Source organism: Pseudomonas sp. 3-2, assembly GCF_019710535.1.
Lineage (GTDB): Bacteria > Pseudomonadota > Gammaproteobacteria > Pseudomonadales > Pseudomonadaceae > Aquipseudomonas > Aquipseudomonas pharyngis.
In genome coordinates, this window is record NZ_CP081200.1 from 2115687 (window position 1) to 2346372 (window position 230686).

The 230686-nt window shown below is 59.9% G+C and carries 185 protein-coding genes, 10 tRNA genes and 6 pseudogenes (2 of these 201 only partly in view); 101 read left to right on the plus strand and 100 right to left on the minus strand.

The annotated features are described in order from the left end of the window. Window positions 1-238 carry the beginning of an isonitrile hydratase gene (inhA, locus tag K3819_RS09720; RefSeq protein ID WP_085612892.1) on the minus strand. It extends 449 nt beyond the left edge of the window, so only the first 238 of its 687 coding nucleotides appear in the window; the start codon lies at window positions 236-238; the stop codon falls past the left edge of the window. A gap of 87 nt (window positions 239-325) precedes the next feature. On the opposite strand from inhA, the gene K3819_RS09725 reads away from it, so the two are divergent. Further along, entirely contained in the window at window positions 326-1309 is a 984-nt protein-coding gene (locus K3819_RS09725; RefSeq protein ID WP_221399119.1) for a GlxA family transcriptional regulator, read from the plus strand. On the opposite strand, the gene K3819_RS09730 is transcribed toward K3819_RS09725, so the two are convergent. The 5 genes from K3819_RS09730 to K3819_RS09750 all read right to left on the minus strand — a co-directional run bounded on the left by K3819_RS09730 (window position 1278) and on the right by K3819_RS09750 (window position 6154). Next, entirely contained in the window at window positions 1278-2177 is a 900-nt protein-coding gene (locus K3819_RS09730; protein WP_221399120.1) for an alpha/beta fold hydrolase, read from the minus strand. The genes K3819_RS09725 and K3819_RS09730 overlap by 32 nt on opposite strands. A gap of 12 nt (window positions 2178-2189) precedes the next feature. Then, complete coding sequence (locus tag K3819_RS09735) at window positions 2190-2822, minus strand: BRCT domain-containing protein (protein WP_085612886.1); 633 nt, start codon at window positions 2820-2822, stop codon at window positions 2190-2192. 11 nt (window positions 2823-2833) lie between these two features. Next, a complete protein-coding gene (locus K3819_RS09740; RefSeq protein ID WP_221399121.1) occupies window positions 2834-3223 on the minus strand; it encodes a hypothetical protein in 390 nt (129 codons plus the stop codon). A 308-nt stretch (window positions 3224-3531) separates the two neighbouring features. After that, window positions 3532-5361, minus strand: a complete 1830-nt coding sequence (locus K3819_RS09745) for a glycoside hydrolase family 15 protein (protein ID WP_221399122.1) — start codon at window positions 5359-5361, stop codon at window positions 3532-3534. Then, on the minus strand, window positions 5354-6154 hold the full coding sequence (locus K3819_RS09750) for a glucose 1-dehydrogenase (protein WP_085612881.1): 801 nt from the start codon (window positions 6152-6154) through the stop codon (window positions 5354-5356). Before K3819_RS09750 ends, K3819_RS09745 begins: the two co-directional genes overlap by 8 nt. A gap of 208 nt (window positions 6155-6362) precedes the next feature. Here K3819_RS09750 and K3819_RS09755 point away from each other — a divergent pair, with 208 nt between their 5' ends. The 5 genes from K3819_RS09755 (at window position 6363) to K3819_RS09775 (ending at window position 38735) form a co-directional block, all read left to right on the plus strand. Continuing rightward, entirely contained in the window at window positions 6363-7535 is a 1173-nt protein-coding gene (locus K3819_RS09755; RefSeq protein ID WP_221399123.1) for an MFS transporter, read from the plus strand. A 78-nt stretch (window positions 7536-7613) separates the two neighbouring features. Continuing rightward, window positions 7614-8348 carry a thioesterase II family protein gene (locus K3819_RS09760; protein WP_085612877.1) on the plus strand — a complete coding sequence of 245 codons (735 nt, stop codon included), beginning with the start codon at window positions 7614-7616 and terminating at the stop codon, window positions 8346-8348. A 180-nt stretch (window positions 8349-8528) separates the two neighbouring features. Continuing rightward, on the plus strand, window positions 8529-24089 hold the full coding sequence (locus tag K3819_RS09765; RefSeq protein WP_221399124.1) for a non-ribosomal peptide synthetase: 15561 nt from the start codon (window positions 8529-8531) through the stop codon (window positions 24087-24089). Between the two features lie 21 nt (window positions 24090-24110). Then, window positions 24111-37724 (plus strand): non-ribosomal peptide synthase/polyketide synthase, encoded by a 13614-nt coding sequence (locus K3819_RS09770; protein WP_409348349.1) that lies wholly within the window; start codon window positions 24111-24113, stop codon window positions 37722-37724. A 63-nt stretch (window positions 37725-37787) separates the two neighbouring features. Continuing rightward, complete coding sequence (locus K3819_RS09775) at window positions 37788-38735, plus strand: alpha/beta hydrolase (protein WP_221399126.1); 948 nt, start codon at window positions 37788-37790, stop codon at window positions 38733-38735. A gap of 99 nt (window positions 38736-38834) precedes the next feature. Here the strand turns inward: K3819_RS09775 and K3819_RS09780 are convergent, their stop codons facing one another. The 7 genes from K3819_RS09780 to pvdM form a co-directional block, all read right to left on the minus strand. After that, a complete protein-coding gene (locus K3819_RS09780) occupies window positions 38835-39095 on the minus strand; it encodes a bacteriocin immunity protein (protein ID WP_085612870.1) in 261 nt (86 codons plus the stop codon). Further along, a complete protein-coding gene (locus tag K3819_RS09785; RefSeq protein ID WP_260329047.1) occupies window positions 39092-41194 on the minus strand; it encodes an S-type pyocin domain-containing protein in 2103 nt (700 codons plus the stop codon). The genes K3819_RS09780 and K3819_RS09785 overlap by 4 nt, the downstream gene beginning before the upstream one ends. Window positions 41195-41484: 290 nt before the next feature. After that, window positions 41485-43911, minus strand: a complete 2427-nt coding sequence (locus tag K3819_RS09790) for a TonB-dependent receptor (RefSeq protein ID WP_221399127.1) — start codon at window positions 43909-43911, stop codon at window positions 41485-41487. A 153-nt stretch (window positions 43912-44064) separates the two neighbouring features. Then, window positions 44065-45714 (minus strand): cyclic peptide export ABC transporter, encoded by a 1650-nt coding sequence (locus K3819_RS09795; protein WP_085612866.1) that lies wholly within the window; start codon window positions 45712-45714, stop codon window positions 44065-44067. A 118-nt stretch (window positions 45715-45832) separates the two neighbouring features. After that, window positions 45833-46726 carry a formylglycine-generating enzyme family protein gene (locus tag K3819_RS09800; RefSeq protein WP_064594772.1) on the minus strand — a complete coding sequence of 298 codons (894 nt, stop codon included), beginning with the start codon at window positions 46724-46726 and terminating at the stop codon, window positions 45833-45835. A 30-nt stretch (window positions 46727-46756) separates the two neighbouring features. Next, entirely contained in the window at window positions 46757-48037 is a 1281-nt protein-coding gene (locus K3819_RS09805) for an aminotransferase class V-fold PLP-dependent enzyme (RefSeq protein WP_085612865.1), read from the minus strand. Between the two features lie 28 nt (window positions 48038-48065). Continuing rightward, a complete protein-coding gene (pvdM, locus tag K3819_RS09810; protein ID WP_064594775.1) occupies window positions 48066-49415 on the minus strand; it encodes a pyoverdine-tailoring dipeptidase-like protein PvdM in 1350 nt (449 codons plus the stop codon). A gap of 222 nt (window positions 49416-49637) precedes the next feature. Between pvdM and K3819_RS09815 the strand changes: the two genes are divergently transcribed. Beyond that, entirely contained in the window at window positions 49638-51266 is a 1629-nt protein-coding gene (locus K3819_RS09815; RefSeq protein ID WP_085612863.1) for a PvdJ/PvdD/PvdP-like protein, read from the plus strand. 100 nt (window positions 51267-51366) lie between these two features. Here the strand turns inward: K3819_RS09815 and K3819_RS09820 are convergent, their stop codons facing one another. The 3 genes from K3819_RS09820 to K3819_RS09830 are packed head-to-tail and all read right to left on the minus strand — an operon-like array spanning window position 51367 to window position 55924. After that, complete coding sequence (locus K3819_RS09820; RefSeq protein ID WP_085612861.1) at window positions 51367-52770, minus strand: efflux transporter outer membrane subunit; 1404 nt, start codon at window positions 52768-52770, stop codon at window positions 51367-51369. 7 nt (window positions 52771-52777) lie between these two features. Continuing rightward, window positions 52778-54751 (minus strand): MacB family efflux pump subunit, encoded by a 1974-nt coding sequence (locus K3819_RS09825; RefSeq protein WP_085612859.1) that lies wholly within the window; start codon window positions 54749-54751, stop codon window positions 52778-52780. After that, on the minus strand, window positions 54752-55924 hold the full coding sequence (locus K3819_RS09830; RefSeq protein ID WP_085612857.1) for an efflux RND transporter periplasmic adaptor subunit: 1173 nt from the start codon (window positions 55922-55924) through the stop codon (window positions 54752-54754). Window positions 55925-56257: 333 nt separating this feature from the next. On the opposite strand from K3819_RS09830, the gene K3819_RS09835 reads away from it, so the two are divergent. The 7 genes from K3819_RS09835 to K3819_RS09865 all read left to right on the plus strand — a co-directional run bounded on the left by K3819_RS09835 (window position 56258) and on the right by K3819_RS09865 (window position 66764). Then, window positions 56258-56740 carry a sigma-70 family RNA polymerase sigma factor gene (locus tag K3819_RS09835; protein WP_085612855.1) on the plus strand — a complete coding sequence of 161 codons (483 nt, stop codon included), beginning with the start codon at window positions 56258-56260 and terminating at the stop codon, window positions 56738-56740. A gap of 133 nt (window positions 56741-56873) precedes the next feature. Next, window positions 56874-58211, plus strand: a complete 1338-nt coding sequence (locus tag K3819_RS09840) for a lysine N(6)-hydroxylase/L-ornithine N(5)-oxygenase family protein (RefSeq protein WP_221399128.1) — start codon at window positions 56874-56876, stop codon at window positions 58209-58211. Between the two features lie 571 nt (window positions 58212-58782). Continuing rightward, window positions 58783-61482 (plus strand): magnesium-translocating P-type ATPase, encoded by a 2700-nt coding sequence (gene mgtA / locus K3819_RS09845; protein ID WP_221399129.1) that lies wholly within the window; start codon window positions 58783-58785, stop codon window positions 61480-61482. A gap of 54 nt (window positions 61483-61536) precedes the next feature. Continuing rightward, the gene (locus K3819_RS09850; RefSeq protein ID WP_085612851.1) at window positions 61537-62253 is read left to right on the plus strand and encodes an MgtC/SapB family protein; all 717 of its coding nucleotides are present in this window, start codon (window positions 61537-61539) and stop codon (window positions 62251-62253) included. 109 nt (window positions 62254-62362) lie between these two features. Beyond that, window positions 62363-62797, plus strand: a complete 435-nt coding sequence (locus K3819_RS09855) for a chemotaxis protein CheY (protein WP_085612849.1) — start codon at window positions 62363-62365, stop codon at window positions 62795-62797. A gap of 108 nt (window positions 62798-62905) precedes the next feature. Next, on the plus strand, window positions 62906-63532 hold the full coding sequence (locus tag K3819_RS09860; protein WP_085612848.1) for a response regulator transcription factor: 627 nt from the start codon (window positions 62906-62908) through the stop codon (window positions 63530-63532). A gap of 10 nt (window positions 63533-63542) precedes the next feature. Continuing rightward, complete coding sequence (locus K3819_RS09865; protein WP_221399130.1) at window positions 63543-66764, plus strand: ATP-binding protein; 3222 nt, start codon at window positions 63543-63545, stop codon at window positions 66762-66764. A 4-nt stretch (window positions 66765-66768) separates the two neighbouring features. Here the strand turns inward: K3819_RS09865 and dkgB are convergent, their stop codons facing one another. After that, on the minus strand, window positions 66769-67572 hold the full coding sequence (dkgB, locus tag K3819_RS09870; RefSeq protein ID WP_221399131.1) for a 2,5-didehydrogluconate reductase DkgB: 804 nt from the start codon (window positions 67570-67572) through the stop codon (window positions 66769-66771). Window positions 67573-67793: 221 nt separating this feature from the next. On the opposite strand from dkgB, the gene K3819_RS09875 reads away from it, so the two are divergent. Then, window positions 67794-68660 (plus strand): pirin family protein, encoded by an 867-nt coding sequence (locus tag K3819_RS09875; RefSeq protein ID WP_221399132.1) that lies wholly within the window; start codon window positions 67794-67796, stop codon window positions 68658-68660. A gap of 139 nt (window positions 68661-68799) precedes the next feature. Further along, window positions 68800-70242, plus strand: coding sequence for a mechanosensitive ion channel family protein (locus K3819_RS09880; RefSeq protein ID WP_221399133.1), 1443 nt, complete (start codon window positions 68800-68802; stop codon window positions 70240-70242). A 4-nt stretch (window positions 70243-70246) separates the two neighbouring features. On the opposite strand, the gene K3819_RS09885 is transcribed toward K3819_RS09880, so the two are convergent. After that, entirely contained in the window at window positions 70247-70834 is a 588-nt protein-coding gene (locus tag K3819_RS09885) for a GNAT family N-acetyltransferase (protein WP_221399134.1), read from the minus strand. A gap of 118 nt (window positions 70835-70952) precedes the next feature. Between K3819_RS09885 and xth the strand changes: the two genes are divergently transcribed. Further along, window positions 70953-71747, plus strand: a complete 795-nt coding sequence (xth, locus tag K3819_RS09890) for an exodeoxyribonuclease III (protein ID WP_085612840.1) — start codon at window positions 70953-70955, stop codon at window positions 71745-71747. 100 nt (window positions 71748-71847) lie between these two features. Then, entirely contained in the window at window positions 71848-72675 is an 828-nt protein-coding gene (locus K3819_RS09895) for an arylamine N-acetyltransferase (protein ID WP_221399135.1), read from the plus strand. Between the two features lie 3 nt (window positions 72676-72678). Here K3819_RS09895 and K3819_RS09900 read toward each other — a convergent pair whose 3' ends face one another. Both K3819_RS09900 and K3819_RS09905 read right to left on the minus strand, forming a co-directional pair. Beyond that, window positions 72679-73008 carry a BrnA antitoxin family protein gene (locus K3819_RS09900; RefSeq protein WP_221399136.1) on the minus strand — a complete coding sequence of 110 codons (330 nt, stop codon included), beginning with the start codon at window positions 73006-73008 and terminating at the stop codon, window positions 72679-72681. Then, window positions 73005-73295 carry a BrnT family toxin gene (locus tag K3819_RS09905; protein ID WP_221399137.1) on the minus strand — a complete coding sequence of 97 codons (291 nt, stop codon included), beginning with the start codon at window positions 73293-73295 and terminating at the stop codon, window positions 73005-73007. The genes K3819_RS09900 and K3819_RS09905 overlap by 4 nt, the downstream gene beginning before the upstream one ends. A gap of 253 nt (window positions 73296-73548) precedes the next feature. Between K3819_RS09905 and K3819_RS09910 the strand changes: the two genes are divergently transcribed. After that, window positions 73549-75069 (plus strand): nucleobase:cation symporter-2 family protein, encoded by a 1521-nt coding sequence (locus K3819_RS09910; RefSeq protein ID WP_085612833.1) that lies wholly within the window; start codon window positions 73549-73551, stop codon window positions 75067-75069. 123 nt (window positions 75070-75192) lie between these two features. Here the strand turns inward: K3819_RS09910 and K3819_RS09915 are convergent. Beyond that, a tRNA-Asn gene (locus K3819_RS09915) sits at window positions 75193-75268 on the minus strand. Window positions 75269-75496: 228 nt separating this feature from the next. On the opposite strand from K3819_RS09915, the gene K3819_RS09920 reads away from it, so the two are divergent. After that, the gene (locus tag K3819_RS09920; RefSeq protein ID WP_039770137.1) at window positions 75497-75727 is read left to right on the plus strand and encodes a hypothetical protein; all 231 of its coding nucleotides are present in this window, start codon (window positions 75497-75499) and stop codon (window positions 75725-75727) included. On the opposite strand, the gene K3819_RS09925 is transcribed toward K3819_RS09920, so the two are convergent. Together K3819_RS09925 and K3819_RS09930 are read right to left on the minus strand one after the other, a co-directional pair. Next, complete coding sequence (locus tag K3819_RS09925; RefSeq protein WP_007956421.1) at window positions 75724-75924, minus strand: hypothetical protein; 201 nt, start codon at window positions 75922-75924, stop codon at window positions 75724-75726. The genes K3819_RS09920 and K3819_RS09925 overlap by 4 nt on opposite strands. A gap of 112 nt (window positions 75925-76036) precedes the next feature. After that, window positions 76037-77233, minus strand: a complete 1197-nt coding sequence (locus K3819_RS09930; protein ID WP_085612831.1) for an amino acid aminotransferase — start codon at window positions 77231-77233, stop codon at window positions 76037-76039. 336 nt (window positions 77234-77569) lie between these two features. Here K3819_RS09930 and uvrB point away from each other — a divergent pair, with 336 nt between their 5' ends. After that, window positions 77570-79585 (plus strand): excinuclease ABC subunit UvrB, encoded by a 2016-nt coding sequence (gene uvrB, locus K3819_RS09935; protein WP_221399138.1) that lies wholly within the window; start codon window positions 77570-77572, stop codon window positions 79583-79585. 60 nt (window positions 79586-79645) lie between these two features. Here the strand turns inward: uvrB and K3819_RS09940 are convergent, their stop codons facing one another. Further along, window positions 79646-81136, minus strand: coding sequence for an MDR family MFS transporter (locus K3819_RS09940; protein ID WP_221399672.1), 1491 nt, complete (start codon window positions 81134-81136; stop codon window positions 79646-79648). 49 nt (window positions 81137-81185) lie between these two features. Continuing rightward, window positions 81186-82235, minus strand: coding sequence for an HlyD family secretion protein (locus tag K3819_RS09945; RefSeq protein WP_064594815.1), 1050 nt, complete (start codon window positions 82233-82235; stop codon window positions 81186-81188). A 230-nt stretch (window positions 82236-82465) separates the two neighbouring features. Here K3819_RS09945 and gltX point away from each other — a divergent pair, with 230 nt between their 5' ends. From gltX to K3819_RS10005, 12 genes are all read left to right on the plus strand, one after another. Next, window positions 82466-83947, plus strand: a complete 1482-nt coding sequence (gene gltX, locus K3819_RS09950) for a glutamate--tRNA ligase (RefSeq protein WP_007956429.1) — start codon at window positions 82466-82468, stop codon at window positions 83945-83947. A 202-nt stretch (window positions 83948-84149) separates the two neighbouring features. Next, window positions 84150-84225 (plus strand) — tRNA-Ala (locus K3819_RS09955). A gap of 79 nt (window positions 84226-84304) precedes the next feature. Next, window positions 84305-84380 (plus strand) — tRNA-Glu (locus K3819_RS09960). A 53-nt stretch (window positions 84381-84433) separates the two neighbouring features. Next, a tRNA-Ala gene (locus K3819_RS09965) sits at window positions 84434-84509 on the plus strand. A gap of 78 nt (window positions 84510-84587) precedes the next feature. Continuing rightward, a tRNA-Glu gene (locus K3819_RS09970) sits at window positions 84588-84663 on the plus strand. A gap of 183 nt (window positions 84664-84846) precedes the next feature. Next, on the plus strand, window positions 84847-85386 hold the full coding sequence (locus K3819_RS09975) for a TetR/AcrR family transcriptional regulator (RefSeq protein WP_039770145.1): 540 nt from the start codon (window positions 84847-84849) through the stop codon (window positions 85384-85386). 30 nt (window positions 85387-85416) lie between these two features. Then, complete coding sequence (locus K3819_RS09980) at window positions 85417-86250, plus strand: alpha/beta fold hydrolase (RefSeq protein ID WP_085612829.1); 834 nt, start codon at window positions 85417-85419, stop codon at window positions 86248-86250. Window positions 86251-86297: 47 nt separating this feature from the next. Further along, complete coding sequence (locus K3819_RS09985) at window positions 86298-86759, plus strand: thioesterase family protein (protein ID WP_011333342.1); 462 nt, start codon at window positions 86298-86300, stop codon at window positions 86757-86759. A 35-nt stretch (window positions 86760-86794) separates the two neighbouring features. Further along, on the plus strand, window positions 86795-87754 hold the full coding sequence (locus tag K3819_RS09990) for a tRNA-dihydrouridine synthase (RefSeq protein WP_085648997.1): 960 nt from the start codon (window positions 86795-86797) through the stop codon (window positions 87752-87754). A gap of 121 nt (window positions 87755-87875) precedes the next feature. Further along, window positions 87876-88322 (plus strand): Hsp20 family protein, encoded by a 447-nt coding sequence (locus K3819_RS09995; protein ID WP_063429319.1) that lies wholly within the window; start codon window positions 87876-87878, stop codon window positions 88320-88322. Window positions 88323-88427: 105 nt separating this feature from the next. Next, entirely contained in the window at window positions 88428-89207 is a 780-nt protein-coding gene (locus tag K3819_RS10000) for a DUF1266 domain-containing protein (RefSeq protein WP_309475020.1), read from the plus strand. Then, entirely contained in the window at window positions 89204-91882 is a 2679-nt protein-coding gene (locus K3819_RS10005; protein ID WP_221399139.1) for a DUF805 domain-containing protein, read from the plus strand. The genes K3819_RS10000 and K3819_RS10005 overlap by 4 nt, the downstream gene beginning before the upstream one ends. On the opposite strand, the gene K3819_RS10010 is transcribed toward K3819_RS10005, so the two are convergent. From K3819_RS10010 to K3819_RS10020, 3 genes are all read right to left on the minus strand, one after another. After that, window positions 91879-93570, minus strand: coding sequence for a molecular chaperone HscC (locus tag K3819_RS10010; RefSeq protein WP_221399140.1), 1692 nt, complete (start codon window positions 93568-93570; stop codon window positions 91879-91881). The genes K3819_RS10005 and K3819_RS10010 overlap by 4 nt on opposite strands. 109 nt (window positions 93571-93679) lie before the next feature. Beyond that, window positions 93680-96958 (minus strand): bifunctional diguanylate cyclase/phosphodiesterase, encoded by a 3279-nt coding sequence (locus K3819_RS10015; protein WP_039770156.1) that lies wholly within the window; start codon window positions 96956-96958, stop codon window positions 93680-93682. A gap of 68 nt (window positions 96959-97026) precedes the next feature. Then, window positions 97027-97917: a LysR family transcriptional regulator gene (locus K3819_RS10020; RefSeq protein ID WP_221399141.1), complete on the minus strand. Its 891-nt coding sequence runs from the start codon at window positions 97915-97917 to the stop codon at window positions 97027-97029. Between the two features lie 140 nt (window positions 97918-98057). On the opposite strand from K3819_RS10020, the gene leuC reads away from it, so the two are divergent. The 23 genes from leuC (at window position 98058) to K3819_RS10135 (ending at window position 122887) form a co-directional block, all read left to right on the plus strand. Further along, window positions 98058-99476, plus strand: coding sequence for a 3-isopropylmalate dehydratase large subunit (leuC, locus tag K3819_RS10025; protein ID WP_221399142.1), 1419 nt, complete (start codon window positions 98058-98060; stop codon window positions 99474-99476). Window positions 99477-99487: 11 nt separating this feature from the next. Beyond that, window positions 99488-100132 (plus strand): 3-isopropylmalate dehydratase small subunit, encoded by a 645-nt coding sequence (gene leuD / locus K3819_RS10030; RefSeq protein WP_007956446.1) that lies wholly within the window; start codon window positions 99488-99490, stop codon window positions 100130-100132. A gap of 144 nt (window positions 100133-100276) precedes the next feature. After that, window positions 100277-101041, plus strand: a complete 765-nt coding sequence (locus K3819_RS10035) for a class I SAM-dependent methyltransferase (RefSeq protein WP_064594826.1) — start codon at window positions 100277-100279, stop codon at window positions 101039-101041. A 69-nt stretch (window positions 101042-101110) separates the two neighbouring features. Further along, window positions 101111-102193: a 3-isopropylmalate dehydrogenase gene (gene leuB / locus K3819_RS10040; protein WP_221399143.1), complete on the plus strand. Its 1083-nt coding sequence runs from the start codon at window positions 101111-101113 to the stop codon at window positions 102191-102193. A gap of 66 nt (window positions 102194-102259) precedes the next feature. Next, window positions 102260-103372, plus strand: a complete 1113-nt coding sequence (gene asd, locus K3819_RS10045) for an aspartate-semialdehyde dehydrogenase (RefSeq protein WP_011333354.1) — start codon at window positions 102260-102262, stop codon at window positions 103370-103372. A 193-nt stretch (window positions 103373-103565) separates the two neighbouring features. Beyond that, a complete protein-coding gene (locus K3819_RS10050; protein ID WP_085648992.1) occupies window positions 103566-104576 on the plus strand; it encodes an aspartate-semialdehyde dehydrogenase in 1011 nt (336 codons plus the stop codon). Window positions 104577-104785: 209 nt separating this feature from the next. Then, on the plus strand, window positions 104786-107428 hold the full coding sequence (locus K3819_RS10055) for a FimV/HubP family polar landmark protein (protein WP_221399144.1): 2643 nt from the start codon (window positions 104786-104788) through the stop codon (window positions 107426-107428). A gap of 150 nt (window positions 107429-107578) precedes the next feature. Further along, window positions 107579-108403, plus strand: coding sequence for a tRNA pseudouridine(38-40) synthase TruA (gene truA, locus K3819_RS10060; RefSeq protein ID WP_039771597.1), 825 nt, complete (start codon window positions 107579-107581; stop codon window positions 108401-108403). Window positions 108404-108467: 64 nt separating this feature from the next. Then, entirely contained in the window at window positions 108468-109082 is a 615-nt protein-coding gene (locus tag K3819_RS10065; RefSeq protein ID WP_039771595.1) for a phosphoribosylanthranilate isomerase, read from the plus strand. A gap of 192 nt (window positions 109083-109274) precedes the next feature. Continuing rightward, entirely contained in the window at window positions 109275-110195 is a 921-nt protein-coding gene (gene accD, locus K3819_RS10070; protein WP_064378840.1) for an acetyl-CoA carboxylase, carboxyltransferase subunit beta, read from the plus strand. Continuing rightward, entirely contained in the window at window positions 110192-111499 is a 1308-nt protein-coding gene (folC, locus tag K3819_RS10075) for a bifunctional tetrahydrofolate synthase/dihydrofolate synthase (RefSeq protein ID WP_085612811.1), read from the plus strand. Before accD ends, folC begins: the two co-directional genes overlap by 4 nt. After that, window positions 111483-112151 (plus strand): SPOR domain-containing protein, encoded by a 669-nt coding sequence (locus K3819_RS10080; RefSeq protein WP_221399145.1) that lies wholly within the window; start codon window positions 111483-111485, stop codon window positions 112149-112151. Before folC ends, K3819_RS10080 begins: the two co-directional genes overlap by 17 nt. A 98-nt stretch (window positions 112152-112249) precedes the next feature. After that, window positions 112250-112810: a CvpA family protein gene (locus K3819_RS10085; RefSeq protein WP_039771589.1), complete on the plus strand. Its 561-nt coding sequence runs from the start codon at window positions 112250-112252 to the stop codon at window positions 112808-112810. 41 nt (window positions 112811-112851) lie between these two features. After that, window positions 112852-114357 (plus strand): amidophosphoribosyltransferase, encoded by a 1506-nt coding sequence (gene purF, locus K3819_RS10090; RefSeq protein ID WP_007956466.1) that lies wholly within the window; start codon window positions 112852-112854, stop codon window positions 114355-114357. Window positions 114358-114437: 80 nt separating this feature from the next. Beyond that, window positions 114438-115649, plus strand: coding sequence for an O-succinylhomoserine sulfhydrylase (locus tag K3819_RS10095; protein WP_064594841.1), 1212 nt, complete (start codon window positions 114438-114440; stop codon window positions 115647-115649). Next, on the plus strand, window positions 115646-116422 hold the full coding sequence (locus K3819_RS10100) for an SDR family oxidoreductase (RefSeq protein ID WP_041475192.1): 777 nt from the start codon (window positions 115646-115648) through the stop codon (window positions 116420-116422). Before K3819_RS10095 ends, K3819_RS10100 begins: the two co-directional genes overlap by 4 nt. A gap of 90 nt (window positions 116423-116512) precedes the next feature. After that, a tRNA-Val gene (locus K3819_RS10105) sits at window positions 116513-116588 on the plus strand. A 55-nt stretch (window positions 116589-116643) separates the two neighbouring features. Continuing rightward, a tRNA-Asp gene (locus K3819_RS10110) sits at window positions 116644-116720 on the plus strand. A 93-nt stretch (window positions 116721-116813) separates the two neighbouring features. After that, window positions 116814-116890 (plus strand) — tRNA-Asp (locus tag K3819_RS10115). A gap of 421 nt (window positions 116891-117311) precedes the next feature. Beyond that, window positions 117312-120143 (plus strand): xanthine dehydrogenase family protein molybdopterin-binding subunit, encoded by a 2832-nt coding sequence (locus tag K3819_RS10120; RefSeq protein ID WP_221399146.1) that lies wholly within the window; start codon window positions 117312-117314, stop codon window positions 120141-120143. Then, window positions 120136-120675, plus strand: coding sequence for a (2Fe-2S)-binding protein (locus K3819_RS10125; protein ID WP_007956473.1), 540 nt, complete (start codon window positions 120136-120138; stop codon window positions 120673-120675). The genes K3819_RS10120 and K3819_RS10125 overlap by 8 nt, the downstream gene beginning before the upstream one ends. 2 nt (window positions 120676-120677) lie before the next feature. After that, window positions 120678-121913: a cytochrome c gene (locus K3819_RS10130; RefSeq protein ID WP_221399147.1), complete on the plus strand. Its 1236-nt coding sequence runs from the start codon at window positions 120678-120680 to the stop codon at window positions 121911-121913. Between the two features lie 2 nt (window positions 121914-121915). Further along, window positions 121916-122887, plus strand: a complete 972-nt coding sequence (locus K3819_RS10135) for an XdhC family protein (RefSeq protein WP_221399148.1) — start codon at window positions 121916-121918, stop codon at window positions 122885-122887. A 52-nt stretch (window positions 122888-122939) separates the two neighbouring features. On the opposite strand, the gene K3819_RS10140 is transcribed toward K3819_RS10135, so the two are convergent. Further along, on the minus strand, window positions 122940-124223 hold the full coding sequence (locus tag K3819_RS10140; RefSeq protein ID WP_221399149.1) for an FAD-binding oxidoreductase: 1284 nt from the start codon (window positions 124221-124223) through the stop codon (window positions 122940-122942). 184 nt (window positions 124224-124407) lie between these two features. Between K3819_RS10140 and K3819_RS10145 the strand changes: the two genes are divergently transcribed. The 3 genes from K3819_RS10145 to K3819_RS10155 all read left to right on the plus strand — a co-directional run bounded on the left by K3819_RS10145 (window position 124408) and on the right by K3819_RS10155 (window position 125884). Continuing rightward, window positions 124408-124484 (plus strand) — tRNA-Val (locus tag K3819_RS10145). A gap of 141 nt (window positions 124485-124625) precedes the next feature. Continuing rightward, window positions 124626-125087 carry a GNAT family N-acetyltransferase gene (locus K3819_RS10150; protein WP_085612803.1) on the plus strand — a complete coding sequence of 154 codons (462 nt, stop codon included), beginning with the start codon at window positions 124626-124628 and terminating at the stop codon, window positions 125085-125087. A gap of 341 nt (window positions 125088-125428) precedes the next feature. Then, window positions 125429-125884 carry a DUF2214 family protein gene (locus tag K3819_RS10155; protein ID WP_085612802.1) on the plus strand — a complete coding sequence of 152 codons (456 nt, stop codon included), beginning with the start codon at window positions 125429-125431 and terminating at the stop codon, window positions 125882-125884. A 206-nt stretch (window positions 125885-126090) separates the two neighbouring features. Here K3819_RS10155 and csrA read toward each other — a convergent pair whose 3' ends face one another. Beyond that, window positions 126091-126285, minus strand: coding sequence for a carbon storage regulator CsrA (csrA, locus tag K3819_RS10160; RefSeq protein WP_003179932.1), 195 nt, complete (start codon window positions 126283-126285; stop codon window positions 126091-126093). 250 nt (window positions 126286-126535) lie between these two features. Here csrA and K3819_RS10165 point away from each other — a divergent pair, with 250 nt between their 5' ends. Both K3819_RS10165 and K3819_RS10170 read left to right on the plus strand, forming a co-directional pair. Continuing rightward, window positions 126536-126901 (plus strand): SPOR domain-containing protein, encoded by a 366-nt coding sequence (locus K3819_RS10165; RefSeq protein WP_085612801.1) that lies wholly within the window; start codon window positions 126536-126538, stop codon window positions 126899-126901. Window positions 126902-126988: 87 nt separating this feature from the next. Beyond that, window positions 126989-127891: a siderophore-interacting protein gene (locus K3819_RS10170; protein WP_221399150.1), complete on the plus strand. Its 903-nt coding sequence runs from the start codon at window positions 126989-126991 to the stop codon at window positions 127889-127891. Between the two features lie 54 nt (window positions 127892-127945). On the opposite strand, the gene K3819_RS10175 is transcribed toward K3819_RS10170, so the two are convergent. From K3819_RS10175 to K3819_RS10185, 3 genes are all read right to left on the minus strand, one after another. Beyond that, window positions 127946-128635: an endonuclease gene (locus K3819_RS10175; protein WP_085612799.1), complete on the minus strand. Its 690-nt coding sequence runs from the start codon at window positions 128633-128635 to the stop codon at window positions 127946-127948. A gap of 4 nt (window positions 128636-128639) precedes the next feature. Continuing rightward, window positions 128640-128909: a DUF1654 domain-containing protein gene (locus K3819_RS10180; protein WP_371857356.1), complete on the minus strand. Its 270-nt coding sequence runs from the start codon at window positions 128907-128909 to the stop codon at window positions 128640-128642. A gap of 186 nt (window positions 128910-129095) precedes the next feature. Continuing rightward, entirely contained in the window at window positions 129096-130184 is a 1089-nt protein-coding gene (locus tag K3819_RS10185; protein ID WP_221399151.1) for an asparaginase, read from the minus strand. A 349-nt stretch (window positions 130185-130533) separates the two neighbouring features. On the opposite strand from K3819_RS10185, the gene K3819_RS10190 reads away from it, so the two are divergent. From K3819_RS10190 to K3819_RS10225, 8 genes are all read left to right on the plus strand, one after another. Continuing rightward, the gene (locus K3819_RS10190) at window positions 130534-130983 is read left to right on the plus strand and encodes a hypothetical protein (RefSeq protein WP_064594868.1); all 450 of its coding nucleotides are present in this window, start codon (window positions 130534-130536) and stop codon (window positions 130981-130983) included. A gap of 199 nt (window positions 130984-131182) precedes the next feature. Next, complete coding sequence (locus K3819_RS10195; protein ID WP_007956008.1) at window positions 131183-132139, plus strand: sugar ABC transporter substrate-binding protein; 957 nt, start codon at window positions 131183-131185, stop codon at window positions 132137-132139. A gap of 55 nt (window positions 132140-132194) precedes the next feature. Next, entirely contained in the window at window positions 132195-133748 is a 1554-nt protein-coding gene (locus K3819_RS10200) for a sugar ABC transporter ATP-binding protein (protein WP_085612797.1), read from the plus strand. Then, window positions 133745-134722: an ABC transporter permease gene (locus tag K3819_RS10205; RefSeq protein WP_064594871.1), complete on the plus strand. Its 978-nt coding sequence runs from the start codon at window positions 133745-133747 to the stop codon at window positions 134720-134722. The genes K3819_RS10200 and K3819_RS10205 overlap by 4 nt, the downstream gene beginning before the upstream one ends. Before the next feature lie 3 nt (window positions 134723-134725). Further along, window positions 134726-135745, plus strand: coding sequence for a LacI family DNA-binding transcriptional regulator (locus K3819_RS10210; protein ID WP_085612796.1), 1020 nt, complete (start codon window positions 134726-134728; stop codon window positions 135743-135745). Between the two features lie 23 nt (window positions 135746-135768). Continuing rightward, a complete protein-coding gene (gene rbsK / locus K3819_RS10215) occupies window positions 135769-136686 on the plus strand; it encodes a ribokinase (protein ID WP_221399152.1) in 918 nt (305 codons plus the stop codon). Beyond that, window positions 136683-137087, plus strand: a complete 405-nt coding sequence (gene rbsD / locus K3819_RS10220; protein WP_039771558.1) for a D-ribose pyranase — start codon at window positions 136683-136685, stop codon at window positions 137085-137087. The genes rbsK and rbsD overlap by 4 nt, the downstream gene beginning before the upstream one ends. 43 nt (window positions 137088-137130) lie before the next feature. Further along, complete coding sequence (locus K3819_RS10225; RefSeq protein WP_085612793.1) at window positions 137131-138159, plus strand: nucleoside hydrolase; 1029 nt, start codon at window positions 137131-137133, stop codon at window positions 138157-138159. Window positions 138160-138192: 33 nt separating this feature from the next. Here K3819_RS10225 and K3819_RS10230 read toward each other — a convergent pair whose 3' ends face one another. After that, window positions 138193-138405, minus strand: coding sequence for a hypothetical protein (locus K3819_RS10230; protein ID WP_085612792.1), 213 nt, complete (start codon window positions 138403-138405; stop codon window positions 138193-138195). A 127-nt stretch (window positions 138406-138532) separates the two neighbouring features. Here K3819_RS10230 and K3819_RS10235 point away from each other — a divergent pair, with 127 nt between their 5' ends. Together K3819_RS10235 and K3819_RS10240 are read left to right on the plus strand one after the other, a co-directional pair. Further along, window positions 138533-138838 (plus strand): hypothetical protein, encoded by a 306-nt coding sequence (locus tag K3819_RS10235; protein ID WP_064378869.1) that lies wholly within the window; start codon window positions 138533-138535, stop codon window positions 138836-138838. A 165-nt stretch (window positions 138839-139003) separates the two neighbouring features. Further along, a complete protein-coding gene (locus tag K3819_RS10240) occupies window positions 139004-139321 on the plus strand; it encodes an I78 family peptidase inhibitor (protein WP_085612791.1) in 318 nt (105 codons plus the stop codon). Window positions 139322-139393: 72 nt separating this feature from the next. Here the strand turns inward: K3819_RS10240 and K3819_RS10245 are convergent, their stop codons facing one another. Together K3819_RS10245 and K3819_RS10250 are read right to left on the minus strand one after the other, a co-directional pair. Continuing rightward, a complete protein-coding gene (locus K3819_RS10245) occupies window positions 139394-139606 on the minus strand; it encodes a cold-shock protein (protein WP_007956027.1) in 213 nt (70 codons plus the stop codon). Window positions 139607-139896: 290 nt separating this feature from the next. Continuing rightward, complete coding sequence (locus K3819_RS10250) at window positions 139897-140199, minus strand: hypothetical protein (protein WP_064594887.1); 303 nt, start codon at window positions 140197-140199, stop codon at window positions 139897-139899. A gap of 372 nt (window positions 140200-140571) precedes the next feature. On the opposite strand from K3819_RS10250, the gene thrS reads away from it, so the two are divergent. The 12 genes and pseudogenes from thrS to K3819_RS10310 form a co-directional block, all read left to right on the plus strand. Beyond that, complete coding sequence (thrS, locus tag K3819_RS10255) at window positions 140572-142494, plus strand: threonine--tRNA ligase (RefSeq protein ID WP_221399153.1); 1923 nt, start codon at window positions 140572-140574, stop codon at window positions 142492-142494. Further along, complete coding sequence (gene infC / locus K3819_RS10260) at window positions 142494-143045, plus strand: translation initiation factor IF-3 (protein WP_169432615.1); 552 nt, start codon at window positions 142494-142496, stop codon at window positions 143043-143045. The genes thrS and infC overlap by 1 nt, the downstream gene beginning before the upstream one ends. Window positions 143046-143105: 60 nt before the next feature. Then, window positions 143106-143300 carry a 50S ribosomal protein L35 gene (gene rpmI, locus K3819_RS10265; RefSeq protein WP_002553160.1) on the plus strand — a complete coding sequence of 65 codons (195 nt, stop codon included), beginning with the start codon at window positions 143106-143108 and terminating at the stop codon, window positions 143298-143300. 30 nt (window positions 143301-143330) lie between these two features. Continuing rightward, window positions 143331-143687, plus strand: coding sequence for a 50S ribosomal protein L20 (rplT, locus tag K3819_RS10270; protein ID WP_002553161.1), 357 nt, complete (start codon window positions 143331-143333; stop codon window positions 143685-143687). A gap of 109 nt (window positions 143688-143796) precedes the next feature. Then, the gene (gene pheS / locus K3819_RS10275) at window positions 143797-144813 is read left to right on the plus strand and encodes a phenylalanine--tRNA ligase subunit alpha (RefSeq protein WP_011333387.1); all 1017 of its coding nucleotides are present in this window, start codon (window positions 143797-143799) and stop codon (window positions 144811-144813) included. A 26-nt stretch (window positions 144814-144839) separates the two neighbouring features. Further along, the gene (pheT, locus tag K3819_RS10280) at window positions 144840-147218 is read left to right on the plus strand and encodes a phenylalanine--tRNA ligase subunit beta (protein ID WP_221399154.1); all 2379 of its coding nucleotides are present in this window, start codon (window positions 144840-144842) and stop codon (window positions 147216-147218) included. A gap of 3 nt (window positions 147219-147221) precedes the next feature. Then, window positions 147222-147524, plus strand: coding sequence for an integration host factor subunit alpha (gene ihfA / locus K3819_RS10285; RefSeq protein ID WP_002553164.1), 303 nt, complete (start codon window positions 147222-147224; stop codon window positions 147522-147524). After that, a complete protein-coding gene (locus K3819_RS10290) occupies window positions 147505-147861 on the plus strand; it encodes a MerR family transcriptional regulator (RefSeq protein WP_003179985.1) in 357 nt (118 codons plus the stop codon). Before ihfA ends, K3819_RS10290 begins: the two co-directional genes overlap by 20 nt. Before the next feature lie 89 nt (window positions 147862-147950). Next, window positions 147951-148027, plus strand: a tRNA-Pro gene (locus K3819_RS10295). A 301-nt stretch (window positions 148028-148328) separates the two neighbouring features. Further along, window positions 148329-149711, plus strand: a complete 1383-nt coding sequence (locus tag K3819_RS10300; protein WP_221399155.1) for a hypothetical protein — start codon at window positions 148329-148331, stop codon at window positions 149709-149711. Window positions 149712-149766: 55 nt separating this feature from the next. After that, window positions 149767-151119, plus strand: a complete 1353-nt coding sequence (locus K3819_RS10305; RefSeq protein WP_221399156.1) for a hypothetical protein — start codon at window positions 149767-149769, stop codon at window positions 151117-151119. Between the two features lie 161 nt (window positions 151120-151280). After that, window positions 151281-151475, plus strand: a pseudogene (locus tag K3819_RS10310) (transposase); the annotation flags it as partial. Between the two features lie 145 nt (window positions 151476-151620). Here K3819_RS10310 and K3819_RS10315 read toward each other — a convergent pair. From K3819_RS10315 to K3819_RS10345, 7 genes are all read right to left on the minus strand, one after another. Then, a complete protein-coding gene (locus K3819_RS10315) occupies window positions 151621-153039 on the minus strand; it encodes a UvrD-helicase domain-containing protein (protein ID WP_221399157.1) in 1419 nt (472 codons plus the stop codon). Beyond that, on the minus strand, window positions 153029-154759 hold the full coding sequence (locus K3819_RS10320) for an ATP-dependent endonuclease (RefSeq protein ID WP_221399158.1): 1731 nt from the start codon (window positions 154757-154759) through the stop codon (window positions 153029-153031). Before K3819_RS10320 ends, K3819_RS10315 begins: the two co-directional genes overlap by 11 nt. Before the next feature lie 289 nt (window positions 154760-155048). After that, complete coding sequence (locus K3819_RS10325) at window positions 155049-155567, minus strand: hypothetical protein (RefSeq protein ID WP_221399159.1); 519 nt, start codon at window positions 155565-155567, stop codon at window positions 155049-155051. Between the two features lie 92 nt (window positions 155568-155659). Further along, window positions 155660-156121, minus strand: a complete 462-nt coding sequence (locus K3819_RS10330) for a hypothetical protein (RefSeq protein WP_221399160.1) — start codon at window positions 156119-156121, stop codon at window positions 155660-155662. A 138-nt stretch (window positions 156122-156259) separates the two neighbouring features. Beyond that, the gene (locus K3819_RS10335; RefSeq protein ID WP_221399161.1) at window positions 156260-158224 is read right to left on the minus strand and encodes a DUF3732 domain-containing protein; all 1965 of its coding nucleotides are present in this window, start codon (window positions 158222-158224) and stop codon (window positions 156260-156262) included. Beyond that, window positions 158221-158709, minus strand: a complete 489-nt coding sequence (locus K3819_RS10340; protein ID WP_221399162.1) for a three component ABC system middle component — start codon at window positions 158707-158709, stop codon at window positions 158221-158223. Before K3819_RS10340 ends, K3819_RS10335 begins: the two co-directional genes overlap by 4 nt. After that, entirely contained in the window at window positions 158706-159971 is a 1266-nt protein-coding gene (locus K3819_RS10345) for an ABC-three component system protein (protein ID WP_221399163.1), read from the minus strand. Before K3819_RS10345 ends, K3819_RS10340 begins: the two co-directional genes overlap by 4 nt. A 1087-nt stretch (window positions 159972-161058) precedes the next feature. Here K3819_RS10345 and K3819_RS29410 point away from each other — a divergent pair. The 3 genes from K3819_RS29410 to K3819_RS10360 are packed head-to-tail and all read left to right on the plus strand — an operon-like array spanning window position 161059 to window position 163166. Then, window positions 161059-161514: a hypothetical protein gene (locus tag K3819_RS29410; RefSeq protein WP_260329048.1), complete on the plus strand. Its 456-nt coding sequence runs from the start codon at window positions 161059-161061 to the stop codon at window positions 161512-161514. A 13-nt stretch (window positions 161515-161527) separates the two neighbouring features. Further along, window positions 161528-162481 (plus strand): hypothetical protein, encoded by a 954-nt coding sequence (locus tag K3819_RS10355; protein WP_221399164.1) that lies wholly within the window; start codon window positions 161528-161530, stop codon window positions 162479-162481. Further along, complete coding sequence (locus tag K3819_RS10360; protein WP_221399165.1) at window positions 162474-163166, plus strand: hypothetical protein; 693 nt, start codon at window positions 162474-162476, stop codon at window positions 163164-163166. The genes K3819_RS10355 and K3819_RS10360 overlap by 8 nt, the downstream gene beginning before the upstream one ends. Window positions 163167-163198: 32 nt before the next feature. On the opposite strand, the gene mobH is transcribed toward K3819_RS10360, so the two are convergent. Then, window positions 163199-164923: a MobH family relaxase gene (gene mobH, locus K3819_RS10365; protein WP_221399674.1), complete on the minus strand. Its 1725-nt coding sequence runs from the start codon at window positions 164921-164923 to the stop codon at window positions 163199-163201. Between the two features lie 231 nt (window positions 164924-165154). Between mobH and K3819_RS10370 the strand changes: the two genes are divergently transcribed. Beyond that, the gene (locus K3819_RS10370; protein WP_025214500.1) at window positions 165155-165349 is read left to right on the plus strand and encodes a hypothetical protein; all 195 of its coding nucleotides are present in this window, start codon (window positions 165155-165157) and stop codon (window positions 165347-165349) included. Window positions 165350-165484: 135 nt separating this feature from the next. On the opposite strand, the gene K3819_RS10375 is transcribed toward K3819_RS10370, so the two are convergent. Both K3819_RS10375 and K3819_RS10380 read right to left on the minus strand, forming a co-directional pair. Then, the gene (locus tag K3819_RS10375) at window positions 165485-166447 is read right to left on the minus strand and encodes an ArdC family protein (protein WP_221399166.1); all 963 of its coding nucleotides are present in this window, start codon (window positions 166445-166447) and stop codon (window positions 165485-165487) included. Between the two features lie 130 nt (window positions 166448-166577). Continuing rightward, window positions 166578-166907, minus strand: a complete 330-nt coding sequence (locus K3819_RS10380) for a hypothetical protein (RefSeq protein WP_221399167.1) — start codon at window positions 166905-166907, stop codon at window positions 166578-166580. A gap of 450 nt (window positions 166908-167357) precedes the next feature. On the opposite strand from K3819_RS10380, the gene K3819_RS10385 reads away from it, so the two are divergent. Continuing rightward, window positions 167358-167723 (plus strand): DUF3742 family protein, encoded by a 366-nt coding sequence (locus K3819_RS10385; RefSeq protein ID WP_221399168.1) that lies wholly within the window; start codon window positions 167358-167360, stop codon window positions 167721-167723. A 9-nt stretch (window positions 167724-167732) separates the two neighbouring features. Here K3819_RS10385 and K3819_RS10390 read toward each other — a convergent pair whose 3' ends face one another. From K3819_RS10390 to K3819_RS10410, 5 genes are all read right to left on the minus strand, one after another. Further along, window positions 167733-169289: a conjugal transfer protein TraG N-terminal domain-containing protein gene (locus K3819_RS10390; RefSeq protein WP_221399169.1), complete on the minus strand. Its 1557-nt coding sequence runs from the start codon at window positions 169287-169289 to the stop codon at window positions 167733-167735. A gap of 10 nt (window positions 169290-169299) precedes the next feature. After that, a complete protein-coding gene (locus K3819_RS10395; RefSeq protein ID WP_221399170.1) occupies window positions 169300-169608 on the minus strand; it encodes a hypothetical protein in 309 nt (102 codons plus the stop codon). A 3-nt stretch (window positions 169609-169611) separates the two neighbouring features. Then, window positions 169612-170994 (minus strand): integrating conjugative element protein, encoded by a 1383-nt coding sequence (locus tag K3819_RS10400; protein WP_221399171.1) that lies wholly within the window; start codon window positions 170992-170994, stop codon window positions 169612-169614. Next, complete coding sequence (locus K3819_RS10405; RefSeq protein ID WP_221399172.1) at window positions 170991-171947, minus strand: TIGR03756 family integrating conjugative element protein; 957 nt, start codon at window positions 171945-171947, stop codon at window positions 170991-170993. The genes K3819_RS10400 and K3819_RS10405 overlap by 4 nt, the downstream gene beginning before the upstream one ends. Before the next feature lie 105 nt (window positions 171948-172052). Next, the gene (locus K3819_RS10410; protein WP_104993667.1) at window positions 172053-172307 is read right to left on the minus strand and encodes a helix-turn-helix domain-containing protein; all 255 of its coding nucleotides are present in this window, start codon (window positions 172305-172307) and stop codon (window positions 172053-172055) included. A 169-nt stretch (window positions 172308-172476) separates the two neighbouring features. Here K3819_RS10410 and K3819_RS10415 point away from each other — a divergent pair, with 169 nt between their 5' ends. Further along, window positions 172477-172734 (plus strand): LasR-specific antiactivator QslA, encoded by a 258-nt coding sequence (locus K3819_RS10415; protein ID WP_221399173.1) that lies wholly within the window; start codon window positions 172477-172479, stop codon window positions 172732-172734. A 41-nt stretch (window positions 172735-172775) separates the two neighbouring features. On the opposite strand, the pseudogene K3819_RS10420 reads toward K3819_RS10415, so the two are convergent. The 9 genes and pseudogenes from K3819_RS10420 to K3819_RS10460 form a co-directional block, all read right to left on the minus strand. Beyond that, window positions 172776-175528: pseudogene (locus tag K3819_RS10420) on the minus strand (conjugative transfer ATPase). After that, on the minus strand, window positions 175528-175944 hold the full coding sequence (locus tag K3819_RS10425) for a TIGR03751 family conjugal transfer lipoprotein (protein ID WP_221399174.1): 417 nt from the start codon (window positions 175942-175944) through the stop codon (window positions 175528-175530). Before K3819_RS10425 ends, K3819_RS10420 begins: the two are co-directional and overlap by 1 nt. Next, complete coding sequence (locus tag K3819_RS10430) at window positions 175907-177424, minus strand: TIGR03752 family integrating conjugative element protein (RefSeq protein ID WP_221399175.1); 1518 nt, start codon at window positions 177422-177424, stop codon at window positions 175907-175909. The genes K3819_RS10425 and K3819_RS10430 overlap by 38 nt, the downstream gene beginning before the upstream one ends. Then, complete coding sequence (locus K3819_RS10435) at window positions 177414-178226, minus strand: TIGR03749 family integrating conjugative element protein (protein ID WP_221399176.1); 813 nt, start codon at window positions 178224-178226, stop codon at window positions 177414-177416. Before K3819_RS10435 ends, K3819_RS10430 begins: the two co-directional genes overlap by 11 nt. Beyond that, window positions 178223-178864, minus strand: a complete 642-nt coding sequence (locus tag K3819_RS10440) for a PFL_4703 family integrating conjugative element protein (protein ID WP_221399177.1) — start codon at window positions 178862-178864, stop codon at window positions 178223-178225. The genes K3819_RS10435 and K3819_RS10440 overlap by 4 nt, the downstream gene beginning before the upstream one ends. Then, window positions 178861-179274, minus strand: a complete 414-nt coding sequence (locus K3819_RS10445; protein ID WP_221399178.1) for a TIGR03750 family conjugal transfer protein — start codon at window positions 179272-179274, stop codon at window positions 178861-178863. Before K3819_RS10445 ends, K3819_RS10440 begins: the two co-directional genes overlap by 4 nt. Before the next feature lie 7 nt (window positions 179275-179281). Beyond that, window positions 179282-179653, minus strand: a complete 372-nt coding sequence (locus tag K3819_RS10450) for a TIGR03745 family integrating conjugative element membrane protein (protein ID WP_163854384.1) — start codon at window positions 179651-179653, stop codon at window positions 179282-179284. A 17-nt stretch (window positions 179654-179670) separates the two neighbouring features. Beyond that, the gene (locus K3819_RS10455) at window positions 179671-179910 is read right to left on the minus strand and encodes a TIGR03758 family integrating conjugative element protein (RefSeq protein WP_221399179.1); all 240 of its coding nucleotides are present in this window, start codon (window positions 179908-179910) and stop codon (window positions 179671-179673) included. Next, a complete protein-coding gene (locus tag K3819_RS10460; protein WP_221399180.1) occupies window positions 179907-180239 on the minus strand; it encodes an RAQPRD family integrative conjugative element protein in 333 nt (110 codons plus the stop codon). The genes K3819_RS10455 and K3819_RS10460 overlap by 4 nt, the downstream gene beginning before the upstream one ends. A 718-nt stretch (window positions 180240-180957) precedes the next feature. Between K3819_RS10460 and K3819_RS10465 the strand changes: the two genes are divergently transcribed. After that, window positions 180958-181662 (plus strand): hypothetical protein, encoded by a 705-nt coding sequence (locus K3819_RS10465; RefSeq protein ID WP_221399181.1) that lies wholly within the window; start codon window positions 180958-180960, stop codon window positions 181660-181662. 65 nt (window positions 181663-181727) lie between these two features. On the opposite strand, the gene K3819_RS10470 is transcribed toward K3819_RS10465, so the two are convergent. The 34 genes from K3819_RS10470 to K3819_RS10635 all read right to left on the minus strand — a co-directional run bounded on the left by K3819_RS10470 (window position 181728) and on the right by K3819_RS10635 (window position 214447). Further along, window positions 181728-182495, minus strand: a complete 768-nt coding sequence (locus K3819_RS10470) for a glycoside hydrolase family 75 protein (RefSeq protein ID WP_260329049.1) — start codon at window positions 182493-182495, stop codon at window positions 181728-181730. Window positions 182496-182699: 204 nt separating this feature from the next. Then, window positions 182700-183431, minus strand: coding sequence for a TIGR03747 family integrating conjugative element membrane protein (locus tag K3819_RS10475; RefSeq protein WP_221399182.1), 732 nt, complete (start codon window positions 183429-183431; stop codon window positions 182700-182702). A 90-nt stretch (window positions 183432-183521) separates the two neighbouring features. Then, window positions 183522-185627, minus strand: coding sequence for a type IV conjugative transfer system coupling protein TraD (gene traD / locus K3819_RS10480; protein ID WP_221399183.1), 2106 nt, complete (start codon window positions 185625-185627; stop codon window positions 183522-183524). Between the two features lie 9 nt (window positions 185628-185636). Next, a complete protein-coding gene (locus tag K3819_RS10485; RefSeq protein ID WP_221399184.1) occupies window positions 185637-186152 on the minus strand; it encodes an integrating conjugative element protein in 516 nt (171 codons plus the stop codon). Then, on the minus strand, window positions 186149-186697 hold the full coding sequence (locus K3819_RS10490) for a lytic transglycosylase (protein ID WP_221399185.1): 549 nt from the start codon (window positions 186695-186697) through the stop codon (window positions 186149-186151). Before K3819_RS10490 ends, K3819_RS10485 begins: the two co-directional genes overlap by 4 nt. Beyond that, on the minus strand, window positions 186679-187398 hold the full coding sequence (locus K3819_RS10495; protein ID WP_221399186.1) for a TIGR03759 family integrating conjugative element protein: 720 nt from the start codon (window positions 187396-187398) through the stop codon (window positions 186679-186681). Before K3819_RS10495 ends, K3819_RS10490 begins: the two co-directional genes overlap by 19 nt. Before the next feature lie 9 nt (window positions 187399-187407). Further along, a complete protein-coding gene (locus tag K3819_RS10500; protein ID WP_221399187.1) occupies window positions 187408-188079 on the minus strand; it encodes a chemotaxis protein in 672 nt (223 codons plus the stop codon). Next, entirely contained in the window at window positions 188076-188618 is a 543-nt protein-coding gene (locus K3819_RS10505) for a PilL N-terminal domain-containing protein (protein ID WP_221399188.1), read from the minus strand. The genes K3819_RS10500 and K3819_RS10505 overlap by 4 nt, the downstream gene beginning before the upstream one ends. A 106-nt stretch (window positions 188619-188724) precedes the next feature. Then, entirely contained in the window at window positions 188725-189471 is a 747-nt protein-coding gene (locus K3819_RS10510; RefSeq protein WP_221399189.1) for an ABC transporter substrate-binding protein, read from the minus strand. 53 nt (window positions 189472-189524) lie between these two features. Further along, the gene (radC, locus tag K3819_RS10515; RefSeq protein WP_221399190.1) at window positions 189525-190019 is read right to left on the minus strand and encodes a RadC family protein; all 495 of its coding nucleotides are present in this window, start codon (window positions 190017-190019) and stop codon (window positions 189525-189527) included. Between the two features lie 100 nt (window positions 190020-190119). Beyond that, window positions 190120-190377 (minus strand): hypothetical protein, encoded by a 258-nt coding sequence (locus K3819_RS10520; protein ID WP_221399191.1) that lies wholly within the window; start codon window positions 190375-190377, stop codon window positions 190120-190122. A 69-nt stretch (window positions 190378-190446) separates the two neighbouring features. Then, the gene (locus K3819_RS10525; RefSeq protein WP_221399192.1) at window positions 190447-191028 is read right to left on the minus strand and encodes an STY4534 family ICE replication protein; all 582 of its coding nucleotides are present in this window, start codon (window positions 191026-191028) and stop codon (window positions 190447-190449) included. Between the two features lie 1079 nt (window positions 191029-192107). Further along, window positions 192108-194075: a DNA topoisomerase III gene (locus K3819_RS10530; protein WP_221399193.1), complete on the minus strand. Its 1968-nt coding sequence runs from the start codon at window positions 194073-194075 to the stop codon at window positions 192108-192110. Window positions 194076-194301: 226 nt separating this feature from the next. After that, complete coding sequence (locus K3819_RS10535) at window positions 194302-194772, minus strand: single-stranded DNA-binding protein (protein WP_221399194.1); 471 nt, start codon at window positions 194770-194772, stop codon at window positions 194302-194304. Further along, complete coding sequence (locus K3819_RS10540) at window positions 194769-195287, minus strand: DUF3158 family protein (RefSeq protein WP_221399195.1); 519 nt, start codon at window positions 195285-195287, stop codon at window positions 194769-194771. The genes K3819_RS10535 and K3819_RS10540 overlap by 4 nt, the downstream gene beginning before the upstream one ends. After that, window positions 195284-196039 carry a PFL_4669 family integrating conjugative element protein gene (locus K3819_RS10545; protein ID WP_221399196.1) on the minus strand — a complete coding sequence of 252 codons (756 nt, stop codon included), beginning with the start codon at window positions 196037-196039 and terminating at the stop codon, window positions 195284-195286. Before K3819_RS10545 ends, K3819_RS10540 begins: the two co-directional genes overlap by 4 nt. Window positions 196040-196276: 237 nt before the next feature. Beyond that, window positions 196277-197467, minus strand: a complete 1191-nt coding sequence (locus K3819_RS10550; RefSeq protein ID WP_221399197.1) for an STY4528 family pathogenicity island replication protein — start codon at window positions 197465-197467, stop codon at window positions 196277-196279. After that, window positions 197464-198012: a DUF2857 domain-containing protein gene (locus tag K3819_RS10555; RefSeq protein ID WP_221399198.1), complete on the minus strand. Its 549-nt coding sequence runs from the start codon at window positions 198010-198012 to the stop codon at window positions 197464-197466. The genes K3819_RS10550 and K3819_RS10555 overlap by 4 nt, the downstream gene beginning before the upstream one ends. After that, on the minus strand, window positions 198009-199592 hold the full coding sequence (locus K3819_RS10560; RefSeq protein ID WP_221399199.1) for a ParB family protein: 1584 nt from the start codon (window positions 199590-199592) through the stop codon (window positions 198009-198011). Before K3819_RS10560 ends, K3819_RS10555 begins: the two co-directional genes overlap by 4 nt. Before the next feature lie 14 nt (window positions 199593-199606). Further along, a complete protein-coding gene (locus tag K3819_RS10565) occupies window positions 199607-199816 on the minus strand; it encodes a hypothetical protein (protein WP_221399200.1) in 210 nt (69 codons plus the stop codon). 85 nt (window positions 199817-199901) lie between these two features. Continuing rightward, entirely contained in the window at window positions 199902-200744 is an 843-nt protein-coding gene (locus K3819_RS10570; RefSeq protein ID WP_221399201.1) for a ParA family protein, read from the minus strand. Window positions 200745-200748: 4 nt separating this feature from the next. Continuing rightward, entirely contained in the window at window positions 200749-200979 is a 231-nt protein-coding gene (locus tag K3819_RS10575) for an AlpA family transcriptional regulator (RefSeq protein ID WP_221399202.1), read from the minus strand. Between the two features lie 115 nt (window positions 200980-201094). Further along, window positions 201095-201844 (minus strand): hypothetical protein, encoded by a 750-nt coding sequence (locus tag K3819_RS10580; protein WP_221399203.1) that lies wholly within the window; start codon window positions 201842-201844, stop codon window positions 201095-201097. 305 nt (window positions 201845-202149) lie between these two features. Beyond that, window positions 202150-203457: an OprD family porin gene (locus K3819_RS10585; protein ID WP_221399204.1), complete on the minus strand. Its 1308-nt coding sequence runs from the start codon at window positions 203455-203457 to the stop codon at window positions 202150-202152. 77 nt (window positions 203458-203534) lie between these two features. Further along, window positions 203535-204107, minus strand: a complete 573-nt coding sequence (locus K3819_RS10590) for a PPC domain-containing DNA-binding protein (protein WP_221399205.1) — start codon at window positions 204105-204107, stop codon at window positions 203535-203537. 117 nt (window positions 204108-204224) lie between these two features. Next, a complete protein-coding gene (locus K3819_RS10595; RefSeq protein WP_221399206.1) occupies window positions 204225-205802 on the minus strand; it encodes an aldehyde dehydrogenase (NADP(+)) in 1578 nt (525 codons plus the stop codon). A gap of 31 nt (window positions 205803-205833) precedes the next feature. Next, the gene (locus K3819_RS10600; protein WP_221399207.1) at window positions 205834-206778 is read right to left on the minus strand and encodes an amidohydrolase; all 945 of its coding nucleotides are present in this window, start codon (window positions 206776-206778) and stop codon (window positions 205834-205836) included. Then, window positions 206771-207730, minus strand: coding sequence for an amidohydrolase (locus tag K3819_RS10605; protein ID WP_221399208.1), 960 nt, complete (start codon window positions 207728-207730; stop codon window positions 206771-206773). Before K3819_RS10605 ends, K3819_RS10600 begins: the two co-directional genes overlap by 8 nt. Window positions 207731-207746: 16 nt before the next feature. Next, window positions 207747-208202: a thioesterase family protein gene (locus K3819_RS10610; protein WP_221399209.1), complete on the minus strand. Its 456-nt coding sequence runs from the start codon at window positions 208200-208202 to the stop codon at window positions 207747-207749. Window positions 208203-208229: 27 nt separating this feature from the next. Further along, on the minus strand, window positions 208230-210128 hold the full coding sequence (locus K3819_RS10615; RefSeq protein ID WP_221399210.1) for a TRAP transporter large permease subunit: 1899 nt from the start codon (window positions 210126-210128) through the stop codon (window positions 208230-208232). 15 nt (window positions 210129-210143) lie between these two features. Beyond that, complete coding sequence (locus K3819_RS10620; RefSeq protein ID WP_221399211.1) at window positions 210144-211187, minus strand: TRAP transporter substrate-binding protein; 1044 nt, start codon at window positions 211185-211187, stop codon at window positions 210144-210146. A 60-nt stretch (window positions 211188-211247) separates the two neighbouring features. Continuing rightward, a complete protein-coding gene (locus tag K3819_RS10625; RefSeq protein WP_221399212.1) occupies window positions 211248-212453 on the minus strand; it encodes a CaiB/BaiF CoA-transferase family protein in 1206 nt (401 codons plus the stop codon). Between the two features lies 1 nt (window position 212454). Then, entirely contained in the window at window positions 212455-213234 is a 780-nt protein-coding gene (locus tag K3819_RS10630) for an enoyl-CoA hydratase-related protein (RefSeq protein ID WP_221399213.1), read from the minus strand. Window positions 213235-213307: 73 nt separating this feature from the next. Continuing rightward, window positions 213308-214447: an iron-containing alcohol dehydrogenase gene (locus tag K3819_RS10635; RefSeq protein ID WP_221399214.1), complete on the minus strand. Its 1140-nt coding sequence runs from the start codon at window positions 214445-214447 to the stop codon at window positions 213308-213310. A gap of 175 nt (window positions 214448-214622) precedes the next feature. Here K3819_RS10635 and K3819_RS10640 point away from each other — a divergent pair, with 175 nt between their 5' ends. Both K3819_RS10640 and K3819_RS10645 read left to right on the plus strand, forming a co-directional pair. Then, the gene (locus K3819_RS10640) at window positions 214623-215546 is read left to right on the plus strand and encodes a LysR family transcriptional regulator (protein WP_221399215.1); all 924 of its coding nucleotides are present in this window, start codon (window positions 214623-214625) and stop codon (window positions 215544-215546) included. Between the two features lie 165 nt (window positions 215547-215711). Beyond that, a complete protein-coding gene (locus tag K3819_RS10645) occupies window positions 215712-217052 on the plus strand; it encodes a sorbosone dehydrogenase family protein (RefSeq protein WP_221399216.1) in 1341 nt (446 codons plus the stop codon). Window positions 217053-217065: 13 nt separating this feature from the next. Here the strand turns inward: K3819_RS10645 and K3819_RS10650 are convergent. Continuing rightward, window positions 217066-217374 (minus strand): annotated as a pseudogene (locus K3819_RS10650) (helix-turn-helix domain-containing protein); the annotation flags it as partial. Between the two features lie 333 nt (window positions 217375-217707). Between K3819_RS10650 and K3819_RS10655 the strand changes: the two are divergent. From K3819_RS10655 to K3819_RS10675, 5 genes are all read left to right on the plus strand, one after another. Then, the gene (locus K3819_RS10655; RefSeq protein WP_221399217.1) at window positions 217708-218031 is read left to right on the plus strand and encodes a hypothetical protein; all 324 of its coding nucleotides are present in this window, start codon (window positions 217708-217710) and stop codon (window positions 218029-218031) included. An 822-nt stretch (window positions 218032-218853) separates the two neighbouring features. Next, window positions 218854-220161, plus strand: coding sequence for a group II intron reverse transcriptase/maturase (gene ltrA, locus K3819_RS10660; RefSeq protein WP_221399218.1), 1308 nt, complete (start codon window positions 218854-218856; stop codon window positions 220159-220161). A 360-nt stretch (window positions 220162-220521) separates the two neighbouring features. Then, window positions 220522-220704, plus strand: coding sequence for a DUF6124 family protein (locus tag K3819_RS29575; RefSeq protein WP_311736330.1), 183 nt, complete (start codon window positions 220522-220524; stop codon window positions 220702-220704). A gap of 198 nt (window positions 220705-220902) precedes the next feature. Further along, complete coding sequence (locus K3819_RS10670) at window positions 220903-221841, plus strand: cyclase family protein (protein ID WP_221399219.1); 939 nt, start codon at window positions 220903-220905, stop codon at window positions 221839-221841. A gap of 104 nt (window positions 221842-221945) precedes the next feature. Beyond that, window positions 221946-222881, plus strand: coding sequence for a LysR family transcriptional regulator (locus K3819_RS10675; protein WP_221399220.1), 936 nt, complete (start codon window positions 221946-221948; stop codon window positions 222879-222881). Here the strand turns inward: K3819_RS10675 and K3819_RS10680 are convergent. The 3 genes from K3819_RS10680 to K3819_RS10690 all read right to left on the minus strand — a co-directional run bounded on the left by K3819_RS10680 (window position 222874) and on the right by K3819_RS10690 (window position 225498). Further along, complete coding sequence (locus K3819_RS10680) at window positions 222874-223857, minus strand: cyclase family protein (protein WP_221399221.1); 984 nt, start codon at window positions 223855-223857, stop codon at window positions 222874-222876. The genes K3819_RS10675 and K3819_RS10680 overlap by 8 nt on opposite strands. Before the next feature lie 148 nt (window positions 223858-224005). Continuing rightward, a complete protein-coding gene (locus K3819_RS10685) occupies window positions 224006-224320 on the minus strand; it encodes an NIPSNAP family protein (RefSeq protein WP_123408765.1) in 315 nt (104 codons plus the stop codon). Window positions 224321-224331: 11 nt separating this feature from the next. Next, on the minus strand, window positions 224332-225498 hold the full coding sequence (locus tag K3819_RS10690; RefSeq protein ID WP_221399222.1) for an iron-containing alcohol dehydrogenase: 1167 nt from the start codon (window positions 225496-225498) through the stop codon (window positions 224332-224334). A gap of 155 nt (window positions 225499-225653) precedes the next feature. On the opposite strand from K3819_RS10690, the gene K3819_RS10695 reads away from it, so the two are divergent. The 3 genes and pseudogenes from K3819_RS10695 to K3819_RS10705 form a co-directional block, all read left to right on the plus strand. After that, on the plus strand, window positions 225654-226436 hold the full coding sequence (locus tag K3819_RS10695; protein WP_221399223.1) for an SDR family oxidoreductase: 783 nt from the start codon (window positions 225654-225656) through the stop codon (window positions 226434-226436). A gap of 185 nt (window positions 226437-226621) precedes the next feature. Beyond that, a complete protein-coding gene (locus tag K3819_RS10700) occupies window positions 226622-227926 on the plus strand; it encodes an MFS transporter (protein ID WP_221399224.1) in 1305 nt (434 codons plus the stop codon). A 9-nt stretch (window positions 227927-227935) separates the two neighbouring features. Then, window positions 227936-228209 (plus strand): annotated as a pseudogene (locus tag K3819_RS10705) (FAD-dependent oxidoreductase); the annotation flags it as partial. Here the strand turns inward: K3819_RS10705 and K3819_RS10710 are convergent. Further along, window positions 228181-228519 (minus strand): annotated as a pseudogene (locus tag K3819_RS10710) (LysR family transcriptional regulator); the annotation flags it as partial. The pseudogenes K3819_RS10705 and K3819_RS10710 overlap by 29 nt on opposite strands. A 225-nt stretch (window positions 228520-228744) precedes the next feature. Here K3819_RS10710 and K3819_RS10715 point away from each other — a divergent pair. Continuing rightward, window positions 228745-230160, plus strand: a complete 1416-nt coding sequence (locus K3819_RS10715; protein ID WP_221399225.1) for a serine hydrolase — start codon at window positions 228745-228747, stop codon at window positions 230158-230160. A 146-nt stretch (window positions 230161-230306) separates the two neighbouring features. On the opposite strand, the pseudogene K3819_RS29675 reads toward K3819_RS10715, so the two are convergent. Continuing rightward, a pseudogene (locus tag K3819_RS29675) lies at window positions 230307-230686 on the minus strand (methyl-accepting chemotaxis protein) (its annotated part continues 136 nt past the right edge of the window); the annotation flags it as partial.

Sequence of the window (230686 nt, forward strand, 5' to 3'; positions counted from 1 at the left end):
CCTCCATCAACGGCCCGACGCCTGCGCCGCCGGGTACGCAGATTACGTCCAGAGCCGGGCAATCCTCGAAGGTGGTGGTCGGTTTCAGCACCAGCCCGGTGCTGGCGGTGACCGGCACCAGATCCTTCCAGACCAGATGCACCTGCACGTCCGGCAACGACGCCAGCACATCGTACGGGCCGGTCAGGTCGAGTTGCTGCACCTGGGGAAACAACAGAAAACCGATCTGCAACGCCATGATTCTTCTCCGTGAAAAGGGTGGACGGCTTCACTGTAGGCGCGTAGGTTTTGGCGCATACGCCAATCAGCCCACGAATTACGCCAAATGCCGAAAACCATCCACGTCCTCGCGTTCGCCAATGTGCAATTGCTCGATGTCACCGGGCCGTTGCAGGTCTTCGCCTCGGCTAACGATATCGCCCGTCAGCAGGGTTTGCCTGCGCCATATGCGCCAACGGTGATTGCCAGCGGTGGCGGGGCGGTCAACTCTTCCGCCGGGTTGGCGATGCTGGCCGAGCCGCTGCCGAAACTGCCCAGCGATACGCTGATCATTGCCGGCGGCTGGGGCGTTTACGCCGCTGCCGAAGACGCCGGGTTGGTGAGTTGGGTGCGTGAATACGCCAACGGCTGCCGGCGCGTGGCTTCGGTCTGCACCGGCGCCTTTCTTCTGGCGGCCAGCGGCTGGCTCGACGGTCGCCGGGTCGTCACCCACTGGACCCGCTGCGAACAACTGGCGCAGCAACACCCGCAATTACAGGTCGAACCGAATCCGATCTTCATCAATGACGGCCCGGTCTGGACCTCGGCGGGCGTCACCGCCGGCATCGACCTGGCGCTGGCCATGGTCGAAGACGACCTCGGTCGCGACATGGCTCTGGACGTTGCCCGGCAACTGGTAGTCTTTCTCAAGCGCCCGGGCGGGCAGTCGCAATTCAGCGTGACGCTGTCGCTGCAAAAACAGGGCAACCGCTTCGATGATCTGCACGCGTGGATCGCCGAGCATCTGACCTGCGACTTGGGCATCCCGACCCTCGCCGAACAGGCCGGCATGAGCGAACGTAGCTTCGTGCGCCACTACCGCGCCGACACCGGCCAGACCCCGGCCCGAGCCATCGAACTGATCCGCGTCGAAACCGCCCGTCGTTTGTTGAGCGATACCGGGTTGCCGATCAAACGGGTCGCGGCGAATTGTGGATTTGGCAGTGAAGAGACATTGCGTCGCAGTTTTCTGCGGGCCATGGGTGTGACGCCGCAGGCGTATCGGGAGCGGTTTTCGGTCAGTGCTGCAGCAGATCCAGTAATGCCTTGAGCGTCTCGCCCGGCGCTTCCTCGGGAATGTTATGCCCGACACCCGCCAGCACCCGCCGCTCATAAGGCCCGGTGAAGTGATGGACGTCTTCATCCTCCGTCGGCGCCGGGCCAACGCCATCATCGGCACCGCACAGCGAAATCGTTGGCACGCCGATCGCCGGCTGTTTCTCCAGCGCCTGCTCCATCCCTTCCAGCGCCGGATCGCCCGGCGCATACATGAAGCGATGGCGATAAGAGTGAATCACCACCTCGACGAAATCCGGGTTGTCGAACGCCGGCGCGCTCAGCGGAAAACGCTCGGCGTTCCGCGCCCAGGTCGGTGACCACAATTGCCACAGCAACTCGCACAGTGCCCGACGATTCTGCGTCAGCCCTTCAACGCCACGGGGCGTGTGGAAGTAATACTGATACCAGAAGCGATGCTCGCTCTGCGGATCCAGCGGCTGGACCGAATTCGGAATGTCTTGCAGGTTGTAGCCGTCGCCCGTCACCAAACCGCGCACACGCTCGGGGTACAGCGCCGCCACAATGCACGCCGCCCGACCGCCCCAGTCGTAACCGCACAGCGTTGCTTGCTCGATCCCCAGCGCATCCATCAATTCCAGCAGATCCTGAGCCAGCGCCGCTTGCTGGCCGGAACGCAGCGTGTCCGGGTTGTTGAAACGGGTCGGGCCGTAACCGCGCAGGTACGGCACGATCACCCGGTAGCCCTTGGCAGCGAGGGGCGGGGCGATTTCGTCGTAGGCGCGGGGGGAGTAGGGAAAACCGTGGAGGAGGATGACCGGCGTGCCGTTTTCCGGGCCGTGATGCTCATAAGCGATGGTCAGGCTTTCAGTCTTGCAAAACTGCATCACGGCTTGGGTCATCTCTCTCTCCCGTTATCCGAATAACACCTTCTGCCAATGGTCTTCGCTGATGATGGCAATCGGCACGCCGCTGTCGCGAAGCTCAACTGCTTTCTTGATCTTGGTGCCATAGCTGCTGTGAAGCCATTGATCATTACCGATGCTGCCTACCACCAGATAATGAATCTTTTTGCTGACAGAACCACCGATCAATCCACCTCGCTCGACAATCAACGCCTCACAGTCCTTGCGGGGGCCGTAGGCCATGACACCGGTGAAGAGAAAGACACGATCAGCACAGCTCAATGCCGGAGCAGGGTTGTCCAGAGGCAGAGAGGTTGAGGCAACGAAGGGTTGCTGTGCGCCGACTGGAAGACCTGCGAACTGGTGAAGCATTTCCAGCAACTCGACCGACTCTTCTGCATCAAGAACGCCGTCACTCAGCATGTCGGCGAGACGCTTATAAAGGATGTTGACGACCGGATCATTCAGATGGATCAAGTGCGATTCGATCCAGTTCTTGAGAAATTCGGCTTCCTGCTGATTGATCTTGCCGTCTGCTGCAAGCCCGACGGCGATTCCAGTCAGCGCGTCGACGGAGCGACGGTCGATTCGGGCTTGATGAAAGAAACTGCTGTTCTGAAACTCCTGATGCAGATCGACCATTGCGCTTCTCCTTAAGCTTCGGCTTCCGCCACCTGATTGAGATACTTGCTCCGATCCGGGGTAAACGTCACCACCATTTTCGTCCGCGAGCAGGTCATGACCCGCTCGGCGCCCAGATCAATATCCAGATCTTCCCCACGCAATCCCTGCCATTGGGCGAGGTATTTCAGTGATCCGTACTTTTCATTCTTCTTCAGGCTGCGGCTCACGCCACCTTTCCAGCCCAGCACCGGTAATTCATCGGCGCTGCAGCGTTGAGCGAGGTCGGGGAAGCGGGTGGCGCGCTGGCGGCCGATTTCCCAGCATTTGATCAGGCCTTTGTCGGCGGCTTCCCACAGTTCGTCGCGCTTGAGGCCGGTGCGCAGTGGGGTATCGATCTGGCGGTGGATGCGTTGGCTCATTCTGGTTCCTTGAATCGGGTTTTTATTGGACAGCTCCGCTGTGCCCGTTGCGGTGGATGGTAGGGGGGGATGTAACAGCTGGCAACAAGGTATTTCGGGGTGTAAGTGCGAGTTGCGGGCCAAGCGTTACACGGGGTTGGCAGGTTGTTGTAGGTCGTGCCATCAACAAGTTGTATCGAAAGGAATCGATTGTGTGGGCAAGCCCTTGTAGTGAAAGGCTCAGGGGTGTTTGCCGTTCGTAGGTGGCCATCCTACAAACGGCGGTTGGAGTGGAGATCTTTCTTACAGGCTCTATCGAAAAAGGACGACTACGGCTGCCAGTAATTCTTCTCCCCACTCAACTTGCGATCGAGAAAACTCGCCGCGCTGATCAGCGCCAGATGCGTCAACGCCTGAGGCGTGTTGCCCAGATGCCGGCCGCGGTTGTCGAATTCCTCGGCGTACAACCCCAGCGGATTGGCGTAGCGCAGCAGTTGCTCGAATTCCAGGTGGGCCTTTTCCACTTGCCCGGCGCGGGCCAGGCATTCCACGTACCAGAACGAGCACGCGGCGAAGGCGCCTTCAGTGCCGGACAAACCGTCGATGCCGGCATCGTCGTTGCGGTAGCGGTAAACCATGCCGTCGCGCACCAGATGTTTCTCGATGGCTTCCAGCGTCGCCAGCCATTTCGGATCCTTGGCGCTGACGAAGCGCACCAACGGCATCAGCAACATCGAGCCATCCAGTGCGGTGCCGCCCTGGTATTGCACGAAATGTCCGCGCTCTTCGTTCCAGAAGTTGTCCCAGATGTCGGCATGGATCGCCTGACGGGTCTGGTCCCAGCGGGCGAACGGCGCCGGCAGCGAGCGTTTTGAGGCCAGGCGGATCGCCCGGTCCAGCGCCACCCAGCACATCAGTCGCGAGTGCAGGAAGTGATGTTGCTCACCGCGCATTTCCCAGATGCCTACGTCCTTGGTCTGCCAGGTCTCACAGACCTGATCGACCACTTCCATCACGTGTTGCCAGCCTTCGTGGGAAATCGCGTCGCCGTATTTGTTGACCAGATAAACGGCGTCCATCAGTTCGCCGAAGATATCCAGTTGAATCTGGTTGTACGCGCCATTGCCGATGCGCACCGGTTTCGCGCCGCCATGCCCGGCCAAATGCGTGAGTTCGGTTTCCGGCAGTTCCTGGCGGCCGTCGATGGCGTAGAGGATGTTCAGCTTCATCGATGACTGGCCGCAGCAGTCGCTGACCCGCCCGCGCAGCCAGCGCATGTAGGCGTTGGCTTCGTCGACAAACCCCAGGCGCATGAAGGCGTAGACGGTGAACGAGGCGTCGCGGATCCAGGTGTAGCGATAGTCCCAGTTGCGTTCGCCGCCGGGTGTTTCCGGCAGACCGAAGGTGGCGGCAGCGAGGATTGCGCCGTGCTGGCGCGAGGTCAGCAGCTTCAGGGCCAGGGCCGAGCGATTGACCATTTCCCGCCAGCGACCGCGATAGTTGGACTGGCCGATCCAGTCGCGCCAGAACTTCAGCGTGCGTTCGATGCACAGCTGCGCGGCGCCTTCGGCAAAGCGCGGATCGTCGCTGGCGCCGAGCATGAACGCCGCCGTCTGATCCTGCTTGAGGGTGAATTGCGCAGCCGCCGCATTGTTATCGACGTTCAGGGCTTGATCCGAGGCCAGCCGCAGTGTCGGCTGCCCGCTGGCGCTGAACAGCACATCCTGTTTATCGATGACGGTGCGGGTCTCAGCGCGGGCGTAGTCATGCCGCACTGCGCAGCGCAGGTGAAACGTCGCCTGCCCGCTGACCACCCGCACCCGGCGCATCAACAGCGGCAAGGCATCGTCGTTGTCGCCGATGGGCAGCAGATCGGTGATTTCCACCACGGCGTGGTCGCTGAGCCAGCGGGTTTGCAGGACGTTGGTGTCCGGCAGGTAGATCTGCTCGCGCCGGGCATCGGGCAGGTCCGGGGCGAGTTGGAAAATCCCCGCGTCGGGCGTGTCCAGCAGCGAGCAGAAGATCGACGGGCTGTCGAACTCCGGCCAGCAGAAGAAATCCACGCTGCCCTTGTCATTGACCAGCGCGGCGCTGCGCAGGTCGCCAATGATGCCGTGGGCGTCGATGGGGCTTTGTCGTTCGGATTGATGCTCAGCCATTGCCACGGAACTCCGGATAGAGGCTCATGCCGCCGTCGATGAACAGGGTGGTGCCGACGATGTAGTCGGAGGCATCGGAGGCGAGAAACACCACCGCGTTGGCCACGTCCTCGACATCGCCGATGCGTCCGTAGGGGATGAGTTTGAGCAGGTCCTGCTCGGCGTCGCCTTCGGTGGCGTCTTTATTGATGGCCGTGCGAATCGCCCCCGGCGCGATGCCGTTGATGCGGATGCGCTGGTGGCTGACTTCCTGGGCCAGGGTCTGCATCAACTGATCGACGCCGCCCTTGGACGCTGCGTAATTGACGTGCCCGGCCCAGGGAATGCGCTGGTGCACCGAACTCATGTGGATGATCTTGCCGGCAGCCCGGGAGACGCCTTCGCGCACGCCCTGGCGATTGAAGATCCGCAGTGCGGCGCGGGCGCAGAGGAACTGGCCGGTGAGATTGACGCCGATCACCGCGTTCCAGTCGGCCAGCGACAGATCCACCGCCGCCGCGTCTTTTTGCAGGCCGGAATTGGCCACCAGAATGTCCAGTGTGCCGAAGGCGTCGAGGGTCTGCTGGAACAGCCGCTCAACGTCTTCCTCCTTCGAAACGTCGGCGCCAATGGCGATGGCCTGGCCACCGTCGGCGACGATCTGCCGGGCCAGCGCTTCGGCGGGCTCGGCCTGACGGTTGTAGTTGATGACCACGGCAGCACCGGCGTCGGCCAGGGCTTTGGCGGCACCGTGGCCGATGCCGGAACTGGCGCCGGTGACAAGAGCCACTTGGCGGGCGAGGGAAATCTGCATGCAGGGTCGCGCCTTGGGTTGAGGGCTTACTTAGCTGACTGATGGGCGGCGGCGAGAGTTCATCCGCGTACATGAAATCATCGACAGCTTTATGCTGCAGCGATTGGCCCTGCACGCCACAGGGACTTCACACTCCACCAACAATTGCGCGCTTCCCCGGCTGTCAGGCTTTGTGGCAACTTGGCCGCCCCTGATGAGGCTGCATCCGATGGCAAACCCTTACCGCGAACTGTTCAACGCCCCCGGCGCCCGGGCTTTTGTGATGGCGGCGATGATCGCGCGCATGCCGATTTCCATGACCGGTATCGGTGTGATCACCATGCTCTCGCAATTGACCGGCGGCTACGCACTGGCGGGTGGGGTGGCGGCGACGTTTGCGCTGGCCACGGCGTTTTGTGCGCCGCAGGTGTCACGGCTGGTGGACCGCTTCGGTCAGGGGAGGGTGCTGCCGGTGGCGGCGCTGATCGGCGGAGGCGCGTTGTTGATGTTGCTGTTGTGCACCCGTTTGCAGGCACCGACCTGGACCCTGTTTGTCTGCGCCGCACTGGCCGGTTGCATGCCGAGCATGTCGGCGATGGCGCGGGCGCGCTGGACCGAAATCTATCGCGGCCAGCCGCAATTGCAGACCGCTTATGCGTTGGAGTCGGTGCTCGACGAAGTCTGCTTTATCGTCGGCCCGCCGCTGTCGGTAGGCTTGTGCGTCGGTGTGTTTCCCGAGGCCGGACCGTTGGCGGCGTTGTTGATGCTGGCCATCGGCGTCACGGCGTTCGTCGCCCAGCGCAGCACCGAGCCGCCGGTGCATCCGCACGAATCCCAGCATCAGGGTTCGATCATTCGTTCAACCGACGTGCAATGGCTGCTGGCGTTGATGCTTGCCATGGGCGTGATCGTCGGCGTGGTGGATGTGGTCAGCGTCGCGTTCGCCCAGCAGCAGGGGCAGCCGGCGGCGGCCAGCATCGTGCTCTCGGTGTATGCCATCGGTTCCTGTCTGGCCGGTATCGCCTTCGGTGCGATGCGCTCGAAACTGCCGTTGCCCAGGTTGTTTCTGTATGGCGGGATCGCGACGGCGGTGACCACTTTGCCGTTGTTGCTGGCGAACAACATTTTCGGGTTGGCTGTCGCGGTGTTCATCGCCGGGCTGTTCTTCTCGCCGACCCTGATCGTGGCGATGGCGTTGATCGAGCGCATCGTGCCGCCGGCCAAACTCACCGAAGGCCTGACCTGGCTGGTGACCGGTTTGAGCATCGGTGTGGCCATCGGCGCCGCCGGTTCCGGCGCACTGGTGGATGCGTTCGGTGCGCGCAGCGGCTTCTGGCTGGCGATTGCCGCCGGGGCGGTGGTGCTGGGCTCGGCGGTGCAGAGTTTCCGCCACTTGAAATGACTGGATAGACGCGCGCGGGCTAATTTCTGCAGGGCCGCCTTCGTTCTTTTATACAGACAACTTTTCGAGGTAAGCCGGGTGACTCAGCTGACATTGCTGTGCCTTCCTTATTCGGGCGCCAGTGCCATGGTCTACAGCCGCTGGCGCCGCAAATTGCCGCAGTGGCTGACGCTGCAGCCGGTAGAGCTACCGGGTCGCGGCGCACGTTTTGGCGAAGCGCTGCAAACCGACATGCGGGCGCTGGCCCGTCAGTTGGCCAGCGAACTGCAAACGACCCTGCGTGCGCCTTATGCCATTTTCGGCCACAGCCTTGGCGCGCTGCTGGCCTGCGAACTGGCCCATGCCTTGCGCGCTCTGGGGTTGCCGGAGCCGGTTGCGCTGTTCGCCTCCGGCACGGCGGCGCCGACGCTGCGCAGTGAATATGACCGCGGCTTTGCCGAACCGAAAAGCGATGCCGAACTGATCGAGCAGTTACGCACCTTGAATGGCACCAGCGAGGAAATTCTCGCCAATGCCGAATTGATGAGCCTGACCCTGCCGGTGCTGCGTGCCGACTTTCTGTTGTGCGGACGTTTTCAGCCGATCCAGCGTCCGCTGCTCAAATGCCCGGTGCATGTGCTGGGTGGTACGACCGACCGCGCGACCACCGAGCAATTGATCGGCTGGAGCAAGGAAACCCTCGGCAGTTTCTCCGTGGACATGCTTGCTGGCGGTCATTTCTTCATCCATGAACACGAGGCCAAGGTGCTGAAGGTCATCAAGGATCAGCTCGACGTACACCATCGCCGGCACTCAATACCCGCCATTGCCTGAACAACGGGAAACCCTGTGTGAGCGAGCTGATCGCGCCCACAGGGTTTCCTGTCCGTCTGAAAATTCCCGCCTGCTTCCCTCCTGATAGTTCTTCTCATTCGCTAATTTTTCCGATGTGCATTCGTTTTATAGGGACGACGTGCCTTTGTGCTTCCTGCCTACTGATCCGGATGCTAAGAAATGAATGCTGAAGACTCCTTGAAACTTGCTCGCCGGTTTATCGGGTTGCCCCTGGAAAAGCGCCAGATGTTCCTCGCGGCCCTGCAAAAGGAGGGCGTGGATTTCGCCCGTTTCCCGATTCCCGCCGGGATCGAGGCCGACGATCGCCAGGCGTTGTCTTACGCGCAGCAACGGATGTGGTTTCTCTGGCAACTGGATCCGCACAGCGGCGCCTACAACTTGCCGGGCGCGGTACGCCTGACCGGGCGGCTGAATCTGTCAGCGCTGGAGCAGGCCTTTGCTGCGCTGGTGGCGCGACATGAAACCTTGCGCACGGTGTTCCAGCGCCAGGCGGATGACAGCCTGCTGCAAGTGCCGGCCCCGGCGACCTTGAACATCCATCATGAAGATTTCACTGCGCTGCCGGCCACCGAACGCGAGGAAGCGGTTGTTCGTGCCGCCGAGCAGCAATCGGTGTTGCCGTTCGATCTGGCGGTCGGGCCGTTGTTGCGAGTCACCTTGCTCAAGCTCGCCGAGCAGGAGCACGTCTTGCTGCTGACCCTGCACCACATCGTTTCCGATGGCTGGTCGATGAACGTGCTGATCGACGAATTCATCCGGTGCTATGACGCCTTTGACGCCGGCCAGCCACCGGCGCTGGCAGCCCTGCCGGTTCAGTACAGCGATTACGCCCTGTGGCAGCGTCGCTGGCTGGAGGCCGGCGAGCAAGCGCGGCAACTGGAGTATTGGCAGGCGCAACTGGGTGATGAGCATCCCGTGCTGGAACTGCCGCTGGACCATTCGCGTCCGGCCATGCCGAGCTATCGCGGCACGCGCCATGAGTTTGCCGTCGACGGCCAGTTGGCCGACCAGCTGCGCGCCACCGCGCAACAACATCAGGTCACGTTGTTCATGTTGTTGCTTGGCGCGTTCAATGCGCTGCTGCACCGTTACACCGGGCAGACCGATATCCGTGTCGGCGTGCCGATTGCCAACCGCAATCGCGCCGAGATCGAAGGTCTGATCGGTTTCTTCGTCAACACCCAGGTGCTGCGCACAAAAGTCGATGGCCAGACGCGCGTCGATGCGTTGCTGCAGGCGGTCAAAGAGACGGCGCTCGGCGCCCAGGCGCATCAGGATCTGCCGTTCGAGCAACTGGTCGAAGCACTGAAACTGGAGCGCAGCCTCAGTCACACGCCGCTGTTCCAGGTGATGTACAACCACCAGCCGCAGGTGGCCGATATCGCCGCCCTGGGCACAGCCTCGGGCCTGGTGCTCGACAGCCTCGACTGGCAAAGCCGCACCACTCAGTTTGACTTGACACTCGACACCTACGAGAAGGGCGGCAAGCTGCACGCCGCACTGACTTACGCCAGCGACCTGTTCGACGCGCCGACCATCGAACGCATGGCGCGCCACTGGTTGCGTCTGCTCAAGGCCATGGTCGCTGATCCTGCGCAACGCATTGGCGAGCTGCCGTTGCTGGACGCGGATGAGCAGTACACGCTGGTGCATGCCTGGAACGGTGCAACAGCGGTTTATCCCACCGAGCAACCCATTCATCAATTGATCGAAGCCCAGGTGACCCGCACCCCGGATGCACCGGCGCTGGTGTTCGGCGAACAAACCCTGAGCTACGTGCAACTCGACGCGCGGGCCAACCAACTGGCCCATCTGCTGCGTGAGCAAGGCGTGCGGGCCGACAGCCTGGTGGGGATCTGTGTCGAGCGTTCGCTGGAAATGGTCATTGGCCTTTTGGCGATTCTCAAGGCCGGCGGCGCCTATGTGCCGCTGGATCCGGAGTACCCGCAAGAGCGCCTGGCCTACATGATCGAGGACAGCGGCATTACCTTGCTGCTGACCCAGAGCGCGTTGCTGGCGTCGCTGCCAACGGCCGGGGTGAACGTTATTACGCTTGATCAGGAAGCCGAATGGCTGGATCGCTACAGCGAAGGCCGTGTCGAGGCGGTCATCGATCCGCAGAACCTTGCGTACGTGATTTACACCTCCGGCTCCACCGGTAAACCGAAAGGCGCCGGCAACAGTCATGCGGCGCTGGTCAACCGTTTGTGCTGGATGCAGGAGGCTTACCGGCTGGATGCCAGCGATTCGGTGCTGCAGAAGACACCGTTCAGTTTTGACGTGTCGGTCTGGGAGTTTTTCTGGCCGCTGCTGACCGGCGCCCGACTGGTCGTGGCAGCGCCGGGCGCGCACCGCGATCCATCGCTGTTGATCGAGACCATCAACCACTACGGCATCAGCACGTTGCACTTTGTCCCGTCGATGTTGCAGGCGTTCATTCATGAGCCGGGCGTCGAGGCCTGTGTCGGCCTCAAACGCATTGTCTGCAGCGGCGAGGCACTGCCGCTGGACGCGCAACTGCAGGTGTTTGCCAAGCTGCCGAACGCCGGGCTCTATAACCTGTATGGCCCGACCGAAGCGGCCATCGACGTCACCCACTGGACCTGTGTCGACGAAGGTGCCGACAGCGTGCCGATCGGACGGCCGATCGCCAACCTGCGCACCCATGTGCTCGACGCCGAACTGATGCCGGTGCCGAGCGGCGTGGCGGGTGAGCTGTACCTGGGCGGAGCAGGGTTGGCGCGCAGTTATCACCAGCGCCCGGCGCTGACCGCCGAGCGTTTTGTCCCGTGCCCGTTCCACGAAGGTGCGCGTCTGTACCGCACCGGTGACCGGGTACGCCAACGTGCCGACGGCGTCATCGAATACCTCGGGCGTCTCGATCATCAGGTCAAGCTGCGTGGCTTGCGTATCGAGCTGGGTGAAATCGAAACCCGCCTGATGCAGCATCCGCTGGTGCGTGAAGCCGTGGTGCTGGTGCAGGGCGGCAAACATCTGGTCGGCTATCTGGTGCTGGAAACTGCTCAGGCAGACGAACAATGGCAACAGGACGTCAAGGCGTGGCTGCTCGGCAGCCTGCCGGAATTCATGGTGCCGACCTACCTGATGACGCTGGCCAAATTGCCGGTCACCGCCAACGGCAAGCTCGATCGCAAAGCCTTGCCGCAGCCGGATGCCGCGCCGCAGCAAGCTTTTGTCGCGCCGCAGGATGCCATGCAAAAAGCCCTGGCGGCGATCTGGGAAGACGTGCTCGGTTTGCAACGCGTGGGGCTGGAGGACAACTTTTTCGAGCTGGGCGGCGATTCGATCATTTCGATTCAAGTGGTCAGCCGCGCGCGGCAGGCCGGGATCCGTATCAGCCCGCGCGATCTGTTCCAGTATCAGACTGTGCGCAGTCTGGCGCTGGTCGCGATCCTCGACAGCCACAGTTCGGTGGATCAGGCGCCGGCCACGGGCGAGGCCTTGTTGGGGCCGATCCAGCAGCAGTTCTTCAGCCGGGTGATGCCTCGGCGTGAACATTGGAACCAGTCCCTGTTGCTGACCCCGCGCGAGGCGCTGAATGCGCAGTGGCTCGATGCCGCATTGACCCATGTGATCAATCATCACGATGCCTTGCGCCTGCGTTTTGTCGAGGGCGCGGAAGGCTGGCAGCAAGCGTACGCCGCACAGGTCGAACGCGCTGATCTGTGGCTGCGCACGGCCGAGACGACCGAGCAACTGACCGCCCATTGCGACGATGCCCAGCGCAGTCTTGATCTGGTCAACGGGCCGTTGTTGCGTGCCGTGTTGGTGACCATGGCCGATGGCAGTCAGCGCCTGTCGCTGATCCTCCATCACCTGGTGGTGGACGGCGTGTCGTGGCGCGTGTTGCTGGAAGATCTGCAGCAAGCCTACGAACAGCTGGCGGCGGGCGGTGGCGTGCAATTGCCGGCCAAAACCAGCGCGTTCCAGAGCTGGACGGCGCGCCTGAGCACCGAGGCTTCGCGCTTCGACGATCAACTGGCTTACTGGAAAGCCCAGCACCACGACGCACGGGATCTGCCGTGCGAGCGCCCTGAAGGCAGCCTGCAAAACCGCTTCGGGGAAAAGATCGAATGGCGTCTGGACGCCGAGCGCACGCGCCAGTTGCTGCAACAGGCGCCGGCGGCGTATCGCACGCAGGTCAACGATCTGCTGCTGACGGCACTGGCGCGCACCATCAGTGGCTGGAGCGGTCAGTCGGGCACCTTGATTCAACTCGAAGGCCATGGCCGTGAAGACCTGTTCGACGACATCGACCTGACGCGCAGCATCGGCTGGTTCACCAGCCTGTTCGCCGTCAATCTGGTGGCGAGCGAGGATCTCGACGGTTCGATCAAGGCGATCAAAGAACAACTGCGTGCGGTGCCGGACAAAGGTCTGGGTTACGGCGTGCTGCGTTATCTGGCAGCGCCGTCGGTGCGTGAAGAGCTGGCGTTGCTGCCGCCGCCGCGCATTACCTTCAACTATCTGGGGCAATTCGACCGGCAGTTCGATGAGCAGGCGTTGCTGGTGCCATCCACCGAGTCCGGCGGTGTCGCCCAGGATTCACAGGCGCCGCTGGATAACTGGTTGACGATCGAAGGCCAGGTTTATGGCGGCGAATTGAGCCTGATTTGGGGCTTCAGTTCGCAGATGTTCGACAGTGCCACCGTGCAAAGGCTGGCTGATCGCTACGCCGCCGAACTGACGGCACTGATCGAGCACTGCTGCACCCTCGACACCGCGCAAGCGACGCCATCGGACTTCCCGTTGGCACGCCTCAGCCAGGCGCAACTGGATGCATTGCCGGTCGCCGCCGCTGTCATCGAAGATGTCTATCCGCTGTCGCCGATGCAGCAGGGCATGTTGTTCCACACCTTGTACGAACCGCAGGCCGAGGCCTATATCAGCCAGATGCGTCTGGACATCCAGGGCCTTGATCCGCAGCGTTTTGCCAGTGCCTGGCAAGCGGCGCTGGCGCGTCATGATGTGCTGCGCAGCAGCTTCCACTGGCAAGGCCTGGACAGCGCCCATCAGGTGATCAGCCGCGAGGTGCAACTGCCGCTGCAGATACTGGACAACACTGACACCGATGCGCTGGCCGAGACCGAGCGGGCGCAGGGTTTCGAACTCGACTGCGCGCCGTTGCTGCGCCTGAAACTGGTGCGCGCCGGCGCCGATCATTGGCACTTGATCTACACCAGCCATCACATCCTGATGGACGGCTGGAGTAATGCGCAGTTGCTCGGCGAAGTGATTTCCCACTACGCCGCCGGGCGCTCACTGCCGGCGCCGGTCGGGCATTACCGCGATTACATGGGCTGGTTGCAGCAGCAGTCGGCGGGCGCCGGCAAGGCGTTCTGGAATGCTGCGCTGGCCCCGTTGCAGGCGCCGACGCTGCTTGCCGACACCCTGCGTCCACCCGTGGGCGGCCACGGCACAGACGAACATCGCGAGGTGCTCGACGAAGCCGCAACACGGCGTCTGGGCGAGTTCGCCCGTCAGCAGAAAGTCACCCTCAACACGTTGTTGCAAGCGGCCTGGAGCCTGCTGCTGCAACGCTACACCGGTCAGGACTGCGTAGCGTTCGGCGCCACAGTGGCCGGTCGTTCGGCGCCTCTGCCGGGCATCGAGCAGCAACTGGGGCTGTTCATCAACACCCTGCCGCTGGTGTGCAACCCGCGCCCGGGTCACCGCGTCGGCCAGTGGCTGGCTGATCTGCAGGCGCAGAACCTGGCCCTGCGTGAGTTCGAGCATGTGCCGCTGTACGACATTCAGGGTTGGGCAGGGCATCAGGGCTCGGCGCTGTTCGACAGCCTGCTGGTGTTCGAAAACTTCCCGGTCGCCGAGGCGCTGAAACAAGGTGCTCCGGCCGGGTTGACTTTCGGCAACCTGCACAACCACGAACGCACCCACTATCCGCTGACGCTGGGTATCGAACTCGGTGCCACGCTGAGCCTGGAGATGAGCTACGACGCTGCACGATTCAGCGCCGCCCAGGTGCACAGGCTCTGCGCCAACCTGCGCCACTTGCTTGAGCAACTGATCAGCAATGCCACAGGCTGCCTGGGCAACCTGACGCTGCTCGATGACGCCACCACGCGCGCCATGCTCGCCCACTGTCAGCCGCCAGCGTTGCAGTTGCAGCATGCAGGTCTGGTGCACGAACGCATTGCCGCGCAGGCCAAAGCCACACCGCAGGCGCTGGCCGTGCAGTGCGGTGAACAGCGCCTGAGCTATGACGAACTGAACCGCCAGGCGAATCGCCTCGCCCACCGTTTGCTGGCCAGCGGTGCGGCGCCGGGCAAGCGTGTCGGCCTGGCGCTGCGTCGTGGCCCGCAAATGATCGTCAGCCTGCTGGCAGTGCTGAAGACGGGCGCCGCGTACGTGCCGCTTGATGCCAACTACCCGGCCCAGCGCCTGGCCTACATGATCGAAGACAGCCGTGTCGATCTGCTGCTCGATGAATCCGCTCTCCTGCAAGACGTGCCGCTTGCGGCTGGCCTGGAGTATTTGCACCTGGGCGACATCATCCAGACGCTGGGCGCTTATCCGGACAGCGATCCGCTGAATCACGCCACGGCCGATGACCTGGCCTACGTGATCTACACCTCGGGCTCCACCGGTCAGCCAAAAGGCGTGGCGATTGCTCACGCGGCGCTGCGCGAGTTCTGCCAGACCGGTGCCGAGTATTCGGCGCTCACGGCCGATGATCGCGTGCTGCAGTTTGCGACCTTCAGCTTCGACGGTTTTGTCGAGCAGTGTTACCCGCCGCTGTGTGTCGGCGCGGCGCTGATCATGCGCGGCGACGAACTCTGGGACGTCGTGCAACTGGCGGACGAGATCGTCGACCATGGCGTGACTCTGGCGGACTTGCCGGCGGCCTACTGGTTCTTGCTGGCGCGTGAATGCGCGGGCGGCAACATCACCGGTCTGGGCGCGTTGCGTCAGGTGCATGTCGGCGGCGAAGCCATGTCGGTCGAAGGGCTGCGCCTGTGGCACGAAGCAGGACTGAGCCACGTGCGCTTGCTCAACACCTACGGGCCGACCGAGGCGACGGTGGTGTCGAGCGTTCACGACTGCCGCTTGAGCGATGCCAGCGACAGCTTCGGCATTCCGATTGGCCGGGCCATTGCTGGCCGCGCGTTGTACGTGCTCGACAGCGCCGGGCAATTGCTGCCTGCCGGTGGCGTCGGCGAGTTGTGCATTGGCGCGAGTGCCTGTCTGGCGCAGCAGTATTTCGATCGTCCGGCCCTCACCGCCGAACGTTTCCTGCCAGACCCGTTTGCCACCGAGCCGGGGGCGCGGCTGTATCGCAGTGGCGACCTGGCGCGTTACAACGAAAACGCTGATCTGGAGTACGCCGGGCGTATCGACCACCAGGTGAAGATCCGTGGCTTGCGCATTGAAATGGGTGAAATCGAAGCCTGCCTGCAAGCACAGGAGGGCGTGCGCGCCGCTGCGGTGATCGCGCAGGATTTCCCGGGTGGCGCGCAACTGGTGGCTTATGTGGTGCCCGAGACAGGAACCGAACCTGCGACCGCGCAGGCGCAGTGGCTGGACTCGCTCAAGGCTTCGCTGCAACAGCTGCTGCCTGATTACATGGTGCCGGCGCACCTGCTGTCGCTGGACGCGTTGCCGTTGAACAACAACGGCAAACTTGATCGCACCGCACTGCCGAAAGTCGAGCTGAGCCAGGACCTGTGCGCATATGTTGCGCCGCAGACCTTGCTGCAACTGCAACTGGCGCAGATCTGGGAAGCCGTGCTGGAGTCCGGCGCGGTGGGGCTCAACGATCACTTCTTCGAGCGAGGCGGTCACTCGCTGCTGGCCACCCAGGTGATTTCCCGGGTCCGCCAGACGCTCAAACTCGATGTGCCGATGCGCACCCTGTTCGAGCAGCCGACGCTGCAAGCCTTTGCCGCCGCCTGCGCCACCCTGCAACACAGCGAAAGCGTGCCGATGATGGCGCTGCAACGCGGTGCTGCACTGGCGTTGTCTTATGCCCAGGAACGGCAGTGGTTCCTCTGGCAGCTGGAGCCGGACAGTGCTGCTTACCACGTGCCGAGTGCGCTGCGCTTGCGCGGTGCTCTGGACATCGTCGGGTTGCAGAACAGCTTCAATCAACTGGTGGCGCGTCACGAACCGTTGCGCACCACGTTCCGCCAGGACGACGAGCGCACTGTGCAGGTGGTTCATGCGCACGGTCAATTGACGATTGAACAGCACAGCCTCGACGCCGAGGACAATCTTTCGAGCTGGGTGCAGGCGCAGATTCGCCAGCCGTTCGATCTGCTGAACGGGCCGCTGCTGCGCGTCAGTCTGTTGCGGTTGGCGGCGGATGATCACGTATTGGTGATCACCCAGCACCACATCGTGTCTGACGGCTGGTCGATGCAAGTGATGGTGCGCGAACTGATGGCGATGTATGCCGCAGAACGCGCCGGAAAACCGCTCGAACTGGCCGCGCTGCCGCTGCAATACGCCGATTTCGCGCAGTGGCAACGGCAGTGGATGGAGGCGGGCGAGCGGCAGCGTCAACTCGATTATTGGGTGGGCCAGCTTGGCGGCGAACAACCGGTGCTGGAGTTGCCGCTGGACCATTCGCGTCCGGCAGTGCAGAGCTACCGTGGCGCGCGGCTGGAGGCGCCATTGGAATCTGCATTGAGCGCGCAGTTGCAGGCGCTTGCCGGACGTGAGGGGGTGACGATGTTCATGCTCTTGCTGGCCTCGTTCCAGACCCTGCTGCACCGCTACAGCGGTCAGGACGATATCCGCGTCGGCGTGCCGATTGCCAACCGCAACCGCGCCGAGACCGAGGGCCTGATCGGCTTCTTCGTCAACACCCAGGTGATGCGCGCACAGTTTGCCGGCGACCTGAGTTTCCGTGATCTGCTGGCGCAGACCCGGCAGGCTGCAATGGGCGCCCAGGCGCATCAGGATCTGCCGTTCGAGCAATTGGTGGAAGCACTGGCGCCGGAGCGCAGCCTCAGCCACAGCCCGTTGTTCCAGGTGCTGTTCAACCATCAGCGTGACGCCGCGCCGGTCACCGATGTGGCGGATCTGCGCATCGAAGGCCTGCCGTGGGACAGCGCCACCGCACAGTTCGACTTGACCCTGGACACCACGGAAACCGCCGCCGGGCTGATGGTCAGCCTGACCTACGCCAGCGACCTGTTTGAAGCGGCAACCATCGCGCGCCTGTTCGAACACTGGCAGGCATTGTTGCGGGCGATTGTCGCAGCGCCGCAGCAATCGATCGCTGCGTTGCCGATGCTCGCCGCGCAAGAACGCCAACGGATTCTCGAAGACTGGAACGCTACCGCCACCGAGTACCCGTTACACCTGAGCGTGCAGCAGATGATCGAGGCACAGGTCCTGCGCACCCCGGACGCCGCAGCGCTGAAGTTCGCCGATGAATGCCTAAGCTACGCGCAGCTCAATGCCCGCGCCAACCGGTTGGCACACAAGCTGATGGCGCTGGGTGTCGGACCTGAAAGCCTGGTCGGCATCGCTGCCGAACGGTCGATGGAAATGGTCGTCGGTCTGTTGGCCGTGCTCAAGGCCGGAGGCGCCTACGTGCCGCTCGACCCGGAATACCCGCAGGATCGCCTGGCCTACATGATCGAAGACAGCGGCGTGCAGCTGTTGCTGACCCAGGCGCATCTGCTCGATGCCTTGCCATTGAACGGGCAGGTGCAAACCCTGTTGCTTGAAGCATCGCTGGAGGGCTTCGCCAGCCACAATCCGGACGTCGCGGTCACCGGGGAAAACCTCGCCTATGTGATTTACACCTCAGGCTCCACCGGCAAACCGAAAGGTGCCGGCAACCGTCATGTCGCCCTGACCAACCGTCTGTGCTGGATGCAACAGGCCTATGAGATCGGAGCGGGCGACAGCGTGCTGCAGAAGACGCCGTTCAGCTTTGACGTTTCGGTGTGGGAGTTCTTCTGGCCACTGATGACCGGCGCACGGCTGGTCGTCGCAGCGCCGGGCGATCACCGCGATCCAGCCAAACTGGTGGCGTTGATCAAGCGCGAACACATCACCACGCTGCACTTTGTGCCGTCGATGTTGCAGGCCTTCCTGCAGGACGCCGACGTTGCCACGTGCACCAGCCTGCAACGCATCGTGTGCAGCGGCGAAGCGCTGCCGGCGGACGCGCAACAGCAAGTCTTCGCCAAACTGCCAACGGCCGGGCTTTATAACCTTTACGGCCCGACGGAAGCCGCCATCGACGTCACGCACTGGACGTGTGTAGAGGAGGGCCGCGACAGCGTGCCGATCGGACAGCCGATTGCCAACCTCGGCTGCTACATCCTTGACGATAACCTCGAACCGGTGCCGACCGGTGTGCTCGGCGAGTTGTACCTGGCGGGCGTCGGTCTGGCGCGGGGTTACCACCAGCGTCCGGCGCTGACCGCCGAACGTTTTGCCGTCAGCCCCTATGGCGATGGCGAGCGGATCTACCGCACCGGTGACCTGGCGCGTTACCGCGCCGACGGCGTGATCGAATACGCTGGCCGGATCGACCATCAGGTCAAGCTGCGCGGCTTGCGTATCGAGCTCGGTGAAATCGAAGCGCGTCTGCTGGAGCATGGCAACGTCCGTGAAGCGGCGGTGCTGGTGATCGACGGCAAGCTGCTGACCGCTTACGTGGTGTTGAACGAAGAAAGCGCGGACTGGCGCGACGCCCTGATGCGGCATCTGCACGCCGGACTGCCGGAGTACATGGTGCCCAATCAGTGGCTGAATCTTGCGCAGATGCCGTTGAGTCCCAATGGCAAGCTGGACCGCAAGGCGCTGCCGAAACCTGAATGGGGGGCGGGCAAGGCGGAATACATCGCGCCGCGCAATGCGCTGGAGCAGCGCATTGCCGCGGTGTGGGCCGATGTACTGAAGCTGCCGCGAGTCGGGCTGGGCGATAACTTCTTTGAACTGGGTGGCGATTCGATCATTTCGATTCAGGTGGTGGCCCGTGCCCGTCAGGCCGGCATCCGCTTTACCCCCAAAGACTTGTTCCAGTACCAGACCGTCCAGGCGCTGGCGAGTGTGGCGACGCTGGGCGATGGCGCGGGGCAGATCGATCAGGGCCCGGTCGGCGGCGCTACGCCGCTGCTGCCGTTCCAGCAGTGGTTCTTCGCGACAGACATTGCCGAGCGTCACCACTGGAACCAGTCGGTGATGCTCAAGCCGGCCATCAGCATCGAGGCCGACGCACTTGAACAAGCCTTGCAAGCGTTGGTCGAGCATCACGATGCCTTGCGCCTGTCGTTCACTGAAACCACCGACGGCTGGACCGCGAATCACCACACAACAACGGTTCGGCACAACCTGCTGATGCAGGCTTCAGTCAGCGATGAACAACAGTTGCAGGCCGCCTGCCTGGCAGCGCAGCGCAGCTTCGACCTGGCGCAAGGCCCGCTGTTGCGTGGCTTGCTGGTGACTGTGGGCGATGGTTCGCAACGCTTGCTGCTGGCGGTGCACCACCTGGTGGTGGACGGTGTGTCCTGGCGGATTCTGCTGGAAGATCTACAAAGCGCTTATCAGCAGCGCATCGACGGCAAGCCCCTGGTTCTGCCGGCCAAGACCAGCGCCTTCAAGCACTGGGCAGAACGTTTGCAACAGCACGCGCCACGACTCGCGGGTGAACTTGAGCTGTGGCGTACGCAACTGGCCGATGCGCCGGTCGACCTGCCGTGCATCAATCCGCAAGCCAGTCTGCAAAACCGCGATGCGCACACCGTACAGACGCGCCTCGATCAAGCGTTGACCCGACAACTGCTGCAACAGGCGCCGGCGGCGTATCGCACTCAGATCAATGACTTGCTGATGACCGCGCTGGCCCGAGTCATCTGTCGCTGGACGGGGCAGGCTTCGACCTTGATTCAGCTGGAAGGGCACGGTCGTGAAGACCTGTTCGACGACCTTGACCTGAGTCGCAGCGTCGGCTGGTTCACCAGTCTGTTCCCGGTGCGCCTGACCCCGACTGCGTCGGTCGACGGTTCGATCAAGCAGATCAAGGAACAGTTGCGGGCGATTCCCGGCAAGGGCCTGGGCTTCGGCGTGCTGCGTTACTTCGGTGATGAAGCGACCCGCCGTGAGCTGGCGGCGCTGCCGACACCGCGCATCACGTTCAACTACCTCGGACAATTCGACCGCCAGTTCGATGACGGCGCGCTGTTCGCCCCGGCCCGCGAAAAAGCCGGGGACGAACAGAGCCCGTTGGCGCCACTGGGCAACTGGCTGGAACTCAATGGTCAGGTTTACGCGGGCGAGTTGACTCTGGGCTGGACGTTCAGCCGCGAGATGTTCGATGAAGCCACCATTCAGCGACTGGCCGATGAGTACGCGATCGAACTGGCGGCGCTGATCGAGCATTGCTGCGCTGCACAGAACGCCGGCGTCACGCCGTCGGACTTCCCGTTGGCGCCGCTCGACCAGCAACAGCTCGATGCCTTGCCGGACGCCGGTGCCGAGGTCGAAGACATCTACCCGTTGTCGCCGATGCAACAGGGCATGTTGTTCCACAGCCTGTACGAACAGGGTTCGGGGGATTACATCAACCAGATGCGCGTCAGCGTCGAAGGCCTCGATCCCGAGCGTCTGCGTCAGGCCTGGCAGGGCGCCGTTGATCGCCATGGGATTCTGCGCACGCGTTTTGTGTGGATTTCCGAGCAGGAGCAGCCGCTGCAAATCGTCCAGCGTCAGGCCGAGTTGCCGTTCAGCCTGCATGACTGGCGAGGTCGCGCTGACCTGACGGGGGCGCTCGACGTGCTGGCACAGGAGCAACTGCAACAAGGCTTCGACCTGTTGCAGGCGCCACTGCTGCGTCTGGTGCTGGTCCGCACTGACGATGACCGCTTTGAGATGATCTACACCAGCCATCACATTCTCATGGACGGCTGGAGCAACTCGCAGTTGCTCGGCGAAGTGATGCAGCGCTACGCCGGTGAAACCCCGGCCGCGCCGGTGGGCCGTTATGGCGATTACATTGGCTGGCTGCAGCGTCAGGACGGTCAGGCCAGCGAGCGATTCTGGACTGAGCGTCTGGCCGACCTGGATGAGCCGACCCACCTGGCCCGCAGCTGCCTCGATACGCTGGCGACCGCCGGGCAGAGCGGTTACGACCAGCAGACCCGTTGGCTGGACCGTGAGCAGACTCAACGTCTGGGGGCGTTCGCCCGTCAGCACAAGGTCACCCTCAATACCGTGGTGCAGGCCGCCTGGTTGTTGCTGTTGCAGCGTTACACCGGGCAACCGACCGTGGCGTTCGGCGCTACGGTCGCCGGGCGTCCGGCCGAGCTGCCAGGTGTCGAGCAACAGATCGGTTTGTTCATCAACACCTTGCCGGTGATCGCCACCCCGCGTGTCGAGCAATCCCTCGGTGAGTGGCTGCAAACGGTGCAGGCGTTGAACCTGGCCATGCGCGAATTCGAATACACGCCACTGGCGGACATTCAGCGCTGGTCCGGGCAACGCGGCGAAGGCTTGTTCGACAGCCTGCTGGTGTTCGAGAACTACCCGGTGTCGGAGGCGTTGAACAACGGTGCGCCGCAAGGCTTGCGTTTCGACCAGGCACGCAGCCAGGAACAGACCAACCTGCCGTTGACGGTGCTGGTGGACCTGAGCGACAGCCTGTCGTTGCAATTGGCCTATGCCCGGCAGCATTTCAGCGCTGCGCAGATCGAGCAGATCGCCGGCCACTTGCAGCACCTGTTGCAGCAAATGGCCGACTCGCCCGCGCAACGTCTGCTGGCCGATCTGAGCCTGTTCGATGCCGCACAACAACAGGCGACGCTGCACGACTGGAACCGTGCGCCAGCCACCTTTGCCCAAACCCGCACCCTGCCACAGCTGATCGAAGCACAGGTGCGTCGCGCACCGCAGGCGATTGCCGTGAGTCTGGGCGAGGAGCAATTGAGCTACGGCGAACTCAACGCCCGTGCCAACCGTCTGGCTCATGCCCTGATCGCGCGGGGTGTCGGTGCCGATGTGCTGGTGGGTCTGGCTGCCGAGCGATCCATCGAAATGATCGTCGGCCTGGTCGCCATCCTCAAGGCTGGCGGGGCTTACCTGCCGCTGGATCCGCAGTACCCGGCCGAACGTCTGCAGTACATGATCGAGGACAGCGGCATTGCCCTGCTGCTGATGCAGCCGGGTGTGCTCGATCACCTGGAGGTTGCCGAGAGCGTTGAAACCCTGCTGTTGGGTGATGACAGCCGCTGGCAGGATCAATTGGCAACCGACCCGCAGGTCTGGGCCGACAGCGCCAGCCTCGCTTACGTGATCTACACCTCGGGCTCCACCGGCAAACCGAAAGGTACGCTGCTGGCTCACGACAACGTGCTGCGCCTGTTCGAGGCAACAGAGCCTTGGTTCAGCTTCGGTGCCGAGGATCGCTGGACGCTGTTCCACTCCTACGCGTTTGACTTCTCGGTCTGGGAAATCTTCGGCGCACTGCTGCATGGCGGGCGTCTGGTGATCGTGCCGCACAGCGTCAGCCGCTCACCGCAGGAGTTCCATGCGCTGCTGTGCCGTGAGCGCATCACCGTGCTCAACCAGACGCCGTCGGCATTCAAGCAACTGATGCAGGTCGCTTGCGACGCGCCCCAGGATCCGCAACTGTCGTTGCGTTACGTGGTGTTTGGCGGTGAAGCGCTGGAAGTACGCAGCCTGCGCCCATGGTTCGAACGCTTCGGCGATACCGCGCCACAGCTGATCAACATGTACGGCATCACCGAAACCACGGTTCATGTGACTTACCGTCCGTTGACCCTGGCCGATCTCGAACAGGACGCCGGCAGCCCGCTGGGCGAGCCGATCCCGGACCTGGGCTGGTACGTGCTCGACGCCGACCTGAAACCGGTGGCCAAGGGCTGCATCGGCGAGTTGCACGTCAGCGGCGCCGGGCTGGCACGCGGTTATCTCAAGCGTGCCGACCTCAGCGCCTTGCGTTTCGTGCCCAACCCGTTCGGGGGCGACGGTGCGCGGCTGTATCGCACCGGTGACCTGGCGCGCTATCGCGCCGATGGCCGGATCGAGTACGCCGGGCGCATCGACCATCAGGTGAAGATCCGTGGTTTCCGGATCGAGCTGGGTGAAATCGAGGCGCAACTGTTGGCACTGCCGCAAATCCGTCAGGCCGTGGTGCTGGATCAGCCAGGCGCCGGCGGCGTGCAGCTGGTGGCGTATCTGGTGGCCGATCAGTCGGTCGAACTCGACCAACAGGGCCAGTGGCGTGAGCTCCTGCGCCAGGCGCTCAAGCACAACCTGCCGGATTACATGGTGCCGGCGCACCTGTTGCTGCTCGACAGCCTGCCGCTGACCGCCAACGGCAAGCTTGACCGCAAGGCCCTGCCACAACCGGACGCCAGCCTGCTGCAAAACAGCTATGTGGCGCCTGAAAGTGAACTGCAACAGCAGATCGCCGGGGTCTGGGCCGACGTCTTGAAACTGGAGCGGGTCGGCCTGACGGACAACTTCTTCGAACTCGGCGGCCATTCGTTGCTGGCCACCCAGGTGGCCCTGCGTCTGCGCGAGTTGCTGGGCTTCGACGTGCCGTTGGCCAGCCTGTTCGCCAGTGCCGATCTGGCGGCTTTCAGCGACGCCGTACAAGCCCTGCAACCCGATTTGCAGCCCGTTCATGATGTTTTGGCTAAATCCTTGGAGGCTCTCAATCGTTTATCAGCAGATGAACTTGAAAAACTGATTTCCTGAGAGGACCACGGCATGCAGCAGTTGATTGAATCGGTAGGCGCGCTTTCTCCCGAGAAACGCAAGGCGCTGGCGATTCTACTGGGCAAACAGGGCATTAACCTTTATGGCATCGCGCCGATTTTTCGGCGTACCGAAGGTGAACCGCTGCTTTTGTCTTATGCCCAGGAGCGGCAGTGGTTTCTCTGGCAGATGGAGCCGGACAGCGCGGCGTACCACATTCCTACGGCGTTGCGCTTGCGCGGTGCCCTGGACATGGCGGTACTGCAGCGCAGTTTCGATACGCTGATCGAGCGTCACGAGAGTCTGCGCACCGGGTTTGCCCGAGGTGATCAGGACAAGGCCATTCAGCTGATCAAGGCGCCGTTTGCCTTGCAGATCGAGGTTCGCGAGCTGGAGGGCGAAGTCGATGAGCCGCGTTTGCGCGCGGCCATCGAAGCCGAAATTGCCCGCCCGTTCGATCTCGAACAGGACACCTTGCTGCGCGTCTGCCTGCTGCGGCTGGCACCGGACGATCACGTTCTGGTGATGGTGCAACATCACATCATTTCCGATGGCTGGTCGATGCAAGTGATGGTCGGCGAACTGATCGAGCTCTATGCCGGGTTCAGTCAGGGCGCACCGGCCACGCTGGCACCGTTGCCGATCCAGTACGCCGATTTCGCCCAGTGGCAACGCAGCTGGATGGACGCCGGTGAGCGCGAACGGCAATTGAGCTATTGGGTCGAGCATCTGGGTTCGGATCCGGGCGTGCTGGAACTGCCGGCCGATCACCCGCGCCCGCTGGTGCAAAGCTATCGCGGTGCACGTCTGGATATGCAGCTGGACGCCGCGTTGAGCAAAGGCCTGCAAGATCTTGCGCGTCGTGAAGGCGTGACGATGTTCATGCTGTTGCTGGCAGCGTTCCAGACCTTGCTGCATCGCTACAGCGGTCAGGACGACATTCGCATCGGCGTGCCGATTGCCAACCGCAACCGTGCGGAAACCGAAGGGCTGATCGGCTTTTTCGTCAACACCCAGGTCTTGCGTACCACCCTCGACAGCAGCATGACGTTCAGCGCCTTGCTGGCCCAGGCCAGGCAATCGGCGCTGGGCGCGCAGGCGCATCAGGATCTGCCGTTCGAGCAATTGGTCGAAGCCTTGGCGCCAGAACGCAGCCTGAGCCGCAGCCCGTTGTTCCAGGTGATGTTCAATCACCAGAGTGGCGCGCGGCAGGCCGGACAGGCCATGCAATTGCCGGGGCTTGCCGTTGAAAGTGTGAACTGGGACAGCCTCACGGCGCAGTTCGACCTGACCCTGGAAACCCATGAATCGCCGGAAGGCGTGTGGGCCTCGCTGATCTATGCCACGGACCTGTTTGAAGCGGCGTCCATCGAGCGTATGGGCAGGCATTTGCAGACGTTGCTCAAGGCTGTCGTCAGCGATGTGCAACAACGTGTCGGCGAGTTGCCATTGCTCGATGCCCGTGAGCGGCAGGTATTGCTGCACGACTGGAACCCCGTGGACGCACCGTTTGCCGGCGATCTGTGCATTCATCAGTTGATCGCTCGTCAGGCGATTCGGACCCCGGATGCGCGGGCGGTGACCTTTGCCGAGCGGCATCTGACCTATGCCCAGCTTGAAGCACGGGCCAACCCATTGGCGCATGCCTTGATCGAGCGAGGCGTCGGCCCGGAGGTGCGCGTCGGCGTGGCGATGCAGCGCTCGGAGCATCTGCTGGTCGCGTTGCTGGCCGTGCTCAAGGCCGGGGGCGTGTACGTGCCGCTCGACCCGGATTACCCGGCCGATCGCGTCGCCTACATGCTCGAAGACAGCCGCGCGCTGTGCCTGCTGACCGAACGGGACGTCGCCGCCAATCTGGCGATTGCGGCGGACATTGACGTGCTGCTGATGGACAACGCCGCCGATGATTTCGCCGCGTACCCGGCGCATGCACCGCAAACGCGGGTGTCGGCCGATAACCTTGCGTATGTGATTTACACCTCCGGTTCGACCGGCAAACCGAAAGGCGTGGCGATTGCCCACCGCAACGTGCTGGCGCTGATCGACTGGTCGCAATCGGTGTACAGCCGCGACGATATCCAGGGCGTGCTGGCCTCGACGTCGGTGTGTTTCGACCTGTCGGTGTGGGAGCTGTTTGTCACCCTGGCCAACGGTGGTTCGTTGATCATCGCCCGTAATGCCCTGGAATTGCCGCAGTTGCCGGCCCGCGATCAGGTGCGCCTGATCAACACCGTACCGTCGGCGATTGCCGCCCTGCAACGCAGCGGCGAGATCCCGCCGAGCGTGCGCATCATCAATCTGGCCGGCGAGCCGCTCAAGCAGTCGCTGGTCGACACCTTGTATGCGCAACCGACGGTCGAACACGTTTTCGACCTGTACGGCCCGTCGGAAGACACCACCTATTCGACCTGGACACGGCGCACGGCCGGTGGCCAGCCAAGCATCGGCCGGCCGCTGAAACACACCGCCAGCTATGTCCTTGATGGCGAGCTGCAACCGGTGCCGCAAGGCGTCGCCGCCGAACTGTATCTGGCCGGTGCCGGCATCACCCGCGGTTATCTGGCACGGCCGGCGTTGACCGCGGAAAAGTATCTGCCGAACCCGTTCGGCGCTCCGGGCGAGCGTTTCTACCGCACCGGTGACCTGACGCGTTATCAGGCTGACGGCAACCTGCAATACGTCGGGCGTATCGACCATCAGGTCAAGGTGCGTGGTTTTCGCATCGAGCTGGGCGAGATCGAAGCGCGTCTGCTGCAACAAGACACGGTGCGCGAACTGGCGGTGCTGGCGCAGGAAGGCGCGAGCGGTCAGCAATTGGTCGCCTACATCGTGCCGAGCGCTGCGCTGGGTAACGCCGAAGAACGAGCGCGGCTGCGTGAAGTGCTCAAGGCCGGCCTGCGCGAGCACCTGCCGGAATACATGGTGCCGGCGCACTTGCTGTTCCTCGAACAGCTGCCGCTGACGCCCAACGGCAAGCTCGATCGCAAGGCTTTGCCCAAACCTGACGCAGCGCTCGAGCAGCACACCTATCTGGCGCCGGGCAACGACAACGAACGGCAGTTGTGCGAGATCTGGCAAGCCGTGCTCGGGCTGGAGCAGGTAGGCGTCACGGATAACTTCTTTACCCTTGGCGGCGACTCGATCATCTCCATCCAGGTGGTCAGCCGTGCACGTCAGGCCGGCCTGCGCATCACCCCCAAGGATCTGTTCCAGTACCAGACTGTGCAAGGTCTGGCCCGGGTCGCCCAGCGGGGTGAAGCGGCGTTCAGCATCGAGCAGGGCGCTGTCACCGGCAGCACGCCGTTGCTGCCGTTCCAGCAACGATTCTTCGAACTGGCGATTCCCGAGCGGCAGCGCTGGAACCAGTCGTTGCTGCTGAAACCTTCGCAGGCCATTGACGCCAGTGTCCTCGAACAGGCCTTGCAGGCGCTGGTTGCGCATCACGATGCCTTGCGCCTGAGCTTCAGCGAAGGCGCTGAAGGCTGGACGGCCATGCACCGCGCGCCGGAAAACCGGCCGTTGCTGCAACAGGCGAGCGTGCAGCACACCGACGAAATCGAAGCGGTGTGCGACGCCGCGCAAGGCAGCCTCGATCTGCAAGACGGCCCGTTGTTGCGCGCCGTGCTGTTGAATGTGGCTGACGGCAGCCAGCGCTTGTTGCTGGCGATCCACCACCTGGTGGTCGACGGTGTGTCCTGGCGCGTGTTGCTGGAAGATTTGCAGAATGCCTGCGAGCAGTTGCAAAGCGGCCAGGGGATCAAGCTCGCGGCCAAGACCAGCCCGTTCAAGGACTGGGCGCAACGCCTGCAAACGTTCGCCGCCGGCGAGCTGCACAACGAACTGACGTGGTGGGCCGGACAGTTGGGCGAGGCGCCCGCCGATCTGCCCTGCGACAACCCCGCGGCGACCTTGCAAAACCGTCACGTGGTGAGCGTGGAAACCCGCCTGAATGCGGATCAGACCCGCCAACTGTTGCAGCAGGCGCCCGCCGCCTATCGCACGCAGATCAACGATGTGCTGCTGACAGCACTGGCGCGGGTGATCTGCCGCTGGACCGGTCAGGCCTCGACCCTGATCCAACTCGAAGGTCATGGCCGTGAAGAACTGTTCGACGACATCGACCTGAGCCGCACCGTTGGCTGGTTCACCAGCCTGTTCCCGGTGCGTCTGACCCCGGCCGTGGGCCTGGCCGACTCGCTCAAGTCAGTCAAGGAACAGCTGCGTGGCGTACCGAACAAGGGCCTGGGTTTTGGTGCCCTGCGTTACCTGGGCGATGAACACGCGCGACAGACGCTCGCCGCGCAGCCGGTCCCGCGCATTACCTTCAACTACCTGGGCCAGTTCGACAGCCAGTTCGACGAGGCCGCGCTGTTTGTGCCCGCCAGTGAAAGCACCGGCCGCGAACAGAGTTCGCTGGCACCGCTGGCGAACTGGCTGGACATCAACGGCAAGGTCTATGGTGGTGAGCTCAACCTCAGCTGGTCGTTCAGCCACGAAATGTTCAATCAGGCGACGATCCAGCGTCTGGCTGACGACTATGCGCAAGAACTCAATGCGCTGATCGCCCATTGCTGTGAAGCGCACAACCGCGGTGTGACGCCGTCGGACTTCCCGCTGGCTGAGCTGACTCAGGCGCAGCTCGATACGCTGATCACGGATCCGCAAGCGGTGGACAACGTTTATCCGCTGTCGCCGATGCAGCAGGGCATGCTCTTCCACACCCTGTACGAACAAGGTTCGGGGGATTACATCAACCAGATGCGGGTGTCGGTGGAAGGGCTTGATGTCGAGCGTTTCCGTCAGGCCTGGCAAGCGGCGCTGGAGTCCCATGACATTCTGCGCACGCGGTTTGTCTGGGGAGGGGAGCAGGCCCAGCCGCTTCAGATCGTCGAACGCTCGGCGACGCTGCCGTTTACCGTTCACGACTGGCGCGGCCAGCCGGGCGAAGCGCTGGATGCGCTGGCCGAGGCCGAGCGCTGCCGTCCGTTCGATCTGAGCGAGGTGCCGCTGTTGCGCCTGGTGGTGGTGCGCACCGCGCAGGACCGTCACGAACTGCTCTACACCAGCCACCACATTTTGCTGGACGGCTGGAGCAACTCGCAGTTGCTCGGTGAAGTGTTGCAACGCTATGCCGGGCAAGTCCCTGCAACGCCCATTGGCCGCTACAGCGATTACATCGCCTGGCTGCAGCGTCAGGACAGTCGCCTCAGCGAGCAATTCTGGCTTGAGCGTCTGGCCCGGTTCGATGAGCCAACCCGCCTGGCCCAGGGGCTGGCGGACCGTTCGGCGAACGCCGATGGCGGTACCGGACAATATCAGCAGTGGATCGACGCCACTGGCACGTTGCGCTTGAGTGAGTTTGCCCGTCAGCAAAAAGTCACCCTTAACACCCTGGTGCAGGCGGCGTGGCTGTTGCTGTTGCAACGTTACACCGGGCAACCGACCGTGGCCTTCGGCGCCACTGTGTCGGGACGTCCGGCCAACCTGCCGGGGGTCGAGCAGCAGGTCGGCCTGTTCATCAACACCTTGCCGGTGATTGCCCGTCCGGAACCGCAACTGACGGTCAGCCAGTGGCTGCAAACCGTGCAGGAACTCAACATCGCCCTGCGTGATTTCGAACACACGCCACTGGCCGATATCCAGCGCTGGTCGGGGCAGGGCAGCGACGGCCTGTTCGACAACCTGTTGGTGTTCGAGAACTACCCGATCTCCGAAGCGCTGGAGCAAGGCTCGTCGCTGGGCCTGAAGTTCGGCGCGGTCGACACCCGTGAACAAACCAATTTCCCGCTGACGGTCGGGGTCAACCTCGGCGAAACCCTCTCGGTGCATTACAGCTTTGCCGCCGCCCGTTTCAGCCCGGACTCCATTGTGCGTTTGCACGCGCAACTGGCCTCGCTGCTGGAGCAGTTCGTACAGTCGGCGAATGCGCGTCTCGGCGCGTTGACCCTGCTCAGCGGTGAAGAGCAGCGTCGATTGCAGGAAAACAATCGTGCGCAACCGTGCACGGATCCGTTGCTGGTGCATCAGCGCATCGCGGTGATTGCGGCGCAGCAGGCGCAACAGCAAGCCGTGCGTTGTGGCGATCAGGCGTTGACCTTCGCCGAGCTTGAAAGCCACGCCAATCGCCTCGCGCATGTGCTGATCAATGAAGGCGTCGGGCCGGAAGTGCGCGTCGGCGTAGCCCTGCCGCGCAGCCCATCGATGCTGGTGGCCTTGCTCGCGGTGCTCAAGGCCGGCGGCGCCTATGTGCCGCTGGATGCCAGTTATCCGCGCGAGCGCCTGGCCTATCTGATCGAAGACTCGGGCATCGCGCTGTTGCTCAGCGATTCGCAACTGCGTCCTCGGTTGCCACTGAGCGCCGGAGTGCGTGCCCTGGATCTGGACACGTTGTCGACTGCCGAATGGCCAGACGTTGCGCCGCAGGTCGAGGTACACGCGCAAAACCTGGCTTACGTGATTTACACCTCGGGTTCCACCGGCCAGCCCAAGGGTGTGTGCGTGGAGCACGGACCGCTGGCGATGCATTGCCAGGCCATCGGCCAGCGCTATGAAATGACCCCGGACGATTGCGAGCTGCACTTCATGTCGTTCGCGTTCGACGGCGCTCATGAACGCTGGTTGACCCCGCTGACCCATGGCTCGCGGCTGTTACTGCGCGATGACAGTCTGTGGAGCCCGGAGCAGACCTACACCGCCATGCAACAACACGGCGTGACGGTGGCGGCGTTCCCGCCGGTGTACTTGCAGCAATTGGCCGGGCACGCCGAACAGGTCGGCCAGCCGCCCGCTGTGCGGATCTACTGTTTCGGCGGCGATGCCGTGCCCAACGACAGTTTCGAGCGGGCGCGTGCGGCGCTGGCGCCGCAGTACATCATCAACGGTTACGGGCCGACCGAAACCGTGGTCACCCCATTGATCTGGAAGGCCGGGCGGCATGACGCATGCGGCGCAGCCTATGCACCGATCGGCACGCGGATCGGCGACCGCAGCACCTGTGTGCTCAGCGCTGACCTCAATGCGTTGCCCCAGGGCGTGATGGGCGAGCTGTATCTGGGCGGCACCGGGCTGGCCCGGGGTTATCTGGATCGTCCGGCGCTGACCGCTGAGCGCTTTGTACCCGATCCGTTCGGGGCGCCGGGCAGTCGTCTGTACCGCAGCGGTGACCTGGTGCGTGAGCGCGCCGATGGCGTGTTCGACTATCAGGGCCGCGTCGATAACCAGGTGAAAATCCGTGGTTTCCGCATCGAACTGGGCGAAATCGAAGCGCGTCTGCTGGAACTGAGCAGCGTGCGCGAAGCCGTGGTGCTGGCGCATGCCGGGCCAAGCGGCAAGCAACTGGTGGCCTATCTGGTCCCGACACAACCGGTGGCAGACGCACATCTGGCTGAATGGCGCGACAGCGTGCGCAACGCTCTCAAGGAGAGTCTGCCAACGCACATGGTGCCGGCGCACTTGATGGTGCTGGCGCACCTGCCGCTGACCCCGAACGGCAAACTGGACCGCAAGGCGCTGCCTGCACCGGACGCCAGTCTGCTGCAGAACAGCTACGTGGCGCCGCGCAATGAAATGGAGCAACGTATCGCCACGATCTGGGCCGATGCGCTGCGCCTTGAGCAGGTCAGCGCCACGGACAATTTCTTCGAGCTGGGCGGCGATTCGATCATCTCGATTCAAGTAGTCGGCCGTGCGCGGCAGGCCGGTATCCAGTTCACGCCCAAGGATCTGTTCCAGCACCAGACCGTGCAGGCACTGGCGGCGGTAGCACAATCGGGGGGCACGGTGCTGAGCATCGACCAGGGGCCGGTCAGCGGTGCGACGCCGTTGTTGCCGTCCCAGCAATGGTTCTTCGCCAGCGAGATCCCCGAGCGGCATCACTGGAACCAGTCGTTGCTGCTCAAACCGGCGATGACGCTGCACGCCGAGACCGTTGCGCAGGTGCTCCAGGCACTGGTTGCGCATCACGATGCCTTGCGCCTGTCATTCATTGAAACGACTGACGGCTGGACAGCCACTCACCGCCCGATCGAGCCTGTGCAAGCACTGCTCTGGCAGCGCACGCTGACGGATTCGGCTGCAATCGAAGTGCTCTGTCAGCAGGCCCAGGGCAGTCTCGATCTGCACGACGGTCCGCTGCTGCGCGGCGTGCTGTTCGATCTGCCGGATCAGACTCGGCGCTTGTTGCTGGTGGTGCATCACCTGGTGGTCGACGGTGTCTCCTGGCGGATCCTGCTGGAAGATCTGCAAACCGCATTCAGCCAGATCCAGGCCGGACGCGAGGTCGCGTTGCCGGCCAAGACCAGCGCCTTCAAAGCCTGGGCCGAGCGCCTGCAGGCGCACACCGTCAGCCTCGATGACCAACAGGCCTTCTGGCGTGGGCATTTGCAGGGGGCGACCGCCACGTTGCCGTGCGAGCGCCCGGACGGCAGCCTGGAAAACCGCTACGCGCAAAGTGTGCAGACGCGCCTTGCCCCTGAACTGACCAGACAACTGTTGCAACAGGCCCCGGCGGCTTATCGCACGCAGGTCAACGACTTGCTGCTGACCGCACTGGCCCGGGTCATCAGTCGCTGGAACGGACAGGCCTCAGCCCTTATTCAACTGGAAGGACATGGTCGTGAAGACCTGTTCGACGACATCGATCTGAGCCGTACCCTTGGCTGGTTCACCAGCGTGTTCCCGGTGCACCTGACCCCGGCCAGCGGTTTCGCTGATTCGATCAAGCAGATCAAGGAGCAGCTGCGTGCGATTCCCGACAAGGGCATCGGTTTTGGCGCCTTGCGTTATCTGGGCGATGCCTCGGCGCGTGAGGCTCTGGCAGAACTGCCCACGCCGAAAATCACCTTCAATTACCTCGGCCAGTTCGATAGCCAGTTCGACGAAGCCGCACTGTTCCTGCCGGCCGGCGAAAATGCCGGCAGTGACCTCAGCGATCGCGCCCCACTGGGTAACTGGCTGTCGGTCAATGGTCAGGTGTATGGCGGTGAACTGAGCCTGTCGTGGAGCTTCAGCGAGCAGATGTTCGACACTGCGACCGTGCAGGCAGTGGCCGATGAATACGGGCGTGAACTGACCGCTCTGATCGAACACTGCGTGACCCCGGGCAACCACGGCCTGACGCCGTCGGACTTCCCGCTGGCAGCGCTGGACCAGACGCGTCTGGACGGTTTGCCGGTGCCGGTCGCGGACATCGAAGACATCTATCCGTTGTCGCCGATGCAGCAGGGCATGTTGTTCCATACCTTGTCCGATGACGGCGACGATCTCTACGTCAACCAGCTCAACCTGACGGTGGAAGGCCTCGATATCGAGCGCTTCCGTGCCGCGTGGGAATGCGTGGTGGAGCGCCACGAAATTCTGCGCACGTCGTTCCATTGGCAAGACAGCCAGGCGTCACCGGTGCAGGTCGTCCACCGTCAGGGCATTGTTGACCTGCAAGCACTGGACACGCCGATGGATGAGGCGCAACTCGCCGAGTTTGCCCGTCAGCAGCGGGTTCAGGGCTTTGCGCTGGACCGCATGCCGTTGCAACGCACGCGCCTGATTCGGCTGGATGCCGACAAGTACCAGTTGATCTGGACCAGCCATCACATCCTGATGGACGGCTGGAGCAGTTCGCAGTTGTTCGGCGAGGTACTGCAGCACTACGCCACCGGCCAGGTCGAAGGCGAAAGCGGTCGGTATCGCGACTTTATCGCGTGGTTGCAGCAACAGGATTCGGCGCAGCTCGAGCAATTCTGGCGCGGCCACTTGCAGACGCTGGTCGAACCGACCGCGCTGAGCCAGGCGATGCACCCGCGTCACGAATCCGCCGAGCACGGCCACCAGGCGTTGTACACCCGTTGGGATGCGCAGCAGACCGCCTTGTTGCAGCAGCATTGCCGGGCTCAGGGCATCACCGCCAACACGTTGATTCAAGGCGCATGGTTGCTGCTGTTGCAGCGTTACACCGGTCAGCACAGCGTGGCGTTTGGTGCCACCGTGGCCGGGCGCCCGGAGGGATTGCCGAATGCCGGCAGCATGCTGGGGCTGTTCATCAACACCTTGCCGGTGATCCAGACCCTCGATCCGGCGCAGCCGCTGAATGCCTGGCTGAGCAATCTGCAGGCCTATAACCTCGATCTGCGTGAACATGCTCACGCACCACTGGCGGACATTCAGCGCTGGTCGGGGCAGGGCGGGCAAGCCTTGTTCGACAGCATCATCGTGTTCGAGAACTACCCGATCGACCAGCGTCTGGAACAGGCACCGGGCGGCCTGCGTTTCGGCACCTCGGCCAGCCATGACGTGACCAACTTCCCGATGGACCTGGCCGTGCATCTTGGCGAAGAGTTCTCCATCGAGTATCTGTTCCTGCGTGATCGGTTCAGTGTCGAAGCGGTCGAGCGGATCCGCCAGACCATGGAAGTGCTGCTGCACAGCATGATGCAGCAGCCGACGGAGCGACTGGGCAACCTGCAGCGTCTGGCCGCGCCACAATGGCAGGCCTTGCAGCAGTGGGGCGCAGAACCGGCGGCGGTGCACAACCGTGAGCTGTTGCCGGCGATGATTGCTGCGCAACGGCCTGAGGCCATTGCCGCCGAATGTGGTGACGAGCAGTTGAGCTATGCGCAACTCGAGCACCGGTCCAACCAGCTGGCGCATCATTTGATCGCGGCGGGTGCCGGTCCGGAAGTCCTGATCGGTGTCGCTCTGGAACGTTCGCTCGACATGCTGGTGGCCTTGCTCGCCGTGTTCAAAAGCGGCGCTGCCTACGTGCCGCTGGACATCGACTATCCAGCCGATCGCCTGGCCTTCATGATTGAAGACTCCGGCATGCGTCAGATGATCAGCCGTGGCGCCGCCAGCCAGCGTTTGCCGCTGCCGGCGAATTTGCCATTGCTTGATCTGGATCTTTTCGATGGCAGTCAGTACCCGAACACGGCGCCGCGGGTGCAGACCTGTGATGACGGCCTCGCCTATCTGATCTACACCTCGGGTTCCACCGGTTTGCCCAAAGGTGTGGCGGTAACCCACGGACCGCTGAGCATGCATTGCCAGGCAATCCGCGAGTTGTACGAAATGGACGCCAGCACGCGCGAATTGCACTTCATGTCGTTCGCTTTCGACGGCGCCCATGAACGCTGGCTGACCACCCTGGCCTTTGGCGGCACGCTGGTGCTGCGCGATCATGAACTGTGGACACCGGAGCAGACCAGCCACGCCTTGCTCAACCGTTCGATCGATATCGCCTGCTTCCCGCCGGCCTACCTCAAACAGGTGGCCGAGTACGTCGAGGCCAGCGGCATGGCCGTGCCGAAGGTGCGCATTTATTGCCTGGGGGGGGACGCGGTGCCGGAGCAGACCCTGGCGCAGGTGCGCCGCGTGTTGCAGCCGCAGTTCATCACCAACGGTTACGGCCCGACCGAAACCGTGGTCACGCCGATGCTCTGGAAAGCGCCGAATGATGAGGCCTGTGCGGCTGCCTATGCGCCGATCGGGCGAGTGGTCGGTCAACGCTCGCTGTGGGTTCTGGACGACGATCTCAATCCGCTGCCACAAGACTTGTCCGGCCAGTTGTATATCGGAGGCTACGGGGTTGCCCGTGGTTACCATGGCCGTGCGGCGATCACCGCCGAGCGCTTCGTGCCGGATCCATTCGGCGCGCCGGGCAGTCGTCTGTACCGCAGCGGTGACCTGGTGCGCCTGCGCCATGACGGCATCCTCGATTACGTCGGCCGCGCCGACCATCAAGTGAAGATTCGCGGTTTCCGCATCGAGCTGGGTGAAATCGAAGCCTGCCTGCGCGCTCAGGAAGGTGTCACCGACGCTGTGGTCATCGCCCGTGACGGCGTCTCCGGCAAGCAGTTGATCGGCTATGTGGTCAGCAGCGACGACAACGTCGGGGATCGTCTGAAGACCCTGTTGCGCGCACAGTTGCCCGAATACATGGTGCCGCTGCAGATCATGGCTCTGGCGCGCCTGCCGATTTCGCCGAACGGCAAACTGGATCGCAAGGCGCTGCCACAGCCCGAGTTTTGCGCCGATCAATATCAGGCGCCGCGCAACGCGCAGGAAACCTGGCTGGCCGATATCTGGGCCGACGTGCTGCAAGTGGAGCAGGTTGGCATCAGCGACAACTTCTTCGAGTTGGGCGGTGATTCGATTCTCAGCCTGCAGGTGATTTCCCGGGCACGGAACCATCCGCAACTGAAACTGGACATCAAGCTGCGTGACCTCATGCGCTTCCAGACCATTGGCAACCTGTTCGACCAGCAAGCAGTCACCCGCTCGAGCCAGGCTGGCGACAGCAGCCACGTAGCACAGGCGGGTGCGTTTGGATTGTTGCCGATCCAGGAGTGGTTCTTCGCCGAGGACATGAGCGAACCGCATCATTTCAACCAGGCAATGATGCTGCGTTCGCGCCAGACGCTGGATGCCCTGGCGCTGGAGCAGACGCTGCGGTTGATGCTGGCCCAGCATGATTCGTTGCGGCTGCGCTTCTATCAGGATCAGGGCCGCTGGTTGCAGCACTATCAAACGTTGCAGGACAGCCTGCGCAGCGCCGAGCACAAGCCGTTGCTGTGGCAGCGTGAGATCAGCGACATCGAGCAACTCGACGCACTGGTCAACGAAGCCCAGCGCAGCCTCAACCTGCTCGACGGGCCACTGATGCGCGGCCTGCTGGTGAATCTGCCGGACGGCGAGGTGCGCCTGCTGCTGGTGGTGCATCACCTGGTGATCGATGCGGTGTCGTGGCGGGTGTTCCTGCAAGACTTGCAACTGGCCTACGAGGCGTTCAGTCAGGGGCGCGAGCCGCAACTGGCGCAGCGCACCAGCAGCTATCGCGCCTGGGCCGATGGCCTGGCGGCGCAGGTGCCGGCACTGGTCGAGCAAGAGCTGGATTATTGGCTCGGACAGCTGGATCAGCCGGGCAGGGATCTGCCGTGTGACAACCCGCGCGGCAAGAACCTGGTGCGTTTTCGCGAAGAAACGTTCATGGGCCTCGACGCCACCCGCACCGGGCAACTGCTCAAACAGGCGCCAGCGGTATACGGCACGCAGATCAACGACCTGCTGCTGACCGCGCTCGGTCGGGTGCTGTGTCGCTGGAGCGAGGCCGAGTCGGTGCTGGTGCAACTGGAAGGGCACGGTCGTGAGGACCTGGTCGAAGGGCTGGACCTGAGCCGCACCCTCGGCTGGTTCACCACCATGTTCCCGGTGCGGCTGGCGCCGTTGGCGGAGCAGGATTTCGGCGCATCGATCCTGGCGGTACGCGAGCAGTTGGCGGCGGTGCCGCAGAAAGGCGTCGGCTACGGCGCGCTGCGCTACATGGCCGATGCGTCGGTGCAACAGCGTCTGGCGGCGTTGCCACAGGCGCGGCTGACCTTCAACTACCTGGGGCAGTTCGACCAGACCTTTGACGAGCAGGCGATGCTGATGCCGGCGGACGAGCACATCGGCGACGTCTATAGCCTGGATGCCAACCTCGGCAACTGGCTGGAAATCGTCGGTCAGGTGTTCGACGGCAAACTGTCGATGCGTTGCATGTACAGTACCCGTCGCTTCCGCCCTGGCACCATCGAGACCTTGATGCAGCAGTATCAGGCCGAGCTGGAAGCGTTGGTCGACCATTGCCTGCAACAGTCGGCGCGTTGAGCCGGTCTTTAACTTTTTGAGAGGGCCGGTGCGCATTGTGTGCATCGGCCCGGGATGTGGTGCATGTCATTGAATTCGGAAGTAGCGGCGTTTCTTGATCTGGTCGAAGACAGTCAGAACGGCGCGTTTCACCAAGGGACACCTGAGCAGGCCCGTGAGGCGTTCGAGCGGTCCTCGCAACAGATGCGCTGGGATGTGCCGGATGTCGAAGTGAGTGAGGTGCGACATCTTGCCCGCGACGGCGCTGAGCTGACCCTGCGGCTGTACCGTCCGTTGCACAGGGGGGGTGTCCTGCCGGTGCTGCTGTTTTTGCACGGCGGTGGTTTTGTGGTCGGCAGCCTCGATTCCCACGACGGTATTTGCCGTGAATTCTGCGCGCGCACGCCGTGTGCAGTGCTGTCGGTCGGCTACCGCCGCGCGCCGGAACACAAATTCCCGGTGGCGTTGCACGATTGTGCCGATGCACTGGATTGGCTGCGCGAACAGGCCGGCGAATTCGATCTCGACCTGTCGCGCCTGGTGTTTGGCGGCGACAGCGTCGGCGCCACGCTGGCGACCGTGCTGGCGCTTGAGGCGCGCGCGCCCGGCGCGCTGAAACCGTGCCTGCAATTGCTGTGCTACCCGGTAACCGACGCCTCGCAGCGCCGTGAATCGATGGACCTGCTCGGCGAAGGTTATCTGCTGGAAAGCGATACCCTGGAATGGTTCTACCAACACTACGCCCGCCGCCTCGAGGATCGCCGCGACTGGCGTTTCTCGCCACTGCTGAGCACCGACCTTGCCGGCGCCGCACCGGCCTACGTCGCCCTGGCAGGCTTCGACCCGCTGGTGGACGAAGGCCGCGCCTACGCCGAACGTCTGGCCAGCGCCGGAGGATTGCTTGAATGCCGCGAATTCAGTGGCCACGTGCATGACTTCCTGCGCATGCGCATGGTCACGCAAGAGGTGGAGGCGATCTATCAGGAACTGGTGAGCGTGCTGCGCACCGTGATGTATCCGGAAACGGTCTGATCCGACTTGGCCTGATGTGCGCGTCCACACACCAGGCCATCAACACTCGACTCTGTGGGAACGAGCTTGCTCGCGAAGAGGGCGCGTTTCAGGAACTGACTATTCCGGTTTGAAACCTGGTTTTCCGTTGGCGGCCCGCCATTCCTTGATGGCTTTTAATGCACCAGCGGGGCTGTCTTCGACCCCCTCGGCAGGGTAGTACAAAATATCCGAGCCGCTCGGGTGTTCCGAAATTTTCACTATGTTGTCCACTATCGCGTCGTGCTCTCTCTCGGATGAGTAGTCTCCTTCAACCAAGCGGTTTATGAGGGCGATAAACTCTGACTCTGTATATTCTTCAAACCTGGATTTAAATTTCATTGTTTGGTCCTCCTCTGCTTGGCGTGGATTTTTATGTGTTGGCGCGGTGTCAACAGTCGGAGATTGTCTGCATCGTAAACCATGCCACCTTCACCGATAGGCACAACATGATGTATCTCTATTTTTACCCTTCTCCCTACATGTTCTGCTTGGGGGGCACGTGGTGAAAGCCCCTTTTTGATATCGAGTTGATTAAAGTATGGAAACTGATGCATTAATTGCTCATTACTTTCCACTGCCTTCCAAAACGCCCGCCTAAACGCTTTAAAACTGGAAAATTCCTGTCCCCTCAGCGTATCCGCAATCTGCGCGGGTATCGGCGCACCTTCCGGGGTTGACGCGGCCCCCAGCCAATTCCCCGATATCACTTGCCCATTCCCCGAAGCGACTCCCGGATCCTGACGACGATCCCTGAACATCGTGAAGGTCGGCGGGATGCCGGACTCGATCGGGAATACGGTGATGAAGCCACCGAAGTCGTACTGGTCCAGTTCGGGAAAGGGGTCGATTCGCCCGCCTTGCGGGGTGACCGTTACACCTTCGTAGATCGGCAGATCGGTGTCGGCGAACGGCAAATCCGTCGAAGGATTCAGCGGTTGTACCAAAGGTGTCCAGGTCAGGGTGGGACCCTTGGCCTCGGCGTCGCCGGAGATGTACGCATTTTTTCCTGCATCAAAACGGGCCAGTCTTACCGGCACGTTGGCCGGTACTGTGACGCCGTCCGTACCGACGACAACAATCTCCGCGCGGTTGCCGATCGTCCTGGAACCGAGCCTCACCGGCAGGTCGACATCTTTGCCGCTGGCCGCCCGTTCGTACAGGTCGACAGCGTTCAGATCGGGAGCGAGTTCCGAGAGCGGAACACTGGCCGAATAAAGATCGCCATTGCCCAGCCTGGATGGCATCAGCAGTGCTGCGAAACCGACCAGAACGGGCGCCGCTGCGGCGCTCACGACAGAAACGGCGGTGCGCAAAGCAGTTCTGAGCGCCAGTGAGGTGGCCTGGCTGGTGGCGATGTGGCCGAGCGTGGCGCTAAACGTTGAGTCAAACGCAGCCAGTGAACCAACGTTGGCAAATGTCGGGTTTTGCCAGCGGGCGTCGCTCTCGGCTTGCCATTGTTCATGCAGGCGTTTTTGTTGCGCGGCCAATCTGGCCCTGGCCCGGCGCGCTTGCTGCTGCTTTTTCCTTTTGGCCTTCCTCTGCGCCTGACGCTGCTCCTTCAAGCGCTGTGCTTCCTGTTCTCTTTGAACCCGCGCCTGTTCAGTCTCTGCCAGTTCACGTTGGCGACGAGCCTCTTCGGCCAATGCATGTTGACGCTGCTGCTCGGCGGCGATAAGGGCCCGTTCGGCAGCCACGCGCTGAGCCTCTGCCTGTTCACGCTGGCGACGTGCTGCATCTGCCAACGCCTGCTGACGCTGCTGTTCAGCGGCGATTCTGGCGCGCTCGGCGGCCTGACGCGCCGCTTCGGCGGCAGCGGCTTGTGCCTGTTCGTTGGCCTGCACGGTGGCCAGCCAGTTGTGCACATTGGCTTGTTGTTGATGAAGAACGTTGAGGGTCTGAGCCAGCAATCTGGCTTCGAGCGCTGCTCGATAGGACAGTTTCCACAGGTTCATTCCCGGGCCGTTGGGGCTGAGAATCGGGTCGATGATCTGTGCGCGGGAGAGGAACTGGGAAACCGTTTTGTCGGTAGGATCGCTGCCGTAGAAACCGTGGGACAAATGGGTCTGGTGTTGCAGTTGTTGGTTTTTTCGCTGAATCACGGTGTTGCGTACACCCAGCTCGCGGACCAACGATGCAGCCGGTGGTAGCGGGTGGGTCGAGATTTCCTGTCGTGCGGCTGCCAGATCCGTTTCGATGGTCTGCGGAATCTGTGCTGTCTTGCCTTGATATTCCGCCTCCAGCGGGCCGGTAAAGTTTTGCAGTACTTGCTGATATTGGCCGGTGCTTCGCGGAGGGCCGAATCGGCCGCTGTTGGGAATCGTGGTGCCGGTCGAGGGGTTTATTCGCATGCCTGGAGGTGCTTTCCCGATTGTGTGGACGGCCTCGGTCAATTCGAACGACGATGGTTTTTGCATATTCATATCCTTTTGAATGTGCATTGTTTTTCGATAAGTAACGGGTGAGCAGTCAATTGCTTCCTGCCAATCAACGTTACAACGAAGTGCTCAGGGAAATATCCGAGTCTTCTGTAGGCGCTGACAGGAGATAAGGCGGAAGTTTTCGCCGAAAAGAGGGTTTTGGTGGATGCTTCTTTTATGTAATCGGACGTTTCCTATGCAACGAAAGGAAATACCTTTCAAGCCGCATGTTTTGTAGTGCCGTTAAACCTTCATCCATAAAAAAAGCGCCCCGGTTTGGCCGGGGCGCTTTTTGTGTTGCAGCGGTTAAATCAGAACGTGTACTTGAAGCCGGTCATGATGTTGCGCGGTGCGCCGTACATGCCGTGGTCGCCGGCGTAGCTGAGGTATTCGCGGTCGAATACGTTGTTCAGGTTGACCGAGGCGCTGAGGTTTTTGCTGATGTCGTAACGCGCCAGCAGGTTGGTGACGGCGTAGCTGCCTTGCTGGAAGGTATGCAGGTCGGCACCGGTCTTGCTCTGCCAGTTCACACCGCCGCCAACGGTGACTTTGTCCAGGATGCCCGGCAGGCGATAGCTGGTGAAGGTCTTGAGGCTGTGACGGGGCAGGGTGGTGACGATGCGCTGGTCATCGGCATCGGTGCTGACGGCATAGGCGTACCCGGCAGACGCTTGCCAGCCTTCGGCCAATTCGCCATCGAGGGTGAATTCGGCACCCTTGGTGGTGGTGCCCTGTTCGGATTTGTAGGTGTTGCCGCCTGGGGTGTCGATCCAGATTGCCAGGTTGTCCTGCTCGATCTTGAACAGCGCGAAGCTGGAGTTCAACTTGCCATCGAAGTGGCTGCCCTTGACGCCGACTTCGTAGCCGGTGCCTTCCATCGGGTCCAGAGGCTTGTTGTTGACGTCGCGAACCCACGACGATTGCGGGTTGAAGATCTTGGTGTAGCTGGCGTACAGCGACCAGTTGTCGTTGACGTCATAGACCACACCCGCGTACGGAATGTAGACACCGGTTTCCGATTCCTTGGTCTTGGTTTCTGCACCGCCGTACGGCTTGTCTTCGATGTCGCGATGCCAGTCGACCACGCGGCTGCCGAGCAGGATGCTCAGGTCATCGGTGGCACGCAGGCGGGTGGCCAGGTACGCGGCGTATTGCGTTTCATCGACGGTGGATTTGCCGGTGACGTTGAATTCGGGTTTGACCGAATCGCCGTTCCAGTTCAGCAGGTTGTCGATGGCGCCGGCAGGGGAGCCGGAGTAGTCGTATTTCCAGCTGCCGTAGTTCGGCACGTTTTCGTTGTATTGCGACAGGGTCACACCGGCGATCAACTCATGCTCGCGACCCAGCAGGCCGAACGGGCCGGTCAGGTAGGCGTCGATGTTGTTCTGGCGCGGGGTACCGGAGAAGCGCACCGGCAGTTGGGTCGTGCCGCTGCCGTCCGGGTTCAGGCCACCGTTGACGTAGTTGAAGACCTCGTCGAATTTGTTCTCGGAGTGAGTGAATTCAACCTTGCCGCTCCAGCCATTGCCGAACTGCTGTTCGATCGAGGTGAAGAAGCTGGTTTGTTCGTGATCGTTATACGACCAGGTCTGCGCCGAGTTCAGCGAACGGCTGAGGTTGGTGCGCGAGCCATCGGTGAAGCGGGTTGGCAGGCCCGAACGCATTGGCGAATCGACGTCGGTGCGCTGGTAGCTGAAACCCATGGTCAGCAGCGTGTCTTCGCTCAGGTCGAATTCAGTGATGCCGTACATCAGCTGCGAATCTTGCTTGTAGCGGTCGATCCAGGACTGTTCGGTCTTGAAGTCGCCGACCAGTCGGCCACGGATGTTGCCGGTTTCGGTCAGCGGCCCGGAGACATCGAAACCGGTGCCGTAGCGATCCCAGTTGCCGGCTTCAGCGGTGACGCTGGCCTGAGCTTCGGCAGTCGGACGCTTGCGGATCAGGTTGATGGTCGCCGACGGGCTGCCCAGGCCGCTGATCAAACCGGTGGCGCCACGCACCACTTCCACACGGTCATACATCGCCATGCTCTGGGTGTAGTTGTCCATGCGCTTGACGGTCGGCACGCCGTCGATTTCGAAGTTCTGGATCTCGAAACCACGGGAGAAGTAACCGTCGGACTCTGCGCCCTGGCCGTCACGCAGCACAATGATGCCCGGTGTGGCGTCGAGGGTGTCGCTGAGGTTGGTCAGACGCTGGTCGTCGAGGCGCTGACGGGTCATGACGGTCAGTGACTGCGGGGTTTCCTTGGGTGTCAGGTTCAGGCGCGTCGAGCTGCTGGACGAGTACGTGGTGTACAGCCCGGAGCCTTCAGTGGTCGACCCCGGCGCCTTGCCGGAAATCGATACCGCGCCCAGCTCCAGTGCGTTTCCCGCGCCTGCACCGGTGGCCGGCACCAGCGAAACGGAGTTGCCGGTCAGTTGGTAGGTCATGCCGCTCCCCAGCAGCAAGTTGTCCAGTGCCTGTTTCGGCTCCAGGTGCCCGGATACCGCGTTCGAGTTCAGGCCAGCCAGGGATTCCGGGCTGTAGAGAATCTGCAGATTGGCTTGTTGCCCCAGCTGTTGCAGTGCTCGGGACAGCGGTTGCGCAGGGATGTTGACGTCGACCGGCGTCGCTTGAACCTGGGTGCTGCCCAACAGCATCAGCGTCAGCAGAGCACCTGACAGCATTGCGCCACGCGGATTGCGGCGGGAGATGGCCTCGGCCAGAGGGGTGCGGGACAACTTTAAGGCTTGCATTTGCTCGGGATGCTCCTGAAGTGCGAGTGCAGTTTTATTAGTTAATGATAATTAGACGCAACACTGCGTAAAAACCGGAAAAATCCCGCGAACCGCGAAAGTCTCTGCTATCGCGCGAAGGCGGGATCAGCTCATCCCTGAGCGGTTGGCGTATCAGGCCGGGTTGAGCGCGGTTTTGACTTTGCCGGCATCCATGCGCACCAACTGGTCGGCGACATCGAAATAACGGTCATCGTGGGATATCACGATGATGGTCTTGCCCAGGCGTTTGAGATCGGGCAGCAGCTCGGTGTAGAAGATCCGGCGGAAGGTCGGGTCCTGATCCGCGGCCCATTCGTCGAACACCAGCACCGGGCGCTCCTCCAGCCACGCATTGACCAGCGCCAGACGCTTGCGCTGGCCGGTGGACAGGTCGGTGGTGGTGAAGCTGCCGTCCTGCACGCTGACCTTGTGGGCGATTTCCAGGCGTTGCAGGTATTTGTTGGCATCGTCGGGAATGTGCGTATCGCCTTGCACCACGTCATCGAACAGGTAGTAGTCGGCAAACACCGTGGTGAACAACTGGCGGTAATCGTCGCGGGTGAGGGCAGTCACGCATTCGCCGTTGAGACGGATTTCTCCTTGTTGTGGCGGATACAGGCCCAGCAGCAGTTTGATCAGGGTGGTCTTGCCGCAGCCGTTTTCGCCGACGATGAATACGATGTCGCCTTGTTCGATCTTCAGGTTCACCGGCCCCAGCGTGAACGGCTTGGCCTCGCCCACGGCCGGGAAGGCGTAGCTCACGTCCTTGAGTTCCAGGCTCTGCACCGGCTCGGCTTTCTTGCCCTGATCGCTGAGCAACAGATGCGGCTCGGGCGAGGAGAACTGCGCCGACAGTTCAGCGATGCGGCGGAAGGCAATCTGCGCGCGGCTGACCACCGGCAACGTGCCGACCAGGTGTTCCAGCGGACCTTTCATGTACAGCAGCACCAGGACGAAACCGCTCATCACGGTTTTGTCAGCGCTGGGCCAGAACGATTGCAGGGCCAGCGCCAGACCGATGACCACAAAGAACAGCATCGAGCCGAAACTCTTGGCAATCACGAACGTGTTGATCGATTTGATCTGGGTCTTGCAGATGAAATCGGCCGTGCCCTTGATGCCACTATTGAACATACGCTGGCGGCGCGGGCGGTGTATGCGCAGTTCCTTGGCGCCTTCGGCAATCGCGTTGTAGTGCTTTTGCAGTTCGTCTTCAGCGTCACGGGCGGCGAAGAAACCTTTGATCCCGCGACCTTGGGCGAAGTACTGGATGCCAGTGCCGATCAGGATCGCCACGACCATGATCAGGAACATTGGCCACGACAGCATCGCCAGGTACCCCATGCAACCGAGGGTCACGGTCAGCGAGATGGCCAGTGGCGCGAAGGCGAAGGCGAAGTCACTGATGGTGTCGACGTCGTGGGTCAGCACCGGAATCAGGCGATGGCTGCGATAGCGTTCAATCTGTTCGATCGGTGCCGACAGCACTTTCTCGCCCAGCTGTTTGCGCAGGGTGGCGATGATGTGCTGGCCGACATAGTTGGTGCCGATGTCCGAGCAGATCGAGCTGAGCAGCGCCAGCACGCACAGGCCACCGAACAGCGCGACCACGCCTTGGGTCAGGCCGGATTCGGAGTGCAGCGCGTTATTGATGGTGGCCAGCAGGACCGTAACACTCAGGCCACCGACCATACCCAGAATGACCGACAGTGCGACGACGAGCCGAAAAGGTTTGAGTAGGGTGAACAATTCATGAATTGCACCGCGCGTAGGCTGGGTCATGACAGGACAGTTCCTTGGGTCGTAAGGCAGATACCCTGTAGAACGTCTGATCCGGAGCTTAATTTAGACGGTCGCCGACTGGCGGCGACCGTGGGGAGAGCAGAAGCGTTACTGCGGATTACAACTCACGCACGACACGGAAACCGATCCAGTCGCCGCGGGTCTTCGGATCGATGTCGTTGCGGTTGCCCGAACGAGAGAATACCGGCGCTTCCCCCCAGTCATTGCCACGAATGCGCAGGGTGTCGCAGTTGGGTTCAAGCCACGCGCTGCCATCGGTTGGCGCACCCTTATAGTCCGGGTGATAGCAGTCTTCGACCCATTCATAGACATTGCCGTGCATGTCGTACAGGCCAAAGGCGTTGGCCGGGTAGCTGCCCACCGGCGAGCTGAAGCTGTAACCGTCCGCCGGGCCGTAGGTGTTGGCGTGTTTGGCGATGCTATAGCCTTTGCCCTCGTCGAACGGGAAGGGAAAAGGGCCTTTGGATCCTGCCCGGGCACCGTATTCGCGCTGGGCTTCACTGAGCATGCTGTACTTCTGCCCGGTTTTTTTCGACAGCCAGGCGACGTAGTTCTTGATGTCCTGGAAATCCATGCACACCGCCGGCTGACGCGGGGTTTGCGGATAGCGCGGTTTGCTGGCGATGCACTCGCGACCGGGGCGCGTGTCGCCGTTGGCGATCACTGCACCGCTCTGGCGAATGTAGCTGTCCCATTCACCGGCGGTGATCTGGAAGCGGCTCATGGCGAAGGGTTTGGCGAAGGTTACTTCATGCATCGGGCCTTCGTCAGGTTCGCGGCCCACTTCATCCTCAGGCGTGCCCATGGTAAAGGTGCCGGCCGGCAGTACGACCATTTCCGGGCAATCTTTGCAGTCCTTGAATACTTTACCCGCGGCGGGCGGTGTCGCGGCCTGTGCGGCGGTCGGCAGCAGACCGGTCATGAGGGCGGCGAGGGCCAGTGCCTTGAGCGCGTTGGCGCCGTGGGCAGGGGGCAACAGATCACGTTTCATGAGTCATCTCGTTTAAAGGAAAGCGGGGTGTCAGAGCTGTTTGTCGAGTACGGCCATGAAACGCTCGATGTCGTTTTCGCTGTTCAGCAGGCCGGGGGCGATGCGGATCACCGGGCCGACGTCGCGCTCCACCGCGTCACACACCACGCGGTTTTGCATGAGCTGGGCGGCGACCTGTTCGCAGTCGCGATCCTTGATCCGGAAGAAGGTAAAACCGGCAGACAAATCGGCGCTGCGGGGTGTCACCAGTTCAATCGAGCGGTGTTCCAGCAAGCGGTTCTTGGCGTAGGTGTTGAGTTCGTGAATGCGCGTTTGCACCTCGCGTTTGCCCAGCGCCAAATGCAGCTTGAACGCTTCGTCCAGTGCCCAGCGGTGTTCGAAACTGTGATACCCGCCGGGGGTCATGATGGTCGAGAACGTGGTGGCCTCGGAAAAGGTCGGGATGGTCGGGGTGACGTCCTTGAGTTCACTTGAACGTGCGCAAATGATCCCGGTACCGCGGGGGCCGAACATCCACTTGTGGGTGCCGGCGATAAAGAAGTCGCAATGCATGTCGGGGAAGTCGAGGTCATCGACACCGAAACCATGCACGCCGTCGACGACGTACAGGATGCGATCCTTTTCCTCGCGCTGGCGATTGTGCTGATCCACCAGTTTGCCGATCTCGCCGATCGGCAGTTTCACGCCGCTGCCCGATTGCACCCAGGTCATGCCCAATACGCGTGTTTCGCGGCGAATGCCTTTGTCGATGTTGCTCAGCACCTCGTCGACGGACACTTTGGCGCTGCTGTCGAACAACTTCAGTTTGCGCACCTTTACGCCATCTTTCTGTTGGCGATAACCCAAGGTGTAATTCGTCGAGTAATGTTCGTGTTCGGTGGTGAGGATTTCCTGATCGGCGCGTACATGAATGCCGCCATAGATCAGCGCCAGACCTTCGGTGGTGCTGCCGGTGAGAGCAATCTGCTCGGGCTTGGCCTTGAGGTAGCGACCGGCCCATTCGCGCACGGCTTGCTCGCGCTTTTCGCTTTCACCCAGATCCCAATCCATCGCACGTCCGGGGTTGCGGTCGAGGGTTGCGCGGTAACGCTCGATGGCTTCGCGCACCGGGCGCGGATGGGAGGTCACGAGGAAGTTGGCGAAATGCAGGTAATCCGGGTCCTGATCGAACAGCTGGCGCAATTGCGCCCATTTGTTTCCGGCGGGCGGTTGTGGATTGGCGGCGCCGGCCGGCAGGTTGACGGCAGCGCCCAAGGGCAGGCCGGCGGCAAGGATGCCGGCCTGTTTGAGGAAAGAACGACGGTTGGTCATGAGATCAGATCGCTTGTTCGAATAGGTGTCAGCGGTTGACCACAGGCCTGGAGGATTTTTGTACCTGTTCCCAGACCCGCAAGAAGTTGCCGCCCCACAATTTGGCGATGTCGGCCTCGCTGTAGCCACGCGAGATCAGCTCGGCGGTTACGTTGCGCGCTTCGCTGACGTCCTTCCAGCCATCCAGGCCGCCGCCATCGTTGAAGTCGGAACTGATGCCGACATGGTCGATGCCGATTTTCTTCACGGCGTAATCAATGGCGTCACCGAAGTCCTTGAGGTTGGCCTTGGGTTCTTCGTCGACGATTGAATAGAGCTGGCCGGCGTACTCGCCAAAGCGTTGTTCCGGCCACACAGTGATGATCGGGTCGCCAGGCATCAAGGCCATTTCCAGGCCCTGCAGCGGCTGCAGATCAAACTTCGCACGCAACGCGTTGAGCTTGTCCTGGGTGGCCTGGCTCAACGGGCGCAGGTAAGTCGGGAAACCGACAATCTGCACGACGCCGCCGCTGTTCTTGATCAGTTGCATTTCCTGGTCGCTGATATTGCGCGGGATATCCACCAGCGCCCGGGGAGCCGAATGGGAGGCCACGATCGGTGCGCGGCTCAGCTGTGCGACTTGTTCCAGGGCCTTGGTCGACATCTGCGAGACGTCGATGATCACGCCCAGATCGTTGAGCCGATGCACGGCCTGTTTGCCAATGTCCGACAGACCGCCAAGCGCATCGCGGGTGTCATTGAAAAACGGCAGGGGGCGCGAGGAGTCGGCCCAGTCGTTGTTGCCCACGTAACTGAAGCCGAACATGCGCATGCCGCGTGCGGCCCACTTGTCCAGGGCGTTGAGATCGTTGCCCAGTGGATAGGCGTTGAGCATGCTGATGAAAATCGCAAACTTGCCTTCGCCATGCAGGCGGCGGAAATCGTCCGGGGTGTAGGCGATGGCGACCTGATTGGGGAAATCGCGGACCAGGGTGCTGATGATCTTGTAGCGGGTTTCCTGTTCGAAGCGGGCCTCTTCTACAAAACCGGCGGTGGGACGGTGTGGCGCGTTGGCGCCGTTCCAGATTTCCGGCCAGCCGAAGATCGTCAGGGCGGCACCGGACAGGCGCCCGCGGGCGGTTTTCACCAGATCGAACTGGCCGCTGCCATCCTTGTCGGCTTCGTTGCCGGCTGTGCCGAAATCCAGCGGCACGGTGATGTGGCTATCGAACGAAATGATCCGATCCTGCAACTCATCGGCTTGCTGCATGACTTTGACCGGGTAGCCGGGATTGTCCTTGAACCAGTGTTCCCAGACCGCAAAGCCTGCGGCAGCACTGATCGCCAGGGCCAGCGGCAGGCCAATGTAAAGAGCCTTTTTCGAACGTGGTGTTGTCATTGCCATCTCAGTCAGGTTCGCCGTCGAGTTGCGGGCGCAGGGGCCTTCGCTATTTGGGTGGAACGACTGGGCAGCCGGGTAATTTAGGCCTGGCTGAAAAGAACGCAGCCCGATTCAGGCACTGCCGAAGGCTGCGAACTTTTCGGGGCGCCATAAATTTACCTCTGCAACAAACGTTCTAGCTTGGATAAAGCCTGCTTCATGGCTGACACAGGTAGGGCAATGAAGATTTCTCGACGATGGTTCATGGCGGGCCTGGCACTGACCGGCGCCGCTGTGCCAGCAGCGTATTTTGGGCATCGTGAATGGACGAAGCCGGATCCGACGATCACCCCGGGTGAGGCGTCGTTCGACATCGCGGATGTTGCCGGGCAACGCCTGGCGGATGCGCTGCGCGGTATCTGGCAGATTCGTTTCGAGGGCCATGACGCCGGTATCGCGGGTTTGCCCAGGGACGGTCTGGAAGTGTTTCTCGATGTGGCCCACAAAGGGCGCGGCGTTATCGGCTTTCTCGACACGGCCGAGCGTTTGCGCTCGCCTCAGGCGCCGCGCTACCGCATTCTCGCGGACCTCGCCGATGTCAAAGCCTCGCAGTTGAGCTGGCGTCTGGTCAGCACATCGGCGGCCGACGGTGCACCGGACTACGAATTCAACATGGCGCTGGATGAAGTCTGGGGCGGCTTCGGCAACGCCGGCAGCGGCAGCCTCAGCGGGCGCGTCCTCAGACTGGATCGGCCGTTAATGCTGCCGGCGCAGGACAATCGTTTTATTGCCGTAAAACGCATGTTCCCCGAGGCACGCGAGCGGGCCGGGTTGAACCCGACGTTGCTGGCCTGGCTGATCTCCCCCGAGCACCGCCTGTTCCACCAACTCTGGCACGCCAGCCGCGACAAGTGGCACACCTTGAGCGAGGAAAAACGCGGCGCCCTGCGCGGTATCGGCTGGCAGCCTGGCCCGCGTGGCAAGGAGCGCGACGCCCGTGGCCCGCGCAAGGATCGCAATGGCTCGGGTATCGATTTCTTCTTCATGCACCGGCACATGCTGGGCACGGCACGATCAATGCAGGATCTGCCGTCGTGGCAGCATTTTCCCCTGCCGCAGCCGGAATTGATCCGCGATCGCCAGGGTTTTGCCGATTATTTCGACAATCACGACGGCACTTCGCTGCCGCCGACCTGGCTGGCCGAGGACGATGACGAATACTCGCAATGGGTCAGCGACATCAAGACGGCCGAGACTTATCACAGTAATTTCCTGGTGTGGGAATCGCGCTACCGTGACCCGCGCTACCTGGCCAAACTGACCTTGGGGCAGTTCGGCTCGGAGGTTGAGCTGGGGCTGCACGACTGGCTGCACATGCGCTGGGCGTCTGTGCCGCGCGATCCCTCCAACGGGCACCCGGTGCCGTTTGCGCGTGATCCGGCCGATTTTTCCGCGCGTTGGTACGCCGCTGAAAACGATTTCCTGGGCGATCCGTTCTCCTCTCATGTGAGCCCGGTGTTCTGGGCGTTCCATGGCTGGATCGATGATCGTCTGGAAGACTGGTTCCGCGCGCACGAGCGCTTTCATCCGGGCGAAGTCAGTCGCTTGCAGGTCAATGGCGTGCCGTGGTTTGCACCGGGACGCTGGGTGGAAGTCGCCGACCCGTGGCTCGGGCCGAGCACCCACGGCTGCAGCACGGTACCGGGCCTGCAGCCAGGCAAGTCAGTGGAGATGGATCCGGAAACCATGAAGCTGGCCCTGCGCATCACCTTCAGCGATGACGAGAAAGTGTTGTCGTCGTTGTTGCGCAAGGTGCCGCAGCGTCCGTGGTATGCGCGTCATCTGAAGCCCAGACAGACTCCGGTCTGAGACGGTATTCACTGCCATCGCCAGCAGGCTTGCCCCCCACCCATTCAGCTGCACCGATGAATGTGGTGGGGCCCGACCTGCTGGCGATTGCACTTGCAGGTCAGCGCGATGCCAGTACCTGCCAGCCGCCGCCTAATGCCTTGTACAAGGCAATGCTTGCCTGCATTCGTGACAATCTCAACTGCACATTCAAATCCTGCGCGGCATAGAGCGTGCGTTGGGTTTCCAGTACCGTCAGCAAATCCTCTGCGCCGGCCTGGTAGCGACTCTGGGCGATGTCGAACGCCGTTTGCGCTTGCCGCAGCTCCTCGCTTTGCCATTGCCGTTGCTCGTCGAGGCCGCGAATGCTGTTCAAGGCTTTTTCGACATCGGCGAAGCCATTGATGATCGCGCCGCGATAGTTCTGCAGCAGTTCTTCCTGGCGCGCAGTGGCTTTGTCGCGCTCTGCGCCGAGACGACCGTTATTGAAGATCGGCCCGATCAATCCGGCGGTCAGGTTGTAGAAGGGGTTGCGCAGAACGTCGCGGAACTGGTCGGCCCCGGAGCCGATATCGGCACTGAGGCTGACAGTCGGCAGCATGGCAGCGCGGGCAACCTTGACGTCGGCCTCGGCTGCGGCCAGTTGCGCTTCGGCGCGCGCGATGTCCGGGCGGCGATTGAGCAGATCGCTTGGCACGCCAGTGGCGATTTCCGGCCAATGCAGTTGATCGAACGATTCCCGGTTCAGCACGAGAGCCTGAACCGGGCGACCCAGCAGGGCTGCGAGGCTGATCGAAGCGTCCCGGGCCTGTTGTTGCACCAGCGGCAATTGCCGTTGCTGGGCCGCTACCAGGCTTTTCTGCTGAGCCAGTTCCAGGGCGGTGGCTGAGCCTGAGTCAAAACGTGTTTGCACCAGTTTCAAAACGCTTTTCGCGTTGGCCAGATTGAGCTCGGCAATGCGGCTCTGCTCGCGCAGCGACAAGGTTTGCGCATAGGTGTCGGCGACACTGCCGAACAAGGTCAGCTCCACCGTGGCACGATCGAACTCGCTGGCCTGCAAGGCGAATTGCGCACTGTCGCGAGAGGCTTGTTTGCCACCCCAAAAGTCGATTTCGTAACTGGCATTCAGATTGGCGTCGAAGTAATCCACGGCCTTGTTACTGCTGTCGGCGTCCAGTTGGCTGTAGCCCTTGCCGCGTAACAGTTTCTGCCGATTGGCATTGAGCGTGGCCTGCACTTCAGGCAATTGTGAGCCGCCGGCGATCACGGTGCCGGCCTGGGCCTGGCGTACCCGAGCCATGGCAGCGGCGAGGTCGAAACTGCCAGTGCGAGCCTGTTCGATCAGGCGATCGAGCTCCTGGCTGCCGAACTGCGTCCACCATTGCGGGTTGTTGCGGGCAGTGCTGGCAGCCTGCGCTGACTGCCACGCGGCGGGAGGCTGCAAGCCGCTGTCCGGACGCTGGAGGGGATTGGCGCAGGCGCTGAGAATCAGGCACACGGTCAACAAACTGAAGCGCGGTTTCATAGATCGATCATTCACTGGTAAGGGCCGTGACCGGGTCGAGCCGGGCAGCTTTGCGGGCCGGCATGAAGCCGAAGACAACACCGGTGACCAGGGCGCAGCCAAAAGCGCCGAGCACTGCCAGCAGCGAGAAGGCGACGGCGATGTCACTGAGGATCAGCACGCCACCGACGATCAACGCCAGGGCAATCCCGGCGATCCCGCCGACCACCGAGAGCATCACCGCTTCGGTGAGGAACTGACGCAGGATGTCGCGCTGGCGAGCGCCGGTGGCCATGCGAATACCGATCTCACGGGTACGTTCGCGCACCGTCATGAGCATGATGTTCATCACGCCGATACCGCCGACCAGCAGCGAAATCGCCGCAATCGATCCGAGCATCAGCGACAGGGTATTTTGCGTGCGCGCTTCGGCCTGGATCATGGCGGCGTTGTTGGTCAGTTCGAAATCCTTTTTGCCGTTATGCAGGCGCAGCATCATGCGCTCGATTGCCTGTTCGGTTTCCTTGACCTTGCGTGCATCGGCGGCAGCGATGGCGACGTACTCCGGGTTATACGTGCCAAACAGGCGCGTGCTGGCGGCGGAGTAGGGAATGGCGATGCGGTCGTCACTGTCGGAATCGCCGGAACTGGAGCCTTTTTCGGCGAGAACCCCGACCACTTGAAAGGGCACGTTTTCAATCAGGATGTACTGTCCGATGGGATTGGCGACGTCCTTGAGCAACTTGCTTCGGACTTTGTGGCCGATGACGGCAACCGCAGCGCCACTGGCTTCGTCGGCGGCGGTGAAGTAAGCCCCTTCAACCACCGGCCAATTGAAAATCTTCGGGAAATTGGTGTCGTTGCCGCCCACGTAACTGTTGTGATCGAGATTGCCGTAACGCACCACGGCTTCGGCGCCGTTGACGGGCATGATCTGCTTGATCAGCGGCAGGGTGGCGAGCACTGCGAGGTCGTCGAGGGTGATGATGCCCTGCGGTGCACGTGGGTGCGGAGGGACGCCACCCAGGTAAATGATGTTCGAACCGAAAGCGCCCATCTGCGCCATGACCTGACGCTTGCTGCCTTCGCCCACTGCGAGCATGACCACCACCGAGGCTACGCCGATGATGATCCCGAGCAGGGTCAGCGCCGTGCGAAAGCGGTTGATCCACATCACTCGCCAGGCGGCATGCAGAGCGTCCACCAGCTCGCCTTTCCAGGCACCGGAGGCTTGCGCACCTTCGCTCAGGCGCTTGCGCAGATCGACGGCTTGCAGGGCGCCGGGGTTGGCCGTGGCCTGGGCTTCGGGGTTGTCCCGGGCGCTGTCGCTGATGATCAGGCCGTCGCGGATCTCGATGATGCGCTTGGCCCGCGCTGCGACTTCGCGGTCGTGGGTGATCAGGATGACCACGTGGCCCTGGCTCGCCAGCTCGTCGAGCAACGCCATGACTTCCTTGCCGCTGTGGCTGTCGAGGGCGCCGGTGGGTTCGTCGGCCAGGATGATGTGGCCGCCGTTCATCAGTGCCCGGGCGATCGACACCCGCTGCTGCTGGCCGCCCGACAACTGATGTGGACGGTTGCCGGTGCGCGAGGCCAGGCCGAGGCGATCGAGCAGGGCGGCCGCGCGGGCGTGGCGTTCGGCGGCGGGGGTGCCGGCGTAGATTGCCGGCATCTCGACGTTCTCCTGGGCCGAGCCGGACGGAATCAGGTGATACCCCTGAAACACGAAACCGAAGGCTTCACGCCGTAGCCAGGCCAGTTCGTCGGTGTCGAGGCCGGCGACGTTTTCCCCGGCAAAACGGTATTCGCCAGAGGTGGGCCGGTCGAGGCAGCCGAGAATGTTCATCAGCGTCGATTTGCCGGAGCCGGAGGCGCCGACAATCGCCACGAACTCACCGGCGTGGATCGACAGGTCGATCCCGCGCAGCACATGCACTTCGGGGGCGTCGCCACCGCCGTAGGATTTGCGGATGTCCTGCAGGTCGATCAGGGGCGTCTGCATTCAGCCTCCGCTGCCGTCGGCCGGGCCGATCAACAGGTGATCGCCCTCGTTCAAACCTTCCAGCACCTGGACTTTCAAGCGATCGCTGATGCCGGTGTGTACTTCGCGGGACTGGATGTCGCCATTGGCGGCGATCACCTGCGCGGTCTGCCGGTTTGCCGTGGCAGTGCCTTGCAGGGCGGCAACCGGTGCGGTGAGAACGTCTTTTGCCTGACTGGCGACGAAGAATACCTGGGTGGTCATTTCCGCCATCAGTGCGTTGTCGGCGTTGTCGACATCCAGCAGCACGGTGTAGAGCACCACGCGGGCGCTGCCGCTTTTGCTGGAATTGGCAGGACTGCCGCCGCCCTGGCTGGTCTGGTCCAGCGGCTTGGGCGGCACCGGCAGGATTTGCCGCACGGTGCTGCTCCAGCGCCGCTGGCCGCCGCTGAGGGTGGTGAAGTAGGCGGTCATGCCCGGTTTGACGTGGCCGATGTCGGCTTCGGAAACCTCCGCCCACACGGTCATTGGCGACAGCTTGGCGATGCGCAGGATCAGCGGTGTCTGTTGTTGTGCGTTGAGGGTCTGGCCTTCGCGGGCATCGAGGGCCACCACGGTGCCGGCCATCGGCGCATAAATGCGGGTGTAGCCGAGTTCCGCCTGATCGCTGCGCAGGCTGGCTTCGGCCTGACGGATCTGGGCCTGGAACATGTCGATGCGTGCCTGGGTGGCTTTCAGTTCGGCGCGGGCGGTCTGCACGTCTTCTTCGCGGGTGGCGCCGCCAGCGGCGAGATGCTGCTGGCGCTGGTATTTCTGCTGCGCGAGTTCGTGCTGAGCTTTCTGTTCCTGTAATTGGGCCTTGAGGTTTTCGATGGAAAAACGCCCGGCGTCGAGTTTGGCTTTCTGGGTCGACGGATCGATTTCCACCAGCAGCTGACCTTCCTTGACCACGTCGCCGACCTCTACATGGATCTTGCGGATCTGCCCCGACGCCTGGGCGCCGACGTCCACATAACGCCGTGGTTGCAGGGTGCCCAGTGCGGTGACGCTGCTTTCGATATCGCCGCGGGTCACTTGTACGGTGGCGAACCTGTCCCGCCCGGGAGGCAGGATCTGCCAGGCGGCGTAGGCGATAACGGGGATCAAGCAAAGGACTACGAGCAGGGCGCGTCGGGCGGGGCGGGGACGTTTCATGCAGGGTTCCGGCCAGTGGAAATCGGCCCGTCGTTCAGAGGAGTGCGCGGGGTCAGGCACCGTTGAACGCTGCCGCAGGGCGCGACAGACACGGGGAGCTGTCCTGTAAACGAAGAAAGCGGAACGGAATTTAAGTGGCGACACAGGTTGTTACAGCAATCTGAAGGTATAGCCGGCCACTATTTGTCGGGCAACGACAAACACTACTTTAAATCTATATGAGAATTACTATAAATTACGCACCTCAAGTTGCCACTATCTTGCTACTGCCTCGGGCGGCTCGGCAGAACAGTGTGCTCAAGGACAAAACCCGCACTCGAGCGGCCGGGAGTCATGTTGGAAAACTACTATCGTGAGCTGGTGTGTTTCCTGAACGCCAGGCTCGGCAACCGACAGGTGGCCGAAGATGTGGTGCATGACGCTTATGTACGGGTCCTGGAGCGTTCCAGCGATACGCCGATCGAACAGCCCCGGGCCTTCCTTTATCGCACCGCGCTGAACCTGGTGATCGACGACCATCGGCGCAATGCCCTGCGTCAGGTCGAATCGCTGGAAGTGCTCGACAGCGAAGAGCGCTATTTCACGCCGTCCCCCCACAGCACCCTCGATCATGGCCAGCGCCTGGACATGTTGCAGCGTGCGCTGGCCGAGCTTTCGCCGCTGTGCCGCGAGAGTTTTCTATTGCGCAAGATCGAAGGCCTGTCGCACCCCGAGATCGCCGAGCACCTTGGTATTTCCAAGGCCCTGGTGGAAAAGCACATCGTCAACGCCATGAAACATTGCCGCCTGCGAATCAAACAATGGGATGCCCATTGAGCCGTCGCCGTTAAATTTTATTTCACTGTCCTCGTTCCTACTCAACAGACGATCTGCTGTCCTGCTCCGGGCCGGCCGGTCACCCAAGCTCTTCCTCCGCGCTGTTCGGGGGTTCATCCAGAGGACACTGGAAATGACACAGGCAATTGCATCGCCCATCGTTCACGACCTGATCGGCGTCGGTTTCGGCCCTTCGAACCTGGCGCTGGCCATCGCTCTGCAAGAGCGCGGCGCGACCCAGGGCGAGCTGGATGTGCTGTTCCTCGATAAACAACCCAACTACAGCTGGCACGGCAACACCCTGTCGACCCAGAGCGAGTTGCAGATTTCCTTTCTCAAGGATCTGGTCACCTTGCGCAATCCGACCAGCCCGTACTCGTTCGTCAACTACCTCAAGCACCACGGCCGTCTGGTGGACTTCATCAACCTCGGCACCTTCTATCCGTGCCGCATGGAGTACAACGACTATCTGCGCTGGGTGGCCGCGCAGTTCACTGAGCAGAGCCGCTACGGCGAAGAAGTGCTGACCATCGAGCCGGTGCTGCACAATCATCAGGTCGAAGCCCTGCGGGTGATTTCCCGCGGCACGGACGGCCAGCAGTTGGTGCGCACCGCGCGTTCGGTGGTGGTCAGCGCCGGCGGCACGCCGCGCATTCCCGAGGCGTTCAAGGCGCTGAAGGGTGACGCTCGGGTTTTCCATCACTCGCAATACCTGGCCGAGATGGCCAAGCAGCCGTGCATCAACAACCAGCCGATGAGCATCGCAATCATCGGTGGCGGCCAGAGTGCGGCGGAAGCCTTCATCGACCTGAACGATTCGTTCCCGTCGGTGCAGGTGGACATGATCCTGCGTGGCTCGGCCCTGAAGCCGGCGGACGACAGCCCGTTTGTCAACGAAGTGTTCTCGCCGGAGTTCACTGACCTGATCTTCCAGCAGAACAGCAGCGAGCGTGAGCGTCTGGTCAACGAGTACCACAACACCAACTATTCGGTGGTCGACATCGACCTGATCGAGCGCATCTACGGCATCTTCTATCGCCAGAAAGTCTCCGGCGTCGCACGTCATGCGTTCCGCACCCTGACCACGGTCGAGAAAGCCACCGCCACCGAACGCGGTATCGAGCTGACCGTGCGCAACAACGCCACCGGTGAAGTCACCGTGCGTGCCTACGATGCAGTCGTGCTGGCCACCGGTTACGAGCGTCAGATGCACCGCAAACTGCTGGCGCCGCTTCAAGAGTACCTGGGTGACTTCGAAGTTGATCGCAACTACAAACTGATCACCGACGAGCGCTGCAAGGCCGGTCTGTACATGCAGGGCTTCTGCCAGGCCAGCCACGGTCTGAGCGATACGCTGTTGTCGATCCTGCCGATCCGCGCGGACGAGATTGCCGGCTCGCTGTATGAGCATGGCAAGAACCGTGGGCACAGCCGTTCGGTGATGGACTTGTTGTTGGCGACTGCCAGCTAAGTTTCACGATCGCCATCGCGAGCAGGCTCGCTCCCACAATGAATCTGTAAATGCAGGAAAAATGTGGGAGCGAGCCTGGTCCGGGCGGCGATCCGACGATGACTCTTCCAGAGCACCGGAAGTTTCCAATCCTGAACCCTTCCTGAACACCCGCCACATTCCCCGACACACTTCCTTTCGCGGGTTTACTCTCCAGACATCGGGGCGTAAGCTTCGCGCGTTTTCATCAATAGCGGAGACCCACAGTGGGTACTTGTTCGAGTGACAGTTGTCGGCCGGTCCTTGTAACCGGCGGATTCTCGGCAAGATAACGCGCATTCCTTTGTGCCGTTGTCTCGCCGAACAGCGAGCAGCGGCATCCCGATCATGACCGGTCCCGGTCATGTCCCGACGTCCTTCTCATCGACACTGAAAAGCCTGTGAAGTCGACTTCATCGTCGTCATTGCAGCCCTATCGACACGCCTGTCTTTTCTGACCGGCGCGCCACGCCTTGCCGTGCCGGTTTTCCGGTGCCCAGGACGAGGACGTACCTGCTCGACGGTTTCCCGGCTGACCATAGGGGCAACAGCCATGAAACTTACGCTCAAGGAATTTTTCGCAGGCTTCCTGCGGACCCGTCACATCGCCCGGCACTTCCGTCGCCTGGCCTTGCTGGAAACCCTCAGCGACACCACGGTCAGCCGTGAAGTGCCGCCCACCCTGGCCAATACACTGGTGGACGCCGCCCATTGCGACAGCGGCGTGCTGTTGTCGAACCTCGGCACCCACACCGATGGCCTCACTGATTTCGAAGTCGATGTACTGCGTGCGCAGCACGGCCTCAACGAAGTCGAACACGAGCAACCGCTGCCGTGGTGGACCCACCTGTGGCACTGCTACAAAAACCCGTTCAACCTGCTGCTGACTCTGCTGGCGGTGATCTCCTGGCTGACCGAAGACCTCAAGGCCGCCATCGTGATTTTCTCGATGGTGGTGCTGTCGACGCTGCTGCGCTTCTGGCAGGAAAGCAAATCCAACCAGGCCGCCGACGCGCTCAAGGCGATGGTCAGCAACACCGCCACCGTGCTGCGCCGGGATGCGCCGCGCGCTGAACTGCCGATCAAGCAACTGGTACCCGGCGATCTGATCGTGCTCTCGGCCGGCGACATGATTCCTGCCGATTGCCGGGTGCTCAGCGCCAAGGACCTGTTCGTCAGTCAGGCGGCAATGACCGGTGAATCGATGCCGGTGGAAAAATTCCCGCGTCAGGCCGATCGCGACACGCGCAATCCGCTGGAACTCGAGAACATCCTGTTCATGGGCACCAACGTGGTGTCCGGCACGGCGGTGGCGGTGATTCTCACCACCGGCAACAGCACCTATTTCGGTGCACTGGCACAGCGGGTCGGGGCGACGGATCGTGCGGTGACTTCTTTCCAGCAAGGGGTGAACAAAGTCAGTTGGCTGTTGATCCGCTTCATGTTCGTCATGGCGCCGCTGGTGTTGTTCATCAACGGTTTCACCAAGGGCGACTGGACCGAAGCGCTGCTGTTCGCGCTGTCGATCGCCGTGGGCCTGACCCCGGAAATGCTGCCGATGATCGTCACCTCGACGCTGGCCAAGGGCGCGGTGTTCCTGTCGCGCAAGAAAGTCATCGTCAAACGCCTGGATGCGATCCAGAACTTCGGCGCCATGGACGTGCTGTGCACCGACAAGACCGGCACCCTGACCCAGGACAGGATCTTCCTGGCGCGTAATGTCGACGTCTGGGGCGAAGACTCCGATGACGTGCTGGAAATGGCTTACCTCAACAGCTACTACCAGACCGGCCTGAAAAACCTGCTGGATGTGGCGGTGCTGGAACACGTGGAAATCCACCGTGAGCTGAAGGTCGGTACGGCGTTTCGCAAGGTCGATGAAATCCCGTTCGACTTCAACCGCCGGCGCATGTCGGTGGTGGTCGAAGGGCGCGGCCAGCCGCATCAACTGATCTGTAAAGGCGCAGTGGAAGAAGTATTGGCGGTGTGCAGCCGGGTGCGTCACGGTGAAGTCGACGAAGCCTTGAGCGCTGAATTGCTGGCGAAAATTCGTCAGGTCACCGCAGCATTCAACGCTGAAGGCTTGCGTGTGGTAGCAGTGGCGGCACGGTCGATGCCTGAAGGTCGCGACACTTACAGCCTGGGCGACGAGCAGGAACTGACGCTGATCGGTTACGTGGCGTTTCTCGATCCACCGAAGGAAAGCACCGCCCCGGCACTCAAGGCCCTGGCCGAGCACGGCGTGGCCGTGAAAGTGCTGACCGGCGACAACGAACTGGTGACCGCCAAGATCTGCCGCGAAGTGGGCCTGGCCCAGCAAGGCCTGTTGATGGGCAACGACATCGAACGCATGAGCGACGCCGAACTGGCGGTGGCGGTAGAAACCACCAACGTGTTCGCCAAACTGACGCCGTCGCACAAGGAACGCATCGTGCGCATCCTCAAGGGCAACGGCCACGTGGTCGGGTTCATGGGCGACGGCATCAACGACGCACCGGCGCTGCGCACCGCCGACATCGGAATTTCCGTGGACAGCGCGGTGGACATCGCCAAGGAAGCGGCCGACATCATCCTGCTGGAAAAGAGCCTGATGGTGCTGGAGGAGGGCGTGCTGGAAGGGCGTCGGACCTTCGCCAACATGCTCAAGTACATCAAGATGACCGCCAGCTCGAACTTCGGCAACGTGTTCTCGGTGCTGGTCGCCAGTGCGTTCATTCCGTTCCTGCCGATGCTGCCGATGCACCTGCTGGTGCAGAACCTGCTGTATGACATTTCGCAGATCGCGATCCCGTTCGACAACGTCGACGACGAGATGCTGAAACAGCCACAACGCTGGCAGCCAGGGGACGTCGGGCGCTTCATGCTGTTCTTCGGGCCGATCAGTTCGATCTTCGACATCACAACGTTCGCCTTGATGTGGTACGTGTTCGATGCCAACACCCCGGATCACCAGACCCTGTTCCAGTCCGGCTGGTTCGTGGTGGGGCTGCTGACCCAGACGCTGATCGTGCACATGATCCGCACGCCGAAGATTCCGTTCCTGCAAAGCCGCGCGGCGATGCCGCTGCTGGTGATGACCGCAATCATCATGGCCGTGGGCATCTTCCTGCCGATGGGGCCGCTGGCGCACTACTTCAAATTGCAGGCGCTGCCGTCGATGTACTTCGTGTTTCTGCCGGTGATCCTGCTGGCGTACATGGCGCTGACCCAGGCCGTCAAAGGCTTCTACATCCGCCGGTTCGGCTGGCAGTAACAGGCCAGATTCCCCCCTTGTGGGAGCAAGGGGGGCGGTTTCAAGGAGTTCGACATGCAAGCGATCAACAATCTCAACCTCAGCTCATTGCTCGACACTTTGGTCAGCCTCAGCGCGGCGTTCATCCTCGGCGGCCTGATCGGCTTCGAACGCCAGTACCGCCAACGCACGGCGGGCTTGCGCACCAATGTGCTGGTGGCGGTCGGCGCGGCGATTTTCGTCGACATGGCCAACCGTCTCGCCGGGGCCGAAGGCGCGGTGCGAGTGGTTGCCTACGTGGTTTCCGGCATCGGTTTTCTCGGTGCCGGGGTGATCATGCGCGAAGAGGGCAACGTGCGTGGGCTCAACACCGCCGCCACGCTCTGGACCTCGGCGGCGGTTGGTGCCTGCGCCGGTGCCGACCTGCTGGCCGAAGCGGTGCTGGGCACCTTGTTCGTGCTCGCCGCCAATACCTTGCTGCGGCCGATCGTCAACAACATCAACCGTCAGCCGCTGGACGTGGTCTCGGCGGAAGTCACCAACATTGTTTATGTCATCGCTCGGCGTTCGCAGCAGAAAGCCGTTTTCGCCTTGCTCGAGGCCGAGCTGGAACGCAGCAATTACCCGGCCAGCGATGTCGATGTACATGCCTTCGGTGCCGATGAAATCGAGATCGAAGCGACGCTGGCCACCACCTCGGTGGACGGTGATGAACTGGATGCGCTGGTGGCGCGAATCTCGACGTCGACGCTGGTGGTGCAGGCGTTCTGGAGTCCGAGCACCACGGAGTAACTTTTTCAATCCCGATGAGTGACCGTGTTTTTCGGAAAAGTCCTACAGAGTGTATCCCGATGCTTGGGTAGTCTTGCCGCCACTTGAAGCGACTACCCGGACTTCCACATTGACCGACAAAACCCTGCGCATCCTGATCGCCGACTTGCAGCATTTTCAGCGGATGAAGATCGAGCGCCTGTTCAATGGCCTCGATTATTACCGCATTGCACCGGTGCAAAGTCTTGCCGAACTGTTGACCCTGGTCGATTACGGCTGTCAGCCGTTCGATGTCCTGGTGGTTAATGCCGAACTGGCGAGCGGGATCGCGGATCTGCCCGGTGTTCTGTTCGATCACCCACAAGTCCGACGGGCCCTGGTCTATGGCGAGCCGGCGGATTCCACAGGGGTTCCCGGGCATTTCGGGGCAAAGATCACCACCAGCCCTGCAGCGCTGCCTTCATTCGACGAAATCGAACAGCTGATGACCTCGGTCGAGGCATCGCTTGGGCGGTCATCGCGTGCGCTATCACAGATCGGTCTGGCGCGCACCTGTCAGATCTGACAGGTGCTTCATCGTACAGTCTGTGCAACAGTTGTAGCGCAGCTACCAATAGTCCCGTTCATGCAAGATCGGTGGCTTCATCACTATGTAATCGCACCGGGAGTGGTCATGGGTCGAGTACTGCTTGCCGAAGATCACCCGGTGGTCGTCTCTGCCATCCATATGCTGTTGCATGGGTTGGGCTATAAGCAGATTCACGTGGTGTCGAGCGGCGTCGACGTCGTGCCGATGATTCGTGAACATGCGCCGGATCTGATGATTCTCGACCTGAACCTTGCAGGTATGGGCGGGCTGGATGTATTGGAGCGTATCAGGGCTATCGGGCTGGTTTGCAAAGTCGTGATTTTCACCTCGGCTCCCCGGAACAGTTTCCTGATGCGTTGCCGGCGTGCCGGAGCGATGGCCTTCGTGGAAAAGTCTGCCGACCTGAAACAGCTCGAGAATGCGATCAAGGCTGTGCGTTCGGGCTACACTTTTTTTCCTGAAATGCACGGTGTCAGTTCAGGACAACTCGATGCACTGAGTGATGAGCGGCAGTTGATTGATCGGCTGTCCGACCGCGAACTGCATATTCTGGTGCAACTGGCTCACGGCAAGTCCAACAAACTCATCGCCTTGGAAATGAACCTGAGTCACAAAACCGTCAGCACCTACAAGACCCGATTGATGCTCAAACTGGGAATAACGTCCTCAGTGACGTTGCGAGAGCTGGTCGTGCGCAACGATCTGTTCTGAGAGGCTTTCCATGATGAGACCGTTGCGGTTGGTGTTTCTGTTGGCACTTTTGTTTGCAGGCACAGCTCAGGCGGCGACGAGTGCGCAAAGACTGGAAATTGTTTCCCGCACCCGCCTGGAAGGCGTGCAGGTTCGCCTTGATGATCAGGATAAACAGTGGCTGAGCGCTCATCCGGTATTGCGCATCGGTGCCTCCTGGCCGGATTACCCGCCCTTTGAACTGACCCGCAAGCGCCATGAGCTGGAAGGCCTCACCGCCGATTACGCCGATGCGATCGCACAGGTACTCAATCTCGCCGTCGAAGTCTGGTGCTATCCCGACCGCGCAAGTGCGATGGCCGCGCTCAAGGCCGGTGATCTGGATTTGCTGGGCACGTCGAACAACTTCGAGATCGCCGACCCCGAACTGATGCTGTCCCGTGCCTACGCCGAAGATCAGCCGATGTGGGTGACCCGGCTCGACGAACCATTGCCCGACGATCTGGCCGGCAAGCGAATCGCCATGGTGGACGACTACCTGCCAGCCTCGACCATCGAGCAGGCTTACCCGCAAGCCTCCCTGCAGCGCTATCGCTCGATTCTCGATGCCCTCGGCGCGGTGGCGTTCGGTCGGGATGCGCTCTACCTTGGCGACTTCATCAGCGCCAGCTATCTGATCAACACTCATTTTTATAACGACCTGCAACTGGCGGGCCCCTCGGGCCTTGACGCCAACCCGTTCGGCTTCGCCCTGACCCGCAGCAACACGCGGTTGAAACGTCTGGTCGACAAGGCCCTGCTGGCGATTCCCATGGAGCAGCGCCTTGCGATGGAGCTGCGCTGGAGTGCCGGGCGCGCCGACAGGGCAGCGCAGTCGCGGGTAAGTCTGAGCGACAGCGAGCAGCAATGGCTGGATCAGCATCCGGTGGTGCGGGTCGGTGCTATCGACGATTTTGCGCCGCTGGCATTCTTTGATGCCGATGGCCGGTTCAGCGGCCTGACTGCACAACTGCTCAACCTGATCAGTCAGCGCAGTGGCCTGACATTCGAGGTGGTCCGAGGTCAGTCTCTGGATCGTCAGGTCGAGCAGCTCAGGAGCGGGGAGCTGGATCTGTTGCCGGTGCTGACACCGAGCCGCGAGCGTGAACTTGAAATGCGGTTCACCCGGTCGTACGCCAACAGCCCCTTCGTCTTGATCACCGATTTGAAGGCACAGGCGCCGCGCAGTCTCGAGGAGATGGCGGGTAAACGTCTGGCGCTCTATCGCGGTAATCCGCTGCGCGAATATCTGTTGGAGCACGTGCCGCAGATCAGCCTGATCGAGTTGCCGAGTCCGGCGGACGGTACGCGGGCGCTGCTTGATGGTCGGGCTGATGCGACATTGAGCTCGTTGCTGGTGGCGCGTTATCAGATCGATCACCAGTACCGTGAGCGCTTGCGGATTGTCTCCACGCTGGGTGATCAACCGGCCCGGATTGCCATGGCCACGGCGCCCGATGCCCCGCAACTGCAATCGATTCTGAACAAAGCGCTGCTGGGCATTGCACCCCAGGAAATTGATGGCCTGGTCGCGCGCTGGAGTCGTAACGTGGTGTTGCAGGACAGCTATTGGCAGCGTCATAGAGAGCAAATCCTGCGCGGGTTTGCCATTGCCGCCGGGTTGCTGTTGCTGGCGTTGGGCTGGATCGCCTTTCAGCGTCGGCAGATCCGTCAGCGTCAACAATGGTTAAGACAGTTGCAGGAGGCCAAGGAGGCGGCCGATGAAGCCAATCGTGCCAAGAGCACGTTTCTGGCGACCATGAGCCATGAAATCCGCACACCGATGAATGCCCTGATCGGCATGCTTGAACTGGCCCTCAAGCGTGCCGATGAAGGCGTGACCGATCGCCAGGCGATCGAGGTGGCGTCCAGTGCCGGGCAGCAATTGCTGGCATTGATCGGCGATATTCTCGACATCGCGCGCATTGAGGCTGGGCATTTGTCGCTGGTTCCCGAACGGGTCAATCTGCGCGAGGTGGTGCAGTCGGTGTGTCGGATTTTCGAAGGCCTGGCCCGGCAGAAGCAATTGTTGTGGCATGTGGAGCTGGATGAACGCAGCAACGTCGAGGTGATGATCGATGCCCTGCGTTTCAAACAAGTGCTGTCGAATCTGTTGAGCAATGCCATCAAGTTCACCGATGACGGCGAGGTGAGCCTGCGCTTGCGCGTATTCGGCGAACAGGACGGGCTGATTGAAGTGGGTGTAGCCATTGAAGACAGTGGCCGGGGAATCAGCGCCGAGGATCAGCAACGCTTGTTCAGCCCGTTTGTGCAGGTCGGCGATCATCAGTCTGCGGCGCAGGGCGGTTCTGGCCTGGGGTTGGTGATCAGCCGCAACCTGTGCCGGATGATGGGGGGTGATTTGTGGATGACCAGCGAGCCGGGCAAGGGCACTCAGGTCATGCTGCGACTGGAACCGCCAGTGCTGCAGCCGCTGGTGCAGGAGGCTGCACCGGCACCCGTGGCGACGGCGGTCAAGTCGCTGAACGTGCTGGTGGTGGATGACCATCCCGTGAATCGCCTGTTGTTGTGCCGACAGTTGAGTGAACTCGGCCATCGCCCCGTTGAAACCGATGGTGGTGAGAGCGGGCTGGCGCTGTGGCGCAGGCACTCCTTCGATGCACTGATCACCGATATCAACATGCCGGGGCTCAATGGATATGAACTGACGCGCGCGGTGCGTCAGGAAGAAGCCGCAACGGGCAGGGCCCCCTGCCTGATCCTTGGATTTACCGCCGATGCGCGGATGGAACAGAAGCACCGATGCCGGGCGGCCGGGATGGACGATTGCCTGTTCAAGCCGGTTCTGCTGCGGGAATTGAGCCAGGCGCTGATGGTCGCCACATCCGGGGGAACGCAGGTCGAGAGTGTGGACGATCCGGCAGTGGCCGCGTTCGACCTGAGTGCGCTGTTACAAATGGCAGGCGCGGACAACCCGCTGATCGGGCAATTGCGTGAGGAGGTGCTGAGCAGTCTGCGCATCGACCTGAAGCGTCTGGATGAATCAGGCCGCAAAAATGACCGCGCCGATTTGCGTGATCTGGCGCATCACGTCACGGGCGGGGCGCACATGATCGGTGCCGAGCGCGTGGTCTCGGCGTGTCGGCTGCTCGAACAGGCCTGCCGGGCCGATCAGCCCGAAGCGGCATTGATGGCCGCCATCGATTCGCTGCGCGAGGCCATGCACGACCTCGCGCAGCAGCTTCAGGCCTGATCGGTCAGTCCCACTGCGGCGCGATGCCTTTGGGGCTGGTCAGACGATGGCCGCGATCCAGTGTGGCGATCAGCGCCATGTCGGCGTTGCTCAGGGTCAGCGCCGTGGCACCGAGGTTGCCTTGCAGGTTGGCGCGTTTGGTCGACGACGGAATCACCGCGTAACCCGATTGCATCGCCCACGCCAGCGTGACCTGCGCCGGGGTGGCATGCAGGCGCTTGGCGATCTGCACGATCAGCGGATCCTTCAGCACTTCGCCGTAGGCCAGGGTCATGTACGACGTGATCTGGATGCCCTGACTTTGCGCAAACTCGACGACGTTACGGTTTTGCAGGTATGGGTGCAGTTCAATCTGGTTGGTGGCGATGTTTTGCGCACCGACCGCAGCAATCGCCTGTTTCATCAGGTCGATGGTGAAGTTGGACACGCCGATCTGCCGGGTCAGGCCCAGGCGTTTGGCTTCCAGCAACGCGCCCGTGAATTCCTCCACCGGCACCTGATCTTCCGGCGACGGCCAGTGGATCAGCGTCAGGTCAAGGTAGTCGGTCTGCAGCTTTTGCAGGCTTTCCTTGAGGCTTTCGATCAGACGATCCCCGGCGAAGTTGGCGATCCAGATCTTGCTGGTGATGAACAGCTCTTCACGGGCAATGCCGCTGGCAGCGATGGCTGCGCCAACGTCGGCCTCGTTTTCGTAGATCTGTGCGGTGTCGATGACTCGGTAACCAAGTTCAAGGGCAGTGCTCACCGAATCGATGACCACCTGGCCTTGCAGGCGAAACGTACCAAGACCGAAAGCGGGAACAGACATGCAGGGACTCCAGGATTGCAATGGGAATGGGCAGGAGTATCCGCGTCTGATTCCTCGGGAAAAACCGCTGTCGGGGCAAAGTACTGTTGACTGAAAGTCACGAATCACCGTGATCGATATCGTTCCACCAGTAGAACGATGAGGACGGTTTTGGCTGACTAGTACTAAATACGTGGCGAATTTATGATCGGCCCATGATCAACCCGATTGCGGAGTCCACCATGAAAAATCTTATCGGTCTCTACACCAGCCCTCGCGGCCACTGGGTCGGCGATGGGTTTCCGGTGCGTACCCTGTTTTCCTACGACAACCTGGGCCATCACATCAGCCCGTTCCTGCTGTTGGATCACGCCGGGCCTGCGCATTTCACCCCGACTACTGAACGCCGCGGCGTGGGGCAGCATCCGCACCGTGGCTTCGAAACCGTGACCATCGTTTACGAAGGCGAAGTGCAGCACCGCGACTCCACCGGCAGCGGCGGTACCATCGGCCCGGGCGATGTGCAGTGGATGACGGCGGCTTCCGGCATCCTGCATGAAGAATTCCACTCGGAAAACTTCGCCAAAACCGGCGGCAACCTGGAAATGGTGCAACTGTGGGTGAATCTGCCGGCCAAGGACAAAATGGCCGCGCCGGGTTACCAGACCATTCTGGACAGTGATATTCCGCAAATCGCGCTCAAGGACGGTGCCGGCAACCTTCGTCTGATCGCCGGTGAGTTCGACGGCCACAAAGGTCCATCCCGCACGTTCACGCCTATTGATGTGTGGGATCTGCGACTGAACACTGGCAAGTTGCTCTCGCTGGATCTGCACGAAGGCCGCAACACGGCGCTGGTGGTGTTGAAGGGTTCGGTTCAGATCAACGGTGGGGAGTCGATGCGCGAAGGCCAGTTGGCGCTGTTCGAGCGTGATGGCGATCGCATCACCCTGGAAGCCAGCGCGGACGCGGTGGTGCTGCTGCTCAGCGGCGAGCCGATCGACGAGCCGATTGTCGGCCACGGCCCGTTCGTGATGAACACTGAGCAGGAAATCCACCAGGCTTTCGCCGACTTCCAGTCCGGCCGCTTCGGCCAGATGCACGGCTGAAAATCCCGGCAGGCGCCACGTGCGCCTGCCGGTTTTTTTTGAGCGCGCGCAGTGGCGCTCATCCCGCCAAATCAATTACTCCTACACTGAGGCCAATCTGTGCGATCTTCTCGCGACTGGCCCCTGTCGGAGTTGTTTGATGCTGTCTCTGCTCACCGATCATCCGTTGTTTTGCGCCTTGATCCTGATCCTGGTCGATCTCGGTCTGTGGCGCCTGATCAGCGCCCACGGCAGCGCGTGGAAACTGTTGGTGCGGGTGCTGATTTTTGCCCTGTTCAGCATCCTGCTGTTCAACGAAGGGCTCAACCCGATGGAGCCTGCGCCGTGGGCCGACAATGTACCGTTGCACCTGGCGGCGACCGGGTTGCAGATCGGCTGGTGGCTGTTCGGCGCGCGCACCCTGACGGTTCTGATTGGCGCGGTGATGATGCAGCGGGTCGGGCACACTGGGCGGCTGTTGCAGGATCTGCTCGGTGCGGTGATCTTCCTGATCGCCATTATCGCGGCGCTGGCCTACGTGCTGGATCTGCCGGTCAAGGGCGTGCTGGCAACCTCCGGGGCGCTGGCGATCATCGTCGGTCTGGCGTTGCAGAGCACCTTGAGCGACGTGTTTTCCGGGATCGTGCTCAACACCACCAAGCCTTATCAACTGGATGACTGGATTTCCATCGACGGCACCGAAGGCCGGGTCACCGACATCGACTGGCGCGCCACGCGCCTGCAAACCAGTCAGGGCAGCATGGCGGTGATTCCCAACTCGCTGGCGGCCAAAGCCAAGATCATCAACTTCAGCCGGCCGAGCAATATGTTCGGGGTTGCCGTCAGCGTGCAGGTCAGCCCCCATGCGCGGCCCAGTTCGGTGATCGAGGCCCTGGAGCGGGCGATGCAGGGCTGTCGCCAATTGCTGGAGAGTCCCGCGCCGAGCGTCGCACTGAAGAACTCCAACAGCGCCGGCGCCGAATATGAAATCAGCGGGTTCGTCGCCTCGATGAGCGAAAAGCGCGTGGTGCGCAATCAGCTGTTCGACCTGGCGTTCCGGCACTTGCAAGCGTCCGGGGTCACTCTGCTGTCGAGCGATGAGCCTGGCGTGCCGAGCAATCTCTCGCGCCCTCGAGCGTTGCTCGACAGCTCGCCGATTTTCTCCACCCTGCGTCAGGAGGAGAAAGAAACCTTCAGCCAGAACATGACCCTGCAAACCTTCCGCGCCGGCGAGACGATCCTCGCGGGCGGCGAGGTCAGCGATCATCTGTTCATCATCGAGTCCGGCGTGGTCTCGGTGACGCTCAAGCGCCATGGCGCGCCGTTCGAGTCAGGACGGATGGGGCCGGGTGAAGTGATCGGCGAGGCGGGGATTCTGTCCGATACGTCATTGCCGGCCGACTTCTCCGCCAAGACCTTCTGCGCGCTGTATCGCATTGAAAAGTCTTATCTCAAGCCGTGCCTGGACGCTCGTCACGACATCAACGACGCGATGCAGGCGCTGCTCGATTTCCGCCTGCACAAGGCGCAATCCCTGACGGAAGAAACCCCGGTGCTGGCGCCGAAAAAAGGGTTCCTGCAATGGCTGCGCAATCGCGTCTGAGCCTTCAGCGCAGGCCGTAATCCGCCAGTTTGCGTTCCAGGTTCAGGCGCACCTGCGGCCATTCGTCATCGATGATGCTGAAGCGCACCGAGTTGCGCTTGCGGCCGTCCGGCATGATGCGTTCGTGGCGGACGATGCCTTCCTGCTGCGCGCCGAGCCGCAGGATCGCGTTGCGCGACTTCTGGTTGTTTTCGTCGGTGGTGAACTGCACCCGAACACAATCGAGTACTTCGAAGGCGTGGCGCAGCATCAGGTACTTGGCCTCGGTGTTGACGAAGGTCTTCTGAAAACGTGCCGAAATCCAGCTGCTGCCGATCTCCAGCTTGCGGTTGAGCGGGTCGATTTTCCAGAACCGGGTCGAGCCGATCAGCTCGCCGGTTTCCTTCAATACGATGACAAACGGCATGACCGTCCCGGCCTCACGGCCGTCGAGGGCCTTCTTCAGGTAAGCGTCGACGGTGGTCGCCGACGGCACCACGGTGACCGTGAGGTTCCACAGTTCACCGTCGGCGGCAGCGCGGAGCAGGGCATCGGCGTCGGCGTATTGAAGCGGGCGCAGGATGATGCCCTGGCCTTGCAGCGTGGTTTGCATGAGCGGGTTCTCGGCGAATCGGGCGAGGGCCCATTACGCCGCACGGGAAGGATCCGACGCAACCGTCGCAGTGGGCGGATGTCAGAGTTTTTATCGGTCAATGGCAGGAACCCCGACGATGAAAAAAATGCGCATTGCCACGTTCAACGTCAACGGCCTGCGGGCCCGACTGCCAAACCTGCTGGAATGGCTCAGGCGCGAGCAGCCGGACATCGCCTGTTTGCAGGAGCTGAAACTGGTGGACAGCGCGTTTCCCGCCGCCGATCTGGAGGCCGCCGGCTACGGCGCCATCTGGCACGGTCAGGCTTCATGGAACGGCGTGGCGATTCTTGCCCGCGATGCGCAACCGCTGGAGAGCCGGCGCGGTTTGCCCGGCGATCCCGACGATAAACACAGCCGCTACCTCGAAGCGGCGGTGCACGGGGTGTTGGTGGGATGCCTGTACCTGCCCAATGGCAATCCGCAACCGGGGCCGAAGTTCGACTACAAACTGGCCTGGTTCGAGCGCCTGATCAAATACGCCAAGGATCTGCAAAGCAGCGATCACCCGGTGGTGCTGGCCGGCGATTACAACGTGGTGCCCACCGATCTGGATATCTACAACACCCGTTCCTGGCTCAAGGATGCGTTGTTGCAACCGGAGAGCCGCGAGTGCTATCAGCGTCTGCTGGATCAGGGCTGGACGGACTCTTTGCGGCATCTGTATCCCGAAGATCGGCTGTACACCTTCTGGGACTATTTCCGCCAGCACTGGCAGAAGAACTCCGGGCTGCGGATCGACCATCTGCTGCTCAATCCAAAGCTGAGCCCTTATCTGCACGAGGCCGGTGTGGATGCCTGGGTGCGCAACGAACCGCATGCCAGTGATCACGCACCGACGTGGATTCGCATCGATTCGCGTAAAAGACGCTAGCCGGTGATTGGTTAATTCAATTGTCGATTCGAGGCCCGGATCCCGTATACATGGCGACCATCGGCGGAACGATCCGCGCCCCATGCAAAAGGACCCAGCCATGAGCGAGCCACGCCTGACGAATCTGAAACAGTATCTGCAACGCCTGGGATTCGATACGCCCCCGGCACCGACCCTCGAAACCCTGCGCCTGTTGCAACTGCGCCATACCGGCGCCTTTGCTTTCGAAAACTTGTCGACGCTGAGTGGCGAACCTGTGCTGATCGATCTGCCCTCCATTGAGCGCAAGGTCCTGAACGACGCCCGTGGCGGTTACTGCTACGAGCTGAACAACCTGTTTCTGGCCTTGTTGCTGGAGCTGGGGTTCGATGCGCGGGGCATCAGCGGGCGCGTGGTCATGAATCAGCCCGAGGGCAGCTGGACGGCGCGCACCCACCGCTTGAGCCTGGTGACCATTGACGACGTGCGCTACATCACCGACGTCGGCTTCGGCGGCATGGTGCCGACCGCGCCACTGGTGCTGGATACCGACGCCGAGCAATCCACGCCTCACGAACCGTATCGCATCGAAGTGCAGGCCGATGGCTACATGCTACGGGCCAAAGTCGCCGGCGAATGGCGGCCGATGTACCTGTTCGACCTGCAGCGCCAGGAAGACATCGATTACACCCTCGGCAACTGGTACGTCTCGACCCACCCGGACTCACCATTCGCCCAGCGCCTGATGGTGGCGCGTACCGGCGACGGCTGGCGGCGTACGCTGAACAACGGCAGTTTCGCCATTCACCGCATCGGCGCCGAGAGCGAGCGGCGCGAAGTGACAGATGTCGATGAACTGATCGAATTGCTGGAACGGGAATTTGGCCTGCACTTGCCGCACCAGCCCGGTGCACGAGAGGCTCTGGCGCGCTTGATTCAGCCAGTTTGAACGCTACGGTTTGACGTCCGGTTCCAGCACCCGCCGGATCTCGTTCACGGCCGCCGACAGTTTTTTCTCAAGGCTCTTGAGGTCGGTGGCGGTGATGCCTTGCTTGAATTGCCCGCTGGAATGTTCGAGTTCCTCGGTTGCGTCACGGCTGTTAAGCAATGCGTGGCGCAGGGTGTTGTTGATTACCGTCTGATAGCCAAACCCTTCCTCTTCGGCGACCGCACGTGCCGCTTCGATGACCGCATCATCAAGCATGATGGTGATGCGCGTTTTGCCCTTGGTGGGCGCCAATGCGCCGCGTTTGCCCTGAGAGAAGTCGTACTCGTCTTTCATCGGTCAGCCTCCAGAAAATATTCGCGACGTTCACTCGGTGTAGCGACACGTGCGGAAATGATTCGAACGAAATTCGGTTCGCGGTAACTGTACGCAACAACCAACAAACGTCCTTTGCCGTCGTTGCCGAGTGTGATCCAGCGTTGCTCGTCATAGTCGTTGTCTTCAATGGTCAGTGCTCGGTCGTCGTAGAAGACCGGTTCGGCCTCGGCGAGGCTGATCCCTCTGTGCTTGAGTTTGTTGGCAGCATTCTTGCTTTTGTCGAACTGAATCTTGAATGACTTCATTATGCATACTTTATATGTATAAAAAAGAGTGCGGCCGCGCCGTCGGTCGCCGTGAACACTTCAGCCTAGGCGGATAAAGCGTGGACTCGATTGGGGATGTGTTGCCGAATTTGTGGGATGAAAGCAGCGGGATAGAAGGTTGGGTGGCTAGCTAACCATTATGTGACTGACAAGTTGTATACAAGTCTATGGACATTTGTCCTGACTCTTGCATACAGTGTGTGCATAACAAAAACCAGGGAACTCCCCCACCATGAAAACGCCCCATGTTTCACACCAACGGCCCGAGGACGAGAATCTCGGGGTCGGCGCGAATATGGCTTACGGCCTGCAACACGTTCTGACCATGTATGGCGGTATCGTCGCGGTGCCACTGATCATCGGTCAGGCCGCGGGGCTTTCGCCGGCGGACATCGGTCTGTTGATTGCTGCTTCATTGTTTGCGGGGGGACTGGCCACGTTGCTGCAAACCCTGGGTTTACCGTTTTTCGGCTGTCAGTTGCCGCTGGTGCAGGGCGTGTCGTTCTCTGGCGTTGCCACCATGGTGGCGATTGTCAGCAGTGGCGGGGAGGGCGGCTTCCAGTCGGTGCTCGGCGCAGTGATAGCCGCGTCGTTGATCGGTTTGCTGATCACGCCGGTGTTCTCGCGAATCACCAAGTTCTTCCCGCCGCTGGTAACCGGCATTGTGATCACCACCATCGGCCTGACGCTGATGCCAGTGGCCGCACGTTGGGCCATGGGCGGCAACAGTCACGCCCCTGATTTCGGCAGCATGCAGAACATCGGTCTGGCGGCGGTCACGCTGGTGCTGGTGTTGCTGCTGAGCAAGGTCGGCAGCTCGACCATCTCGCGTCTGTCGATCCTGTTGGCCATGGTGATCGGCACGGTGCTGGCGGTGTTCCTCGGCATGGCGGACTTCTCCAGCGTCACCCAGGGCCCGATGTTCGGCTTCCCGACGCCGTTCCATTTCGGCATGCCGACCTTCCACTTCGCTGCGATCCTGTCGATGTGCATCGTGGTCATGGTGACTCTGGTGGAAACCTCGGCGGACATCCTGGCGGTCGGTGAAATCATCGGCACCAAGGTCGACTCCAAGCGTCTGGGCAACGGCCTGCGGGCGGACATGCTATCGAGCATGTTTGCACCGATCTTCGGCTCGTTCACCCAAAGCGCCTTCGCCCAGAACGTCGGGCTGGTGGCGGTGACCGGGATCAAGAGCCGCTATGTGGTGGCGACCGGCGGTATCTTCCTGGTGGTCCTCGGCCTGCTGCCGTTCATGGGCCGGGTCATCGCAGCCGTGCCGACCTCGGTACTCGGCGGCGCCGGTATCGTGCTGTTCGGCACCGTGGCGGCGAGTGGCATCCGCACGCTGTCCAAGGTCGATTACCGCAACAACGTCAACCTGATCATCGTCGCCACCTCGATCGGTTTCGGCATGATCCCGATTGCCGCACCGAACTTCTATGATCACTTCCCAAGTTGGTTCGCGACCATTTTCCATTCGGGCATCAGCTCGTCGGCGATCATGGCGATCCTGCTGAACCTGGCGTTCAACCACTTCACAGCGGGTAACTCGGATCAGCAGTCGGTGTTTGCGGCGGCAGAAGAGCGGACCCTGCGTTATCGCGATCTGGCAGCGCTGCGTGAAGGCGACTACTTCAGCGACGGCAAGCTGCATGACTGCGACGGCAATGAAGTGCCGGTGATCGATCCGGATGCGGATCACGGTCATGGCGTACCGAAGGCACATGCCAAGAGCAGCGAGCACGTCTGACCGTTGTAGTTGAATGAAAAGGGCCGATCAGCTGGAAAACTGATCGGCCCTTTTTCTATGTCGCCGTTTTTTTCAGCGCCCACTAAAAAGCCCCTGAATCTTTCGATTCAGGGGCTCTGTATTTGGCTCCACAACCTGGACTCGAACCAGGGACCCAGTGATTAACAGTCACTTGCTCTACCAACTGAGCTATTGCGGAATTGGTGCGTATGTTACTGATTTAAAAAGACTAGTCAAGCGCGAGATGTAAATTTGTTGGAAAGGTCAGGACGGGCGGCGGTTTATCGGCGATTGGCGGTTACCAGAACTCCACCAGAGGTCTACCATGGCCGCCCGGAAGTGGTCACACGCGCTGCCGGCCATTCGCCGAAAAGGTACGCGCCATGAATAGTCCCATCCTCACCCATTGTCCTGTCGAGGTGTTCGCATGAGCACCGCGCAAATCAGCCTGCCCAAAGGCGTTGGCCCACATGCCGAAAAGCTTTACGACGCGATCACTCAGGCCGGTACGGCTGAAGAGCTGAACCGCGCAGGCGGCAAGGCCGAAGGTTTTGTCCTCGGCCTGGAAAGCACCAAGGCCATCAAGAGCCAGATCGCCGAATCGCTCTACGTCGTTTATGACGATGCGGCGACTCAGCGTGCAGCGGAACTGGCTTAACCGCCGAACGTGAAGGTGCCGAGCATCAGTTTGGCGTACAGCATCGTCGCACCCAGTTGCACCAGCCACAGCGCCAGCCCGCCGAGAAACACCCCGGCCGCGACTTGCAGCACCAGGTTGTTGCCGCGTTTGGCCGGGGCGCGGGGGATGAAGTCATCCAGATCGTCGCGGTCAGCGCGCAGGTCATCGTTTTTCATGTCGTCTCTCTGAAATATCGTTTGGGTGCAGTCTAGAGGGTGTAGCGGCTTTTCTTCAGACAAATAAAAAACGGGAAGCGCGAAGGCTTCCCGTTTTCAGTGCGGCGCCGGATCAGATGACCTGAACGATGGCGTCCGTCACGGCTTCGATGTTGCTCTGGTTCAGCGCAGCGACGCAGATGCGGCCGGTGTCCAGGGCGTAGATGCCGAACTCGTTACGCAGGCGATGAACCTGTTCGGTGGTCAGGCCGGAGTAAGAGAACATGCCGCGCTGACGACCGACGAAGCTGAAGTCACGCTGCGGGGCTTTCTTGGCCAGCAGAGCAACCATCTGCTCGCGCATGCCGCGAATGCGCAGGCGCATTTCAGCCAGTTCGGCTTCCCACTGAGCGCGCAGTTCCGGGCTGTTCAGCACCGCGGCAACGATGCTTGCGCCATGGGTCGGCGGGTTGGAGTAGTTGGTGCGGATCACGCGTTTGACTTGCGACAGGACGCGGGCGCTTTCTTCTTTCGATTCGCTGATGATCGACAGCGCACCGACGCGCTCGCCGTACAGCGAGAACGACTTGGAGAACGAGCTCGAGACGAAGAAGGTCAGGCCGGATTCAGCGAACAGACGCACGGCAGCGGCGTCTTCGGCGATGCCGTCACCGAAACCCTGGTAAGCCATGTCGAGGAACGGCACGTGACCTTTGGCCTTGACCGCTTCCAGCACGTTGTTCCAGTCCGTCGGGCTCAGGTCGACGCCGGTCGGGTTGTGGCAGCAGGCGTGCAGCACGACGATCGAGCCATTCGGCAGGGCGTTGAGGTCTTCGAGCAGGCCGGCACGGTTCACGTCGTGGGTGGCGGCGTCGTAGTAGCGGTAGTTCTGCACCGGGAAACCGGCGGTTTCGAACAGCGCGCGGTGGTTTTCCCAGCTCGGGTCGCTGATGGCCACAACGGCATTTGGCAGCAGTTGCTTGAGGAAGTCGGCACCGATTTTCAGTGCACCGGTCCCGCCGACGGCCTGGGTGGTGACAACGCGGCCAGCCGCCAGCAGTGGCGAATCATTGCCGAACAGCAGCTTTTGCACGGCCTGGTCGTAGGCCGCGATGCCGTCGATCGGCAGGTAGCCACGGGAGGCATGCTGAGCGGCGCGAAGGGTTTCGGCTTCGATGACGGCGCGCAGGAGTGGAATTCGCCCCTCTTCGTTGCAGTACACACCCACCCCGAGGTTGACCTTATTGGTCCGGGTATCGGCGTTGAATGCTTCGTTGAGGCCCAGGATTGGATCGCGGGGTGCCATTTCGACAGCGGAGAACAGGCTCATTTTTACGGCAGCTCTAATGGAGAGTGGAGGGACGTGTGGCGCTCCAGCCGAATGCACTAGAGCGGTGCACAAACGGGGAGCTAGTATAGAGGCCATCATCGATCAATGGCGACAGGCGAATCGGCTTTTAAGGTAAGTTTTTCCGATTATTTCTCGACCGTTAGTCGAATGGACTTGTCGGAGACTTTACCGGATGTAGGACGTTTGCCTTGAAAGGCGAGGCAATCGGCTCCACATTCAGCACAATCTTCGTTTTTTCTTGCGCGACATCGGTCGTTTGCGGTCATTCTCATGGTGCTGCGGTTCGCCAGCAGTGTCGTGATTCCAGAGGTGTTTATGTCTGAATTCCAGCTCGTCACCCGATTCGACCCTGCCGGCGATCAGCCTGAAGCCATTCGCCTGATGGTCGAAGGCATCGAAGCCGGGCTGTCGCACCAGACGCTGCTCGGGGTGACCGGGTCGGGCAAGACCTTCAGCATCGCCAACGTCATCGCCCAGGTGCAGCGCCCGACCCTGGTGCTGGCGCCGAACAAGACGCTGGCCGCGCAGTTGTACGGCGAGTTCAAGTCGTTCTTCCCGAACAACGCCGTCGAATACTTCGTTTCCTACTACGACTACTACCAGCCCGAAGCCTATGTGCCGTCGTCCGACACCTTTATCGAGAAGGATGCGTCGATCAACGACCATATCGAGCAGATGCGTCTGTCGGCGACCAAGGCGTTGCTGGAGCGCAAGGACGCGATCATCGTCACCACGGTGTCGTGCATCTACGGTCTGGGCAGCCCGGAAACCTATTTGAAAATGGTCTTGCACGTCGATCGCGGCGACAAGCTCGACCAGCGTGCGCTGGTGCGGCGCCTGGCCGACCTGCAATACACCCGCAACGACATGGATTTCGCCCGGGCGACCTTCCGCGTGCGCGGCGATGTGATCGACATCTACCCGGCGGAATCCGACCTCGAAGCGATCCGCATCGAGTTGTTCGATGACGAAGTGGAGAGCATATCCGCGTTCGACCCGCTGACCGGCGAGGTCATCCGCAAGCTGCCGCGCTTCACCTTCTATCCGAAAAGCCACTACGTGACGCCTCGGGAAACCCTGCTCGACGCCATCGAGGGGATCAAGGTCGAGTTGCAGGAGCGCCTGGAGTATCTGCGCAACAACAACAAACTGGTGGAAGCCCAGCGCCTGGAACAGCGCACCCGATTCGACCTGGAGATGATCCTCGAACTCGGTTATTGCAACGGCATCGAAAACTACTCGCGCTATCTGTCGGTGCGTCCGGCCGGTGCGGCGCCGCCGACGCTCTACGATTACCTGCCAGCCGACGCCTTGCTGGTGATCGACGAATCCCACGTCAGCGTGCCGCAGGTCGGCGCGATGTATAAGGGCGACCGCTCGCGTAAAGAGACCCTGGTGGAATACGGCTTCCGCCTGCCATCGGCGCTGGACAACCGGCCGATGCGCTTCGACGAGTGGGAAGGGGTCAGCCCGCAGACGATTTTCGTCTCGGCCACGCCCGGCAACTACGAAGCCGAACACGCCGGCCGGGTGATCGAACAGGTTGTGCGCCCGACCGGTCTGGTCGACCCGCAGGTTGAAGTGCGCCCGGCGCTGACCCAGGTCGACGATCTGCTCTCGGAAATCACCAAGCGCGTCGCGGTAGAGGAGCGAGTGCTGGTCACCACGCTGACCAAGCGCATGGCCGAAGATCTGACCGATTACCTGGCCGATCACGGCGTGCGTGTGCGTTATCTGCACTCGGACATCGACACCGTCGAGCGGGTGGAAATCATCCGCGACCTGCGTCTGGGTACTTTTGATGTGCTGGTGGGGATCAACCTGCTGCGTGAAGGTCTGGACATGCCGGAAGTGTCGCTGGTGGCGATTCTCGACGCGGACAAGGAAGGTTTCCTGCGTTCCGAGCGGTCGCTGATCCAGACCATCGGCCGGGCGGCGCGTAACCTCAATGGCCGGGCGATTCTCTACGCGGATCGCATCACCGGTTCGATGGAGCGGGCCATCGGCGAAACCGAGCGTCGTCGCGACAAGCAGATCGCCTTCAACCTGGCCAACGGCATCACGCCGAAGGGCGTGTTCAAGGACGTCGCTGACATCATGGAAGGCGCCACCGTGCCCGGTTCGCGCAGCAAGAAGCGCAAAGGCATGGCCAAGGCCGCCGAAGAAAACGCCAAGTACGAAGCCGAACTGCGCTCACCGAGCGAGATCACCAAGCGCATCCGTCAACTGGAAGAGAAGATGTATCAGCTGGCCCGCGACCTGGAATTCGAAGCCGCGGCGCAGATGCGCGACGAAATCGCCAAGCTGCGTGAGCGGCTGTTGGCCGTTTAACGGATCGTTCCCACGCTCTGCGTGGGAATGCAGCCCTGGACGCTCTGCGTCCGCTCAAGGTTAATGTGCCTCGCCGGCCTTCAGGCCGGCAGGCAGTTTCTTGGTCAGCAAAATCGCCAACATGCTGATCCCCAGCGCAATCCCGACAAAGTGAAACGCATCGTTGTAGGCCATGATCAGCGCCTGCTGATGGACGATTTCGCTCAATTTTCCCAGCGCCGCCGTGTCACTGCCAAAGCGATCGGTCATCGACGCCAGGCGTTCGGCCACCTGCGGGTTGGTCGGCACCACCGCTTCACGCAGGTAATCGAAGTAGGTCTTGGTGCGCGCGTCCAGCAGCGTCGCGAGCAGGGCGATGCCAATGGCGCCGCCGAGGTTACGCAAAATGTTGAACAGGCTCGACGCCGAGCCCGCGTCCTGCGGCAGGATGTACGCCGTGGCGATCAGCGAAATGGTCACCATGATCAGCGGCTGGCCCAGCGCGCGGATGATCTGGATCTGGTTGAACTGCGGCCCGGCGAAATCCGGGTTGAGCACCCCGGATGAAAAACTCGCCAGCCCGAACAGCCCGAAACCGATCGTGCACAGCCATTTCGGCGAGACGAATTTCATCAGTTTCGGCACCAGCGGAATCAGAAACAGCTGCGGCACGCCCATCCACATGATCACTTCGCCGATCTGCAGGGCGTTGTAGTTCTGGATCTGCGCCAAATAGAGCGGCAGCAGATAGATCGAACCGTACAGCCCAACGCCCATGCCGAGGCTGGAAATACTCGACAGCCCGAAATTGCGATTGCGCAGAATGTCGAGGTTGATCAGCGGATTGGGCTTGGAAATCTGCACGATCACAAAGGTGATCAGGCTCAGCAGGGCGATGCTGCCCAACGTCACGATCAGGCTCGACTCGAGCCAGTCCTTGCGATGGCCTTCCTCAAGAAAAACCTGCAGGCAACCGAGGCCGATACCCAGGGTGAGAATGCCGGTGTAATCGGTGCTTTTCAGCAGCTCCCAGTGCGCTTCTTTCTTCTCCAGCCCGTACATCAGCCCGGCGATCATGATCAGCCCCGGCGGGATGTTGATATAGAAGATGTATTCCCAGCCCCAGTTCTCCGTGAGCCAGCCGCCGAGGGTCGGTCCGATGGACGGGGCGAAGGTAGCGGTCATGGCAAACATCGCCATGCCTTTGGCGCGGTGATGTTCGGGGAGTTTGATCAGGGTCAGGGTGAATGCCAGCGGGATCAGCGCGCCGCCGGTGAAGCCCTGCATGGCGCGAAACACGATCATGCTCTCCAGGCTCCAGGCCATTGAGCACAGCAGCGACGAAATCAGAAACCCCAGCGACACCCACACCGCCAGCCGCCGTGCCGACAGCAACTGCACCAGCCAGGCGGTCAGCGGGATCATGATGATTTCCGCCACCAGATAAGACGTCGAAATCCACGAGCCTTCTTCCAGCGTCGCCGACAGGGCGCCCTGAATATCCTTGAGCGAGGAGTTGGTGATCTGGATGTCGAGCACCGCCATGAAGGCGCCGAGCATTACGCTCATCACCGCGATCCAGTCCCGCCGGGTCGGTTCGCCGACCGGGCGGATCAGTGAATCACCGGCCATTGTCCGGAGCGTCTTTGATGTTCACGGTGGCGGTGACGGACATGCCCGGACGGATCTTGCCGTGCAGCGGGTTATCGGCCTTGAAGGTCAGCTTGACCGGAATCCGCTGCACGACCTTGGTGAAGTTGCCGGTGGCGTTGTCCGGCGGCAACAGGCTGAACTGCGCGCCGGAGGCGGCGAACAGGCTGTCGACCCGGGCCTCGATCGGCGTATCGCCGTAGGCATCGAAAAGCAGCTCGGCTTTCTGGCCCGGCTGCATGTGACCGATTTGGGTTTCCTTGAAATTGGCCTGCACCCAAATGTCTTCGTCCGGAACGATTGAAAGCAGATAGGCGCCGGCCTGCACCACCTGACCATTGCGCGCGGCACGCTGGCCGATCAGGCCGCTGATCGGTGCGTGGATTTCGCTGCGGGTCAGGTTCAGTTCGGCCTGGGCGAGGTCGGCGCGGGCGTTGGCAATCTGCGCATCGAGGCGTTTGATCTCGGCGGTCAGCGCGTTGACCTGCTGGCGCTGGCTCTGGGCATCGGCCTGGGCCTTGGCCACTTGCGAGCGAGCGATGTGGGCGTCGGCGGAGAGGGTGGTGACCCGCTCCTCGGAGACGTAGCCGGGTTTACGCAGGGTTTCTGCCCGCGACAAATCCATCTGCGAGCGCCCGAGGGTGGCTTGTGTGGTTGCCACTTGTGCATCGCTGGCGGCGATCAGGCTCGATTGCTGAGTTAATTTGCTCTGGGCCTGCAGGCGTTCGGCTTCGCGGGTGGCGAGGGCGGCATTGGCGCGATCGACGGCGAGGCGGAAATCATTCGGTTCGAGACGAATCAGCAACTGGCCTTTTTCCACATGCTGGTTGTCCTGCACCAGCACTTCCTCGATGCGTGCGCTCAACTGGCTCGACACGCGGGTGATTTCACCCTGGACATAGGCGTTGTCGGTGCTTTCATAAAAGCGTCCCTTGAAAAACCAATGGGCGAAAAAGCCCCCGGCAATCAGCAGGACCAGCAACAGGAAAATGAACAGACGACGCTTGAGTTGGGCAGGCATGGGCAAACTGTAGTCGAGGAGTTGTAAGGAAAGTTATCAGCAGGCGAATCTGGCACACAGCCGATGAGCGGTAAATGCCGTCTGTTGATATTCGGCCATTCACCACGGCCAACGGGTGTTCCAGACGCAACCTTGGCTTAAATGCCCTGCCCGCTGGAGCGGGGCGGGTGTCGCCTGTTACCATTCGCCGCTTGATCGTTCTTTGCTTTTCATTCTTTTCGAGACATGCCATGACCACCGTCCGCACTCGCATCGCGCCATCGCCTACCGGGGATCCCCACGTAGGTACCGCTTACATCGCACTGTTCAACTACTGCTTTGCCAAGCAGCACGGCGGTGAGTTCATCCTGCGGATCGAAGACACCGATCAGTTGCGTTCGACCCGCGAGTCCGAACAGCAGATCTTCGACGCCCTGCGCTGGCTGGGTATCGACTGGAGCGAAGGCCCGGACGTCGGCGGTCCGCACGGTCCTTACCGTCAGAGCGAGCGCGGCGATATCTACCAGAAGTACTGCCAGCAGCTGGTCGACATGGGCCACGCCTTCCCGTGCTTCTGCACCGCTGAAGAACTGGACCAGATGCGCGCCGAGCAAATGGCTCGCGGCGAAACCCCGCGTTACGACGGCCGCGCGCTGCTGCTGTCCAAGGAAGAAGTCGCCCGTCGCCTGGCTGCCGGCGAGCCGCACGTGATCCGCATGAAGGTGCCGAGTGAAGGCGTCTGCGTGGTGCCGGACATGCTGCGTGGCGATGTCGAGATCCCGTGGGATCGCATGGACATGCAAGTGCTGATGAAGACCGACGGCCTGCCGACGTACTTCCTGGCCAACGTAGTCGACGATCACCTGATGGGCATCACCCACGTGCTGCGCGGCGAAGAATGGCTGCCGTCGGCGCCGAAACTGATCCTGCTTTACGAATACTTCGGCTGGGAACAGCCGGAGCTGTGCTACATGCCGCTGCTGCGTAACCCGGACAAGAGCAAGTTGTCCAAGCGCAAGAACCCGACTTCGGTGACATTCTACGAGCGCATGGGTTTCATGCCTGAGGCGATGCTCAACTACCTGGGCCGCATGGGCTGGTCGATGCCGGACGAGCGCGAGAAGTTCTCGCTGCAGGAAATGGTCGACAACTTCGACCTCAAGCGCGTGTCGCTGGGCGGGCCGATTTTCGACATCGAGAAACTGTCGTGGCTCAACGGCCAGTGGCTGCGTGATCTGCCGGTGGAAGAGTTCGCCGCTCGCGTACAGAAGTGGGCGTTCAATTCCGAATACATGATGAAGATCGCGCCGCACGTTCAGGGCCGTGTCGAAACCTTCAGCCAGGTTGCACCGCTGGCCGGATTCTTCTTCGCCGGTGGCGTGAACCCGGATGCCAAGCTGTTCGAATCGAAAAAGCTGTCGGGCGATCAGGTTCGTCAGTTGATGCAATTGATCCTGTGGAAGCTTGAGAGCCTGCGTCAGTGGGAGAAGGACAGCATCACCGCGACGATTCAGGCGGTGGTCGAATCCCTCGAGCTGAAGCTGCGTGATGCGATGCCGCTGATGTTTGCTGCGATCACAGGGCAGGCGAGTTCGGTGTCGGTGCTCGATGCGATGGAAATCCTCGGGCCGGACCTGACCCGTTTCCGTCTGCGTCAGGCGATTGACCTGCTGGGCGGCGTGTCGAAGAAAGAAAACAAAGAGTGGGAAAAGCTGTTGGGCGCCATCGCCTGATTGCGTTTGACTCTGCAGGACGCGCCGAAGGTCAGGATCTTTTGATCCTGTCCTTCGGTGTTTTCCCCCGAATTTACGGGGGGAGGGCGGTAAGTGATTGTAATGCCGACAAAAAATTTTGAATTTTTTCAAAAATAAGTTTGACAGCCTTTCGATACGCCCTTAAGATTCGCCCCGTCCTCAGCGATGACATCAACGATGAGGGGCTATAGCTCAGCTGGGAGAGCGCTTGCATGGCATGCAAGAGGTCGACGGTTCGATCCCGTCTAGCTCCACCAATTTACACTTCGAAGCCTGGCCACACCGGCTTCGAAGCGATCAACACTCAGCGTTGATCAGTTGTATAGAAGGGTTTGCGTCCCCTTCGTCTAGTGGCCTAGGACACCGCCCTTTCACGGCGGTAACAGGGGTTCGAGTCCCCTAGGGGACGCCAGTTTTACAGAAGCGATGTTGCAAGATGTCGCTCCGCCGAGAGGCGAAAAATCCGGGGCTATAGCTCAGCTGGGAGAGCGCCTGCATGGCATGCAGGAGGTCAGCGGTTCGATCCCGCTTAGCTCCACCAATTTACAGTTCAAGGTCTGGCCACACCGGCCTTGAATCGATCAGTACTCAGCGCTGATCAGTTGTATAGAAGGTTTGTGTCCCCTTCGTCTAGTGGCCTAGGACACCGCCCTTTCACGGCGGTAACAGGGGTTCGAGTCCCCTAGGGGACGCCACGATTACCCGCTCTGCGGGATTTTATAAGGGTCATTCAATTATTGAATGGCCCTTTTGTTTGTCTGGCGTTTGGCCAAATCCTCTTTTTCCTTAACACTGTGCTTCAGACCAGCGGTCACGCGTGTGACTTGCGGAATATTATTATGAGAATAATATTGCTATCGTAATATTCGGAGGCGACGATGAACGACAAGAAAGCTCAAACCCGCGAACGCATTCTCAAGGCCGCCAGTGCTGCACTGATCCAGCGCGGTCCGGCTGAACCGAGCGTGGGCGAAGTGATGGGTGCGGCGGGCCTGACCGTCGGCGGCTTCTATGCCCACTTCGAAAGCAAGGACGCCATGATGCTTGAGGCGTTCAAGCAATTGCTCGGTCGCCGTCGCGACCTGATTGCCGACATGGATAGCGAGCTGACCGGTGAAGAGCGCCGCGCTCTGGTAGCCGCGTTCTATCTGTCGCGCAAGCATCGCGATTCCAGCGATTCGGCGTGCCCGATTCCGGCCTCCATTGGTGAGCTGGGCCGTCTGCCGGAGGCCTTTCGGATCGCGTTGAACGAACACTTGGAATTGATGATTGCGCAGTTGGCCGCAGCGCCGGAAGACACCGACAAAGCGTTAGCCGACGTGGCCTTGATGGTGGGTGGCCTGGCGCTCGCGAGGGCGTTGGGTCCTGGGGATTTATCCGATCGATTGCTGCGCGCCGCCAAGTCGGCGGTGCGTTGACCTGAAGGCTACAAGCCCGGGGAGAGAGCGATGAGCACGTTGAAGTGGGTTCGCGGCGTTAATGGCACCTTGGGCTGGTTCGCACCGAAACTGGTGGCGAGCAAAATGCGGTTGGCGTTCATGACGCCGCGCGTGAATAAACCGAGGGACTGGGAATTGCCGCTGCTGGCGAAATCCGAACGCATCACCTTGCGCTTCGGTCTCTCGGCCCTGCGCTGGGGGCAAGGCCCGACTGTTTTGCTGATGCACGGCTGGGAAGGGCGGCCCACCCAGTTTGCCGCGTTGATCACCGCGCTGGTTGAAGCGGGTTACACCGTTGTCGCGCTTGATGGCCCGGCTCACGGTCGCTCGCCGGGGCGTGAAGCCAACGTGGTCCTGTTCGCTCGAGCGATGCTTGAAGCCGCTGCCGAATTGCCTCCGTTGCAGGCTGTCATCGGTCACTCCATGGGCGGCGCCAGCGCCATGCTGGCGGTGCAATTAGGATTGCGCACCGAAACCCTCGTGAGCATTGCCGCTCCGGCGCGGATTCTCGGGGTGTTGCGCGGGTTTGCCCGTTATGTCGGCATGCCGCCCAGGGCTCGCTCGGCGTTCATTCGTCAGGTCGAACAGGACGTCGGCATGCGCGCCGCCACCCTTGATGTCGCGCACTATCAACTGGATATGCCAGGCCTGATCGTGCATGCCGAGGACGACACCTTCGTTTCGGTCAAGGAATCCCAATTGATCCACGAATCCTGGTTCGACAGTCGCCTGCTGCGCCTGGAAGCCGGCGGCCATCAGCGCGTGCTGGCCGACCCTCGAGTGATTGATGGCGTGTTATCACTGCTGGCCGGGCGCAGCCTTCAGGCGCGGCAATCGGCGTAGTCATCCGTTACACTGCCCCGGTTGAATCATCTGACCGGGAGTAGGGCATGGGCTGGGATCGGGCAACGCCATTTACCATTGATCTGCAAGTGGGCGCCGAGGACATCGACGGGCTGGGCCATGCCAACAACGCGGTCTACGTGACCTGGCTCGAGCGTTGTGCCTGGCGCCACTCGCAGCGCCTGGGCCTGGATCTGGTCGAGTACCGGCGTCTGGATCGGGCGATGGCCGTGGTGCGACACGAAATCGATTACCTGGCCGCCGCCTACGAAGGCGATGAGCTGCAACTGGCGACCTGGATCGTCGATTGGGATCAGCGCCTGAAAATGACCCGTCACTTCCAGCTGATCCGCCCCAGCGACAACGCCACGCTGCTGCGCGCCCAGACCACCTTCGTCTGCATCGAGCTGTCCACCGGCAGGCCCAAGCGCATGCCCGCCGAGTTCATCGAAGGCTACGGCCCGGCCATACAGACGGCGGACATGGGTTTAACCCGCGAAACCCAGTAAACTGCCGCACGTTTTTCCTTGAGTGTGTGTTTCCCATGCAAATTGCTCTGGCGCCGATGGAAGGGTTGGTCGATGACATCCTGCGCGATGTCCTGACCCGTGTCGGCGGTATTGACTGGTGCGTGACCGAGTTCATTCGGGTCAACGACCAGTTGCTGACCCCGGCCTATTTCCACAAGTTCGGCCCTGAACTGCTCAACGGTGCCCGCACCGCTTCCGGCGTGCCACTGCGCGTGCAGTTGCTGGGTTCCGATCCGGTGTGCCTGGCGGAAAACGCGGCGCTGGCCTGCGAGCTGGGCTCCGAAGTGATAGACCTGAACTTCGGTTGCCCGGCCAAGACCGTCAACAAATCCCGCGGGGGTGCGGTACTGCTCAAGGAGCCGGAGTTGCTCAACCGGATCGTCGAGCACGTGCGTCGCGCCGTGCCCGCACACATTCCCGTCACCGCCAAGATGCGCCTGGGGTTCGACAGCCCGGACGGCGCGCTGGTGTGCGCCACGGCGCTGGCCGAGGGCGGCGCCGAGCACATCGTGGTTCACGCCCGGACCAAGGTCGACGGCTATAAGCCGCCGGCGCATTGGGAGTGGATCCCGCGCGTGCAGGACGTGGTCAAGGTGCCGGTGTTCGCCAACGGCGATATCTGGAGCGTCGAAGACTGGCGCCGCTGCCGGGAAATCAGCGGCGTCGAAGACATCATGCTCGGTCGTGGTCTGGTGTCGCGCCCGGATCTGGCCCGTCAGATCGCCGCCGCCCGTGCTGGCGAGGAAGTCGTCGAGATGACCTGGACCGAACTGATGCCACTGATCCAGGACTTCTGGCTGCAAGCCAAAGCGCAAATGACCGCGCGCCAGTCGCCGGGCCGTTTGAAGCAGTGGCTGGCCATGCTGACCCGCAATTACCCTGAGGCCGTCGAGCTGTTTACCGTGCTTCGGCGTGAAACCGAGCCGGATCAAGTCTCGCGTTTACTGGGTTTGCCGGTCGCTGAAGCGGCCTGAAAAAAATCTGCAAATACGCTCTTGAAAACAAAACGCAGGTCCCTATCTAAGGGTTACGCGATGCCGAATTCGGGTCGCGGAGACAAAAAAACTTGCTGATTGTTTTCAGGAGATTTGAATCATGAGTACTGCATTTTCCCTCGCTCCACTGTTCCGTTCCTCGGTGGGTTTCGACCGTTTCAACGACCTGTTCGAAACCGCCCTGCGCAACGAGCCAGGCAGCACCTATCCGCCTTACAACGTGGAAAAACACGGTGACGATCAATACCGCATCGTCGTGGCGGCGGCCGGTTTCCAGGAAGAAGACCTGGAACTGCAAGTCGAAAAAGGCGTGCTGACCATCAGTGGCGGCAAGCGTGATGCCAACGAAGGCGTCACGTTCCTGCACCAGGGCATTGCCCAGCGTGCATTCAAGCTGTCCTTCCGCCTGGCCGATCACATCGAGATCAAGGCTGCCGGTCTGAGCAACGGTCTGTTGAGCATCGACCTGTTGCGCGTGATCCCGGAAGAGGCGAAAGCCAAGCGCATCCCGATCAACGGGGCGCAGAAGCCGGCTCTGCAACACTGAGTCACTTGCAGAAACAAAATCGTCTGAACGGACGATAAGCCGCTGAATGAAGGCCCCGATACGTCGGGGCCTTTTTTTGTGGGCGCAGGAAAATCGTCGCGGGGTTTGCCGCTGGTTTCCCGGCTCTTTACAATCCGCGCCGACAAGGCCGGCACTTCCTATCTTCCACCGGCCCCGGAGCCTTTCTTCATGGACGAAATAGAACAGCGCTGGTTGTATGCGCTTTCTGCGCCTTTGGTCGCCCTGAATCCCGATGCCGATTACACCGCGCCCACCTATTGCTTCGACCTCAAGCACGTCGATGTCGAAGGCGGGTGGGGCATTACCACGCGCCCGCAACTGTTGGACATGTTGCGCACGGCTGACAACGGGCACGCCACACAGTTGAACGAAGCCTATCGTCAATGGGAACGCTGCCTGCCTTCCGAGTGGCAAGCGCTGATCGAAACACTCGACAGCCGGCAACGGGCTTTTTACGAATTGGCCAGCCGTACGTTCGGAGAGTGCGGCTCCGGCGGCATTCGCGCCTGGGATATCGGGCGTATGGGGTTTCTGCTGCGCTCCGCAGTGCTGCACGGCTGGATCGACCTGACCGAAAGCCTCTGGTTGCACGGTCGCATGGCGGCGCGTGCGCGGTATTACTACGACAGTTGGACCAGTTATCTGAACGGTTTTGTCATCGGCAAAGCCTTTTGGCATTGCCTCGGCAACAAGGATGAGGAACTGGCTCACGAGTACGACCGGCAGGGTGATTACATCGGCACGACGGTGGTGATCAGGAAGCTGGATCGCGACGCTCGCGATTTTTTTGCACAATTGCCTTGGGACATGCCCCTGCATCTGCCGGAACGCCCTGAGTCTCTAGGGGAGTTCGACTGGTCATGAGCTGCTGGATTCGCTTGGGTATCGAGCCCACCAAAGACAATGAAGCCATTCGTGGCGCCTATCGCGCGCGTTTGCCACAGCACCATCCGGAAACGGACCCTGAAGGTTTCCAGGCATTGCGCGAGGCCTATGAAATCGCCTTGCGCTTTGCCCGAGAAGATGAGCCCGAGGCAGATGCACCGGCTGCCGCCGAGCTGACTGCCGGCGATCAGCTGTTGAGCGGCTTTGATGCGTTGCTCAATGATTCTGCGCGCCGATTCGCTCCTGCGGCGTGGCAGGTCTTCATTTTTGAGCTGGATCAAGTGCCGCTTGAGGTTTTGGATGAGGTTTGCTGGCCTTTGCTGCGCGAGTTGCTCGATGCAGGGCCTATTTCCCACGTCTGCGCACGCTTGCTCGCCCAACGCATGGGCTGGGCGAGTCGGATGCTCGATCTGGATTTCGAAAATGCCCGGCATGTCGACGAATTTTTGCAGCGTATCGAGGCGGCGGATCCTTTCGATACATCGTTGATGAGCGAATGGCCAGTCGTCGCGCAACTGGAAACGCTATGGTTTTTGCGTACGCTGAATCATCTGCACCGTAATGCGTCACTGGATGATTACCGTCATTTCGCCAACCTTCACACCTGCGTACCGCTACCGCCGGACGACGGTTTGCTGCAGCGTCTGGCCATCCAGTTCAGTCAGGCCGGCATTGCCAGCAAAGGCTTTCTCGAAATCATCAACGAGCAGCATCGGCTTGCGCCGATGGATGTTGACTGGCTCTATCTGCTGGCGTGCCAGCGCAGCGCCTTGGGCATGGAAGAATTGGCGCTGCAGGCTTGGGTGCGTCTCTGGCGAGAGCATCAGCACCCGAAAGCCGCAGACTGGCTCCTGGCCCTGTGCGCGCGTCATCAACCCCAGCGTTTGCCGTTGTTGATTCAGGCCTTTGATCGCCTCGAGAATTTCCGCGACTGGTCCGATGACCTGGGTGATGTCACCCAGGAATACGGCAGCCCTTCGCAGCGTCCGGAAACACTGGGTCGCTGGTTTCGCGCCCGACAGCTTGAGCTGCATGACATTGCCGATGCCTTCGTCGAATGGCGCATCAGTGGTGATGAATTACCGTTACTGGCATCTCTGATCGTCGCCAGCGATGACCCGCGACTGCAGACGCTGTACCAGTACGCCTGGGCGCTGCACCGGGGTGACGTTCCATTGCTGCAACAAATCATGGAGGCGCCGCAGGCTTCGGACATTCTTGAACAACTGGTGTTGGAAGGCTTCAAGTATCAGGCCGACCAGCAAATCTGCTGGTTGACCCAGGCACCGATTCCGCTGGCACTGAAAGCATTTCTGGCGAGCAATTCAGCGCAACCGGTACTTGAGCCGGTGTTGCAGAAGGGCAAACCGCTGGCGCTTTGTCTGCTGTGGATGCGTCGCCTGCGAGCCTACGACGCTCGTTTGTTGGCCCGACTGGATGAGGCATTCGGCCTCGGCAAGCAAGGCGCGCTGCTCGACGGACTGAAGTTGCAGGCACAACTCGCCGGGCAGGGCATGTTGCTTCCCGCTATCGATGGTCGTTGCGATGTGTGGGAATGGCATCGTCAGGCCCTGTATCTGCTGGCGACGCTCGACCAGCCGGTGCGCTGGCTGGGCGCGCAGTCGGCGCATTGCGTCGACTCGATGAATATAGAGCGGGAGCATCCTCTGGCCCGTTTGCAACCGTTGCTCTGCCGGTTGAATCGCGAACAGGGCAGTGCCAGCGGTCTGCTCGGGTGGTTGCAAGCGGCAGATCCGGTGCATGCCATGCTTGCCCGTCAGCTGTTGAGCGCTCAAGAGGCGCTCGACAGTGCGCGGTTGCTGAGCAACGACCGCTTGTTCGAGTGCATGCGCAGCGATATCAAGGCGTTCGATGACGATTTGCTCGGGCGCATGCTGCTGGGGGGCGTGCTGTATCACGATCCTCTGCTGGATGCCCAACAGCGAAAATACCTGCTCGACAGGATTACCGAGGTCGTCAATCCACAGGACTGGTTCGATGGTTTCCGCCACGGTTTGATCAAGGGTGAGCCGCCGCATCCACCTTCAGCGCTTCTGGAGGAAGAAGGGATCAACAGTGATGCTTTCGGCCTGGCCGTGGATGTGCTCAAGGGATTGGTGCGTTACGGCAGTGCCGGTGTGCCGCGGCAGAAAATGCTGCTGCGCATGCAACGAGCCAAGGACAATCCCGAGAATGGCCTCGGTCTGCGTTTTGCCTTCAGCGCACTGTTGTCGTGGAGTGAGCGTTTGTTGCAGGCCAAAAGCGACACCCGCCCGACGCCGGCTTCAGCGTTCTGGCGTTTGGGCTCGCGGTTGGGGCGAGGCGCATTCATCTGGCAGGTCATTGGCGCTGTGTTGATCACACCTTTGGCGGCGTTGCTCAGCGGTACGCCGCTGGCCGGAATCATCGTGATGTTGTTGGGCGCAACGTTCCTGCTCGGCGCGATTTTGCGTCGTCTGCATGATATGGGGCGAGGGATTCCCACCTTGCTGATCATCGCAGTGTTGTCGCCGGTACTGCCTTTCTTGCCGCTGATATTGTTCGGATTTCCCGGTGACACTTTGCCCAATCGGTACGGCGTGCCACCGGACAGCGTCGGTGAAGACACACTGCCCGGCGGTTTGCAGGCCACGCTGCGACGGCTGAACGGTTAGAGGCGAAGTTGATCCAGAGCCTTGTTGAGTTGTGACCGGTGGCTGGCAATCTCTTCCGATTGCTGGCTGCCGAGCACGGTGGTGAACGTGTCCAGCCAGTCGGCAATGCGTTCGCGTTCGTCCCCCAGGCTTTGCGTCCACGCACGCTCCAGCCGGGCCAGTAGCGTCCGGTTTGGAAGGGCGTCTCGGGGGTGGATTTTCAGGGTGGCGAGTCGCTCGTGACTGTTTTGTCGCGATTGTTCGTCGAGCCCGGTCGGGCTTCGATCAATGCTGTGGCTGTGACGTTCACCGCTGTCCAGCAAGTTGACGTCAACCTCGAGCAATCCGTTGATGTCGTAGCTGAAACGCACATCCAGAGCCTGGATCTGTTCGCTCGCCGTTACCGGTACGTCGAAAGCATCAATGAAAATGTTATCGCGCACCCAAGGGCGTTCGCCCTGGTAGACCGCGATGCGAATGGTCTCCTGCTGTGGATGCGTGGTGTAAAAGCGTTGCACCCTGGATGTTGGAATAATGGTATTACGCTCGATGATCGGTGAAAAAGCGCCGCTGATACCTTCACCACGGTTGGTCGAAATTCCCAGTGTGTAAGGGCAGACATCGGTCAGGATCAGTTCTTCAACCGCACCGTCCCGCGCCTTGCACGCCGCTTGCGTCGCCGCACCCAGTGCGACAATCGTGTCCGGATCGAGGTGTCGATAAGGCAGGCGTCCGAACAGCGTGGCCACCATTTGCTGCACCGCTGGCATCCGGGTGGCACCGCCTACCAACACCAGGCTGTCGAGATCTCGGGGTTTGAGGCGGGCATCACGCAGGGCTTGCTCGATCGGTGCGCGCAAACGGGCCAGAAGTGGTTCCCAGATCTTTACGGCGCCGCTTTCGTCCAGCGACCATTCATACGAACTGTCCCCATTGCGCCAGTTCAGGCTTTGAGTACCTTCGGAGAGCTTGCACTTGAGCTGTTCAAGGTTGTCGCAAAGGCTGGCGAGATTCTGGGCTTCAATGTGCGCCGGGGTGAGCTGCCACGCCTTGAGGCATGCCTGCAGCAAGGCCTCGGTAAAGTCCTCCCCACCCAAAAAGTTGTCGCCGGTGGACGCATGCACTTCAATCAGCGGCAACGCATATTCCAGCACAGTGACATCGAACGTCCCGCCGCCCAGATCGAATATCAGCGTGCGTTCGAATTTCTGCTCGTGCAGCCCATACGCCATCGCGGCGGCGGTTGGCTCGTTGATCAGTCGGGAAACCTTCAGGCCTGCCAGTTCGGCGGCAAACAGGGTGCGTTTGCGTTGTTCGTCACTGAAATACGCCGGCACGGAAATCACCGCTTCAGCCACCGGGTGGCCGAGAAAGGCTTCGGCGTCCTGCTTGAGTGAGCCCAGCACCAGTGCCGATAACTCTTCGGGGCTGAAGGTTTTGGTGCCGAGTTCGATCTGCCGGTCGCTGCCCATGAAGCGCTTGAACGCGGCGGCTGTACGTTCCGGGTGGGTTGTCAGGCGTGCGCGTGCAGCCTTGCCTACCAGAATGGTCCCGTCTTCATCGAGGCTGACCACCGACGGGGTCAGCACCTCGCCGAGGGCGTTGGGGATCAATCGGGCCTGACCGTCCTGCCAGACGGCGATCAAACTGTTGGTGGTGCCAAGGTCAATGCCCAGCAGGGCCGGGCGGGGGAGGGATGCATCCTGCATGATCGATCTCGAAACAGCGCGAAAAAAACGCGACCCTACAGGTTGCCGCCAACCCTGGCAATTACCGGCCTGGCGACAATGCCTGTGGTAAGCGACTGCAGGTGTCTGGTCATTCCAGCAATCCTTTTAACCCTTCCAGCGGCAACGGCCGACTGTGCAAATATCCTTGATACAAATGGCAGCCCAACCCTTGCAGGAAGGCCAGCTGTTCCGGGGTTTCCACGCCTTCGGCGATCACTTCCAGCTCCAGGCTGCGGGCCATGGCGACGATGGCGCGGATGATTTCGGCGTCGTTGGGGTCGGTGGTGGCGTCGCGGATGAATGACTGATCGATCTTCAGCGTGTCCACCGGCAATCGTTTCAGGTACGTCAGCGATGAATAGCCGGTGCCGAAATCGTCCATGGCAAAACTCACGCCGAGTTTTTTCAGGCGGCGCATTTTGCTGATGGTGTCTTCCAGGTTCTGGATGACGATGCCTTCGGTGATTTCCAGTTTCAACAGCGAGCAAGGCAGGCCGTGGCTGCTCATGCTGTGCTCGATGCGCTCGACGAAGTCGTTCTGGCGGAACTGCCGGGGGCTGATGTTCACACACAGGCTGAAGGCCAGAGGATCGATCAGCTTTTCGGCGATCAATTGTTTGAAGGCTTCGCACGCCTCGTCGAGGATCCAGGTGCCGACCTCCAGAATCAGCCCGCTGTCCTCCAGCACCTTGATGAATTCGGTAGGCGATTGCGCGCCGAGTTCCGGGTGATTCCAGCGTACCAGGGCTTCGGCGCCGATGATGCGGTTGTCCTGGGCGTCGATCTGCGGTTGGTAATGCACGTCGAATTCCCCCCGGGCCAGCGCCAGACGCAGGTCGGTCTCCATGCGCAGCCGTTCGCTGGCCGCTTTCTGCATGGTGTTGTGATACATCTGCGTGGTGTTGCGCCCGGAATCCTTGGCGCGGTATAGCGCGATATCGGCGCGTTTGAGCAGATCGGTCGGGGTTGAGCCGTGATCGGGAATCAGCGCCACGCCGATGCTCGGCGTCACTTGCAGACGCTGGCCGTCGAGGAACATCGGCTCCGACAGCAACTCGCGAATGGTGTCGGCCAGCTCGCGTACTTGCGCACTGACTTCGTTGCGCGTGCCTTCCAGACCGCTGAGCAACACCACGAATTCATCGCCACCGAGCCGCGCCACGGTGTCTTCCATGCGCACGCTGGCTTCAAGCCGTGCGGTGATGATTTTCAGCACCGTGTCGCCGACCGGGTGACCCAGCGAGTCGTTGATGTGCTTGAAGTGATCCAGATCGAGAAACAGCAGCGCACCGCGCAGGTTGTGACGCTTGAGCAGGGCGATCTGCTGGCTCAGGCGATCCATCAGCAGCGCGCGGTTGGGCAGGTTGGTCAGCGGGTCGTGATAGGCCAGATGGCGGATCTGCGCTTCGGCGTTCTTCAGCAGGCTGACGTCCCGGGCGGTGAGCAGCAGGCAGGCGGTTTCGTTGAGGGTGATCGGCTCGACCGAGACCTCCACCGTCAGGATCTCGCCGCGCTTGTTGCGCCCGAGCATTTCCTGATGGTGCACGCGGCCCTTGATCTGTAGCTCGGCCAGCAGTGCCGAACGCTGTTTTTCCTCGGCCCAGATACCGACCTGATACACGGTTTTGCCCACCACTTCGTCGGCGCGATAGCCGGTGAGGCGGCAGAAGCCGTCGTTGACCTCCAGATAGCGCCCGGTGTCGCGTTCGGTGATGGTGATCGCGTCGGGACTGGAGTGAAACGCCTTGGCGAATTTCTCTTCGCTGGCTTTGAGCGCCGCTTCCGAGCGCTGTTGCTGGGTGATGTCGCGCAGCGTGGTGACGATGCACGGCTGGTTACCGACGCTGATCTGGCGGCTGGAAATCACGCAGGTCAGCGACTGGCCGTCCTTGTGCTGGACGATGATCGCGACGTTGCTCAGGCCCTGTTCGCGGATCACCCGTTCGATGCGTTGCAGGCTTTTCGCCGAGGCGTCCCACAGGCCGATTTCTTCGGCGGTGTGGCCGATCACATCGCTGGCACTCCAGCCGAAGGTCTGGGAAAAGCTGGAGTTGATCTCGATGAATTCCCCGGTTTCCTGGCGCGTGACGCAGATCGGGTCGGGGCTGACCTGGAACAGCGTGGCGAATTTCTCTTCCGAAGCCACCAACCGTTGTTCGCGCTCGACCTGATCGGTGATGTCCAGCAGGGTGCCGGCCATCCGCAGCGGTACGCCGTTGTCGTCGCGATAGAGGCGGGCGCGGCTTTCCAGATAGCGCGAGCTGCCGTCCGGCAGTTGCACGCGGTAAGTCAGCTGGTAATTGCCCGCCGGGCCTTCGCGCAGGCTGCGATAGGCATCGCGCATGCTGTCGCGTTCTTCGCCGGGGACGCCTTCGAAGAATTCTTCGAACGATTCATGGAACGGTTTCGGCTCCAGGCCGTGCAATTGCGCCGCCCGGGCCGAGCCGTAGAGCATGCCGCTGGGAATGTGCCAGTCCCAGGTGCCGAGTTGCGCCGAATCCAGCGCCAGGTCGAGGCGTTCCTGGCTGTCTTTCAGGGCATGTTCGGCGGCTTTTCGTTCGGTAGTGTCGAGAAAAGTGCTGAGCAGGTAAGGCTGGCCTTCGAGTTCGACCTTTTGCGCGCTGAGGATGCCGTCGTGGATCTGGCCGTTGCTGGCGCGGAACTGCACCTCCATGCTGACCAGTTCACCCTTGGCCTTGGTTTTCTTGACCAGCTCCGCCCGTTGCTCGGGATGCACCCACAGGCCCAGTTCCAGGGTGGTGCGCCCGATGGCGCTTTGTACCGGCCAGCCGAACAGGCTTTCGAAATACTGGTTGGCCTCGCTGATCAGGCCGTCTTCCTGGCGGGTCAGCAGCACCATGTTCGGACATAGATGAAACAGTGTCGCAAAACGTTTCTCCGAACTGCTGAGCGCCTGTTCCCGTTGCCGCTGGTGGGTGATTTCGCGGATCACCCCGATCATTCGGGGTCGACCGTGTTTGTCGGGGAGCAGGCTGCCGTTGATTTCCAGCCAGTGCAGGCTGCCGTCGGGCCAGCGGATGCGATGGTGCATCGCCTGTTCCAGCGGAGCGCCGGCAATCACCGCGTGGAAGGCGCGGATGGTTTTCGCCCGGTCTTCCGGTGGCAGCAGGTCGAGATATTCCAGGTCTTCGGGCAGCGGTTGCCGAGGATCAAAGCCGAACAAGGCCTGGGTGCCCCGCGACCAACTGATCTGCCCGCGCTCGATGTCCCAGTACCAGGCGCCGAGCCGGGCACCGTTGAGCGCCGCGAGCAATTGCGGCGCGCTCTCCCAGCTCTGCTCGGATCGCCGTGGATCAATGGCCTGAATACGCGGCATCGGCGGAATACGGTCAACAGATTTCGGCATTGTTAAGGGGCCTTGAGCTGATTTGGGCGTTTGGCACAGGGGCGGCAGCTCTATAGGAGTAGCACAAGTTAGCCGAGAGTCCCTGGCAGATCGATTTGAGCGTCCAGCAGGGCCATAAACGCCCGTGCAGCATTCGACAGCGTCCTTTCAGTGTGCAGGATATAGCCTAGCTGGCGACTGAGCTGTATGCCCGGTAAAGGTATGCGCGCCACCTGTTCATCGAGCATCGTGCGCGGCAAAACGCTCCAGGCCAGGCCGATCGACACCATCATCTTGATGGTTTCCAGGTAGTTGGTGCTCATGGCGATGTTCGGCGTCAGGCCCTGAGCCTCGAACAGCCGCTGCACAATATGGTGGGTAAAAGTGTTGCCGCCGGGGAAAACCGCCGGATGACCGGCAATGTCCGCCAATGTGACGGCGCCGTTGCTGATCAATGAATGTTCCGGGGCCACCACGAAATCCAGCGGGTCATCCCAGACTGGCGTGGCCTTGACCAGCGTATGCGGCTCCGGCGCCAGGGTGATGACTGCCAGTTCTGCCCGGCCATGGAGAATTTCCTCGTAGGCCACTTCCGAATCGAGGAACTGAATATCCAGCGCCACCTGTGGGTAGCGGCGAGTGTATTCCCTCAATAAGGGCGGCAGACGGTGCAGGCCGATGTGGTGACTGGTGGCCAGGGTCAGGCGGCCGGTGACTTCGCCGGTCAGGTTGGTCAGGGCGCGGCGCGTGTCGTCCAGCACGTTGAGAATCTGATAAGCCCGTGGCAGCAGAGCCCGGCCGGCCTCGGTCAGGCCCACTTCACGACCGAGGCGGTCGAACAGCCGCACATTCAATTGCTGCTCCAATCCGGCGATGCGTTTGCTGATGGCCGGTTGTGTCAGGTGCAGCCGTTCGCCGGCACTGGAGAAGCTTCCAGTCTCGGCAATCGCGATAAAAGCATTGAGGTTGGCCAGGTCCATGTTCGTATTCCAGTTGGTTATCCAAAGCATAAAAAATATGAATTTGAGTTATTTAATCTAACCCCATAGGATCGGCCTCACAAGCCAAAGGGTTATTGATAAGCCCAGGGCATAGAAACAAGCTGATGAGGAACCGTCTGATGGCCGGCAAAACGCTCTACGACAAGCTCTGGGATTCGCATTTGGTCAAGCAGCGCGACGATGGCTCGGCGCTGATCTATATCGATCGTCACATCATCCACGAAGTGACCTCGCCGCAAGCCTTCGAAGGCCTGCGTCTGGCCGGGCGCAAGCCGTGGCGCATCGATGCCAACATCGCCACCCCGGACCACAACGTACCGACCACCCCGGAGCGCAAGGGCGGCATCGAAGCCATTGCCGACCAGGTCTCGCGTTTGCAGGTTCAGACCCTCGACGACAACTGCGATGAATACGGCATCGTCGAATTCAAGATGAACGACGTGCGTCAGGGCATCGTTCACGTGATCAGCCCGGAGCAGGGCGCGACCTTGCCGGGCATGACCGTGGTCTGCGGCGACTCGCACACCTCGACCCACGGCGCGTTCGGCGCTTTGGCTCACGGGATCGGCACTTCCGAGGTCGAGCACGTGCTCGCCACCCAGTGCCTGGTCGCCAAGAAAATGAAGAACATGCTGGTGCGCGTCGAAGGCCAGTTGCCGTTCGGCGTGACCGCCAAGGACATCGTTCTCGCGGTGATCGGCAAGATCGGCACCGCTGGCGGTAACGGCCATGCGATCGAGTTCGCCGGTAGCGCGATCCGCGATCTGTCGATCGAAGGCCGCATGACCATCTGCAACATGTCCATCGAAGCCGGCGCCCGCGTGGGTCTGGTGGCGGCGGACCAGAAGACTGTGGATTACGTCAAGGGTCGTCCGTTCGCACCGAAAGGCGCCGAGTGGGATTTGGCTGTCGAGTCCTGGAAAGACCTGGTGTCCGACGCCGACGCGCATTTCGACACCGTGGTCGAGCTCGACGCCACGCAGATCAAGCCGCAAGTCAGCTGGGGCACATCGCCGGAAATGGTGCTGGCCGTTGATCAGAAAGTGCCGGACCCGGCTAAAGAGATGGATCTGGTCAAACGCGACTCTATCGTCCGTGCATTGAAATACATGGGTTTGACCGCCAATCAGGCAATCACCGACATCCAGCTCGACCGCGTATTCATCGGTTCCTGCACCAACTCGCGGATCGAAGACTTGCGCGCTGCGGCGGTGATCGCCAAGGGTCGCAAGGTTGCGTCGACCATCAAGCAGGCCATCGTGGTGCCGGGCTCGGGTCTGGTGAAGGCCCAGGCCGAGGCCGAAGGTCTGGACAAGATCTTCCTCGAAGCCGGTTTCGAATGGCGCGAGCCGGGTTGCTCGATGTGCCTGGCGATGAACCCGGACCGTCTGGAGTCCGGCGAGCATTGCGCCTCGACCTCCAACCGTAACTTCGAAGGCCGTCAGGGCGCCGGTGGCCGTACCCACCTCGTCAGCCCGGCCATGGCCGCTGCGGCGGCGGTGAACGGTCGTTTCATCGACGTTCGTGAATTGATCTAAAGGAGCGCAGCATGAAAGCTTTTACCCAGCACACTGGTCTCGTCGCGCCTCTGGATCGTGCCAACGTCGATACCGATCAGATCATTCCGAAGCAGTTTCTGAAGTCGATCAAGCGCACCGGTTTCGGCCCGAACCTGTTCGACGAATGGCGTTACCTCGATGTGGGGCAGCCGTATCAGGACAACTCCAAGCGTCCGCTGAACAAGGAATTCGTGCTCAACGCCGAGCGCTATCAAGGCGCCAGCGTGTTGCTGGCCCGCGAAAACTTCGGTTGCGGTTCCAGCCGTGAGCACGCGCCGTGGGCGCTGGAAGAGTACGGTTTCCGCAGCATCATCGCGCCGAGCTATGCCGACATCTTCTTTAACAACAGCTTCAAGAACGGTTTGCTGCCGATCATCCTGAGCGACGCCGAAGTCGACGAGCTGTTCAAACAGGTCGAGGCCGCGCCGGGCTATCAGTTGCAGATCGATCTGCACGAGCAGACCGTGACCAGCCCGAACGGCAAGGTCTACCGCTTCGAGATCGACGCCTTCCGCAAACACTGCCTGCTCAATGGCCTGGACGACATCGGCCTGACCCTGCAGGACGGCGATGCGATTGCCGCGTTTGAAGCCAAGCATCGCGCGAGCCAGCCGTGGTTGTTCCGCGACGCGTGAGATTGATGTAGTCAGGGCTGGCCCCATCGCGGGCAAGCCCGCTCCCACAGGTTTTGTGAACGCTGCATTTACTGTGGGAGCTGGCTTGCCAGCGATGAGGCCGGCAAAGGCAGCGCAAGACTTGACCCAGAAAAGGACGTACCCATGACCAGCACCGCCCACAGTCAGGTTGTACAGAAGCAGTTCGGTGAACAGGCCGCCGCCTACCTGAGCAGCGCCGTTCACGCTCAAGGCACTGAATTTGCGCTGCTGCAGGCTGAACTGGCGGGGCAGGGCGAGGCTCGGGTGCTGGACTTGGGTTGCGGCGCCGGGCACGTGAGTTTTCACGTCGCCCCGTTGGTGAAGGAAGTGGTGGCCTACGACCTGTCGCAACAGATGCTCGACGTGGTTGCCGCCGCGGCCGTTGATCGCGGCTTGAGCAATGTGTCCACGGTCAACGGCGCCGCCGAGCACCTGCCGTTCGCCGATGGCGAATTCGACTTCGTGTTCAGCCGCTATTCGGCGCACCATTGGAGCGATCTCGGTGTGGCCTTGCGCGAAGTGCGCCGGGTGCTGAAACCGGGTGGCGTGGCGGCGTTCATCGATGTGCTGTCGCCGGGCAGTCCGCTGTTCGACACCTATTTGCAGAGCGTCGAAGTGCTGCGCGACACCAGCCATGTGCGCGATTATTCGGCCGGTGAGTGGTTGCGCCAGGTCAGCGAGGCCGGTTTGCACACCCGCAGCACTACGCGTCAGCGCCTGCGTCTGGAGTACAACAGCTGGGTCGAGCGCATGCGCACACCCGAAGTGATGCGCGTCGCGATCCGCCAGTTGCAGCAATCGATGGGCAACGAAGTGCGCGAATATTTTGAGATTGAGGCCGATGGTTCGTTCAGTACAGATGTACTGGTGCTCTGGGCCGAAAAGTAAGTTTCGAACGACAAGCATTTTTCCCGGCGCGCCCGTCGACGGCGCACCGACTGAAGACACGAGGAAAGCATGAGCAAGCAGATTCTGATTCTCCCAGGCGACGGTATTGGTCCGGAAATCATGGCCGAAGCGGTCAAGGTGCTGGAGTTGGCCAACGACAAGTACAGCCTGGGCTTCGAGCTGAGCCATGACGTGATCGGTGGCGCCGCCATCGACAAGCACGGCGTGCCGCTGGCCGACGAAACCCTCGATCGCGCCCGTGCCGCCGACGCGGTGCTGCTGGGCGCCGTCGGCGGCCCGAAATGGGACACCATCGAGCGTGACATCCGCCCTGAGCGCGGTCTGCTGAAAATCCGTGCGCAATTGGGCCTGTTCGGCAACCTGCGCCCGGCGATCCTGTACCCGCAACTGGCCGAGGCTTCGAGCCTGAAGCCGGAAATCGTTGCCGGCCTGGACATCCTGATCGTCCGTGAGCTGACCGGCGGCATCTACTTCGGCGCACCGCGCGGCACCCGCACCCTGGAAAACGGCGAGCGCCAGTCCTACGACACGCTGCCGTACAGCGAAAGCGAAATCCGCCGCATCGCCCGCGTCGGTTTCGACATGGCCCGCGTGCGTGGCAAGAAACTGTGCTCGGTGGACAAGGCCAACGTGCTGGCGTCCAGCCAACTGTGGCGTGAAGTGGTCGAGCAGGTGGCCAAGGATTACCCGGACGTCGAGCTGAGCCACATGTACGTCGACAACGCCGCCATGCAACTGGTGCGTGCGCCGAAGCAGTTCGACGTGATCGTCACCGACAACATGTTCGGCGACATCCTGTCCGACGAAGCGTCGATGCTCACCGGCTCCATCGGCATGCTGCCGTCGGCCTCGCTGGATGCCAACAACAAGGGCATGTACGAGCCTTGCCACGGCTCGGCACCGGACATCGCCGGCAAAGGCATTGCCAACCCGCTGGCGACCATCCTGTCGGTGTCGATGATGCTGCGTTACAGCTTCAATCTGCACGAAGCCGCCGACGCCATCGAGAAAGCGGTCAGCGTGGTGCTGGATAAGGGTCTGCGCACCGGCGACATCTTTTCGACCGGTTGCACTAAAGTCGGTACGCAGGAAATGGGTGACGCAGTAGTCGCCGCGCTGCGGAATCTGTAATCTCTCGGGCCCGCTGCGAAATTCAATACAAAGCAGCGGCCCACTTTTCAAGAAGGTGTAGTTGCGATGAAACGTGTAGGTCTGATCGGTTGGCGCGGCATGGTCGGTTCCGTGCTCATGCAGCGGATGCTGGAAGAGCAGGATTTCGATCTTATCGAGCCGGTGTTTTTCACCACTTCCAATGTCGGTGGCCAAGGCCCGTCCGTGGGCAAGGACATTGCTCCGCTCAAGGACGCTTACAGCATTGAAGAGCTGAAAACCCTCGACGTGATCCTGACCTGCCAGGGCGGCGACTACACCAGCGAAGTATTCCCGAAGCTGCGCGAAGCCGGCTGGCAGGGTTACTGGATCGACGCGGCCTCGAGCCTGCGGATGAACGACGACGCCGTTATCATCCTCGATCCGGTCAACCGCAAGGTCATCGACCAGCAGCTCGACGCAGGCACCAAGAACTACATCGGCGGCAACTGCACCGTCAGCCTGATGCTGATGGGCCTGGGCGGTCTGTTCGAAGCCGGTCTGGTCGAGTGGATGAGCGCCATGACCTATCAGGCGGCGTCTGGTGCCGGTGCACAGAACATGCGTGAACTGATCAAGCAGATGGGCGCGACCCACGCCGCTGTCGCCGATCAACTGGCTGATCCGGCCAGCGCGATCCTCGACATCGACCGCCGTGTGGCCGAAGCCATGCGCAGCGACGCATACCCGACCGAAAACTTCGGCGTACCGCTGGCCGGCAGCCTGATCCCGTGGATCGACAAGGAACTGCCGAACGGCCAGAGCCGCGAAGAGTGGAAGGCCCAGGCCGAGACCAACAAGATCCTCGGTCGCTTCAAGAGCCCGATCCCGGTCGACGGCATCTGCGTGCGCATCGGCGCCATGCGTTGCCACAGCCAGGCGCTGACCATCAAGCTGAACAAGGACGTGCCGATCGCCGACATCGAAGGGCTGATCAGCCAGCACAACCCTTGGGTCAAGCTGGTGCCGAACAACCGTGAAATCAGCATGCAGGAGCTGAGCCCGACGAAAGTCACCGGCACCCTGAACGTACCGGTCGGTCGTCTGCGCAAGCTGAACATGGGTTCGCAGTTCGTCGGTGCCTTCACCGTCGGCGACCAACTGCTGTGGGGCGCGGCCGAACCGCTGCGTCGCATGCTGCGGATCCTGCTTGAGCGTTGATCGCTTGATGCAATGAAAGAACCCGCGCCTTGCAAGAGGCGCGGGTTTTTTTGTACCTGTTGATCGTTCCCATGCTCTGCGTGGGAATGCAGCCATGGACGCTCCGCGTCCGCTCTTCGCGGCGGGCGCGAATTGCCTGCGTGCGACTCACCCGGTAAAGTGCCGCTCCCCCCGTTTCGCCAGAGGTAGCAACATGACCCAGACCCTTGATATTGCCGTGATCGGCGCCACCGGTACTGTCGGCGAAACCCTTGTGCAGATCCTCGAAGAACGCGACTTCCCGGTCGGCACGCTGCACCTGTTGGCCAGCAGCGAATCCGCCGGCAGCTCGGTGCTGTTTCGCAACAAGAACGTGCGCGTGCGTGAAGTCGACGAGTTCGATTTCAGTAAGGTCAAACTGGCGTTCTTCGCCGCCGGCCCGGCCATCACCCTGAGTTACGCCGCCCGCGCTCACGCGGCGGGTTGCTCGCTGGTCGATCTGTCCGGCGCCTTGCCGGCGGATCAGGCGCCGCAAGTGGTGCCGGAAGCCAATGCCGATGTGCTGGCCGGTTTGAAAGTGCCGTTCCAGGTCAGCAGTCCAAGCCCGTCGGCCACTACTTTGGCCGTGGTGTTGGCGCCGCTGCTCGATCTGATCGAACTGCAATACGTGCATGTCACCGCCAATCTGGCGGTTTCCGCCCAGGGCCGCGAAGCCGTGACCGAGCTGGCGCGCCAGACCGCCGAGCTGCTGAACATGCGTCCGCTGGAGCCGACATTCTTCGACCGGCAGATGGCTTTCAACCTGCTGGCCCAGGTCGGCACACCGGATGCGCAAGGTCATACGCTGCTGGAAAAACGCCTGGTGCGCGAGCTGCGTCAGGTGCTGACCAAGCCTTTATTAAAGATTTCCGCAACTTGTGTTCAAGCCCCGGTGTTTTTTGGCGATAGCTTTAGCGTGACCTTGCAGTCAGCGAGCGCGGTCGACCTGGAAAAGGTTAACGCCGCGCTTGAAGAGGCCGAGGGCATCGAGCTGGTCGAAGCCGGTGATTATCCGACCGCCGTCGGTGACGCGGTGGGGCAGGACGTGGTCTACGTCGGGCGGGTACGTGCCGGTGTCGACGAACCGTCGGAACTTAATCTGTGGCTGACGTCAGATAACGTACGCAAAGGTGCGGCCCTCAACGCCGTGCAGGTCGCCGAGTTGTTGATAAAAGACCTGCTGTAAAAGATACTTGGCAACAATTTGTCGACTGATTCTAGCCGGGCGCTATGCTTGGCCGGAGCAGTTGGCAACGTGTCACCCTCCGGGACTTTCCGGGGCATCAAAGAAATGATCGCGCGCGGCATGCTGTCGTCGTCGCGCGCAATGCCTTACGGCAGCGACTATCAACATCTTCTCGCTGGCCGAGGAACGTTCAAACAAAGGAAGAGGCTATGGTTCAAGTTCGCAAACTGGTGTTAGCAATAGCGGCCGCCTCGGCGCTGTCCTCCGGTATGGCGCATGCCCTCGGGCTCGGGGAGCTGACCCTGAAGTCGACCCTGAACCAGCCGCTGGTAGCGGAAATCGAGCTGCTCGATGTCAAGGATCTGACCGCTGCCGAAGTGGTGCCGAGCCTGGCCTCGCCGGAAGATTTCGCCAAGGCCGGCGTCGATCGCCAGGCCTTCCTCAATGATCTGACCTTCACTCCGGTGCTCAACGCCAGCGGCAAAAGCGTGCTGCGCGTGACTTCGAGCAAGCCGCTGTCGGAACCGATGGTGAAATTTCTCGTGCAGGTGATGTGGCCGAACGGCCGTCTGCTGCGTGATTACAGCGTGCTGCTGGATCCATCGAAGTTCTCGCCGCAGACCGCTGATGCCGCCGCCCAGCCTGCGCCGGCGCAAACCATCACCGCACCGACCACCGGCGCCACCCATTCGACCCACACCACCACGCCGCGCGACACCCTGTGGGAAATCGCCGCCAAGGCGCGCACCGGCGGTTCGGTGCAGCAGACCATGCTGGCGATCCAGGCCCTGAACCCGGACGCGTTCATCGGCGGCAACATCAACCGCCTGAAAACCGGTCAGGTGCTGCGTCTGCCGGACCAAGTGCAAAGCACCGCACTGCCGCAGTCCAAAGCGATTGCCGAAGTGGCCGCGCAGAACGAAGCCTGGCGTCAGGGCCGTCGTTATGTGGCCAAGCCGGGCACCGGTCAGCAGCAACTCGATGCGACCAATCGTGGCCGCGCCAATACCGGCGCTGCGCAAAACGCCAAGGACAACCTGAGCCTGGTGTCCGCCGAAAGCGCCAAGGCGCGTGGCAAGGGTCCGGCCGGCGACGCCAAGGCCCTGAGCAACAAACTGGCGGTGACCCAGGAGAGTCTCGACACCACCCGCCGTGACAACGAAGAGCTGAAAAGCCGCATGGCCGATCTGCAAAGCCAGCTGGACAAGCTGCAACGTCTGATCGAGCTGAAGAACAATCAACTGGCGAAGATGCAGGCCGAAGGTTCGGCTGCTGCTCCCGCGACCGCCGCCACTGCGCCAGTGGTGCCGGCGATCACCGCGGAACTGGCGGCCACGCCGCCGGCCACTCCGGCAGAGGCTGCTCCGGGCGCACCTGCGCCTGAAGCCGCCGCTCAGGCACCAGTCGAGCCGGTTGTCGAGCCTGTGGTTGAAACCACGCCGGCCGCCGATGACGAGAAAACCTTCAACGAACTGCTGACCAATCCGATCCTGCTGGGTCTGGTCGGTGGCGGTGCGGTGGTTCTGCTGCTCCTGCTGTTGCTGCTGGCCCGCCGCCGCAAGGCGCAGCAGGAAGCCGAAAAACACCTGCGCATGGCCCGTGCCCTGGAGGAGCAATCCTTCTCCCAGGATCTCGATCTGCCTGAAAGCAGCTTCGAAGGTCTGGAAGTACCAGCCGCCAGCGTCAAGCTGAACCCAGCCCCAGCCCCAGCCCCAGCCCCAGCCGCTGCTGCTGTAGTGGCGCCAGTCGTGATGGCCGAGCCGATCGCCGCGCCGTTGGTGGCGCCGGCCGCCGAGCGTTCCGACGACGTGCTGGACAAGGCGCAGTCGCACATCGACGGCGGTCGTCTGAATCAAGCCGCCGCGCTGCTGGAGGAGGGCGTGAGCCTGGAGCCGCAGCGCAGCGATCTGCGTCTGAAACTGATGGAAGTCTACGGTCGTCAGGGTGATCGCGATGCGTTCGTCGGTCAGGAGCGCCAACTGGTCGCCAATGGCGACAACTTCGCCAAGGTCGAAGAGCTGAAAAGCCGCTTCCCGGCCATGGCGGTCATCGCGGCCAGCGGCCTGGCGGCTGCGGCCATGGCTGCCGAGCTGGACGCGGAATACGTCAAGGAGCTGCTGCTCGACGAGCCTGAAGCGCCTGCCGCGGCAGATGCTGAACTGGACAGCGCTTTCGACCTGAGCCTCGACGATCTGGATAGCATCACGCCAGTAGAGCCTGTGGCGACTGTCGAGCCGGAAGCGCCGGTCGAGCTGGATGCGTTCCCGACTGACGACGACCTGAGCTTCGAGTCGGTGCTGCAACAGCAGACCGACATCAAGGAAAACCTCGATGACCTGTCGGATTTCGACCTGGATATGGATCTCGGTGCCGACCCTGCGCCTGCGCCGGTCGAGCTGGCAGACGATGATTTCCTGCTGGATCTGGACGAAGGCGTGAAGGATCTGCCGCTGGTCGAAGCCCCAACCGTGGCCGACGTGCCGCAGGATGATCTGGAGCTGCCAGCCGATTTCGACCTGTCCCTGGCTGACGAAATGGACGCGGCGCCCGCCGAGCCGGATGCGTTCGCCGCCGAACTGGACGACGTCAACGCCGAGCTGGATCGCCTGTCGGGCAGCATCAACGAGCCAAGCTTCACCGAGGCCGATGCCGCGCTGGGTGATGATCTGGGGGAGGATGACTTCGACTTCCTGTCCGGTACTGACGAAGCCGCGACCAAGCTCGATCTGGCGCAGGCCTACATCGACATGGGCGACAACGACGGCGCGCGCGACATCCTCAATGAGGTCATCAGTGAGGGGAACGACAAGCAGAAGAGCGAAGCGAGCGAAATGCTGTCGCATCTGGCCTGAGTCGGCATTCAGCGGTAAACAAAACGGCAGCCCATGAGGCTGCCGTTTTTGTTTGGGTCTGGTTTCCCCGTCCCGCCGCCTTATAATGCCCGCCTTTGTAGATCAGCAGGCTGTACCGACTTGGCAAACATAGATAACCCGGCCGCCGAAATGGCACCCGAAGGCTTTTTCCGCGTCGCGCTGGGCGTTGAATACAAGGGCTCGCGCTACAGCGGCTGGCAGCGCCAGTCCACCGGTGTGCTCACCGTGCAGGAAACCCTGGAAAAAGCCCTGTCGAAGGTCGCCGACTCGCCGATCTCACTGCAATGTGCCGGGCGCACCGACGCCGGTGTGCATGCCTGCGGGCAGGTGGTGCATTTCGACACCCAGGTCGACCGTTCGCTGAAAGCCTGGGTCATGGGCGCCAACATCAATCTGCCCCACGACATCAGCGTCAGTTGGGCGAAGGTCATGCCGGCGCATTTCCATGCGCGATTCAAGGCGATTGCCCGGCGCTATCGCTACGTGATCTACAACGATCAGATCCGCCCGGCGCATCTCAACGAAGAAATCACCTGGAATCACCGTCCGCTGGACGTCGAACGCATGGCCGAGGCCGCGCAGTACCTGATCGGTACCCATGATTTCAGTGCCTTCCGTGCCGGCCAGTGCCAGGCCAAATCGCCGATCAAGAAGATGCATCACCTGCGCGTGACCCGTCACGGCAAAATGATCGTTCTGGACATCCGCGCCAACGCGTTCCTGCATCACATGGTGCGCAACATCGCCGGCGTGCTGATGACCATCGGTGCCGGCGAGCGGCCGGTAGAGTGGATGAAAGAAGTGCTGGAGAGCCGCGAGCGGCGTTCCGGCGGAGTCACGGCGCATCCGTTCGGCCTGTATCTGGTGCAGGTCGAGTACCACGACGAGTTCCCGTTGCCCGAGCGTTTCATCGGGCCACATTTCCTTACGGGTTTCGCGGAACTTGACGGCTGACGCCCTCGAACGCATTTGTTACCATCCGGGACTTTCTCGGATTTGCCTTGGGGTTTTTATCGACATGTCAGCCGTTCGCAGCAAGATTTGCGGGATTACCCGCATAGAAGATGCGTTGGCAGCCGTCGAGGCCGGGGCCGATGCCATCGGTTTTGTGTTCTACGCTAAAAGTCCCCGGGCCGTGACCGTGCAGCAGGCGCGGGCGATCATCGCTGCATTGCCGCCGTTCGTGACCACGGTCGGGCTGTTCGTCAATGCCAGCCGCTGCGAGCTCGGGGAAATCCTCGATGCCGTGCCGCTGGATCTGTTGCAGTTCCACGGCGACGAAACCGCCGCCGAGTGTGAAGGCTGGCACCGGCCTTACATCAAGGCCTTGCGGGTCAAGGCGGGCGATGATATTGCCGCCGCCTGCGATGCCTACCCGAGCGCCAGTGGCGTGCTGCTCGACACTTATGTCGAAGGCGTGCCCGGCGGAACCGGCGAGGCGTTCGACTGGTCACTGATTCCGCAGGGTTTGAGCAAGCCGTTGATTCTGGCCGGCGGCCTGACGCCGGAGAACGTCGCCGATGCGGTCGCCCGGGTGCGGCCGTATGCCGTGGATGTCAGCGGCGGGGTAGAGGCGAGCAAGGGCATCAAGGATCACGCAAAGATTCGTGCATTCATCAACGCCGTACGCTGATGTGACGGCTGGCAGACTGCCGCCGTCCACAGCTCTGTAGAAAAGAGGCTGAGGGTCTTTTCGGGGTGTACGCAGGTCAGTTCCGCTGACCCGGCAGCCCGGCCGATCATCGCCACACATGAATTTAGCTGAAGGGCATACGCGGGGCCGCGAACCAGAGCGTTCGGGCCGCCGGTACTGGAGAAAGAAAGCATGAGCAACTGGTTGGTAGACAAGCTGATCCCTTCGATCATGCGTTCCGAGGTCAAGAAGAGCTCGGTCCCTGAAGGTCTGTGGCACAAATGCCCGTCCTGCGAGGCTGTGCTGTATCGTCCGGAGCTGGAAAAGACCCTGGACGTTTGCCCTAAATGCAACCACCACATGCGCATCGGCGCACGGGCGCGCATCGACATCTTCCTGGACGCCGAAGGCCGTGCCGAACTGGGTGCTGACCTGGAGCCGGTTGACCGTCTGAAATTCCGTGACGGCAAGAAGTACAAGGACCGTCTGGTCGCTGCCCAGAAGCAGACCGGCGAGAAGGACGCACTGGTTTCCATGAGCGGCACCCTGCTGGGCATGCCTGTCGTGGTTTCGGCGTTCGAATTCAGCTTCATGGGCGGTTCCATGGGCGCCATCGTCGGTGAGCGCTTCGTACGCGCCGCCAACTACGCGCTGGAAAACCGTTGCCCGATGGTCTGCTTCTCCGCCTCCGGTGGTGCGCGGATGCAGGAAGCCCTGATCTCGCTGATGCAGATGGCCAAGACTTCGGCCGTGCTGGCGCGCCTGCGCGAAGAAGGCATTCCGTTCATCTCTGTGCTGACCGATCCGGTCTACGGCGGCGTTTCCGCCAGTCTGGCGATGCTGGGCGACGTGATCGTCGGCGAGCCAAAAGCCCTGATCGGCTTCGCCGGCCCGCGCGTGATCGAGCAGACCGTGCGTGAAAAACTGCCGGAAGGCTTCCAGCGCAGCGAGTTCCTGCTGGAGCACGGCGCCATCGATTTGATCATCGATCGTCGCGAACTGCGCCCGCGTCTGGGTAACCTGCTGGCGCAACTGACCGGCAAGCCGACGCCTAAATTCGTTGCTGCGCCGATCGAGCCGATCGTCGTTCCGCCGGTGCCTGCCAACGTATGACCGAGCGCACCCTTGGCGAGTGGCTCGCCTACCTTGAACAGTTGCATCCATCGGCCATCGACATGGGGCTGGAGCGTTCGCAACAGGTAGCGTCCCGCATGGGACTGGGCCAGCCGGCGCCACGGGTGATTACGGTCACCGGCACCAACGGCAAGGGTTCGACCTGCGCTTTCGTGGCTTCCTTGCTGCGGGCGCAGGGCCTGAACGTCGGTGTCTACAATTCTCCGCACCTGCTGCGTTACAACGAGCGGGTGCAGCTCAATGGCGTCGAAGCCACTGATGCGCAGCTGTGCGAAGCCTTCGCGGCGGTCGAAGCGGGGCGCGGCGACACTTCCCTGACTTACTTCGAAATGGGCACCCTGGCGGCGTTCTGGCTGTTTCAACGGGCTGGGCTCGATGCGGTGGTGCTGGAAGTCGGGTTGGGCGGGCGTCTTGACACGGTCAACGTGGTCGATGCCGATATCGCGCTGGTCACCAGCATTGGTGTCGATCATGCCGACTATCTGGGCAATACCCGTGAATCCGTGGCCTTCGAGAAGGCCGGGATTTTCCGCCAGGGCAAACCTGCGCTGTGCGGCGATCTGAATCCTCCACAACCCTTGCTGGACAAGGCGCGCGAGCTTGCTTGCCCGTTCTTCCTGCGCGGGCGGGATTTCGACCTGGGTATCACGGATCAGTTCTGGCAGTGGCGTGGCACCGATGCTGACGGTCAGGTCGTCGAACTGCGTGATTTACCGCTGCTCGACCTGCCGATGGAGAACGCCGCGTTGGCGTTGCAGGCTTATCTGCTGCTCGGTTTGCCATGGGAGGCCGGGCAGATTGTTGCGGCGCTGCAGGCAACTCGCGTGGTCGGTCGCCTCGATCGTCGCTCCTTCGAATGGAACGGCAAACGTCTGAACCTGCTGCTGGACGTTGGCCACAACCCGCATGCGGCGGAGTATCTGGCCCGGCGTCTGGCTGCTCGTCCACCGGTCGGCAAGCGTCTGGCGGTGTTCGGCCTGCTGGCGGACAAGGATCTGGACGGTGTCATCGGTGAGTTGAATGCCAGCGTCCAGCACTGGGCGGTGGCGCCACTGGATTCGCCACGTGCGCGTCCGGTGGATGAATTGAATCAGGCATTGCAGAACCTTGGCGCCTCGGTCACGTCTTATGACAGCGTGGCGGCCGCTCTGGAAGGGCAGTGTGCAGTGGCCACCAGCGACGACGAGATCTTGCTGTTCGGATCATTTTATTGTGTCGCCGAGGCCCTCGAATGGCTGTCTCGGCGCTCCACGGAGGAAGCGGCAAATGGCTTTGCTGGATAAAGCGTACAAGCAGCGCATGGTCGGTGCCCTGGTGCTGGTGGCGCTGGCGGTGATTTTCCTGCCGATGCTGTTTTCCCGTCAGGATGAACAGCGTCAGGTGACCGTCGAGGCGCCGACCGCGCCGCAAGCGCCCGCCGTGGCGCAGATCCAGATGGAAACCGTGGCGGTGCCCGAGCCGCAGGTTCTGCCGCAAGAGCCAGTGCCAAGCGATGACGAAGTCGCCGAGCAGGCTGTGCCAACGGCGCCGATTGCTTCCTCCGCGCCAGCTCCGGCTCCGGCTCCGTCGCCGGTAGCCAAACCGGTTGCGCCGGCTCCCGCTCCCGTGGCCAAGCCAACCACGGCTCCGGCGCAGCCGATCGCTGCGCTGTCTGCCAAACCGGATACCACTCAAAGCCGCGTCGATGCCAATGGCCTGTCGGTGAGTTGGTCGGTGCAACTGGCCAGCCTGTCGAGCCGTGCCAGCGCCGAAAGCCTGCAGAAAACCCTGCGCAGCCAGGGTTACAACGCTTACATCCGTTCGGCCGATGGCAAGAACCGGGTGTTCGTCGGCCCGCTGATCGAGCGCGCCGAAGCCGATCGTCTGCGCGATCTGTTGAGCCGCCAGCAGAACCTCAAGGGGTTTGTGGTGCGCTTCCAGCCTGAGCGCGGCTGATATCTATCACTTCGATAGAAATGCACTGAAAATCGCAGCTTACCGACAGCCATGCGCTCTGCTAAAATGCGCCGCCTTATCCGTCTGTAGGCTGCACTGTGCCATTTACCTGGGTTGACTGGGCGATCGTTGCAATCATCGCCATCTCCGCTTTGATCAGTTTGAGCCGCGGCTTCGTCAAAGAAGCATTGTCGCTGGTGACCTGGATCATCGCAGGAGCTGTTGCCTGGATGTTCGGTGGCTCACTGTCCGAGTACCTCGCCGGATACATCGAAACACCGTCGGCTCGCGTGATCGCGGGCTGTGCCATCATGTTTGTCGCCACACTGATCGTGGGCGCAATGATCAATTATCTTATCGGCGAGTTGGTTCGCGTCACCGGGTTGTCCGGGACCGATCGATTCCTCGGCATGGCCTTCGGCGCTGCGCGTGGCGTGTTGCTGGTGGTCGTGGCGGTCGGGCTGTTGAGCCTGGGGCCGGTACAGCAGGACGGGTGGTGGAAAGAATCACAGCTCGTGCCAAAGTTTCTATTGGTCGCAGACTGGTCCAAGAACCTGATTCTCGGGTGGAGCAGTCAGTGGCTTGCCAGCGGAATCAGCGTACCCGCTGATATTCCGTTCAAGGAGCAACTCTTGCCGTCGGCCAAAACGCCTCAGTGAGTGTTGTTCAGTTCAGATCCATTAAGTAGGGGTTGCGTCGCATGTGTGGCATCGTCGGTATCGTCGGTAAGTCGAACGTCAATCAGGCGCTGTATGACGCGCTAACCGTGCTCCAGCACCGCGGCCAGGACGCTGCCGGTATCGTGACCAGCCATGATGGCCGGTTGTTCTTGCGCAAGGACAATGGCCTGGTGCGTGACGTGTTTCAACAGCGTCACATGCAGCGCCTGGTCGGCCACATGGGTATCGGCCACGTCCGTTACCCGACTGCCGGCAGCTCGACGTCGGCCGAGGCTCAGCCGTTCTACGTCAACTCGCCGTACGGCATCACCCTGGCGCACAACGGTAACCTGACCAACGTTGAACAGTTGGCCAAAGAGATCTACGAATCCGATCTGCGTCACGTCAACACCAGCTCCGACTCGGAAGTGCTGCTCAACGTGTTCGCTCACGAGCTGGCCCAGCGCGGCAAGCTGCAACCGACCGAAGAAGACGTGTTTGCCGCCGTGACCGACGTGCATAACCGTTGCGTCGGTGGTTACGCCGTTGTGGCGATGGTGACCGGTTACGGCATCGTTGGTTTCCGCGACCCGCACGGCATCCGCCCGATCGTGTTCGGCCAGCGTCACACCGACGAAGGCGTCGAGTACATGATCGCTTCCGAAAGCGTTTCGCTGGACGTGCTCGGTTTCACCCTGATTCGCGACCTGGCGCCGGGCGAAGCGGTCTACATCACTGAAGACGGCAAGCTGCACACCCGTCAGTGTGCGACCAACCCATCCCTGACCCCGTGCATCTTCGAACACGTCTATCTGGCGCGTCCGGATTCGATCATCGACGGCGTGTCGGTCTACAAGGCCCGTCTGCGGATGGGTGAGAAGCTGGCCGAGAAGATCCTGCGCGAGCGTCCAGAGCACGACATCGACGTGGTCATCCCGATTCCGGACACCAGCCGCACTGCCGCGCTGGAGCTGGCCAACCATCTGGGCGTGAAATTCCGCGAAGGCTTCGTCAAGAACCGCTACATCGGTCGTACCTTCATCATGCCCGGCCAGGCCGCGCGCAAGAAATCGGTACGTCAGAAGCTCAACGCCATCGAGCTGGAATTCCGCGGCAAGAACGTGATGCTGGTCGATGACTCGATCGTACGTGGCACTACCTGCAAGCAGATCATCCAGATGGCCCGCGAAGCCGGCGCGAAAAACGTCTACTTCTGCTCGGCGGCTCCGGCTGTTCGCTTCCCGAACGTGTACGGCATCGACATGCCGAGCGCTCACGAGCTGATCGCGCACAACCGTTCGACCCAGGACGTGGCTGATCTCATCGGTGCTGACTGGCTGATCTATCAGGACCTGCCTGACTTGATCGAAGCGGTCGGCGGCGGCAAGATCAAGATCGAAAACTTCGATTGCGCAGTGTTTGACGGCAAGTACGTCACCGGCGACGTCGACGAGGCTTACCTGAACAAGATCGAACAGGCACGCAACGATGCCTCGAAGGTCAAGACCCAGGCGGTCAGTGCGATCATCGATCTGTACAACAACTGAGTTTCAACCGGCCCTTAGGGGCCGGTTTTGTATCTGGCAAAAGACTTTTATTTATCGAGAACAGGGCAAGGAGTGACAGCATGAGTCAGGAATGGGATGCCGGTCGGCTGGACAGCGACCTCGAAGGCGTAGCGTTCGATACCCTGGCCGTACGTGCCGGTCAGCACCGTACGCCGGAAGGCGAGCACGGTGATCCGATGTTCTTCACTTCCAGCTACGTGTTCCGTACCGCCGCCGATGCGGCTGCACGGTTTGCCGGGGAAGTGCCGGGCAACGTCTACTCGCGTTACACCAACCCGACCGTTCGCGCCTTCGAAGAGCGCATCGCCGCGCTGGAAAGCGCCGAGCAGGCGGTGGCCACGGCCACCGGCATGGCCGCGATCATGGCGGTGGTGATGAGTCTGTGCAGCGCCGGCGATCATGTGCTGGTGTCGCGCAGCGTGTTCGGTTCGACCATCAGTCTGTTCGAGAAGTACTTCAAGCGTTTTGGCGTGGAAGTCGATTACGTGCCGCTGGCCGATCTGTCGGCCTGGGACGCAGCGATCAAGTCCAACACCAAATTGCTGTTCGTCGAGTCGCCGTCCAATCCGTTGGCTGAGCTGGTAGATATCACCGCGCTGTCGGAAATCGCGCACGCCAAGGGTGCGATGCTGGTAGTCGACAACTGCTTCTGCACGCCGGCGTTGCAGCAGCCGCTGAAATTAGGCGCAGACATCGTCGTGCATTCGGCCACCAAGTTCATCGATGGTCAGGGCCGTTGCATGGGCGGTGTGGTTGCCGGTCGCAGCGAACAGATGAAAGAAATCGTCGGTTTCCTGCGTACCGCCGGGCCGACCCTGAGCCCGTTCAACGCCTGGATCTTCCTCAAGGGTCTGGAAACCCTGAACCTGCGGATGAAGGCGCATTGCGCCAACGCCCAGCAACTGGCCGAATGGCTGGAGCAGCAGGACGGCATCGAGAAGGTGCATTACGCCGGTCTCAAGAGCCATCCGCAGCACGAGCTGGCTCAGCGTCAGCAGAAAGGCTTCGGCGCGGTGGTGAGCTTTGAGGTGAAGGGCGGAAAAGAGGGCGCCTGGCGCTTCATCGATGCGACCCGTTTGATCTCGATCACCGCTAATCTGGGTGACAGCAAAACCACCATCACCCACCCGAGCACTACGTCCCACGGCCGTCTGGCGCCGCAGGAGCGCGAGGCTGCCGGCATTCGTGACAGCCTGATCCGCATCGCGGTCGGTCTGGAAGACGTGGCTGACCTGCAAGCCGATCTGTCGCGCGGTCTGGCGGCGTTGTGATCGAGTTGTCTACGCCGAAGATCGGCACCCATGGCCGCGTTGCATTGGTCACGGGTGCTGCGCGCGGGATCGGTCTGGGCATCGCTGCGTGGTTGATCAGCGAAGGCTGGCAGGTGGTATTGACCGACCTTGATCGTGTCCGTGGTTCGAAAGTGGCGAAGGTGCTGGGCGAGAACGCCTGGTTCATCGCCATGGACGTCGCGGACGAAAGCCAGGTGGCGCTCGGTGTCGCTGAGGTGCTGGGACAATTCGGTCGTCTGGATGCGCTGGTGTGCAACGCTGCCGTGGCCGATCCGCACAACATCACGCTGGAAAGTCTCGATCTGGCTTACTGGAATCGGGTGTTGGCGGTGAACCTCGGTGGGCCGATGTTGCTGGCCAAGCACTGCGCGCCGTATCTGCGTGCGCACAACGGGGCAATCGTCAATCTGGCCTCGACCCGTGCGGCGCAGTCGGAACCTGATACGGAGGCGTACGCGGCGAGCAAGGGTGGCTTGCTGGCTTTGACTCACGCACTGGCGATCAGTCTCGGGCCGGAGATTCGCGTCAATGCGGTCAGTCCGGGCTGGATCGATGCGCGGGATCCATCCGCCCGGCGCGCGGAACCGCTGACCGATACCGATCATGCCCAGCATCCTGCGGGCAGGGTAGGGACGGTCGAGGATGTGGCAGCGATGGTGGCGTGGTTGCTGTCGAAGAATGCAGGGTTTGTGACGGGGCAGGAATTCGTGGTCGATGGCGGTATGACCAAGAAGATGATTTATACGGAATGAAGCAATTTCGTCTTTTTTAGAAAAACTTCAATCCTGCTATTGACTTAGGTTCGCTACCTGCGTAAATTTCGCGGCCTCGGAGATGCAAACGGGTGATTAGCTCAGCTGGGAGAGCGTCTGCCTTACAAGCAGAATGTCGGCGGTTCGATCCCGTCATCACCCACCACTCCCGAGAGACTTGCGTAAGCAAGAACGTAGGCTGAAAGTGCCTGCACTGACGCGCAGCGGTAGTTCAGTCGGTTAGAATACCGGCCTGTCACGCCGGGGGTCGCGGGTTCGAGTCCCGTCCGCTGCGCCATATTTAACGAGTCAGACACTGTCTGGTTCGCGATTGAAAAGCACCGAAGCTTTCAGTCAAACGAGTTACTTGAGCGTCAGCTCAAAGCGATACGCAGCGGTAGTTCAGTCGGTTAGAATACCGGCCTGTCACGCCGGGGGTCGCGGGTTCGAGTCCCGTCCGCTGCGCCATATCTGTTTCAAGGACCACTGAACGCCTTGAAACACCGAAAGCAACCTCTGGTTGATTCGGAATCGATAGCAAAGACCCTGGTCGAAAGACCGGGGTTTTTTGTGTCTGAAATTTGACCTCTCCCAAATTCCTCCCTTGTAGCCGGCGACGAACCCTAGCCGTGGCTCGTTCGATGCTGCCGGGCAATCTACCTGCGTCCCCGAGTCGCTGCGATGCAATGCCGCATTGATTTTTTGATTCTTTAGTCAAATTTTTGTAACTGGTTGTTTGCTGCGAGCTCAGAAACCTATAAAGTTAACCTTTCGGTCAGCTTTGCACTGTCATCACGCCCTTTGCTTCGTCAAAAAGGGCTTCTGCAAGACTCGAGATTCCCAGTAGATAACCAGAAGGGCGGATCCATAACCGCCCAGAGGATGATCCATGTCCAACCGTGAAATATCCCGGCGCTCGTTCCTTCAGGGCGGGCTGGTGGCGGGTGTGAGCGTTACGCTCACGCCGCTCAGCAGTCAGGCGCTCGGTGCCTTGATGGAAAACAGCGTCACCGTGCCGTCCGAGCAGTGGCTCGGCAACAACGGCAAGGCGCGCCAGCGTAACGATGCCTTGTCCAAGGTCTGCGGCAGCAAAGTGTTTGCCCGCGACATCCGTTCCAAGGACATGCCGGGCTGGCCCCAGCAGCAAGGCCACGCCATGTTGCTGAAAACCATCAAGGCCGACCGCATCTACGACGGCTACGACCTGTCGTGGCTCGGCGCTGATCTGCAGCCTGATCGCATCGTCACCGCTGCCGACCTGGACAAGGACGGCATTGTATTCCCTGAAGAGCACGCGCCGGATCCTCTGCTGCCGGAAGGCAAAGTGCCGATGTTCATCGGCCACCCGGTTGCGATCCTGATCTGGAACGACTTCGAGCGTTTCCGCCAGGCCAAGAACAAACTCAAATTCAATGACAAAGCGATTCGTTACGGTGCGCAAGTGCCGTTCTACGAAGGCGATCCCTATGGCAGTTTCCGCTATGTGCGCGTCGGTGGCCCGACGTCGGCGGATGACGACGAGTTCGCCAGCCTCAAGGACTCGATCCTGTTCCCGATGCTGAAGAACCGTCGCCCGGTGTGGAATTCCCAGCCGAACCTGCACGGCAACCTGACCGAGCGCGGCCTGTTCTACGCCGACCGCATGAAGAAAGAGATCGACACCCCGCCGGACAACTGGCTGGTGTTCGACGAACGCTACAAAACCCCGTCGATCGAGCCGGCCGCGATGGAACCGGACAATGGCAACGGCTGGTACGACCCGGCGACCAAGACCCTGCATTTCGTCGTCGCCACCCAATGTCCGCTGGAAACCGCCACCGAGACCGCGAAGATGATCGGGCCGTCGCGTTTCGGCCTGGCGAACCTGAACATGCACCCGGGTTACACCGTCGGTTACGGTTCCAAGGACCACAACATTTTCGTCTACTACGCAGCTTTGGCGGCGTTGTACGGCGCGGGCGTGCCGATTCGCCTGGCCAACGACCGCTACGAGCAGTTCCAAAGCGGCATCAAGCGCCACCCGTTCGACATCCGCTACCAGTTGGCAGTGGACAAGACCGATCACAGCTTCAAGATTTTCCGCGCCGAGATGAGCGTCGACGGTGGCGGTCGGATCAACTACAGCCCGTCGGTAGCGGCCGTTGGCGCTACGGCGGCGCAGTCGATCTACTACATGCCGCAGAACGACCTGCAGGTCACCGCTTACCATTCCCGCGCCGTTGAAGCAGGTTCGATGCGCGGCTACGGCACGCTGCAGAGCATGGCCTCCACCGAGATGATGGTCGACGAAATCGCCGATCGCCTTGGTGTCGATGCCATCAATCTGCGCCGCAAAAATGCGCTGCGCTCGGGGATGAAAAACACCCAGGGCGCGATCCCTGCCGGTGCGTTGCGCCTGCACGAGATTCTCGACAAGGCTTCGCTGCACGAAGTCTGGAAAAACCGCGACGCGATCAAGAAGCAGCGCGAAGCGGCGGATCCGGACAACTGGTATGGCGTGGGTTTCGCCATTTGCCAGAAAGACTTCGGCACCGGTTCCGAAGCGCCGATGGCCAGCATCGAGTTCACCGCTGACGGGCGCATTTCCCTGCGTCACATCGGTATCGAGATCGGCACCGGCATGTCCACCTCGCAAGCGTTAGTGGTGGCTGATTTCCTCGGCAGCGCGGCTCACGACGTGAAGACCGGCGAAACCGAGTGGGATGAAATGCAGCTGGTCACCGCCGGCAACCCTTACATCATGAGCCAGGCCGAACAGGACAACTTCCTGCGCAACCCGCGCTGGGTCGGCAAGCTGGCATCGGCCTCGTCCGCGACCAACTCCGCCTACTACTTCAGCCACGCCACCCGTGAAGCGGCGCGCGTGCTATTCAACCACGGTCTGTGGCCGGCGGCGCTGGAGATCTGGCGTCAGGGCCCTTACGGCGGCCAGGCCAACCCTTACGTGGTGCGTCGCGAAGATGCGCATTGGGTCGACGGCAAACTGACCGCCAACGGCATGCAGCCACTGACCTTCGAAGAGCTGGCCAAGCGTGCTCACGAGCGCGGTCTGGTCACTGGCGCCACGGTTCACGGTTTCAACCGCTGGAGCTGGGCCGAGGCCGAATACAGCATCGATGGCGTGCGCGAGCGTCTGCCGCTCGACGGTCTGGCGGTGAAGTACGGCGACGGCGCCCCGAAAGCGAAAAAGGCGCAAATGACCAGCGCCGGTTTCCATCTGCTGGATCGGCAGAACATCGCCTATCCGGTCGTCCAGTTGAACAACGCCGCCGTGACCTACTACAGCCCGGTCGCAACGCTGGTCGAGTTGAAGGTCAACAAAGGTTCGGCAGAAGTCGAAGTGCTCAACCATCACTCGTGGCTGGAATGCGGACGGGTGCTGGTCGAAGAACTGGTTCGTGGTCAGCTCGAAGGCGGGATCGCCATGGGCATCGGTCACGCCTTGATGGAAGAGATGCCGTTGTACGAAGGCGGGCCAGGGGAGGGTGACTGGAACTTCAACCGTTATCGCCTGCCGATGGCGCGCCATGTGGCGGTGTGGAAGCAGACGTCGGAAATCCTGCCGCCGCTGTCCCCAAGCGACCCGTCCAAAGGCATCGCCGAAGTGGTGATGATTCCGGTGGTCGGTGCCATCGGTAACGCCGTGGCCCACGCCATCGGTAAACGTGTTCGCGATCTGCCAATCACTGCTGCGCGCATCAAGGAGGCCCTCAATGGCTAACCGTCCGCTTCAACTGACCCTCAACGGTCAATCCGTCGGCCCGGTGGACATCCCTGATGACCTGCCGATGATCGATTACCTGCACGAATACAAGAACCTCACCGGTTCGCGCCTGGGCTGCGGTCAGGGCATCTGCCACGCCTGCGTGGTGATCGTCGACAACCCGGACGGCACCAGCGAAGAAGTGCGCACCTGCATCACTGGCGCGCATTACTTCGAGGGCAAGAAAGTCCGCACCATCGAAGGCCACGCCAAGCGTGACGAGCAAGGCCAGGTCACCGAGCTGAACCCGATCCAGCAGCGTTTTGTCGACGAATTCGCCTTCCAGTGCAGCTACTGCGCGCCGGGTTTCGTCAACGCCGCGACCGTGCTGGTGGAAAAGCTGCAACGCCAGCCAATCGTCAAAAGCAAACTGGAGCAAGTCATCGAGGACAGCCTCGGCCATCACGTCTGCCGTTGCACCGGGTACGTGCGTTACTACAACGCCACCCGCAACGTGCTGACTGATCTCGGCCTGGTCAAGGAGGGTTAAGCATGAAGCAATTATTGACCCGCCTGGCCCTGGCGGTCGGGCTGGCTGCACCTGTGTTTGCGGCGCATGCGGATGAACAGGTCAAGCGCGGTGAATACCTTGCCCGCGCCGCTGACTGCATGGCCTGCCACACGGCGCCGGGTGGCGCGCCGTATGCGGGCGGGCTGCCGATCGTGTCGCCGTTCGGCACGATCTACGGTACCAACATCACGCCGAGCAAGGAGCACGGCATCGGTCTCTACACCGATGAAGAGTTCTTCGCCGCGCTCACCGAAGGCAAGCGTCGTGACGGCGCCAACCTGTATCCGGCGATGCCGTACACCTCGTATCACTTGATGCCGCGTGCGGATTCGGATGCGATTCACGCGTATCTGAAAACCGTCGAGCCGATCGAGCGCGCCGCGCCGGTGACCAGTCTGAGCTTCCCGTTCAACGTGCGTCCGGGCTTGATTGGCTGGAACATGATGTACGGTAAAGCGTTGAAGCTGGAGCCTTCCGAAGGCAAAAGCGACGCCTGGAAACGCGGCCAGTACATGGTCGAAGTGCTCGGCCATTGCGGCGAATGCCATACGCCACGCGGCCTGCCGGGCGCGATGCAGTTGGATAAGCGCCTGACCGGCGGCATCCTTAACGGCTATCTGGCGCCGAGCCTGCTGGCAACCGACTTGGCGGCACGCGGCTGGAACCATCAGGACCTGAGCACGTTCCTCAAGCACGGCATGAGCGCCCAGGGCACGATGTTCAACGAGATGTTCCCGGTGTTCCACAACAGCACTCAGGGTCTGAATGATCCGGATCTGGCGGCGATGGCGACTTTCCTGCTGGGCGACAAGCCTCCGGCGGCGAAAGAACTGACCGAGGTGCCGGTGGAAAAACTCAGTGTCAGCGCCCAGCGCGGCCGTCAGGAATACTTGAACGTCTGCGCCGGCTGTCACGCGGCCGGTGGCGAGGGCAAACCGCACATCGCGGTGGCCATGCGCGGCAACACCACGTTGCGTCTGGAAGACCCGCGCAACCTGTTGCGCGTGATCGAGGATGGCATCGGCGAACAGAAATTCGCCGGGTTCGAACACATGCAGCCGATGCCGGGTTTTGCCGACAAGCTCAGTGCCGAACAACTGACCGATCTGCTGAACTACCTGCGTCAGGGTTGGGGTGGTCAGTCTGCTGAGTTGGCGGTGGGCGATGTGCAGAAGCTTCAGGCTGACGCCCCGTCCATCGAGCACAAGGCGCACTGATCATGCAGCATCTCGATCTGCAGGTTGTGCGTCGGGCGCTGGAGTGGTCGACGGCGGGGCAACGCATCTGGCTCTGCACCGTGCTGACCACCTATGGTTCGGCGCCACGCGCGCCAGGTTTGCTGCTGGCGGTGAACGACGGCGGGCAGTGGATCGGGTCGCTGTCCGGTGGTTGTGTCGAGGAAGACTTTCTCGAGCGCGTCGCCGAAGGTGCGTTTCTCGATGCGATCAACGTCGTGCGTTATGGCGAAGGTGACGATCCGCGTTCGCGGGTCAGCCTGCCGTGCGGCGGCATACTCGATGTGCTGGTAGAGAAATTTGACGCCGGCTGCGATGTGCAGGCGCACCTGCGTGAGCTCGAATCGGCGTTGCTCGGGCAGCGCCGGGTGATTCGCGAAGTCGATCTGACTACTGGTGCGCGTAGCCTGTTTACCGATCACGAGCAGGGCGCGCGAATCGAGCGTGAAATCGACCGGGTACGGATCCGCATCGGGGCTGCTCAGCGCTTGCTGCTGGCGGGGTATTCCAGCGTGGCGCAGGCCTGTGCGGAATTCGCGGTCGGTCTCGGCTTCGAAGTGATCCTCTGCGACCCGCGTGAAGAAGTGCTGAAAGACGTGGTGCTCAATGGCGTGGAGATTCGCCGGCAATTGCCGTCGGTGTTCATCGCCGATGGCGGTTGCCACCGTGATACCGCGGTGGTGGCCTTGACCCATGATCCGCGCATCGACGATCTGGCGATGATGGAAGCTGTGCGCACCGAGGCGTTTTACATCGGCGTGATGGGTTCGTTGCAGACTTCACAAAAGCGCTTCGAGCGTTTGCGTAGGGTTGGCGGTCTGGGGGAGAGCGAGCTGGCGCGAATTCATGCGCCGATCGGCCTCAACCTGGGCAGCAAGACACCGGCGGAAATTGCTTTGGCAGTGCTCGCGGATATCCTGCGGATTCGCAGCGGGATTGGGCGGGATCAGTTGTGATTGATGCTGGATGTAAAAGGGGCCGCTGTTCAGCGGCCCCTTTTTTCGCTCATCAGAAACCGAGCTTGTCGCGCAATCCGTAGTACCACGCGCCCAGTGCGGCAAACGGTGTGCGCAGCAGTTGCCCGCCGGGGAAAGGGTAGTGCGGCAGATCAGCAAAGGCATCGAAACGCTCGGCTTGTCCGCGCAGTGCCTCGGCCAACACCTTGCCGGCCAGGTGCGTGTAGGTCACGCCGTGGCCACTGCAGCCTTGGGAGTAATAGATGTTGTCGCCCAGGCGTCCGACCTGAGGCAGGCGCGACAGGGTCAGCAGGAAGTTGCCGGTCCAGGCGTAGTCGATTTTCACGTCCTTGAGTTGCGGGAAGGCCTTGAGCATTTTCGGGCGGATGATCGCCTCGATGTTTGCCGGATCCCGCGCGCCATACACCACACCGCCGCCGAAGATCAGACGCTTGTCGCCGGTAAGGCGGTAGTAGTCGAGCAGGTAGTTGCAGTCTTCGACGCAGTAGTCCTGCGGCAGCAGGGATTTCGCCAGATCATCGCCCAGTGGTTCGGTGGTGATGACCTGAGTGCCGCATGGCATCGATTTGGCCGCCAGCTCCGGCACCAGATTGCCGAGGTAGGCGTTGCCGGCGACGATGATGAATTTGGCTCTGACCTTGCCTTGCGGTGTATGTACGACCGGGTTGGCACCGCGTTCGATGCGCACGGCCGGCGACTGTTCGTAAATGGCGCCGCCCAGGGATTCAACGGCGGCTGCTTCACCGAGGGCCAGGTTGAGCGGGTGGATGTGGCCGCCGCTCATGTCGAGCATGCCACCGACGTATTGATCGCAAGCCACCACTTCGCGGATTCGGCGTTGATCGAGCAGTTCCAGTTGCGTGTGGCCGAAGCGTTCCCACAAGCGTTTCTGCGATTCCAGGTGACCCATCTGCTTGGCGGTGAGGGCGGCGAATACGCCGCCGTCCTTGAGGTCGCACTGGATGTTGTATTTGCTGACACGCTCACGAATGATCCGGCCGCCTTCGAAGGCCATCTGCCCGAGCAGTTGCGCCTGTTTCGGGCCGACGCTGCGTTCGATCACATCAATGTCACGGCTGTAGCTATTGACGATTTGCCCGCCATTGCGCCCCGAGGCGCCGAAGCCGACCTTGGCGGCTTCCAGCACGGTCACGCGAAAACCGTTCTCCAGCAGGAACAGCGCCGAGGAAAGTCCCGTATAACCAGCGCCGATCACACAGACATCCGTCTCCACGTCATCCTGCAGGGCAGGACGTGGTGGTGCGGCGTTGGCCGATGCCGCGTAGTAAGACTCTGGGTAAGGGGTGTTCGCCATCCTGCAGCCTCTGTTTAATATATTTTACGAGTGCAGCGATCCTACCCCAGTTGAAAAACCTCCGCCAGCCACCGGGAAATCTTCTTGCGGCGGGTCGAAATTAAATATTTTGCATATTCATAGGGTTAGGTGAAAAAAAGGTGTTGACACCCCTCCGGAATTCCGTAGAATGCCGCCTCACAGCAGGCACGTAGCTCAGTTGGTTAGAGCACCACCTTGACATGGTGGGGGTCGTTGGTTCGAGTCCAATCGCGCCTACCAAACAAAATCCGCTCTGCTGGGCGGTCTGAAAGGGCTCACCGAAAGGTGGGCCTTTTTTGTTGTCTGCGATTTTCAGAACCTTTGCAAATTTCCGTTTGGTCGACCGCAGCTACACTTCGGCACATTTGCAGGGGTGTATTCATGAGTCGCCAATTCAGGCGCGCCAGTTCAGGCGATATCGAAAGCCTGTTGAAGATTGATCCTGTCGCTGAAACAGATAGCCGCCGTCGAGCGTGCATCGCGAGAGCAGTTGGGGCGCATGAGTGCTGGGTTGTCTGCGAGACTGACAATCCTGGCGTTCTTCTCGGCTACGGCTGTTTGGATCGAAGCTTTTTCGGTGAATGGTTCATATCCCTCGTGGTCGTCTCCAGTGCGAGCAGGCGTTCCGGCGTGGGTCGGCAAATCGTGAGTGGTCTGGAGCATCACGCTGTTGCAGGCAAGATCTTCACGTCGACCAATGCGTCCAACTTGCCGATGCGGCAGCTGCTGACAAATCTTGGATATCAGCATAGCGGAACGGTGGAGAACCTTGACCCGGGGGATCCTGAACTCATTTTTGTAAAATTCTTGAGCCGTGCGCGTATTGACTGCGATGGATTTTGATCCATTCGTCGCCGACTTTTGTGAGCGACCTTTTAAATAGTGTGGATATTTAAGGAGTTACGGACTTTATTAACCATTCGGTTATCAAAAATACGTTGTTACAAGACGAATAAATCAGTAATATCCGCCCCGCGTTCACCACCACGGTTTATGCATTTTTAAATCCCAAGCTTCCATCAGCTGCTTGGGATTTTTTTTGCCCGCGATTTGCCTTTCCCGCGCCTCTGCCAGTCTCTCGTCTCGCCCGCTTCCGTTTTTCCGGGAGGGGTGACAGGCAAGTCCTCATTTTTTCGACTACTACTGTCAGGCTGATTTCGCCTCTGCAGTACAGGAGTTCATCAATGCTGGTTCACTGGTTTCTTGCAGCGATTCATCTATTGGCATTTGCCATGGGCTTCTGGGCGGTGTTGACGCGTGGGACGGCCTTCAGTCGCCTGGCGTCCGGCTCGGGTGAGGTCGGGCGCGTATTGCTTGCCGACAATGTCTGGGGGCTCTCGGCGCTGGTGCTGCTCATCTCCGGCGGCATGCGCGCCTTTGCCGGTTATGAGAAGGGAACCGACTACTACCTGCATCAGCCGCTGTTCCATCTGAAGATGACGTTGTTTGTGCTGATTCTGCTTCTGGAACTGGTGCCGATGATCACTCTGATCAAGTGGCGCGTGGCCAAGGCGCGCGGCGCTATCCCTGACACGGGGCGTGCCAAGGTGTTCGCGCGGATCAGTCATGCGGAAGCGCTTCTATTGATATTGATGGTCGTGGCGGCCACGGGAATGGCGCGTGGCGTTACATTCGGCTAGGCGGGCGAGATTCCCATTCGCTATTCGGAAATATCCGACAGCCAACCCTTTGAATGACAGTTAGTATCGGTCGCGAGAAGGGTGAGGCGGGAAGGGGCGTGGCACGCGCCGTCACCAGGGAGGTGGGGGAATGGCAATACGGCGCTTGAATCTTTAGCCAGTCATTGCGCGCAGGCAAACGAACTGGCTACTGACTGCGGTAGGGCTCAGGGCGTTTGTGGCTTGTCCGGAGCGGTCAGGCCAGCCTGGATGCGCTGGTAGATCTCTTCCCGGTGCACTGCAACGTTCTTCGGAGCATTGATGCCGATTCGAACTTGCTGGCCGCTGACGCCGAGAATGGTGATCGTGATGTCATCACCAATGTTTATGCTTTCACCGACTTTGCGGGTGAGTATCAGCATGGTCTTCTCCTTGATTGCTTTGTAGGGCACCTGATTCAGACAGTGCAGAGGTCGGTGGTACGTATAGATTAGTGCGAAGTCTTAAAGTCTGGGTGCCTCTTTCTGACGCGCAGCAGCGGCATTAATTCCCAGCGCGTAACTATACAGGGGCTGTCAGCATCAATCTCGTCCTTTTGTGCCCATTTTGCGGGGCTCCGAAAGTATTCTCGAATGTTAAGATCGCCGCTTTGAAAAATCAGAGGGAAGCGTTGTGCGCAAATTGGTCTGGGTAGTCGCGGCACTGGCATTGGCAGGATGTGGCGAAGGCAAGAGTGTGGATGCGCAAAAAGCGAAACCGGCGGTGGTAGCGGCGCCTGTTGCGGTGGGGCCGCAGTGGGATCTGGAAGTGCGCGGTGAAACTCCCCAAGCCGTAAGCGACCTCAGCGGCTGGCTGATCGAGCATGCCTTTGTGGCCAGCGTCATCAAGGACGCCAGCGGCAAGACCCGGATCCTGCTTGGCCCTTTCAATTCGAAGGCTGACGCCGAGGCACGGCAGGCGGATGTGAACGCCGCGCTGATCAAGGCGAAGAAGCAGAACATCGAAACACTGGTGATCGAGCGCACGGTCGCTCAATAAGCGATCCATTCGGCGGAGCTGACTAAAGGGTGTCCCCCGTGATTCGTTTTTAAAGCAATCACTGAAGATACCCAGAAGGAGCTCCGCATGGCCTCCGCCAATCCTTACAAGTTGTTCGACGTTGTTTTGCGTCACAAGCATCAACTGAGTCCGCATCTGATGCGGATCACCCTCGCAAGCTCGGCGGTCACCGAGATGGCTGCGTGGGCGCCGGATCAGCGAGTGAAGCTGTTTTTCCCTGCAGCAGATGGCTCACCCGCCAGGCTTTCTCAGGGGGAGGGGTGGTACGCCCGTTTCCGCTCGATGCTGGTTGATCGTCGCCCGGCGATGCGCACCTACACCATCCGCCACTTGCGTGCCGAAGCAGGCGAAGTGGATATCGATTTCGTACTGCACGGCGAGACCGGTCCTGCCTCCCGTTGGGCCTTGCGAGCACAGCCTGGCGAGTCGATGCAGATTCTCGCCCCCGACAGCCGATTCACGGCACAAGAGGCGGGGGGATTTGAATGGAAACCTCCGCAAACGCTCAAGCAACTTCTGCTGGTCGCCGATTCCACAGCGTTGCCGGCCGCCATGGGGATTCTGGAAGAACTGGCGAGACTGGCTGAACCGCCGCAGACCCAGGCGTTTTTTGAGGTCGACAGTCGTGAAGACATGTTGGCGGTTCCTGACTGGCCCGGGCTTTTGGTGCAATGGCTGATTCGCGATCAGGCAGCTGCCGGTACGTTGATGGTGGAAGCCGTGCGGCAGGCGACGTTGCCTGTTGATGCATCGCCGGTTGGGCAGGCGGTCGAGCTGGCGGATGTCGACATCGAAGAAGAGATTCTTTGGGAGGTCGCCGAAACGGCCAGCGAGGGATTCTATGGCTGGATCGCCGGAGAATCAGCAGCGGTCATGAGTCTGCGCAAATACCTGATCAAGGAGCGTGGCATCCCTCGCGAATCACTCAATCTGATGGGCTACTGGCGCTACAACAAGTCCGGCGGTTGAGCACAAAAAAGGCCTTGAGTTTGTCGCTCAAGGCCTTTTCTTTTGATCAGGATATCAACCGCAGGCTTTCAGGTTCACCGGGCCGACAAATTCATTGCCGCGTCCCATCACGCACGCCACGCTCTGATTACGCTGGCGCTCCCAGTCTTGCACCGGGTAAGTCTTGTCCCAGGCTTCGTACAGTTGCCGATCCTGCTTCGACAAGCGCAAGCCGTATTGTTTGCTCATGTAAAAGTAGGTGCGGGCGATCATGCCGCGAATCGAAGGGCGGGGCATGACCTTCTTCGCCTTGAAGTCGACCTGAGTCAGGCATGAGCCGTACTGACCCTTTTCGACCGGCAACCAACCGTAGCTGAAATTGCTGCGGTCGCCATTCACCTCGCCGATGCTCGGCACCAGGTTGTGCAGGTCGGCTTCGGCTTTCTGATAGCTTGGGTCATAGCGGGTGCAATTCTTGCGACCGCCTTCCTGCCAGCATTGACGTTGATGGCCGAACTGCCACGCGGGAACGATGTGCTCCCATTCGATGCGGGATGCACGTTTGGCGTTCTTGCGTGGGACATAGCCACAGGCGGCCAGATCAACCTTGTTGCCGGTGTATTTGCACCCGCAATAGAACTCGGTGGATTGTGGAGCGTACAGCTTCCAGGCGACCTTCTTGGCTTCGGTGAACGTACGCGGCGCGCCAGCTTGCGCACCCAGGGAAATGAACAGCAACAGCACAGCAGCAAAACGCAGAATCATTGAATCAATCTTCCTTCGGCACAACCCAGAAAATCTGTACGCCGCCATCGTCGCGGTAGGCGAGGGTGACGTTGTCGTTCTCGTCGATCTCTTCCAGCAAGCGCTCCCAGTCATCCACCGGCTCGTCTGGAAGTCGGAAGATCAGCGCGGCTTTGGCTTTTTGTGCGGTGGGGGAGTTGATGATTTTTTGAACGCGCATGCCCATGCGTTCGTAAGCGTCAGGAGCATCAGGGGAAGTGGCCACGAGGTTATCCTTATTAAGCTGTACGTGCATACAGTATTTAACTGTAGGCATTTTCGCAACTGCTTAAAATTCAAGAAAATCCTCTGACAGCGGTTTTCCGGTTTTGGTGTCGCGCAGGTGTAATTTTTCTTTGGCGGAGGCGCAAGCTTCACCCTCCGTCAGGTTGACGAAGGGTGAAATCAGTGTCCGATCAGGAATGGATCGGGCGAAGGCAGATCAGTATTCCCAGAACATCCGTTGCAGCTCTTTGCTGTCGTTGGTCTTGGTCAAGGCAACCATGGCCAGGATGCGGGCTTTCTGTGGGTTCAGGTCGTGAGCAACCACCCAGTCGTATTTGTCGTCAGGTTGCTCGGCGTTGCGCAGAACGAAACCACCGGCATTGACGTGAGACGAGCGAATGATCTGCACACCGTCCTTGCGCAGTGCTTGCAAGGTCGGAACCACGCGGGAGGAAACCGAGCCGTTGCCGGTACCGGCATGGATGATCGCCTTGGCGCCGGACTGGGCGAGGGCCTTGTAGGCTGTGTCGCTGACATTGCCGTAGGAATAGGCGATTTCTACGTCAGGAAGGCTCTTGATGTTTTTGATATCGAATTCCGAATCCATGGTGTGGCGCTTGGCTGGCAGGCGGAACCAGTAGGATTTCCCTTCAACTACCATGCCGAGCGGACCCCAAGCGCTTTTGAACGCTTCTGTCTTGATGTTGATCATCTTGCTGACATCGCGACCCGACTGGATTTCATCGTTCATTGTCACCAGTACGCCTTTGCCGCGAGCTTCTTTGCTACTGGCGACGGCCACGGCGTTGTACAGGTTCAGCATGCCGTCCGCCGACATGGCGGTGCCCGGGCGCATGGAGCCGACGACGATGATCGGCTTGTCGGTTTTTTCCACCAGGTTCAGGAAGTAAGCGGTCTCTTCCAGGGTGTCGGTGCCGTGGGTGATGACGATGCCATCGACGTCTTTGCTGTCGGCCAGTTCGGAAACGCGACGACCCAGTTGCAGGAGGTTTTCGTTGGTGATGCTTTCCGACGCGATTTGCATGACCTGTTCGCCACGCACATTGGCCAGCTTGCTCAGTTCGGGAATGCCGGCGATCAATTGTTCGACGCCTACCTTCGCGGCTTGATAGGTCGCGCTGTTGGCCGCGCTGGCGCCCGCGCCGGCAATGGTGCCGCCGGTGGCCAGTACCACTACATTGGCCAGCTTGGCCTGAGTTTCGGCTTCTTTTGCCTGGAGGGCGGTTGGCAGGAGCAGGAGGAGGGCCAAAGCGCCCGGAACGAAATTCTTCAAAGCAGATGTCATTATTTTTCTCTCTAGTAGTGAGACGGTGCTGATGCAGGTTCATCTAGATGCGCCCCGGGCCGATCTGAATGCCAGGGGTGCAGGGAGGGAGCAGGATCTGTACCAGTCGTACTGTGCTTGAGAGAAATGTTTAACCTCATGATTTAAATCAAGATTTATTCGATGATTGGTTTTGATCCTCCCTCGCTCATCCGGGTTTCCGAACGCGGGCTGTTTTCTCGTTCGGCTCACCGAAAAGGACTACGAGCTCCGTCCGCAGGGTGAGCTGGCCGGTTTTCGGATCTGTGCTAAAGAAAACGGCGCACTGGCCGATGCGCCTTGATAGGGATCCAATTTTTCAGGAGTTCAAATGTCATTGACTATCGGTTTGCCAAACCCCGGCGCGGTTACCATCGGCGGAAAAACAGCCGCTACGATCAATGCCCTGAGCGAGGCCAACGAGCAAGCGGCGGCCGAAGCGCTGGGCAAAGACGCTGGCGATACGAAGCAAGTCAGAACCGGTGGCGGCCCAGTGCAGGAGGAGGCGCCGGCCGAAAGCGGTGGCAATCAAAGCATCACGATCAAGATACTGCTCAAGCGCATGAAGGAGTTGCAGCAGCAATTGCAGGAGCAGCAACAGCAATTGGCCGCGGCGCAGGCGGCCAGCTATCCGACCGAAGAAGCCAAGACGACAGTCGTCATGTCGATCCAGGGGCAGATTGCAGACACCAACGCTGCACTCATGGAAGTGGCCGGCAATCTGGTTCGCGAGATGGCCAAGGGGTCCGGCAGCGGCGGTGTGATCAACACGACCGCCTAGGAGAAGAGGGTGGTGACGGTGATTCGCCCTACAAAAAATGCAGATTTTCAGTCGTTGACAAATGTCGGCAGGATTCGCATAGTTCGGTCTACGCAAACGTTTGCGCGGTCTTCGCGGTGAATTGATTTCGTCGTGGGGTGCAGCGAGCTTACGCCAGCGCAAGCGTTGCTCACAATAATCATAAGATCGGAGTGAACCCATGAAGCTGCCATTCGCTGGACGTCTTCTTGCTGTCGCCATGCTGGCTGCCGCATCCGCCGCACTGCCTGTCTCTTCGGCTTTCGCCGAGTCCCCTGAAAAACCCAAAGTCGCTCTGGTCATGAAATCTCTGGCCAACGAATTCTTCCTGACCATGGAAGACGGCGCCAAGGCCTACCAGAAAGAACATTCCGCCGATTTCGACCTGATCTCCAACGGCATCAAGGACGAAACCGATACGGCGGGGCAGACGCGCATCGTCGAACAGATGATTCTGGCGAAGGTCAACGCGCTGGTTATCGCACCGTCTGATTCCAAAGCGATGGTGCCGGTGATCAAGAAGGCCGTCGATGCCGGTATCACCGTGATCAACATCGATAACCAGCTCGATCCGGCTGTGATCAAAAGCAAGAACATCAGCGTTCCGTTCGTAGGCCCGGACAACCGCAAAGGTGCGCGTCTGGTGGGTGAGTACCTGGCCAAGCAACTGAAGGCCGGTGATGAAGTGGGCATCATTGAAGGCGTCTCCACGACGACCAACGCCCAGCAGCGTACCGCTGGCTTCAAGGATGCGATGGAGGCTGCGCAGATCAAGGTTGTTTCCCTGCAGTCCGGCGACTGGGAAATCGACAAGGGCAACAAGGTGGCCGCTTCGATTCTCAGCGAGTACCCGGACGTCAAGGCGCTGCTGGCCGGCAACGACAGCATGGCCGTGGGCGCCGTTTCCGCCGTGCGCGCTGCCGGCAAGGCCGGTCAGGTGCAGGTTGTCGGTTACGACAATATCAATGCCATCAAGCCCATGCTGAAGGACGGTCGCGTTCTGGCGACGGCCGACCAGTACGCCGCGAAGCAAGCGGTGTTCGGCATCGAGACCGCGCTGAAAATCATCAAGGGCGAGAAAGTCGACAGTGGTGCAAATGGCGTGATCGAAACGCCTGTCGAGCTGGTCACCAAGTAAGTCCTTTGGCGACACAATGGCGCTCGTCCGTCCGGGCGAGCGCATGGAGATTTTTATGTCAGTTTCCGCTCCGATCGCTGTCCTCTCGGTCAGCGGTATCGGCAAGACCTATGCGCAACCGGTATTGACCGGCATCGATCTGACGTTGATGCGCGGTGAAGTGCTGGCACTGACCGGTGAGAACGGTGCCGGCAAAAGCACCCTGTCGAAGATCATCGGTGGCCTGGTCACCCCTACCACCGGCCAGATGCAGTTCCAGGGCAAGGATTATCGCCCTGGCAGTCGCACGCAGGCTGAAGAACTGGGTGTGCGCATGGTCATGCAAGAGCTCAATCTGCTGCCGACGCTTTCGGTGGCGGAGAACCTGTTCCTCGACAACCTGCCGAGCAATGGTGGCTGGATCAGTCGCAAGCAACTGCGCAAAGCCGCTATCGAAGCCATGGCTCAAGTCGGCCTCGACGCCATCGACCCGGACACACTGGTCGGCGAGCTCGGGATCGGTCACCAGCAAATGGTCGAAATCGCCCGTAACCTGATCGGCGATTGTCACGTGCTGATCCTTGATGAACCGACCGCGATGCTGACCGCGCGCGAAGTCGAGATGCTGTTCGAGCAGATCACCCGGTTGCAGGCGCGTGGCGTCTCGATCATCTACATCTCCCACCGCCTCGAAGAACTGGCCAGGGTCGCTCAGCGCATTGCTGTGTTGCGTGACGGCAACCTGGTTTGCGTCGAGCCGATGGCCAATTACAACAGTGAGCAACTGGTTACCCTGATGGTTGGTCGCGAGCTGGGCGAGCATATCGATCTTGGGGCTCGCAATATCGGCGCGCCGGCCCTGACGGTCAAAGGCCTGACCCGCTCCGACAAGGTTCGCGACGTTTCCTTTGAGGTTCGCGCCGGCGAGATTTTTGGCATTTCGGGGCTGATCGGGGCTGGGCGCACCGAACTTTTGCGGTTGATCTTCGGCGCTGATGTCGCGGACAGCGGCACGGTGGCACTGGGTTCGCCAGCGAAAACGGTGAGCATTCGCTCGCCTGTCGATGCGGTGCGCAACGGCATCGCCTTGATCACGGAGGATCGCAAGGGCGAAGGCCTGCTGCTGAGCCAATCGATCAGCGCCAACATTGCCTTGGGCAACATGCCGGAAATTTCCAGCGGCGGGTTCGTCAACAACGGCGATGAAACGAAGCTCGCGCAGCGGCAGATCGACGCCATGCGCATCCGCAGTTCCAGTCCGACGCAACTGGTGTCCGAGCTGTCCGGCGGCAATCAGCAAAAGGTGGTGATCGGGCGCTGGCTCGAACGCGACTGTTCGGTGCTGCTGTTCGACGAGCCGACTCGCGGTATCGATGTCGGCGCCAAGTTCGATATTTATGCCTTGCTCGGCGAACTGACCCGTCAGGGCAAGGCGCTGGTGGTGGTATCCAGCGACTTGCGTGAGCTGATGCTGATCTGCGACCGCATCGGCGTGTTGTCGGCGGGACGTCTGATCGACACCTTCGAGCGCGACAGCTGGACCCAGGATGACTTGCTTGCCGCCGCATTCGCCGGCTACCAGAAACGTGATGCGTTGCTCAACGAAGCAGCGCCTAGGGATCTCCCATGAAAACTGCATCTTCCGCCGGCAAATCCAGTGGCAATTTCTACGGCCTCGGGACTTATCTGGGGCTCGCCGGCGCGTTGCTGGCAATGATTGCGCTGTTCTCGGTCATGAGCAGCCATTTCCTGTCGTACAACACCTTCAGCACCCTGGCCAACCAGATTCCCGACCTGATGGTTCTGGCGGTGGGCATGACGTTCGTTCTGATCATCGGCGGGATCGACCTGTCGGTAGGCTCGGTACTGGCACTTGCGGCCTCCACTGTCAGCGTGGCGATTCTTGGCTGGGGCTGGAGCGTGTTGCCGGCTGCCTTGTTGGGTATGGCTGTCGCGGCGTTGGCCGGCACGGTTACCGGCTCGATTACCGTGGCGTGGCGAATTCCGTCATTTATCGTGTCGCTGGGTGTGCTGGAGATGGCCCGTGGCCTGGCCTATCAGATGACCGGTTCGCGCACGGCCTACATCGGTGACTCCTTTGCGTGGCTGTCGAACCCGATCGCCTTTGGCATTTCACCCTCGTTCATCATTGCCTTGCTGGTCATTTTCGTTGCCCAGGCCGTTCTGACCCGTACCGTGTTCGGTCGCTATCTGATCGGCATTGGCACCAACGAGGAAGCGGTACGTCTGGCGGGGATCAATCCAAAACCCTACAAGATCCTGGTGTTCAGTCTGATGGGCCTGCTCGCCGGTATTGCGGCGCTGTTCCAGATTTCCCGGCTGGAAGCGGCCGACCCGAACGCCGGTTCTGGCCTTGAGCTGCAAGTCATCGCTGCGGTGGTGATCGGCGGTACCAGCCTGATGGGTGGGCGTGGTTCGGTGATCAGTACCTTTTTCGGCGTGTTGATCATCTCCGTGCTGGCGGCCGGCCTGGCGCAGATTGGCGCGACCGAACCGACCAAGCGCATCATCACCGGTGCGGTGATCGTGATCGCCGTGGTGCTTGACACCTATCGCAGTCAACGCGCAAGTCGACGGGGCTGATAAATGGCAACGATCAAGGATGTGGCGGCACTTGCAGGAATTTCCTACACGACCGTGTCCCACGTAGTAAACAAGACCCGACCGGTGAGCGAAGAGGTGCGCCTCAAGGTCGAGGCGGCGATCAAGAGTCTCGACTATGTGCCGAGCGCCGTGGCCCGTTCGCTGAAAGCGAAAACCACCGCCACCATCGGTTTGCTGGTGCCCAACAGCCTCAACCCGTACTTCGCCGAACTGGCGCGCGGAATCGAGGATTGCTGCGAGCGTAACGGCTACTGCGTGATTCTCTGCAACTCCGACGACAACCCGGACAAGCAGCGCAGCTACCTGCGGGTGCTGCTCGAAAAGCGCATCGACGGCTTGATCGTCGCGTCTGCGGGGGGCGACAGCGGTCTGGCGCAAGGACTGGCCGGCGTGAAGACGCCGATGGTGATCGTCGACCGTGGACTCGAAGGCGTGGACGCCGACCTGGTGCGCATTGATCACGAATATGGCGCGTACCTTGCGACGCGGCATCTGCTTGAGCTCGGTCATCGCGATATCGCCACGATCGGTGGTCCGGCCAGTACCAGTGTTGCGCAAATGCGTCAGGCCGGTTTTTGTCGCGCGCTGAAAGAGGCCGGTGTTGAGGTGTCCCCGTCGCGCATGCTGGAAAGCGACTTCACCAGCACTGGCGGTTACAACGCGGCTTCCGTCCTGCTTGAGCGCAATCCGCCGAGCGCGATCTTCGCCGGTAACGACATGATCGGCATCGGTGTACTGCGAGCGGCGGCGGAGCGCAACGTGCGCGTGCCTGCCGAACTGTCGGTGATCGGATTCGACGATATCCAGATGAGCCGTTACGTGTATCCCGCGCTGACGACTGTGGGCCAGTCGATCCTGCAACTGGGCGAGATGGCCGCGGAAGTTTTGTTGCGAAGAATTGCCACCCCGGGTCTGGCGACGGATCAGCGGATCGTGACCCCGAGTATTGTCCTGCGCGAATCGACTGCACCGCTGTCCGGCGTGTTCACCGAATACCGCTGAAACGAATTGAAGAGTAGTGATGTATGTCCGCAAATGTAGTGGTAATAGGCAGCCTGAACATGGATCTGGTCACCCGGGCGCCGCGCTTGCCCCGGGGCGGTGAGACGCTGATCGGTCATTCCTTCGCTACCGTGTCCGGTGGCAAGGGCGCCAACCAGGCCGTAGCTGCCGCGCGCCTGGGTGCGCAGGTGTCGATGGTCGGCTGTGTCGGCAACGATGCCTACGGCGTGCAATTGCGCGAGGCGTTGCTGGTTGAGCAGATCGACTGTCAGGCGGTCAGCGTGGTCGAGGATTCCAGTGGTGTGGCGCTGATCGTGGTCGATGACAACAGTCAAAACGCGATTGTCATCGTGGCCGGTGCCAATGGCTCGATGACCCCGGCGGTTATCGACCGGTTTGACGCCGTGCTGCAGGCTGCCGACGTGATCATTTGCCAGCTGGAAATCCCCGATGCCACGGTAGGCCACGCGCTGAAGCGCGGACGTGAACTGGGCAAGACGGTCATCCTTAACCCGGCGCCGGCCAGTCGCCCGCTGCCAACGGACTGGTTTGCTGCAATCGATTACCTTATTCCCAACGAGAGCGAGGCCGCCGCCCTCAGCGGTTTGCCGGTGGACTCATTGGAGACCGCTGAAAAAGCAGCAGCGCACCTGATGTCACTGGGCGCCGGCAAGGTCATCATCACGCTTGGTGCTCAAGGCTCATTGTTCGCCAACGGCACGGGTTACCAGTATTTTTCTGCCCCCAAAGTGAAGGCTGTCGATACCACCGCCGCCGGGGACACCTTTGTCGGCGGATTTGCGGCTGCGCTGGCGGCCGGCAAAACCGAGGACGAGGCCATTCGTTTCGGGCAAGTCGCTGCAGCCCTGTCGGTCACCCGGGCAGGTGCCCAGCCCTCCATTCCTACCACCTCCGACGTACAGGCATTCAAACCCGTATGAAAAAGACTCCTCTGCTGAATGTCGCCCTGTCGCGGCTGATTGCTTCCCTTGGGCACGGCGACATGGTCGTGATCGGCGATGCCGGCCTGCCGGTACCGCCGGGTGTCGAGTTGATCGACCTGGCGTTGACGCACGGCGTGCCGGATTTCGTCAGCACCCTGAAAGTCGTGCTCAGTGAGATGCAGGTGGAAAGCCACGCACTGGCCAAGGAGATTTTCGACAAGCAACCGACTGCGCTGCCCACGCTGGACGAGCTGAATGACGAAGGCTCGCTGGGGCGGCGTGACCTGCTCAGTCACGAGCAGTTCAAGGTACTCAGCCGACAGGCACGAGCGATTGTTCGTACGGGCGAATGCCAGCCGTACTGCAACATCGTGCTGGTAGCCGGGGTTACGTTCTAACAGGGTTCGACCCTATTGATTTCATCTGCACAAGGAATGCGCCATGCACCGCTATGCTCAAAAAATGCACCAATTGATTCGGAGTCTGCTGCTTTTGTCCGTGATAACCGCGACCGGCGCCCAGGCGGCGGAAAAGATCGACCTGATCATTGACACCGACCCCGGCGCCGACGACGTGGTCGCCTTGTTGTTTGCTCTGGCCTCCCCGGAGGAGCTGAACATTCGTGCGTTGACCACCGTCGCCGGAAACGTGCGTCTGGACAAGACTTCGCGCAATGCGCGGTTGGCCCGTGAGTGGGCAGGGCGGGAAGAGATTCCGGTGTACGCCGGTGCGCCGAAACCGCTGATGCGCACGCCGATCTATGCCGAAAACATCCATGGCAAGGAAGGCCTGTCGGGTGTCACCGTGCACGAACCGAAAAAAGGCCTGGCCGAGGGCAATGCGGTCAACTACCTGATCGACACCCTGAAAAAAGCCAAGCCGCACAGCATCACTATTGCGATGCTCGGCCCGCAGACCAACCTGGCCCTGGCGCTGATCCAGGAGCCGGAGATTGTTCAGGGAATCAAGGAAGTGGTGATCATGGGGGGCGCCCACTTCAATGGCGGCAATATCACGCCAGTGGCCGAGTTCAATCTGTACGCCGACCCGCAAGCCGCGGAAGTGGTGCTCAAAAGCGGCGTGAAACTGACTTACCTGCCGCTGGACGTGACCCACAAGATCCTGACCAGCGATGCGCGCCTGAAGCAGATTGCGGCGCTGAACAACAATGCGAGCAAGATTGTTGGCGACATCCTCAACGAGTACATCAAAGGGGATATGGAGCACTACGGCATTCCGGGTGGCCCGGTGCATGACGCCACTGTCGTGGCTTACCTGCTCAAGCCTGAGCTGTTCACGGGGCGTTCGGTGAATGTGGTGGTCGACAGCCGTGAAGGCCCGACCTTCGGCCAGACCATTGTCGACTGGTATGACGGCCTGAAGGCGCCGAAGAATGCTTTCTGGGTGGAGAACGGCGACGCCCAGGGCTTCTTCGACTTGCTGACCGAGCGTCTGAAACGTCTGAAGTAAGGCATGCGCCCGCAGGTGCCAGCTTGCGGGCTTCTACTCCCTCTCGGTGTCCGGTGTCCCTTTGAAGTCATCGGGATACTTCTCGAACAGTTGGGCGATGAAGGTTTGTGCGCCTTGCGTCCCCAGTGTCTTCACCAGCAGGTCGATGCTGATCAATGCCAATTCCTCCGGACTACCCGGGCTGTAGGAACTATGCCCTTGTCGCCAAGTGGCCTTAATGTCGGCGGTAATGCTTACGGTGGTCATGGCAAGGCTCGGTCGCGGGATCGGAGTTCTGAGTTAACCACTAAGCCGAGCGTTTGGCACTGCGACTTAGGCATGAGCGCGGGGCTGTGCGACACTTGGTCGTTCCGCAAAAAACAAGGATTGAGCTGTGCAGATCGATTTGAATAGCCCCGACGGCCTGACCCTTGATGCTGTCCGCCAAATGCTCGCGTCGGCCAGTGATGACGAACACACCCAGCTGCGCGTGACCAAGGGCGGGATCGCCTACATCTCTTCGGGTGTCACTGGCGGTCAAGACATCGATGGCCTGCTGTTTCGCTTGGAGACCTGGGCAAAAGGCTCGGGGTATGTGGGAAATGTCGCGGCCAGCGACGAAGTCTGGGTCATGCAGATTTTCAATGCGCTCAAAGACAATTGGCCGAATCCGCCTTACGACTACATTGATGTCTATTGAGCGTTATTAATATTCAGTGACGTTTTACGGGGTGAGATTTCAGGCGTTGCTCAGGCACACTCGGCGTTTTTCCGATCGTGGGGCAGGGGGATGGCTCTCACCGTGAAACCAAACGCCTTATTGGCGGTCGCACGATCTCTGCTCAAATTGAAATAAGGAGGCTTCATGCCTTGGAAGTTCGCGTCACTGGGTGCACTGATGGCCGTTGCTGTGTTGGCGGGTTGCAGCACAACCTCCAGTGAGTCGCAGAAGGATCCCGTGACGACTGAGACCGGCCTTGGTCGTTGTGAGGCGTCAGCAGCGGAGTTCGCTCTCGGCAAGAAAGCTTCGCCGGAGCTGTTGGAGCAGGCACGCAAAAAAGCCGGTGCGCAGAATGCCCGGTTCCTCAAGCCCAATGACATGATTACTTTGGAGTACCGCTCTGATCGCCTCAACCTGAATACCGATCAGAACCTGGTGGTCACCCGTGTCAACTGCGGCTGAACCTGTCGGGCTTTCGTATCACCCATAAAAAACCCCGTCACATGGACGGGGTTTTTTTAGTGCGCCGGGAAATTACTCTGGGCGAACTTGTGCAGCTTGCATACCCTTTTGGCCTTTCTCAGCCACGAAGGAGACGGTCTGGCCTTCTTTCAGGCTTTTGAAACCGTCAGTTTCGATAGCTTTGAAGTGTACGAACAGGTCGTCACCGCCACCTTGAGGAGTGATGAAGCCGAAGCCTTTTTCATCGTTGAACCATTTAACGGTGCCGGTTTGGCGATTAGACATGGTGTATCTCCAAGAAACATATATTTTCAGTAGTACTGTGCTGCTCAGGCCAACTGGGCACACCGGGGTATCATAGTCGAAATGTTCGCTTTGGTAGCCCCCCGGACGTGCTGTTTGCCAATCAGTCGTGTTTTCTTTACTGCCTGTTTCGGCTGGAGGCCCCGGTTTAAAAGGCTTTTCGCGAAAAGTAAAGACAATAAAAAAACCTGTAAAACCTGCATAAATCGTACGAAAAGGCCTGAATCAGCTGCCTTTTAGCGGGGCTGGGGGCAGTGAAAAGGCCTGTTTCATCATTTTTTCGCCGGGACGTTGGCCTTGCATTTGGCAATTTGCCCCAGAGCTTTTTGTTGCAGCTCAGGCGTGGCCTTGTTGTCCATCAATGCCTGAATGTCGCTGGCCGGATAAGACTTGATGGCATCGGCACCGCACGCGCAGTGGGATTTTGCGGCAGCGGCACCGATTTGCGGAGTGGCCGCCTGGGTGCACTGAGCCATGTATTTCTCACGCTCGCCCTTTGGCCAGTCGGCGTGGGCGCTCAGCGGCAGCAGCAAAACGAGGGGGGCGACTGCAGCAAGCAGGGTATTAAGACGCATGCGAGGATGCTCCTTGTGGGTCAATGTCTTGTTATCTGAGGGCTCAAAGGCCGATCAAGTTCAGCACTCTGGCATAAAACAGACGATTTGCCTCTCGGTAAAAACCAGAGTGCATCGGCGACCGTTCATCTGTGCTAGCATGCTTGGCTCGGGCGTTCGCAGGCTCCGGATGACCTTCAGTCCCGGTTGCGGCCGTGCACGAATTTTCTGATTTGAATCCCAGTCACTCTGGTTCGGTTTTCCGGTTGGCCGCAAGGCTCCTGCCGCTGTAAGGCAGGCGTTCGTCATTGAATGGCCTGGATCGGATCTTGTACTGGCTCATCCCAACCCACGTGACCTTTGGTAGGGGTCACCACTAGGAGAGGAGGCGCCATGCCAACTATTACTCTTCCCGACGGCAGTCAACGTTCATTCGATCACCCGGTTTCCGTAGCCGAGGTCGCCGCATCCATCGGTGCAGGTCTGGCCAAGGCCACCCTGGCCGGCAAGGTGAACGGCAAGCTGGTTGACGCTAGCGACATCATCGACAGCGACGCAACGCTGCAAATCATCACGCCAAAGGATGAAGAGGGGCTGGAGATCATTCGCCACTCTTGCGCCCACCTGGTCGGCCATGCGGTCAAGCAGCTGTACCCGACTGCAAAAATGGTCATCGGGCCGGTCATCGACGAAGGTTTCTATTACGATATCGCCTTCGAGCGTCCTTTTACTCCGGACGACATGGCGGCCATCGAAAAGCGCATGCAGCAGCTGATCGATACCGAATATGACGTGATCAAGAAAGTCACTCCACGTGCCGAAGTGATCGAAGTGTTCAAGGCCCGTGGCGAAGACTACAAGCTGCGCCTGGTCGAAGACATGCCGAACGAGCAGGCAATGGGCCTGTACTATCACGAAGAATACGTCGACATGTGCCGCGGTCCGCACGTGCCGAACACTCGCTTCCTGAAATCCTTCAAGCTGACCAAGCTGTCGGGCGCCTACTGGCGCGGTGATGCCAAGAACGAGCAATTGCAACGCGTGTACGGCACCGCATGGGCTGACAAGAAGCAGTTGGCGGCTTACATCCAGCGTATCGAAGAAGCTGAAAAGCGCGATCACCGCAAGATCGGCAAGCGCCTGGGCCTGTTCCACACTCAGGAAGAAGCGCCGGGCATGGTGTTCTGGCACCCGAATGGCTGGACGTTGTACCAGGTACTCGAGCAGTACATGCGCAAGGTGCAGCGCGACAACGGCTATCTTGAAATCAAGACGCCGCAAGTCGTTGATCGTAGCCTGTGGGAAAAGTCCGGGCACTGGGCCAACTACGCCGACAACATGTTCACTACCGAGTCGGAAAGCCGCGACTACGCCATCAAACCGATGAACTGCCCGTGCCACGTGCAGGTGTTCAATCAGGGCCTGAAGAGCTACCGCGAGTTGCCGATGCGCTTGGCCGAATTCGGTGCCTGCCACCGTAACGAGCCATCGGGTGCGCTGCACGGCATCATGCGTGTGCGTGCGTTTACCCAGGATGACGCCCACATCTTCTGCACCGAAGAGCAGATGCAGGCTGAATCCGCTGCGTTCATCAAGCTGACCATGGATGTTTACCGTGACTTCGGCTTCACCGATGTCGAGATGAAGCTGTCCACTCGTCCGGAAAAGCGCGTTGGTTCCGACGAGCTGTGGGATCGCGCCGAAGCAGCCCTGGCCGCAGCCCTTGATAGCGCTGGTCTGCCGTATGATCTGCAGCCGGGTGAGGGCGCATTCTATGGTCCGAAAATCGAATTCTCGCTGAAAGATTGCCTCGGCCGCGTGTGGCAGTGTGGTACCTTGCAGCTCGATTTCAACCTGCCTGTGCGTCTGGGGGCCGAATACGTCTCCGAAGACAACAGCCGCAAGCATCCGGTGATGTTGCACCGTGCGATCCTCGGTTCGTTCGAGCGTTTCGTCGGGATTCTGATCGAGCACTACGAAGGTGCATTCCCTGCGTGGCTGGCGCCAACCCAGGCAGTGATCATGAATATCACTGATAAACAGGCAGATTTCGTCGCTCAGGTCGAAAAAACTCTCAACGAAAGCGGGTTTCGTGCCAAGTCCGACTTGAGAAATGAAAAGATCGGCTTTAAAATCCGCGAGCATACTTTGCTCAAGGTTCCATATCTCTTGGTTATTGGGGATAAGGAAGTCGAGATGCAGACTGTCGCTGTGCGTACTCGTGAAGGTGCTGACCTGGGCTCGATGCCCGTCGCCCAGTTCGCTGAGTTTCTCGCGCAAGCGGTTTCCCGGCGTGGTCGCCCAGATTCGGAGTAATTATTATTAAGCGTGAAATGAGACAAGATAAACGAGCTGCACCGAAAGCCCCGATCAACGAGAATATCTCGGCACGCGAGGTTCGGTTAATTGGCGCTGATGGCGAGCAGATTGGCATCGTCTCGATTGATGAAGCGCTTCGTATTGCTGAAGAAGCCAAGCTTGATCTGGTAGAAATCTCTGCCGACGCAGTCCCACCGGTTTGCCGGGTGATGGACTACGGCAAATCGATCTTCGAAAAGAAGAAGCAGATTGCTGCGGCGAAGAAGAACCAGAAGCAGATTCAGGTAAAAGAAATCAAGTTTCGTCCAGGGACGGAGGAAGGGGATTACCAGGTAAAACTGCGCAACCTGGTACGTTTCCTGAGTGACGGGGACAGGGCCAAGGTATCCTTGCGATTCCGCGGCCGTGAGATGGCCCACCAGGAGCTGGGGATGGAACTCCTCAAGCGGGTTGAACAAGACCTGCTCGAGTACGGTTCGGTCGAACAGCATCCTAAGATGGAAGGACGCCAGCTGATCATGGTCATCGCCCCGAAAAAGAAGAAGTAATCAACAGGGCACGGCAGGCCTTCTGATTATGTTTATCAACTGAATGCGGAGTATCCGAACATGCCAAAGATGAAAACCAAAAGTGGTGCTGCTAAGCGGTTTCTGAAAACTGCTAACGGTATCAAGCACAAGCACGCTTTCAAGAGCCACATCCTGACCAAAATGTCGACCAAGCGTAAGCGTCAACTGCGCGGTAGCAGCTTGCTGCATCCGTCTGACGTGGCAAAAGTCGAGCGCATGCTGCGCCTTCGTTAATTTTTGGATCAAGAATAGAGGAAGTAACTCATGGCTCGTGTAAAGCGTGGCGTCATTGCCCGTAAACGTCACAAAAAAATTCTGAAACTTGCTAAAGGCTACTACGGCGCACGCTCCCGCGTATTCCGTGTTGCCAAGCAAGCGGTAATCAAGGCAGGCCAATACGCCTACCGTGACCGTCGTCAGAAAAAACGTCAGTTCCGCGCTCTGTGGATCGCTCGTATCAACGCTGGTGCTCGTGTTAACGGTCTGTCTTACAGCCGTTTCATCGCTGGCCTGAAAAAAGCGTCCATCGAGATCGACCGTAAGGTTCTGGCTGATCTGGCAGTGAACGAAAAAGCGGCGTTTGCTGCGATTGTCGAGAAAGCTAAAGCCACCTTGGCTTAAGTACCCCCGACAGTCACCCGGCCTCACCTCTGTGGGGCCAGGTGTTAAACGTCATAAATAGGGGAAGAGCCTTCAAGCTCTTCCCCTATTTTGTATCTGGAGTCTGTACATGGAAAACCTGGATGCGCTGGTCTCTCAAGCACTAGAGGCTGTGCAAAGCGCTGAAGATATCAATGCCCTGGAGCAAATCCGGGTTCAATACCTTGGCAAAAAAGGTGAATTGACTCAGGTGATGAAGACCCTGGGGAATTTGCCGGCAGAAGAGCGTCCGCAGGTCGGCGCCCTGATCAACGTTGCCAAGGAACGTGTCACAGGCGTTCTCAATGCGCGCATGGCCTTGTTTGAGGAAGCCGAACTGGCTGCCAAACTGTCTGCCGAATCCATTGACGTGACCCTGCCGGGCCGCGGTCAGACCTCCGGTGGTCTGCATCCGGTAACCCGGACTCTGGAACGTATCGAACAGTTCTTCACCCATATCGGCTACGGCATCGCCGAAGGCCCTGAGGTCGAAGACGACTATCACAACTTCGAGGCGCTCAACATCCCAGGCCACCACCCGGCCCGGTCGATGCATGACACCTTCTATTTCAACGCCAACATGTTGCTGCGCACCCATACCTCGCCGGTACAGGTCCGCACCATGGAATCGAAAAAACCGCCGATCCGCATCGTCTGCCCTGGTCGTGTGTACCGCAGCGACTCCGATATCACCCACTCGCCGATGTTCCACCAGGTTGAAGGCCTGCTGGTCGATCGCGATATCAACTTCGCCGACCTCAAAGGCACGATTGAAGAGTTCCTGCGGGTGTTCTTCGAGAAAGAACTGGCTGTGCGTTTCCGTCCTTCGTACTTCCCGTTCACCGAGCCTTCTGCCGAAGTCGACATGGAGTGCGTGATGTGCAGCGGTAAAGGCTGCCGCGTCTGCAAGCAGACTGGCTGGCTGGAGGTGATGGGCTGCGGCATGGTTCACCCGAACGTGTTGCGCATGTCCGGGATCGATCCGGAAGAGTTCTCGGGCTTTGCCTTCGGCATGGGCGTTGAGCGTCTGGCCATGCTGCGTTACGGCGTGAACGACTTGCGTCTGTTCTTCGACAACGACTTGCGGTTCCTCGCGCAATTTCGCTAGTCGTAACGAATTCTTAGGAGAGCAGGATGAAATTCAGTGAACAATGGCTGCGTGGCTGGGTCAGCCCGCAGGTAGATCGCGACGCGCTGGTTGCCCGTCTGTCGATGGCCGGTCTTGAGGTCGATAGCGTTACGCCGGCCGCCGGTGTTTTCAGTGGCGTGGTGGTGGGCGAGGTGCTGAGCACCGAGCAGCATCCCGATGCCGACAAATTGCGCGTATGCCAGGTCAGCAATGGCGCGGAAACTTTCCAGGTCGTGTGCGGTGCGCCAAACGTGCGTCCGGGCCTGAAGATTCCGTTCGCGATGATCGGTGCCGAGCTGCCGGGCGACTTCAAGATCAAGAAGGCCAAGCTGCGCGGCGTCGAGTCCAACGGCATGCTGTGTTCGCAAGCCGAACTTCAGATCGGCGAAGGCAATGACGGTCTGATGGAGCTGCCGGCTGATGCGCCGGTGGGCGAAGATTTCCGTGTTTATCTGGACCTGGAAGACGCCAGCATCGAAGTCGATCTGACTCCGAACCGTGGCGACTGCCTGTCTCTGGCCGGTCTGGCTCGTGAAGTCGGCGCGCTGTACGACGCTCCGGTCACTCGCCCGGTGGTGATGACGGTTCCGGCGGTGCATGACGAAGTGCGCTCGGTAGAGGTCCTGGCACCTGCCGCGTGCCCGCGTTATCTGGGTCGTGTCATTCGCAACGTTGATCTGTCCAAGCCGACGCCGCTGTGGATGGTTGAGCGTCTGCGTCGCGCTGAAGTGCGCAGCATCGATGCCGCAGTCGACATCACCAACTACGTAATGCTCGAGCTGGGTCAGCCGCTGCACGCCTTCGATCTCGCCGAAATCAATGGCGGCATCCGGGTGCGCATGGCGGAAGAGGGTGAGAAGCTCGTGCTGCTCGACGGTCAGGAAGTCAGCCTGCGTAGCGATACGCTGGTGATCGCCGACCACAGTCGCGCTCTGGCCATTGCCGGCGTGATGGGTGGCGAGCACAGCGGCGTGTCCGCGACTACTCGCGACGTATTCCTTGAAAGTGCGTTCTTCGACCAGATCGCTGTGGCGGGCAAGGCTCGTTCCTACGGTCTGCACACCGACGCTTCGCATCGCTACGAGCGTGGTGTGGACTGGCAACTGGCCCGTGAAGCCATGGAGCGTGCCACTGGCCTGCTGCTGGAAATCACCGGTGGCGAAGCCGGCCCGATCATCGAGACCGTCAGCGAGCAGCATCTGCCGTCGATCGCGCCGATCACCCTGCGTGCGCAGCGCATCACCCAGATGCTGGGCATGGAAATGGATTCGGCCGAAGTCGAGCGTCTGCTCAGCGCTTTGGGTCTGAAGGTTTCCGCCGACGGAGCAGGGCAGTGGCGCGTAGAAGTGCCGAGCCATCGCTTCGATATCAGCCTGGAAGTCGATCTGATCGAAGAGCTGGCGCGTCTGTACGGTTACAACCGCCTGCCGGTTCGTTACCCGCAAGCTCGTCTGGCGCCACAAGCCAAGGCCGAAGCGCGCAGCGATCTGCCGGAACTGCGTCGTCTGCTGGTCGCTCGTGGTTATCAGGAAGCGATCACTTACAGTTTCATCGATCCGAAGCAGTTCGAGCTGTTCAACCCCGGCGTTGAGCCGCTGCTGTTGGCGAACCCGATCTCCAATGACATGGCCGCCATGCGTTCGTCGCTGTGGCCGGGTCTGGTCAAGGCGCTGCAGCACAACCTCAACCGCCAGCAGGATCGTGTTCGTCTGTTCGAGAGCGGTCTGCGCTTTGTCGGTCAACTGGAAGGTCTGAAGCAAGAGTCGATGATCGCCGGTGTGGTGTGCGGCAGCCGTCTGCCGGAAGGCTGGGCGCAAGGTCGCGATACCGTTGACTTCTTCGACGTCAAGGCTGACGTAGAAGCGCTGCTGGGCTTTGCTGGTGCGCTGGATCAGTTCACTTTTGCACCGGGTAAACATCCTGCATTGCATCCGGGCCAGACTGCACGCATCGAGCGGGAAGGGCGTGAAGTCGGCTTTATCGGCGCGATTCACCCTGAGTTGTCGAAATCCCTGGGTCTCGACCGTCCGGTCTTCGTCTTCGAGCTGGTTCTGGCTGAAGTCGCTACGGGTAAAATGCCGAAATTCCACGAGTTGTCGCGCTTTCCTGAAGTTCGTCGTGACCTGGCACTGATTGCGCACAAAGACGTTGCAGCCTCGGCTGTACTGGACGTAATCCGTGAAAATGCAGGTGAATGGCTGACAGACCTCAGGCTATTTGACGTGTATCAGGGTAAAGGCATTGATCCTGATAGAAAAAGCCTTGCAGTCGGCTTGACCTGGCAGCATCCATCGCGCACTCTTAATGACGATGAGGTGAATTCGACGACGCAAAATATCCTCACCTCGCTCGAACAAAGGTTGAACGCCACGTTAAGGAAGTGACGTATGGGGGCTTTGACGAAAGCTGAGATGGCGGAACGTCTGTATGAAGAGCTGGGCCTGAACAAGCGGGAAGCCAAGGAATTGGTGGAGCTGTTTTTCGAGGAAATCAGGCACGCTCTCGAAGACAACGAGCAGGTCAAATTGTCGGGTTTCGGCAATTTCGACCTTCGGGACAAACGCCAGCGGCCTGGCCGCAACCCGAAAACGGGGGAAGAAATCCCGATCACGGCTCGCCGTGTAGTCACCTTTCGTCCAGGGCAGAAGTTGAAGGCCCGAGTTGAGGCTTATGCTGGAACCAAGTCATAACGACGAACTACCCGTCATCCCGGGCAAACGCTACTTCACCATTGGTGAAGTCAGCGAGCTGTGTGCAGTAAAACCACACGTGCTGCGCTATTGGGAGCAGGAGTTTCCTCAGCTCAACCCCGTCAAACGCCGCGGAAACCGCCGGTATTATCAGCGCCAGGACGTGCTGATGATCCGGCAGATCCGCGCGCTCCTTTACGATCAGGGGTTCACCATCGGCGGCGCACGTCTGCGTCTGTCCGGTGATGAGGCCAAAGACGACACCACCCAATACAAGCAAATGATCCGCCAGATGATCGCCGAGCTCGAAGACGTTCTGGTGGTTCTCAAGAAATAATTTCCTGCTTTTAAATACTTCCAGTTTTCAAAAGCTTGCGATATATTCTTGAGCGTTCTTCGAGATGGAGAACGAGTTTCAAACCTAGTCGGGGCGTAGCGCAGTCCGGTAGCGCACTAGCATGGGGTGCTAGGGGTCGAGTGTTCGAATCACTCCGTCCCGACCATATTATTCAATGACTTAGCCCAATCTGAAAAGGTTGGGCTTTTTCATGCCTGAAAAATACTCCCACATTTACTCCCACGGTTATCTTGGACCTCGGTGGATGTGCCACTTGAGAGGCGTTCGACGCTTGTTAAACGGGGTCCTATTTGGAGAGCGGTTGATGTTAAGTCGCGCCGCAAGGCATGGTAAGTCGCAAGTCTGTAAACACAGTCAAAGGTCGTTCTCTCCAAAAAACACTTTGACTGGGCTCTAGAGCAGTATTTTCCGGTTACTCTCCAGACTCCCAACACGGAGAGACCGCAATGGATGTTGTCAGTCGGATTGAGCGAGCAAGAACCAAAGCCTTTTACCAACTCCTGGTCGACAGGCTCGGGTCAGAGAGCTGGGCTGAGCGCAAAGCCGCCTATGTGAAGCGCATCCGTGACAAAGAATCGAAATTCGATATCAAGCTGCCGATCGAGCCGCAGCTTTTCATACCGACAGAAAATGATATCGACTGGTACATCCTCGCATCGTACCTGTCCTATGATTTTCCCTACAGTGATTCGGCTTACTGCAGTAGACGAGTCATTCCCTACGCCATGGCCATCGGCGCCGTTGCCGAGCAACTCCGAAGCGTGCCCAACGTTGGAGATGTCCTAGACAAGATGTTGGCCAACAACAATAACCCGGAAACGCAGCTGTTCGAGCTGCTGACGGCCTCGTTCTACCTGAAAAACGGTTACGAGGTTGCCTTCATTCCAGAGAACAGCATCACGTGGCCGAACGGGAAAAAGAAGTCGCCAGATTTGCTCGTCAAATCAGGTGAGCTGGAGTTCTACGTTGAATGTAAACGCTCGGATAAACAAACAAAGTACTCGCTCGGCGAGGAGGAAGCTTGGGCCAACATCTGGGCTCAGGTGAGCCATTACATGCTCAAAGCGGCACCATGGAGCATCGTTGATCTGACATTCCATGAGCAGGTATCAGATGTCACAGTAGAGGATGTAATCAAGGTGGTGAACCTTGCCATCAAGGCAGATGAGCAAGGGGTGAGGGTTGAGGCCATTACCGCGAAAATTCGCGTAATCGACAAGGTCGGGCTCAAACGCCACTACCGGAGTTTCTCTGTTAGGCCCAATAGCCCGCAACAAGAGCTGCTTGTGTTCGGTGACATCGATAGCAACGAAAAGCGCAACGTCGCGACTGTCGCAAGTCGGGTCATTCGCCCTGGAACCAATGACGACATCCTCAACATGTTTGTCAAAGACGTCGCCAGTTGCGTAGGTGCCCAATGGCGCTGCGACCATGAGAACTCACTCTCGTTGCGCTCCAAGCACTTCAAGAGCCTGGTCAACGACGGCGTGAGCCAAATTCCTCCCGATCGGGCTGGCGTGGTGCACGTCTGGTTCGAGACTCGTGACGGCATCGAGATCGAGAAGCTACGCAGGGACAAAAATGTCGACCAGATCAGTGCCTATGATGCCTCTGAAACCTCCGTGCTTGGCGTCTTCGTACACGCGGTCAACTACTACCCATTTGAGGACAGCTACGAGTGGGCCGAGACAGTACAGGACTTTGCGCGGGTGCCACACTTGATGGGGCTCTTCCCCTGGCAGACCCTGATGCTTGGATCCGACGCGACAAACGAAGTTGAAGACATCACCCACTGGGAACAGGACAAAGCGGCAAAGTCCCTTCGGTGAGATCGGTCAAGGATGGTGCTGAAAAGCGCCACCTTCTGCTTACACAGGAAAGTGAATGCGAACTTTAGATAGCTGGGCTCATCGACTTTTACATCTCCCACTGCTCATCGAGTGCCCCTTGATGCAGGTTATAGGCTACGACCAAGAAGAACCTTCTTTCACCGGGCCTGGCCACATCTCTATCAAGTCACGCACTGAGATGGAATTTGTGATGCACGGGACGCCGGCTGATGAAGCCAAGGCGCTTGAACGCGTCATGCTCGCGTTCGAAAATCCATACGTCAATCTGGATCAGCTCAGAGTCTTCGCGGTTGATTATGAGGGAGTAGAGTGGAACTGCGGTTGGGTGGACGTTCAGATCGGTGAAACTGCGAAGGGCACCTGGCGGCTCTCAGGAAACATTCAGGGAATCATGACCATGGCCTCGGGGACAAGGATACATCCCGAGCCAGGGGTGGAGGTGATCTATGATGCGCAACTGAGCATTCCTATTCCGCTGCTCAGCCGGAAAGCGTTGCGCGAGAATGCAGAGTCGCCCAAGTCGACTTCCAGGCAAAGGATAGCTCAACAACACCAGATCGAGGTTGAGGGAGGGAGAGTCGCCTTCCATCGTAGCTGGGGTGATGAAAGGCTATGGATTACAGCATCTGGATTTCAGCCCTGCTTCAGCGTGTTCCTAGAGAATTGGGTCGGCGAGCCGCTCAACCTTCTTTTTGGTCAATTGATTCATCCGCGCCTGACGGCCCGCAACATGGGTGATGGATCTGCGCTAATCGCCTTGCGCAATGTCTCGGATCACACTGCAGACGCCCAGGTTTCATCGTTATTGATAGCCAAAGACCAGCGATGGCACAGTGAGCGCTTCTGGGAGCTATATGGTCAGATCCTGTCCATGATCATCCGAGCGGGACAGAACAAGGCCGCACCGGATCTAGCACTTCATCAGCTCACTCAGTACTACCAGGAAATTGCCCAGGCCACGACTGGCTCGCACTGGGTACTGTGTATGACACTTGCCAGTGTCATCGAAGGTGTGGCAAATCTGATGTTCCCTCCGGTGAGGTCTGTTATCTCGGGCAAGGAAAACATCGACACTTGGGAGGCGTCCATCAGAAGCCTGGAAGTGCATGTCCAAGAATGGGAGGGAGATAACAAGCTTCGCCAAAGGCTCATGACTTCACTGCGAGGCGCCCGGGATAAGGGTGTGCTTCATCGACTCAAGTCTTTGGTAGAGAACGGGGTGATTGATAAAGAACATCTCAATGTCTGGCAGAAGGTGAGAAACAGCGTCATGCATGGAAACCTAGTTTCTCCTTGGCTTACCGAAGAGCTTGAGCAAAAACTTACGCGGTTGACCGAGCTTGCTCATCGACTGAGCGAAGCCTATATCCGCAAATGTGCAGCCTAGGCTCTGTACGGAATTAGGCGAAACTATTTCGGAAAGCGTAAATTTATGAATTCAATGGAATTCTTACTTCAGCTGGTGAAGGTTTCTGATGGCTAAACGAAATTGCAGTCGAATCCTGAGCGTTGATCCCCTACTTTTTTATCGCGCCTCGCCATTGCAGGCGCCCCAAAGCCGATGATCGGTTCATGCTCAATGGCATCCTCTGGGATCTCTCTTCCGGTGCGGCCTGGCGTGACATGCCTGAGCGTTTTGGCACTTGGTCAACGGTCTATCAACGCTGTCGTGATTGGCGCAACCAAGGCACGTTCGACCTGATGCTCAAACTACGCTCCCGCCTTCGGTCACACCTCCAGCAATATTTGTTGCGCAGGGTCGTCTTCGAACATCAGGGCCTGCCCATTTTGAGCGATGCGTATTTTTCATCCGATCTTGCCGTATGGATCTCGCTTCGGGCTAATCGATAGGATGCGATCGCTCCCTGTCAAACCTTGTGAAATCGCGCTATCTGGGAGGCGTCAGGATAGGGTGTTGACTACAGACAATGAGCCTCTTCGCACCACGCGTCATGGCAACGTAGAGATTTCGGGCGTTCATCTGCTCAGGCTCCAAGATCACCGCAACATCCGCCTCCAGTCCCTTCAGCAACAAAGTGCTGCCCACTGCCCGGCGCGACAATGGGCGCCCTTGCATGCGGTTGCGCTCGCGAATCTGAATAGCTGATTCGCGGAACGTGTGTGTATTGGACGCGGCCATTCGTAGCGCGGCGATACAGCAGCGAAGGATTTCCGGGCGATATACGCGGCAATCCTGCTGCTGGGAGAGCTGCTGTAGGAGGTCGATCACACCTGCAAAACTGGGGGTTGCCAGGTAGGTCACCGCGACGAACTCAGCGATTGTTGGTGGGGTGCGGTTGCGACCATTACGTATGGTTTCGACCCGAGCGAGGTAAGCAGTGGCTCCCACACCTGTCATCACGCTCGCGGCGAAATTGGCAATCTGGCTCAGCGCCATTGGCCCTGCCAGCTCGAAGCTCTGAGCGAAGGTGATGAGGTCTGGCAAATCCACAGCCTCTACCGTCGTTGCACCTGGTGTCTGGCTTGTCAGACGCTGCCTGCCTGCCGTGTTTCTGGCATCCCCTATGATCAGCGCCGACTCTCCGTTTTGCAGCGGGGTCAATGCAGCGTTTCGTCGTTGCGCGTCGGCATTGGCTGGGTGGATGTGTATCCATTGAACTTCGTGGGGCGCTGCAGCCAGATCGACTGGGTGACCGGCTTCCAGCAGCTCTCTCATCTGAAGCAGCCAGAGCCCCAGGTTCTCCGCATGGGCGAGGCGCCATCGCCAAGGCGTGGCCAGGGCGCCAATCCTGGGGAAGTGTGGAAGGACATCGGTGTTCCAGTCGACCAGGCGATTCTGCGCGATGTCGAAAATGGCCTGCATGGGATCGCCCAGGACATAGGTGGGCAAGCTCGCGGCGAGCCAAGTGACGATGGCGTGTTGCGCCTGGTTGCAGTCCTGGTACTCGTCGACCAAAAGGTGCGAGTAGGTTGAGCGCAAGACCTGATCCAAGTGTTGCCCACTCAGCAGCACGATAGCCGCTGCCCGGATTGCAGGATAGTCAGCGGCGCGATTGGCCAACTGCATGATCGCTGGATTGTGCCCGCTTCGGGCGGGAAATTTGCCAATCAGCTTCATGGCGAAGCCATCAAGCGTTGCAATGCGAAATGAGGCGGGCGGCACCCTTGCACGTGCCATGCGAGCGCGCAGGGCCGCGACACCGGCATTGGTGTGGGTCAGAACCAGAATGGGTTTGGGCCCCGTATGCTGAATCAACGTGTCTGTAATCAGCTGCGTTTTACCGCAGCCTGCCGGCGCGGTTATCGACCCTCTTGGAAAATCGAACAGCGCGATCTCAGGCGGCATGAATCCAGTCCCTGATCCGGTTGATAGTCGTTAGGAGGTCGGGATGAGACGCCTGCAGGTTCGGGCCAATGATGTGCTTGGCGATGAACTCGTAGGTTGTCACTGACTTGAACCAGCCATTTTTGCGAATGCGTGAGGCAAGTCCTAGATAGCTTCGAGTACCTGGTGCATAAGGCACCCCTTGCGCTCGAAATGCTTCAATCTGATCGAGTGCCAAGGTGTTCTGTGAACGATCACGTATGTGGCCAGCTACCAGCTCTCGGTCACGCACCTCAATAGCTTTTTCAAGCAATCTATCAAGGGCCGTGTCCGGCAAGCAGGCGAATAGTTCGTCTTCCAGGGCACGTCCTTGCCCCCATGTCGCGGACTGTCCATGAGCCATATGGAAAGCTTGCTGGATTGCAGCAGTTACGGACTTGTCCGCATCGACGATCACAAGCACCTGGTACCCGAGACTGAGCAGCGCGGAGCCACGCGTGTAGCAGTTATCAGGGCTGCCGCCGTTGACGTTGACATAGGCCCCGCCCAGCGCCAGGAAGGAAGGCCTGCCGAGGGTGCCCCAGTATTGGTCCAGGCCGCGCATCAGACCCACTTCACTGGCACCTTCACAGACCACGATGCGTTTGGCCAGAAAGGCCTCGGGATCAGCCCGGAGCGTGCCTTGTACATCATCGGATATCCCGGCCTGGAGAACCTCGTGATGGGCCTGTCGTGGACGAACCACGAAGAGTTGGTGTCCTGACAATTCTCGCAGGGCAACAGGCGAGTGGGTGGTCAGGAAAACCTGGAGGGGTTCCGGTGTGTCCTTGGCGCCCAGGGAGTCCATGAAACGAATCAAACGATGGGGTTCCAGGCCGTACTCCACCTCATCCACCAATGCTATGGAGGCTGCCTGTGCGACCTGGCGTTGAAGGCCCGCTACCAGCAAGCGAGACGATCCGGTGCCGAGCGATCGTAGAGGAATGCCCTGGTCGTTGTGCAGGGCAATGGCGCCATCACCGATCGAGACTGCATGGGCATCCAACAATGCTTGGGCGGCTGCACCAACGGGTACGCCGAGATAGTTGGCGGTCTGCGTCACAATCTCCAGAGGCCGCTGAAGCTGAGCTCCTGCTTGTACACCGAAACCGTTCCGAGCGTCTCGTGCGGCCTCTGCCAAGGCACCACCGAGCGCAGGCCGCTCTTCGGTCAATCGGCTGAGGATGGAGTTACGGCTCCACGACAGGTTGGTGTTGGCATAGCTTCCGATGCGAGCGGGGGAGATGCGTGCTCGATCCTTCCAGGCCAGGTTTCGCTCAATGCCCTGCTGGCTCGCCCGGTCAGAATAGAGCCGCCAGGAAGGTTCCAGATCACTCTCGACCTTGAGTTGCAGGGTCAGTACGGTTTCGATACCGAAACGCGGCTCATCTTCTAGCGTTCGGTTCATGTGATCGAAGCCGCGCAGGAAATCGCCATAACTGTCAAGGTTGATCAGGTCATCAGGTAGGCCACCCAGCGTCACCGTGATCAGGATCGGCTGTGCAACATCCAGCTGGTAGAAATCGGTGTCGCCGAAAGGCGCGTTGCGTCGGGCGCCGAGGCAAAGATCGATGGCATCAAGAATACTGGACTTTCCGCTATCGCCAGGGCCGATCAAGCAATTGAAGCCGGGTGAGGGTGTCCAGTCCAAGTTCTGAATAGAGCGAAAGTTTTGGATCTGGAGCCGACGAATCCTTGCCATATAGTAGGTCCCTGCGCTGATCTGCCCGATGCCGCTTCGCTTTGATCATAGCTAGATTTCGAGTCAGCACAGGTGCACGTGATGAGACGTCACATCAGATTTCATTCCTGGACGGTAGCCAGCTTGCTTTCATGCCATTTGGTTGGAGTGGCAATTGAAGCGATAACAAGCAGCTTAGGGGCTGGGATGCCTTTAGCGGCTGGGTTTGCTGCGTAACATCCCACTTTAGCCAGGAAGCCAAGCTTGAAGCTATCCGCGTGCAAGGCTTCTGGGCACGCATCCAGGTTACTCACTGCTTAGCAGCTGCTGCTCGGTCGCCAAGCTCTGGCTTCATGATGGCGCGAATGTCATACAGCAAGCTGCTCACGTCATGTAGCTTGCAGATGAACTCCTCCAGTATCTCGTTGGTGACCTCGAAGTAGCGATTTTTCTTGTCCAGCCGACGGTGCAGAATTTGCTGCCTGGCTTGGTTGGTGATCGGGTAGGCATGCATGATGTCCGAACGCCGGGTGTTTAGTGCTTGGAACATGTCAGCGGCGGCGCGGCCAATAGGCCCGACCGCCGGTTTTGTTGCCTTAGTTTTCTTTACGCACTTGCGGAATTCGCTGAGGATCTCGCCGCCCGTTCTTGCCTGAAGCTCAGCGCGGTTCACGAGCGGATCCATATGGTGAGCGAGCTCGGCCATGAAGCTGCTGAGGGAAGCAAAGCCGTACAGCGCGACCCCAAGCCGATAGATGTAACCATCGTCAGCTGGAAGCGCGAGACGGGTGAGCCCTCTGATGGCTTTGGTGTTTAGTTCGATGGTCATGACGTGTACTCCAACATCCTTATCTTGTACCGAAAATGCCGGACTCTCTGCTGCGAACCCGGACTGTACTTTACAGGGGGAAAATGACTGAGTTATTTGAACTTACCACGCAGCCAGCTCATTACCCGGATCAAGACTTTCAGCTTGCGATAGAAGTTATCTGCATCGACCAAAAAGCCCAATTGCTTGCGGAGCTGGACCATCTCGCTCGTCACGGCCCTATGCGCATCAGTGCCAGCCAGGCCTGCTGCAACCATGTCCTGACCAACCTCGCGCAGTTGACGGTACCAGGCAATATCGACTGCGTGGTGCTCGAAATAGCGGTGGTTGAAGACGCGGTGCTTACCGAGCAGAAACAGGTAGGCGCCAAAGCCCGCCAGAAAGACCTGCAGCATGCTGATCTCAACCCCCTGAGAGTTCAGGAACTGGGCGATTTGTGGCGTTCGCCAGCAGCCGATCGCGAACAATACGGGCCATAGGGCAATGGCGAACAGCGCTTCGTTCGTGTGTGGGTAGCGTGTAAGTTGAATGGGGATGAAGCGTAGACGGGTCATGGCAACTCCTGGTGGAAGGCTGTCCTGGCACGAGGGGCCAGGACTCACTCCAGCTTCCGTTTTTGCCTAGGTCCGATGCAACTCAAGTGGATGCATTTGGTACCCATCGCCAAGAAGAACGGCGCATTCAACAGCTCGTCAAGACGTCACTTCGCTCTTGAATGGCCAGCCCTCAGGCACCAACGCCGGCGGTTTGCTCCAGGGCGCCTCGACGAGAGACTTCTGGAACCAGTCATCCCGTAGATTTGCATGCTCCGTGATGATGATCTGGAAGCCTGGTACGTCTTCGACCGTGAACTGGTATAGCAGATTGAACAGCTTGCGTACCGAGTCCATATCGGCATCGGATTGCTCGGTGTTCAATACCGTACCGTCGACCGCTTTGTAGGATTCCTCTGAGGGGAAATACACTTGGGTCGGCTGATCGATCAACAAGAAGCGCGGCATGGGTCGATTGCTCTTGGCGCAGTACCAATGCAGAGCGAGCAGCGCGGAGAGATGGTAGGCCAGGTAGTTTTCGCCGCCGCCTGTCCGAGCCATGGGCACAGAACGCTCGGGGCGGTCAAAAATGATGGTCAGCTTCTTCAGGTCGAATCGGGCAGGGTAGGCACTGAATTCAGATTCGAAGCGTTTGTTGTACAGATTGAACTGTGCCGAGATGCTGTTCATGATCGACGCAAGGCGGTCTTCCACATCAACATCTGCCAGTGCCTTTTCAAGTTCCTGTACGCGCATTTCCCGACGGCGATAGTCAGCCTCTTGCCGTTTTAGCGAATTGTCTGGGACGAAGCCCTCAAGGAAAAAGCTGATGCGCCCCACCACATACCTGGCTGCGTCGCTTTGCTTCTGTGCGTTCATCAGCATCGTATTGGCGGCGATGGCGGCTGTCAGCTCCGCTTCCTTCTCGACAATTGACTTGCTTGTGTCCTGAAGGCGTTGGTTTTCCTCCGCCAGGTAGCCCTGAATCTGCGGACGTTGGCCCATCACCGTCTGCATTTCTGCTTCCAGGGACGCCAGTTCGCCGATGAGCGCTTGGGCTATGGGGGTTTCCATGGCCAGATTCTTTTCGGCGAAAGGCCACTGCCATTCGCCTGTTGTTGCATTCTTCGGAAGTGACTTGATGGATAAGAGGCGGTCGATGTGTTCCGATGCCTCGCTCTGGAAGCCGCCGGCACGCCGTTCGAATATCTGGCCGGCCTCAATTTTGGATTTGATCTCGCGTTTGGTTTTCCTCAGTTTGGCCAGCTCAGTCTCCAATTTGGGTACCTTGTCCTCAGGCTGAGCGTGCGGTTTGGCGGGAGTCCAATGCGCTGCCGTTTTGAGGGCAGCAATGATCTCCTCGACCTCCCCAATGGGGGACTCTTGAGGGAGTATTCCTACCGCCTTGGCTTCAGTCAGCAGTGCGATGGCCTGGTTTCGGTTGTTGCCCACGGCTTGCTTCGCCTGCTCCAGCAGCTTTGTCTGAGCCCTCAGGTCTCGCTGAGCTGTCCGCAGCCTAGTTTGCAGCTCGTATCGCTCATTGGTTGACGCGCCCAGCAGGATGGGAAGCGTATCTCTGATCGCCTGGGGTTGGAACGGCTCGTTCTGGCGATAGAAAAGCTGATCCTTGTTGGTGACCAGGCCCTGCCTTTGGAAGAGGTAGTAGTACGAATGCTTGATGGAGGCTTCGTAGCTGTTACGCGTGTGCTCCTCCGCCACCTCTGTGCGGTTTTCCGGAATGCCAAGTTGGCGTGACAGCAACGAGGTGACGGCGACGTCGTCCGTGTTGACCACTAGCTCGGAAAACTCAAGGGGCTGCACGAACTCCCCGGTACGGGTCATGGCCAGGCTGCAGCTCGCGCCGCCTGCCCGTGGGGCCGGTTTCGCCACCATGACCTGCACGTCCGGAAATTGATAGATCACTGCGAACCAGGATACCTTGTCCTGGATAACACCATCCGAAACGTTGAAGTTGGATTGGCCCATGCAGTATTCGATGATGTCCGAAAGGGCGGATTTACCTGTCGACGAGCGGCCCGTAATGATGTTGAGTCCGTCGACTTCGAAGTTGACATCGCGGCGCTGGCCATCGTGGCTGTATACGTGGATGGAGCTGATTTTCATGGTCGAATTCCAAAAGCGGTGTACACCGTAACCCTGTCTGCAATCTTGGCGAACTCTCTCCCCAACAGAGCCGCTGCACGTTGGCACGCCACTGTTTCCTCGGTGCCTTCGATGTCTGCTTTAATCCTCCTGGCTTTCGGGAGGAGTCGTCCCAACGGGGTGACCTCGAAGCAATCGGTGTAGTGCGCCAACGCAAATGCCTCGAAAGTGAACGGCAGCATTTCAGTTACCCTCTCTGCCAGTCCGATTTGCATCTGGGGGTAGGTTTCCACCGTTTTGAGCAAGTAGCCCTTGTAGTGCTTGAGCAGCGCGCTTCGAGATTCCTGGTGGAGGCTCAGCGGCAATACAAGCAGTGACATCGAAAAGGGCATACCCTTGGGCTCTACCACCGCATAGGCCTTGAGCGCACGCAACAGGACTACCGCGCAAAAGGCAGGGTTGAACAAATTTTTGGTCTCAAACGGACGCTCATCCCAGCGAATCATTCGGTCTCTCCAGCAGCCTTGGATAGGCGATCCAGAAGCTGTGGATGCCAGTAAACGGTGGGATAGGGGCGCTTGTTAGCGAGAATCTGAAAACTGCCGCGAAGTACGTAAGGCTCTGTCACACGTGCCCGGATTTTCAGGTGATCAAGCTTCTGGGCTTCTGTCTCAGCCCAGGTATACAGCTTCTTGGCAACGGCAATCAGTTCCGGGTCAGAACAGTCCTCGATTGACGCACCGAGTACATCATCGTCGAATAGGACATCTTTGGTGCGCTCCCACTCATTCGTCAGCCGGCGTTCATACTTCATGATCTCTTCAGAGCCCACCAAGCGCTGCCTCGCCCAGGCTGAGCGCTGCTCAAATGCTCGGTAGTAGTCCAGGATCGCATTTCGAATGCGGCTGGGGCTCAGTTTCAACTCACGTAGTTGACTTACGAAAAGCCGATTATCGATGCTCACATCAATGGGGGATTTGGGGATCGCGTCCTCGAAGGTGATCGGAAGATTGTCATCCTTGTACTCTTCACTGAAGTTGAACAGCTTCTCAGAAACGTCCCGGGCATATGCGGGCTCGCTCTGCGGCTCGCAGAGCATCTGGATGATCAGGTCATTCCACCATCCCTCCAGGCGCTCAAAGACTGCATCTCTGTGCTCAGCACGGATTGGCCGCATTTTCTGGGCCTTGATGAGTGCTGGGAGATCGCCAATCCGAGGTGTGCTGTCAATAATCGTGATTCTCGATACGAAGTCCTCTTTTTCCAGCGCTGTCAGCTTCGAGAGCAACTCCTTGATCTTGGTGAACGATTTCGCTTTGCTGGTGGCGAGCGTGTTCTCTGTCAGTTGCCAAAGGCTGGGCTGAGCCTCCGTTGTATTGGCGCCGTACAGAAAGAATTTCAAGAATGAATCCGGTGCGACGGACGAGGTGGTGAACAGAAAAAACTGATAGTCAGACTCAACCCGCCCATTGGCCTGGTAACGAGTTAGCCAGATATTGACCGACTTCCAGAAGTCGACAGATAGGTCAGTCAGGCGTTCACCAACAGCCTTGTGCTTGAGAGAGGCCAGTGTCTTCTTTCCAGAGGACTCCAGGAAGTCGAGGTCATCTTCCTTCTCGATGAGGATCGCGGTGTCCTCTGGAAGCTCTAATGCCTGGTACAGCGCAAAGCGGGGTTGGAAGATGTAGCCCAATCCCTGTTCCCCGGCGCTGTAGGGGTCGCAATCTTTCTTTTGGTCTGCGGAATCGTTGCTTGCTACAGAACTCATAATTCAGCCCATGCTCCAAGGTCGTACATGCCGCAAACAACGCCTGATGTGTGTGGTTGGCTATTATGTCTGAATGAGTGCGAGCGCTGAGGCGAGCGCTTGCCCACGAAGCCACCATATCTTGCGAGTGAAAGCTTGATGGTGCCGGGTAAGCGTGTGGAGACGACGCCGGCACAAGGAAAGATTCGCGTGGGATCCTATAGCTCCCTTGTGTGAGGGAATAGGCCGCTGGAGTGAAAGGAATTCGGTTGTTAGTGCTTTTGCAGCGGGAAGTCGTGGCGCGATGTTTGATGCCGGTGGGGAGGCGCGAGATGAGCGGCGCTGCGACGGATACACCTAGGGCGAGGATTACCCTTGGGCTTTGCGCTCTTGCTGGCATCCTTTCCATGTTCAACGTGACCTAACCGAAACTCCTTTGCGCACATTCTGACTCGAGTGGTAGCACAAGGCAATCACTTGTTCCAGGCGTGATGGCATTCTGCCGTCGGCGCCCGTAGCTGTGATTCGCCTAAAGGGCAGACTCTGTTCGGAGCTACCAGTTTTTAAGATGGAAACTGTCGCTGGGAGCATTAAAAAAGGGGGAATCGTTTTTACCACGGGTTACATGTACCCCGTCTACTCGATTCTTAGCCGCAGATGTTATTGCCAGCCAGCACAGCATTGACCTAGTGGCTGAAACCTTATTGATTCAAGCTTCTACCTTATGAACCGTTACCACTGCTTTTTTTTGCGGATTGCTGTTGGAACATCATGGCATCGGCCAATAGGTCAATTCGACGCCAGTGCCAACAGCAAGACCGTCGCAAACGTGTTCTTGCACGGCCTGCGAAATTGGGTGATCACGTCTTTGCTTCTGCACTTGCTTGAGCGGATCCTGCGCGGGGCCTAACCGCGGACGACCCACGTCTCTGCGAATCTAAAACCATGTTGTTCGCTCGCTTGGCAAGAGCTAAAGGCATCCCTCCAGGGATGGCGGTTGAGGTACGCAGCCACTATCCCGATCGTTCATATTTACCGTCATGATGGCCTGATGGTACTGTCAGCTACCCGCCGCGCTGGCGCGACAGGTCAACAGGAGGTTCGACGTATGGGTGCAGTGGAAAAGACGTTGGTGTCCTCGCCTTTTCTGGCGGGTGGCGCTACGACGCGAACTGGTGAGGAGAAGATCCCAGGCTACTACTCTGCTGCCCTTGACATGTGGGTTGTCGATACCGCGGAGGGCATAAAGCCTATCATCGCGCAAGGGGCGCTAAGCGAGCTCCTCACCAAGACGAAGGTAAATGCTGAGCAGGATGATGAGGCTACCTGGCAATTGGAGCTGATGACGAAGACTGCCCAGAACGTCGAAAGCGATGACGAGCACACTCGGGAAGCAAACCATCTCCTTCAGCTCGTGACCAAGACCGATTCGACTACCGAACGTGACGACCGCTGCGAAGCCACTTATATCCTTGAGTTGATCACCAAGACCAATCTCCAACTGGAGCACGACGACAATGGCGATCCCACCTTCGGACTGGATACCCGGTACTACGAAGGCTGATGGGGAGACGCTCATGTTGTTATTGGTTACCAACCGTCGTGATATCACGATGGACTACATTGTCGCCGAGGTGCGTCGTCGTAACACTCCATACTTTCGCGTGAACACGGAGTTGCTCCCACAATCCTTGTGCACCATGGATAGTCATCCTCGTACAGCGTGGTCAATTACGCTGGATGGCAAAACCATCCGTGGCGACCAAGTGACGGGCGCCTACTTCCGCCGGCCTGGCGCCCCTATCGTGCCTGATGAGGTGGTCGATCCGGGAGAGCGAGCCTACATCGAAGCCGAATGGAGCAGCTTTTTAAAGAGTCTCTATACGCGTCTGGATGCCTGCTGGCTGAATGCACCTGCCAGGATTTTCAACGCCGAGGACAAGCCCCTTCAGCTGTTGATGGCTCACGAGATTGGCTTTAATGTGCCGGCCGTAGTTATCACCAACGACATTCGATCAGCGCGTCAGATTACCCAGGTTGATCAAGCCATTGGCAAGCCGTTGCGCCAGGCCGTTTTGGCTGGCGAACGCGAACGTGTCATCTTCACCAAGCGCCTCGATACCTTGGACGACGGTCAGGCAAGAGCGATGGCGTTGACACCTTTCATTGTCCAGGCCGAGGTTGTGAAAAAATATGACGTCAGGGTCACCGTAGTAGGCGAGCGCCTCTTCGCCACTGCGATTTGGTCGCAGGAGCACAGCGAGACCGAGGTCGACTGGCGCCAGGGCAGCAGGCCAGATTTACGGCACGAGAAAATCAATCTACCTGTCGAGATCGAACGGCAGTGCCTAGAGCTCGTCTCGCGTCTAGGACTGCGATACGGGGCAATCGATTTGATCTGCGACCGACAAGGCAAACTGTGGTTCCTGGAAATCAACCCGAACGGCCAGTGGGCATGGATTGAGAATTTAACCGGGTACCCAATCGCTTCCGCTATTGTGGACAATCTAGTCGGAATTTCTCATGGCTGATGGGTGGGGGCGGTTGAACCGAGTAATACGGTTGACATGGCCGGTTGTGATCGATCTGTCTCCAGCACAAAAAGCTGCTGATGATGAATGGATGCGTAGCATCGCGACATCGGTAAGGCAGGGGAATTGGTCGAAGGACAGCGAGGTTGCGCTTGATGAGTCGCGCCGCCTTTTTGATGCTGAGGTTGATCGACGAAAGGGTGCTGATGCCAAAGCCGGCATTTACCTTGCCGCCATAACGGCACTTATTCCTGTCTTGGTCTCCCTGTTGCCAAGCCTTTGGAATGACAAATTGAGTAAGGTGCTTGGCTTCACTGGGCTCTTCGTTTTCGCCTGGGCAGTTACGTATTTGCTGCGCGCCGGCGCATGGGCATTCAGCACATTAAAGGTATCTGGGTTTACTCAGCTTGGGCCTGGTGAAATCGCCGCGAGCTGGAAAAAAGACAGTCCCAAAGCGGCTCTGGCCAAACAGCTATCAATAGCGGTCCTTTGTAACTACTCACTCGTGAACAGAAAAATCACCGGGATCAAGATGACTCATGAATATCTCTTGAGGGCATTCCTGGGCTTCACACTGCTGATGGTTATCCAAGTGGTGTGGCCGGTCGGGACTTGGCTGGTGGAGCAGGGCATCCGCTTGTTCAAGCCTGAGGCGATCAATCCCCTGATCATGTGCTTTTCGTGAGCAAGGGACGACCAATGGGGCACTCCGAATACTTAATTCGTTTCGATTTTAAGAAAAGGATTATCGAGTGGCATCAATTCAAAAAATAGCTTGGGGTCCTCAATCAAGTAGCCCTTCAAAGTTGTTTTCTTCCTCGGGCCTTGCACTTGGCATGTCCAGATATTTAGACCGTTGTCTCGCTTCTTGTGAATCTTCAGCTTCTCAAACTGCTTTTGCACCCAACGCCATTCTTCGATCTCTTGGCAGGTGCCCTGAGAGATACCGGGAAACTCCTGCGCGTAGCGTTGGAAGAGGCCTGGAGTGACCAGAAATACGCTGCCATCCACTGTGTGGATTTTGGCCTTGCTGTCATTGATGATCAGCTTGTGGCTCAGAATGCCTTCCTTGACCCAATTCAGGAATGCCTGGCCTGGGTTATCCGATTGAAGCGTTGAAGTATCGTCAGCACTTTCTGACTGTGCGTCTTTGGCCTTGGGCTCTTCCAATTCGAACATGTCCAGCAGCGTACCGAGGTAATCGGCATCCTCTAGCACCATGGGATCCGGCTGCGGTTGGCTTTGAGCTGATCCTGCACTGTCTGTCTCGGGCGCTGGTATTGGTACCTGAGTGTCAGTTAAGTGGTCATGGGCCGCAATGCTCACCGTTCCGCTGAAAGCCTCGGGCCGGTCTTCGTTCCCCCAGATCAGTGCCGGTTGAAGGCGCAGAAAGGTAAAACTCTGTTGCCAGTCTCCTTGTGCCACTAGCGCGGTCCAGATGGCTTTGCCTTCCGGCGTGGACTCAACCAATCCATGTGACTGCAGCTCGTCGAACACCGCGAGGTTGGACGAGGGAATGCCCTCAATCGATTGCGACAGCAGATAGGCTCGTAGTTTGTCTGTGACCGTCTTGCTGACGAGCCACAGCGCATCCTGGGTCAGCCATCCCGCGGCACCTGGCTGGTTGAGTTTCAGTTCGTGCTGAACCAAATGACGCAGTCCGCTGATTAAGTGATGTTGCAGCGAATGAGTCGGTGCTTGCAACGCCTTGCTTGGGTTGCCACCGATGTTCTTTGCGGTGGAGACGCGGTCGGCCTGCATCACCAATTCACCGAGCACGCCGGCGCGTTCGTACTGACCCGCCAGGACATACAGCAGGTTGGCCCACAGTGATGGAAATCCACTGAGCCAATCGAGGATCGGGCGGTCGAGAATCTGGGTGTAGAGCAAGCCTGCGGCCGCGCCATGAAGGTGGTAGTCGCGACCCTTGAGGTAGCGGAAACGATAAGGCTGATCCAAGGAACCCTGCCAAGGATGCCACACGCGGCCATCCTGGCGTTCGACCAGCAGGTCCACGGCGATCTTGCCGATGTCATGCAGCAGGGCACCGTAGGCGATGCCAGCGGACCAGGCGTCGGTCTGGGCGGCTTGGTCCTCGGGCGCGGCACCGGTGGGCAGCAGATACGATTGACGCAGCTTCAAACTACAGGCGACCAGCTCCAACCCATGGTCGAGCATGCCGCCAAGATAAGCATGGTGGTGCGTCTCGCTGGCTGGGAGTTGCTGGACCAGCTCGGCGTAGCGATGGATCGGATTTAAATAGAGCTGGCTGAATTGCGGAGGGGAGAGGGCGGTGTACTGCCAAATGCGATCAAGCAACTGGCGGCGATGCTCGGCTGCTAACAAGCTCTGGGACGATTCGACGGGCAGGTACCCATCGGCGACGTTTACGGTGGGTGGCGGAGGAGGCTTTTGCCTTTTGTGCCGAAACAGACTGAGCATCATGGTCCTCCCGGGAGCTGGCAGAGTCAGTGGCCTTTTAGCCTTTTCGGATAGGGCTCTTACCCTTGACTCCCCATTCCCTTCCAACCCTTACCGGTCCTTTTGACGCGTTTCCCTTTGTGCGGCAATCGGAATATCGATTTGTCCTGGTGCCGTTTTGTTGGATGCGCGTGCTGGTACGAAAAAGGAAAGTGTCGGTACACTGCGGTGCGAATTTTATCGGGTCTTGCCATGAACCTCACTGATGCCACGCTCGTGCTGCTACTCGCGGCGCGTATCCATGGAACAGACGAAGCTGTCAGGGCTTCGGCGAAGAGCGTGGTCAAGAAGTTACCGCGCAGTAAACGCGATCTGATCTACAAGGTGATCGACAGCCGAAGTCCACTCGAGCTGGTGGATTACCTGGCGGAGAATCTGGATACGTAACGGTGTACTGCGGTTACGGGATTACCTCATGTTCTTTGCGTCAGAGCTCCGCAGTGTGGGGATTTTTCTGGGCATAGAAAAAGGGGTCCAACTCGTGTTGGACCCTGTTAAGCGATTGCAGCAGTGAGGTAACGATCAAGCTCCATCGTTCATGCATCGCGAATTATCCATTACCGTCTGCTTTTGTTGCTGCTCCAGGTTGAGCACATACTCCGAGGCGCATCGGGCCTGGCCACTGGCGCGGAAAATCGTGCGGTTGTCAGACTTGAGCAGGCCGAGCCAGGAGTCGATATAGCCCTCGTGCCGAAGCTCTCCCTGTATACCGGCGTAGGCACATAAAAAAGCGGCGCCCATTTCGGCGATCAACTCTTCAAATGCATAGCCTGGCGAGCCAAATGGACACGGAGAGGTCACGCCTTCGCGCTGCAATCGAGAGTGGTGTCCGGTCCAGTGCGTCAGCTCGTGAAGTGCAGTGGCGTAGTATCCACCTTGATCGTGGAATTGCGATTTTGTCGGCAGTTGGATGAGATCCCTGATCGGGTGGTAAAAGGCTTCGTCGGCAAATCGATGAATGATATTTGCGCCCGAACTTAGCAACAAACTTTCCGCAGCAGCGTTGGGGAAGAAGGGATCGCTCGGTTCCGTCTGGAGCAAAGTTTCGTTGTGCGTTTCGAGCCCCTCCGTTTGCTCGATGTTGAACAGAAAGTGCGTCCTGAGAATGCCAAAGTGAGCGACCTTGGGCTGACCGTTCTCATCAAGTACGGGTTGGCCTGATTCGGTCTGTTCCTCGCGCTCCATCGGTTTGTAGAGCACTGCCAGAGTGCTGTGCTCACCCTTACGGATGTGTCCGCCGGCTTTTTTGGCTTGGTTGAAGGTCAACCAGCGATCTTGAGTGAACCCCTGCAATCTGGCCTCGGCCCAGAGCAACGGTAAATTGATGCCCGAATAGGGACGCTGGGTGATGGCGTTGATGGGGTAGGGTTGGTGATGACCGACGTCAGATGAGCCACTTGAGGACCAGGGTTTGATCCAGGGCGCTACGCCTTGGTCTAACGCGGTAACGATCTTGTCTGTCACGTCTTGGTAGATATTGCGCATGGCATTTCCCTCAAAAAACCGGAGGAACGCCTTGCCCGTCGGGGAGGGTTCCCCGGTGGGTGTTGATTGGATTGGTGCAGGACTGCGTATAGCCTGAGTAGGATCAGTGGTCGTGTATGGCCGTTTGCGTTCAGCGTTGCTGCTCTTCCGCAAGCGCTATCAGTAAGGCGTTAGGTTGGTCTGATGCCTGAAGTAGGCTGAGGCTCAGTCGCAGCAATGGTTCATGTTCTGCATCACTCACTGACCCGAGCTTGGCTACCTCAAACACCACGTAGGGTGCGTTTGGATCGGCCAGGTGAGCTTTGAAGGCTGCGCGTACGACGTTGCTCAGCCTATCGAGCTGCAGTTTTTCAGGATGATTTGAACCATCGAGCAATACTGCGTGTTGCCATGCCTCTGGAGTGAACACAACGGGCAAGCGCAGAGTGTTCAGTGCTTCGCTTGTGAGTGAGTCGGACATGGTGTGCCTCCGTTGAAAGCGCGAAGAAACCTGTCCCATAGGGGAAAGAATTTCCCCGCGGTGGGTTGAAGAAAAGCAAGAGGGTTGGGACGAGCCGAGCTCGAAAGACGCTTGGGAGAGCAGTAGGCGTTCATCACCGTGAAACGTGACCGTGCGAGCCACCGAACGCTAATCGCACTTGGGGGAGAACCATCACCGGAGTGACGTAGCTTTGAAGGCTCTGGCTACCTGGGAAGGTGCTGTCGATAACAGCGATCCGTATCCTCTATGTAGCTGGATGATTTGGATGGGTCAATGGCCATAGAGGCGCGGGTGCACGAGCTGCGTCTTCTGTCTTCCAGTGAAGATTTTTCGGCTAGGTAAACTGATAAACGGTCAGGCACGGACGGTTTTCGGTAGTAGGCTGTAATCTCGATTTCCACAGGAATACGCTCAGAAGAGGGCGCAATCATGCCGGCTCAGCAGCCACTTCAAATCTCCCGCGCACACCGCTGGGCATATGCATGCGGTATGTTCGCCAAACGTGGTTATCGCAGGTTGAAAGGGTTTGAGTCTCGTGTGGCCAAGCGTGCAGTGACGGCAGGTTTGCCTGCGGGTGATTTACTCGTTCGCGGGATCTTTCTGCTTGCCCAGGTGGCCCTGTTCGGTGCACTTCTTTTTGTTAGCTTTTGGTTGTTTCTGCTGGTGTGCACATTCGTCGCATTAGCAGCTATCCCAGTTCAAGATTCAGACACTCCAGATATTGATGATCTCGATGATCCAATTCACAGAGCGTCTTGGCCTGAGCGGTACGATAAATGGGGTTCACTGAAGTAACCTCCCTGGTTATTTTGAGCCCGATTTACCTGAAACCATTCTTGCTCCGCTCATCAACTGAGAGGTCCCGTTAGAACTCGCTGTCTGCGCAGCCTGGGTTCCCCGGCTGAGCATTCCTTCTACACCTGAACCTACGCTATACCCAGCCCAGCTCATTGCGGCTAGGAAGACCATCGGCAGTACGATGAACATCGCCCCCATCACATACTCAATCACCTGTGCCGTGACGGTTCCATCCATAAATCCGGCTGTCGGCAGCGACAACAGCACCTGATTGGACGCCGACACTTGGTTGTACAAAGTATCGAGCATGCTGGAGTCGATCCAGCGGGCCAACTCCCACCAAAAGGTCAGCATGTGCAGCGTGAACAGCGCGAACGTCGCCGTCATGACGGTCTTTAGCTGGTAGGTACTGACCAGAAGGATCAGCGGCAAGCTGATGATGACGCCCATGATCAGGAAAGCCTGCACCATCGGCAGGGCGGCGCGTAGCGCATTCATTGCCGGAAAGTTGCTGAACGAGCCAAGGGCCAGTCCAGTGTTGGTCGCCAGGTTATTGAGCCCTTGATTGATCGACCCACCGCGGGCACTGGAGCCATAGTCCTGGTACACCTGTCCGGGCGACATGGACATCGATTGTTGGCGTGGGCTGACCAGTTCGCGCAGGATGGCATCCTCGATTTCATTGCTTGATCGGCCAGTCAACCAGCTCTTCAGTTGAGTCAGCAGCGAAGGGTCAACTTGCTCGATTAATCGAGCTCGCAATCCGACACCGCTGTCATTCCACCATTGTTTGCAAGTGGGGTAGCCCGCGTCATTCTCCAGCCGCGGCAAGGAAACATCGCGGCTTTCGTCATACGGCCAACTGATTCGCGGTGTGCGTGAACGATCCGTGTCGTAGTAGCCGGGCGTGTCGAGAAGATAGCTTGAGCCGATCCAGGACGCGTCGTGACTTTGTGCCTTGTCCAGTTGCGGGCGATTGGTAAACAACCGAGAACGGGAATAGCCATAGCAGTCGCGGGTGAAGTCGGCGACTTCCTGCAGCAGTACCCGGCTGTTGATACGCGAGCTGTCGATCTCCATGCGCATCTGCCGAATATCCGGTGCGCAGGGAATGGAGGCGGTGGCGGCGGCGGTTACCCCTTTGCTCAAGGCATGCACCAGAAACCACCAGATCGGAACGTTGGCGGAGCGTTCGCCGATGGTATTGAAGGTCGTCCCCCAGGCGGTTTCCGTCGGTTGGGCCACACTCACGCCGCAGCGCTGGCTCGCCGCATCATCGAACGTCATTGACGAGAGGCTCAACGGAAAGACCGGCGCGCAGCCGAACAACACCACGATGTAGGCCAGCCACAACCGGTTCTCGATCCGCGGCACCGAGAGCAGGCCCTTGTTGCCTTCATCCGCGCCTTGCTGACGCGCGGCAAGCCACTCCTGCAGGATGATTGCACCAAAGGGGGCGGCGAACAGCCCGGTGTCGGAGAGGACGCTCCAGAGGCCGTTGTTGATGATCCAGGCCAGGAGAGAGAGATAAAACTCCAGATAGCTGTTGGTGCTCATGAGCATGGTGGTGACCTCACAGTCGGGTGAGCTCGACGCAGATAAAGAGCACGAGCCCTAATGTCCCGATGCGCTTCACGCGCGGTCGATCCTGTGGTCGTTGTCGGTGGCGCCGAAGCAGATCCCACCAGAGCGCAAAAAGGGCGCTGTAGAGCAGGGCACGCCACCACCACAGATAAGGCCGTACGAATTCGAACGCCTGCTGCCAGGCCTCGAAACTACCCAGCGCAGTGCGGCCGATCCAGGCGACCAGTGCGGCGGCCAGGATCATCACCGCGGCAATCCCCAGACCTGAAAGCAAAGTGAATAGCGGTGAGCGTTTCATGGCTCACTTGCGCCTGGCGTCAGCATCATTGAGTCGGCCCGGTTCAGGATCACCCTGCTCGACGGTGCGCGATGCGTCGGCACCACCGGCATGCCGATCGAGCACTAGGCTGGCGGTATTGGTGGCCAGCATCTGCCGTATCTGCAGCTCGATTTGCAGCAGGCGAATTTCGCGCTCCAGAGTGTCTATGTTTTTCGTCAAGGCGGTCTGGGCTGGTTCGGCGGAGGCGATGTTCGGTTCGTGACTGCCCGCCAGTAGCGTACGCAGTAGCAGCAGTGCCTTGTCGAGTACGCTGGACAGGGCCGTCTCGCTGGCTAGGCGTCGCGCCAGCAGATCCTGGTCGGGATCGTCGCGCAGGGCTTCAACCACACCACGGGTTACCGGCAGCATCGGGCTGGAGGCTTTAGTCAGGTTGTCAGGGGTAAGCGGCAGAGAGCCAGACAGTAACCCTTGCAGTGCTTTGAGGTGTTCGCTGTAGGCCTCCTGGATCAGCGGCGTCAATCCGCTGCCAGCGGTCGCACGGAGGGTTTCGCAGGTGTCGCAGGTCGAGACTTCGCTCTCGCCCAACACGCGAACGGCCCATTCGGATTCCTCTTGGGGCGAGGTCCATGTCTGGCAAATAGCCCCACCCAGGCAATCGCTGCTACTGATCGAGGCACTGTCATCCACCGACCGGTTATGCAGCAGGTTATAGCCCGCGCGCACCACGTCGGCAGTCACCCGGATGGGTGTCTGCCCACTACCTCCGGCCTTTGAGCCGCCGACCCAGGACACCCCATTATTGCCGTTACGCGCCTCGGTGTTTTTCACCGCCGCCACCGCATCACCGCCGGTTTGCTCCAGATTGCCCTGCATTTCTTGGTTCTTGGCCAGCGCGCCCCAACCGGCTTGACCGACCTTGTCCGCCATCTTTTCGGCCATGGCCTGGCAGGTCAGCTTGGAGCGGTCGAAGTCGATACGCCCCTGCATCACCCCGTTACTGAGCAACTCATAGAGACCGGGGTTGGCGCGCTGGATGATCAACGCCGGCAGCGACATCACCGCTTGGGTCGCGTTCTGCACGATGCTGCCCATGATCTGCTGGAAACCTTCGGTGACGCCGTTCAGCTGGTTTTGCAGGGTGTTGGTGAGGCTCATGTTTCCGCACATCATGTTCGCTCGCCAGGAGCCGCCGACACCGAGACCACTGGGTCGGTAGAACGAACTCGGTGAGCCGACTGCCGAGCCGCCACCAATGGTGTACATCACTCGGTCGTCGAGTACTTCGCCTTGAGTACCTAGGCGGTAATCGCCCTCGACGGCATGAGCATGAGTGGCCACGGCGAGCAGTCCACAGAGCAACAGACTCATCATGCCCAACCAGGATCGTGCGAGAAGCCGGCTCATGAAGCACCGCCTTCGAAGTCGATGCTGAACAGAAAGGTCTGCCCCTCACGTTTGCAGCAGCTGTAGGGCCGCCACAACGACCAGGCGTAGCCGCCATCCGCGCTCTGCACCGGATAGCTGGGGAAGATGGCGCATGTGGGCTGAATCTGGGGAAAGAGCAATTGCCATTTGTGGGTCGAAGCGTCGTTTTCAATGATCGGACCAGGCGGCCAGTAACCGTCGCGTTTGGCGGGCGTGAGCGGTACATACACATGCGGCTGTCCGTTACGGGTAATCACATCGCCGGCCCGTTGCGCCATGACCGCGGCCGCCTTGAAGTCGTCGGGCTGTACCAGAAAGCCCTGCCGGGGATAGACGTTGCCCCACATATTTCCCAAAGCCTGACGACCAATTTCACGGATTCCCGGCATGAGCGACTCGGGGTAGAAACTTTCCGGGATGCCATGGCGCCAAGCAAGCGAGTCCAGGGTGCTCAGGTAGTAGGGCATGAGTGCGGTAGCGCCGCTGGCGCAGGCGTAACCGGATTGAGCAGCCAGTTGTGCTGCGGCCCAGCCACCGGGATGACCGATGCCATCAACGTTCTTGAACCGGGGCAGGTTGTCGCGGTGAGTGTTCGGCGTGATTAGGTTGCCGCCACCTTCCGCACCGCTGATGGGGGAAGAGAGGGTGGCCATCTCGGTCCATGGGTTATTGCCCGTGGTGGCGTAGCTCGAGACCACCAGTTCAGGAATGAAATGACGAACCTTGGTCGAGGTTTTGACCTTGCAGCCGAAGGGCGTGCAGAACAGCCAGAAACAAATGCCTATGACCCTGTATTCGAGACAGTTTGGCGAAAGCGCAGAGGACGTGATGCTGCTGGTGTCGAGCGCCATGCTCGGGCCGCACGCCAGTAGGATGCTCAGCGCCAAGGGCCGTAGCTTTGTGGGCGGGATTGACGAGCGGGCAACAGGCATGATCCAGGCTCTCGGTGTATGGCCTGGGCAGGTTCGGTTACGGACTGAAGACTGTCAGTGGAAATTACGAAGGCGGATCTATCGGATTTGCGAGACGTGAGACTATTATTTGACGTGAAGGGAATTGCGCAGGATATCGGGTTCCACAAGTAACTGATCTGCGGTAATTTCGAAAATATTGGCGAGCTTGCACAGAACCAGCAGCGACGGATTGCCTGTGCATCGTTCGATTTGACTGACGTAGGTACGATCCACCTCGGCCATGAGCGCGAGTTGCTCTTGGGTGAGGTTCTTTACGCGTCGCATCAAGCGGATGTTTTCCGCCAGATGCACACGAAGCTGTTCGTAGTCTTGAGTCATGCGCGCAAATTGCGCTTTGAGGGACTCTCAATCCACGGGATATAGTCTACATTGGTATTGATCTAGGCCATTTGATGCTCATGCCTGTTATTGAGCATTCATTTGGTGTCGTTAGGATTTTCTAGGCTGGACCCAGCGTCTAACAATAAATCAGAAATCTAGGGTGGGTATGGACGAAAACTACATTTCAATTCCTGCGGCGGATGGTTCGCCAAGTCTTCTGACACCTTGGGGCAGCGAATTTGCCCCGATGATCGAGCGTGGCGTGCAATGCGCTCAGGCTTGGCTTGATACAACCGGCGAGATACCCCTGTGGTGGGAGCTGGCGCAAACCCGCAAGACCTTTCCTGTCGGTGACTGCCAGGATGCTTTTGAAGCCGGATTCTTGTTGAGGGTTCAGCAGCGGCTTCGAGGTGCATCGCAATAACCTACCGCTCGCTTTAGAGCGCGATATCGGAATAGATTTCCCTATGTTGGTTCTATTCCTCGCGCTCTATCGATCCGTTCGGCTACCCGGTAAGCCGCTTCCAACTCTGAACAGCCGTTCTCCTGCATCAGGGTCCAGCGCTCGGCTTTTTCCTCGGGCTCCGTCATGGCCAGGGCGAGATAAAGACTGGGTGGTACCGCCCGAAACAGCGTTTCGAGCTTCTTCGACAGCACGACCCCTTCAGTGTATTTACCCGGCTCCTTACTGGCCGAGAGCAACAAGGCTTTCTGTGCTGGCGTGAGTTTCTTGAACCGTGCGATCTCTTCGATTTCCGCCGGTGGCATGTTTAAACAAATCCACCATTCGATCATGTTGAGCATGGTCTGCGCAGCAGTGGGAAAGTCGGCAAGGTTTTGGGTGGCGAGCCAGAACCAAGCGCCGAGCTTGCGCCACATCTTCGTCCCCTTGACCACGAATGGCGCCAGCAGCGGGTTTTTGGTGATGATATGGCCCTCGTCGGTGACCATGATGATCGGTCGGCCTAGGTATTGGTCGCGTTCGGCAAGGTTGTTCACGGTGTTCATCAGGCTGATGTAGCTGATAGACATTTGTGCCTCGTAGCCTTCGCGGGCGTAAGTAGCGAGATCGACAATGGTCACATCGCTCTCGGGCCAGGGCGTGCCCTCGCGATCGAACAGTGCGCCCTCGAAACCCTGGCAAAACAGGTCGATGGACTCGCCCATTTCTTGGGCACGCTCGCGCCGTTTCTCCGGCAAGTGCGTGTCAGCGGCGACGTGCAACAAGGCGTCACGCACATCGCGGGTCAGCACCTGGCGGCCCTCCGCGACGCAGGTTTGCGCCGCATCGAGAATGCACTCGCGGATCAAGCTGCGATCGGCTCGACTCAGGCGCGCCTCTTCCTTGGCCTCGCCGCCGGTGATCATTAGCCGGGCGGTGATTTCCAGTTCGCCGAGAACATCACGCTGGTCTTCGCGGCCGGTTACCGCCTCATCGTCCAGCTCATCGACCGATAGGCTCGCCACTTGATCCGGCTGCTCGACCAGGCGCCAAGCATCGGCAAACGGGGCAAGACTGACCGAGGCGCCAGGTTTCAATTGGACTTTGTTGACCGACAGGCCTTGTGTCGCGAAGTAGTCTCCCTGTAAGCCGAATGAGTTGCCGGCCTCGACGATAAATAGGCGAGGGCGGTACACCGCCATGATCTGCATCAGCAGGGTGACCAGGGTCGCCGACTTGCCGGCCCGGTCGGGCCGAACAGCAGCAGATGACCGTTCATAGCCCGGTCCATGCGTGACAACGGGTCGAAGCTCAATGGCGAGCCTCCACGATTGAACAGGGTAATCCCTGGGTGGCCGGTGCCGGTACTGCGGCCCCACACTGGAACCAGGTTCGCCAGGTGCTGGGCGAACATCAGGCGTGTGTACCAGTTGCGCGTGTCGCGGGCCGGGTTGTAAGCCATCGGTAACCAACGCAGGTAGCTGTTGCAGGCGGCGACTTCATCGCCTTCACGTACCGGTTGCAAGCCCGCACCCAGCAGCGCGTTGGCAAGAGTGACCGAGCGCTGGTGCAATTGCTGTTCATCCAGACCACGTACGTAGAACGCCAGGGTTCCTCGGTACAGCTTGTGCTGGCGGCCGATGATCGCACGAGCCTCTTCAACGTCTTGACGGGTCTGGGTCGAGGCCAGGTTTTCACCGATGGCTTTGCGGGCCAGGCGGTTCAACTGATCCTCGAGTACATCTTGTGGATTGACCACCAGGGTCAGGCTCATCACCGTACCTTCGGGTAATTGGTCGAACAAGGCATTCACCGCATCGCCCTTGCGGGTTTCGCCGGTGAGCTGACCAATCATTGGGGCACGGCGCAGTTTGTCCACCACCATGACCCGGTGAGGCTGATCGTCGAAAAACCAGAGTCCGCGCTGGACGTCCGAACGCGGCTCATTGAAGAACAGCCGCTCGGCAAAATCGTGATCGAAGGGCAATGCCAACGACTCACCTTCGCCTGACTCCGGAAAGGCCACGCGTTGGTAGAAATCCTCGGGCGCTTCATCAGTGAGCCTGGGTGCCGGATTGAACCAGGGCAACAACCAGGCATATAAACCTCGGCCATCGACTCGTGTAATTTGCACCCCGCATGCCTGCAACGAAGCACCGATACGTTCGCAAGCCTGTTGCAGGGATTGCACCGGGGTGAGTCCTGTCTCCTCAGCGTCAGACTCAAGCCAGCGATAGACCACTAGGCGCACCCGGCGGTTATTGCCACGCCAGGGCAGGCGTGTCACCACTTTATCCTCAAACAGACCGCCAGGCTTGGCGATCGCCTTCAGATGATGGCGGCTGAGCTCCAAATATGCCTCGGTGAAGACCGTGGCTCGCGCGCTGTCCTGGATATAATCGGTGAGCCGGGTCAGGTAGGGGGTGAAGTCGTTGTCGTCCTGACAGAAAAACTGCGCCACCCACGGCGCTTGGTCCAGCTCGTCAAAGCTATCCTGCAGGGCATCCTCGAGGGCATCGCGGGCGGCCATCAACCAATCGGGTTCGCGCCCTTCAGTGCCAATGGGCAGCAACTCGAACACGGCACCCACCGAGCGGTTGTCATCCAGTAGAAAACACTGCTCGGTGTCGAGGTATTCGACCCATGGCAGGTGATCGGTGAAGCTGGGGTTATGCGCATAGAGTGCAGCTCCATCGGCCAAGGTGGCGCGAGGGCGCAATGGGTGGCGCCAGGCTTTCCATGCAGAAGTGCGGTTGCCCGCATCGCTGGTACGCACTACAAGTCTTCCTGACGTTCACCGGGTAATGCGTACTGCACCCGTTGGTAGAACGGAAAGACGGTCGAGTAACCCGGAACCGGTGCCTGCTCGGTACCACTCAAATGCGGATACACGTACAGCACCAGATCGGGATTGGGCAGGCGCGGGAACAGGTTGCGGATCTCGTTCGCTGCGGTGCGCGTATACGGTTCCTGGAGAGCCGCGGAGACATCTGCCTGAGCCAGCGGGCGGCGTAACTGCTGTCGAGCATCCAGCAGTTGCTGCTGAGTGCCTTGCGAACCGGCGCCGTTCCAGATATCCATCATGGTTTGCTCGCCATGGGGCAGCAGCGTGTCTTTGTCGGTGGAACACCCCGTCAGGACCCAGCAGAACACGCTAATCCAGGTCAGGCAGAGAGGCATGGTCTTTTTCATGGCGAACGCTCCGGCCCTTGGGCTCGTAGTCGATGGTGATCTCATGGTCGAGGTGCAGGGCGACCTGTGCTGCCGGTGGCACGTACACGGCAGCAAAGGCCTCGCCATAGAGTTTGTTGACCCACTCGCGGATGTCGCTGACCCCACCACTGAGAATTGAATTCAGCGCGCTGTTGCCCGTGCTGTTGGTAACCCCGAGCGTACTGCCGCCCGAACTGATCACGCTGCTGTTGTTCTGCTCATCCCCGAGCAAGGCCGCGACACCGGCGCCGGCCGCAGTGATCAGGCTCTGGCTGCCGAGGTACTGTTGGGCGTTCGAGCGGCGTTCGCCGGCAATGCAAGGAATGCCATACGGATCGGACAGGTAACCGAGTCCTCCACGAATCTTGTCGGTGTTCGAACTCTGGGTGGTGGAGGCGTTGCGGCTGGCTACTGCCTTCGGCTGAGGCACCGTGCGGATGGTGCCGTCTGTGAATACGAAAGTGATCGACTCGACTTGCCCGCGCACGCAGGACAGAGTCCAGTCACCGGACGCCGTGCCGCTCATCACGGCACCTGCGACGTCTGGCAGGTCGATGCCGTTAGCAGTCAGGTTCTCCGCACCGACCAGCACCTTGAAGGGATAGGGATCATTCACTGTACCGTCCACCGGGACTCGGCCGATCAGCGCGGTCATGGCGACCGAGCCCATCAATGTCGCGTTTTCGGGAAGGGTGTAGATCGGCTTCGCGCCTTCGCTACGGTGAACGGATCGAGCCAGGTCACGCTCACCCTGGGTGACTGCGCGCAACTGTTTCTGGCTGCGATCAATGGCGTTGTCTTTCAAGCCTTCCAGTGAGTTGAAGGCGGTCGGCAGACTCAGTGCGGAGGCGGTCTTGGTTTTGCCTCGGGCGTCGGTGGGCGGAGCATCCGAGGGTTCAATCCACAGCAGGGCATCAGTGGCAGAATGCCGCCCTTCGAACTGAGCCCCATCGCCCGGCTCAAGCCCCAATCCGATCGGCATGTCCTTGCTTTTGCCAGTCAGCCCCGACAACTGCTCCTGCAATTGCGTCAGCAGGCCGCGAGCCTGGCGACTGTCTTGTTCCGCTTTGAGCCGGGCCTCGTTGGCTTGTCGGCGGCCCTCATCAACTTGCTGGGTCACACTGCCAAGCGCCGTCTGGATACGTGAATCGACACTGTTTTCCCGCTCACGCAGGCGGTTGTTTTCCGTCTGCAGCGAATCGTTGTGTTTCTTCAAGCCGAGCATGTCGCTGCGCATGGCCTTGACTTGGCCGACCAGGGTGGCGACCGTGTCGCGTGGGGTATCACCCGCAATACCGAGCGACTTGGCTTGCTCGGCGGATAACTGAAGGTTGCCCTGATCAACCGGGTGCTCTGGAGAGGGCGTGCTGCCACCCGCGACCCAGTTTTTCAGGATGATCAGCACCACGGCCAGTAGCGCAGCCGGTACCAGCCATTTGAGCAAGGCGTTAGCTTTCATCGTCAGCCCCTCGCGCAATGGGCAGGAGCAGCATGGCGTGTTCGAGGCCGGCACCGCGGGTGACGAGGTAGGCAATCGTGGTGTCTTCAGGACTGCCGACAGGCCCGAGGAAAGCATGCTGGAAGGCCGCAGCGAACAGCTTGGCCTGCAGCCGACGCGGATCGAGTTGCACCGTCTCTGGACCACGATTGTGCAGCTTCACCGCCGTCACCCAGTAATCACCGAGTCGCCAGGAAGCGATGGGTGTGCTGGACACGTTTTCGGTCGGCAGCAGGGTCGGCAATTCGGTGCGCAGCTTGAGCGGTACGCGGCGTACGCCGGGCAGCGTCTCTACGGTGCGTAGCGGTGCGTACAGGCTTTGTGCGGCATAGCGCGTTAGAGCGACCGGGATCGGCGTGCGTTCTGGAACAGGGACGGTGCTCGATTCAGCCTCGGTAGCTTGCCCCTGAGCATTCTTGAGAATACGCACGGGCTCCAGAGGTTGATCGCCGGACGTGGCCGCGATATCCAGGAGGATAATCTCGCCCGTCGTGACTGATTGCAGTTGCAGTCGGGTCGGTGCAATGGCTTCCGACGCTCGCAGGTACAACGTGCCGCCGGTTGATTGAATGCGCAGCTTGCCCGTCAGGGTTGAGGGCACGCCGATTCGAACATCCTCGTCGACAAAGATCACTCGTTCCTGATTGATCACCAGTGGGACCGCGAGGGGGAGGCGTTCCCAGTGCATCAGTTCGACGGCCTGCGCTGTAGCACCCCATGACATCAGTGCGACGGTGAGTCCCAGGGTAGACATCCGCTTCATGGTTCACCTCCAGGCAGGGAGATTTTTTGCGGCGTGCCCTGATAACAATCCAGCGCCAGCCCCCACTTATTGCGTTCGGGGTCCAGATCAAAACGCACCACGCGTAATGGATAACGCACCACGACCCGTTTCACCGGTTCCGCGGCGTAATACTCATCGGCATTGAGGTCGAGCCTGACCAACCAGCTGTCGCGGTCGAGTTGCTTGACCCTGAGTTCCGGATCCTCGCTGTAGCCTCGGCCCAGAATTTCGTAGACGCCACGCACCCGCTGGCGCAGTTCGCCGGCGGCCTTGCGGTACTCATAATCACCGTCGAGGAAGGCCTTGCAGGCGGGTGTCAGGTAGGACTGCAAGCCATAGATGGCGCGGCGGTAATCCTGCTCGCCATCCGAGGGCCAGCGGTTGAGCTGCCCAAAGATGTACAGGGCAAAGGCATAGACATTCTCTGAGGGGATATCCCACCACTTGCGCGTGCTGCCCGAGCGCAGATCTGGGGGTACATGCACGGTCAGATCGGTCGGTGCCGAACGCCAGCCGTACCAGAGCCCGGCACAGACCAGGGCAAGGATCATTACCGCCAGGCGCAGGCTGAAGATGTGGGCCTGTTGGGCATCGACCTTGTTTCGAAATCGGCTCATGACTGCCACCGGGACAGGGCAGGGCGCAGTCGGCGCGAGCGGCGAACCGTCCAGGCGCCCGAGTGGAGGATCAAACTCCCGCGACCCAGGCGCCAACGGCTGGCGAGTACCCATTCGAGCTTGCGGTACAACCAAGTCTCGGGGCGAGCACGTTTGGCCCGCCGCAGTAGCGTGCCTCCGGCAAATAACACCACCATCATGCCTGCGATCATGCTGGTTGGCGCCACGGCAATGGAGGCGGTGGCGATCGCCAGAGGAACGCCCAGCACCAGGCCAATGACCGCGCCGGTACCCAATGCAACCCACATCTCATCATTGGTCAAACCGCGTAGTACGGCAGGATCGCGATTGAGTCGCTCAGGCAGAAATGCCAGGGTGCCGTCGACAAGGCGTTCGATAGTGTCGTTCATATCGACCTCACAGAATTGCAGCAGCCTTGGTCAGGAACCAGATGATGATCACCACCAACAGGGCTCCGATACCGACCACCGCGCCGAGGTCTTTCCAGGTCTTGCGCTGGTTCTGGACGTCTGCATAGACCGTCAGCGAATGCCAGGCCACACCGAGAAATGCGAGCAGAGCGATCAGCAGACCGAGCAGGATGCCGCCGTCGTAGGCGTAATTTTTGATCGTTTCGATCAACCCGGATCCTTCGCCGCGTGAAGGAGCTTCCATGGTGGGAAGTTCGGCAAAAGCCAGGCTTGGACCGAGCACCAGCAACAAACCGATCAGGCGCTGGCTGGCACGATCGCGCAGGTTATTTTTCAGGGGGGCAAAGTACTTGAGCATGGCGGCGATCTCCTGGATTAGGACAAGGTGAAGAACATCAGGACGAGTAGGGCGAGCGAAACGCGCGCTGCACTGCCGCCGAAGGCTCCAAAGCGCACACTGCCAGTCGCCCACCCTCGGTAAGCCGTCCACATCACCCAGGCACACCAGAGCAATGCCAGGACGAGAACCAGGGACAGCCAGAGCGTCGAACTGCTTTGCGGTGAGAAGCCGGAGGCGTTTTGGAAGGCTGCGGTCTGAGCGTCAGTCATGCTCATGGCGGCGGCTCCACTGACTGAGTGTCGAGGCGGTAATCGCCGACCAATTCAGTGGAATCGCGGGGTTGAGCACGGGAAGGGGACAGGTAGCCCTGCACTCCGTGACGGATGCGCTGAATGTCCTGGGTCAGTCGGGGATAGTCGAAGCGATAGCGATCGTCGGGTTCAGCCGTGCTGGCTGCCTCAGCTTGCGTTGCAAGGCGTTCGATGGTGTCGAGCTGTTGCTGGACCAGGTTAAGCTGTTCATGCTCATGAGCAGATGCGGCATAGCTGCTGCCGTGGATGATAGCCAGCGAGAGTAGTAAGCAGCGAAAGACGGTAGTTGACATGATGCTGGCCCGTATGGATCTGGGAGCAGAATCAAGTTAGAGGTCGAATAATTCCGTAAGAAACCTGAGGTGTGATGGATCGCTTTTTCTGGGGAAGGACTAGGGATATTTACATGGCAGCTGATGTGTTCCTTCTATCTTTGGTGAAAAGCTGTTGAGGCTCTAGGGAAACTTGACCCTCGATGAGTTTCCCTGTTGACGGTATCGTCATAGTTCATGCCCAGTGAATACCACAGCGGGCGGGTCTGTAAGATATTCAGGGGCCCTGCGGCACACTCTCTCCCAGATCCAGCACGTTTCCTGTGCAATCCTGACAGAGAGACTGCATGAATACCCTCCGAGCAACATCACTTCGCCCTAGTGAATCAAACACTTGGTCCGTGTTGCGTCAGTCACTGACCGCCTGCCTGTGCGCGAAGTGATGCTCCCGTGGCTGTACCTTACCCTTGCTCGATGTCTTGCCGATGCTGACGCGTTGACCAACTGCTAGCTTGCGATGGCAATGAAGGGGTCGAGTCCGGAGAGCCTGCGAAGGTGGAAAAAGAAAAGCGTGATGGAAGATCTTGGCAAGTTGAGTAATGGTTAACCCAGTTTCTGCCGGAGTGCATGCGTGCTCCCACGATTCGATAAGGATAACTTGCTTTCGCTTGATAGTTCACGAACAATGCCGGCACTATAAGTAAAAAGGGCGACACAAATTTTTCTGGGGGATATGGAGATGAATATAGTTACTTGGCTATTTGTACCTGTCAGCGTCGTCTTGCTCACTGCAAGTTGCTCTAACATGCGTCCTCAGCTGGATAGATCCAAAGGGGTTTTTCCTGCAACATCAATTACTAATTTCATAACTCAGGCCGATATCCGAATAGACGGGTATACCAAAGCTTGGAAAAGGCTTGAAGCCTACGAGTGGCAAATAGCAACAACAAGTCTCGGGGGTGGCGCTATAGCGGTGGTGGGCGCTGTGGCTCAGTCCACACCATGGGCAGTAGCCGGTGCGGCCACTGCGGGGGCGGCAACGATGTACTCATCATTTTATGGCACCGAACGCCAGAACGATGCTTTCACGAAAGCCAGCCAAGCAACAACGTGCCTCCGTGCTCTCGCAGAAAATATTAAATCCCCTAACCTTTCGACAGTTGACGCGCCTGAGGGCTGGGATGAAGACGCAGAGAGTTACTCAATTCGCCTGTTGAACACCGGAATTTCACGAATTGATGACACCCTGTTTACTCGACTTCGTAAACGAGCCGTGTCTACGGAACCTGATTTCGCTAGTTTGCAAGCCAGCCTTACAAGAGCGATGTCAAGTAAGCCGTCACTTTTGAAGAAAGGCGCTACAGCTGCGTCGGATAGCTCCAGGCTTCAAGCTGCTGTGGGTCGACTAGAGAGCGATATTGGCATTTGCATTTCAGCTAACTGAGTTAAATGGTCTGACCGCCACGTTACGTTCAGACCATTCTCATGGTGAGAGCCCTGGCTTCTCTTTTAGGAGGGGATCAGAACAAAACCCGGCGCGGGTACACCCGGCCACAATTCATACAAAACATTTGGGTCGTTTGTGCCTCCATTCCTTGGGCTGGACTTGATGCCCAGAGCTTCTGCTGCCGCAATGCTTAACTCACCGACTTTCTTGGCTGAACTCACGTCCGCGACAACACAGTCGACTGCTAATCCGTTATACGTCGCACGAGCCAGGCAACCGAGAACAATGCCCTCAGTAAATTTAATCACCTGTACTGGTACTACGATATAAGGAACCGTGGCTGCGTCAACATATGCAGCCAAATCAGTTACGGATTTGGTAGGGTCTTTGTATGAAGTTTTGCATCCCACTACACCGCCTGGGTAGATTCGTGGATGGCCGTCATCCTCAACGATTGCGATATTGTCTTTTCCTGGCTCAGTACAGTAAACCTTGCCGTCTTTCTCATACATTCCACCGTTTGCGAGATAATCACTTCCTTCGTCGCCAAGCATATATGCCGCTGCAGCACCGTTCTGGCCATTTGCACCATCTGCATCGATGTCCGCATCAGCAGTAAAAAAGACCCGGAGATTTCCGTCTTCCCAAATCTGGCACTCTGGCTCGTTTTTCCGTTGCGCAATCGCCGCGATCAACCGCATATCCGCATCCTCCTGATTGGGTTCTGGAAACCCCAGCGTAGCTGAGAAAAGACGAAGGGCGAGGACATGGTTTGCCTTGAAAGGCCGTGGCCAAGGCATGAGGTTGTTATATTGTCGATTGACGATCACAAACCTAACGCCCCTGCACCAACGAACAGGAGATTAAATGCGTTATCGTGTACCGGGGCGCAGCGACCATCGTGCGCTGACCTTTGCCGGGCTATGACGTTGTACACGAAGTAGATCCGGAAACGCTGTCATACCAATCGTCGCGGTATTGGCCAGGAGCTAGAGGGACGTAGCGGGCTCCTCAGTACAATATATGTGCCTCGCTTAAATGTATTTCTTGAACGTCGCCGCAGTGATTGCCATGGCCCCCCCAAGCATCATGGAACAAGGTAGAAATACGGCCATAGGATTGAGCGAAAAGGGCAGGGACAGGTAAATGATCCAGGGCACAATCAGTAGTGGAATCACTGCCCGCTTAGCCCGGTGATAGACAAAACTGCTTTCTCGCCCAGCTCCAAATTTGCGTAGATCGCGGCGCATCAAACCATCGACAAAACCAGTGAATATAGCCAATAGAAACAAGGGTGTGGCCAGGATCAGAATGGTCAGGCGCACCACGAAGGTAAAGGTCACATACACCGCGGCCAGCACGAAATCCTCAATGCTTACGTACAGCTGATTGGCCCAACACCAGAAGCCGTTGCCCTGGCTCGATACCCGCGCCTGCTGGGCAAAATCCGCAAAGCCGGTCTTGATCAGCAGCCACTGATTCAGAAAATCCAGTACTTGAACGATCGTTTGCCCGGGTTGTTGGAGAATGAGTGACGATTTGAAGTGCTCACTGAGCAAGTCCAATTCACTGATCAGCATGGCCTGACCGTGGTGCCAGCCCTGATCGCCCCAGAACAGCAGCAGGCCAGCGGACTCGATGAGGATCGAGAACAGCAACGAGGCCATCAGCAATCCGATGATGCGCAGGACCAGGCTGATCGCCGAGACAATCAATCCAGGGCGCTGGATCGGTTGTGGCGGTGTGTTCTGGGCGGAAGTGGTCATTGTTCACTCCATTGCGCGTTGCAGAGTTGATGTCGTCACGACGCCTTCTCGATAGTTTTCTGCTGAATCAAAATCTGTAGTGAGGGCGGGCTACCCCACCTGATCCAGATCGAAGTTTGTTGTTGGGCCGCCCCCGCTGGCAGTCCACCACTGTCCCGCCTGCGAGTTGTAGGCCGCCCGCATCCGCTGGGTGAGCTCCTGCAGGTCCTTAGGCATGGCATCGTCGTTGGAGGGTTTTGGCAACGGCATGCGGACTTTCCAGAGCTGGCCACCGGCCTGGAAGGAGAACATCTGTCCCTTGGGTAGACTGACGATATGCGCTGGCTCGATCAGCGGCACACTGGTGCTGCTGACACGGTCCTGCGAGGAGGAGGTGAAATCCGTGTTGGCTTCAGGATCGGAGGTGTCGGTCGCACCCGACACCAGGGTCTTGGTCAGCACGTTAACCTTGGGCAACTGCTGGGTGAGTAGTTCAGCGGTTGCGGTTTCGCGCACCCGCAGCATCTGCAGAGTGTTGAAGTTACCAATAACCTGGCCAGCTTTGGCGCGGTTGCCGATACGTGCTTCGATATCGCTGAGGGTCTGGGTGTAGGCGGTTACCTGGATACCGGCACCGCCGCCCTTATTGATCAGCGGGATGAATTCATCCCCCATCAACTCGTTGAACTCATCGGCGTGCAGGTTGATCGGCAACTTGTCACTGTTGTTACCCGATTGGGGCAGTCCATGGTCGATTCCGTGTTTGTAGATGTGTCCGGCGACCGAGACCAAGTCGGCAAACATGGAGTTGCCCACAGCGGCGGCCACCTCGGCGTCGGTCAGTGCATCCAGGCCGACATAGACGATGCCACGTTTTCGGATGATCTGCATCCAGTCGAAGATTGGCCGCGGGTCATCTAAGTCAGTGTAGTTGGGGGCCAGTAACTGGGCGGTCTTGCCGGTGGTGAGTTTCTCCAGCAGCGGCAGTAGCGAGGCAACGATTTTGTCGAAGTAAGTACGGTCATATCGTACCGCCGAACGCAGTCCGTCCATTACTGGATCAAATACCCGCTTCACCGTCAGGTACTGCTCGATGGCCACCACACGCTTTTCGCGCCCGATCATATGCCGGGGAATGTTTTTCTCGGTGAGCTTGCCTTCAAGCTGGACGATCACTTCCCACGCTTTCGGATCAGTCTTGGCGAAAAACTGCTGGGCGTATTCGATGAACAGTGCGTCGATGTTGACCACATGCCGCTGGATCTGCAGGTAGTCCGGACGTCGTCCTAGCTCGATCAGGGCGCGGGCGATGATGTTGACGAAACGCCAGGCGAACTCGCGGAAGGCCGCGGAGTTACCTTCACCGCTAAGCTGCCCGGCGATGCGTGACGCCACTTCCGAGATACGACCGAAACGTCCCACGGCGTTGTAGCGGGCCGATATTTCTGGCCACCCCAGATGGAAGACATAGAACTCCTTCTCCCGCCCGGCTCGCTTGGCTTCGACGTACATGCGTTTGAGCAGGTCGGCATCACCCTTCGGATCGAAGACGATCACCACTTCATGTTCGACGCGGTGAATGTCCTGGGTGATGTACACCTCGGCGAGTCGCGTCTTGCCGACACGGGTCGTGCCCAGCACCAGGGTATGTCCGACCCGTTCGCCCAGCGGCAGACTGACTTCCGTTTCGTTGGGCTCGACCCCATGCAACAGCGGCGAGCCACCTACTGGGGGCAAAGGGCGCAACGGATTGAAGGCACTGTCCCAGGCGGTGACACGGGCCAATGTAGAGAGCGGAAACGGTGCATGTTCCAGGCGGCGTTCGAGTCCACGGGCCAGACGATAGCGGGTCGGTTGGTCGACATAGTGGGCGACAGCCGGATCCTGGGCCTCGACCAAGCGCTGGGTGTGCAGGCGGGTCCAGCGAAAGCCGCGGCCCATGAACAGGCGCTTGCGGCTGACCGGAATCTGCCGACTGGTCAGTTCGTAGCGGGGCAGCCGGCGGATATTTCGCCGATAGCGCAACACCTCCCAGGCTTGTCGCAGGCGGATAAGGCCGAACAGGGCATAGGCCAGCGCCGCAACCAGACCGATCTCGGGTGACAGGGCCACCGCCCAGGGCGAGTACACGCACAGCACCGCGGCCGCGATGCAGATCGCTACGGTGTACAGCTCCACCGCTGGCCGGAGCTTGGATTCCATCGCATGCTCGGCCATGACCTGGACTCACTGTTCCAGTGAGGTGGCAGTGATCAAGACGGGGTAGTGCTCAATCTGCAGGCGGGTGGCGATGTCGTTGCCGTTCACCGGCAGGATGGTGATGCCCGGCGCGGCTGCTCGAATTCGGGCCAAGGCTTCAGTATCGGTCACTTCGACGGCGAGGCCGGCCGCCCCGATTTCTTGCAGTTCAGTCGCACGCTGATGCAGCCATGCCAACGATTGGGGATTCTCCCCGACAAGGAAAAATGGCTGCAAGCCCGGCATGTCCAGGGTGCGAGTTGTGATTTGGCCTGGGCTCAAGTGAGAGCTGCGCACGGGCAGTATCCAGGTTTCATCTGCAAATGCAGATAGGTCTGCATGTATGGCCCGAGCAGGCTGGGTCTTGTTGTTTATTGGCGGCCTGGAAGCTTCAAACTGAGGGCGGGTGAAACCGCCTGGCTGATTTTCTGCAAATGACAGTCCCGGCTGGGCGAACGCAGCCAAGAGCGTGGCGAAGTAATACGCACTGGGAACTCGCGTCATGGTGGTGTGCCCTGTTTGAAGGAAACCTGCAATCGTTCGAGTTGTCGGGAAAAGCCGGCGCGGTAACGCGCGGCCAGTGTCCCTCCTGCCGGGCGGTGATAGCGGCCAGCGGCTGACACCCAATCACCGGCAACTGCGTGGTGTTCTTGCAGCAGCGCGGCAGTCACGGCCAGATTGCGATAGGGTTCAAGGGCTTCGCAGGGACTGGAGAAACGTTGTCCGTGATAACCCAGGTTGATTTGCCCAAGCCCGGCATCGACCCGCTTGGCGTCATATTGAGCAAGCGCCTGAAGCAAGGCGTGGCAGGCGGTCTGACGAGTGGCGAAACGGTAAGGGCTACCAGCAATATTCAGTGTCCAAGGCCAAGGCAACAGTCGACCACGGAGACGGGCGCCACTCTCTTGCAGGGCAATCGCGAACAACACCGTAGGAGGGATGTTGGCGTCATGCGCCGCCAGTTGATAAGCCGGAGGCGGAAGCTCATCAGCGTGGACGGCGAGCACTGTCAGCAGGGGCGCAATAGCAATCAGTCGAGACGCTGCCATTGTTCATTCACCTGCTGAAATTTGACGGGTAGCGGTCTCGGGGCACCCAGGCTGAACCAGCGACCACGATCATGGTTAAGGGTGATTTGCCGGCGTTGAACCTTGCTCGGATCAATGCCTGCTTGCCGGGCCCAGCCACGGACATGTTCATCCTCGCCTTGGCTGCCCACTAGGTAGATATCGAACGCCGTATCACTGCTTTGCAGACGCTGCGCTTCGACGGTGCACGCCGGGCAGTGGTCCTCCACAAACAGAGCTTGGCGCGGCGCGACCGCTGAGCTGGCAGGGGACGGAGATGCCATGCCCTGGATCGGCAGCAGCCCGGGAAACAGCTTGGCCCAGGCCGCGGTGTAAGCGTTTTGGTAGGCTAATTCGCGCTCGGCGCGTTTGGCTTCCAGCGCTACTTGTAATTCGGCATAGCGCTTGCGCTCTTGGTCGGTCTGGGCCTCGACTCCGAGTGCGGTCAATGGATCGAGGTTCGGGCTCCAGAAACCGCGCGGGCCGGTTTGGATCTGTTCGAAGCGCGTCCACTCCTGCTCCGTCAGACCCCAGCTCGCCGCCTGTTCAGAGTCAGAGCGCCCCAGCGGAGCAGACTGCGTGTCCTGGATCCGTGACTGTGTCGCGACGGGGTTGCCCACCGCAGCGCCCATGGCCAGTAGCGAAGCGAGACAGACAACGGTGGGCAGTAGCGCTCTGTTCATGATCACTACTCAAGGGAGGTGCACGGTCTGATCTGGCTGAGCGGCCACCGCGAAGATGGCTGAGTTCGGCTCCAGTATTTTCAGGCGCCAAGCCCCTTGCTGCTCACCGCTATGTAGCAGCCGGACATCCGTGAGCGAGCGACTGTCATGAGGTGCGACCGCCAGAAAGCGCTCACCACCGCGGGACTCGACACTCAATACTGAAAACGGTGGCAAGAGCGGGGTGCGTTTGGGGCGAGCGGTCTTTTCCGGTTTGGTCGCAGAAGGCGTCGGCGGTGGAGGGAATGGCTTGGTCCTGAGGTCCAGGAGCTGCTGCTCGACCTGTTCAATGCATGCGCGCAGCGCTGTCAGGTCTGCCTGGGTGGCGCGGGCTGCGAGACCATCGCGCAGTTCCTGTATCTCTTGCGCCCACTGATCCAACATCGGATCGAGGGTATTGGCCTGTTGCTCACCGGTATCGACCATCTGCTTCAGGTCTTTCAGTGCGTACTGCAGCTTCTCCTGTGCATCCTTGATAGCGCTCGAGTCACGTTGCAGGGCGCCCAGCGTCCGGAGGTGCTGGACATTCGCGTTTTGTAGCTCGGACACGCGTTGATACTGGTTATACAAACCACCACTCAGCGCGGAGACCGCCAGGCAAAGTGAGCCTACAATAAGGGTTTGAAACGTCGAGGCTTTCATGGGCGTGCCTCCGACTGATCGGACGAGGTTGGTGCGAGGCGTACGGTGCCAGCATCATTTTTCTGCCGTTCGAAGCAGACCGAACGGCTGACCTCATCGGTCGTGAGTTGCCAGGCGGGGCCTGCCAGCACTTGTAGCGCGCTGCGCAACGGGATCGGGCCGAGCCGGTAATGGGCGGCGGGCAGAGGCCGGGTAAATAGAGTATTTACTGGTTCTGCGGCAGGGCAGAGCGAATAACCCGAGCGCTGCAGCACGTAGTGCATCGCTTCCTGTACCGAAGGATTCAGGTTGGAGGGAATGCTCACGTCAATGATTTGAGCGAGAAGATCACGTTGCTCTGTCGTGGGTGCGGTGCTGACCAGCGTATAGCGGCCATAGCGGAGCTCTGCCGGATGACTCTCTCCGGCTGTACCCTTCGAAAGCTGGGCCCGATTGGAACCACCGGCAGTCTCTGGACGAGTCGTCAATGGGGTGGGGATCTGCGCGGTGCAGGCGCTCAATAAACCCAGCAGGCAGACAGGCGTGAAAAAGCGCTCCATGAAATAAACCTCATGTCAGATTCAGTGCAGAACCTGACATGAGGTGAAGGAGCGATTCAGTGAGGAAGTTGATTCAAGGCGGGTCGTGTTTACGCCGAAGGCATTGCTAATCATCAAAAATGGCTAGCCCATCCAAGACGGCAGCGTCGGGGTCGAAGATCAACAACCTCACATCCGCCAATGCCGCCAGATACAGCACGTTGATCAAGGCCTCCGGCGTACCTGCGTCGAGCTGCTCTTGCCTCAGCGAAGAGTAAGGATTGCCCTCGATCTTCACCAAGTTATCGTCGGTCCAGGGCGTTCCGATCAGCTTACATCCAACGCCATTGCAGTCTGGCAGGGCAAAGGGTTCAAACAGCAGTCCGGTTGGCTTGGAGTCGAAATTGCCAACCCGGATTTCCAAGTGGCGCAGTGCTTCGTCAGTGAGGTGTGCGGTACTGATTTCCCAGGCTCGACTGTAGTGTCCTGTGTCGAAGTTCAAGCGATGGATCATGGCTTGGGCTTCTTCCAGGGAGTACAGGTCACCGACGTGATGTCGCTCGTTGAGCATTTCGCCAGTCACGGCATAGGTCACTTGCCGCACCAGCCCGGTGGATTGGAAGCGTTCATCCAATTCATCCGGGATGGACTGACCCTCGCTAATCAGAGCGAAATCGTCATTGAACAGGCACGGGTACAGTTCTAACGCGTCATCGGGCAGATGGGCTTGTGCGTCGTGTACGGGGCGAAAGCAGGGAGGGCAGTCATTTGCGTAGGTGATCTGTAGCAGTCGTTCGATATGCAAGTTGTCGTAGCCGCGAGCAAATGGGTTTGAGGTTTCCGGCAGAGCTAAGGGTTGGGGTGTTGGGTTCATGAGGATTCTCCAGAAGGGAAATGAATAAGGCGTCCGAAGACGCCTTTGGGGGGTTAAAGCCAGCCATGCTCGGCAAGGGAGAGAGGACGACCTTCACCGACGATGAAGTGATCCAATAAGTGCACTTCGATCAAGTCCAAGGCCTCTTTCAACCGTGCGGTCAAGGCGCGATCCGCCAGGCTGGGTTCCGTGTAACCGGAGGGGTGGTTGTGAACGACAATGGCAGCAGCTGCGTTATGTGCAAGGGAGCGCTTGACGACTTGGCGGGGGTAAATACTGGCGCCATCGATGCTTCCGTGAAAGAGGATCTCGAATGCCAGAACGCGATGGCGAGCATCGAGAAAAATCACACCGAAAACCTCATGCTCTTGAGGTGCAATATGCAGTTTTAGGTATGAGGCTACGGCGTCAGGTGACGTCAGGTTGGGGCCGCGGGTGAACAGCCGCCGATCCAGAATGAGCAGCGCTTCGTCGATCACCTGGTTTTCCTGGGCGATACGATCAGCCTCGACATCCGAGGTTTCAATCAGGGTGAGTGGGGTGCTCATGGCGTACCTCCGAAGGGAACAATCCGGGGGTACACACTCGAGGGGAGTGGTGTCCCCGAGGTGGATATAGAATGACGGGCATTGCGCGATGACGCGCTGTTTACAACCGAGTGAATCGGTGGCGTTGTCCGTGCAGGTGTGAATCGCAACCGTCGCAGGGCAATGGGGAGAAGGTTCTTATTCCACGGCCAGTTTCGGGGTCGAAGTCGGCACTGATGGGTATTAGCCGAACCAGCCCGCGATGGAGACCGGCGATGCGTTTCTCGATTTCATCCGTCGTGTAGTAGAGCGATAACGTGCTGTAGTCCTCGTAAGCCGCAGCGAACAGGCAATCGTCGCAAAGCCAGAAGGATTCCATGTGGGTTCTCCTGTGCGGTTTGAAGAAAGGCGCTCGATTGAGCGCCTTGATGTAAACATCGTGGATTGTTTAGGCGGACTGAACAGCACGTGTGGCGACACGGCGGGCCGTGCGGGGAGTGGGTGCAGATTCAGGTTCAATCCTGGATTCTGTTGGGTTTTCGGAATCCTCAGCTTCGGCATCGGCCGATGGTGGGGATGGCTCACTGTTTGGCGCTTGCTCAGCAGGTGCTGTTGCCTCCTGCCTGGCAGGCGCTTTGTATTCGTACGTGCCGTTGACCTTGATCCAGTCGATGTACAGCAGACGACCTTTCAGGCTGGCGCCCGGCTGGCCTTGTTTATCGCCTTTCTCATAGAGAAATGGGTCAATCCACAGGTCGCCGATACGGAACGACAGCAAGACCTTTTTCTCGGCTTTGACGGCGTCCATATAGAGACGAATCAAGCGTTCAGCTTCGCCTCCAGCGACTTTGCAGTCGAAGCGGGTGTACTCGACTGCATCGGTTGCACCGTGCAGGGCGGCGATATCGCAGGCCATGAAGGGTTGGCCGCGGCGGACTTGTACTTCACGAACACGGTTGAGGTAACCGATACCGGTGGTGTGCAGATTGAAGTAAGTGGTCGCTTCTTGGGATTGGTTGGCGTGGGCCATGGTGGTTCTCCTGTTTCAAGGGAAAACGGCGACGCACAGGCCCTGACGGGGAAGTGAGCCCCCGTCAGGGTGGGTAAGGTGAAGTCGAGCGATGAACGACTCGCCACCGGCAAGCCGATGACGATCAGAACGATGCGTCTGGGGGAATAGCTGTGCAGCAGAAAAACGTCTGAGGTGGTGATCCGCAGGCATGGGTAGTGGGCATTCATCACCGCTGAAGCGGTAACCGCGCGAGCTTCCGAACGCTGATCGCACTTGGGTAAACCACCACGAAAGTGGCGTAGCCTTGAAGGTTCTGGCTACCTGGGCTGGGCTGTCAACGACAGCGAACCACGCCCTTGGTATAAGCCTGTCATAGGGGAGCGTCAAGACGCTGCAACCCGATTTTTTAAGGCCGGAATACAATGGCAGTCACTGGATTGAAGAAAGTGAAGAGTGGGCCTGGCGGGGTGCCAGGCGAGGAGCAGAAAAGCCACCTTTGGCGGTCTTACGCAGTCGACAAGCTCCTCGCAAAACTTGGTTTAACTGCGCCATGATTCGCCAACCGACCCTTGTCGTGGCCTGGGTCGGAAGCTGCTGGCACGCATCCGCGCACAAAGGGTGCCCAGTGTTTCCCCGGCGGGCTCCGGGACTGAATACGATCGTCGAAGCGGATGACCGCTATTGCCTGGCAGAGGCAACAGTGGTCATCCGCCACCACAATCAGGTCGAGCACAAAATGGGAGTGAAATTCCGCAGAAGAGAAGGCTCCGAACTCTAGGAGTCCGACCGAGCTACCCGGAGCGAATCGGTCTTGGGTCGCCGTTGGCGGTGATCCGAAGCTACTACAGCAGAGAGGGCAACACGACGTCAAGCCAGTGGGCGATCCCGCATAAGCCACTACATTGAGCACGATGAAAGAGGTTACTTACTGCCGAGATGAGCGGCCAATTGTTCGACGGTTGCCAGGATAAAGGCGCGGTCAATTTCTTTGCCTTGGCCCGTGAAATCGGACAACACTTTATCGACTTAGAGAGGGATCAGCCGCCGTTGATGATGCACTGATCACCCCAATACTCATGTCGATCTCCAGTGAAGCGTCATAAGCGACGGGTATCTTTTCTGATCGGCACTGTTCCCTTGCAGTCGGGGTAGTGGGAGCATGACCAGAACGGCCCTGATTTCCCCTTTCGCCTGCGCGTTGAGGCGTTGCAAATGGGGCAGGTCGGGCCGGCTTCGACCGGTACCGCCAAGGTGAGTGCGCCACAGTGTTCGACCAATTGTGCAATCCAGTTCGCCTGCTTGGCGACGAACGCATCCAGGGTCAGACGTCCCGCTTCGATTTCGTCCAGAGCCTGTTCCCAGATCGCGGTCATACCCGGATCCGCGACAGCAGCGGGTACCGCCTCGATCAGAGTATGGGCCGCTGCGCAGGCCATTAAGGCGCGTTTTTTCTTCAGCAAATAGCCGCGATCAATCAACCCCTTGATGATGCCGGCTCGCGTGGCTTCGGTACCGATTCCGGTGGTGTCCCGAAGCTTCTGTTTCAGGCGTGGGTCGTTGACCAGCTTGGCCACGTTTTTCATCGCCTTGATCAGATCGCCTTCGGTGAGAGGTTTGGGAGCGGCGGTGCGCATGGATTTGAGTTCGACGTCGTTCACTGCGCACTGAGTACCCTGTTGCAGGACGGGTAAGACTTGGGACTTTTGACTGGGCTCATCCTCCTCGGTGTTTTCGTAGAGCAAGCCTTTCCAGCCCTGGATCAGGATCTGTTTGCCAACAGTAGTCAAACGCTCTCCGCCGCACTCCAGTTCGACCTGAGTTCGATCAAACTCATGATGCGGAAGAAATTGCGCGAGGTAGTGGCTACGAATCAGTTCGTAGACTTGGCGTTCTTGTTCGGACATCCGCGCCAGGTTCGCCGGCTCGGTGGTGGGGATGATGCCGTGGTGCGCGGCGACCTTGGCATCGTTCCACACGCGGGAGTGCAGTGATCGATCGAGTTTTCCGAATGTGGGCTGCAGCGCCGGATCCGTTTTGAGCAGGGCATCGAATACCGCGGGTACCTCATTGAACATACTCTCTGGCAAATAACGGCAATCGCTGCGTGGGTAGGTGGTGGCTTTGTGGGTTTCATACAGGGCTTGGGCGATGTTCAGGGTTTCCTGAACGCCGAGTCCCAGCTTGCGCGAGCAGACTTCTTGCAGTGTGCTCAGGTCGAAGGGCAGGGGCGGAGGTTCTCGGAAACGCTCAGTCTGCAGCGAGAGTACTGTGGCGGTCTTACTGCTAGAAATCTCTTGGGTCGCCTGAATGGCCAGCGCCTGTTGCAGGCAACGACCTGCCTCGTCCTGCCCTGAACTGGGTGGTAACCACGACGCGATGAATGGTTGCCCCATTGAGGACAGGTGCACCTCCACTTCCCAGTAGGGCACCGAGACGAAGCTGGCAATCGCACGATCCCGATCGACTACCAGACGTAAAGTGGGTGTCTGGACGCGTCCAACCGACAATACACCGTCGTAGCCCGCCCGCCGACCAAGAAGGGTAAACAAACGACTCAGGTTCATGCCGATCAGCCAATCGGCGCGGCTGCGGGCGAGGGCTGAGTGGTAAAGCAGGAAGGTCTCCTGACCAGACTTCAGTGAGGACAGTGCCTTGCGAATCGACGCCTCGTTGAGGGCGGACAACCAAAGTCGTTGAACGGGACCTCGATACTTGCAGAGTTCCAGTAGCTCGCGGGCAATCATTTCACCTTCTCGATCGGCGTCGGTCGCGATGACGACAGCAGAGGCTTCACTGAGCAGGCGCTTGATGACTTTGAACTGTGCCGCAGTCTTGGGTTTGACCTCGACCATCCACTGCGCGGGAATGATCGGTAGATGATCCAACGACCAACTCTTGAATTGCTCGCCATAGGCTTCAGGCGATGCTGTCTCCAGCAGGTGGCCGATACACCAGGTGACGGTTGTCGCTGTGCCGATCAGGCAACCATCACCACGCCGAGTGGCCCCGAGTACCTTGGCGATGTCCCGACCCTGGGAAGGTTTTTCGCAGAGGAAGAGGCGCATAGGACTGCTCCGGATTGAGTTCGGAGCAGCGTTGTTGGAAACAGCAGTGGCAAGCTATGAGAAACCTGAATGGCAGGTTCCTCATATTAGTCGGTGAGGATGGGCATAAATGGTCCGAGGCTGCTAGCCGACTGTTGCGTGGACGACAGTGTGGATCTTCACGAGTAGCGAGTAATGACAACACAGCAACTTCGCGCAATGGCGCAATTTTATGCCCTCAAGTCAGTCATGCCGATGGTGGCTGCCCTCTGCGCTTTTTGGCCTTCGACGCAGGCGAGCTGGCCTGGTCTGTAGCCTGCCCGACGGGAGCCGCAGATGAAGCTGATTCACTTGAGCGCTCCCGCATGACCACGTTCTGCACGCGATGAGGCAGAATGCCGACTCGACGGGCCTCGATCTTGAAGGTCACCCGCGCATTGTCTGCGCTGTCCTCCCACTCATCGCGTACGGTGCGGCCTTCGACCAGCACACGCATACCTTTCTGGTACAGGGTGCTCCAGTGTTCAGCCTCGCGGTGCCAGAGCTCAACCGGCGCCCAATAGCCACCTCGATCTTCATAGCTGCCATCGCGTGGCACGGGGTTGTCGAAGTACACATTCAGCCGTAGCAAACGCCGTGGCTCGTCATTGCCTGAGGCGAATTCCTGGAACTCTGGCGGACTGCCGATGTTGCCTTCGCCGACGAAAAAAGTACTCATCGTGATACCTCCACTGCGGTTGTGAACTGGCGCAGCAGCCGTTCGGCACTGTCCATTTTGATCGCGCAGGTCGTGGCCTGGCGGTAGAGCGAATGCACCACACTCATCTGTAGGTTCAGTGCGATGCGATTGCATTCGAAATGGCGCAATCCCTCGCGTACGACCTGCGGCAAGGCTTTGTTGCAGACCTGGCGTTCCCAGACCGAGACTCCCATACGGGCAAAGTCACGGGTGCGCCAACGCAAAAAGGTGCTGCCAGCGCTGGTGTTCTGCAGCACCAATCGGATATCCAGCAGTGAGTAAGGGGGCTGTCCGGCTTGCTGTACAACAGCCTCCATCAAGTCACATAACTGCGCCTCGATTTCCCTCGCCATCTGCGCCAGGTGCTCCAACTCCCCCTTACCCTTAAAGGGCTTTAAAAGGCCTTTTAGGGAGGCTGCGTGTTCGAGTTGCCGATAGCCATCTTGTGTCAACGTTTCGAAGGGCATCTGTTGAGCCGAAGTCAGGGGATTCATACTTCGTCCTCCGTCTCATCCACTGTCGCAGACGACTCTCCCGCTTCCTCGGCCAGCGCGTCAGCGTCATCCACTGGCACAGCGCCGCGACGAATGATCGGTGGCGCGAACTGGGAGCGGCGATGACCCTCAAGGATGTCCATCGGGGGCAAGCCCAACTTCTCGATGGCCGCATTGGCACGGGCATTATTCGCCGCCATGTCATCACGCGTGACGCCGGCATGCCGATAGCGCTGTGCCTGACCGAACAGGCTGCGCAGCAGATGGGCACCGTCGTCGATCCAGGCTTCCATGTCGACGCGGCCAATCAGGGCGGTGTGATGGGCCAACAGGGTACGACGCACCAGGGTGTCGTAGTCGGTCAGCAGGTAGACCGCCAGAAAACCCAGCTGGCTGCCGATGTACAACGGCAAGGTGACGGGGTGCATGTTGAGGTTGTCGCTCATGTCGATCTGTGCCGGCAGGTCCTGCCTGATCCGATCCAGCTGTTGAGTCAGTTCCAGCATCCCGGCTTTGGCCTGCATCAGTTTTTCTTCGAGTTGCACGATGGCCCAATCGGCATACGGATCGTCCTGGGCCGCGGTTTGTTTGATCAGGTTGGTGACACTGATGTAGCCAGCCATGCCCATAATCGAGTGGACGCCTTCGCGTGCGGTTCGACCTTGCCAGATACGGGCGGCGTGGTGAGTGTGCAGAGTCAGGGTGATGCTGCTGCGCAATGAACCCAGGTTGAGTTGATAGTGATCGGCCACGGTGTTGTCCTCGCATTGGCTTGGACGGGAACGTTGCGACAGATGAGGGGCAAGGGCAGCCAAAAAGTTGAATGCGGTCTGTTCGGTTTGAGAGGGTTAATTTCGGATACGTTCGTGAGTGATGCTGGTGGCATCATTTCCAAGGATGGCGATGGCTGTAACGCTCGGATTGCGCAGATTCGGCCCTTTGCGATCCCACAGTAGAGCTCAGTAGATTTGATGCCACTGGCATCAAATCTACTGACGTCCAGGGCGTTTGCCGCGCAATTGGCGTAGCTCATTCAGGCACGCTTGGGCGAGGGCGGAGGCGGGTTCGCCCTGTTTTCGGGATGGGCGCGAGGATGCCGTTGGGGGCGGTTCTGCAACGGGTGAGGGTTCTGTCTGACCTGCCCAAGGACGAAAGTCGCCTTTCAGTGCGCGCTGGATTAGGCCCATCAGATACGCCGCTGGCTTGCGGATACCTCCTGCCGTACAGCGTGCGCTCGCTTCGTTGAGTACCGCCTGACGATCCGCGGGTTTGAGCTTGTTCAGCGCCACGGCGACGGCCTGACGCTCGCTTGGACTCAGGTGCTGCGAATCGGGCCAGTGCAGGTTATCCACCGCTTGGGTCGCGCGCGGTACAGTACAAGTACTTTCTTTTAATACAGTACAGGCGGCGTTCGGATTCCGAACGGTGCCGGAAATAGGGGCGTTCAGGCCCGATTCGGAATCCGAACGAGGGCTTGCACGATTCCGAACGAGGTGATCTTCCCCCAGTTCGGAATCGTGCATAGTGGTATCGGTTGCCTGATCCAATCCTTGCTGCATCCAGTGTTCACCCCAACTGTCGAGCCGCGTGGGTAGCTGACCTAAATCGATACGGGTGTCCTGGCGAATTTCTTCCAGAATATGCTGAGCGACAATGCGCACAGCCTTCGTTGCATGACCGAGGGTAAGTCCGACTAGCTCCATGTAATCCTGATCCAGCTCCATGGCTTCGGCGGGGGTTAACGGCTCATCGTGCAGGACGTACAGAGAACCTTGAAGACGCCCGGTGAGCTGATTGCGCCCGCGACTCACCAAGCTGAGCCAGCGAGTGAGCCTGAGCATCGTCAACACGCGAGCTATGGTTTCACGGGAGGCTAACGTGCCATAGGGCACGCTCGACAGGTAAGGCTGCAAATCCTCATAGCGTGGTGTGACCACGCCCTGGCCTTGCAGCATGAGTCGAAACACCTGCCAGGCATTACGCTCCAATGGCGTCAGGCGATTATCCAACAGCAGCCGACGCGGCACGACTTCGTGTGATTGGCCACTGAAAAGAAAGCCAGCCTGCAGAGCCTGGTTGGAAGGTGGTTCAGTGGTCGGGCGTGCGGGCCATCGTTCATTCAACTGCTGGGTGCATTGCTGCAGGACACGCTGCCAGCGATTGGAAGGGGCAGTGTTCATGTTCCGTTGCTGTACTGGTCAATCTGCTGCCAAACGATGGTCAAGCTGATCTGTTGCTCCTCCGCCAGCATCATCATGGCGTCGAGCTGATCCTCGGTCCCGTCTTGAGCGCGTAGTTGGCACCAACGCTGCCAGAGCGCATGTTCCTGCGCTTCGCTCAAATGTTGAGGGCGGCCTTTACGGGTTTCTATCTTGAGTAGACGTCGGCGCAGGGCGGTTTCCGAATGGGCCAAACCGAAGCACTGATACATGATGGTGCTGCTGGCGCCGAGCTTGAGCGCTCGGTTGATCAAGCGCTCGTTCTGCTCGTCGCGTTCGGCTTGCTCGATCAATCGATGCAGCACCGGCGAGTCAATCTTGACCTCAACCCAGGGTACGGTGGCGTGGGCCAGGCGTGACAGCGTGGCGGGCGGTAAGGATTGCAAAAGATAGATGTCGTCCTCACCCAGTCCGAGTGCCTTACAGCGTTGCAGATTACCCAGGCGCAGTTCATGCAGCACCTGGGTCAGCATGGCTTGGTTGAGCACATTGAAGGACAGGTTCATGGCAACTCCTTCGGTGAGTCGTCTTCCGGGGGAAGCGTTAAGTCGATCAGACGCCGGGCAAGGCGGATCAGGCGATACAGTTTGATTAACAGGCTGTCGGGCAGTCGTTCCAGTCCGACGTCCACGGCGGGACGATCTGTCAGCGGGAGTTGATAGATCCCCAACAGCAACTGGCCGAACAGGGCGGAGGGCAGTTGCTTGCGATCCTCCCAGTTCACCTCGTCTTGAGCGCGCAACAGGGCCAGGAGCATTAGGTGAACGCCGGTCGCGCGAGGCGCTGCAAGATCCAGTCGCTCGATGTTGAGGGCGAAGCCCAAGCCATGCGGCTGATCGATGATGCCCTCGGGATGTCCGGCATAGGCCGCCATTTCCCGAGCCAGTCCGGCGATGGCTAAACGCAATTGTTCGGGAGTATCGAGTGCTGGTGCGATGCTCCAGATATCGTTGGTCGTGCAGGCCTCGACGCTCGGTGCTGTTTCGGTGGTGGTCTCGCGATCGATCTGTTCGCGAATCTGTTGGACACGTGACGGCGGGCTGACTGCTGATACGACTTTCGTTTCGGGTGGTGTGAGCAGCTCCTCTCGCGCTGTTTCGGTCTGGGTTCTGGTCTCAGTTGGTTTGGGACGGGACTCGGAGGTGGGAGGTCCCGCCGCAGCTCCATCAACACTCGGCAAATGCTTGTTCTCTGAGGGCGTGGCGACGACATTGCCAGGCGTCGAGATGACCCGTGGGGTATCGCTCAGCTCCAGGGCCAACATACGGTAGGACTGTCCGAGCAAGCGGCTCATGCGTTCGAGCAGTTCATTCTGGATTTGCTCAAGATCGAAGGCCTCGGGTTCGGCATCGAAATAGCCCAGGGTCTCGAGCCAAAATTCGGCGAACGCAACGGGGGCGGTGGGATAACGGTTCCAGGTTCGCTCTGCCTGACTACGCAGAGCGATCAGGCGTTCGATCTGGGGCTTCCCCAAGCCGGCATAGAGGGTTTGTGGAATGGCGGGCAATAAGTGTTCGAGGGTGTCGAGCATCCGGCTGATGTGTGACTGCGAAATTGGATAGCCTCCAACGGCAAGACGTCGTGCCAGCTCACGTTGCGAGAGCACAACGCCCTCTGGTTCGAGCATGGTTTTGAGTTTGGCTACCGCTAGCGCTCGTTCGATGAAGGTGAGTTGGCCGTGCAGATCGCTTTCGGCCAGATGGCCGAGTAGGGCGGTGAGTTCATTGCTCCATGGTCGGAACAGGCAATGAATGCGGAAGAAGCGCTCGTCACGGGTTTCCTGCCACAGCTCGCCGAGAATCGCCAAGCGCGTATTACCGCCGTTACGGATGATGAAACAGGTTTCACCCGGGCGGCGGGTAATCGGCGGTGGTTGATCCAGCCCGCGTTCACGGATCGAGGCCTTGATATCGTCATACAGCGGATTACGTATGAAGCGTGGGTTGTGTTCGTAAGGCCGCAGTTGCTCTAGAGTGACCAACATGGGCGTATCAGTGAGTGGGTCGGACAGCCGCTCCAGCTCTGGACCCCGAGGAAAGTGCTGCTGCAGCTTGCCGGTAATCTCTTCCTGACTGAGCTTCTTCATCTGAACCACCTCAGTTAACGCCGATTACGCAAATGGTCACCGACCTCGAACTTGACGATCTCGGCAGTCCCCGAACCTTCGAAATGTTGGGAAAGTTCTGCGAGGAACCAACCCAGGGCCGAGCGACCGCCCTGCAGACGAAAGACCACGGTGCAGTACTCCTCGCAAGGTGAGTGGTGTGGTCGAATGGAGGGTGGAACGATGATGGGCAGTTGATCCAACATCAAAAGACTCCTTGCCAAACACAGTTGGCCTCGAGGTCGAACAAACAAAAAGACTTGGCGAGAAATGCGGGCTTATCGATTCGTCTCATCGAACCTTCGCGTATTTGCTTGCCGTAGAGATCGCTTCGCACCATTCCGGAAACAACTCGATGGCCAGCGCTTGCATGGTTTCCAGCGCTGATGGCGAGCGTCGCTCACGTGACTGGCGCGTCTCGATTCGGTGGACCGGTAGGCCGATGGAGGCGGCATTGAGATACGCCACTCGGTCTGGCACTACGGTGTTTAGCACCGAGATGTTGGTAGCCTCGGCGAAGGTCTCGCGCAGGCCACGGATGATCATTCGAGTGTCTACCCGGATGCTATTTACCTGGTTCAGCAGCAGTCGCAACGGTGGCGGTGTAATGCCCAGGTGACGGAACGGTTCGAGCGCACTCAGCAGCTTCAAGGTGCCGCGGCGCAGTTCGCGGGCGGCGAGCATTTCCGGCGTGATGGGAGAGATGGCGAGATCGGATGCCAGGATGGCCATCTCCAGCAGCACGCTACGTGCGCCTTGGGTGTCGATCAAAAGCAGGTCATAACCGGGGCGAAATTTGTCCAGCAGATTGCGCAACCGTAATCGCCCGTCAGGGGCGTGCAGCAGCAATGCACCCAGTTGGCCTTGATCGTCGTTGGAGATGATCAGGTCGAGCCCTGCGATCACAGTTTCGGAAATAATTTGCTCAGGTGCTGTTAAGTTGAGTGCAATGAGCTCGTACGCACCAGCAACAGCTTTCCGGCTCAAGGCGTAATAGCTGGAGAGGGTGGGTTGGCTATCCAGATCGAGCAACAGCACGCGCAGGCCAGCATCTGCCAGAAGACCGCCGAGGTTGGCAGCTACTGTGGTTTTGCCTACCCCACCTTTGGTGGAAACCACCGATACCACGCGCATCACATCAGGCCTGCTGGCCTAAGCGCTCAGCGACCCACTGCTCAATTTCCAGCGAGTCCCAACCGACCGCGCGCAGTCCAATGCGTTTAGCTTGAGGGAATTTACCTTCTTTCATCAAGTTGTAGATATGCGCACGCTTGAAGCCGGTTTTCCGTTCCACCTCATCACGCCGCATGATGTGACGTTCGACCTGTGGTAGAGGTGCTTCAGCGATGGGGGAGGGTTCGATGGACATGCTGGTCACTCCTGGCGCCGATTGGCACTTGGTGGGAAGTGACCTGAATTGAATAGCAGAAAGAGGAGGGCGTCATTGCACTGCAATCGGGTGTCTTGCAATGCAATGTTTCGGTCTATTTGCTCTTACTGAGGTTGCGGTTGGCTGCGGCGAACTTCTCATCCAGCGTTCGTTTGCTTAGGCCTGGTACATCGCTATAGCGTGCGATAATGGCGTCGACGATGGCTGCTTGATTCTTGAATACAGATAGGGGCTTTCCAGCGGGTGAATGTCCTAGAAAGAGATCTACTAAAACGCCAATGATGTTCTGGTAAGTGATTTCACTACGTACGCTGAGTGGTTCATGCGTTTTGACCATCGCTTTGAGGTCGTCCCGTTCAAGCCCAATTGTTTGAAGATCTTGTAAAATCTCTTGGAAGTGATGTTGCAGCAAGTTGAGCTCTCGTAACAGAACATCCCTATCTGCTTGGAGTGCAAGGAAGGTTCCAATACTGACTTTTTCATGAGAATCTCTGCCCAATTCAAACAGAAAGCTAGGCTTCTGATCGGGATAGTAAACTTGCATCCAGTGGCGCAAATCGGAGTGGCGTATCGTCAGCTGAAAGGGCTCCACGTAACTCCCCCTGGGAACCGAAACACCGAGACAGCCATAAGGCAGTTCTCCATTGCGTACTGCGTCGTAGATTTTTTCGGTAGCCGCGTGAAGATCCGGCCACTGAGGGAACTGGGTGGCAAGTTTCTCGGGACAGGACCAAGCCGCTTGGACGATCTGTGCTTCGTAACGGATGAGATTGCACCAACGCAATGCTGCGTCGATTGGGCGGTAGAAGGTTTTGGAATGCGGATTAAAAAAATTAACGGACATATGCGGACGGACCTCCATTTCTGATGGATGGCCTCCCGTGAACATCTCTACATCGTGAACCTGCTGACAGCTGACTGCAGTGGCTGATTCACTCGGATTTTTTACCCGGTGAGGTCTTCCGTTTATCTTTCTTCATGACCAACGAAATCTATGGTTATTCCTGTTTTTATATTGATCAACGGCATTTCGGACCTGAATCTAGATGGCTTGGAAGTCGCAAAAACATGAAGAGCGCTGACACGATGTCAGCGCTGAGGCAAAGCAACCAGGGCATCCTCGAAATGCGCGTTAGCTTGGTATTGATGTCAGAGCAAAGGGATGCTGTAACTCACGATCAATCGATTCTGATCTTGATTTCGTGAAGCCTCGCTGTTCGACTTGCCATTGCGCCAACCGAAACCAACGCCTTTAAGCGCGCCGGATTGGAGCACGTAGTCCAGGGTCAGATCTCGCTCCCATTCCTTTTGGTTATCACCGGACGTGGTCTTGATGTTGTCGCCGCTAAGGTACATGACCGACGCCTTGAGACCTGGCACCCCCAGGCCTGCAAAGTCAAACGCATACTGGCCGAAAGCGGTGCGTTCGCCAGCACGGGTGAAAGTCTGGATCAGGCGGTCGGTATACAGGTACAGACTGACCCCGCCGGCACCTTTGTCCGCGAGGCTGCCCTGGTTTAGTTGGGTGAAGCCACTGCCGCTGGAAACGCTTTGATAACCCGCCGTGACCGAATGGGCACCCAGGGAGTAGATCAGCGCCGCGCTCCAGGTTTTGTTGTCGATCTCGCCATCGCCATCCCGGGTGTAGCCGCTGATCTTGTAGCCCGAGGTACCGGAGCTGTTGGCGCCGGACGAGTTGGTCTTGAAGTAGCGCAGGTCGGTTTTCAGGGATTGGTTGTCCGAGATCGTCAGAGTGTGGATCAGGCCGAAAAACTGCTGGGTGTAGTAGTCGTCGAGGTTGGCGTAGTAATACTGCGCCGTCAGGTCTTTGGTGACTTTCCAGTCGCCACCGGCGAAGTCGAACGCGTTGCTTTCACGGGTGCCGCCGACGGCGGCCAATCCGGTCTGGTCGCTGGAGCCCCGGCCCGTCGCATGTTCGATCCGGCCCCCGGTAAAGGTCAGGTCCTTGAACTCGCCCGACGTGATTTGCCCACCTTCGAAAGTCTGGGGCAGCAGGCGACCGTCGTTGGACACCAGTATCGGCAGCTTCGGCATCAGTGTGCCGAGGCGCAGTTCGGTCTTCGAGACCTTGACCTTGCCGGTCAACCCTAACCGGCTCCACGAATCGACCGCGCTGTCGTCACTGTCCGACGGAATCATCGAACCGCCGACATGCCGACCTTTGCCGCTGTCCAGGGTGATCCCCGTCAGGCCCAGGGCATCGATACCAAAACCCACCACGCCGTCGGTGTAGCCCGACTTGAAGTCGAGCATGAAACCCTGGGCCCATTCTTCGGTTTTCGACGGCGTGGCGGTGCCGTCGCGGTTGTCGTTGTTGAAGTAAAAATCGCGCAGGCCCAACGTGGCTTTGCTGTCGCTCAGAAAGTCCGCCTGCGCCTGGGTACTCAGTGCAATGGCGCCCAGCGCCAGGGTGACCACCGTGTTTTTGTTGCTCATCAAAATCTCCCCTATTTTTTTTGTAATTTGAATTCAGGAGGGTGGCTCCCGCTATCGGCGGGAGCCTGAAACTCGGATCAGATACCCAGCACGTTGGCGCCGATGCACGGATCGATCCCGCGCTCCAGACGACGCTGATGAACGACGACGGTGATTTCCATGGAACCGGTGGTCACGTCGAAGTCGAGGATGTGGCCGCCATAGGCTTGGAACGTGGCATCACCCGCGACGCCGTGCATGTGGATCGAAGGCTGGTCGTTCTTCCAGGCCACCGAACCAGTGATGCTCGCCATCTCGACATTGCTGAAGACCTTGGCGTCGAAGTCCTTCTTGTCCTTGTTCCAGAAGCCGAACTTCACGTTGCCAAAGCCGATGCCGCTGATGGACGCGCTCGGGATTTTCTCGGCGATGGCCAGTTTGGTCAGCTCCTTGAAGGCGTTATCGCCCATGCGCAGCACCATCAGGTAACCGGTGGGGGTCTTGGTGTAGCGCGGGGTGGTTTCAGTGGCACATTGCATAGGCGGTGTCGTCGCAGTGGTTGAAGTCTCGGCAACGGCCAATTGCGTGGCCGCGGTGTTGAGCAGCAGGGCGGCAGTAACAGCCAACATCAATTTGCACAGGCGTTGTTTCGGGTGAAGTTGAACGTGCATGGGACTTCCTCTGTTTTTGTTGTTGTGGGGTACAGCGGTTTTCTGGACGAGCGAATCCGGCGCCCGTTGTTCACAGGCGTGGGAGTTGTGGCTAACAGCGGGTGGTAACGCTGAGGCTTACAGCCCGTTGCGGCTGCTGACCCCGTCAATCAACCGGGCGATGCCCAGCGGATTGGCGTTTTTCAGGGCGTCCGGCAACAGACTGTCGGGGCAGTTCTGGAAGCACACCGGCCGCAGGAAACGATCAATCGCCAGCGTTCCCACCGAGGTGCCGCGCGCATCCGACGTCGCGGGGTAAGGCCCGCCATGCACCATGGCATCGCTTACTTCAACGCCAGTCGGATAACCGTTGAACAGCACGCGCCCGACTTTCTGTTCCAGCAGGGCTAACACTTCGTTGAGGGTGGTGAGTTCCGAATCCTCGACAATCAGGGTGGCGGTCAACTGACCGCGCAAGCCGTGCAGGGCCTGGAGCAACTCGGCGTGATCGGCGACTTCCACGACGATGGTGGTAGGCCCGAAAACCTCTTCCTGCAGCAACTCGTCACCGTCAATCAACAGGCTGACATCGGCCTTGAACAACTGCGGCCGCGCCTGATTGCCCTGTTGTGCGTTGCCGGCCAAGTGCGTGATGCCCGAGTGGACGCGCAGGTTGTCGAGGCCGTGGCAATAGCTTTTCAACGCGCCGCTATTGAGCATGGTTTGCGCGGATTGCTCGCCCATCAGCCCGGCGAAGCGTTCAAGGAACGCGGTGAATTCCGGCGAGCGAATCCCCAACACCAAACCGGGGTTGGTGCAGAACTGACCTGCACCGAGGACCACGGACGCGGCCAGTTCGGTGGCGATCTTTTCACCCCGTGCTTTAAGCGCTTCAGGCATCAGCAACACTGGGTTGATGCTGCTCATCTCGGCGAACACCGGTATGGGCTGCGGCCGTGCTGCTGCCATGTCACACAAGGCCCGGCCACCGCGCAACGAGCCGGTAAACCCGACAGCTTGAATTGCCGGGTGCTTGACCAGCGCTTCACCGACGCTGCCGTAGACCATGCTGAACACACCGTCTGGCATGCCGGTCTGGCGGGCGGCGCGGGTGATGGCGTCAGCGACATAATCGGCGGTCGCCATGTGGCCACTGTGGGCTTTGAACACCACCGGGCAACCGGCGGCGAGGGCGGACGCGGTGTCACCACCCGCCGTGGAAAACGCCAGCGGAAAGTTGCTGGCTCCGAAGACGGCAACTGGGCCGAGGCCGGTGCGGTGTTGGCGCAGGTCTGGACGGGGCAGCGGCTTGCGCTCCGGCAGGGCGCGGTCAATGCGCGCCCCGTAGAAATCGCCCCGACGCAGCGCCGTGGCGAACAAACGCATCTGGCCGCTGGTGCGGGCGCGCTCACCCTGAATGCGCCCGGCGGGTAGGGCGGTTTCGCGGCAGACGAGGGCGATGAACGTATCGTCCAGCGCTTCAAGTTCCGTGGCGATGGCGTCAAGGAAATCGGCACGGCGGGCGGCCGACAGGTTACGGAAAACCGGGTAAGCCGTGGCCGCCGCTTCTGCGGCCGTATTCACTTCCTCCACAGTCGCCTGATGGAACCGGAATGGCAGCGCTTCGCCGGTGCTGGCGTCGTGGCTTTGCAGGGTGTTCGAACCTTTGGCCGAACGGGCGCCGGCAATGTAGTTGTGGCCTGAAACTTCAAACATGGGAACTCCTTAAGGGCTGTTCAAATAGGGATCAAGTGAGCCGATAAATACGTCGGGCGTTGTCATGAAACAGTGCCAGTCGATCAACGCGGGAACGGTCGCGGACGATGGTTTTGAAACCGTCGAACACTTCGCTGAGGCTGTTCACCACACCATCGACCGGGTAGTTGCTGGCAAAGGCGCAGCGACTGACGTCGAAAATCGACATCGCGTCGTTCACCACCACGCGATTGGCGTCCACGGGCCAGGCCTGGCCGGGGATGCAAATGCCGGAAATCTTTAGCGCGACGTTGGGCTCGCGAGCCAGCAGCGCCAGGTTGTCGCGCCAGCCGGCCAGACCTTGCGGCGAGCGATCCGCCGGCAGCGCGGTGTGATTGACCACGAGGGTCACGTCGGGAAAGTCCCGGGCCAGTTCAGCAGCTTCCGGCAGATGCCACCACGGCGCTTGCAATTCAAAGTGCAGACCGTTTTGCGCCAGTCGGGCGTAGCCGTCGCGCCAGCGCGGATCGCGCATGGAGCCGGGCGCGGAAAAGTCTTCGCGCCATTCTTCACGGCTCGTGACCGTCGGTTTGTGGCGCACGCCGCGCACCAGCGGGTGCTGGCCGTACAGGCGCAACAGTTCGGGTGCGTCCTCGCGATCCAGCCAGGCCTGGCCGACCATGGCCGCCAAGGTCGGTTCGTGCTTCGTCAGGGACTCGATAAAACGCACTTCGTCGGCCGGTGTCGCCGCGTCCCATTCACCCTCGATCACCACGGTCTGCACGATGCGATGCCGGCCCGTCAGCCGCTTATAGTCCTCGGGCAAAAAGGTGCGGCAGATCGACGAGTAATCGCCGTAACGGAATGGGCGCAATGGCCGGTCGTTCAGCCACGGGTAGTAATGGGCCTCGATATCGAAGTAATGCTGGTGGGCGTCGACGATGGGTAAATCCGCGTCGTCGCCGCTGGCCAGAAAGCGTTCGCGCCAGTTATCCATGCTGTGGCTCCAGGCGATAGAAGCGCTGCGCATTGCCGGCGAACACCGCTTCCTGCACCGCACGCCCCAGCGGCGCGAGCATCGTGGCCATGCCATCGGCAATCGTGTCGTAGGACGCGCGCAACCCGGCGACCGGAAAGTTGCTGGCGAACATGCAACGCTCGGGGCCGAAGATCTCCAGGGCGGTCAGCACCACCACTCGGTTGTCGTCGTAATTCCAGGGCGAATCCTTCAGGCCGAATTCCGACAGCTTGATATGCACGTTGGGTTGCAAGGCCAGTGCCTCCAGGCCTTTGCGCCAGCGCGCCATACCCGACGGGCTGCGATCCCAGGCGAAACCGGTGTGGTTCAAGGCGATCTGAATCCGGGGAAACATCTCCGCCACTTCCGCAGCCTCGGCCAGGTGCCACGGCGGCACGCGCAAATCCCACGACAAACCGTGTTCGGCCAGGCGCGAAAAGCCTTCCAGCCATTTCGGGTCCTGCATCGTGCCCTCGGCCCCGGCCACCGATTCCAGAGGTGAAGCCGACGTCACCGGTTTCGAACGAATCCCCCGAACCAATGGCCGGGCCGCCTGGGCCGCAAGAATCTCGGCGCTGTCGTCACGATCAAACCAGGCATGGGCGACGATGGCATTCGGGAAGCCGTAGCGTGCGTTCACCTGCTCCAGCCAAAGGGTCTCGGCGACTTGCTCATCCCGATCCCGCTCGGCTTCGACGTGTACGGTGCCGATCAGCCGTTGCTTTGCGGTCAAAGCGAGGAAGTCTTCCGGCAAAAAATCACGGCACAGGCTGTGATAGTCGCCGAGGAAAAATTCTTCGTGATATTCGTCCTGCAACCACGGATAACGACCGTTGCCGAGGTCCCACAAGTGATGGTGAGCGTCGACAATCGGCAGCGCATCCTCGGCGGCAAGGTTCGGCAAGCCATTGCGTTCGTGCAGCGTGATCATGGGGGCGTCCCTTGGCTTAGCGCGAGGCGAATTGGGAAGGGCTGAGCACGCCGTCTTCGACTTCACCGGCGGCAGCGGCTTCGGCCTTGGCCTGGACCCGGCTGCGCAATTTGGCGACGTTGACCACCACGCGGGTATGCGCGGCGGTGGCCACCAGCTCGACGTCGTCGCGTACTTCGACGTTGAAGGTGACGCTACGGCCCTCAATGCGCGTGACGGTGGCGACAATGCTCACCGACATGCCCAACAGCGTGGCCCCGACGTGACGGATATCGACCGCCGCACCGACCGTATTTTCGCCTTCATCGAGGAAGGTCAGCAGATAGTCGAGACAGGTCTGTTCGATGTCGTCGACCAGGCGCGGCGTGGCGTAGATGCGCAAGTCCTCTCCCAAAAACGAAATGGTGCGTTCCCGATCAACGAGCAGTTTGCGTTCGGTGGCAGTGCCTGTTTCCAGCGTAGAGAAATTCATAGAGACCTCGGGATATCAAAGGATGATTCAGCGCGTGGGCAGGAAACCGATGGAAATCCAAGGCACGGCGATCAGCACGCCCAGGGCAACTACCAGCGCCCCGAGGTACGGCCAGACCCGGCGCATGGCGCCGCTGGGGTCAACCTTGGCGATGGCGCACGCGGCATAGAAGCCCACGCCAAACGGCGGGGCGAACAATCCCAGGCCCATGGCGAAGATCGAGACCATGGCGTAGTGCACGTCATGGATGCCCATGGTCTTGGCAATCGGAAACAGCAGCGGCCCGAACAGCACGATGGCCGGAATACCTTCCAGAAAACTGCCGAGCAGGATGAACGCCACCGCAGAGATGATCAGGAAGCCCATCGGGCCTCCCGGCACCGTCGCCATCACTTGTGCCAACTGATGGGAGAAGCCCGACTGGGTCAGCGCCCAGGCCATGGCGGTTGCGGCGCCGATGATGATCAGAATCGCACCCGACAGCGACGCGGTGCTGACCAGGATCGGATACAGACGCCGCCAGTCAAAGCAGCGGTAGCACAGCAAACCGACGATGAAGGTGTACGCCACGCCGATGGCGGCGACTTCGGTGGCGGTGGCGACACCTTCCACCACGGCGGTGCGGATCACAAAGGGCAATGCCAGGGCCGGCACGGCGACCATCAGCGATTGCACGATTTCCTTGCCCGAGGCGCGCTTGCCGGTGGAGGCATCGCCCTTGCGGTTTTTCCACCAGATCACCGCCGCCATCGCAATCGCCCCCACCACCGCCGGCATGAAGCCACCGGTGAACAGGGCCGAGATCGACACGCCGGTCACCGAACCGATGGTGATCAGCACCAGGCTTGGCGGAATGGTTTCCGACATCGCGCCGGAAGCATTGAGCATGGCGACCAGTTCGTTTTCATCCTCGCCACGTTTCTTCATTTCAGGAAACAGCGCCGGTGCGATGGCGGCCATATCGGCGGCCTTGGAGCCGGAGATGCCGGAGATCAGGTAGATCGCACCGATCAGCACATACGACAGGCCGCCGCGCACATGGCCGATCAACGAGCACAGGAAGCGAATCATCGCCCGCGCCATGCCCATGGCTTCGATCAACGCACCCAGAAACACAAACAACGGGATGGCCAGCAGGATCAGGCTCGCCATGCCTTCGTCCATGCGACCCACCACCAGGCTCAGGGGCGTGCTGGTCATGGTCGACAGGTAAGCCACCGTGGCCAGGCCGAACGCGACCATAATCGGTACGCCGATGACGATCATCGCCATCACGCCAATCATGAAGAAGACGATCAGGTTCCAGTTGCCCATCAGCAGCAGGGGGCCTTCGGCTACCCACAGCAACCCGGCCAGCGAGGCCAGCATCGCCACGGATACGGAGAAATCGACCAGTCGCGCACTGGTCAGCAGCCGCGCAACGCAGGTCATCAGCATCAAACTCAGACCGACCGCGATGGCGGACACGCGAAAGGCGTTGGGGATTTCCAGGGCGGCGGTGGTGATGATCCACTCGTCGCTGACGTACTCCCAGGCCGGGGTGAACAGCAGCCCGATGAACGTGATGACGATCACCGCGCCGAGGGTGTCGACGAAGGCGCGCTTTTCCACGGGCAGCCGCGCGATGAACGAGGTGAGGCGCATGTGCTCGCCTCGACGCATAGCCACCACCGATCCAAGCATCGCCAGCCACAGGAACAGCAGTGAAGCCAGTTCGTCCCCCCAGACGATGGGCTGGTTGAGCACATAACGGGAAAACACATTGCAAAACAGCAACACGACTTCGACGACCACCAGCAATGCCGCGCCGCCTTCGGTCAGCCAGCGCAGGCCGGTGTCCAGCGCACGACCGAGACGATACGTGGTGGCGCGTGGGCTGAGTCCTTCAGCGGGAGAAACGTCCGTCATTGGTAATTCGTTTTTCATGACCTTGTCTCCGGCTTAGGACAGTTGACCTGCGTACTGCTCGAGCAAGCTCCAGGCTTCGTCGCCGTATTTTTCCTTCCATTGGGTGTAGAAGCCTTTCGATTGCAGATCGGCCCTGAACAATGAACGGTCGACTTTGTTGAAGGTGATGCCGTGGGCAGTCAGGGACGGTTCCAGGCTGGTGTTGAGATCGATCACACGCTGACGCTGGACCAGCGCGGCGGCGTTGATCTGCCGGGAGACGATTTCCTGCACATCGGCGGGCAGCTTTGGAAAAGTCTTACCCGAGGCGACGATCCAGAAACCGCCCCAGATATGGTCGGTCATCGAGCAGTATTTCTGCACTTCGTAGAATCGTGCGGACTCGACGACCACCAGCGGGTTCTCCTGGCCATCGACGACTTTGGTCTGCAAGGCCGAGTACGTTTCGTTGATGCTGATACCGGTCGGGGAGGCGCCCAGAGCGCTGAACATGGACGTCCACAACGGGCTGACCAGCACCCGCAGTTTGAAACCGGCGAGGTCTTGCGGCGTGTAGATCGGCCGCGTCGAACTGGTGATCTGGCGAAAGCCGTTGTTCCAGACTTTCTCCATCGGGATCAGGCCGACCTTGGCGGTCTTGGCGCGCACGTACTCGCCCAACTTGCCGTCCAGCGCAGCCCAGACAGTGTCGTAATCCTTGAACGCGAACGGCATGCTTTCAATCGACATGGCCGGCACCAGCGTGGACAGAATGGCGCCTGGCAATGGAATGAAGTCGACCGCCCCGGCGCGCACCTGGGACAGCATGTCGGTGTCGCCACCCATGGCGCCGTTGGCGTACACCTGCAGGTCCACCGCGCCGTTGGTTTCGGCCTTGATGGCTTGCGAAGCTGCCTTCATCTGGATGTTCAGCGGATGGGTGTCGGGCAGGCTGCTGGTGTAGCGCAACACGATGGGTTTGGTGGCGGCGAAGACGCTGGAGGGCAGCAGGTTGGCGGCGAATGCGCCACCCACGGTGATGCCGGCAGATTGCAGGAATGATCGGCGGCTAACGGCCTCGGTCAAGATACGGCTCATGATGTTCACCTTATTGTTTTTGTAGTTGTTCGGAAAAACCGCGCTCACAGGGGCGGTGTGTCAGGCCAGTGCCACCACGGCTTTGCTTTTGATCAGCTCATCGATTTCAGCGTCCGCATAACCGCTTTCCTTCAGTACCTCACGGGTGTGCTCACCCAGCAGCGGCGCATGGCGGCTGGTCGGTGGCGCGGCGTTGTCCATGTCGGAGAAGTGAATCGGCAGGCCCATGCCGCGCACCCGGCCTTCGGTGGGGTGTTCGGTTTCCACCACCATGCCGCGCGCGATGGTTTGCGGGTGGGCGAGGGCGGCGGCGATGTCCAGCACCGGTCCGGCGGGCAGGCCGAGGCTGTCGAACAACACCATCCATTCATCGGTAGTGCGCGCCACCAGCACTTCGTTGAGGATGTCCACCAGGGCCAGGCGATGCTCCATGCGCAAGGCGTTGCTGGCGAAGCGCGGGTCGGCTTTGAGTTGCGGCACGGCCAGGGCTTCGACCAGGCGCTCGTAGTTGGCCTGGTTGGCGGCGCCGATGTTGATCCAGCCATCGGCGGTGCGGAACACCTGGTACGGCGCGCTGGTGGAGTTGGCCGAACCCATTTTCGGCAGAATGGTGCCGTCTGCGAAAAACGCCGCCGCCGGCCAGTACATCTGTTGCAGGCCAGCCTCGAACAGCGAGGTGTCGACCATTTGCCCGAGGCCAGTTTTCTGCTTCGCGGCGTAGGCGGCGCAGATGCCGAGCGCGGCGAGAATCCCGGAGTTGATGTCGGCCACCGGCGAGCCGGCCTTGACCGGTTCACGCCCGGCTTCACCGGTCATGCTCATCATGCCGCTCATGCCTTGGGCGATCAGGTCGAAACCACCTTTCTCGCCGAACGGGCCGCTACGCCCGTAGCCGGAAATCGCGCAGTAGATCAGGCCCGGATTCAAGGTTTTCAGGGTGTCATAACCCAGGCCGAATTTTTCCATGGTGCCGGCGCGGTAGTTTTCCGTGACCACATCGGCATCCAGCAACAGCCGGCGCAACACATCGCGGCCGCCGTCGGTCTTCAGGTTCAAGCCAATGCCGCGTTTGTTGCGGTTGACCACCATGAACGAGGCGGATTCGCCGCTGGCCATGATCGGCGAGAAGCGTCGCGAGTCGTCACCGTCGGGGACTTTCTCGACCTTCACCACGTCGGCACCCATGTCGGCCAGCATCATCCCGCACACCGGCCCGGACATGATGTGAGCCAGTTCTACCACGCGCATACCTGTCAGCGGTCCCATGTCATTTACCCTCGAAGTGTGGTTTGGCTTTGGCGATGAATGCGTTCAGGCCATTCTGAAAATCTGCGGTGTCGTAGCAGGAATAACTCGCGTCGATCTGCTCGGCGGTGGGTGCCACGCCGGCCTCAAGCTGCAACGCAGCCTGGCGATGCCAGCGGGCGACCAGCGGCGCGCCTTGGGTGATGCGTTTGGCGGTGGCGAGGGTTTCGGATTCGACCTCGGCGTCCGGGACGACCCGGGTTACGAGGTTTTTCACATAGGCGTCGTTGGCGTCGAGAATGCGGCCCTCCAGGAGGATTTCCAGGGTCGTCGAGCGCCCGGCCAGCGCCACCAGCCCGGCCATTTCGTCATAGGACATGACCAACCCGAGCTTGCCCACGGGTGCGCCGAAACGGCTGGAGCTGCCGCAGATGCGCAGATCGCACAACGCGGCGATTTCCAGGCCACCGCCGACGCACACGCCGTGGATCATGGCGATCACCGGGTGCGGGCATTCGACGACGGCGCGCATGGCCGCAGAGGTGATTTCGGCATAGTGGCGAGCTTGGCCCTGATTGGCACGCACGCTCGGGAACTCGCTGACATCGGCGCCAGCGGCAAAGGCTTGCTCGCCGGCACCGCGCAACACCACGCAACGCACGCTGGTGTCAGCGGACAGTTCGCGCATGACGTCCCCCAGGTCCTGCCACATGGACAGGGTCAGGGCGTTCATTTTCCCAGGGTGGCTGAGGGTGACGATGGCAATGGCGGCTTGCCGTTCGATAAGGACGGTGGGCTTCATGATTGTTCCGCTGTCGTCAGCTGGGCCGAGGACGCGGTTGCCTCCTGATTTATTGTTGTTGGATAGCGCTTGCTTACAGCGATTGCTCGAGCATCGACCGGTAGTCCGCAGATGAGGCTTCGCGGGGGTTGGTCTTGTGGCTGTGATCGTGCAGGGCACCTTCGATGATCCCGGCGAACAGGGTCTCATCGACCCCGATCTCGCTCAGGCGGGTCGGCAGGCCCAGGCGGCGGGTCATGTCCTCGATGGCGACGCCGATATCGGCACCGGCCTCAAGGCCCATGGCGTGGCGCAGTCTTTCGAGTTTGCGCTCGTCACGCACGGTCGGGGCGTTGGCATTGAAGTCGACGACGGCCGGCAGAAAGATCGCGTTCAACGTGCCGTGGTGCAGCTTCGGATTGATCCCGCCCAAGGCGTGGGACAGGCTGTGCACGCAGCCCAGGCCTTTCTGGAACGCGAGGGCGCCTTGCATCGACGCGCTCATCATGTTCATCCGCGCTTCGCGGTCACCGGGTTCGGTGGTGGCGCGCTCGATGTGTTCCCAGGCGCGCCACAGGCCATCGAGGGCAATACCATCGGCGGCGGGGTTGAAGGCCGGCGCCATAAACGTCTCGATGCAATGCGCGATCGCGTCCATGCCGGTGGCGGCGGTGAGCATCGGTGGCAGGCCGAGGGTCAGTTCCGGATCGCAGATGGCCACGCGCGGCACCACAAACGGTGAGATGACGCCCACTTTGCGGCCATCGTCGAGGATCAAAATCGCGCCGCGGCCGACTTCGCTGCCGGTGCCGGCGGTGGTCGGAATCGCGATCAACGGCGCGGTTGCCGAGGTGATGCGATCCAGCCCGCCTTCGATCACCGCAAAGCTTTGCAGCGGGCCGTCGTGGGTCGCGCAAACCGCGACGCCTTTGGCCAGATCGATGGAAGAACCGCCGCCGACCGCGATGATGCCGTTGCACTCGCCGAAGCGGTATTGCGCGACGGCTTCGCGCACGGCGTGTTCGTTGGGATTCGGCGGAGTGGCGTCGAAAATCGTCGGCGTGAGGCTACCACCGAGGGCGGCGATGACTTTGTCGACGATGCCGGCATTGCGCACGCCAATGTCCGTGACGATCAGTGGCCGGGTGATGCCGGCGCGCTCGGCTTCGGCGGCCAGATGCTCCAGGCTGTCGTAGCCGAACTGGATCTTGGTGACGTAATTGATGAGGGACATGATTCACCACAAGTTATACAGGATTGTTATTGTTGCAATCGGTCCGGGGCAGGAAGGCTAGTGCTCTCTGGTCAAACCCATTGCATTGCCTGGTTGTGGGGTGGACTATAGGGCCGTCGTGGCGAGCCCCGATACTGACAACTTTCGATACCTCTATAACTTTTAGTTAAGCCTGATGACGCCCTCACTCAACTCAATCATGTCCCGCCTGCACATCAAGCAACTGCGCTTGTTGATCGCCCTGGATGAGCACGGCTCCTTGCTGGGCGCGGCCAAACAGGTCGCGCTGACCCAACCCGGCGCCAGCAAAGCTCTGCAGGAAATTGAAACCACCTTCGGCACCTCGCTGTTCACCCGCACTAACCGTGGGCTAGAGCCGAACGACGCCGGGCGCTCGGTGATTCGCTATGCACGGTTGATCCAGACCGACCTCGCGCACCTGCGCGAAGAGATCATCGGCATCATGAGCGGCGAGGGCGGCAGGGTGTCGGTCGGCACCATCATGGGCGCCGTGCCGCTGCTGACCACCGCGATCAGCCGGGTCATCGCCGACCACCACAAGCTGTCCATCGAGATCGTCGAAGACACCAGCGCTGCGTTGCTCAGCCAACTCGACGCCGGACGCCTGGACCTGGCGATCTGTCGCACCACCATCAGCACCACGCCTTACTTGTATGAGAGCTCGATCTTCGTCGAAGAAACCCTGGCGGTGATCGCCAGCACCCAACATCCGTTCGCCTACGCCCGGCAACTCTCGCTCAAGGACCTGGTGGATTACCGCTGGGTCGTCTACCGCGCCAACATGCCCATGCGTTTGCTGCTGGAGCGCGAGTTTCACGAGGCCGACCTGCGTTTCCCGGTGCACTTGCTGGAAACTACCTCAGCCTTCGCCACCCTGTCGCTGTTGCAGGAAAACCCGACCCTGGTCGCGCTGGTGTCCACCGACGTGGCCAAGTTCTGCTCCGGCTACGGCTTTACCACCACGCTGCCGCTGCCCATCACTTCGCGCAGCGAACCCTATGAACTGGTGTCGCGCAAAAACGTGCCGGACTCGCCAGCCGCGCGGCTGTTACGGGAGGCGTTGCTGAACCCGGTGTGAGGCTCTTCGAATACTAACGGGGTTTGAAACAGCGCATTCGTGCAATTAAGGCAAATGTGATTTGAGCCAGACGCGGTGTTTGTCAGGGATCGGCGCCGCGATACTCCGCCGGGATTTTGTCTGTCTTATAACGGGCCCATGGATGGCCAACGCGAGGTTAGAACAATGAATGTGTCCAACCGACTTGCGCTCCTGATCACCGCCGCCGCACTGCTCAGTGCCTGTGGCGAATCTTCCAAATTACCGCCCCAGGCCAGCGTCGGCCCGGCGCCGCAGTTGCCGGAGCCCACCACGTCGCTGATCCCCACGTTGAAAGTGTCGAAGGCCATCGGCTGGCCGGGCAATGCCATGCCCACGGCGCCCGCCGGTTTCAAGGTGACCGCACTGGCGGAGAATCTGGATCACCCGCGCTGGGTCTACACCCTGCCCAATGGCGACCTGCTGGTCGCTGAGAGCAACCACCCGCCGATGCCGGAAGGCGCCACCGACGGCGGCAGCGGACCGATTGCCTGGGCCAAGCGCACGGTCATGGGCTTCGTGATGGGCCGGGTCGGGGCGGATGCGCCGAGTGCCAATCGCATCACCCTGCTGCGTGATGCCGACGGCGATGGCCGCGCCGAAGTGCGCACGGTGTTCATGAGCAACCTGTCGTCACCGTTTGGCATGGCGTTGGTGGGCAATGAGCTGTTTATTGCCAACGCCGATGCCCTGGTCAAAGTGCCGTACAACACGGGGCAGACCGAGGTCAGCGCCACACCGGTGAAAGTCACCGACCTGCCCGCCGGCATCAATCACCACTGGACCAAAAACGTCATCGCCAACCCCGAGGGCACCAAGCTCTACGTCACCGTGGGCTCCAACAGCAACGTCGGCGAGAACGGCCTGGAGGCGGAAGAAGGGCGCGCGGCGATTTGGGAAGTGGACGTCAAAAGCGGCAACAAGCGCCTGTTCGCCAGTGGCCTGCGCAACCCCAATGGCCTGGCCTGGAAGCCCGGTTCGACCCAATTGTGGACCGTGGTTAATGAGCGGGACGAAATCGGCAGCGACCTGGTGCCGGATTACCTGACCTCGGTGAAGGACGGCGCGTTCTACGGCTGGCCGTGGAGTTACTACGGCGCCCACGTCGATGTTCGCGTGGACGCGCCGCGCCCGGACAAAGTGGCCGAGGCTATCGCGCCGGACTACGCGTTGGGCACCCACGTCGCGCCGCTGGGCCTGACGTTCTCCGATGCCCGAGGCATGCCCGCCAGTTTCGCCAATGGCGTTTTCGTCGGTGAGCATGGTTCCTGGAATCGCAATCCCCAGGCCGGTTACAAAGTGGTGTTCATTCCTTTCAGCGACGGCAAACCTTCGGGGTTGCCGGTGGATTTCCTGACGGGGTTCCTCAATGCCGATGGTGAAGCGCAGGGGCGTCCGGTGGGTGTGACGCTGGATCAGGGTGGTGCGTTGCTGGTGGCTGATGATGTAGGGAACAAGGTTTGGCGTATCGCCGCCGCCAAACCCTAGATCGAGAGAGGACTCAGCGCGAGAAGCGGTTGCGATAGTCTCGCGGTGAGATCCTCAGGTTGCGCTGGAAGGTGAAGCGCATGAGTTCTTCATCACCAAACCCGCACTGCCGGGCAATCTGGTCGATGTTGCGTTCCGAGTCTTCCAGCAAACGCCGGGCCGCTTCCAGCCGCAGCACTTCTACGGCTTTGGCCAGGGTGCGGCGGGTCTTGAGTTTGTAGACCCGGGCAAAGTTGCGCTGGCTCATTTGCACCTGTTCCGCCAGCACCTCCACGGTGAGGTTGTCGCGGCTCAGGTTCTGCGCGATCCACAGGTGCAAATCGCAGGCGCAGTTCCAGATCATCGTGATCGAACGCAACGAAGCAATCGGCCCGGACCTGGGCCCGAAACCACGGCCGATGATCACCGAAGCATTAGCGTCGATGGGCATCGAATTCCAGGTCGGTTCCGGGGTGGTGGCCATCGATGAAAACGGCGTGCTGACGGCGCGGGCAAGCGCATCGAAGCGAAAACCGTGATCTGGACCGGCGGCATGATTGCCAGCGGCCTGACGTAGCAAATCTCTACTCGATTGGATCGCCAGGGCCGGGTTGAAGTGACGGGTGATTTGCGTGTGGTCGGCACCGAGCACGTGTTCGCGGCGGGCGATGTGGCCATGGCGCTGACGGACGACGAAGGTCACTACTCGCTGATGTCCTGCCAACACGCGATCTTCATGGGCCGCTTCGCCGGACATAACGTCGCCGCCGACCTGCTGGAGGCGCCGACCCTCGAATACCGCCAGCCATTCTACGCCACCTGCCTGGACCGGGGCGGGTGGGGCGCGGTGTACACCGAAGCCTGGGACCGCCAGGTGCTGCTGACCCATGACGAAGGCAAGGCACGCAAACGCATGATCAACACCCAGTGGATCTATCCGCCGGCGGCGAACCGGGTGGATGCGCTGGAGGCTGGCAACCCGGAAGTGGCGTACGGCTGATTCGTTTTTGGTCGTTCCCACAGCGTGGGAACGATCATAGATTCGTGGCCGACACCGAACCCTGTAGGAGCAAAGCTTGCTCGCGATGAACGATAACGCGGTGTGTCTGGCGCACCACCTAAACATGTTTAACGACGACTGTTTAAAGACATTCGGTGTTACGTCATAAACGGCTACAACGCCTTGCGCCGTTGCCTACGCGTACGCCAGAATCCGCCGGCTTGTGCGGCTGTGAGGTGGGCTATATCGTTTCCGGGTCACTGCAAAACAGTGATCGGGTTTGGTAGCCCGGTATTCCAGACGCATAGCGCCACCTCTGCAAAGGCCGGTTTTCTCTCGGTTTTTATGGTGGCCATGCGCAGGGCGCCTTCGGGCGCGCCGGGTTCGTGCGCCCAGCATGGGCGCAATCTTGTGGGTGCAAGTCCCACCGTAAGTTGACCACAGCGAACGAAGTGAAGCGCAACTGCATGAGGGCGACCAAGTGTGGGGAGGAAGCGTGGAGCGAAGCCGCGAGCTGATGTACAAAAATCGAATATGAGGCGAAGTCGGCCAGGGCGAGCGGGCGAATAACCGCGAAGCTCTAGTGGTCAAAAGGGCGACGACGTAGATTCGGCAGTTGTGCGGTGAAGGATTGCGTTCTTACCTGGGGAGATCTCGCCTAGCGCTTGAAAGGGCGACGGCGCAAGCCGGAGCGAGAAGTCAGCAGAGGCCGTAGTAGTCTTTTTTTAGACGAAGGGCCGAACGAGAGAGAGCGTTGTAGGCCACTTTGATGCAATACGACCGGAAGTCAGATGCCCGCCAAACGCGGGGCGGACGCGAAGAATGAGCGGTGAAACCGTGAATCTTCCCGTCAGCGACGAGGTTTGTTGCCCGCAAAGTGATACCAAAAGCGCAGGGCAAGGGCTGCTGCAACGCGCCCTTGCGAGAGAAAACCTGCAACTAGCGTGGAAGCGAGTCAGAGCCAACAAAGGTGCAGCGGGTGTCGACGATCTGGACATTGATCAGACAGCTCAACATTTGCTGGCAGAGTGGGCCGGGATTCGCCAACAACTGTTGTCAGGGGTGTACCGGCCCTGCCCGGTACGCCGAGTGGTCATCCCAAAACCCGACGGCGGCGAACGCGAGTTGGGTATACCGACGGTCACCGACCGTCTTATCCAGCAAGCATTACTGCAAGTTTTGCAGCCTCTACTGGATCCTACCTTCAGCGAACACAGCTACGGTTTTCGTCCGGGCCGTAATGCTCACGGCGCGATTCTCGCCGCACAGCACTATGTATCCTCGGGCCGGCAAATCGTGGTGGATGTGGACCTTGAAAAGTTCTTCGATCGAGTCGATCACGACATCCTGATTGATCGTTTAAGCAAGCGGATTGCAGAGCAGCCGATAATCCGGCTGGTCCGGGCTTATCTGGACGCCGGAACGATGAAGGATGGCGCGGTTGAAAAGCGCCGTTGCGGGGCGCCGCAAGGCGGCCCGCTATCACCCTTGTTGGCGAATGTGCTGCTGGACGAAGTGGATCGTGAGCTTGAGCGTCGAGGGCATTGTTTCGTGCGCTATGCCGACGATGCGAACGTCTATGTTCGCAGCCAAAAGGCAGGCGAGCGAGTAATGGCCTTACTGCGGCGTCTGTATGAAAAGCTGCACTTGAGCGTCAACGAGAGCAAAAGTGCAGTAGCGAGTGCTTTTGGCCGTAAGTTTCTGGGCTACGAATTTTGGTCCAGAAGAGGCGAGGTCAGACGCGCGGTTTCATACAAAGCACAGAAGCAGTTCAAGCAACGAATCCGCCAGCTTACCCGGCGCAACTGCGGTCGCAGTATGCAGCGGGTTGTCGACGACCTTCGCCGGTATCTATTGGGTTGGAAAGCGTACTTCAGTCTGTCGCAAACTCCGAAAATCCTGCGTTTGCTGGAGGAATGGATACGGCACCGACTAAGGGCTATTCAACTGAAACAATGGAAACGCGGAACGACGGCTTTCACAAAGCTGCAGGCAATGGGCGCCAATAGGGATGATGCGCAAAGAGCAGTGGGAAACACTCGCCGATGGTGGCGTACTAGCTGTCTTGGGTTGAATCGGGTGCTAAATCTGGCTTGGTTTGATCGTCTGGGATTGCCGCGCCTCTCTTAACCTCAATCTCTCGAACCGCCCGGTGCGGACCCGCATGCCGGGTGGTGTGGCAGGGGAACGGCAAGGCCGTCCCCTATGCCGATCTGGACCGGTCTACCAACCCGCGTATGGCCGCCACCCAACGTTTGGTGGCGAAGGGTGATGGCTCCTAATATCTTGTCCAGGAGTTCCATCTATGTTCAAAGTTACACCCACCCCCCCAGATACCAATCCAGTACCCTACGACGCCTCTTTTGATCTTGATCCCCAAAAGCTGAAAGCGTCGGCCGACCGCGCACTCAAGTTTACCTCAACCCCGGGGCGACGAAAGAGCCGATACCATCCCGCAAATACGGCACCTTTTTCACCATCGACGCAGCGGTGGATGACGAGACGTTGCTGGTCGAGGTCTACGAATCGTTATCAGCGGCCCGCAAGATGGTCAACGATCTCGTCGAGCTAACGGACGGCCCGCGACCCCACACGATGCTGGTGTTGCACCGGTCGCTCCTGATGGGTGAGATGGCGGCCAATCGGATACTGGACAACCACAAACCTGGCTAATCGCCGACCCCTGTAGGAGCGAAGCTCGCTCGCGAAGGCGGTGCGTCTATAACGTCGCCTGACACACCGCCTTCGCGGGCAAGCCTCGCTCCTACAAATTCGTGACTATCCAGAACAAATGTATTGCCCATTCCTGTCTGTTTCCCCACAGACGGGCTGCGTACCTTGGGTCCACTGTTACTCCCAAAGGACCCCCACATGCTCAATCGTTTGATACTGCCGTTCACCTTGCTGTTCACCTTCAGCGCCGCTCAGGCCGCGGACGCTGAAAAATGGTACCCGTCGAAATACGGCGCCAACGATGAAATCGGTGCGCTCAATCTACTCAATGCCAATTCGGTGCTCAACGCCGCCAAACTGATCAAGACCGGCAAGACGTATCCGCTGGCCGTGCCTATCGACAAGACCCTTCCAGCCTTCCGCCATCGCAGTTTCAACCTGACCAACGTCCAGCCGGGCGAGGCGGGTGGCACGACCATGGGCCCGAACAAATTCACATTCAACGATGAACTGGTGGTGGGTTGGACCGGCGTTGGCACCCAGCTCAACGGTATCGGCCATATCGGCATCGATTACGTCTACTACAACGGCAACCGCGCCGCCGATTTCGTCACCGTCGAAGGCGTGAAAAAACTCGGGATCGAGAAAGTCCCGCCGATCGTCACCCGTGGTGTGGTGCTGGACATGATCGCCGTGTACGGCACACCGATCGTCCCGGAAAAAACCGAATTCAGCGTCGCCGATATCCAGAAAGCCCTCGACCTGCAAGGGATCACCATCCAGAAAGGCGATGTGGTGTTGTTCAACACCGGTTGGCTGGAGCTGTTGGGCAAGGACAACGCGAAGTTCCTCGCCGTGGAACCAGGCATCGGTATGGCGGCGGCCAAATGGCTGGTGGACAAGCAGATTGTCGCGTTCGGTGGTGACACTTGGGCTTCGGAAATCTACCCGGCCAAAGATGGTCAGGAGTTCCCGGTCAACCAGTACATGCTGGCCAAGAACGGCATCTACAACCTGGAGCTGATCGACAGCCGCGCCCTGGTCAAAGACAAGGCCTGGGAGTTCATGTTTGTCCTCGGCCAGCCGCTGTACAAGGGCTCGACCCAGGTCAACATCAACCCGGTGGCGATTCACTGACAACTCCGTAGGAGCATGGCTTGCCCGCGATGGCGTTCTTGAGGTGGCCATCGCGGGCAAGCCTTGCTCCTACGAAAAACAACGTTTCTGGACATGGAGAACGCATGGATACGGTGCCTCCCCTCGCCAGCATTGCTTCACGCTTGCGCCTCAAACAACTGCGCCTGCTGATCGCCCTGGATGATCGCGGATCCTTGCACAAGGCCGCCGAGCATATTTCCATCTCGCAGTCCGGCGCGACCAAGGCGTTGCATGAAGTCGAGTCGTTGATCGGCATGCCGCTGTTCGAGCGCCAGCCCAAGGGCCTGGTGGCCAATGAAATGGGGCGTTGCATGATTCGTTATGCGCGCCTGATCCATAGCGATGTCGAGCACTTGCACGAAGAAATGCTCAGCATCCTGCAGGGCCAGGGCGGGCGCTTGTCGGTGGGGGTGATCATGGGCGCGATGCCGCTGCTGACCCGGGCCTTGACCGCGTTGCGCCTCAAGCAGCCAGAGCTGTCGATCGAACTGGTGGAGAACACCAGCGCGACCTTGCTCGGCTTGCTGGGTCAGGGACGTCTGGATCTGGCGATTTGTCGCGCCAGTGTCGGCCAGCGTTCCAACGCCTATGACTGTATCGAGCTCAGCGAAGAACCCTTGGCGGTGGTCGCCAGCCAGGATCATCCGCTGGCGGGTGCCCGGACTTTACAGCTCTCGCAACTGAGCGATTACCGTTGGCTGGTCTACCCCAAGGACATGCCGATGCGCCAGGCCCTGGAGCGCGAACTCAACGAAGCCGGGCTGCAAATTCCGCGTTATCCACTGGAAACCTCATCGATCTTCGCCACCATCCTGTTGGTGCAGCAAGACCTGACGCTGCTGGCAGTGATCCCGGCGGAAGTCGCCGCGTTCTGCGAGCAACACGCTTTGCTGGTGAAACTGCCAGTGCCATTGCGTGCCTTGAGCGAACCTTACGGCGTGATCAGCCGGGCCGGCGCCGACCTGTCTCCGGCAGCGACCTTGCTGATCAACGCGCTGCAACAGGACCCGATTACTTGATCACAATCGGATTCACCGGGGCGCCAGTGCCGCCGACGATCTTCAGCGGCGCGGCGGTGTAGAGGAATTTCCACTGGCCGTCGGCGGCACAATCGCTGGCCAATTCATCGAGCAGCGCCACTTCGGTGAACGTCACGCCGAGGTTGCGCATCAACGCGTTGTGTAACGGGATCATTACCCCGGAGGACGGGTCGACTGCCACTTCGTTGGCCATGGTGTCGGTGACCAGGTTGGGGATTTCCATCTGGTGAAACCATTCCACTAGTTCACGGCTGAAGGTCAGGCCTGGCTCGGCGAAATCCTTATAGAACTCGTCCGGTTCACGCTCGTAGAACGAGCCGATCCAACCGGTGCGGATGATCAGGATGTCGCGCTTCTCGATCTCGATGCCCTGGGCTTTCGCCGCCGCCAACAGGTCCAAGTGGGTGAAGGTCTCGCCCTTGTCCAGCACCGTTTTGCCGCGATGCCGGGCCATGTCGATCAACACCGCCCGCCCGACAATCCCGCGCTCGGCAATCGGCAGGATGCTGGCCTTGTCCATGCTGCCGATGGTGCTCATGGCGTCGTAGCCGTTCCACAACTTGTTGTCGTGCCAGACGTGGCCCAGGGCGTCATACTGGGTCGAGCCTTGCAGGTGCATGAAGATCACGTCGTCGGCGTATTCGACGTGGCCGTCGAAGTGGGTCTTGCCGGCGAGGAAGTGGCCCTTGTCCAGCACGTTGACCCGCATCGACGGGCGACGACCGGGCCACAGCGGCTCGCCTTTCGGGTGACCGATCTGGACTTGCAGGGTGAAGGTCTTGCCCTGGCGCACCGAGGCAATGCCGCGCAGGACCTCGGCTTCTTGCAGGTAATTCAGGGCGCCGACTTCATCGTCCGGGCCCCATTTACCCCAATTGGTGGGGAGGCCTTCGAGGAGTTTTTTAGCGTCGGGAGAACGGTCGGCGGCGGTGTTATTGGTGTTGTGGTCGCACATGAGGGTTGTCCTGGGATTGACGGCCGTACCCTTCCTTGTAGGAGCGAGGCTTGCCCGCGAAGGCGGTGTGTCAGTCGACATCATTGTTGCTGACACGCCGCCTTCGCGGGCAAGCCTCGCTCCTACAGGGGAACGGTGGCGTCTGGGGTTATTTGATCGGTGAGAAATCCGCGGCGATCAGCAGTTTCGATTCCATTTTTTCCAGCATCGGGAAGGCGATGGGCACAAAGCCTTCCAGCCAATCCGCATCCTGATACAGCGCCGCACGTTTCTTGATCCGCTCATCAAGGCTCGGGTAGGCCCAGATATGGATCACCTGGTTCAGCTCGCCGATTTCCGTGTACCACCAGCCCACCAGCGTGGCGTAGCGGGAGATCACCGGCAGGCCGTTCTCTTCGAAGTGCTTGAGGTAGGTCTGCATTTTTCCGATCTGAATCGTGTAGGTGCGCATTTCGTAAAACATGGGTTTGTCTCTCAGCAATGAGTGCCGTGGAAGGCGTGGGTGATGATCCGTTCGATGTCGGCGGCGTTGGTCAGGCGTGGGTTGACCAGCACGTTGCCGCTGCGCATCGAGTCGCTGACCATTTGCGGCATGTAGTCCAGGTCCACGCCCAGGTCCTTGATGTTGGCCGGAATGCCGATGGCTTTGTTTAGCGCCATCACGTGCTCCACCACTTTGCGCCCGGCATTGGCGGGGCTCAGGCCATCGACGTCTTGGCCCATGGCGATGGCGATCTCGCGAAACAGCTCCGGGCAGGCCGCCAGGTTGTATTCGATGACGTAGGGCAGCAGCGTCGCGTTGGCGATGCCGTGGGGGATGTTGAACACGCCGCCGAAGGTGTGGGAGATCGCATGCACGTTGCCGAGTTTGGACTGGGCGAACGCCACGCCGGCCAGGAACGAGGCGAGCAGCATCTGTTCCCGCGCATGCAAATCCGAACCGGTGAAAAACGCCTTGGGCAGGTGCGTGCAAATCATCTTGATCGCTCGCAGGGCCAGGGCCTGGCTCACCGGGTTGGCCTGTTTCGACACGTAGGATTCGATGGCGTGGGTCAAGGCGTCCATGCCCGTGGCGGCGGTGATGGACGGCGGCAACTTGAGGGTCAGTTCGGCATCGAGAATCGCCAGTTTCGGAAACAGCGCCGGGCTGATGATCACCGTTTTGAACAGTGTCTTGGTGTTGGTGAACACCGTGGACGCCGTGCATTCGCTGCCAGTGCCGGAGGTAGTGGGGATGGCGAAAATCGGCAGCGGTGGGTGCAGCAGTTTGTCGTAGCCTTCGTAGTCGAGGATGTTGCCGGGGTTGGTGGCCATGGCCGCCACGCCTTTGGCGGTGTCGATGCTGCTGCCACCACCGACGCCGATCACCGAATCGCAGTCGTGGCTTTTCAGGAAGGTGACGGCGCGCTCCAGCACGTCGGTGGTGGGGTTGGGTTCGACGCCCGTGAACACTTCGTAGCTGATCTCACTCGCGGCCAGCGAGGCGAAGAAGCCTTCCATCACGCCCGACGCCATCAACCCTTCATCGGTGACCACCAGCAGTTTTTTTCGAACGTGCGGCTTGAGCAATGCACCGGCCTGACGCACCAGGCCGTTGCCGCTCTTCAAGGTCGTGGGGAAATAAAACTGGAACGGGTCCATGGGTGTCTCCGGTTTCTTATTGGTCGGGAGACAGTAATTAGCGAGGCGGGCGGCTGATAATGAAAAGGTCTGATCCGGGGATCACTCTTTGTCATCCCCTGACACTTCGGGTGGCAGTGGTAACGTAGGATTTTTCAACGATCAGGAGCATCGTCATGGATTTAGGAATATCAGGCCGCTGGGCCATCGTCTGCGCCGCCAGCAAAGGCTTGGGTTTGGCCTGTGCGCGAGCCTTGGCGAAGGAGGGCGTGAACCTGGTGATCAACGCTCGCGGCGAAGAGGCCTTGGCGGTCGCCGCCACGGAACTGCGCACCTTGGGTGTCGAAGTGCGCACGGTGATTGGCGACATCAGTGAAGCGAGCGTGCGTGAACTGGTGCTGGCGGCGTGTCCGCAGGTCGACATTCTGGTCAACAACGCCGGCGGCCCGCCACCGGGAGATTTCCGCGACTGGCAGCGCGAAGACTGGCTGAAAGCGCTGGACGCCAACATGCTCACGCCCATCGAGCTGATCAAGGCCTGTGTCGATGGCATGGCCGAGCGCGGCTTCGGGCGTGTCGTCAACATTACGTCCGGTGCGGTGAAGGCACCCATCGACGTGCTGGGCCTGTCCAACGGCGCGCGCAGTGGCCTCACCGGTTTTATCGCCGGGCTCGCGCGCCAGTCGCGGCTGGCGGGCAACAACGTGACGATCAACAACTTGCTGCCGGGGCCATTCGAAACCGAGCGCTTGAACAAAACCCTGAGCGCTGCCGCCGACGCCAACGGCACCAGCGTTGAAGCCGTCAGCGAACAACGGCGCAAACACGTGCCGGCCCAGCGCTTCGGCCAGCCCGATGAATTCGGCGCCTATTGCGCCTTCATTTGCAGCGCCCAGGCCGGGTTCCTCACCGGGCAAAACCTGCTGCTGGACGGCGGCAGCTACCCCGGAACGTTCTGATCTGCCGGGGGATGACGTTCAGTGATCCCCCAATCAGATCCCCTCATTATTCAGCCGTCGGGTGCGTGATTAGAGTGGGACGGCTTGCCCAATGCCACACGTCGCTTCCATAGGGAACTGCAGGATTCAGACCATGGCTACTGGCATTGGGCCGCGTGCATCCACAACAAGAAAGAGCGCCCCTCATGAATAATCCGAGTGCCGAAACACTTCCCCTGGCCGCCATCGAGCGTCCCACCAGCATGCGCTGGCGAATCTTCCTGATCATGTTGCTGCTGACCGCGATCAACTACATCGACCGCGCTTCGCTGTCCGTGGCGTTGCCGCTGATTTCCAGCGAATTCCAGATACCGCCGGCGCTGGAAGGCTTGATGCTCAGCGCGTTTTTCTGGTCCTACGCCTTGATGCAGATTCCCGGTGGCATGCTGCTGGATCGCTTCCAGACCCGCCGCGTGATCGTGATCGCCACCGTCGCCTGGGGCGCGTTCCAGGCCCTGGCCGCCGGCGCGCACAACTGGATTGTGCTGCTGATCACGCGCATGGGCCTGGGCATCGCCGAATCGCCGATTATGCCCGCCGGGGCCAAACTCAACGGCGCCTGGTTGACCCCCAACGAACGGGGACGCGGCGCGGTGCTGGTGGACGGCGGCGCGCCGCTGGGCAGTGCGTTTGGCGCAATCATCATTGCCGGCCTGATCGGCTGGTTCGACTCCTGGCGCATCGCCTTCGTTATCGCCGGCATCGGCACCATGCTCGCCGGCGTGCTGGCCTGGAAGTACATCCGCAACCACCCCAGCGAACACCCCGGCGTCAACGCGGCCGAACTGGCGCACATCATCGAGGGCAATCGCCCGACCAGCCAACCCGGCGCGGTGACCAGCATTGCCCTGAAAGAACTGCTCAAGGACCGCTCGGTGCTGGCGATGTTCGCCGGTTACTGTTGCATCCTCAGCGTGTTCTACGGCTTGCTGACCTGGATGCCGAGCTACCTGCACCAGACCCACGGTTTGAACATTTCGAGCATGGGCGGCGCGACGTTTCTGATCTTCATGTGCGGTTTCGTCGGCGAACTGGTGGGCGGTTATCTGGGCGATAAATGGAAATCCAGCGGCGCCTCGCCCAACCTGGTGATGCGCAGCATGTTCAGCGGCTCGGCGCTGGTCGCGGCCCTGTGCATGTTGGCGGTGGCCTACACGACCGAGGCGAGCCGAGCGATTGGCTTGCTCTGCGTGGCGATGTTTTTCATTCGCTGGTGCGGCATGTACTGGTGCATCCCGTCGATCCTCGGCGGCACGTCAAAAACCGGCATTCTGGCCGGCACCATGAATTTCTGCGGCAACATGGCCGGGGTGATCGTGCCGATCCTGATCGGCCTGATCGTGCAGTTCACCGGTTCGTACTTCCTGGTGCTGATCTTCTTCGTGGTCATGGCCGCGTTGCTGGCGATTTTTTCCAGCCTGATCGATTATCGGGAACGGGGTCTGGCGTGAATGAGCGGAGGGCAGGTGAGTGTCGTCACCGATGACACTCTGTGCGTGGCCTTGCGGGCATTGCTGGAACAGAATCGGCGCAATGGCGTCGATGACTTGCAATGGCTGGACACCGGACAGGTGCGGCAACTCGAACCGGCAGTGTCCTGTGTCGCTGCGCTCTGGTCGCCGTCCACCGGAATTTTCGATGCCCATGCCCTGATGATGGCGCTTCAGCCGGATGCCGAGGCCAGCGGCACATCGCCGATTTTTCATACGCCGCTGGCGTCGGCCCGTTGCGCCCGCAGGGCATTAGACAGAACGCCTGCGTGCATGGCTTTTTGGATGTGCCTGATGCACAAGCCGCCTTCTTCACCACGACCCAGGCGTTTGCCCAGGGATTCCAGGCGATTGGCGTGGGTCAGCAGGGCGCGGGTTTCGGCGAGGAAGGTCTGGCCGTCGCGGGTCAGGCAGATGCGTTGCTGGCTGCGTTCGAACAGGGTCAGGCCCAGGCGTTCTTCGAGCTGGGCGATCTGCCGGCTCAGGGGCGACGGAGAAATGTGCACGCTTTCGGCGACGGCCACGAAGGAGCGCAATCGTCGGAGGTCGAGCATGTCAGACCCATTGGGACTCAAATACTGCCTCGGAAAATACGCCTCGAAGGCTTGATGGTATGGACGTTATTGTCCATAATAGACTTATTGGTACGTTTTGTGAAAAGTCATCCAGGACCCACGTAGTTTTCTTGCTTAAAGGAGAATCTCAAAACTCATACCGAACAATTAGCATCGACCGACCACAGAAATGATTAGCCGTTAGAAATTTTCTGGAGATTTACAATGGATAAAAATTCTAAAAATCGTACATCTGTACTCTCAAAAGGTTTGTTGCTTACAAGTTTAGTATGGGTAACTGTATGCAATGCCGCGCCGTTCTCGAACGCCCATGATGTGGATGCAGTTATGAGCGCGCTTATGAAGGAGCAGGGCATTCCGGGGGCAGCCATAACAATTCTTAAAGACGGGAAACCGCTTTATACCTCTGCTTACGGGTTCAGTAATCTGGAAACCAAAACGCCTGCAACGACGGCGACTGTCTTCCAATCTGGCTCAGTCGGTAAAATGTTTACCTCTTCCGTCATCATGCTTTTGGTACAAGACGGTAAGCTTCAACTTGATGATCCGATTGCACCCTATTTTCCTGAAGCAAAAGGCATGTGGGACGGCGTTACCATTCGCCAGGTCATGCAGCAACGTTCTGGCATACCCGACTATGAACAGTTCAACAGTATTGATATAAAGCAAGACTACACCGACGAACAACTTATCGCTCTTCTTGCGTCCAAGAAATTGGATTTCACACCGGGAACTCAGTACCGCTACAGCAACTCAGGCTATGTCGCGCTGGGAATGCTGATCAAGCGTGCGAGCGGAAGATTCTACGGAGATTTGCTTCGGGAAAGGCTGTTCAGCCAGTGCGATATGCAAACGGCGCAAGTCAATATGCTGAAAACTATCATCCCCAACCGGGCGTCAGGCTACGTTTCCAGTGATGGACAGCTGGAAAACCCGGGGCCGGTCTCGCAGAGCCTGGCTCAGACCGCCGACGGGAGCCTGTTGCTGACGATCAATGACTTGGCTGCGTGGGACGCTTGTCTTTCAAAAGGCAAACCATTGTCCAAAGAATCGATTGATACCGAGTGGGAAGTGCCGTTGATGGCCGACGGCAGTCAACCCATCACTGGTTATGGATTTGGATGGCGCAACAATATCGTGAATGGACGTCGGCTGATTGATCATGGGGGATCGTTCCAAGGGTTTCATGCGCACTATGCAAGGTTCGACAATGGTCTTTCCATAGGTTTTCTGGCGAATCTAGAGTCAGCTCGTAGCAATTACATAGTTAAACGCATTGCCGGGATTATTGATCCAAGTCTGTTGCCGCCTGAAAAAGAAATCGAAGGGTCTGCGGCTGCGACTCAAAAGACAAAAACGGCAATTATTGCCTTGATGAATGGTAAAGGCGATCCATTGTTAAGCCCGGAAATACGCAAGGCTTTTAACGATAAACACGTATCAGAGATAGAAGCGTCTTTCAACAAAGTTACCAATGATGCTCAGCTGGTACAAGTTAGTGAGTCAAAGGAAAACGCTGTTATTCATCGTACCTATAAAGCCTCTACCGGGAAGGTAAATTATCTGGACGTTGCGTTCCTGGATAACAGAATTGTGGACGTAAAGTTTTCGTCTGAATAATTGTTGTACCTGTCTTGGTCGTCTTCAATTGACAGTATTTAGCAAAATAAAAGACTCCGTAGCGAAACGTTACGGAGTCTTTTTTTGCCTGTTAGGCCTGCTTAGAGAGTCGCCTCCGATCCGCAGATATCTACAAAGGCTCACACCTAAATCCGAAACTGCCCAACCAAAAGGCCCAGTCGATCGCCCAGATCAGTAAGACTTCTAGAGGTTTTCGCGCCATTTTTTGCGTCCCCGGCGACCACGTCAGCGGCCTGGGAGATATGAGTCATGCTACGGTTTACTTCCTCGGCAACGGCAGTCTGTTCTTCGGAGGCGCTGGCGATCTGCGCGTTCATGTCGTTAATTGTATAAATGAGTTGGCTGATGGCATCCAGCGACAACCCTGCCTGGTTTGCCAACTGTCCCGTTGTTTTTCCTGATTCGCTGGATCGTGCCATCGTGATCATGGCGTCTTGAGTGCCTTTTTGAAGCAGGCTGATCATCCCGTGGATTTCCTGAGTGCTCTGTTGCGTTCGGCTGGCCA

Bases quoted from the DNA above. Each gene is read 5' to 3' on its own strand.
- K3819_RS10535 (WP_221399194.1), bottom strand. From the start codon at position 194,772: ATGAGTACTTTTTTCGTCGGCGAAGGCAACATCGGCAGTCCGCCAGAG.
- K3819_RS10695 (WP_221399223.1), top strand. From the start codon at position 225,654: ATGGATTTAGGAATATCAGGCCGCTGGGCCATCGTCTGCGCCGCCAGC.
- K3819_RS09830 (WP_085612857.1), bottom strand. From the start codon at position 55,924: ATGAAACGTCCCCGCCCCGCCCGACGCGCCCTGCTCGTAGTCCTTTGC.
- K3819_RS09735 (WP_085612886.1), bottom strand. From the start codon at position 2,822: ATGGTCGATCTGCATCAGGAGTTTCAGAACAGCAGTTTCTTTCATCAA.
- K3819_RS10210 (WP_085612796.1), top strand. From the start codon at position 134,726: ATGGCAACGATCAAGGATGTGGCGGCACTTGCAGGAATTTCCTACACG.
- K3819_RS10460 (WP_221399180.1), bottom strand. From the start codon at position 180,239: ATGTCAACTACCGTCTTTCGCTGCTTACTACTCTCGCTGGCTATCATC.
- K3819_RS10140 (WP_221399149.1), bottom strand. From the start codon at position 124,223: ATGGCGAACACCCCTTACCCAGAGTCTTACTACGCGGCATCGGCCAAC.
- xth (WP_085612840.1), top strand. From the start codon at position 70,953: ATGAAAAAAATGCGCATTGCCACGTTCAACGTCAACGGCCTGCGGGCC.
- radC (WP_221399190.1), bottom strand. From the start codon at position 190,019: ATGAGCACCCCACTCACCCTGATTGAAACCTCGGATGTCGAGGCTGAT.
- K3819_RS09755 (WP_221399123.1), top strand. From the start codon at position 6,363: ATGGCAAACCCTTACCGCGAACTGTTCAACGCCCCCGGCGCCCGGGCT.
- K3819_RS10335 (WP_221399161.1), bottom strand. From the start codon at position 158,224: ATGAAAATCAGCTCCATCCACGTATACAGCCACGATGGCCAGCGCCGC.
- K3819_RS10430 (WP_221399175.1), bottom strand. From the start codon at position 177,424: ATGAAAGCTAACGCCTTGCTCAAATGGCTGGTACCGGCTGCGCTACTG.
- K3819_RS10395 (WP_221399170.1), bottom strand. From the start codon at position 169,608: ATGAAACGCTCACCGCTATTCACTTTGCTTTCAGGTCTGGGGATTGCC.
- K3819_RS10560 (WP_221399199.1), bottom strand. From the start codon at position 199,592: ATGAAGAAGCTCAGTCAGGAAGAGATTACCGGCAAGCTGCAGCAGCAC.
- rplT (WP_002553161.1), top strand. From the start codon at position 143,331: ATGGCTCGTGTAAAGCGTGGCGTCATTGCCCGTAAACGTCACAAAAAA.
- K3819_RS10600 (WP_221399207.1), bottom strand. From the start codon at position 206,778: ATGGATAACTGGCGCGAACGCTTTCTGGCCAGCGGCGACGACGCGGAT.
- dkgB (WP_221399131.1), bottom strand. From the start codon at position 67,572: ATGTCTGTTCCCGCTTTCGGTCTTGGTACGTTTCGCCTGCAAGGCCAG.
- K3819_RS10180 (WP_371857356.1), bottom strand. From the start codon at position 128,909: ATGCACGTACAGCTTAATAAGGATAACCTCGTGGCCACTTCCCCTGAT.
- K3819_RS10055 (WP_221399144.1), top strand. From the start codon at position 104,786: ATGGTTCAAGTTCGCAAACTGGTGTTAGCAATAGCGGCCGCCTCGGCG.
- accD (WP_064378840.1), top strand. From the start codon at position 109,275: ATGAGCAACTGGTTGGTAGACAAGCTGATCCCTTCGATCATGCGTTCC.
- K3819_RS10425 (WP_221399174.1), bottom strand. From the start codon at position 175,944: ATGAAAAAGACCATGCCTCTCTGCCTGACCTGGATTAGCGTGTTCTGC.
- K3819_RS10225 (WP_085612793.1), top strand. From the start codon at position 137,131: ATGCACCGCTATGCTCAAAAAATGCACCAATTGATTCGGAGTCTGCTG.
- K3819_RS10325 (WP_221399159.1), bottom strand. From the start codon at position 155,567: ATGACCATCGAACTAAACACCAAAGCCATCAGAGGGCTCACCCGTCTC.
- rbsD (WP_039771558.1), top strand. From the start codon at position 136,683: ATGAAAAAGACTCCTCTGCTGAATGTCGCCCTGTCGCGGCTGATTGCT.
- K3819_RS10605 (WP_221399208.1), bottom strand. From the start codon at position 207,730: ATGATCACGCTGCACGAACGCAATGGCTTGCCGAACCTTGCCGCCGAG.
- K3819_RS09975 (WP_039770145.1), top strand. From the start codon at position 84,847: ATGAACGACAAGAAAGCTCAAACCCGCGAACGCATTCTCAAGGCCGCC.
- K3819_RS10585 (WP_221399204.1), bottom strand. From the start codon at position 203,457: ATGAGCAACAAAAACACGGTGGTCACCCTGGCGCTGGGCGCCATTGCA.
- K3819_RS10250 (WP_064594887.1), bottom strand. From the start codon at position 140,199: ATGCGTCTTAATACCCTGCTTGCTGCAGTCGCCCCCCTCGTTTTGCTG.
- K3819_RS09945 (WP_064594815.1), bottom strand. From the start codon at position 82,235: ATGCCTGCCCAACTCAAGCGTCGTCTGTTCATTTTCCTGTTGCTGGTC.
- K3819_RS10505 (WP_221399188.1), bottom strand. From the start codon at position 188,618: ATGGAGCGCTTTTTCACGCCTGTCTGCCTGCTGGGTTTATTGAGCGCC.
- K3819_RS09875 (WP_221399132.1), top strand. From the start codon at position 67,794: ATGAAAAATCTTATCGGTCTCTACACCAGCCCTCGCGGCCACTGGGTC.
- K3819_RS29410 (WP_260329048.1), top strand. From the start codon at position 161,059: ATGGGTGCAGTGGAAAAGACGTTGGTGTCCTCGCCTTTTCTGGCGGGT.
- K3819_RS10155 (WP_085612802.1), top strand. From the start codon at position 125,429: ATGCTGGTTCACTGGTTTCTTGCAGCGATTCATCTATTGGCATTTGCC.
- K3819_RS10410 (WP_104993667.1), bottom strand. From the start codon at position 172,307: ATGACTCAAGACTACGAACAGCTTCGTGTGCATCTGGCGGAAAACATC.
- K3819_RS10200 (WP_085612797.1), top strand. From the start codon at position 132,195: ATGTCAGTTTCCGCTCCGATCGCTGTCCTCTCGGTCAGCGGTATCGGC.
- K3819_RS10640 (WP_221399215.1), top strand. From the start codon at position 214,623: ATGACGCCCTCACTCAACTCAATCATGTCCCGCCTGCACATCAAGCAA.
- K3819_RS09800 (WP_064594772.1), bottom strand. From the start codon at position 46,726: ATGAAACGTGATCTGTTGCCCCCTGCCCACGGCGCCAACGCGCTCAAG.
- K3819_RS09780 (WP_085612870.1), bottom strand. From the start codon at position 39,095: ATGAAATTTAAATCCAGGTTTGAAGAATATACAGAGTCAGAGTTTATC.
- K3819_RS10610 (WP_221399209.1), bottom strand. From the start codon at position 208,202: ATGAATTTCTCTACGCTGGAAACAGGCACTGCCACCGAACGCAAACTG.
- K3819_RS10120 (WP_221399146.1), top strand. From the start codon at position 117,312: ATGTCCAACCGTGAAATATCCCGGCGCTCGTTCCTTCAGGGCGGGCTG.
- K3819_RS09725 (WP_221399119.1), top strand. From the start codon at position 326: ATGCCGAAAACCATCCACGTCCTCGCGTTCGCCAATGTGCAATTGCTC.
- ihfA (WP_002553164.1), top strand. From the start codon at position 147,222: ATGGGGGCTTTGACGAAAGCTGAGATGGCGGAACGTCTGTATGAAGAG.
- K3819_RS09995 (WP_063429319.1), top strand. From the start codon at position 87,876: ATGAGTACTGCATTTTCCCTCGCTCCACTGTTCCGTTCCTCGGTGGGT.
- K3819_RS10485 (WP_221399184.1), bottom strand. From the start codon at position 186,152: ATGACGCGAGTTCCCAGTGCGTATTACTTCGCCACGCTCTTGGCTGCG.
- K3819_RS09850 (WP_085612851.1), top strand. From the start codon at position 61,537: ATGCAAGCGATCAACAATCTCAACCTCAGCTCATTGCTCGACACTTTG.
- K3819_RS09880 (WP_221399133.1), top strand. From the start codon at position 68,800: ATGCTGTCTCTGCTCACCGATCATCCGTTGTTTTGCGCCTTGATCCTG.
- K3819_RS10435 (WP_221399176.1), bottom strand. From the start codon at position 178,226: ATGAAGCGGATGTCTACCCTGGGACTCACCGTCGCACTGATGTCATGG.
- K3819_RS10455 (WP_221399179.1), bottom strand. From the start codon at position 179,910: ATGAGCATGACTGACGCTCAGACCGCAGCCTTCCAAAACGCCTCCGGC.
- K3819_RS09980 (WP_085612829.1), top strand. From the start codon at position 85,417: ATGAGCACGTTGAAGTGGGTTCGCGGCGTTAATGGCACCTTGGGCTGG.
- K3819_RS10685 (WP_123408765.1), bottom strand. From the start codon at position 224,320: ATGTTTTACGAAATGCGCACCTACACGATTCAGATCGGAAAAATGCAG.
- K3819_RS10615 (WP_221399210.1), bottom strand. From the start codon at position 210,128: ATGAAAAACGAATTACCAATGACGGACGTTTCTCCCGCTGAAGGACTC.
- K3819_RS10400 (WP_221399171.1), bottom strand. From the start codon at position 170,994: ATGAGCCGGCTTCTCGCACGATCCTGGTTGGGCATGATGAGTCTGTTG.
- K3819_RS10125 (WP_007956473.1), top strand. From the start codon at position 120,136: ATGGCTAACCGTCCGCTTCAACTGACCCTCAACGGTCAATCCGTCGGC.
- K3819_RS10635 (WP_221399214.1), bottom strand. From the start codon at position 214,447: ATGTCCCTCATCAATTACGTCACCAAGATCCAGTTCGGCTACGACAGC.
- K3819_RS10195 (WP_007956008.1), top strand. From the start codon at position 131,183: ATGAAGCTGCCATTCGCTGGACGTCTTCTTGCTGTCGCCATGCTGGCT.
- purF (WP_007956466.1), top strand. From the start codon at position 112,852: ATGTGTGGCATCGTCGGTATCGTCGGTAAGTCGAACGTCAATCAGGCG.
- csrA (WP_003179932.1), bottom strand. From the start codon at position 126,285: ATGCTGATACTCACCCGCAAAGTCGGTGAAAGCATAAACATTGGTGAT.
- pheT (WP_221399154.1), top strand. From the start codon at position 144,840: ATGAAATTCAGTGAACAATGGCTGCGTGGCTGGGTCAGCCCGCAGGTA.
- K3819_RS09865 (WP_221399130.1), top strand. From the start codon at position 63,543: ATGATGAGACCGTTGCGGTTGGTGTTTCTGTTGGCACTTTTGTTTGCA.
- K3819_RS10490 (WP_221399185.1), bottom strand. From the start codon at position 186,697: ATGGCAGCGTCTCGACTGATTGCTATTGCGCCCCTGCTGACAGTGCTC.
- K3819_RS10405 (WP_221399172.1), bottom strand. From the start codon at position 171,947: ATGCCTGTTGCCCGCTCGTCAATCCCGCCCACAAAGCTACGGCCCTTG.
- uvrB (WP_221399138.1), top strand. From the start codon at position 77,570: ATGTCTGAATTCCAGCTCGTCACCCGATTCGACCCTGCCGGCGATCAG.
- K3819_RS10465 (WP_221399181.1), top strand. From the start codon at position 180,958: ATGAATATAGTTACTTGGCTATTTGTACCTGTCAGCGTCGTCTTGCTC.
- K3819_RS10555 (WP_221399198.1), bottom strand. From the start codon at position 198,012: ATGAACCTGTCCTTCAATGTGCTCAACCAAGCCATGCTGACCCAGGTG.
- K3819_RS10620 (WP_221399211.1), bottom strand. From the start codon at position 211,187: ATGAGCCGTATCTTGACCGAGGCCGTTAGCCGCCGATCATTCCTGCAA.
- K3819_RS10175 (WP_085612799.1), bottom strand. From the start codon at position 128,635: ATGATTCTGCGTTTTGCTGCTGTGCTGTTGCTGTTCATTTCCCTGGGT.
- K3819_RS10690 (WP_221399222.1), bottom strand. From the start codon at position 225,498: ATGGACCCGTTCCAGTTTTATTTCCCCACGACCTTGAAGAGCGGCAAC.
- K3819_RS09925 (WP_007956421.1), bottom strand. From the start codon at position 75,924: ATGAAAAACGATGACCTGCGCGCTGACCGCGACGATCTGGATGACTTC.
- K3819_RS10580 (WP_221399203.1), bottom strand. From the start codon at position 201,844: ATGTCCGTTAATTTTTTTAATCCGCATTCCAAAACCTTCTACCGCCCA.
- K3819_RS10020 (WP_221399141.1), bottom strand. From the start codon at position 97,917: ATGGACCTGGCCAACCTCAATGCTTTTATCGCGATTGCCGAGACTGGA.
- truA (WP_039771597.1), top strand. From the start codon at position 107,579: ATGGCACCCGAAGGCTTTTTCCGCGTCGCGCTGGGCGTTGAATACAAG.
- K3819_RS09835 (WP_085612855.1), top strand. From the start codon at position 56,258: ATGTTGGAAAACTACTATCGTGAGCTGGTGTGTTTCCTGAACGCCAGG.
- K3819_RS09765 (WP_221399124.1), top strand. From the start codon at position 8,529: ATGAATGCTGAAGACTCCTTGAAACTTGCTCGCCGGTTTATCGGGTTG.
- K3819_RS10575 (WP_221399202.1), bottom strand. From the start codon at position 200,979: ATGTCCATCGAACCCTCCCCCATCGCTGAAGCACCTCTACCACAGGTC.
- K3819_RS09805 (WP_085612865.1), bottom strand. From the start codon at position 48,037: ATGACCAACCGTCGTTCTTTCCTCAAACAGGCCGGCATCCTTGCCGCC.
- K3819_RS09750 (WP_085612881.1), bottom strand. From the start codon at position 6,154: ATGCAGATTTCCCTCGCCCGCCAAGTGGCTCTTGTCACCGGCGCCAGT.
- K3819_RS10245 (WP_007956027.1), bottom strand. From the start codon at position 139,606: ATGTCTAATCGCCAAACCGGCACCGTTAAATGGTTCAACGATGAAAAA.
- K3819_RS10550 (WP_221399197.1), bottom strand. From the start codon at position 197,467: ATGAACACTGCCCCTTCCAATCGCTGGCAGCGTGTCCTGCAGCAATGC.
- rpmI (WP_002553160.1), top strand. From the start codon at position 143,106: ATGCCAAAGATGAAAACCAAAAGTGGTGCTGCTAAGCGGTTTCTGAAA.
- K3819_RS09920 (WP_039770137.1), top strand. From the start codon at position 75,497: ATGAGCACCGCGCAAATCAGCCTGCCCAAAGGCGTTGGCCCACATGCC.
- K3819_RS10360 (WP_221399165.1), top strand. From the start codon at position 162,474: ATGGCTGATGGGTGGGGGCGGTTGAACCGAGTAATACGGTTGACATGG.
- K3819_RS09825 (WP_085612859.1), bottom strand. From the start codon at position 54,751: ATGCAGACGCCCCTGATCGACCTGCAGGACATCCGCAAATCCTACGGC.
- K3819_RS09900 (WP_221399136.1), bottom strand. From the start codon at position 73,008: ATGAAAGACGAGTACGACTTCTCTCAGGGCAAACGCGGCGCATTGGCG.
- K3819_RS10305 (WP_221399156.1), top strand. From the start codon at position 149,767: ATGCGAACTTTAGATAGCTGGGCTCATCGACTTTTACATCTCCCACTG.
- K3819_RS10385 (WP_221399168.1), top strand. From the start codon at position 167,358: ATGCCGGCTCAGCAGCCACTTCAAATCTCCCGCGCACACCGCTGGGCA.
- leuD (WP_007956446.1), top strand. From the start codon at position 99,488: ATGAAAGCTTTTACCCAGCACACTGGTCTCGTCGCGCCTCTGGATCGT.
- K3819_RS10675 (WP_221399220.1), top strand. From the start codon at position 221,946: ATGGATACGGTGCCTCCCCTCGCCAGCATTGCTTCACGCTTGCGCCTC.
- gltX (WP_007956429.1), top strand. From the start codon at position 82,466: ATGACCACCGTCCGCACTCGCATCGCGCCATCGCCTACCGGGGATCCC.
- K3819_RS09740 (WP_221399121.1), bottom strand. From the start codon at position 3,223: ATGAGCCAACGCATCCACCGCCAGATCGATACCCCACTGCGCACCGGC.
- K3819_RS10680 (WP_221399221.1), bottom strand. From the start codon at position 223,857: ATGTGCGACCACAACACCAATAACACCGCCGCCGACCGTTCTCCCGAC.
- K3819_RS10205 (WP_064594871.1), top strand. From the start codon at position 133,745: ATGAAAACTGCATCTTCCGCCGGCAAATCCAGTGGCAATTTCTACGGC.
- K3819_RS10520 (WP_221399191.1), bottom strand. From the start codon at position 190,377: ATGGAATCCTTCTGGCTTTGCGACGATTGCCTGTTCGCTGCGGCTTAC.
- K3819_RS10340 (WP_221399162.1), bottom strand. From the start codon at position 158,709: ATGATTCGCTGGGATGAGCGTCCGTTTGAGACCAAAAATTTGTTCAAC.
- K3819_RS10170 (WP_221399150.1), top strand. From the start codon at position 126,989: ATGGCCTCCGCCAATCCTTACAAGTTGTTCGACGTTGTTTTGCGTCAC.
- K3819_RS10035 (WP_064594826.1), top strand. From the start codon at position 100,277: ATGACCAGCACCGCCCACAGTCAGGTTGTACAGAAGCAGTTCGGTGAA.
- K3819_RS10185 (WP_221399151.1), bottom strand. From the start codon at position 130,184: ATGACATCTGCTTTGAAGAATTTCGTTCCGGGCGCTTTGGCCCTCCTC.
- K3819_RS09730 (WP_221399120.1), bottom strand. From the start codon at position 2,177: ATGACCCAAGCCGTGATGCAGTTTTGCAAGACTGAAAGCCTGACCATC.
- K3819_RS10320 (WP_221399158.1), bottom strand. From the start codon at position 154,759: ATGGCAAGGATTCGTCGGCTCCAGATCCAAAACTTTCGCTCTATTCAG.
- K3819_RS09775 (WP_221399126.1), top strand. From the start codon at position 37,788: ATGTCATTGAATTCGGAAGTAGCGGCGTTTCTTGATCTGGTCGAAGAC.
- K3819_RS10445 (WP_221399178.1), bottom strand. From the start codon at position 179,274: ATGAACGACACTATCGAACGCCTTGTCGACGGCACCCTGGCATTTCTG.
- K3819_RS10540 (WP_221399195.1), bottom strand. From the start codon at position 195,287: ATGAATCCCCTGACTTCGGCTCAACAGATGCCCTTCGAAACGTTGACA.
- K3819_RS09905 (WP_221399137.1), bottom strand. From the start codon at position 73,295: ATGAAGTCATTCAAGATTCAGTTCGACAAAAGCAAGAATGCTGCCAAC.
- K3819_RS10625 (WP_221399212.1), bottom strand. From the start codon at position 212,453: ATGGGACCGCTGACAGGTATGCGCGTGGTAGAACTGGCTCACATCATG.
- K3819_RS09820 (WP_085612861.1), bottom strand. From the start codon at position 52,770: ATGAAACCGCGCTTCAGTTTGTTGACCGTGTGCCTGATTCTCAGCGCC.
- traD (WP_221399183.1), bottom strand. From the start codon at position 185,627: ATGGCCGAGCATGCGATGGAATCCAAGCTCCGGCCAGCGGTGGAGCTG.
- K3819_RS10345 (WP_221399163.1), bottom strand. From the start codon at position 159,971: ATGAGTTCTGTAGCAAGCAACGATTCCGCAGACCAAAAGAAAGATTGC.
- K3819_RS10005 (WP_221399139.1), top strand. From the start codon at position 89,204: ATGAGCTGCTGGATTCGCTTGGGTATCGAGCCCACCAAAGACAATGAA.
- K3819_RS10230 (WP_085612792.1), bottom strand. From the start codon at position 138,405: ATGACCACCGTAAGCATTACCGCCGACATTAAGGCCACTTGGCGACAA.
- K3819_RS10630 (WP_221399213.1), bottom strand. From the start codon at position 213,234: ATGAAGCCCACCGTCCTTATCGAACGGCAAGCCGCCATTGCCATCGTC.
- K3819_RS10415 (WP_221399173.1), top strand. From the start codon at position 172,477: ATGGACGAAAACTACATTTCAATTCCTGCGGCGGATGGTTCGCCAAGT.
- K3819_RS10315 (WP_221399157.1), bottom strand. From the start codon at position 153,039: ATGCCGCCTGAGATCGCGCTGTTCGATTTTCCAAGAGGGTCGATAACC.
- K3819_RS10715 (WP_221399225.1), top strand. From the start codon at position 228,745: ATGGATAAAAATTCTAAAAATCGTACATCTGTACTCTCAAAAGGTTTG.
- K3819_RS10440 (WP_221399177.1), bottom strand. From the start codon at position 178,864: ATGAGCCGATTTCGAAACAAGGTCGATGCCCAACAGGCCCACATCTTC.
- K3819_RS09815 (WP_085612863.1), top strand. From the start codon at position 49,638: ATGAAGATTTCTCGACGATGGTTCATGGCGGGCCTGGCACTGACCGGC.
- K3819_RS10645 (WP_221399216.1), top strand. From the start codon at position 215,712: ATGAATGTGTCCAACCGACTTGCGCTCCTGATCACCGCCGCCGCACTG.
- K3819_RS09840 (WP_221399128.1), top strand. From the start codon at position 56,874: ATGACACAGGCAATTGCATCGCCCATCGTTCACGACCTGATCGGCGTC.
- rbsK (WP_221399152.1), top strand. From the start codon at position 135,769: ATGTCCGCAAATGTAGTGGTAATAGGCAGCCTGAACATGGATCTGGTC.
- pvdM (WP_064594775.1), bottom strand. From the start codon at position 49,415: ATGACAACACCACGTTCGAAAAAGGCTCTTTACATTGGCCTGCCGCTG.
- K3819_RS10495 (WP_221399186.1), bottom strand. From the start codon at position 187,398: ATGAACAGAGCGCTACTGCCCACCGTTGTCTGTCTCGCTTCGCTACTG.
- K3819_RS10300 (WP_221399155.1), top strand. From the start codon at position 148,329: ATGGATGTTGTCAGTCGGATTGAGCGAGCAAGAACCAAAGCCTTTTAC.
- K3819_RS09885 (WP_221399134.1), bottom strand. From the start codon at position 70,834: ATGCAAACCACGCTGCAAGGCCAGGGCATCATCCTGCGCCCGCTTCAA.
- K3819_RS10595 (WP_221399206.1), bottom strand. From the start codon at position 205,802: ATGTTTGAAGTTTCAGGCCACAACTACATTGCCGGCGCCCGTTCGGCC.
- K3819_RS10525 (WP_221399192.1), bottom strand. From the start codon at position 191,028: ATGGCCCACGCCAACCAATCCCAAGAAGCGACCACTTACTTCAATCTG.
- asd (WP_011333354.1), top strand. From the start codon at position 102,260: ATGAAACGTGTAGGTCTGATCGGTTGGCGCGGCATGGTCGGTTCCGTG.
- K3819_RS10500 (WP_221399187.1), bottom strand. From the start codon at position 188,079: ATGAAAGCCTCGACGTTTCAAACCCTTATTGTAGGCTCACTTTGCCTG.
- K3819_RS10050 (WP_085648992.1), top strand. From the start codon at position 103,566: ATGACCCAGACCCTTGATATTGCCGTGATCGGCGCCACCGGTACTGTC.
- mobH (WP_221399674.1), bottom strand. From the start codon at position 164,923: ATGCTCAGTCTGTTTCGGCACAAAAGGCAAAAGCCTCCTCCGCCACCC.
- K3819_RS10375 (WP_221399166.1), bottom strand. From the start codon at position 166,447: ATGCGCAATATCTACCAAGACGTGACAGACAAGATCGTTACCGCGTTA.
- K3819_RS09990 (WP_085648997.1), top strand. From the start codon at position 86,795: ATGCAAATTGCTCTGGCGCCGATGGAAGGGTTGGTCGATGACATCCTG.
- folC (WP_085612811.1), top strand. From the start codon at position 110,192: ATGACCGAGCGCACCCTTGGCGAGTGGCTCGCCTACCTTGAACAGTTG.
- K3819_RS10130 (WP_221399147.1), top strand. From the start codon at position 120,678: ATGAAGCAATTATTGACCCGCCTGGCCCTGGCGGTCGGGCTGGCTGCA.
- K3819_RS10450 (WP_163854384.1), bottom strand. From the start codon at position 179,653: ATGCTCAAGTACTTTGCCCCCCTGAAAAATAACCTGCGCGATCGTGCC.
- K3819_RS09745 (WP_221399122.1), bottom strand. From the start codon at position 5,361: ATGGCTGAGCATCAATCCGAACGACAAAGCCCCATCGACGCCCACGGC.
- K3819_RS10370 (WP_025214500.1), top strand. From the start codon at position 165,155: ATGAACCTCACTGATGCCACGCTCGTGCTGCTACTCGCGGCGCGTATC.
- ltrA (WP_221399218.1), top strand. From the start codon at position 218,854: ATGAGCGGTGAAACCGTGAATCTTCCCGTCAGCGACGAGGTTTGTTGC.
- K3819_RS10290 (WP_003179985.1), top strand. From the start codon at position 147,505: ATGCTGGAACCAAGTCATAACGACGAACTACCCGTCATCCCGGGCAAA.
- K3819_RS10240 (WP_085612791.1), top strand. From the start codon at position 139,004: ATGCCTTGGAAGTTCGCGTCACTGGGTGCACTGATGGCCGTTGCTGTG.
- K3819_RS09790 (WP_221399127.1), bottom strand. From the start codon at position 43,911: ATGCAAGCCTTAAAGTTGTCCCGCACCCCTCTGGCCGAGGCCATCTCC.
- K3819_RS10590 (WP_221399205.1), bottom strand. From the start codon at position 204,107: ATGCACGTTCAACTTCACCCGAAACAACGCCTGTGCAAATTGATGTTG.
- mgtA (WP_221399129.1), top strand. From the start codon at position 58,783: ATGAAACTTACGCTCAAGGAATTTTTCGCAGGCTTCCTGCGGACCCGT.
- leuC (WP_221399142.1), top strand. From the start codon at position 98,058: ATGGCCGGCAAAACGCTCTACGACAAGCTCTGGGATTCGCATTTGGTC.
- K3819_RS10330 (WP_221399160.1), bottom strand. From the start codon at position 156,121: ATGACCCGTCTACGCTTCATCCCCATTCAACTTACACGCTACCCACAC.
- K3819_RS10095 (WP_064594841.1), top strand. From the start codon at position 114,438: ATGAGTCAGGAATGGGATGCCGGTCGGCTGGACAGCGACCTCGAAGGC.
- pheS (WP_011333387.1), top strand. From the start codon at position 143,797: ATGGAAAACCTGGATGCGCTGGTCTCTCAAGCACTAGAGGCTGTGCAA.
- K3819_RS10565 (WP_221399200.1), bottom strand. From the start codon at position 199,816: ATGTTGGATCAACTGCCCATCATCGTTCCACCCTCCATTCGACCACAC.
- K3819_RS10065 (WP_039771595.1), top strand. From the start codon at position 108,468: ATGTCAGCCGTTCGCAGCAAGATTTGCGGGATTACCCGCATAGAAGAT.
- K3819_RS09895 (WP_221399135.1), top strand. From the start codon at position 71,848: ATGAGCGAGCCACGCCTGACGAATCTGAAACAGTATCTGCAACGCCTG.
- K3819_RS09985 (WP_011333342.1), top strand. From the start codon at position 86,298: ATGGGCTGGGATCGGGCAACGCCATTTACCATTGATCTGCAAGTGGGC.
- K3819_RS10010 (WP_221399140.1), bottom strand. From the start codon at position 93,570: ATGCAGGATGCATCCCTCCCCCGCCCGGCCCTGCTGGGCATTGACCTT.
- K3819_RS09910 (WP_085612833.1), top strand. From the start codon at position 73,549: ATGAAAACGCCCCATGTTTCACACCAACGGCCCGAGGACGAGAATCTC.
- K3819_RS09930 (WP_085612831.1), bottom strand. From the start codon at position 77,233: ATGAGCCTGTTCTCCGCTGTCGAAATGGCACCCCGCGATCCAATCCTG.
- K3819_RS10380 (WP_221399167.1), bottom strand. From the start codon at position 166,907: ATGTCCGACTCACTCACAAGCGAAGCACTGAACACTCTGCGCTTGCCC.
- K3819_RS09860 (WP_085612848.1), top strand. From the start codon at position 62,906: ATGGGTCGAGTACTGCTTGCCGAAGATCACCCGGTGGTCGTCTCTGCC.
- K3819_RS10670 (WP_221399219.1), top strand. From the start codon at position 220,903: ATGCTCAATCGTTTGATACTGCCGTTCACCTTGCTGTTCACCTTCAGC.
- K3819_RS10150 (WP_085612803.1), top strand. From the start codon at position 124,626: ATGAGTCGCCAATTCAGGCGCGCCAGTTCAGGCGATATCGAAAGCCTG.
- K3819_RS10015 (WP_039770156.1), bottom strand. From the start codon at position 96,958: ATGCCGAAATCTGTTGACCGTATTCCGCCGATGCCGCGTATTCAGGCC.
- K3819_RS10355 (WP_221399164.1), top strand. From the start codon at position 161,528: ATGTTGTTATTGGTTACCAACCGTCGTGATATCACGATGGACTACATT.
- K3819_RS09795 (WP_085612866.1), bottom strand. From the start codon at position 45,714: ATGACCCAGCCTACGCGCGGTGCAATTCATGAATTGTTCACCCTACTC.
- K3819_RS10080 (WP_221399145.1), top strand. From the start codon at position 111,483: ATGGCTTTGCTGGATAAAGCGTACAAGCAGCGCATGGTCGGTGCCCTG.
- thrS (WP_221399153.1), top strand. From the start codon at position 140,572: ATGCCAACTATTACTCTTCCCGACGGCAGTCAACGTTCATTCGATCAC.
- K3819_RS10390 (WP_221399169.1), bottom strand. From the start codon at position 169,289: ATGCTCATGAGCACCAACAGCTATCTGGAGTTTTATCTCTCTCTCCTG.
- K3819_RS10700 (WP_221399224.1), top strand. From the start codon at position 226,622: ATGAATAATCCGAGTGCCGAAACACTTCCCCTGGCCGCCATCGAGCGT.
- K3819_RS10190 (WP_064594868.1), top strand. From the start codon at position 130,534: ATGTCATTGACTATCGGTTTGCCAAACCCCGGCGCGGTTACCATCGGC.
- K3819_RS10530 (WP_221399193.1), bottom strand. From the start codon at position 194,075: ATGCGCCTCTTCCTCTGCGAAAAACCTTCCCAGGGTCGGGACATCGCC.
- K3819_RS10570 (WP_221399201.1), bottom strand. From the start codon at position 200,744: ATGCGCGTGGTATCGGTGGTTTCCACCAAAGGTGGGGTAGGCAAAACC.
- leuB (WP_221399143.1), top strand. From the start codon at position 101,111: ATGAGCAAGCAGATTCTGATTCTCCCAGGCGACGGTATTGGTCCGGAA.
- K3819_RS10135 (WP_221399148.1), top strand. From the start codon at position 121,916: ATGCAGCATCTCGATCTGCAGGTTGTGCGTCGGGCGCTGGAGTGGTCG.
- K3819_RS10510 (WP_221399189.1), bottom strand. From the start codon at position 189,471: ATGAACCCAACACCCCAACCCTTAGCTCTGCCGGAAACCTCAAACCCA.
- K3819_RS10475 (WP_221399182.1), bottom strand. From the start codon at position 183,431: ATGACCACTTCCGCCCAGAACACACCGCCACAACCGATCCAGCGCCCT.
- K3819_RS09785 (WP_260329047.1), bottom strand. From the start codon at position 41,194: ATGCACATTCAAAAGGATATGAATATGCAAAAACCATCGTCGTTCGAA.
- K3819_RS10655 (WP_221399217.1), top strand. From the start codon at position 217,708: ATGGCGCTGACGGACGACGAAGGTCACTACTCGCTGATGTCCTGCCAA.